214 protein-coding genes, 4 tRNA genes, 1 pseudogene and 1 riboswitch (2 of these 220 cut by a window edge) are annotated in these 227,892 nt (G+C 70.0%); of the genes and pseudogenes, 87 read left to right on the top strand and 132 right to left on the bottom strand.

What is annotated here, in order from left to right; genetic code table 11:
- Positions 1-1,076: the 5' portion of a hypothetical protein gene (locus SGFS_RS35745; RefSeq protein ID WP_286260236.1), read on the bottom strand. The gene continues 178 nt to the left of window position 1, outside the view; the window shows 1,076 of its 1,254 coding nt (coding positions 1-1,076); the start codon lies at positions 1,074-1,076; the stop codon falls past the left edge of the window.
- On the opposite strand from SGFS_RS35745, the gene SGFS_RS35740 reads away from it, so the two are divergent.
- Positions 1,059-1,619, top strand: a complete 561-nt coding sequence (locus SGFS_RS35740) for a hypothetical protein (RefSeq protein WP_286260467.1) — start codon at positions 1,059-1,061, stop codon at positions 1,617-1,619. The two genes, SGFS_RS35745 and SGFS_RS35740, sit on opposite strands and share 18 nt — an antisense overlap.
- Positions 1,612-1,784: pseudogene (locus SGFS_RS35735) on the top strand (DUF4429 domain-containing protein); the annotation flags it as partial. The gene SGFS_RS35740 and the pseudogene SGFS_RS35735, both read left to right, overlap by 8 nt.
- Here SGFS_RS35735 and SGFS_RS35730 read toward each other — a convergent pair.
- Complete coding sequence (locus tag SGFS_RS35730; protein WP_286256292.1) at positions 1,784-2,578, bottom strand: class II aldolase/adducin family protein; 795 nt, start codon at positions 2,576-2,578, stop codon at positions 1,784-1,786. The pseudogene SGFS_RS35735 and the gene SGFS_RS35730 sit on opposite strands and share 1 nt — an antisense overlap.
- Before the next feature lie 221 nt (positions 2,579-2,799).
- Here SGFS_RS35730 and SGFS_RS35725 point away from each other — a divergent pair, with 221 nt between their 5' ends.
- A complete protein-coding gene (locus SGFS_RS35725) occupies positions 2,800-3,309 on the top strand; it encodes a pyridoxamine 5'-phosphate oxidase family protein (RefSeq protein WP_286256291.1) in 510 nt (169 codons plus the stop codon).
- A 47-nt stretch (positions 3,310-3,356) separates the two neighbouring features.
- Here the strand turns inward: SGFS_RS35725 and guaA are convergent, their stop codons facing one another.
- Positions 3,357-4,931, bottom strand: a complete 1,575-nt coding sequence (guaA, locus tag SGFS_RS35720; protein WP_286256290.1) for a glutamine-hydrolyzing GMP synthase — start codon at positions 4,929-4,931, stop codon at positions 3,357-3,359.
- 290 nt (positions 4,932-5,221) lie between these two features.
- On the opposite strand from guaA, the gene SGFS_RS35715 reads away from it, so the two are divergent.
- Positions 5,222-5,542 (top strand): chorismate mutase, encoded by a 321-nt coding sequence (locus SGFS_RS35715; protein ID WP_286256289.1) that lies wholly within the window; start codon positions 5,222-5,224, stop codon positions 5,540-5,542.
- Positions 5,543-6,396: 854 nt separating this feature from the next.
- Here SGFS_RS35715 and SGFS_RS35710 read toward each other — a convergent pair.
- The 9 genes from SGFS_RS35710 to SGFS_RS35670 all read right to left on the bottom strand — a co-directional run bounded on the left by SGFS_RS35710 (position 6,397) and on the right by SGFS_RS35670 (position 24,369).
- A complete protein-coding gene (locus SGFS_RS35710; RefSeq protein WP_286256288.1) occupies positions 6,397-8,187 on the bottom strand; it encodes a GMC family oxidoreductase N-terminal domain-containing protein in 1,791 nt (596 codons plus the stop codon).
- Positions 8,188-8,286: 99 nt separating this feature from the next.
- Positions 8,287-9,918 (bottom strand): succinic semialdehyde dehydrogenase, encoded by a 1,632-nt coding sequence (locus SGFS_RS35705; RefSeq protein ID WP_286256287.1) that lies wholly within the window; start codon positions 9,916-9,918, stop codon positions 8,287-8,289.
- Positions 9,919-10,200: 282 nt separating this feature from the next.
- On the bottom strand, positions 10,201-11,976 hold the full coding sequence (locus tag SGFS_RS35700; RefSeq protein WP_286256286.1) for a serine/threonine-protein kinase: 1,776 nt from the start codon (positions 11,974-11,976) through the stop codon (positions 10,201-10,203).
- Between the two features lie 76 nt (positions 11,977-12,052).
- Entirely contained in the window at positions 12,053-13,444 is a 1,392-nt protein-coding gene (locus tag SGFS_RS35695; RefSeq protein ID WP_286256285.1) for a diacylglycerol/lipid kinase family protein, read from the bottom strand.
- A 139-nt stretch (positions 13,445-13,583) separates the two neighbouring features.
- Positions 13,584-15,239 (bottom strand): serine/threonine-protein kinase, encoded by a 1,656-nt coding sequence (locus SGFS_RS35690; RefSeq protein WP_286256284.1) that lies wholly within the window; start codon positions 15,237-15,239, stop codon positions 13,584-13,586.
- A 92-nt stretch (positions 15,240-15,331) separates the two neighbouring features.
- Entirely contained in the window at positions 15,332-17,149 is a 1,818-nt protein-coding gene (locus SGFS_RS35685) for a serine/threonine-protein kinase (RefSeq protein ID WP_286256283.1), read from the bottom strand.
- 152 nt (positions 17,150-17,301) lie between these two features.
- The gene (locus SGFS_RS35680; RefSeq protein ID WP_286256282.1) at positions 17,302-19,119 is read right to left on the bottom strand and encodes a serine/threonine-protein kinase; all 1,818 of its coding nucleotides are present in this window, start codon (positions 19,117-19,119) and stop codon (positions 17,302-17,304) included.
- Between the two features lie 174 nt (positions 19,120-19,293).
- Complete coding sequence (locus SGFS_RS35675) at positions 19,294-21,975, bottom strand: protein kinase (protein ID WP_286256281.1); 2,682 nt, start codon at positions 21,973-21,975, stop codon at positions 19,294-19,296.
- 309 nt (positions 21,976-22,284) lie between these two features.
- On the bottom strand, positions 22,285-24,369 hold the full coding sequence (locus SGFS_RS35670; RefSeq protein WP_286256280.1) for a serine/threonine-protein kinase: 2,085 nt from the start codon (positions 24,367-24,369) through the stop codon (positions 22,285-22,287).
- A 171-nt stretch (positions 24,370-24,540) separates the two neighbouring features.
- Here SGFS_RS35670 and SGFS_RS35665 point away from each other — a divergent pair, with 171 nt between their 5' ends.
- Positions 24,541-25,653, top strand: coding sequence for a serine hydrolase domain-containing protein (locus SGFS_RS35665; protein WP_286256279.1), 1,113 nt, complete (start codon positions 24,541-24,543; stop codon positions 25,651-25,653).
- A 134-nt stretch (positions 25,654-25,787) separates the two neighbouring features.
- Here SGFS_RS35665 and SGFS_RS35660 read toward each other — a convergent pair whose 3' ends face one another.
- The gene (locus SGFS_RS35660; protein ID WP_286256278.1) at positions 25,788-27,494 is read right to left on the bottom strand and encodes a glycerol-3-phosphate dehydrogenase/oxidase; all 1,707 of its coding nucleotides are present in this window, start codon (positions 27,492-27,494) and stop codon (positions 25,788-25,790) included.
- Between the two features lie 272 nt (positions 27,495-27,766).
- On the opposite strand from SGFS_RS35660, the gene SGFS_RS35655 reads away from it, so the two are divergent.
- Positions 27,767-28,975 carry a nucleotide sugar dehydrogenase gene (locus tag SGFS_RS35655; RefSeq protein ID WP_286256277.1) on the top strand — a complete coding sequence of 403 codons (1,209 nt, stop codon included), beginning with the start codon at positions 27,767-27,769 and terminating at the stop codon, positions 28,973-28,975.
- Between the two features lie 74 nt (positions 28,976-29,049).
- On the opposite strand, the gene SGFS_RS35650 is transcribed toward SGFS_RS35655, so the two are convergent.
- The 5 genes from SGFS_RS35650 to SGFS_RS35630 form a co-directional block, all read right to left on the bottom strand.
- Complete coding sequence (locus SGFS_RS35650) at positions 29,050-29,586, bottom strand: hypothetical protein (protein WP_286256276.1); 537 nt, start codon at positions 29,584-29,586, stop codon at positions 29,050-29,052.
- A gap of 234 nt (positions 29,587-29,820) precedes the next feature.
- A complete protein-coding gene (locus SGFS_RS35645; protein ID WP_286256275.1) occupies positions 29,821-30,945 on the bottom strand; it encodes a GuaB3 family IMP dehydrogenase-related protein in 1,125 nt (374 codons plus the stop codon).
- Between the two features lie 115 nt (positions 30,946-31,060).
- Entirely contained in the window at positions 31,061-32,566 is a 1,506-nt protein-coding gene (gene guaB / locus SGFS_RS35640) for an IMP dehydrogenase (protein ID WP_286256274.1), read from the bottom strand.
- Between the two features lie 166 nt (positions 32,567-32,732).
- Positions 32,733-33,308, bottom strand: a complete 576-nt coding sequence (locus SGFS_RS35635) for a sigma-70 family RNA polymerase sigma factor (protein ID WP_060901477.1) — start codon at positions 33,306-33,308, stop codon at positions 32,733-32,735.
- 256 nt (positions 33,309-33,564) lie between these two features.
- The gene (locus SGFS_RS35630) at positions 33,565-34,176 is read right to left on the bottom strand and encodes a response regulator transcription factor (RefSeq protein ID WP_003948568.1); all 612 of its coding nucleotides are present in this window, start codon (positions 34,174-34,176) and stop codon (positions 33,565-33,567) included.
- A gap of 400 nt (positions 34,177-34,576) precedes the next feature.
- Here SGFS_RS35630 and SGFS_RS35625 point away from each other — a divergent pair, with 400 nt between their 5' ends.
- The gene (locus SGFS_RS35625) at positions 34,577-34,906 is read left to right on the top strand and encodes a WhiB family transcriptional regulator (protein ID WP_286256273.1); all 330 of its coding nucleotides are present in this window, start codon (positions 34,577-34,579) and stop codon (positions 34,904-34,906) included.
- 131 nt (positions 34,907-35,037) lie between these two features.
- Here SGFS_RS35625 and SGFS_RS35620 read toward each other — a convergent pair whose 3' ends face one another.
- Positions 35,038-35,934: a LysR family transcriptional regulator gene (locus SGFS_RS35620; RefSeq protein ID WP_286256272.1), complete on the bottom strand. Its 897-nt coding sequence runs from the start codon at positions 35,932-35,934 to the stop codon at positions 35,038-35,040.
- 80 nt (positions 35,935-36,014) lie between these two features.
- Here SGFS_RS35620 and SGFS_RS35615 point away from each other — a divergent pair, with 80 nt between their 5' ends.
- From SGFS_RS35615 to SGFS_RS35605, 3 genes are all read left to right on the top strand, one after another.
- Positions 36,015-36,698 carry an MOSC domain-containing protein gene (locus tag SGFS_RS35615; protein WP_286256271.1) on the top strand — a complete coding sequence of 228 codons (684 nt, stop codon included), beginning with the start codon at positions 36,015-36,017 and terminating at the stop codon, positions 36,696-36,698.
- A gap of 648 nt (positions 36,699-37,346) precedes the next feature.
- Positions 37,347-38,120, top strand: coding sequence for an SDR family NAD(P)-dependent oxidoreductase (locus SGFS_RS35610; RefSeq protein WP_286256270.1), 774 nt, complete (start codon positions 37,347-37,349; stop codon positions 38,118-38,120).
- Between the two features lie 71 nt (positions 38,121-38,191).
- The gene (locus tag SGFS_RS35605; protein WP_286256269.1) at positions 38,192-38,899 is read left to right on the top strand and encodes an ester cyclase; all 708 of its coding nucleotides are present in this window, start codon (positions 38,192-38,194) and stop codon (positions 38,897-38,899) included.
- 106 nt (positions 38,900-39,005) lie between these two features.
- On the opposite strand, the gene groL is transcribed toward SGFS_RS35605, so the two are convergent.
- The 4 genes from groL to SGFS_RS35585 form a co-directional block, all read right to left on the bottom strand.
- Positions 39,006-40,628: a chaperonin GroEL gene (groL, locus tag SGFS_RS35600; protein WP_286256268.1), complete on the bottom strand. Its 1,623-nt coding sequence runs from the start codon at positions 40,626-40,628 to the stop codon at positions 39,006-39,008.
- A 119-nt stretch (positions 40,629-40,747) separates the two neighbouring features.
- The gene (gene groES / locus SGFS_RS35595; RefSeq protein ID WP_003998759.1) at positions 40,748-41,056 is read right to left on the bottom strand and encodes a co-chaperone GroES; all 309 of its coding nucleotides are present in this window, start codon (positions 41,054-41,056) and stop codon (positions 40,748-40,750) included.
- A 190-nt stretch (positions 41,057-41,246) separates the two neighbouring features.
- Entirely contained in the window at positions 41,247-42,245 is a 999-nt protein-coding gene (locus SGFS_RS35590; RefSeq protein ID WP_434028228.1) for a polysaccharide deacetylase family protein, read from the bottom strand.
- A gap of 204 nt (positions 42,246-42,449) precedes the next feature.
- Entirely contained in the window at positions 42,450-43,523 is a 1,074-nt protein-coding gene (locus tag SGFS_RS35585; RefSeq protein WP_434028108.1) for a polysaccharide deacetylase family protein, read from the bottom strand.
- A 94-nt stretch (positions 43,524-43,617) separates the two neighbouring features.
- Here SGFS_RS35585 and SGFS_RS35580 point away from each other — a divergent pair, with 94 nt between their 5' ends.
- Positions 43,618-44,970, top strand: coding sequence for a class I SAM-dependent methyltransferase (locus tag SGFS_RS35580; protein WP_434028107.1), 1,353 nt, complete (start codon positions 43,618-43,620; stop codon positions 44,968-44,970).
- Positions 44,971-45,062: 92 nt separating this feature from the next.
- Here the strand turns inward: SGFS_RS35580 and SGFS_RS35575 are convergent, their stop codons facing one another.
- The 5 genes from SGFS_RS35575 to SGFS_RS35555 all read right to left on the bottom strand — a co-directional run bounded on the left by SGFS_RS35575 (position 45,063) and on the right by SGFS_RS35555 (position 50,673).
- Positions 45,063-46,412 carry an RNA polymerase sigma factor gene (locus SGFS_RS35575; protein WP_286256267.1) on the bottom strand — a complete coding sequence of 450 codons (1,350 nt, stop codon included), beginning with the start codon at positions 46,410-46,412 and terminating at the stop codon, positions 45,063-45,065.
- A 50-nt stretch (positions 46,413-46,462) separates the two neighbouring features.
- Positions 46,463-46,819, bottom strand: coding sequence for a YciI family protein (locus SGFS_RS35570; RefSeq protein WP_286256266.1), 357 nt, complete (start codon positions 46,817-46,819; stop codon positions 46,463-46,465).
- Positions 46,820-46,955: 136 nt separating this feature from the next.
- Positions 46,956-48,011: an LCP family protein gene (locus SGFS_RS35565; protein WP_286256265.1), complete on the bottom strand. Its 1,056-nt coding sequence runs from the start codon at positions 48,009-48,011 to the stop codon at positions 46,956-46,958.
- A 71-nt stretch (positions 48,012-48,082) separates the two neighbouring features.
- A complete protein-coding gene (locus tag SGFS_RS35560; RefSeq protein WP_286256264.1) occupies positions 48,083-49,465 on the bottom strand; it encodes an endo-1,4-beta-xylanase in 1,383 nt (460 codons plus the stop codon).
- A gap of 143 nt (positions 49,466-49,608) precedes the next feature.
- Complete coding sequence (locus SGFS_RS35555; protein WP_286256263.1) at positions 49,609-50,673, bottom strand: LacI family DNA-binding transcriptional regulator; 1,065 nt, start codon at positions 50,671-50,673, stop codon at positions 49,609-49,611.
- Between the two features lie 154 nt (positions 50,674-50,827).
- On the opposite strand from SGFS_RS35555, the gene SGFS_RS35550 reads away from it, so the two are divergent.
- From SGFS_RS35550 to SGFS_RS35535, 4 genes are read left to right on the top strand one after another with little or no spacing between them, the layout of a single operon-like run.
- Complete coding sequence (locus SGFS_RS35550; RefSeq protein ID WP_286256262.1) at positions 50,828-52,162, top strand: ABC transporter substrate-binding protein; 1,335 nt, start codon at positions 50,828-50,830, stop codon at positions 52,160-52,162.
- The gene (locus SGFS_RS35545; RefSeq protein ID WP_434028106.1) at positions 52,159-53,067 is read left to right on the top strand and encodes a carbohydrate ABC transporter permease; all 909 of its coding nucleotides are present in this window, start codon (positions 52,159-52,161) and stop codon (positions 53,065-53,067) included. Before SGFS_RS35550 ends, SGFS_RS35545 begins: the two co-directional genes overlap by 4 nt.
- Before the next feature lie 4 nt (positions 53,068-53,071).
- Complete coding sequence (locus SGFS_RS35540) at positions 53,072-53,974, top strand: carbohydrate ABC transporter permease (protein WP_434028105.1); 903 nt, start codon at positions 53,072-53,074, stop codon at positions 53,972-53,974.
- A gap of 43 nt (positions 53,975-54,017) precedes the next feature.
- The gene (locus SGFS_RS35535; RefSeq protein ID WP_286256261.1) at positions 54,018-56,339 is read left to right on the top strand and encodes a beta-xylosidase/alpha-l-arabinosidase; all 2,322 of its coding nucleotides are present in this window, start codon (positions 54,018-54,020) and stop codon (positions 56,337-56,339) included.
- 3 nt (positions 56,340-56,342) lie between these two features.
- On the opposite strand, the gene SGFS_RS35530 is transcribed toward SGFS_RS35535, so the two are convergent.
- Together SGFS_RS35530 and SGFS_RS35525 are read right to left on the bottom strand one after the other, a co-directional pair.
- Positions 56,343-56,531, bottom strand: a complete 189-nt coding sequence (locus SGFS_RS35530) for a DUF397 domain-containing protein (protein WP_286256260.1) — start codon at positions 56,529-56,531, stop codon at positions 56,343-56,345.
- The gene (locus SGFS_RS35525) at positions 56,528-57,376 is read right to left on the bottom strand and encodes a helix-turn-helix domain-containing protein (protein WP_286256259.1); all 849 of its coding nucleotides are present in this window, start codon (positions 57,374-57,376) and stop codon (positions 56,528-56,530) included. Before SGFS_RS35525 ends, SGFS_RS35530 begins: the two co-directional genes overlap by 4 nt.
- Positions 57,377-57,494: 118 nt before the next feature.
- On the opposite strand from SGFS_RS35525, the gene SGFS_RS35520 reads away from it, so the two are divergent.
- Positions 57,495-58,208, top strand: a complete 714-nt coding sequence (locus SGFS_RS35520; RefSeq protein ID WP_286256258.1) for a PH domain-containing protein — start codon at positions 57,495-57,497, stop codon at positions 58,206-58,208.
- Between the two features lie 6 nt (positions 58,209-58,214).
- Here SGFS_RS35520 and SGFS_RS35515 read toward each other — a convergent pair whose 3' ends face one another.
- From SGFS_RS35515 to tsaB, 4 genes are read right to left on the bottom strand one after another with little or no spacing between them, the layout of a single operon-like run.
- Positions 58,215-58,469, bottom strand: coding sequence for a hypothetical protein (locus SGFS_RS35515; protein ID WP_286256257.1), 255 nt, complete (start codon positions 58,467-58,469; stop codon positions 58,215-58,217).
- Entirely contained in the window at positions 58,466-59,569 is a 1,104-nt protein-coding gene (gene tsaD / locus SGFS_RS35510) for a tRNA (adenosine(37)-N6)-threonylcarbamoyltransferase complex transferase subunit TsaD (protein ID WP_286256256.1), read from the bottom strand. Before tsaD ends, SGFS_RS35515 begins: the two co-directional genes overlap by 4 nt.
- Entirely contained in the window at positions 59,562-60,035 is a 474-nt protein-coding gene (gene rimI / locus SGFS_RS35505) for a ribosomal protein S18-alanine N-acetyltransferase (RefSeq protein ID WP_286260231.1), read from the bottom strand. The genes tsaD and rimI overlap by 8 nt, the downstream gene beginning before the upstream one ends.
- 26 nt (positions 60,036-60,061) lie before the next feature.
- Positions 60,062-60,715: a tRNA (adenosine(37)-N6)-threonylcarbamoyltransferase complex dimerization subunit type 1 TsaB gene (tsaB, locus tag SGFS_RS35500; protein ID WP_286256255.1), complete on the bottom strand. Its 654-nt coding sequence runs from the start codon at positions 60,713-60,715 to the stop codon at positions 60,062-60,064.
- A 133-nt stretch (positions 60,716-60,848) separates the two neighbouring features.
- Here tsaB and SGFS_RS35495 point away from each other — a divergent pair, with 133 nt between their 5' ends.
- Positions 60,849-61,418, top strand: coding sequence for a hypothetical protein (locus SGFS_RS35495; protein WP_286256254.1), 570 nt, complete (start codon positions 60,849-60,851; stop codon positions 61,416-61,418).
- Between the two features lie 388 nt (positions 61,419-61,806).
- Here the strand turns inward: SGFS_RS35495 and tsaE are convergent, their stop codons facing one another.
- The 4 genes from tsaE to SGFS_RS35475 form a co-directional block, all read right to left on the bottom strand.
- The gene (gene tsaE, locus SGFS_RS35490) at positions 61,807-62,370 is read right to left on the bottom strand and encodes a tRNA (adenosine(37)-N6)-threonylcarbamoyltransferase complex ATPase subunit type 1 TsaE (protein ID WP_286256253.1); all 564 of its coding nucleotides are present in this window, start codon (positions 62,368-62,370) and stop codon (positions 61,807-61,809) included.
- Entirely contained in the window at positions 62,336-63,589 is a 1,254-nt protein-coding gene (locus SGFS_RS35485) for an alpha/beta fold hydrolase (protein ID WP_286256252.1), read from the bottom strand. Before SGFS_RS35485 ends, tsaE begins: the two co-directional genes overlap by 35 nt.
- A 145-nt stretch (positions 63,590-63,734) precedes the next feature.
- Entirely contained in the window at positions 63,735-64,895 is a 1,161-nt protein-coding gene (gene alr / locus SGFS_RS35480) for an alanine racemase (protein ID WP_286256251.1), read from the bottom strand.
- 64 nt (positions 64,896-64,959) lie between these two features.
- A complete protein-coding gene (locus tag SGFS_RS35475; RefSeq protein ID WP_286256250.1) occupies positions 64,960-65,856 on the bottom strand; it encodes a L,D-transpeptidase family protein in 897 nt (298 codons plus the stop codon).
- A gap of 185 nt (positions 65,857-66,041) precedes the next feature.
- Here SGFS_RS35475 and glmS point away from each other — a divergent pair, with 185 nt between their 5' ends.
- The 3 genes from glmS to SGFS_RS35460 all read left to right on the top strand — a co-directional run bounded on the left by glmS (position 66,042) and on the right by SGFS_RS35460 (position 70,167).
- On the top strand, positions 66,042-67,889 hold the full coding sequence (gene glmS, locus SGFS_RS35470; RefSeq protein WP_286256249.1) for a glutamine--fructose-6-phosphate transaminase (isomerizing): 1,848 nt from the start codon (positions 66,042-66,044) through the stop codon (positions 67,887-67,889).
- A 48-nt stretch (positions 67,890-67,937) separates the two neighbouring features.
- On the top strand, positions 67,938-68,309 hold the full coding sequence (locus SGFS_RS35465) for a holo-ACP synthase (RefSeq protein WP_286256248.1): 372 nt from the start codon (positions 67,938-67,940) through the stop codon (positions 68,307-68,309).
- Positions 68,310-68,727: 418 nt separating this feature from the next.
- Positions 68,728-70,167 carry an NAD(P)H-hydrate dehydratase gene (locus SGFS_RS35460; RefSeq protein ID WP_286256247.1) on the top strand — a complete coding sequence of 480 codons (1,440 nt, stop codon included), beginning with the start codon at positions 68,728-68,730 and terminating at the stop codon, positions 70,165-70,167.
- A 19-nt stretch (positions 70,168-70,186) separates the two neighbouring features.
- Here the strand turns inward: SGFS_RS35460 and SGFS_RS35455 are convergent, their stop codons facing one another.
- Positions 70,187-70,414: a hypothetical protein gene (locus tag SGFS_RS35455; RefSeq protein ID WP_286256246.1), complete on the bottom strand. Its 228-nt coding sequence runs from the start codon at positions 70,412-70,414 to the stop codon at positions 70,187-70,189.
- Positions 70,415-70,601: 187 nt separating this feature from the next.
- On the opposite strand from SGFS_RS35455, the gene coaA reads away from it, so the two are divergent.
- Both coaA and SGFS_RS35445 read left to right on the top strand, forming a co-directional pair.
- Complete coding sequence (gene coaA, locus SGFS_RS35450) at positions 70,602-71,591, top strand: type I pantothenate kinase (RefSeq protein WP_286256245.1); 990 nt, start codon at positions 70,602-70,604, stop codon at positions 71,589-71,591.
- Between the two features lie 60 nt (positions 71,592-71,651).
- Entirely contained in the window at positions 71,652-72,590 is a 939-nt protein-coding gene (locus tag SGFS_RS35445) for a DUF389 domain-containing protein (protein WP_286256244.1), read from the top strand.
- A gap of 124 nt (positions 72,591-72,714) precedes the next feature.
- Here SGFS_RS35445 and glmM read toward each other — a convergent pair whose 3' ends face one another.
- From glmM to SGFS_RS35425, 4 genes are all read right to left on the bottom strand, one after another.
- Positions 72,715-74,073: a phosphoglucosamine mutase gene (gene glmM / locus SGFS_RS35440; RefSeq protein ID WP_286256243.1), complete on the bottom strand. Its 1,359-nt coding sequence runs from the start codon at positions 74,071-74,073 to the stop codon at positions 72,715-72,717.
- A 249-nt stretch (positions 74,074-74,322) separates the two neighbouring features.
- The gene (gene rpsI / locus SGFS_RS35435) at positions 74,323-74,850 is read right to left on the bottom strand and encodes a 30S ribosomal protein S9 (protein ID WP_286256242.1); all 528 of its coding nucleotides are present in this window, start codon (positions 74,848-74,850) and stop codon (positions 74,323-74,325) included.
- Positions 74,851-74,892: 42 nt separating this feature from the next.
- Positions 74,893-75,336, bottom strand: coding sequence for a 50S ribosomal protein L13 (rplM, locus tag SGFS_RS35430; protein WP_045559465.1), 444 nt, complete (start codon positions 75,334-75,336; stop codon positions 74,893-74,895).
- Between the two features lie 234 nt (positions 75,337-75,570).
- The gene (locus tag SGFS_RS35425) at positions 75,571-76,863 is read right to left on the bottom strand and encodes a glycosyltransferase family 87 protein (protein ID WP_434028104.1); all 1,293 of its coding nucleotides are present in this window, start codon (positions 76,861-76,863) and stop codon (positions 75,571-75,573) included.
- An 84-nt stretch (positions 76,864-76,947) separates the two neighbouring features.
- Between SGFS_RS35425 and SGFS_RS35420 the strand changes: the two genes are divergently transcribed.
- The gene (locus SGFS_RS35420; RefSeq protein ID WP_286256241.1) at positions 76,948-77,841 is read left to right on the top strand and encodes a hypothetical protein; all 894 of its coding nucleotides are present in this window, start codon (positions 76,948-76,950) and stop codon (positions 77,839-77,841) included.
- A gap of 19 nt (positions 77,842-77,860) precedes the next feature.
- Here SGFS_RS35420 and truA read toward each other — a convergent pair whose 3' ends face one another.
- The 11 genes from truA to secY form a co-directional block, all read right to left on the bottom strand.
- Complete coding sequence (truA, locus tag SGFS_RS35415; RefSeq protein ID WP_286256240.1) at positions 77,861-78,727, bottom strand: tRNA pseudouridine(38-40) synthase TruA; 867 nt, start codon at positions 78,725-78,727, stop codon at positions 77,861-77,863.
- A 73-nt stretch (positions 78,728-78,800) separates the two neighbouring features.
- Positions 78,801-79,298 carry a 50S ribosomal protein L17 gene (gene rplQ, locus SGFS_RS35410; protein ID WP_286256239.1) on the bottom strand — a complete coding sequence of 166 codons (498 nt, stop codon included), beginning with the start codon at positions 79,296-79,298 and terminating at the stop codon, positions 78,801-78,803.
- Between the two features lie 117 nt (positions 79,299-79,415).
- Positions 79,416-80,438, bottom strand: coding sequence for a DNA-directed RNA polymerase subunit alpha (locus SGFS_RS35405; RefSeq protein ID WP_003966937.1), 1,023 nt, complete (start codon positions 80,436-80,438; stop codon positions 79,416-79,418).
- Positions 80,439-80,598: 160 nt separating this feature from the next.
- Positions 80,599-81,003, bottom strand: coding sequence for a 30S ribosomal protein S11 (gene rpsK / locus SGFS_RS35400; RefSeq protein WP_003956432.1), 405 nt, complete (start codon positions 81,001-81,003; stop codon positions 80,599-80,601).
- 65 nt (positions 81,004-81,068) lie between these two features.
- Complete coding sequence (gene rpsM, locus SGFS_RS35395) at positions 81,069-81,449, bottom strand: 30S ribosomal protein S13 (RefSeq protein ID WP_286256238.1); 381 nt, start codon at positions 81,447-81,449, stop codon at positions 81,069-81,071.
- A 199-nt stretch (positions 81,450-81,648) separates the two neighbouring features.
- Positions 81,649-81,762: a 50S ribosomal protein L36 gene (rpmJ, locus tag SGFS_RS35390; protein WP_003998809.1), complete on the bottom strand. Its 114-nt coding sequence runs from the start codon at positions 81,760-81,762 to the stop codon at positions 81,649-81,651.
- A gap of 59 nt (positions 81,763-81,821) precedes the next feature.
- Positions 81,822-82,043 carry a translation initiation factor IF-1 gene (gene infA / locus SGFS_RS35385; protein ID WP_003948620.1) on the bottom strand — a complete coding sequence of 74 codons (222 nt, stop codon included), beginning with the start codon at positions 82,041-82,043 and terminating at the stop codon, positions 81,822-81,824.
- A 219-nt stretch (positions 82,044-82,262) separates the two neighbouring features.
- Positions 82,263-82,589: a hypothetical protein gene (locus tag SGFS_RS35380; RefSeq protein ID WP_286256237.1), complete on the bottom strand. Its 327-nt coding sequence runs from the start codon at positions 82,587-82,589 to the stop codon at positions 82,263-82,265.
- A gap of 139 nt (positions 82,590-82,728) precedes the next feature.
- Positions 82,729-83,565, bottom strand: a complete 837-nt coding sequence (gene map / locus SGFS_RS35375; protein ID WP_286256236.1) for a type I methionyl aminopeptidase — start codon at positions 83,563-83,565, stop codon at positions 82,729-82,731.
- A gap of 117 nt (positions 83,566-83,682) precedes the next feature.
- Positions 83,683-84,345 carry an adenylate kinase gene (locus tag SGFS_RS35370; RefSeq protein WP_286256235.1) on the bottom strand — a complete coding sequence of 221 codons (663 nt, stop codon included), beginning with the start codon at positions 84,343-84,345 and terminating at the stop codon, positions 83,683-83,685.
- Positions 84,345-85,661: a preprotein translocase subunit SecY gene (secY, locus tag SGFS_RS35365; protein ID WP_286260228.1), complete on the bottom strand. Its 1,317-nt coding sequence runs from the start codon at positions 85,659-85,661 to the stop codon at positions 84,345-84,347. The genes SGFS_RS35370 and secY overlap by 1 nt, the downstream gene beginning before the upstream one ends.
- Before the next feature lie 336 nt (positions 85,662-85,997).
- On the opposite strand from secY, the gene SGFS_RS35360 reads away from it, so the two are divergent.
- From SGFS_RS35360 to SGFS_RS35350, 3 genes are all read left to right on the top strand, one after another.
- On the top strand, positions 85,998-86,477 hold the full coding sequence (locus SGFS_RS35360; RefSeq protein WP_286256234.1) for a hypothetical protein: 480 nt from the start codon (positions 85,998-86,000) through the stop codon (positions 86,475-86,477).
- Between the two features lie 89 nt (positions 86,478-86,566).
- Positions 86,567-87,208: a hypothetical protein gene (locus SGFS_RS35355; RefSeq protein ID WP_286256233.1), complete on the top strand. Its 642-nt coding sequence runs from the start codon at positions 86,567-86,569 to the stop codon at positions 87,206-87,208.
- A 171-nt stretch (positions 87,209-87,379) separates the two neighbouring features.
- On the top strand, positions 87,380-88,009 hold the full coding sequence (locus tag SGFS_RS35350) for a LuxR C-terminal-related transcriptional regulator (protein ID WP_286256232.1): 630 nt from the start codon (positions 87,380-87,382) through the stop codon (positions 88,007-88,009).
- Positions 88,010-88,131: 122 nt separating this feature from the next.
- On the opposite strand, the gene rplO is transcribed toward SGFS_RS35350, so the two are convergent.
- From rplO to rpsJ, 21 genes are all read right to left on the bottom strand, one after another.
- Positions 88,132-88,587 (bottom strand): 50S ribosomal protein L15, encoded by a 456-nt coding sequence (rplO, locus tag SGFS_RS35345; RefSeq protein WP_055517269.1) that lies wholly within the window; start codon positions 88,585-88,587, stop codon positions 88,132-88,134.
- A 2-nt stretch (positions 88,588-88,589) separates the two neighbouring features.
- The gene (gene rpmD, locus SGFS_RS35340) at positions 88,590-88,772 is read right to left on the bottom strand and encodes a 50S ribosomal protein L30 (RefSeq protein WP_006140898.1); all 183 of its coding nucleotides are present in this window, start codon (positions 88,770-88,772) and stop codon (positions 88,590-88,592) included.
- Positions 88,773-88,774: 2 nt separating this feature from the next.
- The gene (gene rpsE / locus SGFS_RS35335) at positions 88,775-89,380 is read right to left on the bottom strand and encodes a 30S ribosomal protein S5 (protein ID WP_003992370.1); all 606 of its coding nucleotides are present in this window, start codon (positions 89,378-89,380) and stop codon (positions 88,775-88,777) included.
- 39 nt (positions 89,381-89,419) lie between these two features.
- Positions 89,420-89,803 carry a 50S ribosomal protein L18 gene (gene rplR, locus SGFS_RS35330; protein WP_005481210.1) on the bottom strand — a complete coding sequence of 128 codons (384 nt, stop codon included), beginning with the start codon at positions 89,801-89,803 and terminating at the stop codon, positions 89,420-89,422.
- Between the two features lie 3 nt (positions 89,804-89,806).
- The gene (gene rplF / locus SGFS_RS35325) at positions 89,807-90,346 is read right to left on the bottom strand and encodes a 50S ribosomal protein L6 (RefSeq protein ID WP_286256231.1); all 540 of its coding nucleotides are present in this window, start codon (positions 90,344-90,346) and stop codon (positions 89,807-89,809) included.
- Between the two features lie 24 nt (positions 90,347-90,370).
- Positions 90,371-90,769: a 30S ribosomal protein S8 gene (gene rpsH, locus SGFS_RS35320; protein ID WP_013001411.1), complete on the bottom strand. Its 399-nt coding sequence runs from the start codon at positions 90,767-90,769 to the stop codon at positions 90,371-90,373.
- Positions 90,770-90,982: 213 nt separating this feature from the next.
- Complete coding sequence (locus SGFS_RS35315) at positions 90,983-91,168, bottom strand: type Z 30S ribosomal protein S14 (RefSeq protein WP_049567381.1); 186 nt, start codon at positions 91,166-91,168, stop codon at positions 90,983-90,985.
- A 5-nt stretch (positions 91,169-91,173) separates the two neighbouring features.
- A complete protein-coding gene (rplE, locus tag SGFS_RS35310) occupies positions 91,174-91,731 on the bottom strand; it encodes a 50S ribosomal protein L5 (RefSeq protein WP_055710750.1) in 558 nt (185 codons plus the stop codon).
- On the bottom strand, positions 91,731-92,054 hold the full coding sequence (gene rplX, locus SGFS_RS35305; RefSeq protein WP_045559456.1) for a 50S ribosomal protein L24: 324 nt from the start codon (positions 92,052-92,054) through the stop codon (positions 91,731-91,733). Before rplX ends, rplE begins: the two co-directional genes overlap by 1 nt.
- Positions 92,055-92,056: 2 nt before the next feature.
- Entirely contained in the window at positions 92,057-92,425 is a 369-nt protein-coding gene (rplN, locus tag SGFS_RS35300) for a 50S ribosomal protein L14 (RefSeq protein WP_003998823.1), read from the bottom strand.
- Positions 92,426-92,527: 102 nt separating this feature from the next.
- Positions 92,528-92,812 carry a 30S ribosomal protein S17 gene (rpsQ, locus tag SGFS_RS35295; protein WP_004984524.1) on the bottom strand — a complete coding sequence of 95 codons (285 nt, stop codon included), beginning with the start codon at positions 92,810-92,812 and terminating at the stop codon, positions 92,528-92,530.
- Positions 92,812-93,036, bottom strand: coding sequence for a 50S ribosomal protein L29 (rpmC, locus tag SGFS_RS35290; RefSeq protein WP_059079052.1), 225 nt, complete (start codon positions 93,034-93,036; stop codon positions 92,812-92,814). The genes rpsQ and rpmC overlap by 1 nt, the downstream gene beginning before the upstream one ends.
- Positions 93,036-93,455 (bottom strand): 50S ribosomal protein L16, encoded by a 420-nt coding sequence (gene rplP / locus SGFS_RS35285; protein WP_004927269.1) that lies wholly within the window; start codon positions 93,453-93,455, stop codon positions 93,036-93,038. The genes rpmC and rplP overlap by 1 nt, the downstream gene beginning before the upstream one ends.
- A 5-nt stretch (positions 93,456-93,460) precedes the next feature.
- Positions 93,461-94,291 carry a 30S ribosomal protein S3 gene (gene rpsC, locus SGFS_RS35280; RefSeq protein ID WP_037747976.1) on the bottom strand — a complete coding sequence of 277 codons (831 nt, stop codon included), beginning with the start codon at positions 94,289-94,291 and terminating at the stop codon, positions 93,461-93,463.
- Complete coding sequence (rplV, locus tag SGFS_RS35275) at positions 94,291-94,638, bottom strand: 50S ribosomal protein L22 (protein ID WP_030046377.1); 348 nt, start codon at positions 94,636-94,638, stop codon at positions 94,291-94,293. Before rplV ends, rpsC begins: the two co-directional genes overlap by 1 nt.
- Positions 94,639-94,682: 44 nt before the next feature.
- Positions 94,683-94,964 carry a 30S ribosomal protein S19 gene (rpsS, locus tag SGFS_RS35270; RefSeq protein WP_003992359.1) on the bottom strand — a complete coding sequence of 94 codons (282 nt, stop codon included), beginning with the start codon at positions 94,962-94,964 and terminating at the stop codon, positions 94,683-94,685.
- A 12-nt stretch (positions 94,965-94,976) separates the two neighbouring features.
- The gene (gene rplB / locus SGFS_RS35265) at positions 94,977-95,813 is read right to left on the bottom strand and encodes a 50S ribosomal protein L2 (RefSeq protein ID WP_286256230.1); all 837 of its coding nucleotides are present in this window, start codon (positions 95,811-95,813) and stop codon (positions 94,977-94,979) included.
- A gap of 38 nt (positions 95,814-95,851) precedes the next feature.
- A complete protein-coding gene (rplW, locus tag SGFS_RS35260) occupies positions 95,852-96,271 on the bottom strand; it encodes a 50S ribosomal protein L23 (RefSeq protein WP_286256229.1) in 420 nt (139 codons plus the stop codon).
- Positions 96,271-96,927, bottom strand: a complete 657-nt coding sequence (gene rplD, locus SGFS_RS35255) for a 50S ribosomal protein L4 (RefSeq protein ID WP_286256228.1) — start codon at positions 96,925-96,927, stop codon at positions 96,271-96,273. Before rplD ends, rplW begins: the two co-directional genes overlap by 1 nt.
- Positions 96,928-96,935: 8 nt before the next feature.
- The gene (gene rplC, locus SGFS_RS35250; protein WP_020135811.1) at positions 96,936-97,580 is read right to left on the bottom strand and encodes a 50S ribosomal protein L3; all 645 of its coding nucleotides are present in this window, start codon (positions 97,578-97,580) and stop codon (positions 96,936-96,938) included.
- Between the two features lie 17 nt (positions 97,581-97,597).
- A complete protein-coding gene (gene rpsJ / locus SGFS_RS35245) occupies positions 97,598-97,906 on the bottom strand; it encodes a 30S ribosomal protein S10 (RefSeq protein WP_003948644.1) in 309 nt (102 codons plus the stop codon).
- 612 nt (positions 97,907-98,518) lie between these two features.
- On the opposite strand from rpsJ, the gene SGFS_RS35240 reads away from it, so the two are divergent.
- Positions 98,519-100,207, top strand: coding sequence for an RNA ligase family protein (locus SGFS_RS35240; RefSeq protein WP_286256227.1), 1,689 nt, complete (start codon positions 98,519-98,521; stop codon positions 100,205-100,207).
- A 6-nt stretch (positions 100,208-100,213) separates the two neighbouring features.
- Complete coding sequence (locus SGFS_RS35235) at positions 100,214-103,000, top strand: poly(A) polymerase (protein WP_286256226.1); 2,787 nt, start codon at positions 100,214-100,216, stop codon at positions 102,998-103,000.
- 10 nt (positions 103,001-103,010) lie between these two features.
- Here the strand turns inward: SGFS_RS35235 and SGFS_RS35230 are convergent, their stop codons facing one another.
- Positions 103,011-103,838: a hypothetical protein gene (locus SGFS_RS35230; RefSeq protein WP_286256225.1), complete on the bottom strand. Its 828-nt coding sequence runs from the start codon at positions 103,836-103,838 to the stop codon at positions 103,011-103,013.
- Positions 103,839-104,316: 478 nt separating this feature from the next.
- Here SGFS_RS35230 and SGFS_RS35225 point away from each other — a divergent pair, with 478 nt between their 5' ends.
- A complete protein-coding gene (locus SGFS_RS35225) occupies positions 104,317-104,676 on the top strand; it encodes a hypothetical protein (RefSeq protein ID WP_286256224.1) in 360 nt (119 codons plus the stop codon).
- A 3-nt stretch (positions 104,677-104,679) separates the two neighbouring features.
- Here SGFS_RS35225 and SGFS_RS35220 read toward each other — a convergent pair whose 3' ends face one another.
- The 7 genes from SGFS_RS35220 to SGFS_RS35190 all read right to left on the bottom strand — a co-directional run bounded on the left by SGFS_RS35220 (position 104,680) and on the right by SGFS_RS35190 (position 114,251).
- Positions 104,680-105,753 carry an endo-1,4-beta-xylanase gene (locus SGFS_RS35220; protein ID WP_286256223.1) on the bottom strand — a complete coding sequence of 358 codons (1,074 nt, stop codon included), beginning with the start codon at positions 105,751-105,753 and terminating at the stop codon, positions 104,680-104,682.
- 14 nt (positions 105,754-105,767) lie between these two features.
- Entirely contained in the window at positions 105,768-108,866 is a 3,099-nt protein-coding gene (locus SGFS_RS35215) for a glycosyl hydrolase 115 family protein (RefSeq protein ID WP_286256222.1), read from the bottom strand.
- Positions 108,867-109,114: 248 nt separating this feature from the next.
- On the bottom strand, positions 109,115-110,308 hold the full coding sequence (gene tuf / locus SGFS_RS35210; protein WP_286256221.1) for an elongation factor Tu: 1,194 nt from the start codon (positions 110,306-110,308) through the stop codon (positions 109,115-109,117).
- Positions 110,309-110,463: 155 nt separating this feature from the next.
- On the bottom strand, positions 110,464-112,590 hold the full coding sequence (fusA, locus tag SGFS_RS35205; RefSeq protein ID WP_286256220.1) for an elongation factor G: 2,127 nt from the start codon (positions 112,588-112,590) through the stop codon (positions 110,464-110,466).
- Positions 112,591-112,629: 39 nt separating this feature from the next.
- A complete protein-coding gene (gene rpsG / locus SGFS_RS35200) occupies positions 112,630-113,100 on the bottom strand; it encodes a 30S ribosomal protein S7 (protein ID WP_005481264.1) in 471 nt (156 codons plus the stop codon).
- 2 nt (positions 113,101-113,102) lie between these two features.
- Positions 113,103-113,474 carry a 30S ribosomal protein S12 gene (gene rpsL, locus SGFS_RS35195; RefSeq protein ID WP_003948652.1) on the bottom strand — a complete coding sequence of 124 codons (372 nt, stop codon included), beginning with the start codon at positions 113,472-113,474 and terminating at the stop codon, positions 113,103-113,105.
- Between the two features lie 273 nt (positions 113,475-113,747).
- Complete coding sequence (locus SGFS_RS35190) at positions 113,748-114,251, bottom strand: DUF1707 and DUF4190 domain-containing protein (protein WP_350284098.1); 504 nt, start codon at positions 114,249-114,251, stop codon at positions 113,748-113,750.
- 313 nt (positions 114,252-114,564) lie between these two features.
- Between SGFS_RS35190 and SGFS_RS35185 the strand changes: the two genes are divergently transcribed.
- The 6 genes from SGFS_RS35185 (at position 114,565) to SGFS_RS35160 (ending at position 120,860) form a co-directional block, all read left to right on the top strand.
- The gene (locus tag SGFS_RS35185) at positions 114,565-115,293 is read left to right on the top strand and encodes a Crp/Fnr family transcriptional regulator (protein WP_286256218.1); all 729 of its coding nucleotides are present in this window, start codon (positions 114,565-114,567) and stop codon (positions 115,291-115,293) included.
- Positions 115,294-115,466: 173 nt separating this feature from the next.
- Positions 115,467-116,189, top strand: a complete 723-nt coding sequence (locus SGFS_RS35180) for a hypothetical protein (RefSeq protein ID WP_286256217.1) — start codon at positions 115,467-115,469, stop codon at positions 116,187-116,189.
- Positions 116,186-118,264: a hypothetical protein gene (locus SGFS_RS35175; RefSeq protein ID WP_286256216.1), complete on the top strand. Its 2,079-nt coding sequence runs from the start codon at positions 116,186-116,188 to the stop codon at positions 118,262-118,264. Before SGFS_RS35180 ends, SGFS_RS35175 begins: the two co-directional genes overlap by 4 nt.
- Before the next feature lie 42 nt (positions 118,265-118,306).
- Positions 118,307-119,275: a hypothetical protein gene (locus SGFS_RS35170; protein WP_286256215.1), complete on the top strand. Its 969-nt coding sequence runs from the start codon at positions 118,307-118,309 to the stop codon at positions 119,273-119,275.
- Positions 119,272-119,778, top strand: a complete 507-nt coding sequence (locus tag SGFS_RS35165; protein ID WP_286256214.1) for a Pycsar system effector family protein — start codon at positions 119,272-119,274, stop codon at positions 119,776-119,778. The genes SGFS_RS35170 and SGFS_RS35165 overlap by 4 nt, the downstream gene beginning before the upstream one ends.
- A gap of 47 nt (positions 119,779-119,825) precedes the next feature.
- The gene (locus tag SGFS_RS35160; protein ID WP_434028103.1) at positions 119,826-120,860 is read left to right on the top strand and encodes a M48 family metalloprotease; all 1,035 of its coding nucleotides are present in this window, start codon (positions 119,826-119,828) and stop codon (positions 120,858-120,860) included.
- A 75-nt stretch (positions 120,861-120,935) separates the two neighbouring features.
- Here the strand turns inward: SGFS_RS35160 and SGFS_RS35155 are convergent, their stop codons facing one another.
- The 11 genes from SGFS_RS35155 to SGFS_RS35105 all read right to left on the bottom strand — a co-directional run bounded on the left by SGFS_RS35155 (position 120,936) and on the right by SGFS_RS35105 (position 135,249).
- Positions 120,936-124,835, bottom strand: a complete 3,900-nt coding sequence (locus SGFS_RS35155) for a DNA-directed RNA polymerase subunit beta' (RefSeq protein ID WP_286256212.1) — start codon at positions 124,833-124,835, stop codon at positions 120,936-120,938.
- Between the two features lie 94 nt (positions 124,836-124,929).
- Complete coding sequence (rpoB, locus tag SGFS_RS35150) at positions 124,930-128,415, bottom strand: DNA-directed RNA polymerase subunit beta (RefSeq protein ID WP_286256211.1); 3,486 nt, start codon at positions 128,413-128,415, stop codon at positions 124,930-124,932.
- 605 nt (positions 128,416-129,020) lie between these two features.
- Complete coding sequence (gene rplL / locus SGFS_RS35145) at positions 129,021-129,404, bottom strand: 50S ribosomal protein L7/L12 (RefSeq protein ID WP_286256210.1); 384 nt, start codon at positions 129,402-129,404, stop codon at positions 129,021-129,023.
- Between the two features lie 115 nt (positions 129,405-129,519).
- On the bottom strand, positions 129,520-130,050 hold the full coding sequence (gene rplJ, locus SGFS_RS35140) for a 50S ribosomal protein L10 (RefSeq protein WP_286256209.1): 531 nt from the start codon (positions 130,048-130,050) through the stop codon (positions 129,520-129,522).
- Between the two features lie 293 nt (positions 130,051-130,343).
- The gene (locus tag SGFS_RS35135) at positions 130,344-131,279 is read right to left on the bottom strand and encodes an SCO4651 family lipoprotein (RefSeq protein ID WP_286256208.1); all 936 of its coding nucleotides are present in this window, start codon (positions 131,277-131,279) and stop codon (positions 130,344-130,346) included.
- A gap of 81 nt (positions 131,280-131,360) precedes the next feature.
- On the bottom strand, positions 131,361-132,239 hold the full coding sequence (locus SGFS_RS35130) for an SCO4651 family lipoprotein (RefSeq protein ID WP_286256207.1): 879 nt from the start codon (positions 132,237-132,239) through the stop codon (positions 131,361-131,363).
- Positions 132,240-132,435: 196 nt separating this feature from the next.
- Positions 132,436-133,161 (bottom strand): 50S ribosomal protein L1, encoded by a 726-nt coding sequence (gene rplA, locus SGFS_RS35125; protein ID WP_286256206.1) that lies wholly within the window; start codon positions 133,159-133,161, stop codon positions 132,436-132,438.
- A gap of 110 nt (positions 133,162-133,271) precedes the next feature.
- Positions 133,272-133,706, bottom strand: a complete 435-nt coding sequence (rplK, locus tag SGFS_RS35120; RefSeq protein WP_286256205.1) for a 50S ribosomal protein L11 — start codon at positions 133,704-133,706, stop codon at positions 133,272-133,274.
- Between the two features lie 178 nt (positions 133,707-133,884).
- Positions 133,885-134,703, bottom strand: a complete 819-nt coding sequence (gene nusG, locus SGFS_RS35115; protein ID WP_286256204.1) for a transcription termination/antitermination protein NusG — start codon at positions 134,701-134,703, stop codon at positions 133,885-133,887.
- A 76-nt stretch (positions 134,704-134,779) separates the two neighbouring features.
- On the bottom strand, positions 134,780-135,067 hold the full coding sequence (gene secE, locus SGFS_RS35110; protein WP_286256203.1) for a preprotein translocase subunit SecE: 288 nt from the start codon (positions 135,065-135,067) through the stop codon (positions 134,780-134,782).
- A 109-nt stretch (positions 135,068-135,176) separates the two neighbouring features.
- Positions 135,177-135,249: transfer RNA gene (locus tag SGFS_RS35105), tRNA-Trp, on the bottom strand.
- A 317-nt stretch (positions 135,250-135,566) separates the two neighbouring features.
- Between SGFS_RS35105 and SGFS_RS35100 the strand changes: the two genes are divergently transcribed.
- Together SGFS_RS35100 and SGFS_RS35095 are read left to right on the top strand one after the other, a co-directional pair.
- Positions 135,567-136,793: a pyridoxal phosphate-dependent aminotransferase gene (locus SGFS_RS35100; protein ID WP_286256202.1), complete on the top strand. Its 1,227-nt coding sequence runs from the start codon at positions 135,567-135,569 to the stop codon at positions 136,791-136,793.
- Between the two features lie 126 nt (positions 136,794-136,919).
- Complete coding sequence (locus SGFS_RS35095; protein ID WP_286256201.1) at positions 136,920-137,951, top strand: adenosine deaminase; 1,032 nt, start codon at positions 136,920-136,922, stop codon at positions 137,949-137,951.
- Positions 137,952-137,985: 34 nt separating this feature from the next.
- Here the strand turns inward: SGFS_RS35095 and SGFS_RS35090 are convergent, their stop codons facing one another.
- Positions 137,986-138,576 carry a TetR/AcrR family transcriptional regulator gene (locus SGFS_RS35090; RefSeq protein WP_286256200.1) on the bottom strand — a complete coding sequence of 197 codons (591 nt, stop codon included), beginning with the start codon at positions 138,574-138,576 and terminating at the stop codon, positions 137,986-137,988.
- Positions 138,577-138,682: 106 nt separating this feature from the next.
- Between SGFS_RS35090 and SGFS_RS35085 the strand changes: the two genes are divergently transcribed.
- The gene (locus SGFS_RS35085; protein ID WP_286256199.1) at positions 138,683-139,315 is read left to right on the top strand and encodes an NAD(P)-dependent oxidoreductase; all 633 of its coding nucleotides are present in this window, start codon (positions 138,683-138,685) and stop codon (positions 139,313-139,315) included.
- 21 nt (positions 139,316-139,336) lie between these two features.
- Here SGFS_RS35085 and SGFS_RS35080 read toward each other — a convergent pair whose 3' ends face one another.
- The 6 genes from SGFS_RS35080 to SGFS_RS35055 form a co-directional block, all read right to left on the bottom strand.
- Positions 139,337-140,392, bottom strand: a complete 1,056-nt coding sequence (locus SGFS_RS35080) for a UDP-N-acetylmuramate dehydrogenase (RefSeq protein WP_286256198.1) — start codon at positions 140,390-140,392, stop codon at positions 139,337-139,339.
- Positions 140,393-140,531: 139 nt separating this feature from the next.
- Positions 140,532-140,960 carry a MaoC family dehydratase gene (locus SGFS_RS35075; RefSeq protein WP_286256197.1) on the bottom strand — a complete coding sequence of 143 codons (429 nt, stop codon included), beginning with the start codon at positions 140,958-140,960 and terminating at the stop codon, positions 140,532-140,534.
- A gap of 7 nt (positions 140,961-140,967) precedes the next feature.
- On the bottom strand, positions 140,968-141,420 hold the full coding sequence (locus SGFS_RS35070; RefSeq protein WP_286256196.1) for a MaoC family dehydratase N-terminal domain-containing protein: 453 nt from the start codon (positions 141,418-141,420) through the stop codon (positions 140,968-140,970).
- A gap of 118 nt (positions 141,421-141,538) precedes the next feature.
- Positions 141,539-141,703 (bottom strand): 50S ribosomal protein L33, encoded by a 165-nt coding sequence (rpmG, locus tag SGFS_RS35065; RefSeq protein WP_003948671.1) that lies wholly within the window; start codon positions 141,701-141,703, stop codon positions 141,539-141,541.
- 90 nt (positions 141,704-141,793) lie between these two features.
- Positions 141,794-141,866 (bottom strand) — tRNA-Met (locus SGFS_RS35060).
- Between the two features lie 46 nt (positions 141,867-141,912).
- Positions 141,913-141,985: transfer RNA gene (locus tag SGFS_RS35055), tRNA-Thr, on the bottom strand.
- 298 nt (positions 141,986-142,283) lie between these two features.
- Here SGFS_RS35055 and SGFS_RS35050 point away from each other — a divergent pair.
- Entirely contained in the window at positions 142,284-143,558 is a 1,275-nt protein-coding gene (locus SGFS_RS35050) for an amidohydrolase family protein (RefSeq protein ID WP_286256195.1), read from the top strand.
- A gap of 125 nt (positions 143,559-143,683) precedes the next feature.
- On the opposite strand, the gene SGFS_RS35045 is transcribed toward SGFS_RS35050, so the two are convergent.
- Positions 143,684-144,751: a hypothetical protein gene (locus SGFS_RS35045; RefSeq protein WP_286256194.1), complete on the bottom strand. Its 1,068-nt coding sequence runs from the start codon at positions 144,749-144,751 to the stop codon at positions 143,684-143,686.
- Positions 144,752-144,911: 160 nt separating this feature from the next.
- Between SGFS_RS35045 and SGFS_RS35040 the strand changes: the two genes are divergently transcribed.
- Positions 144,912-145,568, top strand: a complete 657-nt coding sequence (locus SGFS_RS35040; protein WP_286256193.1) for an NAD(P)H-binding protein — start codon at positions 144,912-144,914, stop codon at positions 145,566-145,568.
- A 94-nt stretch (positions 145,569-145,662) separates the two neighbouring features.
- Here SGFS_RS35040 and SGFS_RS35035 read toward each other — a convergent pair whose 3' ends face one another.
- On the bottom strand, positions 145,663-145,869 hold the full coding sequence (locus SGFS_RS35035) for a hypothetical protein (RefSeq protein WP_286256192.1): 207 nt from the start codon (positions 145,867-145,869) through the stop codon (positions 145,663-145,665).
- Between the two features lie 285 nt (positions 145,870-146,154).
- Here SGFS_RS35035 and SGFS_RS35030 point away from each other — a divergent pair, with 285 nt between their 5' ends.
- From SGFS_RS35030 to SGFS_RS35020, 3 genes are all read left to right on the top strand, one after another.
- Positions 146,155-147,531: an IS1380 family transposase gene (locus SGFS_RS35030; protein ID WP_286253570.1), complete on the top strand. Its 1,377-nt coding sequence runs from the start codon at positions 146,155-146,157 to the stop codon at positions 147,529-147,531.
- A gap of 919 nt (positions 147,532-148,450) precedes the next feature.
- Positions 148,451-149,647 carry a coiled-coil domain-containing protein gene (locus tag SGFS_RS35025; RefSeq protein WP_286256191.1) on the top strand — a complete coding sequence of 399 codons (1,197 nt, stop codon included), beginning with the start codon at positions 148,451-148,453 and terminating at the stop codon, positions 149,645-149,647.
- A gap of 98 nt (positions 149,648-149,745) precedes the next feature.
- Entirely contained in the window at positions 149,746-150,534 is a 789-nt protein-coding gene (locus tag SGFS_RS35020; protein WP_286256190.1) for an NUDIX domain-containing protein, read from the top strand.
- Here SGFS_RS35020 and SGFS_RS35015 read toward each other — a convergent pair.
- Positions 150,518-151,525, bottom strand: coding sequence for a tetratricopeptide repeat protein (locus SGFS_RS35015; RefSeq protein ID WP_286260227.1), 1,008 nt, complete (start codon positions 151,523-151,525; stop codon positions 150,518-150,520). The genes SGFS_RS35020 and SGFS_RS35015 overlap by 17 nt on opposite strands.
- 855 nt (positions 151,526-152,380) lie before the next feature.
- Here SGFS_RS35015 and SGFS_RS35010 point away from each other — a divergent pair.
- The 15 genes from SGFS_RS35010 (at position 152,381) to SGFS_RS34940 (ending at position 163,860) form a co-directional block, all read left to right on the top strand.
- Positions 152,381-152,674, top strand: coding sequence for a hypothetical protein (locus SGFS_RS35010; protein WP_286256189.1), 294 nt, complete (start codon positions 152,381-152,383; stop codon positions 152,672-152,674).
- Positions 152,671-153,117 (top strand): Pycsar system effector family protein, encoded by a 447-nt coding sequence (locus SGFS_RS35005; protein ID WP_286256188.1) that lies wholly within the window; start codon positions 152,671-152,673, stop codon positions 153,115-153,117. The genes SGFS_RS35010 and SGFS_RS35005 overlap by 4 nt, the downstream gene beginning before the upstream one ends.
- Complete coding sequence (locus tag SGFS_RS35000) at positions 153,114-153,443, top strand: hypothetical protein (RefSeq protein WP_286256187.1); 330 nt, start codon at positions 153,114-153,116, stop codon at positions 153,441-153,443. The genes SGFS_RS35005 and SGFS_RS35000 overlap by 4 nt, the downstream gene beginning before the upstream one ends.
- Entirely contained in the window at positions 153,443-153,823 is a 381-nt protein-coding gene (locus SGFS_RS34995; RefSeq protein WP_286256186.1) for an RRQRL motif-containing zinc-binding protein, read from the top strand. The genes SGFS_RS35000 and SGFS_RS34995 overlap by 1 nt, the downstream gene beginning before the upstream one ends.
- Positions 153,824-153,864: 41 nt before the next feature.
- Complete coding sequence (locus tag SGFS_RS34990; protein WP_286256185.1) at positions 153,865-154,920, top strand: hypothetical protein; 1,056 nt, start codon at positions 153,865-153,867, stop codon at positions 154,918-154,920.
- A gap of 210 nt (positions 154,921-155,130) precedes the next feature.
- Positions 155,131-155,628, top strand: coding sequence for a hypothetical protein (locus SGFS_RS34985; protein ID WP_286256184.1), 498 nt, complete (start codon positions 155,131-155,133; stop codon positions 155,626-155,628).
- 18 nt (positions 155,629-155,646) lie between these two features.
- Entirely contained in the window at positions 155,647-156,243 is a 597-nt protein-coding gene (gene traA, locus SGFS_RS34980; protein WP_286256183.1) for a plasmid transfer protein TraA, read from the top strand.
- Between the two features lie 69 nt (positions 156,244-156,312).
- Positions 156,313-158,340, top strand: coding sequence for a plasmid transfer protein TraB (gene traB, locus SGFS_RS34975; protein WP_286260225.1), 2,028 nt, complete (start codon positions 156,313-156,315; stop codon positions 158,338-158,340).
- Between the two features lie 184 nt (positions 158,341-158,524).
- A complete protein-coding gene (locus tag SGFS_RS34970; protein WP_286256182.1) occupies positions 158,525-158,833 on the top strand; it encodes a hypothetical protein in 309 nt (102 codons plus the stop codon).
- 16 nt (positions 158,834-158,849) lie between these two features.
- Positions 158,850-159,305 (top strand): single-stranded DNA-binding protein, encoded by a 456-nt coding sequence (ssb, locus tag SGFS_RS34965; protein ID WP_286256181.1) that lies wholly within the window; start codon positions 158,850-158,852, stop codon positions 159,303-159,305.
- An 88-nt stretch (positions 159,306-159,393) separates the two neighbouring features.
- Entirely contained in the window at positions 159,394-159,741 is a 348-nt protein-coding gene (locus tag SGFS_RS34960; protein WP_286256180.1) for a hypothetical protein, read from the top strand.
- Positions 159,742-159,773: 32 nt separating this feature from the next.
- Positions 159,774-160,694 carry a bifunctional DNA primase/polymerase gene (locus tag SGFS_RS34955; protein WP_286260222.1) on the top strand — a complete coding sequence of 307 codons (921 nt, stop codon included), beginning with the start codon at positions 159,774-159,776 and terminating at the stop codon, positions 160,692-160,694.
- A 196-nt stretch (positions 160,695-160,890) separates the two neighbouring features.
- Positions 160,891-162,042, top strand: coding sequence for a DUF3631 domain-containing protein (locus SGFS_RS34950; RefSeq protein ID WP_286256179.1), 1,152 nt, complete (start codon positions 160,891-160,893; stop codon positions 162,040-162,042).
- A 253-nt stretch (positions 162,043-162,295) separates the two neighbouring features.
- A complete protein-coding gene (locus SGFS_RS34945) occupies positions 162,296-162,505 on the top strand; it encodes a helix-turn-helix transcriptional regulator (protein WP_286256178.1) in 210 nt (69 codons plus the stop codon).
- Complete coding sequence (locus tag SGFS_RS34940) at positions 162,502-163,860, top strand: tyrosine-type recombinase/integrase (protein ID WP_286256177.1); 1,359 nt, start codon at positions 162,502-162,504, stop codon at positions 163,858-163,860. Before SGFS_RS34945 ends, SGFS_RS34940 begins: the two co-directional genes overlap by 4 nt.
- A gap of 180 nt (positions 163,861-164,040) precedes the next feature.
- Here the strand turns inward: SGFS_RS34940 and SGFS_RS34935 are convergent.
- Positions 164,041-164,122, bottom strand: a tRNA-Tyr gene (locus SGFS_RS34935).
- Positions 164,123-164,377: 255 nt separating this feature from the next.
- On the opposite strand from SGFS_RS34935, the gene SGFS_RS34930 reads away from it, so the two are divergent.
- A complete protein-coding gene (locus SGFS_RS34930) occupies positions 164,378-164,866 on the top strand; it encodes a YajQ family cyclic di-GMP-binding protein (protein ID WP_286256176.1) in 489 nt (162 codons plus the stop codon).
- A gap of 138 nt (positions 164,867-165,004) precedes the next feature.
- On the opposite strand, the gene SGFS_RS34925 is transcribed toward SGFS_RS34930, so the two are convergent.
- Positions 165,005-165,271 carry a GlsB/YeaQ/YmgE family stress response membrane protein gene (locus SGFS_RS34925; protein ID WP_286256175.1) on the bottom strand — a complete coding sequence of 89 codons (267 nt, stop codon included), beginning with the start codon at positions 165,269-165,271 and terminating at the stop codon, positions 165,005-165,007.
- Positions 165,272-165,447: 176 nt separating this feature from the next.
- Between SGFS_RS34925 and SGFS_RS34920 the strand changes: the two genes are divergently transcribed.
- Positions 165,448-166,719, top strand: a complete 1,272-nt coding sequence (locus SGFS_RS34920) for an APC family permease (protein WP_286256174.1) — start codon at positions 165,448-165,450, stop codon at positions 166,717-166,719.
- 10 nt (positions 166,720-166,729) lie between these two features.
- Here the strand turns inward: SGFS_RS34920 and SGFS_RS34915 are convergent, their stop codons facing one another.
- The 13 genes from SGFS_RS34915 to SGFS_RS34855 all read right to left on the bottom strand — a co-directional run bounded on the left by SGFS_RS34915 (position 166,730) and on the right by SGFS_RS34855 (position 180,086).
- Positions 166,730-167,296: an SMI1/KNR4 family protein gene (locus SGFS_RS34915; RefSeq protein ID WP_286256173.1), complete on the bottom strand. Its 567-nt coding sequence runs from the start codon at positions 167,294-167,296 to the stop codon at positions 166,730-166,732.
- 689 nt (positions 167,297-167,985) lie between these two features.
- Positions 167,986-168,381 carry a YccF domain-containing protein gene (locus SGFS_RS34910; protein WP_286256172.1) on the bottom strand — a complete coding sequence of 132 codons (396 nt, stop codon included), beginning with the start codon at positions 168,379-168,381 and terminating at the stop codon, positions 167,986-167,988.
- Positions 168,378-169,241, bottom strand: coding sequence for a zinc metalloprotease HtpX (htpX, locus tag SGFS_RS34905; RefSeq protein WP_286256171.1), 864 nt, complete (start codon positions 169,239-169,241; stop codon positions 168,378-168,380). The genes SGFS_RS34910 and htpX overlap by 4 nt, the downstream gene beginning before the upstream one ends.
- A gap of 227 nt (positions 169,242-169,468) precedes the next feature.
- On the bottom strand, positions 169,469-170,992 hold the full coding sequence (locus SGFS_RS34900; protein ID WP_286256170.1) for an NADH-quinone oxidoreductase subunit N: 1,524 nt from the start codon (positions 170,990-170,992) through the stop codon (positions 169,469-169,471).
- Positions 170,989-172,563, bottom strand: a complete 1,575-nt coding sequence (locus SGFS_RS34895) for an NADH-quinone oxidoreductase subunit M (protein ID WP_286256169.1) — start codon at positions 172,561-172,563, stop codon at positions 170,989-170,991. The genes SGFS_RS34900 and SGFS_RS34895 overlap by 4 nt, the downstream gene beginning before the upstream one ends.
- 6 nt (positions 172,564-172,569) lie before the next feature.
- Complete coding sequence (locus tag SGFS_RS34890; RefSeq protein WP_286256168.1) at positions 172,570-174,564, bottom strand: NADH-quinone oxidoreductase subunit 5 family protein; 1,995 nt, start codon at positions 174,562-174,564, stop codon at positions 172,570-172,572.
- Positions 174,561-174,968 (bottom strand): NADH-quinone oxidoreductase subunit NuoK, encoded by a 408-nt coding sequence (gene nuoK, locus SGFS_RS34885; protein WP_286256167.1) that lies wholly within the window; start codon positions 174,966-174,968, stop codon positions 174,561-174,563. The genes SGFS_RS34890 and nuoK overlap by 4 nt, the downstream gene beginning before the upstream one ends.
- Positions 174,968-175,648, bottom strand: a complete 681-nt coding sequence (locus tag SGFS_RS34880) for an NADH-quinone oxidoreductase subunit J family protein (RefSeq protein ID WP_286256166.1) — start codon at positions 175,646-175,648, stop codon at positions 174,968-174,970. Before SGFS_RS34880 ends, nuoK begins: the two co-directional genes overlap by 1 nt.
- Positions 175,645-176,205, bottom strand: a complete 561-nt coding sequence (locus SGFS_RS34875) for a NuoI/complex I 23 kDa subunit family protein (protein ID WP_286256165.1) — start codon at positions 176,203-176,205, stop codon at positions 175,645-175,647. The genes SGFS_RS34880 and SGFS_RS34875 overlap by 4 nt, the downstream gene beginning before the upstream one ends.
- Before the next feature lie 2 nt (positions 176,206-176,207).
- On the bottom strand, positions 176,208-177,176 hold the full coding sequence (locus SGFS_RS34870; protein WP_286256164.1) for a complex I subunit 1/NuoH family protein: 969 nt from the start codon (positions 177,174-177,176) through the stop codon (positions 176,208-176,210).
- Positions 177,173-179,008, bottom strand: a complete 1,836-nt coding sequence (locus SGFS_RS34865) for an NADH-quinone oxidoreductase subunit C (RefSeq protein WP_286256163.1) — start codon at positions 179,006-179,008, stop codon at positions 177,173-177,175. Before SGFS_RS34865 ends, SGFS_RS34870 begins: the two co-directional genes overlap by 4 nt.
- Positions 179,008-179,700 carry an NADH-quinone oxidoreductase subunit B gene (locus tag SGFS_RS34860; RefSeq protein ID WP_286256162.1) on the bottom strand — a complete coding sequence of 231 codons (693 nt, stop codon included), beginning with the start codon at positions 179,698-179,700 and terminating at the stop codon, positions 179,008-179,010. The genes SGFS_RS34865 and SGFS_RS34860 overlap by 1 nt, the downstream gene beginning before the upstream one ends.
- Entirely contained in the window at positions 179,691-180,086 is a 396-nt protein-coding gene (locus SGFS_RS34855; RefSeq protein WP_286256161.1) for an NADH-quinone oxidoreductase subunit A, read from the bottom strand. Before SGFS_RS34855 ends, SGFS_RS34860 begins: the two co-directional genes overlap by 10 nt.
- A gap of 245 nt (positions 180,087-180,331) precedes the next feature.
- On the opposite strand from SGFS_RS34855, the gene SGFS_RS34850 reads away from it, so the two are divergent.
- The 5 genes from SGFS_RS34850 to SGFS_RS34830 all read left to right on the top strand — a co-directional run bounded on the left by SGFS_RS34850 (position 180,332) and on the right by SGFS_RS34830 (position 188,181).
- On the top strand, positions 180,332-181,654 hold the full coding sequence (locus tag SGFS_RS34850) for a sensor histidine kinase (protein ID WP_286256160.1): 1,323 nt from the start codon (positions 180,332-180,334) through the stop codon (positions 181,652-181,654).
- Positions 181,655-181,909: 255 nt separating this feature from the next.
- Entirely contained in the window at positions 181,910-183,259 is a 1,350-nt protein-coding gene (locus tag SGFS_RS34845; RefSeq protein ID WP_286256159.1) for a sensor histidine kinase, read from the top strand.
- A gap of 707 nt (positions 183,260-183,966) precedes the next feature.
- Positions 183,967-184,626, top strand: a complete 660-nt coding sequence (locus tag SGFS_RS34840) for a response regulator transcription factor (RefSeq protein WP_286256158.1) — start codon at positions 183,967-183,969, stop codon at positions 184,624-184,626.
- A gap of 554 nt (positions 184,627-185,180) precedes the next feature.
- On the top strand, positions 185,181-187,109 hold the full coding sequence (locus tag SGFS_RS34835) for a 2-oxoacid:acceptor oxidoreductase subunit alpha (protein WP_286256157.1): 1,929 nt from the start codon (positions 185,181-185,183) through the stop codon (positions 187,107-187,109).
- Complete coding sequence (locus SGFS_RS34830) at positions 187,102-188,181, top strand: 2-oxoacid:ferredoxin oxidoreductase subunit beta (protein ID WP_286256156.1); 1,080 nt, start codon at positions 187,102-187,104, stop codon at positions 188,179-188,181. The genes SGFS_RS34835 and SGFS_RS34830 overlap by 8 nt, the downstream gene beginning before the upstream one ends.
- 84 nt (positions 188,182-188,265) lie before the next feature.
- On the opposite strand, the gene SGFS_RS34825 is transcribed toward SGFS_RS34830, so the two are convergent.
- Positions 188,266-188,640: a winged helix-turn-helix transcriptional regulator gene (locus tag SGFS_RS34825; protein ID WP_286260221.1), complete on the bottom strand. Its 375-nt coding sequence runs from the start codon at positions 188,638-188,640 to the stop codon at positions 188,266-188,268.
- Between the two features lie 169 nt (positions 188,641-188,809).
- On the opposite strand from SGFS_RS34825, the gene SGFS_RS34820 reads away from it, so the two are divergent.
- The 3 genes from SGFS_RS34820 (at position 188,810) to SGFS_RS34810 (ending at position 192,118) form a co-directional block, all read left to right on the top strand.
- Entirely contained in the window at positions 188,810-189,664 is an 855-nt protein-coding gene (locus SGFS_RS34820) for an NAD(P)H-binding protein (RefSeq protein ID WP_286256155.1), read from the top strand.
- A gap of 237 nt (positions 189,665-189,901) precedes the next feature.
- Complete coding sequence (gene rarD / locus SGFS_RS34815; protein ID WP_286256154.1) at positions 189,902-190,882, top strand: EamA family transporter RarD; 981 nt, start codon at positions 189,902-189,904, stop codon at positions 190,880-190,882.
- Positions 190,883-191,167: 285 nt separating this feature from the next.
- Positions 191,168-192,118, top strand: coding sequence for a M28 family metallopeptidase (locus SGFS_RS34810; protein WP_286256153.1), 951 nt, complete (start codon positions 191,168-191,170; stop codon positions 192,116-192,118).
- A gap of 320 nt (positions 192,119-192,438) precedes the next feature.
- On the opposite strand, the gene SGFS_RS34805 is transcribed toward SGFS_RS34810, so the two are convergent.
- From SGFS_RS34805 to SGFS_RS34795, 3 genes are all read right to left on the bottom strand, one after another.
- Positions 192,439-193,983 (bottom strand): hypothetical protein, encoded by a 1,545-nt coding sequence (locus tag SGFS_RS34805; RefSeq protein WP_286256152.1) that lies wholly within the window; start codon positions 193,981-193,983, stop codon positions 192,439-192,441.
- Between the two features lie 7 nt (positions 193,984-193,990).
- On the bottom strand, positions 193,991-194,734 hold the full coding sequence (locus SGFS_RS34800) for a hypothetical protein (protein ID WP_286256151.1): 744 nt from the start codon (positions 194,732-194,734) through the stop codon (positions 193,991-193,993).
- A gap of 89 nt (positions 194,735-194,823) precedes the next feature.
- Complete coding sequence (locus tag SGFS_RS34795; RefSeq protein ID WP_286256150.1) at positions 194,824-195,858, bottom strand: peptidoglycan DD-metalloendopeptidase family protein; 1,035 nt, start codon at positions 195,856-195,858, stop codon at positions 194,824-194,826.
- Positions 195,859-196,088: 230 nt separating this feature from the next.
- Here SGFS_RS34795 and SGFS_RS34790 point away from each other — a divergent pair, with 230 nt between their 5' ends.
- From SGFS_RS34790 to SGFS_RS34740, 11 genes are all read left to right on the top strand, one after another.
- Positions 196,089-196,661, top strand: coding sequence for a hypothetical protein (locus SGFS_RS34790; protein ID WP_286256149.1), 573 nt, complete (start codon positions 196,089-196,091; stop codon positions 196,659-196,661).
- 31 nt (positions 196,662-196,692) lie between these two features.
- Positions 196,693-196,995 (top strand): hypothetical protein, encoded by a 303-nt coding sequence (locus SGFS_RS34785; protein ID WP_286256148.1) that lies wholly within the window; start codon positions 196,693-196,695, stop codon positions 196,993-196,995.
- 284 nt (positions 196,996-197,279) lie between these two features.
- The gene (locus SGFS_RS34780) at positions 197,280-197,576 is read left to right on the top strand and encodes a hypothetical protein (RefSeq protein ID WP_286256147.1); all 297 of its coding nucleotides are present in this window, start codon (positions 197,280-197,282) and stop codon (positions 197,574-197,576) included.
- A gap of 27 nt (positions 197,577-197,603) precedes the next feature.
- A complete protein-coding gene (locus tag SGFS_RS34775; RefSeq protein ID WP_286256146.1) occupies positions 197,604-198,386 on the top strand; it encodes a hypothetical protein in 783 nt (260 codons plus the stop codon).
- Position 198,387: 1 nt separating this feature from the next.
- The gene (locus tag SGFS_RS34770; protein ID WP_286256145.1) at positions 198,388-199,581 is read left to right on the top strand and encodes a hypothetical protein; all 1,194 of its coding nucleotides are present in this window, start codon (positions 198,388-198,390) and stop codon (positions 199,579-199,581) included.
- A gap of 186 nt (positions 199,582-199,767) precedes the next feature.
- Entirely contained in the window at positions 199,768-201,261 is a 1,494-nt protein-coding gene (locus SGFS_RS34765) for an SCO6880 family protein (RefSeq protein ID WP_286256144.1), read from the top strand.
- 11 nt (positions 201,262-201,272) lie between these two features.
- Positions 201,273-202,739 carry an ATP/GTP-binding protein gene (locus tag SGFS_RS34760; RefSeq protein ID WP_286260220.1) on the top strand — a complete coding sequence of 489 codons (1,467 nt, stop codon included), beginning with the start codon at positions 201,273-201,275 and terminating at the stop codon, positions 202,737-202,739.
- Positions 202,740-203,153: 414 nt separating this feature from the next.
- Complete coding sequence (locus tag SGFS_RS34755) at positions 203,154-204,911, top strand: type IV secretory system conjugative DNA transfer family protein (RefSeq protein WP_286256143.1); 1,758 nt, start codon at positions 203,154-203,156, stop codon at positions 204,909-204,911.
- Positions 204,912-205,020: 109 nt separating this feature from the next.
- Positions 205,021-205,410 carry a DUF4913 domain-containing protein gene (locus tag SGFS_RS34750; RefSeq protein WP_286256142.1) on the top strand — a complete coding sequence of 130 codons (390 nt, stop codon included), beginning with the start codon at positions 205,021-205,023 and terminating at the stop codon, positions 205,408-205,410.
- Between the two features lie 83 nt (positions 205,411-205,493).
- Positions 205,494-206,690, top strand: a complete 1,197-nt coding sequence (locus SGFS_RS34745) for a hypothetical protein (RefSeq protein WP_286256141.1) — start codon at positions 205,494-205,496, stop codon at positions 206,688-206,690.
- Between the two features lie 14 nt (positions 206,691-206,704).
- Complete coding sequence (locus SGFS_RS34740) at positions 206,705-208,219, top strand: glycosyltransferase family 4 protein (RefSeq protein ID WP_286256140.1); 1,515 nt, start codon at positions 206,705-206,707, stop codon at positions 208,217-208,219.
- 54 nt (positions 208,220-208,273) lie between these two features.
- Here the strand turns inward: SGFS_RS34740 and SGFS_RS34735 are convergent, their stop codons facing one another.
- From SGFS_RS34735 to SGFS_RS34720, 4 genes are all read right to left on the bottom strand, one after another.
- Positions 208,274-209,191: an ABC transporter permease gene (locus SGFS_RS34735; RefSeq protein WP_286256139.1), complete on the bottom strand. Its 918-nt coding sequence runs from the start codon at positions 209,189-209,191 to the stop codon at positions 208,274-208,276.
- Complete coding sequence (locus SGFS_RS34730) at positions 209,178-210,161, bottom strand: ABC transporter ATP-binding protein (RefSeq protein WP_286256138.1); 984 nt, start codon at positions 210,159-210,161, stop codon at positions 209,178-209,180. Before SGFS_RS34730 ends, SGFS_RS34735 begins: the two co-directional genes overlap by 14 nt.
- 32 nt (positions 210,162-210,193) lie before the next feature.
- Positions 210,194-211,462, bottom strand: coding sequence for a LolA family protein (locus tag SGFS_RS34725; protein WP_286256137.1), 1,269 nt, complete (start codon positions 211,460-211,462; stop codon positions 210,194-210,196).
- A 357-nt stretch (positions 211,463-211,819) separates the two neighbouring features.
- The gene (locus SGFS_RS34720; protein ID WP_286256136.1) at positions 211,820-212,830 is read right to left on the bottom strand and encodes a polyprenyl synthetase family protein; all 1,011 of its coding nucleotides are present in this window, start codon (positions 212,828-212,830) and stop codon (positions 211,820-211,822) included.
- A 529-nt stretch (positions 212,831-213,359) separates the two neighbouring features.
- Positions 213,360-213,576, top strand: a riboswitch (cyclic di-AMP (ydaO/yuaA leader).
- A gap of 2 nt (positions 213,577-213,578) precedes the next feature.
- Between SGFS_RS34720 and SGFS_RS34715 the strand changes: the two genes are divergently transcribed.
- On the top strand, positions 213,579-214,385 hold the full coding sequence (locus SGFS_RS34715) for a transglycosylase SLT domain-containing protein (RefSeq protein WP_286256135.1): 807 nt from the start codon (positions 213,579-213,581) through the stop codon (positions 214,383-214,385).
- A 46-nt stretch (positions 214,386-214,431) separates the two neighbouring features.
- On the opposite strand, the gene SGFS_RS34710 is transcribed toward SGFS_RS34715, so the two are convergent.
- The 3 genes from SGFS_RS34710 to SGFS_RS34700 form a co-directional block, all read right to left on the bottom strand.
- Complete coding sequence (locus tag SGFS_RS34710) at positions 214,432-215,238, bottom strand: HAD family hydrolase (protein WP_286256134.1); 807 nt, start codon at positions 215,236-215,238, stop codon at positions 214,432-214,434.
- 222 nt (positions 215,239-215,460) lie between these two features.
- Entirely contained in the window at positions 215,461-216,669 is a 1,209-nt protein-coding gene (locus tag SGFS_RS34705) for an FAD-dependent oxidoreductase (protein ID WP_286256133.1), read from the bottom strand.
- 101 nt (positions 216,670-216,770) lie between these two features.
- Positions 216,771-218,048, bottom strand: coding sequence for a carboxylate--amine ligase (locus tag SGFS_RS34700; protein WP_286256132.1), 1,278 nt, complete (start codon positions 218,046-218,048; stop codon positions 216,771-216,773).
- A gap of 204 nt (positions 218,049-218,252) precedes the next feature.
- Between SGFS_RS34700 and fahA the strand changes: the two genes are divergently transcribed.
- From fahA to SGFS_RS34665, 7 genes are all read left to right on the top strand, one after another.
- On the top strand, positions 218,253-219,491 hold the full coding sequence (gene fahA, locus SGFS_RS34695; RefSeq protein WP_286256131.1) for a fumarylacetoacetase: 1,239 nt from the start codon (positions 218,253-218,255) through the stop codon (positions 219,489-219,491).
- Between the two features lie 511 nt (positions 219,492-220,002).
- Positions 220,003-220,782, top strand: a complete 780-nt coding sequence (locus SGFS_RS34690) for a GntR family transcriptional regulator (RefSeq protein WP_286256130.1) — start codon at positions 220,003-220,005, stop codon at positions 220,780-220,782.
- 32 nt (positions 220,783-220,814) lie between these two features.
- Positions 220,815-221,042, top strand: a complete 228-nt coding sequence (locus SGFS_RS34685) for a 4Fe-4S dicluster domain-containing protein (RefSeq protein ID WP_030790138.1) — start codon at positions 220,815-220,817, stop codon at positions 221,040-221,042.
- Positions 221,043-221,088: 46 nt separating this feature from the next.
- A complete protein-coding gene (locus tag SGFS_RS34680; protein WP_286256129.1) occupies positions 221,089-222,432 on the top strand; it encodes an ABC transporter substrate-binding protein in 1,344 nt (447 codons plus the stop codon).
- Complete coding sequence (locus SGFS_RS34675) at positions 222,429-223,325, top strand: ABC transporter permease (RefSeq protein WP_286256128.1); 897 nt, start codon at positions 222,429-222,431, stop codon at positions 223,323-223,325. Before SGFS_RS34680 ends, SGFS_RS34675 begins: the two co-directional genes overlap by 4 nt.
- Positions 223,309-224,097, top strand: a complete 789-nt coding sequence (locus SGFS_RS34670) for an ABC transporter ATP-binding protein (RefSeq protein WP_286256127.1) — start codon at positions 223,309-223,311, stop codon at positions 224,095-224,097. Before SGFS_RS34675 ends, SGFS_RS34670 begins: the two co-directional genes overlap by 17 nt.
- Positions 224,098-224,108: 11 nt before the next feature.
- Entirely contained in the window at positions 224,109-226,988 is a 2,880-nt protein-coding gene (locus SGFS_RS34665; protein ID WP_286256126.1) for a fumarate reductase/succinate dehydrogenase flavoprotein subunit, read from the top strand.
- Positions 226,989-227,120: 132 nt separating this feature from the next.
- Here SGFS_RS34665 and SGFS_RS34660 read toward each other — a convergent pair whose 3' ends face one another.
- Entirely contained in the window at positions 227,121-227,585 is a 465-nt protein-coding gene (locus SGFS_RS34660; RefSeq protein WP_286256125.1) for an NUDIX domain-containing protein, read from the bottom strand.
- Between the two features lie 10 nt (positions 227,586-227,595).
- On the bottom strand, positions 227,596-227,892 hold the end of the coding sequence (gene recQ / locus SGFS_RS34655) for a DNA helicase RecQ (protein ID WP_286256124.1). It continues 1,815 nt past the right edge of the window; the window shows 297 of its 2,112 coding nt (coding positions 1,816-2,112); its start codon lies beyond the right edge, outside the window; its stop codon occupies positions 227,596-227,598.

The raw sequence follows: 227,892 nt of genomic DNA, 5'->3' as shown, positions 1-227,892 counted from the left end.
CCGATGCGGACGACCATGCGGGAGAGGCGGTCGGCGGACTGGGCGCCCGGGGGGACGAAGCCGGCGCCGCGGATCTCGATGTCGTCGCCGTTGCGGATGGGGGCGTCGAGGTCGCCGGCCTCGCGGGAGCGGACCACGGAGAGGATGACGGGGCGGCCGCCCTCGGCGTACTTGCCGGCGACGTAGGTGGCAGCCGAGACCAAGACGAGGAGGGCCAGGCCCCAGGGGAGGTCGGGGAGTTGGTCGGGGCGGCGGGCCAGCCGTACCGCGGCGAAGGCCAGGGCGACGGCGCAGATGATCACGTACTGGATGTCGGTGAAGCTGCCTCGACCGGAGTCGTCGGTCAGCAGGTCGGCGGCCCGCGGGCGATGGGCCCGCACCTTCTGCAGTCGCTGGCCGAGGACGCGGAGGCCGACCACGCGGCGGACCAGTACCGCGATGCCGCAGACGACGGCCAGGACGGTCACGATGCCGGCGCCGCGGGCAAGTTCGAGTCCGGCGATGAGTGCCTCGCGCTCGCGGTGGTCGGAGGCGGCGGCGAGGCGGCCCACCAGTACGAGGACGGCGAAGACCACGAACAGCACCCAGCTCGCCGCGATCGCGCGGGAGGTGGAGAGACGGTTGTCCTCGCCGATGACCGGGGCGAGGGTGCCGCCACGGGCCCGGTGCAGATAGCCGGCGCCGGTCAGCGCCGCGCCCACCAGCAGGGCGGCGAGCAGGCCGACCGTACGCGCGACCGTCCAGCCCGTGCCGATCGCGGTGAGTGCCTGGACGAGGAGGAGGGTGATGACGGCGGCCCAGACGACGATCGCCGTGCGCAGCCACAGACGGCCGAGCCAGGCCTCACCCTCGATCCGGCCGCGCTCGGCGACGACTGCCGCGGACTGGGTGAGTTCGTCGGAGACCCACTGGCGGGAGGCGGACGGGGAGTGTGCGACCGCTGCGGGCAGGCCCTGCCCCGACGCGAACTCCTCACGTTTCAGCAGGAACTCGGCGACCGCGCGCCGGTGTCCCGCACGCGCCCCGTGCGGGCAGTCCCCGCATGTGCACCCGCCGTCATGGGGACCCGCGCCCATGCCCCCTCTCGCCTCCTGTACCGCCACGCCCGAGCCCGCCTTCCCACGCCGCGTCCGCTTCCGCGGCCGCTGCTCATCTCGTTCTTCGCCGTCACAGCCCTCGTCGTCGAGGACGACGTCATGCACGCCTTCGCCACCGGCGACGTCATCACCGTCATCGCCGTCCGCACCGCCACGGACGTCGTGATCACCACGGTCGTCGTCACGGTCGTCGTCGCCATCGCCGCCACCGTCGTCGTCATCTCGCCGACAGCACGCGTCGTACGTACGTCCGCTCACTCCCACAACCGTGCGGCCGTACAACTGCCCTGTGATGACAGCGAATTGTGCCGTACTGGACACCGCCCGCGTACGGCAGGGGCACTCCGCGCAAGCGGGGCGCGGGGTGAAGTGCCGATCCCCGTGTTGACCTGGCTGGGAGAGTCCTGGTGTTCCGGCAGACGTAGGGGGAGATCCCGGTGCCGCTGGACGCGGTGTCCGGCGTCGTCCGCGAGCGCGAGAGCAGGTGCGGACCGCTTCAGCTGCGGCTTCGCGTGGTCATGAAGGCGGGTTTCCGCCCTTTGTGTCGCTCGCGCGGCCGTGCTCTCGAAGCTCCCGCCCGGGAAGGACCCGTTCGCCCTTGGCCTGTGGGGCGGCACCCGCCGCGATCCGGTGACGACGCTCGTCGCGATGGCCGTCGCCGCCCGGCTCCCCCATCCGTCCACCCGCTAGCTCAACAGGTCCGGTTCGCTGCGGCTGATGTCCTGCCACAGGGGTTGGTAGTTGATCCAGGCCACCAGGTCGCCGCCGGTCTGTTCGCGGGTGGCGACGGCCAGCCGGTGGTCGATGAGGATCGGGCGGCCCGCCGCTCTGGCGGTCAGCTGGACCTGGGCCGACCGTTCCATCGACAGGAACCACCAGGCGGCCGCATCCACCGAGTCGCCCACGGTCAGCATCCCGTGGTTGCGCAGCACGAGCGCCTTGCGGCTGCCGAGCGCGGCGGCGATCCGGCGGCCCTCGTCGGTGTCGACGGCGACGCCCGTGTAGTTGTCGTACAGCGCGTGGTCCTCGTAGAAGGCGCAGGACTCCTGGGTGATCGGGTCGAGCAGGTCGCCGAGCGCGGCCAGCGCGCGCCCGTGCACCGAGTGGCAGTGGGCCACCGCGACGACGTCCGGGCGGGCGGCGTGCACCTGGGCGTGGACGGTGAACGCGGCCTGGTTGACGTGGTAGCTGCCCTCGATGACCTGGCCGTCCTCGTTGGCGAGGACCAGATCGCTCACCGTGACGTGCTTGAACGGCATGCCGAACGGGTTGACCCAGAAGCAGTCGCTGAACTCGGGGTCGCGCGCGGTGATGTGCCCCGAGACCCCGTCCTCGAACCCCAGCCGCCCGAAGATCCTGATGGCCCCGGCCAGCCGTTCCTTGCGGTGCCGCCGTTCGTCCGCCGGTGACTCGTGCATCGGCGGCATGGCGAACCGCAGCTGGTCGGTGGGTAGGGGCAGGGGCGGTGTGGGCCCGTGCATGTGTCCTCCAGGCTGGGTTCCTTTACGAAGCGGAAGTTACCGTCGGTCGCTCGAACAGAACAGGGTCGTCCGGTGAAGAGTGTGCGCAACCGTTACGCAAGTCACGGATGCGCATCAGTAGACAAGGGTGTTCCGCCCGTTCCGTTCATGCAGGGCTGGGAGCCGCTTTCCTCCGGAAAGCCGGACAGAAGGTGTCGGGTATCCGCGTCAGACTCTTGCGTATGCCAGACAACCCTGAGAACGGCGAGAGCCGTGCGGCCTCGTCGAACTGGGCGGCCTTCGTCGCCGCCGCGCCCGAGCTCGCCAGGACCGTCGAGGAGCGGTTCGCCGCCTTCACACACCACGTCCTCGCCACCCTCCGCAGGGACGGTTCCCCGCGTACGACCGGGCTGGAGGTCCGCTTCGTCGGCGGTGAGCTGTGGCTCGGGATGATGCCGGACTCGCTCAAGGCGCTCGATCTGCGCCGCGATCCACGGTTCGCGTTGCAGGCCAACCCGGGACCGGGCACCGAGATGGGCGGTGGAGACGTCCGGGTCGGCGGGCGGGCGATCGAGGTCGACGATCCCGCCGTCAAGGCCGCGTACGGCGAAGAGGTGGAACCGCCGGAGCCGTTCCACCTCTTCCGTACCGAGCTGACGGAGGTCGTACGGACCTACGTCGAGGACGACAAGTACCTGGTCGTCCAGGTCTGGAAGCCCGGCGAGCCCGTGCGCACGATCAAGCGCGCCTGAGCCTCACCAACAACCAGCAACCAACAGAAGGCCAACCAGCAGGAGGCCTACTCCCACTCGATCGTGCCCGGCGGCTTCGACGTCACGTCGAGGACGACTCGGTTGACGTCGCGCACCTCGTTGGTGATGCGCGTCGAGATCTTCGCGAGCACCTCGTACGGCAGGCGCGACCAGTCGGCCGTCATCGCGTCCTCGGAGGACACCGGGCGAAGGACGATCGGGTGGCCGTACGTCCGGCCGTCTCCCTGGACGCCGACGCTGCGGACGTCCGCGAGCAGGACCACCGGGCACTGCCAGATGTCGCGGTCGAGGCCGGCCGCCGTCAGCTCCTCGCGGGCGATGGCGTCGGCCTCGCGGAGCAGGTCGAGGCGGTCCTTGGTGACCTCGCCGACGATGCGGATGCCCAGGCCGGGGCCGGGGAACGGCTGGCGCTGGACGATCTCCTCCGGCAGGCCCAGCTCCTGGCCGACCATCCGGACCTCGTCCTTGAACAGCTTGCGCAGCGGCTCGATGAGCTGGAACTCGAGGTCCTCGGGGAGGCCGCCGACGTTGTGGTGGGACTTGATGTTGGCCGTGCCCGTACCGCCACCGGACTCGACCACGTCGGGGTACAGGGTGCCCTGGACGAGGAACTCCACCGCCGGGCCCTCGTCCGCGATGATCTCGGCCTGCGCCTGCTCGAAGACGCGGATGAACTCGCGGCCGATGATCTTGCGCTTCTCCTCGGGGTCGGAGACCCCGGCGAGTGCCTTGAGGAACCGCTCCTCCGCGTCCACGACCTTCAGCTGCACGCCGGTCGCGGCCACGAAGTCCTTCTCGACCTGCTCGGTCTCGCCCTTGCGCATCAGGCCGTGGTCGACGTACACGCAGGTCAGCTGGGAGCCGATGGCCTTCTGGACGAGGGCCGCGGCGACCGCGGAGTCCACGCCGCCGGACAGTCCGCAGATCGCGCGCCTGTCGCCGACCTGCTCGCGGATCGCGGCGACCTGCTCCTCGATGACGTTGCCCGTGGTCCACGAAGGCGTGAGCCCGGCGCCGCGGTACAGGAAGTGCTCCAGCACCTGCTGGCCGTGCGTGGAGTGCATGACCTCGGGGTGGTACTGGACGCCGTACAGCTTCTTCTCGTCGTTCTCGAAGGCGGCGACGGGTACGACGTCCGTGGAGGCCGTGACCGCGAAGCCCTCGGGGGCGGCGGAGCAGGCGTCGCCGTGGGACATCCACACCGACTGCTCGTCCGGGGTGCCCTCGAAGAGGGTGGAGCCGGCCTTGGAGACATGCAGAGGCGTACGGCCGTACTCACGCGCTCCCGTGTTGTCGACCGTGCCGCCGAGGGTCGTGGCCATCAGCTGGAAGCCGTAGCACATGCCGAAGACGGGGACGCCGGCCTCGAACAACGCGCGGTCGACGGTCGGGGCGCCCTCGGCGTACACCGAGGAGGGGCCGCCGGAGAGGATGATCGCCGCCGGGTTCTTGGCGAGCATCTCCGCGACCGGCATGGTGCTCGGGACGATCTCGCTGTAGACCCGGGCCTCGCGGACGCGACGGGCGATGAGCTGGGCGTACTGCGCGCCGAAGTCGACGACCAGGACGGTGTCGGGGGCGGCGTGGGTCGCTGATGACACGGGGTGCCTTCCGGCGGTTGGGCGGGGGTCTGTGCAGCCGAGTCTACCGGGGTGGCGTCTCGTCGAGTGGGCCACTGGGGGCTCCGCTCCCGGACCCCGGCCACCACCCGCCTCGGCCGGACGAAAACGCGCCGTGCCATACTGACCCCATGCTCACGCACCCGACCTTCCTCTTTACCTATGGCAACCGGCCCACCGGCTGCCATGGTCGTGCTGCTTGAGCAACTGACAAGCGACTTCCCAGGCGCCCCGGGCCGACAAGGTCCGGGGCGCCTGGCGTTTTCGGGGCCTTGCCGCTCCGGGGCACCCCTTCCGACGAGGAGCCCCGCATGACCGCCATCGACGTGACCGGCGCCCGCACCACCGAGGCCGCCGACGTGATCACCGGCGCCCGTGAGCGTATCGACGCGCTCGACGACCGGATCATCGGCCTGATCCAGGAACGGACGGCGGTCTCCGCCGTCATCCAGGAGGCCCGGATCGCCTCCGGCGGCCGCCGAGTGAACCTCTCCCGCGAGATGGAGGTCCTCTCCCACTACAGCGACGCCCTCGGCAAGCCCGGCACCGCGCTCGCCATGACCCTGCTGGAGCTGTGCCGGGGCCGCATCTGAGCGTCCGACCACCGCGACGCGACCGCAACCGCAACCGCGACCGCGACCGCGACCGGCGGGGCGTACGCACGTACGCACTCGCTCTCACCCGTACGGCGCGTGACCGCCGTGCGACACGCTTCGTTGGTAGCGGTGTCCGGGCCAGCCAGGTCCGGGCCCGATAGAACCACGCGTGGCTCCGCTGGGGCGATGAGGCGTACGGATCGTGCCGTGCGCCGTGGGACCTCGCTCCAGGGTGGTGACCGGACGGCAGGGGACAGCAGCCCGGCCACTCAAAAGAACGGTCGGCTCCGGGGACGCCCGGGGCCGTCCGGCGGAATCCGTTCACCTCATGACCCGCGGCGCACCCCCCTGCGCCGCTCCGAGGCACCGGCGCTGCCCTGACGTCGGTGCTGACCGAAGAAGGGCCCCGCGGTTTCCGTCCCGCGGGGCCCTTCGTCATGTCGTCCACGACCGGACGGGACGATCGGGCCGTGACCTTGTGACCTTCTCCGGCTTCGCCGACCGGGCCTCGGTCGGCGCGGCTTCTCCTTGTCGGCGGGCTTCTCCCTATCGGCGGTCCGCGCCGTGGAGGCGGCCCGCGCCACGGCGGCGGCCGACTCGTTCCCCGCGTCCTTGTTCTCGCCACCACCCCCACCCGGAGTGACTCAGGTCACACGAAAAATCTGTTATCCGGAGGGCAACCCTTCGTATTCCTCGTCGGTCACACCTGCAAGAAGTCACACCTGTGACTCCTGAGACTGCGAAAGGCGTTCATTCGCCTCGCACAAAGGAGAAGGACCCGCACTCGGAGGGGGGTGCGGGTCCTTCTTCTGTCCCGGGTTCCTTCGGCTACTTCTTCGGCGGCACCGTCGCTACTTCTTCGGCGGCACCGTGGGCACCGCAACGAACGGCAGTCGCAGCGCGCCGAACGCGTCGGCCGGGACCGCCGGGTGCGTCGGCTCCACCGGGCGCAGTCGTTCGTACGCCTTTCCGGGGGCCGGGCGCGGGTCGGGCTCGTCCTTGTTGGGCCAGTACGACATCGCTCGCTCGGCCTGGGCGGTGATGGTCAGCGACGGGTTGACGCCCAGGTTTGCGGAGACCGCGGCGCCGTCGACGACCGAGATACCGGGGTGGCCGTACAGCCGGTGGTACGGGTCGATGACGCCCGCGTCCGCGGTCGCGCCGATCGGGCAGCCGCCGAGGAAGTGTGCGGTCAGCGGGGTGCCCATCAGTTCGCCCACGTTGCTGCCGGCGAAGCCGTTGATCTCGGCGGCGATCGTGGACGCGGCGGTGGAGGCGGCCTCGATCTGCTTGGGGTTGGGCGCGCCGTGGCCCTGGCGTGCCGTCAACAGGCCCTTGCCCGGGCCCTTCGGCTTCAGATACGTGGTGAGGGAGTTGTCCAGGGACTGCATGACCAGGCCGATGATGGTCCGCTCCGACCAGCGACGGTTGGAGAGCGAACGGGCCACGAGGAGGGGGTGCTTGGCCGCGTGCGCCAGCCAGCCGAGGACGCGTGAGGCACCCGACGCGGTGCCGCCCGCGTACGGGACCTGGAGGATGGACAGGCCGCCCATCGCGTTCGAGCCCTTGCCGTAGCGGACCGGCTCGATGTGCGTGTTCTCGTCGGGGTGGATCGAGGACGTGATCGCGACGCCGCGGGTGAAGTCGACCTGCGGCGCGCCGTGGGCCTTGCGGTAGCGGCGGCTGTCGGTCTGGGCGCCGACCAGGGCCTCGGAGTTGGTGCGGGTCAGCATGCCCAGCCGGTCGGAGACGTAGGGCAGTTGGCCGTTCGCCTTCATACGGTGCAGCAGGGTCTGGGTGCCGTAGGTGCCGGCCGCGAGGACTACCCGGCGGGCCTTGAGGACTCGGCCCTCGCCCTTGCGTCGCCGGTCGGTCGGGAGGGTCGTGACGGCGTAGCCGCCCTGCGAGTCCTCGGTGAGGGCGACGACCGTCGTCATCGGATGGACGACCGCGCCCGCCTTCTCGGCGAGGTGGAGGTAGTTCTCGTTCAGGGTGTTCTTCGCGCCGTGGCGGCAGCCCGTCATGCACTCGCCGCATTCGGTGCAGGCCTTGCGGGCGGGGCCCGCGCCGCCGAAGTAGGGGTCCGCCACCTGGTCGCCGGGCGCGGCCTTCGCCGTCCCGTCGGCGTCCTCGCCGTCACCGAAGAAGACCCCGACCGGCGCCATGTGGAAGCTGTCGCCGACGCCCATCCGCTCGGCGGCGGCCTTGAGGTGCACGTCGGACGGGGTCATGGTCGGGTTGAGCCGTACGCCGAGCATGCGGCGGGCCTGGTCGTAGTACGGCTTCAACTCCTCCTGCCAGTCGGTGATGTCCTTCCACTGGGGGTCGTCGAAGAACGGCTTGGGCGGGACGTAGAGGGTGTTGGCGTAGTTGAGCGAGCCGCCGCCCACGCCGGCCCCGGCGAGGACCATGACGTTGCCCAGCAGATGGATGCGCTGGATGCCGTACAGGCCGAGCCCGGGCGCCCACAGGTAGTTCTTGAGGTCCCAGGAGTTCTTGGGGAGGGTGGCGCGGGTGAAGCGGCGACCCGCCTCAAGGACGCCGACCTTGTAGCCCTTCTCGGTCAGACGCAACGCGGTCACGCTGCCGCCGAAGCCGGAGCCGACGACGATGACGTCGTAGTCGTAAGCGTCCTGAGGCACGTGTGCTCCTCGTCGAGTGTCCGTGCGGGTCGAATGTGGTTGCTCGCGCTCACGCGGCGGAGCCGCATGTCGATGCGGCCCCGCGCCCACTACCGAGCGCTACCTGAGCCTCAGTGCCTTCATCGCCCGGAGGCTGCGGTTCATGAACTGCGCGTACTTCTCGTCGTCCATACCCAGCGACGGGGCCATGGGCAGCAGTCGCTGCTGGGCCACCGTCTGGGCCTCGGTGTACTTGAGGATGCCCTCGGAGCCGTGGCGGCGGCCGAGGCCGGAGTCCTTCATGCCGCCCATGGGGGACTGGACGCTGCCGTAGGCGGAGGCGTAGCCCTCGTTGACGTTGACCGTGCCGGCGCGCACGCGGGAGGCGACCTCGCGGCCGCGGCGGCCGTCCTTGGTCCAGACGGACGCGTTGAGGCCGTACGCCGTGGAGTTGGCCTCCTCGATCACCGCGTCCTCGTCCGAGAAGCGGTAGATGGAGACGACCGGGCCGAAGGTCTCCTCGGCGCACACCGCCATGGGTTCGGAGACGCCGTCGAGGATGGTCGGCTCGTAGAAGTAGGGGCCGATGTCGGGGCGGGCGACGCCGCCGGCCACCACCTTCGCGCCCTTGGCCACGGCCTCGTCGACATGCCGGGTCACGGTCTCCAGCTGGCGCTCGCCGACCAGGGAGCCCATCTCGGCGCCGTACGCGAGGGACTTGCCCAGGCGCATGGCCTTCGTGCGGGCGGCGAAGCGCTCCAGGAAGGCGTCGGCGATCGACTCGTGGACGTACAGCCGCTCGATGGAGATGCAGAGCTGACCGGCCGAGCTGAAGCAGGCCCGGACGGCACCGGCGGCCGCCTTCTCTATGTCGGCGTCCTTGAGGACCAGCATGGCGTTCTTGCCGCCGAGTTCGAGGGAGACGCCGACCAGGCGGTCCGCGGCGCCCCGGGCGACCTCGCGGCCGGTGCGGGTGGATCCGGTGAAGGAGACGTAGTCGGCGTGCCTGACGACCTCCGGGCCGACGACCGGGCCCTCACCGAGGACGACCTGGAAGACCTCGGCGGGCAGACCGGCCTCGATGAGCAGGTCACGGGCCCACAGGGCGGTCAGGCAGGTTTCCGTGTCGGGCTTCATCACGACCGCGTTGCCCGCGACGAAGGCGGGGATCGCGTCGCCGACGGAGAGTTCGAGCGGGTAGTTCCAGGGGGCGATCTGGCCGACCACACCGCGCGGGTGACGCAGTTCGGTGACCTTCGTGAGGGTGGGTACGGCGCCGGTGTGCCGCTTCGGCTTCAGGTACGAGGGGGCCTTGCGCCCGTAGTGGCGGGCCGCGACCGCGACGGCCTGGACCTCCTCGTGGGCGTGCAGCCGGGCCTTGCCGGTCTCCAGCTGGATCAGGTCGAGCACCTCGGCCTGGCGTTCCAGGACCAGGTCGTGGAAGCGGAGCAGCACGGCGGCGCGTTGATGAACGGGCACCTGGGCCCAGACGGCCTGGGCGGCGCGGGCGCGCTCGTAGGCCTTCTCCACGTCCTCGGGGGTGGACTCCGGCAGGTCGGCGAGCTTCTCGCCGGTGAACGGCGTGTGGTTGGCGGTCCGGCCGGAGCCGACCACACCCTTGGTGAGCTGGGCTATCAGCTCCGGCGTGACCACATCGGCGGCGGTGCGGGCGCCCTGCGGGGCGGGCGCGAGGGGGTTGGTGCCGGTCGTCCGTGCCGTGCCGGTCTTTTCGGGGGCCTGCGAGTCCGTCATGACGCGCAGGGTATTCCGGACCGGACGACTTTGGGTACCCGGCGGTAACAGGGTTTCACAGGCCCCGCCCATCGCGCCAGTGATCAGTGGCATGAATATGCTGATCAGCGCGTTGGGCGCCCACGGTCGCGACTTGGTCACATCGTGGAGATCCGTCTCGGCCACGTGGTGGAGATCCGTCTCGGTCACGTGGTGGGGATCGGGCCCCGGTCACGTGGTGGGGATCCGGCCCCGGTCACATCGTGCGGATCCGTCCCGGTCACATCTGGGGATCTGCCCCGGTCACGTCGTGGGGATCTTCAGGCGGTCCCGGGCGCCCTTGAAAACCGCGGTGCCCTTCTTCTCGTCCGCCGTCCCCTTCGGCATGTCCACGCGCAGCTCGTACATCCGGTCGTCGTCGGTGCGGACGATCAGCTCCATGACGCGGGTGGGCGTGCCGTCCAAGTAGTGGGTGGTGTCGGCCAGGACGGCCTCCTGCTCGTGGAAGCTGGTGGAGGTGTACTGCGCGGTGGACTTCACGTCGTTCCCCACGATGTCGGTGGAGTCCTTGGCCTGCTTCATGGGCGAGGCGGGCGCCTCGTCCCACAGCGTGAGCCGGACCCGGATGACGTCCTCGCCCTCGTATGTGACCGTGCGCGGCTGGTCGTCCTCGCCGCCCTGCGCGCGGAGCCGTTCGTAGGGGCTCGGGAGGGAGAGGACGGCGTCGAGGGCCTTCTCGCGGTGTTCGACCCACCGCGCGCCCGGGGTGGGGCTGGTCGCGACGGGGCTGTCACCACCCCCGTCCCCGGGCGTTCCGCTGCCCATGACCAACTCGCCGCCGTCGTCCTTGACGAGGGACGTCCCGAACCAGACGCCTCCAGCGGCGAGCAGGGCGCCGGTGACCGCCGAGACCACGAGGAGCCGGCCCGAGCGGCGCCTGGGCGGGCGGGGGGTGGGGCGGTGTCGTACGACCGGGGGCTCTGTCGGGAGTTGTGCCTGGAGGTCTTCAGGGGGCTCTTCCCGTACGGCTTCCGGCGCGTCCTCCCGTGAAGAGGGCCGGGCAGGGGCACCCCCGAGCCGTACCGTGCCCACGTCCTCGCCCAACTGCTGGAGCCCGGCCGGACGCTGGGCGCCCAGCTCCGGCTCGTCCGGCTCACGGCCCGCCGCCACCGCCTCCAGGATCGCGGCGACCTCGTCGGCCTCGGGCCGCTCCGCGGGGTCCTTGGCCAGCAGACGGACGACGACCGGGGCGAGGGGGCCCGCCCGCTCGGGCTTCGGCGGCTCGTCGGAGAGGACCGCGGCGAGGGTCGACTCCAGGGCCGGGCGGCGGAAGGGGGACCAGCCCTCGACGGCCGTGTACAGCAGGACGCCCAGGGACCACAGGTCGGAGGGCGGGCCCGCGGTGCCGTGCCCGGACATGCGCTCGGGGGCGACGAACTCCAGCGAGCCGACGAACTCCCCACTCACGGTCAGCGATTCCTCGCCCTGGACGTGGGCGATGCCGAAGTCGGTGAGGACGACGCGGCCGTGCGGTCCGAGGAGGACGTTGGCGGGCTTGACGTCACGGTGGACGATGCCGACGCTGTGCGCGGCGTGCAGCGCGCCGACGACGGCGAGGCCGATGCGGGCGGACTCGGCGGGGGAGAGAGCGCCACGCCGGAGCACGTCCTGGAGGGACTCGCCACGGACCAACTCCATGACGATCCACGGGAGTCCGTCCTCGTTCACCACGTCATGGATGGTGACGGCGGACGGGTGGTCGACGCGGGCGGCGGCCCGGGCCTCACGGTAGAGCCGGTGGGCGGCCCGGCGGCGGGCCTCGCCCTCCGGGTCCTCCGGGTCGCGCGGCAGCCTGGGTTGTTTGACGGCGACTTCACGCTCGACGCGCCCGTCGACGGCCTTCCACACGGTGCCCATGCCACCGGAGCCGATGCGTTCGGTGAGGCGGTAGCGGTTGCCGATCAGCCGACTGGTCGGCAGACCTTCGCCACCCGAAAGCCCGCTGTACGATCCGTCACGCGATCCGTCACGCGATCCGTCGTACGAAAGTCCGTCGCGCGAATGTTCGCCCTCGCTCATGCCCCATCACTACCGCGCGGGCACGGACCTTGTCGACGTACCACTCGGTCGGCCCCTCCCCCACTGGCGGGGGAGTTCAGCGCCACCGGTTCCACATGTCCTGCGCCCACCCGTACCGCTCCCGGTGCTTCGGCAGGGCCGTGCGGCCGACCGCCGCCGCGAGCTTGCGCAACCGGCGCCAGTCCAGTGGCGGTTTGGGCTCCGGTACGCCGGGCCGGTCGCGCGGCACCCGTACCCGCAGCGCGCCCGGCGCGATCCGGCACGAGACAGGTGTGGGCAGGACGAGTGCCTCTCCGTCGATGCCGACCTCGATGGTGTCCTGGTCGGCGTCCACGACGACCTGGTCGGCGACGAGGAGGCTGATCCCGGGCGCGTTCGCCCCGAGCAGCAGCTGGGCGGCCTCGGCGGCGCTGTCGACCCGGACGCCGATGACCCCCATCACCCCGGCGTCCAGCCGCTCCCGGCGGCCGAGCCCGACGAGGTCGTCGCTGCGGTAGACGTTGTTGCTGACGAGCACCGCCTGCGGCGCGTCGATCACGGAGTCCCCGATGCGGGCGGTGAGCCGAGGCCCCCGCTGGTGCGTGAGCAGCTCCGGCAGCAGCTCCAGCGTCGTACCGACCTTGTCGTCGCGGTACGCCGGGCTCTGCACGACAGCGGCGTACGCGCCGAACGAGGCGTTGTTGACGAAGGGGTGGCCGCTCGCGTAGCCGAGGTCGACATGCAGTTCGACGCCCTTGTCGGTGAGGGCGTCGAGGCAGGCGGCCGGGTCGCCGCGGTCGAGCCCGAGGTCCATGGCGAAGTGGTTGCGGGTGCCCGCGGAGATGACGAGGAGGGGTACGTCGTACGCCGCCGCGATCGCGGCCACCTGGGCCTGGGTGCCGTCCCCACCGGCGACGCCGAGCAGGTCGGCCCCGTTCCTGACGGCGTCCCGCGCCAGCACGGCGACGTCCTCGTGGTGCGCGGGATCGAGCAGATGGACCGTGGCCCCGAGCCGCTCGGCCTTCTCCTTCAGCCGGAACCGATCGACCTTCCCGCCCCCGGACTTGGGGTTCATGATGAGGAAGGGACGCGTGGGCGGGGGCGCATGATGCTCGGGGATGTGCACGTGGTGCGACTTGGTGCTGCTGAGCGCGAACTTCCCGGACCAGACGGCCACGCCCCACAGGGCCATGGACACGACCACGACCCACAGCAGGTTGACAACGGCGAACCACCAGATCACGCCGACCGGCGCGGCCACGGCCAGCGCGCCCGCCGCCGCCCGGACGATCCCGCGCCGGGTCAGTACCCACCAGAGCGAGGCCAGGGTGAGGCCGACGCCGATCAGGACCCCGGCGACGAGCAGCAGGCTCGCCTCCCGCGCGTAGCCGAGCGGCAGCAGTACGGCGAGGCCCGCGCAGCCGAGCGCGCCCCTCGCGGCCCATCTCTGTCTGGCGTGAGCACGCCCGTCGAGAAGCTCGATGCCCACGCCCGTCCACCTCTTCCGCTCGACCCGCTCAACTCGCTCGACCGCTCAACTTGCTCGACCGCTCAACTCGCTCGTCCGCCGATCATGCACGCGACACGGGCATCGTAGGGGGTGGAGGGGCGCCGGAGGTCACGGCCGGCTACAGGTTGTCGATCTCCAAGGTCTCGACCACCGTCCTGGCGATCTCCCGGCCCTCCTCGGTGAAGTGGCCCTTGCCCGGGCAGTCGATCCACAGCCGGTACATGTCGCCGCCGGTCGCCCTGTAGTAGAGGAACCGGGCCTCGCGGAGGCGCGGGGCTCGCGAGTCCGTCGTCGTGTAGACGACGGTGTTCTCGGCGGCGTCGCGGCCCTGGTACTTGGTCTCCTTCGGCCCGCCCTTGGGCGCGGGCTCGTCGGCGATGTCGATGGTGTACTCGCCGTCCTTGAGGCCGGTCCAGTCCTCGAACGCCTTGTCGAGCGCGGTCTCCGGGATCTCGCCCTCCTCGTCGTCCTTCTTGATGTCGCGGTCCACGGCGATCCGGATCAGTCCGCTCGGGTCGCTGTACTGCGCGATCGTCCCGTCCGTCTCCTCCGGGTCGATCTTGTCCTTCGTGAACTCCGCGGGCATGCCGATGCTCACGCCGACCTTCGTACCGAGGTCCCGCTGCTTCCACCCGTCCGGCAACGGCCCCGCGAACGGGTCGGCGACCACCAGATACGCCGTCACCGCCGCCGCGACGACCGCCGCGCCGAGGCCGAGGAGGGTTTTGGGGCCGAGCCGTACGCCCTTGCCGACGGCCGGGGCGGCCAGGGCGGCCGTGTGGTGGACGACCTGGGTGGGGGCCGGGGCCGGCGGGTTCGCGGCCTGTTCCAGCAGGTCACGGACGCGGGCGGCGGTCGGACGGCGCGCGGGGTCCTTCTCCAGCAGGCCGTTGATGACCTCGGCCAGCGGCCCGCTCGCCGAAGCGGGCGGAGCGGGCGTGGAGTTGAGCACGGACTGCAGGGTCGCCGGGGTGTTGCTGCGGCGGAACGGGGAGACGCCCTCCGTGGCCGCGTAGAGGACGACCCCGAGCGACCAGAGGTCCGAGGCAGGGCCGGGGCGCTGGCCGAGAACCCGCTCGGGCGCGATGTACTCGGGCGAGCCGACGAAGCCGCCGGTGTCCGTCAGATTGGTCTCGCCCTCGATCTGGGCGATACCGAAGTCGGTGAGGACGACCCGGTCGTGGCGGCCGAGGAGGACGTTGTCGGGCTTGACGTCGCGGTGCAGGATGCCCGCCGTGTGCGCGGCCTCCAGCGCGCCCAGCACCTCGAGGCCGATTCTCGCCGCTTCACGCACCCCGAGGGTGCCCTCCTGGAGCGCGGCGCCCAGCGAACGGCCCCGCACCAGCTCCATCACGATCCACGGCCGGCCGTCCACGACGGCCACGTCGTGCACGTTGACGACCGACGGATGGTCGAGCCGGGCCGCCGCGCGCGCCTCCCGCCGCATCCGCTCGTAGGCGTTGGCCCGTTCACGCTCGGAAAGATGGTCCGGTACGCGGGGCTCCTTTACGGCGACCTCCCGGTCCACCGTCTCGTCCTTGGCCCGCCAGACCGTACCCATACCGCCGTGCCCGAGCTTGGCGAGCAGCCGGTAACGACCAGCGATGAGGCGTCCGGTACCGGGGTCCTGGAGCGACGGCGGGGGCAACTGGGGAGCCACTTGCGCGGGTTGCGCATACGGGTTCCCCGGATACGGCACGATCGGCTGCGGCGGTTGCAGTTCGAAACTGGTCGTGTCGTCGGACCCGTAAGGGGCTCCCCCGTTGCTGCTCATACGCTCATCTGTATCGCGACAAGCGCTTCTGCATCCACTCTCGTCGCTTTCCAGTCACAGACCCGTGACGCGAGATGCCACTTATCTCCGCTTTAGTTACGTACGAAGGTGTCCACCGCCACGTCGAAGTACTCCTTCGCCTCGCTCACGTTCCCGACCGGCGCCGACACCCACACGTCGTACAGGCGTCCGTCCTGCTCCCAGCAGAGGTCGTACGTGTGCCGCGCCCCCTCGGCCTCGCTGAAGCCGTCCCAGGTGAACTCCCAGAGCGCGGCGGGCCGGCCGTCGTGCGTGGTCTCGGTGACCCGGCCGTCGTGGTACCCGGGGTTCGTGGAGGGCCCCTTCGCGTGCGCGCGCCGCATCACGCCGAGTGGCCCGCCCTCCTCCGGCTCGGCGAGTTTGATGCCGATGCGGAAGGTCTCCCCCGGCGACATGTAGAACACCCGCTTCCCCTGCGGCACCCGCGTGAAGTCCTCCGGCACGGCGAGGCTGAACCCCCGCTCGTCCTCGGCGAGCCGGTACCCGGAGGGCACGGTGGGCGCGGTGGCCGCCCCCGAGCGCGTGTTCGTCGCCGAGGGCGTCACGGACGACGGGGTCGAGCTGGAACCACCGCTCGGGGTGGTCGGTGTTCCCCCTGTTCCCTGCGTTTCCGCCGGCTCCGATGCGTCCGGCGTACGGGGAGCCGAACTCGTCGGCGTACCGACCCCCTCGCCGCTCCCGTCCCGCAGCAGCAGGGCCGCCGCCGAGACGCCCGCACCGGCCATGGCCGCCACCAGCGCGGCCGCGACCAGCACACTCCGCGTGGAATGCGGTCGCGGCGGCTGCTGTTGCGGTGGCGACTGCAGGGGCTGTTCGCGGTGAGCTGCCTCCGAGGGACCGGGTCCCTCAGCGGGCTCGGGCCCGGCCCCGGCATCGTCGTGCACCGGAGGCGGGGACGGGGGCGGTGTCGGATGCGGTACGTCCCGCCGGGTCGGTGTGTACCGGCCAGGCAGATGAAGCCCGGGGGTGTGCCTGCCCGGAGTGTGCCTGCCGTGCGTGTGCCTGCCCTGTGTGTGCCCCGTCGCCGGCTTCGGCGTACGGCCCGTGTCCCGGAAGGCCTGCAGCAACCGCTCCGCCTCGGCCGCGTCGAGCCGTAGGTCCGGGTCGCGCTCCAGCAGGCCCCGTACGACGGGGAGCAGGGGCGCGGCCTGTGCCGGTGGCCGGATCTCGTCGAAGACGACGGCGTGCAGGACCCCGCCCAACGAGTCCCGCCGGAACGGCGATTCACCGCTCAGGACCGTGCAGAGCAGCGCGCCCAGCGACCACAGGTCGGACTCCGGCCCGGTGCGGACGCCGGACATCCGCTCGGGTGCCGTGTACTCGGGCGAACCGACGAAGGCACCGCTCTCGGTGAGCGTGGTCGCGCCCGCGACCTGGGCGATGCCGAAGTCGGTGAGCACGACCCGGTCGGTACCCGCCTCCACCAGGACGTTCGCCGGCTTGAGATCCCGGTGCAGAACCCCGGCGTCGTGGGCCCGGCGCAACGCGCCCAGCAGATCGATGCCGATCCGGGCGGCCTCGCGGGCGTCCACCGGGCCATGCGCCGCGATCCGCTCCGCGAGCGAACCGCCGTCGATCAGCTCCATCACGATGTACGGGCGTTCGTCCTCCTCGACGACGTCGTGCACGACGATGATGTGGGGGTGGCTCAGCCGTGCGACCGCCCGCGCCTCGCGCAGGGTGCGCTCACGCTGCTGCCGGGACTCCTCCTGCGGGAGCGAGGGGTCGAAGGCGAGCTCCTTGACCGCCACGCGCCGTCCGAGGAGCTGGTCGGTGGCACGCCATACGATGCCCATACCGCCGCGGCCGATTCTGGCCTCCAGCCGGTATCGGCCCGCTATGACACGGACGCTCTCCCCCTCGGTCCCCATGCGCCCCATCATGCCGCACCGGACCGAAACCCTCCGGTGCCCGGCACCGGCCTGGCCGACAAGCGACGTACGCGCGCCGCGCGTACGCCCCCCACCGAGGGCTCAACGGCGTCCGACGGCCGCCCCACCCGCCACTTCCGCAACTCCTGCCGTCAGTTCCGCGGAGGCCGCCAGCCGCGCAGCACCGCGTCGAACTGCTCTTTCGCGGTGGCCCAGTCCGCCGCGGGCGCGGACATGTAGATCGTGTACTCCACGCCGTCCCGGTCGAGATACGTCTGTTCGACGGCCCGGCGCGGCCCGGGGAACTCGGTGTCCTTCGCCAGCGCGGTCCAGGTGAAGTCCCACAGCGCGCCGGGCCGGTCGCGGTAGGTGTTCTCCTCCAGGCTCACCCTCTGGTAGCCGCTGAGCCGCTGCAACTGCTCCTCGAGGTCGAGCTGGTGGTGATAGGGGCTGTCGAAGTCCGGCGAGTCGTCGACGGCGACCCGTACGAAGTGCTCACCGCCGTCGGGCGTGTAGTCGATCTGCGCGCCGTCCACCTGCCGCTTCCAGCCCTTGGGCAGGGCGAGGCCGAAACCCGCCGGGTCGTCGACACGCACCCAGCCGTCGGGTACACCGCCGACGGTCCGCTGCTCGTCGTCGGTCCGCTGCTCGTCGTCGGTCCCCTTGTCCGGCGTACCGGTTGATTTGGACGCACCCGTCGCACCCGTCGCACCGGACTCCCCGGACGTACTGGAGGAGTCCTCCTGACGCCACTTGTCCGCGAAGTACATCGCCGCGGCCCCACCACCTCCGACGAGCGCGGCCAGCAGGATGACGATCACGAACTTACGACCGCGGCCGCGCTGCTTCGCGCCGACGGAGGACGGCTGATGGGCCATGACGACAGGTGGGATGGGTGTGGCGGGTGTGACGGCCCCGGAGTGGTAGGCGGCCAGGTACGCCCCTCCGCCGTGGGGGCCGCGCGGAACAGTGACTCCCGCCGAGGACGTGCCCGCCGCCGCGGCAGTCGTAGCCGCCGAACCCGCCGCGGCAGTCGTAGCGGCCGTACCCGTCGTGTCGCCCGTACGCCCTGTTCCCGCAGCCCCTGCGGTACTCGGCGTTCCCTCCGCCCCCGTCTGCCGCTGCGTGGGCACATGTGCCTGTGCCACCCTCGGCCGTCGGCCCTCCGCCGCCTCCGCGAGCATCTGCTCGGCCTCCGCGATTCCCGGCCGTACGGCGGGGTCCTTGCACAGCAGCGCGGTGATGACGGGCGCCAGCGGGCCCGCGGCCGTCGGCTCGGCGGCCTCCTCGCCGACGACGGCCTGCATGGTCGTGAGCGGTGTGGTGCGCCGGAACGGCGACTTGCCCTCCACCGCCGTGTACAGCGTGGCGCCCAGCGACCAGAGGTCGGAGCCGGGCCCCGGCTCGTGCCCGCGCACTCGTTCGGGGGCGATGTAGTCGACGGAACCGACGATCTCCCCGGTGCGAGTGATGGTCGTGTCGCCCTCGACCTGGGCGATGCCGAAGTCGGTCAGCATGACCCGGCCGTCCTCGGCGAGCAGCACGTTCCCCGGCTTCACATCGCGGTGCAGCACCCCGGCGTCGTGTGCGGCCCGCAGCGCGCGCAGCACCCATAGGCCGATGCGCGCCGCCTCGCGCCCCTCGACTCGCCCCGCGTCCCTGACCTCGTCGGCCAGCGAGCGTCCCTCGACCAGTTCCATGACGATCCACGGCCGGCCGTCGTGCTCCAGCACGTCGTGCACGGTGACGACGGCCGAGTGGTTGATCCGCGCGGCCGCGCGCGCCTCGGCGCGGGTCCGCTTGAGCAGTACCGTCTGCTCGTTCTCCGACACGTAGAGTGCCGCGGTCAACTCCTTGATCGCGACCGCCCGGTGCAGCACCTCGTCGTGCGCACGCCACACCCGGCCCATCCCACCACTGCCCAGGATGTCGACGAGCCGGTAGCGGCCCGCGAGGAGCAGGCCCTGCATCTGATTCACGTTGCCCCGCAATGCTCTTGACAGGCACAGATTAAAGAGGGGGCTACCGCTCGGGGAAGGCGGCGGGTCCGTACAGAGACCGCACTGTGACGGTTATCGCTTCCACCGCCGCACGGGAACCGTTCGTGACCCCAATGTCGCGTCAGACCATGGACGTACGTCGTGTCAGTCCGTGGCCCGATAGGTCGCCGACGCCTGCTCGTACAGCCGTGTGACCTCATCCCGCTCGGCCTCCGGCCCACGCAACTGCACCACGTGGTACCGCCCGTCGACCAGGATCGCCAGATTCCGTACGAAGACCCCGCGTCCCTCGGCGTCCTGCCAGGTGAACTGCCCCTCAGCCATGGTGAGTCCGCCGACCTCGATCTGCCGCATCCCGGCGGACGTCGCCCATGACGAGTCGCGGAACGGCTGCAACTCGCGCTCGTCCTCCCGCTGGTACTTCAGCGGATCGCTGCCGTACGTCTTCGTGCTGTCCCGTCCGGGAACCAGGATCAGCTGGAAGCGGCCCTGGGAGTAGACGATCTGGCCGCGCCCGTTCTTCGGGCTGCGGTCCCATCCGTTGGCCACGGCGACCTGGAAGCCCTCGGTGTCCTTGCGCAGGGTGAACCCCTGGGAGACATCGGGATCACCGGTCTGCGTCTGCGTCGAACCGGACGACTTGGAAGGGCTCGCCTCGCTGTCGTCCTCGCCCTTCTCGCCGCCGTCGGGCGAGTTCTGGTCGGGCCGGGGCTCACTGCTCGCATCCGGCACGGAACTCACGTCCCCGGCGGTTTCGGTACGACCGCCCGTGCTGTCGCCGTCGCTGGGCTGGGCCTTCGGCATGAACATCACGGCGTAGGCGACCGCCGTGACCAGCGCCAGCAGTATCAACAGAAGCAGGTTCCGGCCCAGCTTGCGTGGCTGCTGCGGCCGCTCCTGCCGGGTCCGCTTGTGGCGGGCGTGCGGGCTGTTGGCGGGCAGCCCGGCGCGACGCCTGCGGACCAGCTCGCCCCGGCGCCGCACGATCGGCAGCCGGCGCGCGTCCACGGGCGGCGCGGGGACGACGTGCGCCCCGGCCTCCGGCTCCGGCGCAGAACGCACGAGCGAGCGCAGCCAGCCACGCAGTTCCTCGAAGTCCAGCCGCTCGGTGGGGTCCTGACGCAGCAGGGACTCCACGACCGGCCGCAGCGGCCCGCACTCCTCGGCGTACGCGGGAGGCTCCGCGCACACCAGCTGCACCAGCTCGGCGGTGTTCTCCTCCGGGTACGGCGCGTGGCCCTGCACGGCGCGGAACAGCAGCGCGCCCAATGCCCACAGATCCGTCGCGGGCCCGATCGGCGCCGCCAACTGCCAGTTCTCGTGCACCGGCCCGGCCTGCTCGGGCGCCCAGCGCTCGGTGACCGGCCCGACCACGGCCATCCGCGCCTGCCGTGCCCGCTCGGCGGCGAGCGCGGTGGCCGGTCCACGGCGGGGGGTGGCACCGCCCACGGCGACCTGGTCCCATCGCGCGGGGCCCGGGGCGGCGCCGGAGCCGCCGACCGCGTCGGCGAAGCCACGTGTGCCGGTGCCGGCCGGACCCGTCGCGCCGGCCGAGTAGTCGACGGCCGGAAGCGCCGGCCGATCCTGGCCGGTGCCGGTGCCGGTGCCGGGCGCGGGCGTGCCGCCGCGAGGCGCTGCTCCATGCCAGGCGGTCGTACCGGCCCCGTTGGAGCGGACGCCGTACGGATCGGCGATCTGACCGGGCGGCACAGGGCCCGCCCCTTGGCCGAGTTGCCCGGGAACGGGCTGTGCGTCGCCCCGGTACCCGGTGGCCGACGGTGCCGCGCCGTCCCCCGCCGCCCCGGACGGGGGCCGCTGCGCGGGCAACTGCGCGTCCTGGCCGCCGCCCCGCTGGTCCTCCTGTACGCGCGCCGCAGCCCGCGCTCCCGCCCGGTACGCCGCGATCGCGCCCGCCCGAGCCGCTCTGACGTCCCCGCCGGCCTCCAGCGCGCGTCGGCCCTCGGCGGGGTCGGGAACCGGCCCCCCGCTGCCTGCCCGCGCCTCGATCGCGGCCCGCCGCGCCGCCTCCGGATCCACGGCGGCACCGCCGGCCGGAGCCCCGCCGAGCGCGCCACCGGGCGCCGCAGCACCCCGCGTCCCCACGGCCCCGGCCGCTCCCAAGCCACCCCGGGGCGAGCCGCCGCCCCCCGGCGAACCCGCGGTCGTACCCGGGCCCTGAGGCACCCCGGCATCACCAGACCCGTCGAACTCCCGCACCGGCACCGGGTCGTACCCGCACAGCGCCTCCTCCGCGGCCCCGGCCGCGAGCCCGGTCAGCATCACCCGGCCGTCGTCACAGACAAGCACCGTGCGCGCGGTGATGTTGCGGTGCACCCAGCCGTGGGCATGCAGAGCGCGCAGCGCGGTCAGCACGTCGGAGGCGACCTCGGCCGCCCGATACGGCGTCAGCGGCTGCTCCGCGAGCAGGGCGGCGAGCGGTCGCGCGGGCACCCATTCGCTCACTATCCACAACGAACCGCCCTCGGCGAACACGTCGAAGACCTGGTCGAGCCGAGGATGGTCGGGGATCTGCGCGGCGGCCTGCGCGGCCTCGATCGCCCGCTGCACGCCCGGGTCGGCGGGCCGGCGGGTGGCACGGGCCGCGGCCCGGCGTGCTCCGCCGTCCCTCGGCACATACCCGTCGGGCAGTCCGTCGGCGTCGAGCACCTCCGCCTCGACGACCTCGGGCAACGGCACCTGACGGACCATGACTTCTTGTCCGCTGTAGGTGTCGAAGGCCACGGTCTCGGCGAGTTCGTACTCGTCGGAGGGCGGCAGCGGCAGTCGGTAGCGGTCCGCGAGTACCCGTCCCGCGTATTCGTCCACGATGCCCTCCCCCGGCCGCCCGATCGGTCGAATCCGTTCGCCCTGCGTCCCGTTCCATTCTGAATTCGTACGGTCCGCAGCCACTCACGATACGTGCCGGAGGCAACCCTCCAAGGGGGGATGCCAGATCTCGCACGCCTCGAATGTGCTCGAACGCCCTCGACCTTCCCCGTAACGCGCATCCGCGAACTCACGCACCGCCGAGAACTCCCGGAACCGAGTTCACAACAGCGAGCCCCACCCCGCCGCACGCCACCTCACGCCCGACGCACACCACTTCGCGCGCCGCCGCGCGCCCCCGTGCCGCCCTCAGGACTTCGGCTTGAACGTCTTCGTGAACGTCCGCCAGGTGTCCTTGCGCAGCTCACCGCTCCACTCGGCCGACTTCGCCGTGTACATCAGCCCGTATCCGAGGCCGGAGTTCACGACGAACCCGCGGTCGATCGACCGGTACTTCGTGCCGCTCTCGACATAGGTGAACTCCCAGTCGGCGGTGTTCCAGCCGCGGTAGTTCACCGCCTCTATTCGGACGCGCTTGTACTGCGAGCGCGTCATGTATTGCTCTTGGTCCTTCCAGTCCGCGACCGGGTCGTCCTTGGGCGTGGTCGTCCACCCCACGAGCAGCTTCTGCCCGTCGGGACCGGTGAACCGGGCCCCGGCCGCGCTCGTCGACTGGTACTTCCACCCGTCGGGCAGCCCGATCGAGAACCCCTGGCTGCTCTTGTACGTCTTCTCGGCGATGTCGCCCGAGCCTCCGGCGCCATCGGCCTCGCTCGACGCGCTCGTACTCGGGGTGTTGGCCTGCGCCCCGTCCGACTCCTTCGCCTCCTCCGTCGTGTTGCCGTCGGGGGTGGGGGCGGAACCCTTGTCGTCGTCCTTGTTCTTGCCGCTGTTCCCCGAGGTCACGTCGCTGGACGCGGCCGCCTTGGTGTCACCGCTCTTGCTGTTGTCCGAGCTGCCGTCGTCGCCGAGGGTGAGCGCGAGCACGGTCCCGAGCACAGCGAGCACCACGGCCACCGCGATGACCGCGAGGGTCCGCCGCGACACCACATCGGTGATCGGCGCCCTGGGCACGGGCCTCGGCGGCAGATCCGGCGGCGGCATCTCCGGCCACCCCGAAGTCCGCCCCGGGGAACCGACACCGCCCATGCCGACACCGGAACCACCGGCCCCGGCGCCCACAGCGGCACCGCCCGCACCGGCGTACCCCGAACCGCTCCCGCTCTTCTCTGCGGCACCCGGCCCGGACGTCCCAACGCCCCTCCCGGCAGCGGGCGTCGCACTCCGGGCACCGGCGCTCGCGGGCCCGGCGATCCCCACCGAGCCCATGGCCGCGGCCGAGGCAGCACCGGCCGAGGCAGCCGCCGTCCCGGCACCGGCCGCGCCCTTGCGCATGGACCAGCGCGGCGCGCGAGGCCGCTCCCCGGCCTCGTCACTCCGCTTGGCACCGCCCGAACCGCCCTTCTTCGGACGCTCCTCCGGCACCGGCGGCAACGGCACGACCCGCGTCGCGTCCAGCGGCTCCGCCTCCTTCGGGTCGGGCCCGTGGATCACCGCGTTGAGCATCACACGCGCGCCCGCGTCGTCGAGCCGCCGCGCGGGGTCCTTGGTGAGCAGCCCGAAGATGACGTCCTTCAGCGGCCCCGCGCTCTTGGGCTCCGGCACCGGCTCGGTCATCACCGCGGTCAACGTCGCTATGGCCGAACCCTTGTCGTACGGCGGCACCCCCTCGACCGCCGCGTAGAGCAGACCGCCGAGCGACCAGAGGTCGGCCGCGGGCCCGGGCTTGTGGCCGCGCGCCCGCTCCGGCGAGATGTAGGAGGGCGCACCGACGAGCATGCCGGTCGAGGTGATGGACGGGTCGCCCTCGACCTGTGCGATACCGAAGTCGGTGAGCACGACCCGGCCGTCGTGCTTGTCGATCAGCACGTTCGACGGCTTGACGTCGCGATGCAGGATGCCCTCGCGGTGCGCGGCGCGCAGGACGTCGAGAATCGCGAGTCCCACCTCGGCGGCGCGCCGCGGATCGAGCAGCCCGTCCTCGCGGATGACCTCGGCGAGCGACTTGCCCTCGACCAGCTCCATCACGATCCAGGGCCGGTCGTCCTCGTGGACCACGTCGAACACCGTCACCGCGGCGTTGTTGCGGATCCGGGCGATCGCCTTGGCCTCCCGCAACGTACGGGTGATCAGGCGCCGCTTCTCGTCCTCGTCGATGCTCGACGGGAACCGCAACTCCTTGACCGCGACCGTACGGCCGAGCGTCTCGTCCTTGGCCCGCCACACCGTGCCCATACCGCCGCGGCCGAGCACCCCTCCCAGCCGGTAGCGCCCGGCGAGGAGACGTTCGTTCTTGTCCTGGCGGGATTCCCCAGCCCGATCCGCCTCCGACATGCGTCCCCTCATACAACCCGCCCTGACAGAGCTTCCATTGTCCCCCACCCGACAAGCGCCCCTCGCCCTGGGGGCCCTTCAACGGCGCATCCCGGCCGCCGGGCCCCGCCCAACCCTCTGCCAGGTCCGTCCCGCATGATGTGCCGCAGCAAAGGAGGAGGAAGGACCGGCATGCCGTCGACGAGGACACCCAGGACGCTGCTGACCGTCGCCGTGTCCCTGCTTCTCCTTGCCCTGGCCCCAGCCGGTTCACAGGCACGGGTCACCCCTGCCACGGACTCGGTCCTGCCGCTGCTGGTCACCCGGGGCCACGCTCCCGCCGCCGCTCTTCTCGCCGACGAGGAGTCAGGCACCCGCTTCGCCCACGCGAAGGCAGACCCGACCGGCACCGGCGGTCAGGGCGCCACCGCCGCCCACACCGAGACCCGCCCCGAAGCCATCCACCGCGCCGACCACTTCCGCGCCGGCAGCATCACCAAGACCTTCATCGCCACCGTCGTACTGGAACTGGCCGCCGAACACCGGCTGTCGCTCTCGGACTCCGTGGAGGACCATCTGCCCGGTCTGGTCCATGGCGAGGGCAACGACGGTCGCGCCATCACCCTGCGCGCCCTGCTCACCCACACCAGCGGCCTCGCCGACTTCACCGCGGATACCAAGGGGACCGTCCCCGTGACCCCGCGTCAGGCCGTGCTCATCGCGCTCACCCACCCTCCGGCCACGCACGGCCGCTTCTCCTACTCGAACACCAACTACGTCCTGCTCGGCCTGGTCATCGAGCAGGTCACCGGCCGCTCCTACGCCGCCGAGGCCGAACGCCGCATCATCACTCCCCTCCAGTTGCGGGGCACCTCGTTCCCAGGCGCCCGCTCCTCCCTGCCCGAGCCGCACGGTCGCGCGTACTCCGCCGACGGATCCGACGTCACCGACCTCGACCCTCGTGTGGCCGGCGCGGCGGGCGAGCTGGTCACCACGCTCGCCGACCTGAACCGCTTCTACGCGGCCCTGCTCCGCGGCGACCTGCTGCCGCCCCGCCAACTGCGCGAGATGCTCGACACCAGCACCGCACACGGCACGTACGGCATGGGCCTCTATCCCGTGAAGCTTCCGTGCGGCACCACCGTGTGGGGCCACAACGGCCGTATCTCCGGCAGCTACGTGCGCACCGCAGCCACCGTCGACGGCCGTCGCGTCCTCACCTTCCGCGTGAACACGGACGGACTGGCAGACCCCGACCTCGAACCCGCCCTGCTCTCGGCCGAGTTCTGCCCCCGCACCTCGTAAAACGGCCGAGATCCGAGCAAAGATCCGAGTCCACTACACCCGTTCGGGTGATATCGGGCGACTGCGGGAGATCTCCACCACCGGCACGACACCAGCTGCGCCGACACCAACCCGCCGAGAGCCATCGCCTCCGGCTACAGCGGCACGATGTCCGGCGCCCCCAGTCGCGCCGCGTCGGCCGTCAGATCGTCCGGCTGTCGCTGCGACTCCCGCTCGGCCTCCACCCGCTTCTTGTAGTGCTGGACCTCCCGCTCGATCTGGTCCTTGTCCCAGCCGAGGACGGGAGCCATCAGCTCCGCCGACTCCCGCGCACTGCGTGTCCCCCGGTCGAAGGTCTCGATCGAGATCCGCGTCCGCCGGGTCAGCACGTCGTCGAGGTGCCGCGCCCCCTCGTGCGAGGCGGCGTACACCACCTCGGCCCGCAGATAGTCCTCGGCGCCCTGAAGCGGTTCGCCCAGTGAGGGGTCGGACGTGATCAGGTCGAGCAGTTCCTCGGCAGCCGCCCCGTACCGGTTCAACAGATGCTCCACCCGCACCACATGGAGCCCGGTGCGGGCGGCTATCCGCGCCCGCGCGTTCCACAGCGCCCGGTATCCCTCCGCCCCGAGCAGCGGCACGTCCTCGGTGACGCACTCGGCGACCCGCTGGTCGAGCCCGTGCACCGCCGCGTCCACGGCGTCCTTGGCCATGACCCGGTACGTCGTGTACTTGCCGCCGGCCACGACGACGAGCCCCGGCACGGGATGGGCGACGGTGTGCTCGCGCGAGAGCTTGCTGGTGGCGTCGGACTCCCCCGCGAGGAGCGGCCGGAGCCCCGCGTACACGCCCTGCACGTCGTCGCGCGTCAGCGGCACCGCGAGCACCGAGTTCACATGCTCCAGCAGATAGTCGATGTCCGCGCTGGACGCCGCCGGGTGCGCCTTGTCGAGGTCCCAGTCGGTGTCCGTGGTCCCCACGATCCAGTGCCGGCCCCAGGGGATCACGAACAGCACGGACTTCTCGGTGCGCAGGATCAGCCCTGTCGTCGAGTGGATGCGGTCCTTGGGCACGACCAGATGGATGCCCTTGGACGCCCGTACGTGGAACTGCCCCCGCTCGCCCACCATCGCCTGGGTGTCGTCGGTCCACACCCCAGTGGCGTTCACGATCTGCCGGGCGCGGATCTCGTACTCCCCGCCCCCCTCGACATCCTGCACCCTGGCACCGACAACGCGTTCACCCTCGCGCAGAAAACCCGTCACGCGCGCACGGTTGGCGACTTTGGCACCGTACGACGCCGCCGTGCGCACCAGGGTCGCCACATAGCGGGCGTCGTCCATCTGGGCGTCGTAGTACTGCAGGGCCCCGACCAGCGAGTCCTTCTTCAGACAGGGCGCGACGCGCAGGGCGCGACGGCGCGACAAATGACGGTGCACGGGCAGACCCCGGCCGTGGCCGCGGGCCATCGACATCCCGTCGTACAACGCGACGCCCGATCCGGCGTACAACCGCTCCCAGCCCTTGTGCTGCAACGGGTACAGGAACGGCACCGGCTTCACCAGGTGCGGCGCGAGCCGTTCCAGCAGCAGCCCGCGCTCCTTCAACGCCTCCCGTACGAGGGCGAAGTCGAGCATCTCCAGATAGCGCAGTCCGCCGTGGATCAGCTTGCTCGACCTGCTGGAGGTGCCCGAGGCCCAGTCGCGCGCCTCGACCAGCCCCGTGGACAGGCCTCGTGTCACCGCGTCCAGCGCGGTGCCCGCACCGACCACTCCCGCACCCACGACCAGCACATCCAGCTCGCGCTCGGCCATACCCGCCAGTGACTCGGCTCGCTGCGCCGGTCCCAGTGCCGCTGTCCTCACCGCTGCCTCCCGCTGTCTGTCGCGCTGGCCTCACCCGTCAGGCAAGACCCGGCTCACATCCCCCATGCCCAGAATTCTGACCGGCTTGCCCGAGTTCGGCCACCACCCGCCCCCAGCCTGTGGACAACTCTGCGGGACGCGCGAAGAAATACCGTCACCCAATCCAGCATATCGGTCATATTTACTCCTAGTCTGACATTGCGCTCGCTCGTCCAGTCCACAGGGCTTGCGCGCCTGTCCCGCTTCGGTTACTGGGAAGGACGGCCCACGCCATGCCCGCAGATCTCGCCGTCATCGGACTCGGCCCGCTCGGCATGCCGCTGGCCCAGGCCGCCGTCGCCGCCGGCATCCCCACGCTCGGTTACCGCACCGGTCCCGAGAGCGGCTCCCTCACCCCCGCCGAACTGCGCCGCATGCTGGCCCAGGGCTTCAGACCCACCACCAGCCCCGCCGAACTGGGTCGCGTCCGTACGGCCGTCATCTGTGCGCCCACTCCCCTCGGCGCCGACGGCACACTGGACCTCACCCAGGTCGAGGCGGCCGCACACACCTTGGCCGCACGCCTGCGCCCGCACACCACGGTCATCCTGGAGTCCCCGGTCCCCCCGGGCACGACCGACGAATTCCTCCGCCCCCTCCTCGAAGAGGGCTCCGGTCTGCGCGCCGGCCGCGACTTCCACCTCGCGTACTCCCCCGCGCGCGTCGACCCCGGCAACCGGGACTTCAGCCCCGCCAGCACCCCCAAGGTGATCGGCGGCCTCACCCCCGCATGCACCGAGTCGGCCGCCGCCTTCTACGGCCGCCTCACCGACAAGGTGGTACGCGCGCGTGGACCACGCGAAGCGGAAACCGTACGCCTACTGGAGACCAATTACCGGCACGTCAACATCGCCCTCGTCAACGAGATGGCCGTTCTCTGTCACGACCTGGGCATCGACCTGTGGGACGTCATCCGCTGCGCCGAGACCAAACCGTTCGGCTTCCAGGCCTTCCGCCCCGGCCCCGGCGTCGGAGGCCACGCCCTCCCCCAGGATCTGGCCGCCCACACGCCCCGCTCGCTCCGCATGGTCGAACTGGCCCAGCAGGTCAACAGCCACATGCCCCGGTACGTCGTCCAGCGCGCCGCCACGCTCCTCAACGAAAACGGCAAGTCGGCCCGCAGCGCCCGAGTCCTCCTCCTCGGCGTCACCTACAAGCCCGATGTCCCCGACCAACAGGGCACTCCCGCTCACGAGATCGCCCGCCGCCTCCTCGAACTGGGCGCCCACGTGAGCTACCACGACCCCTACATCCCCACCTGGCACGTCCTCGACCGCCCCGTCCCCCGCGCCGACTCCCTCTACGAGTCCGCGGCCGACGCCGACCTGACGATCCTGCTCCAGCACCACCGCACGTACGACCTCCAGGGCCTTTCGGTAAAGGCGCAACTCCTCCTGGACACAAGAGGAGCTACTCCGACCGGAGCAGCACACCGGCTCTGACCCACCGATGCCGCCATATACAGAGGCCCGCCCATGGAATGCGCGGGCCTCTGCTTTTGAAAAGGAGTTACCGATTACTTCGCGGAGTGCTCGTACCGGTATCCAATGGCCTTACGGGCAACACCCTTGGTCACGAACTTCCCGTCAAGCTTGCTGTAGGCCTTGAAGGAATACACCTTGTACAGCGGGTAGGCCTTCAGCGCGCCGAACTTCCCCTTCGGAACGGTGTAGCTGCCGGCCATCGCCTGCGTACGGGACTTGGTCACGTCGAACTTCACGGCCGAGGACACCGACCCGGCGGTCACAGAGATGTCCGAGCTCTTCGAGTTGCTCACCGTCACGGTCGACGTCAGCGTCAGCGTCATCGGCCCCTTGCCCTGCGCGAGCCCGACGTAGTTCTTGCCCTTCTGCACGCCGATGTACTTGACGTTCTTGATGTTACAGAAGTTCATCGTCTTGTAGCCGCCGAAGGTCTTCTTGATCTTCGCCACGCACTTCTTCTGCTTGCTCGCGGCGGCGCTCGGCTCCGCCGCCATGCCGATCGTCCCCATAAGCGCGGCCAGTACGACCACGGAAGCCCGACCCGCGCGCCCGAAAGCAATCGTCCTCATGGACACAGGAATTCCCCTCGTATGTGCGGAACCTCAACTGCGGGCCGTCCGCAGGAGTTTCCGCCCCCGTTCGAAAAAGACACTACATCCGCTCCGCAACGAGAACGATCAACGATCGTCTTATTTGAGCAACACCTGAGGACAACTCGCCCAATCGATACGGAAGTAGAGAGGAAGAACGGAAAGGGCCCGGACCACCCCAGGTGATCCGGGCCCCTTCGGGCGTAGTACGGCTTATCGTCGGTGCTGCGAGTCCGCCACCGTCACCTCGACGCGCTGGAACTCCTTCAGCTCGCTGTACCCGGTCGTGGCCATCGCCCGCCGCAGGGCGCCGAACAGGTTCATGGACCCGTCGGGCGTGTGCGAAGGCCCGGTGAGGACCTCCTCGATCGTGCCGACGGTGCCGAGGTCGACCTTCTTGCCGCGCGGCAGCTCCTCGTTCACCGCCTCCATGCCCCAGTGGTTGCCCTTGCCGGGCGCGTCCGTGGCGCGAGCCAGCGGCGAACCCATCATGACCGCGTCGGCGCCGCAGGCGATCGCCTTGGGGAGGTCGCCGGACCAGCCGACACCGCCGTCGGCGATGACGTGCACGTACCGGCCGCCGGACTCGTCCATGTAGTCGCGGCGGGCCGCGGCGACGTCCGCGACGGCCGTGGCCATCGGGACCTGGATGCCGAGCACGTTGCGCGTGGTGTGGGCCGCGCCGCCGCCGAAGCCGACGAGGACGCCGGCCGCGCCCGTACGCATCAGGTGCAGGGCGGCCGTGTACGTGGCGCAGCCGCCCACGATCACCGGGACGTCCAGCTCGTAGATGAACTGCTTCAGGTTCAGCGGCTCGTGCGAGCCGGAGACATGCTCCGCCGACACGGTCGTCCCGCGGATGACGAAGATGTCGACACCCGCGTCCACGACGGCCTTGGAGAACTGGGCCGTGCGCTGCGGGGAGAGCGCGGCGGCGGTGACCACACCGGAGTCGCGCACCTCCTTGATGCGCTGCCCGATCAGCTCCTCCTTGATGGGAGCCGCGTAGATCTCCTGGAGCCGGCGGGTCGCGGCATCGTCGGGCAGCCCGGTGATCTCGTCCAGCAGCGGCTGCGGGTCCTCGTACCGCGTCCAGAGGCCTTCGAGGTTCAGTACGCCGAGGCCGCCCAGCTCGCCGATGCGGATCGCGGTGGCCGGGGAGACCACCGAGTCCATGGGAGCGGCCAGGAAGGGCAGCTCGAAGCGGTAGGCGTCGATCTGCCAGGCGATCGAGACCTCCTTCGGGTCCCGCGTACGGCGGCTGGGGACGACGGCGATGTCGTCGAAGGCATACGCCCGGCGGCCGCGCTTGCCGCGCCCGATCTCGATCTCAGTCACGTCTGTGGCCTTTCCCTGATGCGTTCAGCGTCTACCAGTATCGCCGACGGGCACGACGAGGGCGGCCCCGGATGCACCGGGGCCGCCCTGGCCGCAGCGTGGCAAGGCCCGCTGTCTACTTACGGCTGTAGTTCGGCGCCTCGACCGTCATCTGGATGTCGTGCGGGTGGCTCTCCTTGAGGCCCGCGGAGGTGATCCGTACGAAACGGCCGTTGGCCTGGAGGTCCGGGACCGTGCGGCCGCCGACGTAGAACATCGACTGGCGCAGGCCGCCGACCAGCTGGTGGACGACCGAGGAGAGCGGGCCGCGGTAGGGCACCTGGCCCTCGATGCCCTCGGGGACGAGCTGCTCGTCGGAGGCGACACCCTCCTGGAAGTAGCGGTCCTTGGAGAACGACTTGCGGTCACCGCGGGACTGCATGGCCCCCAGGGAGCCCATGCCGCGGTAGGACTTGAACTGCTTGCCGTTGATGAACATCAGCTCGCCCGGCGACTCGGCGCAGCCCGCGAGCAGCGAGCCCAGCATCACCGTGTCGGCGCCCGCGACCAGGGCCTTGGCGATGTCACCGGAGTACTGCAGGCCACCGTCGCCGATGACCGGGATACCGGCCTCCTTGGCGGCGAGCGAGGCCTCGTAGATGGCCGTGACCTGCGGGACACCGATGCCGGCGACGACACGGGTCGTACAGATGGAGCCGGGACCCACGCCGACCTTGATGCCGTCCACGCCGGCGTCGATCAGGGCCTGGGCGCCGTCCTTCGTAGCGATGTTGCCGCCGATGACATCGACGCCCGACGAGTTCGACTTGATCTTGGCGACCATGTCGCCGACCAGGCGGGAGTGGCCGTGCGCGGTGTCGACGACGATGAAGTCGACGCCGACCTCGATGAGGGCCTGGGCACGCTCGAAGGCGTCACCGGCGACACCGACGGCCGCGCCGACGAGGAGGCGGCCCTCGTCGTCCTTGGCGGCGTTCGGGTACTTCTCGGCCTTCACGAAGTCCTTGACCGTGATCAGGCCCTTGAGGATGCCCGCGTCGTCGACCAGCGGAAGCTTCTCGATCTTGTGCTTGCGCAGCAGCTCCATGGCCTCGACGCCGGAGATGCCGACCTTGCCCGTGACCAACGGCATCGGCGTCATGACCTCGCGGACCTGACGCGTACGGTCGGACTCGAAGGCCATGTCGCGGTTGGTGACGATGCCGAGCAGCTTCTTGTTGCCGTCGGTCACCGGGACACCGCTGATGCGGAACTTGGCGCACAGCGCGTCGGCCTCGGCGAGCGTGGCGTCCGGATGCACGGTGATCGGGTCGGCGACCATGCCGGACTCTGAGCGCTTGACCAGGTCGACCTGGTTGGCCTGGTCCTCGATGGACAGATTGCGGTGGAGTACGCCGACGCCGCCCTGGCGGGCCATCGCGATCGCCATGCGCGACTCGGTGACCTTGTCCATGGCGGCGGACAGCAGCGGGATGTTCACCCGCACGTTCCTGGAGACGTACGAGGCGGTGTCGATCTCGTCGGGCGCCATGTCCGACGCGCCAGGCAGCAGCAGCACGTCGTCGTAGGTCAGCCCGAGTGTCGCGAATTTGTCAGGCACTCCGTCGACGTTGGCAGTCATGACACCTTCCCCAAATGGCCTTGCTCGGTGCGGATGTCCATGCTAACGGGAAGCATGGGTCTCTCATTCCACGGTACGGAGTGACCTTGGGCTTCGTATGTTCGTACGGAAAAGGCGCCCCGCCTGTTCAGACGGGGCGCCCTTCAAGCTATTCCGAACGCATGCGCTACTGCTCCGCCAGCGCCCTGAGCCTGCTGAGCGCCCGGTGCTGCGCCACCCGTACGGCCCCCGGCGACATCCCCAGCATCTGCCCGGTCTCCTCGGCCGTCAGCCCGACCGCGATCCGCAGGAGCAGCAGCTCCCGCTGGTTCTCGGGGAGGTTGGCCAGGAGTTTCTTCGCCCATTCGGCGTCGCTGCTGAGCAGCGCGCGCTCCTCGGGCCCGAGCGAGTCGTCGGGGCGCTCCGGCATCTCGTCCGATGGGACGGCCGTCGACCCCGGGTGCCGCATCGCGGCGCGCTGGAGGTCGGCGACCTTGTGGGCGGCGATGGCGAAGACGAACGCCTCGAACGGCCGTCCGGTGTCCTTGTAGCGCGGCAGCGCCAGCAGGACGGCGACGCAGACCTCCTGCGCCAGGTCCTCCACGAAGTGGCGCGCGTCACCTGGCAGTCGGGACAGCCGGGTACGGCAGTAGCGCAGGGCCAGAGGGTGGACATGGGCGAGCAGATCGTGCGTGGCCTGCTCGTCCCCGTCGACTGCGCGATGCACAAGCGCACCGATCACAGTCGTCTCGTCGTCGCGCATCGGTCCATGGTGCCTTGCGGCCGTCCGGTCCGTGGCACCGCGTCCGTTGTTGTGCACCGAAGCGTTATGAGCAGGCGCGCCGGATGTCATCTCCTGCGCCCTCCCCTCCCGCTCGTCCGACTCGTCCCCGAGGAACTCCACACCTCAAGGATGCGGCATCCGCGACGAAACGAGCAGCGGGCACCCGGCGGTCCGTGTCCGCACCCCCGCCCACCTCGCGGTAGGCGGGGATTCCCGTGCCCCCGTCAAGGCCCACTCAGCGGACCAGACCCCAGCGGAAGCCGAGCGCCACGGCGTGCGCGCGGTCCGAGGCGCCGAGCTTCTTGAAGAGGCGCCGGGCGTGGGTCTTGACGGTGTCCTCGGAGAGGAACAGCTCTCGACCGATCTCGGCGTTGGAACGGCCGTGGCTCATGCCTTCCAGGACCTGGATCTCGCGCGCCGTGAGCGTCGGCGCGGCGCCCATCTCGGCCGAGCGCAGCCGACGCGGGGCTAGCCGCCAGGTCGGGTCGGCGAGGGCCTGCGTCACCGTGGCGCGCAGCTCCGCGCGGGAGGCGTCCTTGTGCAGATAGCCCCGCGCGCCGGCGGCGACCGCGAGGGCCACGCCGTCCAGGTCCTCGGCGACGGTGAGCATGATGATGCGCGCCCCGGGGTCGGCGGACAGCAGCCGCCGTACGGTCTCGACGCCGCCCAAACCGGGCATGCGTACGTCCATCAGAATCAGGTCCGAGCGGTCGGCCCCCCAGCGGCGGAGGACTTCCTCGCCGTTGGCCGCCGTGGTCACGCGCTCGACGCCGGGCACGGTTGCCACCGCGCGGCGCAGCGCCTCTCGGGCAAGCGGGGAGTCGTCGCAGACGAGGACGGATGTCATGGCCGCCCTCCGCAGCTGATGCGCGTCACCTTGAGCCTCCAGGCTGGTACGAAATCGTCACCTGTGCGGTCGACGCTCACGAGCGGACACCAACGCCTGCCCGGGCGCTTGTTCCTTCAACCGCCTCCGCCCTCTCAACGACGGTCACTCGAAAGAGTTACGGGATGGCAGGTCATCTTCGGCACTCTACGTGAGGGGGCGGACACGGTGCAGACATGCACAACAGACCCTCAATGTTTCACCACAACCTATGCCCCATTCAGCCGTTTTTCTTCCCGTTTACTGGTGTCTGGGGCTAGATTCGCAATGAGTCATATTTTCATCTCCTTAGATAGTCGATGTACGGTCGTGGGCATGGATCACCCAACATCTGCCCAGAACGGCAACAAGGGGACACGCAATGGCAGATTTCTCCCGCCTTCCCGGACCGAACGCTGATCTATGGGACTGGCAGCTCCTCGCGGCGTGCCGTGGGGTCGACAGTTCGCTCTTCTTCCACCCCGAAGGGGAGCGCGGTGCGGCACGAAGCGCTCGTGAGAACTCGGCCAAAGAGGTCTGCATGAGATGCCCGGTACGCGCGGAGTGCGCGGCCCACGCCCTGGCGGTACGCGAGCCGTACGGCGTGTGGGGCGGGCTGACCGAGGACGAGCGCGAAGAACTCATGGGCCGGGCGCGCCACAGGCTGGTGTCGGCGTCGACCTCCGGCAGCGACACCGCTTCGAACACCTGAAGGAACGTTTCTTCAACGTCCCGGTGCGACCTGTCCCGGACGAAGGGCACGCGCGCGTGCCGATGTTTTCGCCCCTGTCCGCGCCTTCTCAGGCTCTGTCAGCGCTTGGGACCCACTGGTACTGCTCGGCCCTACCTGGCAGCGGCCTCGGCCAGTCGGTCCAGAGTTGCCGCCACGGTGGGCACTTGGGCCAGGTCCGGCAGGGTGAGCGCCACGATCTCGCGGCGCACGACCGGCTCCAGCCGTACCGTCCGCACCCCCTTGGGGCGCACGGACTCGATGGCCAGCTCCGGCAGGACCGCCACCCCGAGGCCCGCGCCGACCAGGCCGACCACCGCCGGGTAGTCGTCGGTCGCGAAGTCGATGCGGGGTGTGAAACCCGCGCCTTCACAGACCTGGACGAGATGTCCGCGGCAGCGCGGGCAGCCGGCGATCCACGGCTCCCCCGCGAGTTCTCCGATGCCGACGGTCTCTTTACGGGCCAGCCGATGCCCCTGGGGCACGAGTCCGACGAGGCGGTCGGTGAGCAGGGGGCGTACGACCAGGTCGTCCCACTCCTCGGCGCCCGCCGCGCCTTCGTAGCGGAAGGCGAGCGCGATGTCGCAGTCGCCCTCGCGCAACATTTCGACGGAGCCGGGCGGTTCGGCCTCTTCCAGGGAGACACGGGTGCCGGGGTGCGCGGCGCGCAGCGCGGCCAGTGCGCTGGGTACGAGGGTGGAGCTGCCGCTGGGGAAGGAGACGAGGCGTACGCGTCCGGCCCTGAGTCCGGCTATGGCGGCGACCTCCTCCTCGGCCGCAGTGAGCCCCGCGAGGATTCCGGCCGCGTGCCGCACCAGCGATTCCCCCGCCTGGGTCATCCGCATCCGGCGACCGGTGCGGATCAGCAGCGGGGTGCCGACGGAGCTTTCCAGCGCCTTCATCTGCTGGCTGACGGCGGGCTGAGTGCAGCCGAGTTCGCGTCCCGCCGCCGAGAAGGAGCCGGTGGCGGCGACGGCACGCAGCACGCGGAGATGACGAGCCTCGATCACGCCCTGAGCATAAGCCCACCTTGGGCATGGAGCCCAAAATTGCGTCGACTCTTTGGCCTCGGCTCGCCTAGCGTGCGCGTATGAAGCTTCTGTCACTGAACGTGGGGCGCCCGAGGGCCATCGACAACGCGGCGGAGTCGAAGAGCGCGACGGGCATCGACAAGCGGCCGGTGGGCGGGCCGGTGCGGGTGGCCGCGCCCGGGCGGAAGGGCGTCGCCGGGAGCGGAGTGGCCGGGGACGCGGTCTGCAGCAGACAGCACCACGGCGGAAACGACCAGGCGGTGTACGCGTTCGCGCGTGAGGATCTGGACGGCTGGGAGCGCGAGTTGGGCCGTACGCTGCCGAGCGGCTCCTTCGGTGAGAACCTCACGACCCAGGGCCTGGACATCTCCGGCGCGCTGATCGGGGAGCGCTGGCGGATCGGTCCGGAGGTGGTCCTGGAGGTCACCACCAGCCGCATTCCCTGCCTCACCTTCCAGCAGCACATGGGCGAGCGGGGCTGGGTCAAGCGCTTCACACGGAAGGGCGCGCCCGGGGCGTATCTGCGGGTGATCACCCCCGGTGAGATCCGTGCGGGCGACCCGATCGAGGTCGCCCACCGCCCGGATCACGACGTGACCGTCGCCCTCACGTTCCGCGCCGAGATGACCGAACGCGAGCTGCTGCCACGTCTGTTGGCCGCAGGGGACGCTCTGCACCCGGAGGTGTGGGACGAGGCGCGGAAGTATGTGGAGAAGCAGAGGAGTGGCGGGGGCGCCGGGTGATCGGGGGCCGGGCCGGGGGGCTCGGGGGGGGCGGGGGGCCGGGTGACTGAACCGCGCAAGCGGTCGTCGAGGGAGAGGCACCGAGCAGGTGAAAGGCCTGGGCGAAACGGGTGAAGGGCGTGATGGCTGACGACCCGTGAGGACCAAGTGGTCGTGCGACTCCTATGGCCTGTCCGACAATTCCCGTCGTCCGCCCGGAGCGCCGGCCGCACGCGGCGTGTGGGTACTTCCCGCTCGAGCGGAGCCGAGAGTGGGGGAGCGTGCTCTGGGCATGTCGGGCGCAGAGCCTCGTACTGGACATACTTGGGTCTGCGCCCGGTGCGGCGAGGGGGTGTGCATGGCGTCGCGAGGCAGACGGGGATTGTCGGACAGGCCCTAGGGGCGACCCCGGGGAGGCGGGCAGGGGTCGGATCAGGGGCGGGCCAGGGGCGTTCCCTGATGTTCGCGGCTCGGCGGGCCGGGACTCTTGAGGCATGTCGCGGATCATGCGTGTCCTCATCGTGCTCGGCTCGGCCGTCACCGTCGTGGTGTCGGCCGCGGCCGGCTTCTTCGACGCCGTCGAGCGGCGTCCGGGACGTCGTGCGCGGTCCGGTGGCATAGCCGGAGCAGCAAGCGGATCCGCACAGTCCAGGCCCCTACCCTTGGGCCATGACTACGGCTTTGATTACGGGATCGACCGCGGGCATCGGTGCTGCCTTCGCGCGGCGGCTGGCGGCGGACGGGCACAACCTCGTCCTGGTGGCGCGCGACACGAAGCGACTGCGGGAGCAGGCCACGGAGTTGCACGACCGGCATGGCATCGAGGCCGAGGTGCTGACGGCGGACCTGGCGACGGACGACGGCATCGAGACGGTCGCCGAGCGGCTCGCGGACCGCAAGAACCCGGTCGACCTGCTGGTCAACAACGCGGGCTTCGGCAACAAGGGCCGTTATCTGGACGTGTCGATGGCCGACGAGCTGAAGATGCTCAAGGTGCACTGCGAGGCGGTGCTCCGGCTGACCTCGGCGGCGACCGAGGCGATGCGGGAGCGGGGCCGGGGCGGGGTCGTCAATGTGGCGTCGGTGGCGGCATTCGTCCCGCGCGGCACGTACGGGGCGTCGAAGGCGTGGGTCGTGCAGTTCACCCAGGGCGCGGCGCGGGACCTGGCCGGCAGTGGCGTTCGGCTGATGGCGCTGTGCCCCGGCTTCGTACGCACCGAGTTCCACGAGCGGGCGGGGATGGGCACGGAGAACATCCCGGGCTGGATGTGGCTGGACGCGGACAAGCTGGTCGCGGCGGCGCTCGAGGATCTGTCCCGCGGCAAGTCCCTGTCGATCCCCGACCCGCGGTACAAGGCGCTGATGGGTGTGGTGAAGGTCGTGCCGCGCGGGCTGCTGGGCGGCATCAGTTCGCGGACGGGGCGGAAGTACGGGCCGCAGTGAGAGGTGGCGCCGCGTTCCCCGTGGGAAAATGGGCGTATCAACCGGACCCAGGGGGGCCGGGAGGCGGCGTCATGACGTTTGTACAGCTCATCGACTGCAAGACGAGCCGGTTCGACGAGATGAACCAGCTGATGGACACATGGGTCGAACGGACCAAGGGGAAGCGGACGGCGACGCACAGTGTGATCGGCAAGGACCGGTCGGACTCGTCGCACATCATCGAGATAGTGGAGTTCCCGTCGTACGAGGAGGCGATGCGGAACTCGAACCTGCCGGAGACCGACCAGATCTTCCGGGAGATGGTGGCGCTCTGCGACGAGATGCCGACGTTCACGGATCTGGACGTGGTGCGGGACGAGCAGTTGTACGCGGCCAACGCCCGTAGGTTCTTCGCCACGCTGGCCACCAAGGGCGAGTTGCCCCCGCTCGACGACCTCCTTGTGGAGGACTACCACGACCACAATCCGTCCAACGAGCAGGACGACATCGGGATGGACGCGTTCCGGCGTGACTGTGAGCAGTGGCGGGGCGCGTTCGACTTCGAGTTCACCGTCGAGGACCAGATGGCTCAGGGGGACCGGGTGTGCAGCCGGTGGAGCTGGAGCGGGACACACAAAGGGGACTTCTTCGGGATATCACCCACCGGAAGGACGGTGAGCATGACCGGGATGACGATTCACCGGTGCACGTCCGACGGGAAGATAGCCGAGGGCTGGTGGCAGTACGACAATCTCGGGCTGATGGGGCAGCTGGGGGCGCTGGACGCGCTGGAGCAGTAGTACGCGGGAGCGTTGGAGCAGTAGTACGCGGGAGCGGGATGGGAGAAGCCCCCGTCCGCGGGGGCGGAACGGGGGCTTCCCTCAGGCGGTACAGGCGGTACGTGCCTCAGTGGGCGTGGCCGTGGCCGTGGCCCGCGTCGGCCGGCTCCTCTTCCTTCTTCTCGACGACCAGGGTCTCGGTCGTGAGGAGGAGGGAGGCGATGGAGGCGGCGTTCTCCAGGGCGGAGCGGGTGACCTTGACCGGGTCGATGACACCGGACTTGACCAGGTCGCCGTACTCGCCGGTGGCGGCGTTGAAGCCCTGGCCCTTCTCCAGCTCGGCGACCTTGGAGGTGATGACGTAGCCCTCCAGGCCGGCGTTCTCCGCGATCCAGCGCAGCGGCTCGACGGCGGCCTTGCGGACGACGGCGACACCCGTGGCCTCGTCGCCGGTCTTGCCGAGGTTGTCCTCGAGGACCTTCACGGCGTGGACGAGCGCGGAGCCACCACCGGAGACGATGCCCTCCTCGACCGCGGCGCGGGTCGCGGAGATGGCGTCCTCCAGACGGTGCTTCTTCTCCTTCAGCTCCACCTCGGTGGCGGCGCCGACCTTGATGACGCACACGCCGCCGGCCAGCTTCGCGAGGCGCTCCTGGAGCTTCTCGCGGTCCCAGTCGGAGTCCGTGTTCTCGATCTCGGACTTGATCTGGGCGACGCGGCCCTGGACGGCCTCGGAGTTGCCGGCGCCGTCGACGATCGTGGTGTCGTCCTTGGTGACGGTGACACGGCGGGCGGAGCCGAGCACGTCCAGGCCGACCTGGTCGAGCTTGAGGCCGACCTCTTCGGAGATGACCTCGGCGCCGGTCAGGGTCGCCATGTCCTGCAGCATCGCCTTGCGACGGTCGCCGAAGCCCGGGGCCTTCACGGCGACGGCGTTGAAGGTGCCGCGGATCTTGTTGACGACCAGGGTCGACAGGGCCTCGCCCTCGACGTCCTCGGCGATGATCAGCAGCGGCCGCGAGGCGTTGGACTGGATGACCTTCTCCAGCAGCGGCAGCAGGTCGGCGATGGCGCCGATCTTGCCCTGGTGGATCAGGATGTACGGGTCGTCGAGGACGGCCTCCATACGCTCCTGGTCCGTGACGAAGTACGGCGACAGGTAGCCCTTGTCGAAGGCCATGCCCTCGGTGAAGTCGAGCTCCAGACCGAAGGTGTTGGACTCCTCGACGGTGATGACACCGTCCTTGCCGACCTTGTCCATGGCCTCGGCGATGAGCTCGCCGACCTGGCTGTCCTGAGCGGACAGACCGGCGACGGCGGCGATGTCGGACTTCTCCTCGATCGGGCGGGCGGTCGCGAGGAGTTCCTCGGACACGGCCTTGACCGCGGCGTCGATGCCCTTCTTCAGGGCGGCCGGGGAGGCACCCGCGGCGACGTTCTTCAGGCCCTCGCGTACGAGCGCCTGGGCGAGGACGGTGGCGGTGGTGGTGCCGTCACCAGCGATGTCGTTGGTCTTGGTCGCCACCTCCTTCACCAGCTGGGCGCCGAGGTTCTCGAACGGGTCCTCGACCTCGACCTCGCGGGCGATGGTGACACCGTCGTTGGTGATGGTGGGAGCGCCGAACTTCTTGTCGATGACGACGTTGCGGCCCTTGGGGCCGATCGTCACCTTGACCGTGTCGGCAAGCTTGTTGACGCCGCGCTCGAGGGCGCGACGGGCGTCCTCGTCGAACTTCAGGATCTTCGCCATGACAGCGTGAGCCCTCTCGGAAATCTGTGGGTGAAAACGGCACTGCGCCCCGGGCGCCCGGCCTTTTAAGTGGTCGCGGGGGCCAGGGGCGCAGCGTCAAGCAATGTGTTCGAGATGTCTTACTTCTCGATGATCGCGAGCACGTCGCGAGCCGAGAGGACGAGGTACTCCTCGCCGTTGTACTTCACCTCGGTGCCGCCGTACTTGCTGTACAGCACGATGTCGCCGGTCTTGACGTCGAGCGGCAGGCGCTCGCCGTTCTCGAAGCGGCCCGGGCCCACGGCCAGGACGACGCCCTCCTGGGGCTTCTCCTTGGCGGTGTCCGGGATGACCAGGCCAGAGGCGGTGGTCTGCTCGGCGTCGAGCGGCTGGACCACAATGCGGTCCTCAAGCGGCTTGATGGCAACCTTGGAGCTGGTGGTCGTCACGATCCGACCTCCCCCTTCGGAGATCTCACGGGGTTAACTGTCTGAGGTGGCGACCAGGTCGATCCGTCGTCGCGGGTGCCGGATCTGCCCGTCGCGTGTTGGCACTCTCCAGGGGGGAGTGCCAGACCTGAGACTATGACCGCGATTAGCACTCGGTCAAGCGGACTGCTAATTGCCGACGGCGCGGCGGTCAGAGGTAGTCCTCCAAACGGCCCACTGTCAGCCCCTGTTCCTGGATGCGGCGCAGGAGGCTGGTCGTCATCTGTGCCTGCGTCGCGCCGTTCGGCTCGGCCGGGCCGCGGAAGTGGGCGAGGATGATGTCGCCGGGTCGCAGGCGGTCGCCGACGGCGTAGCGCAGATCGTTGACCTGCATGGATGCCCGCCACAGGACGACCGCGGAGATGCCGCAGTCGGCGGCGGCGCGGAGTGTGGTGGTGTCGTACGTGCCGTACGGCGGGCGGAAAAGGGTCGGGCGGATGCCGAAGCGGTGGCGCAGTTTCGCCTGCTGACCGCAGATCTCGGCGCGCTGTCCTGCGTAGGGAAGGCCGCGCAGGGCGGTGTGGTCGAGGGTGTGGTTCTGTACGGTCGCGCCGACCGAGCGGAGCTTGGCGAAGTGGCCGTAGCCGGGGCCGACGACGCTGTCCGTGAGGAACATGCTCACCGGAAGTCGCAGTTCACGGACCATGTCGACGAATAGGGGGTCCTTCTCCGCGCCGTCGTCGTAGGTCAGGAAGACGACCTTGTCGCGGGTGGGGACGTGGTCGACGACCGGCGGCAGGCCTGGGCCTGGGATGCGGAGCTTCGGTGGCCGGTCGGGCTTCGCGGGCGCGGGGGCGAGAGGGGCGGGGAGGCCCCAGCGGAGGTGGACGGGGTGGGGTGCGTTCGGGGCGGGGGCGGCCGGGTTGGGCGGAGCCGCGGGGGCTCCTGGGTGTGGTGCGCCGGCGGCCGGGCGGGGTGGGTTCGGGGCCGTCTCCGCCGCGCGTGAGTGCGGGGGCCGGGCGGACGTCGTGGGGGTGTCCGGTGCCGGGTTCCGCGTTCGTACGTTCTCCGGCGCCTTCGGTCCGGGGTGCCCGGTGGGGGCGGCGTGGCCGATGTGGTCGTGCGAGGCGGCGGGGTGGGCAGGGTGCGCGAGGCCTGTGGGGGCGCCGCATCCGGCGAGGAGCGCGGCGGTCAGCGCCCCTCCCGCCAGCACACGCGCCCTGCGCGCCCCGGGCAACCCGTACGCCCGAGCCACCCCGCGCTCGCTCGCCGCCTTGCGCGCCCCAAGCGCCCCAAACACCCCAGGCACCCCAGGCACCCCCAACGCTTCAGACGCTCCGCGCACTTCAGGCACCCCCAGCACCCCCAGCACCCCCAGAGGCTTCGCGCTCCCCTGGCGCCTCCCCCCGCCCCCTCACAGGTAGTCCTCCAGTCGGGCCACGGCGTACCCCTTGTCCGTCACCAGTTTCAGGAAGTGGCGGATCATGTCGGGCATGGTGCCCTTCCACTCGCCCTTGCCTCGGAAGTGACTGAGGACGATGTCGCCGGGGCGGAGGTCGCGGTCCCCTTCGCGGTAGTCCCAGCGGTCGACGAAGACCTCCTCGTTCCAGAGGGGGACGGCCTTGATGCCGCAGGTCTTGGCGGCGCGCAGGGTGTCCCTGTTGTAGCTGCCGTAGGGCGGCCGGAAGAGCGTGGGCCGTTTGCCGTACCGCTTCTCGATCACGTCCTGCATGCCGCAGATCTCGCGCTTCTGGGCGTCGTAGGAGAGGGCGCGCATGTAGCGGTGGTGGAGGGTGTGGTTGTTGAGTGCGACCCCCCGCTCGCGCATCTGTTTGAAGTAGCCGTAGTCCTCCTTGATCAGGCAGTCGCTGAGGAACGCGGTGTACGGGATCTTCAGTTCGCTCATCATCCGCAGGAACGCGGGGTCCTTCTCGGCGCCGTCGTCAATGGTCAGGAAGACGACCTTGTGGGCGGTGGGGACGGTGGTGAAGACAGGGGGCAGGCCCATCTCCTCGTGGCCGGCGACCTCGAAGCCCTTACGGGTGGTGAGGGCCGGTCTGCGGGCCGGGGGTTCGGGTGGGAGGAGGGGGAGCTTCGCCAGGCCCCATCGTTTCGCCGCGGCGACACGGGCGGCGTGCGCCCGGCGCAGTCGCTCGGCGTACGCGCCGAGGGCGTGGGCGGCGGGCGCGGCCAGAAGCGGCCCAGCGGGCTGCCCACGCCGACCATCCTGCCCCTGCCGGCCTTGACCCTGTTGGCCCTGACCTTGCCGGCCCTGACCTTGCCGGCCTTGCTGACCCTCCTGGCCTCGTTGGCCTTGTTGGCCCTGTCGATCGGGCTGCCAACCCTGTTCGGGCTGCTGGCCATGGACCGGGCTCGCCGTCCCTGAGCTGCGGGCCTTCGGCAAATCACTCCGGTCGGCGCACGCGGACACGATGGCGGCGACAGTCAGTACGGCTGCACCGCCCCGCACGCCGGAGCCGCGCCGCACCCTCCGACTCCCTCTCCCACTCCCTCTCCCTCTCCCTCTCCCCCGCAGACTTCCCCCATTCGCACCACTTACATCATTTTGTCGCACAAGTCGCATGGCGCTGCATCCTCGCAGGACACCCCCTCCCCACAGTCCCGACACCGCCACTGCCGCCGCCACCATCCACCGACTGGCCCACAATGGCCAGGTGAACGACCGCACTCCCGACGCACGCCCGGACACGCCCCCGGCCGCCGACTCCCCCACGGGCTCCCCCGCCGGCTCCTCTGTCGACTCCCCCACCGCCTCCCTCACCGCCCTCCTCACTCCTCAGGGCCGCGCCCTCCTCGACGAGGTGCGCGGGACCGAGCCGGCCCAGGAGTTGGCCGTGGCGACGCGGCTGCGCCGCACGTACCCGGTCGAGCTCGTCTCGGCGGCGCTGGGCCAGGCGCGGCTGCGGCAGCGGGCGGCGGCGAAGTTCGGGGCGGAGGACGCGGAGCGGATGTTCTTCACGCCGAACGGGGTCGAGCAGTCGACGCGGACGACGGTGGCGACGTACCGGGCGGAGCGGATGCGTGCGCTGGGCGTGCGCTCCCTCGCCGACCTGTGCTGCGGCATCGGCGGTGACGCGATCGCCCTCGCCCGGGCCGGGATCCGGGTCCTGGCCGTCGACCGCGACCCCCTGACGGCGGCGGTGGCACGGGCGAACGCCGAGGCGCTGGGCCTGTCCGACCTGATCGAGGTGCGGGAGGCGGATGTCACGGAGGTGGACGTCTCGTCGTACGACGCGGTGTTCGTGGACCCGGCGAGGCGCGGCGGGCGTGGCCGGATCTTCGACCCCGAGGCGTACTCGCCCCCGCTCTCCTGGGCGGTCGAGACGGCTATCAAGGCGCCGCGCGCCGCCCTGAAGATCGCCCCCGGCATCCCCCACGAGGCGATCCCCGCCGAGGCCGAGGCCGAGTGGATCTCGGACGGGGGCGATGTGAAGGAGGCGGTGCTCTGGTTCGGCTCGGAGGCCGAGGGCACCGTCCGCGCCACGCTCCTCCCCGGCCCCCGTACCCTGCTCGGCCGTGGTCTGCCCGATCCCGAAGTCCGGCCGGTGGGGCGCTACTTGTACGAGCCGGACGGTGCCGTCATCCGCGCGCATCTGGTCGCCGAGGTCGCCGCGGAGCTCGACGGGGGTGGCCTGATCGACCCCACGATCGCGTACGTCACCGCCGACGTCCTCCGTCCCAGTCCCTATGCCACCGCGTACGAGATCACCGACCAGCTTCCCTTCAACGTCAAGAAGTTGAAGGCGCTGCTGCGGGAGCGGGGGGTCGGTGTCCTCACCGTGAAGAAGCGGGGGTCGGCCGTCGAGCCGGAGGAACTCCGCAAGAAGGTGAAGCCGCAGGGGCCGCATTCGGCCACGGTCTTCCTGACCCGGGTCGCGGGCGCACCGACCATGCTCATCGGGCACCCGTCCTAGCCTCCACCACCCGGCCCGGCGCGACACGACCACCGGGGCCCGGCTCGACGCCACCCCCCGGGCCCGGCTCGACACCACCACCCAGGCCCGGGCTAGGCACCACCACCCCGGCCCGTCCCAACCCCCCGCCCCGGCTCGGCCACCCTCCCCACCGAACCGGCCGCCCTCCCCACCGAACCGGCTGCCCTCCGCAGCAGCAACTCCCGCTCCCGCTCATTGCGCGCCAGCCCCGCCGCCCGAGCGAACTCCGCCCGGGCCTCCTCCGTACGCCCGAGCCGTTCCAGCAGGTCGCCCCGGACGCTGGGCAGGAGGTGGTAGTCGCGGAGGGCCGGTTCGGTGGCGAGGTCGTCGACGATCCGCAGGGCGGGGGCCGGGCCGTCCGCCATCGAGACGGCGACCGCGCGGTTCAGTTCGACGACCGGGGACGGTGAACGGGCCGCCAGCAGGGCGTACAGGGTGGCGATTCTCGGCCAGTCCGTCTCCTCGTACGTGTACGCCTGGGCGTGGCACGCGGCGATGGCGGCCTGGAGGGCGTACGGGCCGGGGGCGCCCGTGGCGGTGGCGGAGGCGCGGCCGAGGGCGGTGACGCCGCGGGCGATGAGGAGGCGGTTCCAGCGGCGGCGGTTCTGGTCCTTGAGGAGGACCGGTTCGCCGGTGGGGCCGGTGCGGGCCGCCGCGCGGGACGCCTGGAACTCCAGCAGGGCCGCCAGCCCGTGCACTTCGGGCTCCTCGGGCATCAGCTGGGCGAGGACGCGGGCCAGGCGGAGGGCGTCCTCGCACAGGGCGGGGCGCAACCAGTCGTCGCCCGCGGTGGCGGCGTACCCCTCGTTGAAGATCAGGTAGATGACCTCCAGTACGGAGTCCAGCCGGGCCTCGCGGTCGGGGCCGTACGGGACCTCGAAGGCGACGCCCTTGGTGGCCAGGGTCCGTTTGGCGCGGACGACGCGCTGGGCGATGGTCGGTTCGGGGGCGAGGAAGGCGCGGGCGATCTCGGTGGTCGTCAGGCCGCCGAGGAGACGGAGCGTGAGGGCGATACGGGCCTCGGCGGAGAGCACCGGGTGGCAGGCGGTGAAGACGAGGCGGAGCAGGTCGTCGTCGATGTCGTCCGGGTCGGACGGCTGATCGAGGGAGGGCCCCGCCGCCTCCAGGTCCCGGCCCACCTCCGCCAGCTTCCGCGCATACCGTTCCCGGCGTCGTACGAGGTCGATCGCGCGGTGCTTGGCCGTGGCCATGAGCCAGGCGCCCGGGTTCTCCGGAACACCGTCCCTCGGCCATTGCTCCAGCGCCGCGACCAGGGCGTCCTGTGCCAGTTCCTCCGCGATGCCGACGTCCCGCACGATCCGGGCGACGCCGGCGATGACGCGGGGGGACTCCAGGCGGAAGACGGTCTCCACGACGGTCTCGACGGCGGTGCCGGTGGCGGCGGTGGGCTGTGGGGTCACAGCCCACCATCAGACACCCGCACGGGTGTGCGGCCAAGGAAACAGGACCGTCAGCCCTCCTCGATCTCCCGCACCTCGCACGTCACCGTCCAGTGTTCCTCGTGCACCTTCAGGAACCGCTTGGTCCACTCGATCGCCTCGGCCATGTCCTTGCACTGCATGAGCGCGTAGCCGCCCACGACCTCCTTGGTCTCGGTGAACGGCCCGTCGGTGACCGACAGCTGCCCACCCTCCCAGCGCACCCGCTTCCCCTTCGCGGACGGCCCCAGACCGGCGGTGTCGAGCATGACCCCCGCCTTCGTGATCTCCTCCAGCAACTCGCTCATCCGCTCCATCAGCTCGGGGCTCGGGCCCTCGGCGGGCGCGGACGTCTCGTCGATCCGGACCATCGACAGATAGCGCGGCATGGTGACTCCTCGGGTAGGAAGCAGCGGGGTCTCTCCCCGCCTCTCACCCTTGCGTCGAACAAGCCGTTCCCGGATCGACACGGCCGCGACAGTTCTTCGAAGATTTTTCCGGCCGAGCCTCCCCGTCACCCAGGACCTACTTCAACGACTCCCACAACTCCCCCGCCTCCGGCTCGTCCGCCACCACCCGGTTGCGGTCGTACGGGGCCGTCACCACCGGCATCATCACGGTCTTCGTGTCGTCGGAGGACAGGCCCTTCAGGCTCTGGCCGAGGCTCATCAGTTCGCTCAGGGAGTCGAGGCCCGTGTCGGTCGTGAGGCTGCCCGTCACCGCGTCCGCGACCGCGTACAGCTGCGTCGGGTCGGTGAGCAGGTTCGTCGAGGCGATCTGTTCCAGCAGGGCCTTCACCAGTTTCTGCTGGAGGCCTATGCGGCCGAGGTCGCTGCCGTCGCCTATGCCGTGGCGGGTGCGGGCCAGAGCCAGCGCCTGCTCGCCGTCCAGATGATGCGTGCCGGCCTTCAGCTTCAGATGGCTGTCGTCGTCGTCGATGTCCTCGTCCGTCGTGACCGTGACCCCGCCGAGCGCGTCGACGAGCTTCGCGAAGCCGGCGAAGTCGATCTCGATGTAGTGGTCCATGCGGACGTTCGTCAGGGACTCGACGGTCTTCACGGCGCAGACGGGGCCGCCGACCGAGTACGCGCTGTTGAACATCGCGTTGTACGCCACCGCCGTCGACCCCCCGGACGCCAGCGGGCAGGAGGGACGCGTGACCAGCGTGTCGCGCGGGATGCTCACCACCGTCGCCTCGGTGCGCCCTTCGTCGATGTGGACGACCATCGCCGTGTCCGAACGGGCGCCCGAATCCTCGTCACCGCCGCCGAGTTCGGCGTTCTCCTTGCCGCTGCGGGAGTCCGAGCCGAGGACCAGGATGTTCAGGGCACCGCTGGGCAGAGGCTCGGCAGAGGCCGACGGAGACGGCGTCGGCTCGGACCTCGCGGGGCGGTCGTCGCCGAGCGCGCTGTTGATGTCGACGCTCTTGATGTTGTCGTTGAGCTTCCAGTACGCCCAGCCCGCGCCGCCCGCGCCGAGTACGAGGACGCCCGCGAGCGTCCCGCCGGCAATTTTCAGCCAGCGGGACCGTCTTCTCCCGCCGCCGCTGTCGTCCCCGTACTCGTTTTGTTCACCAGTCACACACAAGAACGTACGTCCGAATTATTACGTGCAGGAACCACCCGCCACGCATCCTTCGAAAATTCTCATGCTCAGCCCAGCGTCACTGTCGGCACCGGATTGCCGCCGCTCCAGGACGAGTTGAAGCCGAACGTCACCGAACCGCCGCTCGGCACGCTCCCGTTCCACGCCGCGTTCGCACAACTGACCGTCGCGCCCGACTGTGTGCAGCTCGCGTTCCAGGCCTGGGAGATCTGCTGCCCGGCCCCGAAGGTCCAGTTCGCCCGCCAGGAGGAGAGCGAGGATCCGGCGGCGCAACTGATCGTCACACTGCCCGTGAAGCCCGTGTTCCACTGGCTCGTGACGCTGTACGCCGCCGAGCAGCCGGTCGGTGTCGGGGGCGGGGTGACCGTGCCTCCGAGCGCGCTCACGATGCCGTAGTACGCCGGTTTCGGGGCGTAGTTCTCGTCGTACGGGGTCGCCGCGCCCTGCCCCGGGAAGGTGTCCGGGATCCAGGAGTCGGAGTCGGTGAAGCCCCAGACCGTGGCGCCCACGCACCGGGACACGGCCATGCACGCCTTCACCACCGACTCGTACTCGGTGCGCTGCTGCGCCAACTTGGCCTCGCTGGAAGGCAGTTGCATCCGGATGTCGAGTTCCGTGATGGCGACGTCCACGCCCAGGTCGGCGAAGCGCTGGATGTTCTGCTGGAGCGTGGAGGGGACCTGACCGAGGATCAGGTGGGCCTGGAGCCCCACCCCGTCGATCGGGACGCCGCGCGCCTTCAGGTCTCTGACCAGGTTGTACAGGGCCGTGGACTTCGCGTTGACGCCCTCGACGTTGTAGTCGTTGATGTAGAGCTTGGCGGCCGGGTCGGCGGCTCGGGCGGCGGTCAGGGCCTGGGCGATGTAGTCGGCGCCGAGGCCGTTGTACCAGAGGGTCTGGCGATAGGTGCCGTCCTCGTTGAACGGTTCGTTCACCACGTCCCAGGCGGCCAGGCGGCCCTTGTAGCGGCCCACCTCCAGCGCGATGTGGTCGTTCATCAGCTGGCTGAGCTGGGCGGCGGTCCAGCTGCCGTTCGTCAGCCAGCTCGGGTTCTGGCTGTGCCAGACCAGGGTGTGGCCGCGTACGTCCTGGTCGTGGGCCTCGGCGAAGGCCACGATCTGGTCGGCCTCGGTCCAGTTGAAGTTGCCGCGCGTCGGCTCGACCGAGCCCCACTTCATGGCGTTGCCGGGGGTGAGCCAGTTGAACTCCCGGCCCGCGACGTCGCCGTACGTGCCGGTGAGCTTGGAGCCGGTGACCGCCGTGCCGATGGCCTTGCCCTTGGCCGCGGCGAGGTCGCGCAGCGGGGGGTCGGCGGCGTGCGCGGCGGGGGCCGCGACGAGCAGGGCGGCGAGCGCGGCGACGCCGGTGAACAGTGATGCGAGGGTCGAGCCGGTCCTCAGAGATGTCGAGCGGTTTCTCAGAGATCTCATTGCGGGTGCCTCCGAAAGTTTCGGCCGTGCATCCGATTGACTTCGGAGGAGTGTGGGGCTCCGTAAAGCACTCGTCAATACAGCACGCGCAACACTCGTCAATGCGGCAACACGAACTCCCCCGCGCCACAGCGTGACGCCCGCTACACCGCCGGCGGCTCCCCCGTGCTGCTCCGCACCACCAGACTCGTCGCCAGCTCCACACTCGTCGCCGCGCCGCCGGCCCCCTCCTGCCGCCCGAGGTCGAGCACCAGCCGCGCCGCCGCCTCCGCCATCTCCATCAGCGGCTGCCGTACGGTCGTCAGCGGCGGCCCCACCCAACGGGCCACCGGCAGATCGTCGAACCCGACCACGCTCAGGTCCTCCGGAATGCGGAGCCCCAGCTCACGGGCGGCCTCGTACAGACCGAGCGCCTGGAGGTCGTTCCCCGCGAAGATCGCCGTCGGCCGGTCCGGGCGACGCAGCAGCTCGAGCCCCAGCCGATAGCCCGTCTCGTGGTGGAAGTCCCCGGCCTTGATCAGCTCGGGGTCGACGGGCAGCTCGGCGGTCTCCAGCGCGGCCCGGTAGCCGTCGACGCGGGCGCGGCTGCACATCATCCGCGAAGGGCCGCTGATCGCGCCGATCCGTTCATGACCGAGTTCGATCAGATGGCGGGTGGCGGCGAGCCCGCCCTGCCAGTTGGTGGCGCCGATCGACGGCACGTCGGCGCCCGGGTCGCCTGCCGGGTCCATCACCACGAAGGGGATGGACCTGCTGGTCAGCAGCGCGCGCTGGGACTCGTCGAGCCCGGACAGGACGAGCACCACGCCGTGCGGGCGGCGGGCGGCGACCTGGTCGGCCCAGGTCCGGCCGGGCGTGAGCCGACCGGCGCTCTCGGACAGGACGACGCTCAGGCCCTCCTCCCGCGCCACGTTCTCCACGCCCCGGATGACCTCCATCGCCCAGGCGCTCTCCAGCTCGTGGAAGACCAGGTCGATCAGAGGCGACCGGGTCGCCTCGGCGCGTCGGCGCCGGTAGCCGTACTCGCGCAGCAGCTCCTCGACCCGGGTACGGGTCGCCGGGGCCACGTCGGCGCGGCCGTTGAGCACTTTCGAAACAGTCGGAGCGGAGACCCCGGCCTGACGGGCGATCTCGGCGAGCGTGGCGGTCTGCGTGGACGGCGACACCCGCGCTCTTGTCTGGGTTTCCTCGGACTTCGGAGCCTTCATGAGCGGGATCGTATCCCTGCACACCCTCTTGACGAACCCTTTCGACGGCCATACGTTCCCGGAACATTCGAAGTGCCACCCGAAACATTCGCGCACCCCCGGGGGTCTCAGCCCCGGGCATCCGTACGTCCGAACATTCGCGAGAGGTGCTGTCATGGAGTCGAACAGAGGGCGGTCGTTCAGCAGGCGCTGGTTCCTCGGCGCCGGTACCGCCTCGTTGGCCACCGCGGGACTCGGTACCGGACTCACCGCCTGCGGCTCCAGCGGCGGCGCGGGCGGCGACGGCAAGACGCTCACCGCCTTCGTGTACGGCGACGACGCGGTGAAGGTCCAGCAGGCCGCCGTGGACCGCTTCAACAAGTCGGCCGCGGCGAAGAAGGCCGGCGGCACGATCAAGCTGCAGAAGGTCCCCGGCTCCGACTACTCCCCCAAGCTGCGCACGGCCATGGGCTCACCGAGCGCCCCGGACGTCTTCTTCAACTGGGGCGGCGGCTCGATCAAGGCGTACGAGGAGGCGGGCAAGCTCGTCGACCTCACCGGCATCATCGAGGACGACCCGGTCCTGAAGGACGGCTTCCTGCCCTCCGTTCTCGCCGCCGGCGATCTCAAGGGCCGCCACTACGGCATCCCCATGCGCGGTATGCAGCCCGTGATCCTCTTCTACAACAAGTCCGTCTTCACCGAGCACAAGCTCCAGCCGCCCACCACCTGGGACCAACTCCTCGACATCAACGCCAAGCTGAAGAAGGCGAAGATCACTCCGTTCGCGCTCGGCGGCTCCGACATCTGGCCCGATCTGATGTGGCTGGAGTACCTGGTCGACCGGATCGGCGGCCCCGAGGTCTTCCGGCGCATCCAGGACGGCGACGCGGAGGGCTGGGGCGACCCGGCGGTCCTCAAGGCCGCCGAGCTGGTGAAGGAACTCGTCGACGACGGCGCCTTCGGCTCCAAGTTCACCTCCGTGTCGTACGTCAACGGCGGTGCCCCGGCGGTCTTCGCCAAGGGCAAGGCCGCCATGCACCTGATGGGCTCCTGGGAGTACTCGACGCAGCTCGGCAAGTTCCCCGACTTCGCCAGGAAGAACCTGGGCTGGGCCGCCTTCCCGACCGTCGAGGGCGGCACGGGCGACGTCCGCAACGTCGTCGGCAACCCCACCAACTACTGGTCCATCAACAGCCGTATTAAGAACAAGGACCTGGCGATCGCGTTCCTGAAGGAGTGCGCCTCGCAGGCGTACGCCAAGGACCTCGTCGCCCTCGGTGACGTGCCGACCACCTCCAACGCGTCCGAGCTGCTCTCCTCCGCGCCGAACCCCGAGTACGCGAAGTTCCAGTACGACCTGGTCGCCAAGGCCCCCGCCTTCACACTCTCCTGGGACCAGGCCCTCGGCGACGCGCTCGGCACGAAGATGCACACGGAGATAGGCAAGCTGTTCGCGGGCAAGTCGTCGCCGAGCGAGTTCGTGGCGGCGTGCAAGGGGCTGAAGTGACGGCAGTGGTCGAGAAACGGCCCCCCGGAGAACGGCCCACCACCAAGGCCAAGGCGAGCAGCATCGGCCGCCCGCACGCCGCCTGGGCCCTCCCCGGCGTCCTCTTCTTCACCTTCTTCGCGGTCGTCCCGATGGCCCTGGCCGTCTACCTGTCCTTCACCAGCTGGGACGGCCTCGGCGACCCGCGCCCGGTCGGCCTCGACAACTGGCAAAAGCTCCTCGACGACCCGCGCATGACACAGTCCCTCTGGCTGACGGTCGTCCTGACGGTCGCCAGCTGGGCGTTCCAGACGGTCGTGGCCCTGCTCCTGGGTGTCTGGGCGGCGGGCCGCCAGCGCAACCGGGCGATCCTCTCGGCGATCTTCTTCGTCCCGTTCCTGCTCTCCTCCACCGCCATCGCGATCCTCTTCTACGCCCTCCTCGACCCGAACTTCGGCATCATCCAGAAGGACACCCTGGGCTCGCAGAGCGGCGCGTTCCTCGCGATCGTCTTCGTCGGCGGCTGGCAGTTCATCCCCTTCCACACCCTGATCTACCAGGGCGGGGCCCGCCAGATCCCCGAGGTCCTCTACCAGGCGGCCGCCATCGACGGCGCCGGTCCCTACCGCCAGTTCTTCTCGATCACGCTCCCGCAGCTGCGCCACACGATCACCACGTCCACGGTTCTGATGGTCGTCGGCTCACTGACGTACTTCGAGACGGTTCTGATCCTCACCAAGGGCGGCCCCGGCACGGACACCGCGATCCTGCCGTACCTGATGTACGAGGCGGGCTTCAAGACGTACGACTTCGGCTACGCCAGCGCCATCGCGTCCTTCCTCGTCATCGCGGCCACGGGCCTGTCGCTGGTCCTGGTCCGGCTGACGGGCTTCGGCTCCATGCGCAGTACCCGCGAAGGGATGTGACGGAGTGTCACACGACACATTGCCGCGCCCCACGAAGACCAGGCAGCCGACGAGCCTGCCGACCCCGGCCGGCCGCCGCCGCAGGCACTGGACGAAACGCGCCAACCCGGTCGCGGGCCTCGGCTCCTTCCTCTGGCTGATCATCGTCATCGTGCCGATCTACGCGATGCTGTCGGCATCCCTGACGAGCGCGGACAAGGCCCTGACGGGCAACCCCCTCAAGCCCCCCACCGACCCCACCCTCGACAACTACAACACGGTCCTGACCAGCGGCTTCGGCCATCTGTTGAGCAACACGGCGATCGTGGCGGTGTCGGTCGTGGGCATCGTCCTGGTCCTCTCCATCCCCCTCGCGTACGTGGCGGTCCGCACCCGCGACCGCTGGTCGAACGCGGCCTTCCGCCTGTTCCTGCTGGGCGTGGCGATCCCGGCCCAGGCCGTAGTGGTCCCCCTCTACCTGCTGATCGCCAAACTCAACCTCTACGACACGCTCCTGGCCGTCATCCTCCCGACGGCCGCCTTCGCGATGCCGGTCTCGGTGCTGGTCCTGGTCGGCACCCTGCGGGACGTGTCCGAAGACCTGTACGAGGCGATGGCCCTGGACGGCGCCTCACCCCTGCGGGTGCTGTTCCAGCTGACGATCCCGCTGGCCAAGGGCGGCATCAGCACGGTCGTCATCTACGCGGCGCTCCAGGCCTGGAACGGCTTCCTCTTCCCGCTGATCTTCACCCAGTCCGACGAACCACGGGTCCTCACCCTCGGACTCTTCAACTACGTCAGCCAGTTCGGCGTGAACATCCCCGCGCTGCTCGCCTCGGTGGTCCTGTCCGGCATCCCGATCTTCGCGGTGTATCTGGTGGCGCGGCGGGCGCTGGTGGGCGGGTTGATGGGGGTGGGCGGCAAGTGAATCCACCAGCTTCTGAAACTCACCGACCCCTGACAGGAGTTTCATGACCAGTCTTCCTTGGCGCGACTCCGACCTGCCCCCCGAAGCGCGCGTCGCCGACCTCCTCTCCCGGATGACTTTGGAGGAGAAGACCGCGCAGCTGTACGGCGTGTGGGTGAAGAACGACGCGAACGGCGAGGACATCGCCCCGAACGAGCACGACATGAAGGAGTCGTTCGACTTCGACGAGCTGATCACCAAGGGCCTCGGCCAGCTCACCCGTTCCTTCGGCACGGCCCCCGTGGACCCGGCGCTGGGCGCGCAGGCACTGGCCCGCGCCCAGCGTCGCATCATGGCCGCGAACCGTTTCGGCATCCCGGCGGTCGCCCACGAGGAGTGCCTGGCCGGCTTCACCGCCTGGCGCGCGACCGCGTACCCGGTCCCCCTGGCCTGGGGCGCGACCTTCGACCCTCAGCTCGTGGAGGAGATGGCCCGCCGGATCGGGCGGGACCTGGCGTCGGTCGGCGTGCACCAAGGACTGTCCCCGGTCCTGGACGTGGTCCGCGACCCGCGCTGGGGACGGGTCGAGGAGACGATCGGGGAGGACCCGTACCTGGTGGGCACGGTCGGCGCGGCGTACGTCCGTGGCCTGGAGTCGGCCGGGATCGTCGCCACGCTGAAGCACTTCGCCGGGTACGCGGCGTCCGTCGGCGCCCGCAACCACGCGCCCGTACGAGCCGGGGTACGGGAGTTCGCGGACGTGACCCTGCCCCCGTTCGAGATGGCGATCCGCGATGGCGGCGCACGGTCGGTCATGGCGGCGTACACGGAGACGGACGGCGTTCCGGTCTCGGCGGATCCGAAATTGCTCACCGAACTCCTCCGGGACGACTGGGGCTTCACCGGCACGGTCGTCTCCGACTACTTCGGCGTCGGCTTCCTGGAGACGAACCACCGCGTGGCGGGCAGCCGCGCGGAGGCCGCCCACGCGGCTCTGGCGGCGGGCCTGGACGTGGAGCTGCCGACCCTGCGCTGCTACGGCGAGCCCCTGGCGGAGGCGGTCCGCGCGGGCGGGATCCCCGAGTCCCTGGTGGACCGGGCCGCCCGCCGGGTCCTGCTCCAGAAGTGCGAGCTGGGCATGCTGGACGAGGGCTGGGCCCCGGAGCCGACCACGTCCGCGGTCGACCTGGACTCGTCGGAGAACCGCGCCCTGGCCCGCCGCCTGGCCGAAAAGTCAGTGGTCCTGCTGGACAACCCCGACGACGTACTGCCCCTCGCCCCGGACCTCAGGATCGCGGTGGTGGGCCCCCGCGCGGACGACCCCCTGGCGATGCTGGGCTGCTACTCCTTCCCCTCCCACGTCCTCCCGGCCCACCCCGGCACCCCGCTGGGCATCGAGATCCCCACGGTCCTGGAGTCCCTGCGCACCGAACTCCCCGACGCGAAGATCACGTACGCGGCCGGCAGCGACGTGGACGGCGAGGACACCGGCGGCTTCCCGGAGGCGGTCGCACGGGCGGCGGAGGCGGACGTCTGCGTGGCGGTACTGGGCGACCGGGCCGGCCTCTTCGGCCGGGGCACCTCCGGCGAGGGCTGCGACGCGGAGGACCTCCGTCTCCCCGGCGTCCAGGCGAAGCTGCTGGACGCGCTGGCGGCCACGGGCACGCCGGTGGTGCTGGTGCTGCTCACCGGCCGCCCGTACGCGCTGGGCCGCTGGGAGGGGCGGTTGGCGGGCGTGGTGCAGGCCTTCTTCCCGGGGGAGGAGGGCGGCCCGGCGGTCGCGGGAGTGCTGTCGGGCCGCGTCCCACCCTCCGGCCGCCTCCCCGTGAGCGTTCCGAACCGCCCCGGGGGCCAGCCGTGGACGTACCTCCAGCCGCCCCTGGGCCTGGCCGGCGGCGCGAGCAACCTCGACCCGACCCCGCTGTATCCCTTCGGGCACGGCCGCGCGTACACGTCGTTCGCGTGGGAGGACTTCGGCGCCACACCGGCAGCGGAGATCACCACGGACGGCACGAGTACGTACGACGTGTCGGTGACGGTCCGCAACACGGGTGAGCGGTCGGGCGCCGAGGTCGTCCAGCTCTACCTGCACGACCCGGTGGCCTCGGTGACCCGCCCGGACGTCCGCCTGATCGCATACCAGCGGCTGGAGCTGGAGCCGGGTGGGTCGCGCCGGGTGACGTTCCGCTTCCATCCCGATGTCTCGTCCTTCACAGATCGGGAGGGCCGCCGTGTGGTCGAACCGGGCGCGCTGGAACTCCGGTTGGGAGCGTCGAGCACGGACATCCGCCATACGGCGAGGCTGACACTGACGGGCCCGGTACGCGAGGTGGGCCCGGACCGCCGCCTGCACTGCGAGACAGAGGTCCAGGCCCTGGAGAGCTGACGTTCAGTCCGCCTGGGCCGCCGCGTACGAGACGAAGGCGGCCCAGGCGGAGGGGCCGAGGCCGAGGTGGGGGCGGGTGGTGTCTTTGGAGTCGCGGATGTGGATGGTGGCGGGGGTGAGGGCGACTTCGATGCAGCTGTCGGCTTGGGGGCTGCTGTACGTGCTCTTGAACCACGTGAGGTGGGTGCTCATAGTGCTCCTCGGATGCGCCTGAGCAGGTCCTCGGAGTCTTCGGGCGGCAGGGCCTGCGAACGCAGTGTTGCATACCGCTGGCCAAGGGTAACGACCTCTTTTACGTCCGCGATCAGCCGCCCGTGCTGCTGGCCTTCGGCGTACGCGTACCGCCTCCCGTCCTCCGTCTCCAAGAGCTGGAGTGGGCCCGCGAGGCAAGCGTGCGCCTGAAAGGCCATCGGCATGATCTGCACATCCACATTGCGCGCCTCCACGCAGGCGAGAACGTGGTCGAGCGCGTCGCTCATGACCGCCGGACCGCCGAGGCGACTCCGCAGCACAGCCTCGTCGACGATGAAGCTGAACGACGTGCCGGGGCGCTCGCGCAGAAGCTGCTGCCGCTCCATCCGCGCACGCACCTGACTCTCCATCTCCTCCTCGTCGACCAGCGGGATGTTGTTGGAGAACGCGGCCCGAACGTACGCCTCCGACTGCAACAGTCCCGGCAGGATGCGGCACTCGTACGTCGCAAGATGGACGGCCTCCCGCTCAAGCCGCGCCCACGTCCTGAACCACGCCGCCAACCCCGGCTGTCGAGCCATGTGCTTGAACGCACCCCGAACGGCCCCCGTGTTGCCCGTGGCTTCCTCCGCCAGCTCCACGAACCGCAGGTCGGCGAGCCTGCGCCCCAACTCGATCGAGGCGACGGAGTGTTTCGACAGATGAACGAGCGCCCCGAACTCCTCCCGGCTCAGCCCCGCATGCTCCCGCAGCGCCTGCACCACCGCCCCGAACGCCTTCATGCTGTCCGACGACTCGGGCTCGCCACCCGGCCCCTGTGACGCCCACTCAACACCGTGCACCATCAACCCAGAGTGACCGTCCGCTCACCGTACTGTCCACCGAACAGCCACGTACTCCCCCCTCAGTACGCGCCGTTCACAGTGATGAGCTATAACGAGGCCCTGCGAACGGGGGCTCCAAATGAGTGACGGGATCGAGCGGGAGTACCGCAAGACTCGGGGGGTACCGTCCACGTACCTCGTGCTGATGGCCGCGGGCATACTGGTCAGCGTCAACGCGGCGCGCGCGATGACGGAGTTCGGGCCGTCGGCCTGGAACGCGCTGGCCCTGGTGGTCTGGCTGGTCGCCATCGGCCGGGTGGCGCTGGAGCAGTGGCGCGCGCATACGTCGATCACGGCCGACGGGGTCACCGTACGCGGGCCACTGCGCACACGTACCTGGGCCTGGTCCGAGATCTACGGCATCCGGGTCGAGGACAACAAGAGGGGCAGCACCCCTCGCTGGTCGGGCTATCTCTACGCCACCGACGGCCGCCGGGTCCGCCTCCCCCACCTCGACGATTACCAACTGACGGACCTGATCGCCGAGGTCGCCGACCTGTACGCCACCGCCGTACGGCTCGGGCTCACGTCACCGGAGACGCGGCCCGACGTGGAGGAGCGCATCGAGCGCGGGGCGCGACGGCGCAAGGCGTTGCAGCGTGCGGCCCTCGCCAGCGGGACCGTCGCGGTCGTCATGTTCGCCCTCGACTTCTGGATGATCCTCGCCGACCGGCCGACGCACACGTTCCTGCTGGTCCTGTGCCTCCCGCTGCTCTGCCTCCCGGTCTTCTTCCTCGTCCTGGACCGCGTCGGCGAGGCCCAGGCCGCCCGGCAGACCCCAGGCCACGCCTAGGGCCTGTCACTCGCCCAGTGACTCGAACCGCCACCGGTGCACCGCCCGGGTGACCAACTCGCCGCCCGGCTCGGGGAGTTCGGGCAGCTCGGCGTCGTACGGCGCGTCCCACCACGTGACGACGAGGACGCGGTCCTGCGGTGCGCGGAAGGTCTCCCGGCGCAGAGGCGCTGCCGCGAGCTCCTGTGCCCGCGCCCAGGCCAGCAGCTCCTCGCCCCGCCCCTCGACCGCCCGGGCCTCCCACATCAGCGCGACGGTCACGAGTACAGGTTGTCCTTGCTCACCTCGTGCACATGATCATGACCGTGCGCGTGCCGGGTGCCCGGCACATGCGGGTCGGTCACCGGCAGCGAAGAGTCCGCCGACAGGTCCCAGTCCGAGGCGGAGCGCCCCCGCGCCACCATCTCCGCGCCCAGCGCGGCCACCATCGCCCCGTTGTCCGTGCACAGCTTGGGGCGCGGTACCCGCAGCCGGATACCGGCCGCCTCGCAGCGCTCCTGCGCCAACACCCGCAGCCGGGAGTTGGCGGCGACACCCCCGCCGATCATCAGATGGTCGACGCCCTGGTCCTTGCACGCCCGCACGGCCTTCCGCGTGAGCACATCCACCACGGCCTCCTGGAAGGAAGCGGCCACATCCCGCACCGGCACCTCCTCCCCGGCCGCCCGCTTGGCCTCGATCCAACGGGCCACGGCGGTCTTCAGCCCGGAGAAGGAGAAGTCGTACACGGGGTCGCGCGGCCCGGTAAGCCCGCGTGGGAAGGCGATGGCGGACGGGTCGCCCTCCTTCGCGTACCGGTCGATGACCGGCCCACCCGGGAAGCCGAGATTGAGCACGCGCGCGATCTTGTCGAACGCCTCGCCCGCCGCGTCGTCGATCGTCGCCCCCATGGGCCGTACGTCGGACGTGATGTCCGTCGACAGCAGCAGCGAGGAGTGCCCGCCGGACACCAGCAGTGCCATCGTCGGCTCGGGCAGCGCACCGTGCTCCAGCTGGTCCACACAGATGTGGGACGCGAGGTGGTTGACACCGTACAGCGGCTTGCCCAGCGCGTACGCGTACGCCTTCGCGGCCGAGACCCCGACGAGCAGCGCGCCGGCGAGCCCGGGCCCGGCGGTGACGGCGATGCCGTCCAGGTCCCTGGCGCTCACCCCCGCTTCCTTCAGCGCGCGGTCGATGGTCGGGACCATCGCCTCCAGATGCGCCCGGGACGCCACCTCGGGCACGACTCCGCCGAAGCGGGCGTGCTCGTCGACGCTGGAGGCGATGGCGTCGGCCAGCAGTGTCGTACCGCGCACGATGCCGACACCGGTCTCGTCGCAGGAGGTCTCGATCCCCAGGACCAGGGGTTCGTCAGCCATTGATCTCGGTTCCTTGTACGGAGGTTGAGGGGTCGTGCAGGCGCATGACGAGCGCGTCCACGTTGCCCGGCTGGTAGTAGCCGCGGCGGAAGCCGATCGCCTCGAAGCCGTAGCGCTCGTACAGCTTCTGGGCGCGGACGTTGTCGACCCGGCATTCGAGCATCACCTCGGCGCACTCGAACGCGGTGGCGGCCCGCAGCAGCTCGGTGAGCAGCTGTCCGCCGAGCCCGGTGCCCCAGTGTTCGCGGGCGACGGCGATGGTCTGTACGTCGCCGAGGTCGCCCGCGGCGGACAGCCCCGCGTACCCGACGAGCCGCTCCCCCGTCTCCGCCACGACGTACCGCCGGGTGGCCTCGGGCCCGCGCGCATGGGCCAGCTCGGACCAGAACATGCCCCGAGACCAGGCGTCCTCGGGAAAGAGATCCTTCTCCAGTTCGAGGACGGGATCGATGTCCCACCAGCGCATCTCGCGCAACACGTATGCCTGTGGGGTCACTTGGGGGTGACCACCTTGTAGTTCTTGGGGACCTGGGCGTCGGGCCGGCGCAGATACAGCGGCCGCGGGGCCTGAAGCTCCTCGCCCTTCCCCAGCCGCTCGGCGGCGAGCGAGGCGAGGGCGGCCGCGGAGACGTGCTCGGGCTCGCGGGCGTCGGGGAAGGCGTCGGGATAGAGCAGCGCGCCCGCGCCGACGGCGGGCAGCCCGGCCACGAGCTCGGCGATCTCGGCGGGCCGATCGACGGCGGGCTCGGTGACTCTGGTCCGGGGGTCCTCGTAGCGCGCCCAGTAGACCTCCTTGCGCCGGGCGTCGGTCGCCACGACGAAGGGGCCCTCGACTTCGGCCGCGTACGCGAGCCCGTCGAGCGTGCACAGGCCGTGTACGGGGACCCCTAGGGCGAGGCCGAAGGTGTCGGCGGTCATCAGGCCGACGCGCAGCCCGGTGTACGGACCGGGGCCGACGCCGACGACGATGCCGGTGACCGCGTCGAGGCGGGTGCCCGCCTCGGCGAGGACCCGGTCGACGGCGGGCAGCAGCAGTTCCCCGTGGCGACGCGCGTCGACCTGGCTCGACGCGGCGACGACGTCCGTGCCGTCGTGCAGCGCGACGGTGACGGCGGGGGTGGCGGTATCCAGAGCGAGCAAGAGCACGCAAACAGCCTACGGCGCTTCGGCCCTGCCCACGGCCGCCCCGGCACACGGCCCCTCTGCTGCTACCGTCACAAGCGAAGACGTACGTATCAACGGTGGTACGTACGCCGGTACGAGAGGTGGGGCACAGAAGGTGGCCAGTAGCAGCTCGGGATTCGTGGCCGGGCTCACCGCGGCGGCCATCGCCGCAGTCGGTTTCCTCGCCTACCAGGCGTCGGCGAACGTGCCGGACGACCTGGGCAAGGGGTCCGCCTCGAAGTCGCCGGAGCCCAAGAAGTCCACGGCTCCCGCCGAGCGGGACAAGGGCAAGGACAAGGACGACAAGGCCCTGCCCGACGACTCGGGCACCGGCGAGCGTGTCGTCTACGACCTCGACGAGGACCGCGTCTGGCTGGTCGGGGCCAACGAGAAGGTCACCCGCACCTTCGAGGTCACCCCCAGCACGGTCGACCCGACCCCCGCCACCTACTCGGTCACGTCCCGGGCCAACGCGATCACCGGCTCCGACGGCACCCCCATCGAGCATGTGGTCCTCTTCGCCACGGCCGACGGCGTCCCCATCGGCTTCAGCGCGGCGGTCGACGGCTCGACCCCCGAGCCCGACCCCACGGTCAAGACGGGCGGCATCCGGGAGTCCCGAACAGACGGCAAGGCGATGTGGGACTTCGCGGGCATCGGCACGAAGGTGGTCGTGGTCGAGTAGGGAGCGCGATCCGAGGCAGCGGGTGCGCACCGGAGGAGCGCGGGGAACCGCGCGACAAGCCACAACGCCCCGCGGCCGCGCCACGGCCCCGAGCACCCTTCCCGGCGCGCTACGCGGCTTTGGGTCGCCGCACTTCAACAGGCTTGGCCACGGGCTCACGCGGCGGAGTGGACACGACCTTCGCCGCCGCACAGGACGCCAACAGATCCCGCATGGACACCCCGGCAACCCCCGAGGGCCTCGACTGTGATCCCCGCATGGACGCCTCCCGATGCCGTCGGCGAACCAGAAGTTAGGTACACCTAACTACGCACTGGCTACCATGTGACCACGCCAGGACGCCCGACGCAACACTTTGCCGACACGCTGTCGGAACCTCCGAGCCGGGTCAGGCCGAGAGAACACCCAGCTCCACCGGCGGAGCCCACCGCTCCCCCAGCCCGGTCACCGTCACATGCCGCACCTCGTCGGTCGTGTCCCCGACCGCCCGGTGGATGACGACATGCAGCCGGTCGTCGGTCAGCTCCTCGACCTTGCCCTCGCCCCACTCCACGACGACGACGGAGTCCGGCAGCGAGACATCCAGATCGAGGTCCTCCATCTCGTCCAGCCCGCCGCCCAGGCGATACGCGTCGACGTGCACCAGCGGCGGCCCGTCCCCCAGCGCCGGATGCACCCGGGCGATCACGAACGTCGGAGACGTGACCGCCCCCCGCACATCCAGCCCCTCGCCGAGTCCGCGCGTGAGCGTCGTCTTCCCGGCGCCCAGCTCCCCGTTCAGCATCACGAGATCCCCCGCGCGCAGCAGCTTGGCCAGGCGGCGGCCCAGCTCGCGCATCTGGTCGGGGGAGTTGACGGTGATCTCGACGGACGACGAGGCGGACGACGAGGCGGACGACGACACGGACATGGGCTGCTCACCCGGGTTGTGCGGTGCTGCTGGCGCTTCCATAGCCACTAACCGTAGCCCCTGCGGGCACGGCACCCGCGCGGGTGAGCAGGTCGGCGAGGCGGTCGGTGACGACCTCGGGGTGCTCCAGGATGACGAGATGCCCGGCGTCCGGAACGAGCACCAGCTCCGCGTCCGGCAGCAGATCGGCGATCGCCTCGCTGTGCTCGCTCGGGGTGACGAGGTCCTTGACCCCGGCGAGGACGAGCACCGGCAGCTCGGCGAAGGCGGCGAGCGCCTCCGTCTTGTCGTGCTCGGTGAACGCCGGGTAGAACTCGGCGACCACGTCGATCGGCGTGCCCTCGATCATCCGCTCGGCGAACCGCGCGACCGCCGGGTCGACGTCCCGGGACGCGAACGAGTACCGCTTGATGATCCCGGCGAAGAGATCGGCGGTGGCCCGCCGCCCCCGCTCCACCAGCGCGGCCTGCTGCCCGAGCGCCTTGAGCACCCCGGGCAGTACCCGCCGTACGACGTTGACGCCCGCGACGGGCAGCCCGAAGTTGACCTCGCCGAGCCGCCCCGACGACGTACCGACCAGGGCGACGGCGACCACCCGCTCCTGGATCAGCTCGGGGTAGTGGGCGGCCAGGGCCATGACGGTCATCCCGCCCATGGAGTGCCCGACGAGCACGATCGGCCCCTCGGGCACGGCCGCGTCGAGCACCGCCTTGAGGTCGCGGCCGAGCTGGTCGATGGAGACCGGCTCGCCCTCCTGGAGCTGGCCCACGCCGTGCGCCGAGCGGCCGTGGCTGCGCTGGTCCCAGTGCACGGTCCGCACGACCCCGCGCAGCGCGGCCCGCTGGAAGTGCCAGGAGTCCTGGTTGAGGCAGTAGCCGTGGCTGAAGACGACGGTGACCGGCGCCGGTGCCTTGCGGCCGAAGAGCCGGCGCCTGCGGGGGGACAGGGCGACCTCGGGGTCGATGTCGTCGACCTCGTAGTACAGCTCGGTGCCGTCGTCGGCGTACGCCTTGCCGGGGGTGCCGCGCAGCGCGCCGTACGGGCCCGTGGAGTCGAGGGCCAGCCGGGCCTTCTGGCGCATGCCGCGCCCCACCGTGAGCCGCTCTATGGCGACCCCGGCGGCGGCACCCGCGGCGACCACACCTATCGCGGCGCCCACGACGCCGGCCTTGCGCCAGTTGCCGGCGTTCCCGGCGGCGGAGACGGCCGTGGAGGCCGCGCTCGCGACGGCCTCCACGGCCTCCGCGCTGCTCTCGCTCACGTCCTGCTCCTCTTCACCGGAATCTGCACCGGAATCGCGTTCACCGGAATCACGGTCTGCTCATGTGCACACCTGTGCCGGGGTTACCCGTCTCGTTCGCTTATCACGTACGCGCGTTCGAAAGTGGCCGTTCACTCATCGGCGTTCACACACCGGTGTTCACGTAGACGCGCGGAACGCGCGTTCCGATGCGCGTCACGATCTCGTACGCGATGGTGCCCGCCGCCTTCGCCCAGTCCTCGGCCGTCGGCTCGCCCGCGTCACCCGCTCCGAACAGCACGGCTTCGTCCCCGGCCGCGGGCTCGTCCCCGCCGAGGTCGACGACGAACTGGTCCATCGCGACCCGCCCGGCGACCGTCCGCCACTTGCCGCCGACCAGGACGGGCCCGGTCCCGGAGGCGTGCCGGGGGATGCCGTCCGCGTAGCCGACGGGGACCAGGCCGAGGGTCGTGGCGCCCGGGGTGACGTAGTGATGTCCGTAGCTGACGCCGTGACCCCCCGGTACGTGCTTGACCAGGGCGAGCGAGGCGCTGAGCCGCATGACCGGGCGCAGCCCGAAGTCGGCCGAGCTGCCCAGTTCGGGGCTGGGCGAGATGCCGTAGACCGCGACGCCGGTCCGGACGAGGTCGAAGTGGGTGTCGGGGAGGGTGAGCGTGGCCGGTGAGTTGGCGATGTGCCGCACCTCGGGGCGTACGCCCTGCTCCTCGGCGTACGCCACCAGCTCGCGGAAGCGCGTGAGCTGGGCGGCGATGGAGGGGTGCCCGGGCTCGTCGGCGCAGGCGAAGTGCGACCAGAGGCCGGTGACACTCACGAGGCCCGCCGCCTCCGCGCGCAGGGCCTCGGCGACCAGTTCCGGCCAGTCGTCCGGCTGGCAGCCGCCCCGCCCGAGGCCGGTGTCGGCCTTGAGCTGCACGCGCGCGCGTACGCCCGCCTCGCGTGCCGCGCGGGTGACTTCGCGCAGCGCCCACATGCCGCCGACCGAGACGTCCAGATCGGCCTCGACGGCCTCGCGCCAGGGCCCGCCCGGGGTCCAGAGCCAGCACATGATGCGCCCCGGCAACCCGGCCGCACGCAGGGCCAACGCCTCCTCGGGCGTGGCCGTGCCGAGCCAGGTCGCCCCCGCCTCGACTGCCGCGCGGGCACACGGCACCGCCCCGTGGCCGTACGCGTCGGACTTCACGACGGCCATCAGAGCAGCGCCCGGCGCGAGCGCGCGGAGCGTACGCACGTTGGCCCGCAGGGCGGCCAGATCGATCTCGGCACGGGCCCGCAGGGCCTCGATCGGAAGGGGAACGGTCTCAGTCATGGCAGCCCCAGTGTCTCAGAGAGCTCCGACAGCCCCTGGCTCGCCCTGGAATGGCTCACGGGGATCACAGGCCCACTCGCCGCCCCCACACGAACACCCGGTCCTTCGTCTTCAGCACGTCCCACAACTTCCGCGCGTCCGCCAGCCGCATGTTCACGCACCCCATGGACCCGATCTCCGTGTCGAGGGACCCGTACACCGCGTGGAACGCCTGCCCGCCGCTGAAGAACTGGCTGTACGGCATGGGCTGGTTGTAGAGCGTCGACCAGTGGTTCTTGTGCTTCCAGTACACGCTGTGCCAGCCGGCACGGGTCGGGTACTGCTTACGGCCGCTGCGGATCGGCGCCGGGCCGAACAGCACCTTCTTCCCCTTCTGCACCCAGGTCAGCTGCCGGGAGAGGTCCACACAGGCCACCCGGTAGGTGCGCACGGGGCACTTCCCGGCCGCGTTGGGGTTCTTCCTGGCGGACAGCAGCCGCATCTTGGCCCAGGTCACCGGCCCGGCGAAGCCGATCGCGGGCTTGATGAGGTACTTGAGCTGGAAGGCCCGGATCGCGAGACAGTCCGCCCGCGACTGCTTCCCGTCCACCTTCAGCTTCAGCCACCGCTCCACCTGACGCTGATAAGGGCCGGTCAGCTTGGTGCACGACACCTCGACCCCGCGCACCGCCTCACTGAGCGGCACGTACTCGATGAGGTCGTACGTCCCCGGGGGCGCGTCCTTCGGCTCCCTCGCCTCCTCCTCCGCGCTCGGCGTGTACACGCGCGGCGGCAGCGCCTGATCGGGCGTGTCGAGCTGCCAGGGCTGGTGGGGGCCCGGCGGCACTCCGGGGACGAGTTGCTCGGCGCGCGGCTTCGGCGCGGGCGGCGCGGGGTCGGCCGCGGCGGCGTCCATGGGGAGCGCGGCGGTGAGGGCGAGAACGACCGCGACGCCCCGGAACACCAGATGTCTGTTTGTCATGCGATGTCTGTTTGCCATGCGATCAGCGATACGTGGCGCACGCGCGCGTGGGGGTGCGCCGCGCTCGGGAGGTCACCCGATCCGAGGGCTCACCGAGCGCCACAATGTCACGTACAGTAACTACAGGCACACAACAAGTCGCTTCGCAGTCGCTTCCCGGTGGTCCTGAAGGGGTTGGGTTCGGTATGTGCGGAATCGTGGGATACGTGGGCTCGCAGTCGGCGCTGGACGTGGTCCTGGCCGGGCTGAGGCGGCTGGAGTACCGGGGGTACGACTCGGCGGGCGTGGCGGTGCTCGCCGACGGGGGCCTGGCCGCCGCCAAGAAGGCGGGGAAGCTGATCAACCTGGAGAAGGAGCTCGTCGGCAGACCGCTGCCGACGGGCTCGACCGGAATCGGCCACACCCGCTGGGCGACCCACGGCGGCCCCACGGACACCAACGCCCACCCGCATCTGGACAACGCGGGCAGAGTGGCCGTCGTCCACAACGGCATCATCGAGAACTTCGCCGCGCTGAGAGCCGAACTGGCCGAGCGGGGCCACGACCTGGCCTCCGAGACGGACACGGAAGTGGTGGCGCATCTGCTCGCCGAGGAGTTCTCCTCGTGCGCGGACCTGGCGGAGGCGATGCGGCTGGTGTGCCGCCGGCTGGAGGGCGCGTTCACGCTGGTCGCGGTGCACGCGGACGAGCCGGGCGTGGTCGTGGGGGCGCGCCGGAACTCCCCGCTGGTGGTCGGCGTCAGCGAGGGCGAGGCCTTTCTCGCCTCGGACGTCGCCGCGTTCATCGCCCACACGCGGTCGGCGATCGAGCTGGGCCAGGACCAGGTGGTGGAGCTGCGCCGGGACGGCGTGACGGTGACGACGTTCGACGGCCGCCCGGCGGACGTCGTCTCGTACCACGTCGACTGGGACGCGTCGGCGGCGGAGAAGGACGGCTACGACTACTTCATGCTCAAGGAGATCGCCGAGCAGCCGAAGGCGGTCGCGGACACGTTGCTGGGCCGGATCGACGGCTCGGGCTCCCTGACGCTGGACGAGGTCCGGATCAGCACGTCGGAACTGCGCGAGCTGGACAAGGTCGTCATCGTCGCGTGCGGTACGGCTTTCCACGCGGGCATGATCGCCAAGTACGCCATCGAGCACTGGACCCGCATCCCGTGCGAGGTGGAGCTGGCCAGCGAGTTCCGCTACCGCGACCCGATCCTCGACCCGCGCACGCTGGTGATCGCCATCTCCCAGTCGGGCGAGACGATGGACACGCTGATGGCGCTGCGGCACGCCCGCGAGCAGGGCGCCAAGGTCCTCGCCATCTGCAACACCAACGGCTCGACGATCCCCCGAGAGTCGGACGCGGTGCTGTACACGCACGCCGGCCCGGAGGTCGCCGTCGCCTCGACGAAGGCGTTCCTGACGCAGCTGGTGGCCTGCTATCTCGTCGCGCTGTACCTCGGTCAGGTTCGCGGCACCAAGTGGGGCGACGAGATCCGGGCGGTGATCCGCGACCTCTCCCGCATCTCGTGCGAGGTGGAGCGGGTCCTGGAGACGATGGAGCCGGTACGGGAGTTGGCGCGCACGCTCGCGGCCAAGGACACGGTCCTGTTCCTGGGCAGACACGTCGGCTACCCGGTCGCCCTCGAAGGCGCCCTGAAGCTCAAGGAGTTGGCGTACATGCACGCGGAGGGCTTCGCGGCGGGCGAGCTGAAGCACGGGCCGATCGCCCTGATCGAGGAGGACCTCCCGGTGGTCGTCGTGGTCCCGTCCCCCGCGGGCCGCTCCCTCCTCCACGACAAGATCGTCTCCAACATCCAGGAGATCCGCGCGAGGGGTGCCCGCACGATCGTCATCGCGGAGGAGGGCGACGAGGCCGTGGTCCCGTACGCCGACCATCTGATCCGCGTCCCCGCCACCCCCACGCTCCTCCAGCCCCTGGTCGCCACGGTCCCCCTCCAGGTCTTCGCCTGCGAACTGGCGACGGCCCGCGGCAACGAGGTGGACCAGCCGAGGAACCTGGCGAAGTCGGTGACGGTGGAGTGAGCGCGGGCGAAGCCGTGTTGGGGGTGGGGGCACCGTAGGGTGCAGTCCATGCCCATCATCGGAGTCGGGATCGACGTCGCCGAGATCGACCGCTTCCAGGCCGCCCTGGAACGCACCCCCAGCATGGCCGAACGCCTCTTCCTGCCCGCCGAGTTGCTCCTCCCCAGCGGCGACCGGCGGGGCATCGCGTCCCTGGCGGCCCGCTTCGCCGCGAAGGAGGCCCTCGCCAAAGCTCTCGGCGCCCCCGCCGGCCTGCACTGGACCGACGCGGAGGTCTGCGTCGAAAGCTCGGGCCAACCCCGCCTCCGAGTGACCGGCACGGTGGCAGCCCGAGCCGCCGAGCTGGGCGTCAAGTCCTGGCACATCTCCCTGAGCCACGACGCGGGGGTGGCTTCGGCGGTGGTGGTGGCGGAGGGCTAGCCCCGCCGTGGCTGCGGACTACGGGCACGTGCCGCTGGGGCCGCACAGCTGCGGGCATTCGCGCCGCTGGGGCCGCACAGCTGCGTGCATTCGCGCCGCCCCTAGCTGCGTGCATTCGCGCCGCCCCTAGCTGCGTGCATTCGCGCCGCCCTTAGCTGCGGGCATTCGTGCCGCTGGGGCGGCACGGGTGGGCGCAGCGGCACCCCGTAAGCGCCGGGCCGTGCGACCTCCCCCGCCCAGCAAGAGCCCCCGGCTCCAGGCAGGGAACCCGCACCACAGGCCTCCGTACCGAAACCCCGCGCTCCAACACCCCGTACCGCCACCCCGGCAGCAAAACCCCGCCTCAAGCCCCCCATACCGCCTCCCATACGGCCCCCCAGGCTGCACACCCCACCCCCCACCAGGCAGACTCGACCCCATGCGCTCAGCCCACCGCGTAGAAACCGTCCGCTCAGCCGAACGCACCCTCATGGCCCGCCTCCCCGACGGCGCCCTCATGCAACGCGCGGCCGCAGGCCTCGCCGCAACCTGCGCCGACGCCCTCGGCAGGGTCTACGGCAGCCGCGTACTCCTCCTCACCGGCAGCGGCGACAACGGCGGCGACACCCTCTACGCGGGCGCCCGCCTCGCCAGACGCGGCGCAGCCGTCACCGCGATCCTCCTCAACCCGGACCGCACCCACCCCACCGCCCTCAAGGCCCTCCTCCAGGCGGGCGGCACCACAGCGAGCCCCCAGGCCGCCCCCGCCCTCATCCCCCGAGCCGACCTCGTCCTCGACGGAATCGTCGGCATCGGCGGCCGCGGCGGCCTCCGCCCCGAAGCCGCCCCCCTCGCCGAACTCGCCGCCGCCTCCCCCGCCATCGTGATCGCCGTCGACCTGCCCTCCGGCATCGAACCGGACACGGGCGAGGTGCACGGCCCGGCCGTCCACGCCGACCTCACCGTCACCTTCGGCACCCACAAACCGGGCCTGCTCATCGACCCGGCACGCGCGTACGCCGGCTCCGTACGCCTGATCGACATCGGCCTCGACGACACCCTCCCCGCCACCCCCGACCTGGAGTCCCTCCAGCACCCGGACGTGGCCGCCCTGCTCCCCCACCCGTCCCCGGAGAGCGACAAGTACCGCCGAGGCGTCGTGGGCATCGCGGCGGGCTCGGCGCGCTACCCGGGCGCGGCCGTACTCGCCGTCGCGGGCGCCCTGCGCGGCGGCGCGGGAGCAGTCCGGTACGTGGGCCCGGCCGCGGACTCCGTCCTCGCCCGCTTCCCGGAGACCCTGGTCTCGGACAGCGGCCCGAAGAAGGCCGGCCGGGTCCAGGCATGGGTGGCGGGCCCGGGCGTGGGCGACGACGCGGCCCCCGTCGCCGAGGCCCTCGCCACGGACGTCCCCGTCCTCCTCGACGCCGACGGCCTGCGCCTGGCCGACCGCGACACGGTCCGCACCCGCACGGCCCCCACCCTGATGACCCCGCACGCGGGCGAGGCGGCGGCGCTCCTCGGCGTCTCCCGCGAGGAGGTGGAGGCCGCCCGCCTCACCGCCGTACGCGACCTGGCCCGCGCCTACGACGCGACGGTCCTCCTCAAGGGCTCCACGACCCTCGTCGCCGACCCGACCCCCGGCACCCCGGTCCGCGTCAACCCCACCGGCACCCCCTGGCTCGCCACGGCAGGCAGCGGCGACGTCCTCTCCGGCCTCGCGGGCTCACTCCTCGCCGCGGGCCTCACGCCCCTGGACGCGGCGAGCGCGGCCGCGTACCTCCACGGCCTGGCGGGCCGCTACGCCGCTGACGGCGCCCCGGCGGGAGCGCACGACGTGGCGGAGGCGATCCCGGCGGCCTGGCGCGACATCACGAGCTGACCCGTCACCGAAGAACCGCTCACTCCCCGTCCTCGATCCGCTCGATCGCCTCCTGCACCATCCCCAGATACTCGACCTCCTCACACCGAGGCTTGCTCCCCATCCGGTACATGTCGATGCAGTCGTAGAGGTACTCCCCGAGGTCCTCGTCCGGCAGATCGACCGACAGTTCGCTGTACACGCGCCCGGCGAGGTCCGGTTGATCATCGCGCGTAGATCTTGGACGCAGGACGTTCTGGAAACGCATGGCGGCAGACACCCCAAACCCGCGTGGACAGCCGGAAGGCGGCTCCCTTCCGACTGCCCGGACGCTAGCCCCGTTCACCACTCCAGGTCCATACCTTCGACACGGTTCACCCACAGGAGGCACCCGAGTACGCCAGGCGTGACGGACCCCACCCGCCACCCCGTTCGAACTCCGTTAACAATGGACTGTGATCTCACCGGTCTCCTCGTTGCCGCGGAGCGCCCACCGGCCCAGGCCGGAGGCGACTCCCTACGTCGACCTCACCCGTACCGAGTGGAGCGCGCTGCGCGAAAAGACGCCGCTGCCACTGAATGCCGAGGAGGTCGAGAAGCTGCGCGGCCTGGGCGATGTCATCGACCTCGACGAGGTACGGGACATCTATCTGCCGCTCTCCCGCCTTCTCAACCTCTACGTCGGCGCCACCAACGGCCTGCGCGGCGCCCTGAACACCTTCCTCGGCGAACAGGGCTCCCAGTCCGGCACCCCGTTCGTCATAGGCGTCGCCGGCTCGGTGGCGGTCGGCAAGTCCACCGTCGCCCGCCTGCTCCAGGCCCTCCTCGCCCGCTGGCCCGAACACCCGCGCGTCGAACTGGTCACCACGGACGGCTTCCTGCTCCCCATGCAGCAGCTCCAGAACCGCGGCCTGGTCTCCCGCAAGGGCTTCCCGGAGTCGTACGACCGCCGCGCGCTGACCCGTTTCGTCGCCGACATCAAGGCGGGCAAGGACGAGGTGACGGCACCCGTCTACTCCCACCTCATCTACGACATCGTCCCCGAGCAGCGGCTCACGGTCCGCCGCCCCGACATCCTCATCGTGGAGGGCCTGAACGTCCTCCAGCCCGCCCTCCCCGGCAAGGACGGCCGCACCCGGGTCGGTCTCGCCGACTACTTCGACTTCAGCGTGTACGTCGACGCGAGCCACGACGACATCGAACGCTGGTACCTCAACCGCTTCAAGAAGCTCCGCCAGACCGCGTTCCAGAAGCCCGACTCGTACTTCCGCAAGTACACCCAGGTCTCCGAGGACGAGGCCCTCGACTACGCCCGCACTTTGTGGCGCACCATCAACAAGCCCAACCTGGTCGAGAACATCGCCCCCACCCGGGGCCGCGCCACGCTCATCATCCGCAAGGGCACGGACCACAAGGTGCAACGCCTCAGCCTGCGCAAGCTGTGAGGCCGTTCAAATCTGTGAGGCGTCCGGGAGGCCGTAACCACGGCCTGTTAGAAAGACGTCATGCTGCATCTGCGCCTCATCACCCCGTCCGACAGTACCGACGAAGTGGTCCGCCTGATCGAGAAGACGGTCGGCACGACCCACCTCGTCGTCCTGGCGGGCGCCGCCCGCAACCCCGCCGGCGACGTCGTGATGTGCGACGTCGCCCGTGAGGCGGGCGACGAACTGATCGGCGCGCTAAGGGCGTTGGACCTCGACAAGACGGGCTCGATCGCCGTCGACAACATCGATCTGTCGCTCTCCAGGCGCGCCGACAAGGCCGAGGAGGAGGCGCCGGGCGAGGGGGCGGACGCGGTGCTGTGGGAGCACCTGGCGGACGCGACGCACGAGGAGTCGACGCTCTCCGTCACCTACATCGCCTTCCTCACGCTCGCCACGATGATCGCGGCCTGCGGTGTGGTCCTCGACAACGCGATCCTGATCGTCGGCGCGATGGCGGTGGGCCCGGAGTTCGGCCCCCTGGCCGGTCTCAGCACGGCCATCGTCCAACGCCACCCACGCCTGGCGCTCCGCTCCCTCACCGCCCTGATCGTGGGCTTCGCGGTGGCGATGGCCGTGACGGTCGGGTTCAGCCTCCTCATGGACGCACTCGGCCAGTTCAGCCTGGAGCAGCTGGACGACGACCGCCCCAACACCGGCTTCGTCTACGCCCCCGACGCGTTCTCCTTCGTCGTGGCGGTCCTGGCCGGCATCGCGGGCACCCTGTCCCTCACCTCGGCCAAGTCGGGCGCCCTGGTGGGCGTGGCCATCTCGGTCACGACGGTCCCGGCAGCCGCCAACGCGGCGGTCGCCCTGAGCTACGGCGACACGACCCAGACGGTCGGCTCCACCAACCAGCTCCTCCTGAACCTCCTGGGCATCGTCCTGGCCGGCACGCTCACCCTCTTCTTCCAGAAGTGGCTGTGGTCAAGGCAGCGCAGCCGGTTCAGCAACCTGTAGCCAGGAGGCACATGGGAAAGGGGCGCGGGGCTCTGCTGATTCGCGGCTCAGCCGCGTGGGCGCGACAAGCCACGCATCACCCGCAGCCCGCGAACCACAGAACCCCACGCCCCTACCCGGCGATTCAGCCGAGCGCGGACTTCACCACATCAGCCAGCCGCCCGGCAACAGACCGAGCCTGCTCGATGTCGGAAGCCTCGACCATCACCCGAACCAACGGCTCGGTCCCAGAAGGCCGAAGCAGCACCCGCCCCGTGGACCCAAGTTCCCGCTCGGCCTCAGCCACGGCCTCGGCCAACTCCACAGACGTCCCCACCCGGGCCCGATCCACATCGGGCACATTGACGAGCACCTGAGGCAACCGCTCCATCACCCCGGCCAGCTCCTTGAGCGTACGACCGGTCCGAGCGACCCGAGCCGCGAGCAGCAGCCCCGTCAACGTACCGTCACCGGTGGTCGCGTGATCCAGCACGATCACATGCCCGGACTGCTCACCACCGAGGGCGAACCCGTGCTCCTTCATCTCCTCGAGCACATACCGGTCCCCGACCGCGGTCTGCACCAGCCGCAGCCCCTCCCGCTCCAGCGCCAGCTTGAAGCCGAGGTTGGACATGACGGTGGCGACGACGGTGTCCGCGCGGAGCGCCCCCCGCTCCCTCATGTCCAGCGCGAGCACGGCGAGGATCTGGTCGCCGTCGACCTCGTTGCCCTCGTGGTCCACGGCGAGGCATCGGTCGGCGTCCCCGTCGTGCGCGATACCGAGGTGCGCCCCCTGCTCGACGACGGCGGCGCGCACCTTCGCGAGGTGCGTGGACCCGCACCCGTCGTTGATGTTGAGCCCGTCGGGCTCGGCCCCGATGGTGACGATCTCGGCCCCGGCCCGCCTGAAGACCTCCGGCGAGACCCCGGCGGCGGCACCGTGCGCCTCGTCGAGGACGACCTTGAGCCCGTCGAGGCGGTTGGGGAGCGCGGAGAGCAGATGCTCGACGTAGCGCTCGAACCCTTCGTCGTACGAGCTGACGCGCCCGACGCCCGCGCCGGTGGGCCGGTCCCAGGGCGCCCCGGTCCGGTGCTCCTCGTAGACGCCCTCGATCCTGTCCTCCAGCTCGTCGGCGAGCTTGTGGCCGCCGCGGGCGAAGAACTTGATGCCGTTGTCGGGCATGGCGTTGTGGCTGGCGGAGAGCATCACGCCGAGGTCGGCGCCCAGCTCGCCGGTGAGGAACGCCACCGCGGGGGTGGGCAGCACACCGACGAGCAGGACGTCCACGCCCGCGCTGGCGAGGCCGGCCACCACGGCGGCCTCCAGGAACTCCCCGGACGCTCGCGGATCACGCCCGACCACCGCCACCGGCTTGTGGCCCTCGAACGTTCCCGCCTCGGCGAGTACGTGTGCCGCCGCGACGGAGAGTCCGAGCGCGAGCTCGGCCGTCAGATCCGCGTTGGCGACACCGCGCACGCCGTCCGTGCCGAAGAGTCGTCCCACTGTGGTGTCCTCCGAATTGCTGAGAATGTGCGGCTCGTACCAGGTATCCACTGAGTGTCCCGGCACTCCCCGGACCAAGTACATCCCCTGAGACTGTCCTCCCCCTATAGGGGTTGTACCGGCAGTCTGTGGATAACCCTGCGAAAAACGCCCGCCCCGGCTAAGCCTGGCGGCCCCCGAAAACAGACCGCCCCGGCGGCACGAAGCGTGCCACCGGGGCGATACCTGCGGTGCAGCGAAGCGGCGTGATTAACGCTTGCTGTACTGCGGAGCCTTGCGGGCCTTCTTCAGACCGGCCTTCTTGCGCTCGACCGCACGGTCGTCGCGGCGGAGGAAGCCGGCCTTCTTGAGCGCGCCGCGGTTGTTGTCGACGTCGGCCTCGTTCAGCGCGCGGGCGACACCGAGACGGAGCGCACCGGCCTGGCCGGAGACGCCGCCACCGGCGATACGGGCGATGACGTCGTAGCGACCCTCGAGCTCAAGAACCTTGAACGGCTCGTTGACCTCCTGCTGGTGCACCTTGTTCGGGAAGTAGTCCTCGAGCGTACGCCCGTTGATCTTCCACTTGCCGGAGCCCGGAACGATCCGGACGCGGGCGATGGCGTTCTTGCGACGGCCCAGGCCGGCGGCCGGCTGCGGGTCACCGAAGCGGGAGGCGAGGGACTCGGAGGTGTACTCGCCCTCGACGGGGACGTCCGACTCGGTGGTGTAGCTGTCGATGTCGACGAGCTCGGTCTCGGTCTCTTCGACCGGCTGCTCGACAGTGGTCTCGGCCACGATTCTCCTCAGATTCTTTTTCGTCTTAGGGGGTGGCCGGAACTACTGCGCGACCTGGGTGATCTCGAACGGCACCGGCTGCTGGGCAGCGTGCGGGTGCTGGTCGCCCGAGTAGACCTTCAGCTTCGAGAGCATCTGACGGCCCAGGGTGTTCTTGGGGATCATGCCCTTGATGGCCTTCTCGACGGCCTTCTCGGGGTTCTTCGCCAGCAGCTCGTCGTAACGGACGGAGCGCAGACCACCCGGGTAACCGGAGTGGCGGTACGCCAGCTTCTGGGTCTTCTTGTTGCCGGACAGGTGAACCTTGTCGGCGTTGATGATGATGACGAAGTCGCCCATGTCCATGTGCGGGGCATAGGTCGGCTTGTGCTTGCCCCGGAGGAGGTTAGCTGCCGTGGTCGCCAGACGACCCAGGACGATGTCCTGAGCGTCGATGACGTGCCACTGGCGAGTGACGTCGCCGGGCTTGGGGCTGTACGTACGCACGGTTCGTAGCCTTCGCTTCTTCAGTGAATGGTCCTGACAAGGTCACCGAAGACGATCACGACAGCCCGGACCGCACTGCGGTGACGCATACCGCGTGCTGGTCGCTGGTCATCGGCCCGGTGGACCGGTGTAAGGGCCCCTCACGTGAGAATGAGCAAGCCAATACACATAACGAAAATGCAGAATACCCGCGCGCCCCCACACGGGTCAAAACGAGCCCGCCGCAGCGCTCACTCACCCCCGAGCTCGAGGGCGCGGCGGGGCCGAAGGAGCGGCAGCCCCTGGTGACGGGACGGGCAGGGACTGCGGGGGCGAAACCCTCCGACGAGCCACCACCCACCAAGCCGCGCCCCCACCCACCACACACAGACTCAAAGCATCCCGGAAGGCCCGCCGAGTCGCCACCTCCAGAAAGGGCCAGGTGAACCCGGGCACCTGCGGCACCATCCCCACCCAGAACCAGGGACTGCGCGCCACACCCCCCACCCGCAACACCCCCGCCACCAGCACCGGCACCACCACCAGCAGGTAGTGGTCGTACGACGGCCGGGACACCAGAAACGCGGAGAGCATCACCAACGCCCCCGTCTCCCCCACGCGCGCCCCCTCCGCACCCACGCCCCCGTCCTCCCCACCCCGCCGCCACCTCAGGAACGCACATCCCACCCCCACCGACGCCCCCACGACCCCCACCCCCACGGCCACCCCCTCCGGCACCCCCACCCGCATCAGCACGGCCCCCGGCGACGCCTCGTACAGCCGTACGAACCGGTCCTCGCCCCGCGCCAGAAACGGCAGGGTCCGTGTGAAGAACCCCACCGGATCCGGCATCACCAGCGCCGCCCCACCCGAGGCCACCACCGGCACCCCCACCATCACGCCCAGCTCCCTCCACCGCCGGGCGAACACGAACAGCAGCGCCATGGGCGCGAGCAACGGCTTCAGAGCGACCGCCGCCCCGAACACCAGCCCCGCCGCGCCCCACCGCCCCCGGACCACCGCCAGCAGCCCCAACGGCAGCGCGGCCGCCGCCACCGCCGTCCAGTTCCCGAGCCGCACCAGATGCCCGAAGGGCGCGAACCCCATCGCCAGCCCCACCAGCCCGACCACCGCGAACCGACTCCGCCACGGCACCCCATGGACCCGCAGCGCGGCCGCCCACCCCACCACCAGCAGCGAGGTCACCACCGCGGGCACGACCAGCCGCAGCGCCTCCACCGGCAGCACCGCCTCCGGCACAGCCGCCAGCACCGCACTCGGCAGATACAGAAAGTGCGGATCGTCGTACGGCGACCCACCCGCCAGCCACGTCCGCGCCGCCCGTACGACGATCGCGTTGTCCATCCCGCCGTCCGCCGACCCCCGCGCCATGTTCACCACCGGCGCGCACAACACGACCCCCAGCACCACCCACGCCGGCCACGAAGCGGAACGCGCCCACCATCCGAGGGCGCCGGTCCGCTCGCCCGACGCCCGGCGCGCGATCGTCCCGGACCACCCACAGTTGCCACTTTTGCCCGTGCTCACTCAGGTCACGCTAGGGGCTCAAGTCCCCAAGGAGACCGAGCAGCACGCCCCTTCACCCGTCTTGACCCGTCTAAAATGCGGCCCATGAGCTATGGGCAGGGGGGGTCCCAATGGAGCCCCGGGGGTTCCCACAATCCGTGGGGCGAACCGCAGCAGCAGTGGGGTTCCTCGAATCAGACCCCGGACTGGGCCGCCATGGCCGAACAGTCCGAATCACGCAACAAACGCCGCAGACTGATGCTGATCGTCGGCGGCGCGCTCGCCACGGTCGGCATAGGCGCCGCGGTGGCCATGGCCGTCGTCAGCGCCGACAGCGGCTCCACCACGGCCAACCAGCCCACGAACGACCTGCCCGCCACCGCGGACATCCCGAGCGCCAGCGCCAAGGCGGACCCGTCCTTCGCGCCGACCTCGGCCCCTCCGGCGCTGAACCCGAAGGACTTCATCTCCGATGTGAAGAAGGACAAGGCGGCCATCAGCCCCGACATCCTCTTCCCGGGCTCCCAGGTGACGGACGATGACGACGTGGTGTACCGCAAGGGCCCCACGGCCTCCACGACCGACTGCGCCTCGGCCGTCCAGGGCACCCTCGACAAGGTCCTGACGAAGAACGACTGCACCCGCGTCATGCGCGTGACGTACTACAAGGGCAAGATCGCGGTCACGGTCGGCGTCGCCCTCTTCGACACCGAGGCCCAGGCGACCAAGGTGAAGGCGGACTCGGACAAGAAGAGCATCATCACCTCGCTCTCCGGCGACGGCGTCCCCGACTTCTGCCGTACGACGTTCTGCTACACGACCACCAACTCCTACGGCCGCTACGCCTACTTCACGGTGTCCGGCTTCACCGACGGCAAGGACGTGACGGAGAAGGACACGGCCGTCCTCACCGCCGGCAACAACCTGGGCGAGTTCACATTCCGCCAGATCCGCCGCCGGGGCGAGGCCCAGGCGTCGGCGGCGGCCGACGCGCAGTAGCCCACAAGGCCGTCCGGGGTCAGCAGCAGCCGGCCCCGGGCGCGCCCGGCAGCGTCCGCTTGTTCCGCGCCTCCTTGTTCCGCGCGGCCAGCAGCTCGTCCGCCGGATACCCGACCTCTTCCAGGGTCAGCCCGTGCGGCCGTACGACATGCACGGCGGAGTCCCGCACTCCGGCGCCCAGCACCTTCCCGGGCCAGTCGGCGTCCCGGTGCCCGTCCCCCACGAACAGCAGCGCCCCGATGAGCGAGCGCACCATGTTGTGGCAGAACGCGTCGGCGCGCACGGTGGCGGTGATGATCCCGTCCTCGCCCCGCACCAGGCTCAGCTCCTGGAGCGTACGAATGGTCGTCGCCCCCTCGCGCCGCTTGCAGTAGGCGGCGAAGTCGTGCTCGCCGAGCAGCCGCCGCGCGGCCTCGTTCATGGCGTCCACGTCCAGCGGCCAGTCGTGCCAGAGGACGTGGTTACGCAGCAGCGGATCGACCCCGCCCGGGTTGTCGGTGACCCGATAGGCGTACCGCCGCCACACGGCCGAGAACCGCGCGTTGAAGCCGCTGGGGGCCTCCCGCAGGGCCCACACCCGGACGTCCCTGGACAGCCGCCCGGCGAGCCGCTTCAGCAGCTTCTCGTGATGCTCACGCCAGACGCTCTCCGGCAGATCCACATGGGCCACCTGCCCCCGCGCGTGCACCCCGGCATCCGTCCGCCCGGCCACGGTCAGCTCGTAGGTGGTGCCCCCGGCCCGCGTCACGGTCCGCAGCGCGTCCTCGATCTCCCCCTGCACGGTCCGCCGCCCCCCGGCCTGCTTGGCCCACCCGGAGAACTCGGAACCGTCGTAGGAAAGATCCAGCCGTACCCGCACGAACCCGGGCTGTACTTCGTCACTCACTCCTGGATCCTCTCAACAAACGCGGAACGGGCCCGCCCTCAAGGGGCGGACCCGTTCACTGCAAGGCAGAGCCTCAGGCGTCCTTGGACTCCTCAGCGGCGTCCTCGACGACCTCGTCGGCCTTGGTCTCCTCGGCGGCCTTGGCCTCCTCGGACTCCTTGACCGCACGCTTGGTGGCGGCCTCGGCCTCACCGGTCGCCTGCTGCGCAACCGTCAGCGCCTCGACCAGCTCGATGACGGCCATGGGCGCGTTGTCGCCACGGCGGTTACCGATCTTGGTGATACGGGTGTAGCCACCCGGGCGGTTCTCGTAGCGCGGGCCGATCTCGGTGAAGAGCGTGTGGACGACGCTCTTGTCCGTGATGACCTGGAGCACCTGACGGCGGTTGTGAAGGTCGCCCTTCTTCGCCTTGGTGACCAGACGCTCGGCGTACGGCCGCAGACGGCGGGCCTTCGCCTCGGTGGTGGTGATACGGCCGTGCTCGAAGAGGCTCTTCGCCAGGTTCGCGAGGAGCAGCTTCTCGTGCGCGGCACTGCCGCCCAGACGGGCACCCTTGGTGGGCTTCGGCATGGTGTTTCTCCTAGGTGTCTGCCCCGGCCGTATCAGGTACCGAGGTCAGTATCCGAGCAGACGGTCGTCTGTCGGAGATCCGGGGTCCGCTGACGCGAACCCCGGAGGTGGTGGAGATCAGTACTGCTCGGTCTCCACGAAGCCCGCGTCCGCGTCGTCGTCGGCGCCGAAGGCGTCGGCGGCGGCGGTCGGGTCGAATCCGGGCGGGCTGTCCTTGAGGGCCAGGCCCATGCCGGCCAGCTTCGCCTTGACCTCGTCGATCGACTTCGCGCCGAAGTTGCGGATGTCGAGCAGGTCGGCCTCGGAACGAGCGACGAGCTCACCCACGGAGTGGATGCCCTCACGCTTGAGGCAGTTGTACGACCGAACGGTGAGCTCCAGCTCCTCGATCGGCAGCGCCAGATCGGCGGCGAGCGCGGCGTCCGTCGGGGACGGACCCATGTCGATGCCCTCGGCGTCGATGTTCAGCTCACGGGCCAGACCGAACAGCTCGACCAGGGTCTTACCGGCCGACGCCATGGCGTCACGCGGACGCATGGCCTGCTTGGTCTCGACGTCGACGATCAGCTTGTCGAAGTCGGTGCGCTGCTCGACACGAGTCGCCTCGACCTTGTACGTGACCTTGAGAACCGGCGAGTAGATGGAGTCGACCGGGATACGGCCGATCTCCTGGCCCACCTGCTTGTTCTGCACGGCGGAGACGTAACCGCGGCCGCGCTCGACCGTCAGCTCCATCTCCAGCTTGCCCTTGCCGTTGAGCGTGGCGAGGACGAGGTCGGGGTTGTGCACCTCGACACCGGCCGGGGGCGCGATGTCGGCGGCGGTGACCAGACCCGGGCCCTGCTTGCGCAGGTACATCACGACCGGCTCGTCGTGCTCCGAGGAGACGACCAGCTGCTTGATGTTGAGGATCAGGTCGGTGACGTCCTCCTTGACGCCCGGCACGGTGGTGAACTCGTGCAGGACACCGTCGATACGGATGGACGTGACCGCCGCACCCGGGATCGACGACAGGAGCGTACGGCGGAGGCTGTTGCCGAGGGTGTAGCCGAAGCCCGGCTCCAGCGGCTCGATCACGAACCGGGAGCGGAACTCGTCGACGACCTCTTCGGTCAACGAGGGACGCTGAGCGATCAGCATGTTGCGTTCCTTCTGTCAGGGGCGCCCGCTATTTGACGCCCTGCCACCGGGCGGTAGCCCGAAATTGATGCTGCTGACAAGGGTACGGGCGATATGGCCCCGAAGAGCCATACCGCCCGAAAACCTCAGACCAAGCGGCCTGCGTCAGATCTGTCGAAGATCAGACGCGGCGGCGCTTGGGCGGACGGCAGCCGTTGTGCGGGGTGGGCGTGACGTCCTGGATGGAGCCGACCTCGAGACCGGTCGCCTGCAGCGAACGGATGGCCGTCTCACGACCCGAGCCCGGGCCCTTGACGAACACGTCGACCTTGCGCATGCCGTGCTCCTGCGCGCGACGGGCGGCCGACTCGGCGGCCATCTGCGCGGCGAACGGCGTGGACTTCCGGGAGCCCTTGAAGCCGACGTGGCCGGCGGAGGCCCAGGAGATCACGTTGCCCGACGGGTCGGTGATCGAAACGATGGTGTTGTTGAACGTGCTCTTGATGTGCGCGTGGCCGTGAGCGACGTTCTTCTTTTCCTTGCGGCGCACCTTCTTGGCAGCGCCCTGACGACCCTTGGGGGGCATCTGTACTCCTACGGGAGGTGGTCGGTCCTACAGCGAAGACCGCTGGACGGTATGTCCGCTGTGGACTACTTCTTGCCCGGCTTCTTCTTACCGGCGATGGCGCGACGCGGGCCCTTGCGGGTGCGGGCGTTGGTGCTGGTGCGCTGACCGCGGACGGGCAGACCACGACGGTGACGGAGACCCTGGTAGCAGCCGATCTCCACCTTGCGGCGGATGTCGGCCTGGATCTCGCGACGGAGGTCACCCTCGGTCTTGATGTTGCTGTCCACGTACTCGCGGATCGCGACGAGCTGCTCCTCGGAGAGGTCGCGAACGCGGGTGTTCGGGTTGACGCCGGTCGCTGCCAGCGTCTCCTGGGAGAGGGTCCGGCCGATGCCGAACACGTAGGTGAGGGCAACCTCCACGCGCTTGTCGCGCGGGATGTCAACACCGGAAACGCGTGCCATTCAATGGCTCCTGGTGATCTTCGGAGGTCTTCCGCAGGACCGGCTCCCAGCCGCCGTACCAGGTACGAACTGGGTCCCCGGCCTCCGACCGGGGGTATCAGGCGGACACTCGTCCGTCTGGGTCCTGCGTATGAACACGTTCAGCTCGCGTCGCGCGAATCCCTGCGATATCGATGCAGAGGGAACGGTCGATCGTGCGTCAGCCCTGGCGCTGCTTGTGGCGCGGGTTCTCGCAGATGACCATGACCCGGCCGTGACGGCGGATCACCCTGCACTTGTCGCAGATCTTCTTGACGCTCGGCTTGACCTTCATTGGGTGAGGTTCTCCGGGTCAGTTGCCGACAGCCCGCTCACACGGGACGTGGGCAAGATCTACTTGTAGCGGTAGACGATCCGGCCACGCGTCAGGTCGTACGGAGACAACTCCACCACGACCCGGTCGTCAGGGAGGATGCGGATGTAGTGCATACGCATCTTGCCGCTGATGTGTGCCAGGACCTGGTGGCCGTTCTGGAGCTCGACCTTGAACATGGCGTTCGGAAGAGACTCGACGACAGTGCCCTCGATCTCGATGGCACCTTGCTTCTTGGCCACGCTTCGCCCTTCGAATCGACTACCTTGATCGACTCCTGATGTCCCGTCCCTTAAGGGCGCATGCGGACATGCGGGTACACGAGAGCCGACGAGTCAGTCTACGTCAGCGCACCCGGAAAGACGAATTGGCTCCAGCCGTCACTCATGACGATGCCCCGTCCATCGGCGCGGTATGCGCGACGGACGGGGCGGGCCGATCGGGTACGACTACGGCACGTCCTAGTCGTGGACCGTCACACAGGCGGTCCCGTTGGAGGCGGTGCCCTCGACGAAGGCCTGGACGCAGACGTCGGTGCCGTCGGGCCAGTTCTTGTCGATGTTGACCTTGTAGAAGGTCTGCCGCGTGCCGGTGTTGTAGTACGTGGCCAGCGGCGACCACTTCACGTAGTGCGCCTTCTCCGCGTAGATCTTGAACTTGCCGTGGAACCGCTCGTCACCCGAGTAGGCCTTGATCCAGTCGACGTGGAGCTTCGAGCCCTCGACACGCACACAGGCGGACGAGTGACAGCCACTCGCGGACGCGGAGGCGGGCGCGACACCCACCACCGTGGCAAGGGCGAAGAGACTAGACCCGCCATCGAACACAAAAGCGAACCATGCGCTTTCAAGATCGGTTCATGCGCTTCCTTTGCCCCTGTTTTGCGGCCCCGCCGGCCCACACGGACCAAGGGCCCGCAAGCCGACCTCAGCCCAACGGATCCGGCGCCGCCGTGACCCCGTACTCCGCCAGCTTCGCCTTGCCGCCGTCGGGAGCCGTGAGCACCAGCGGTCCCGCCTCGGTCAGCGCGACGCTGTGCTCCCAGTGGGAGGACCACGTGCCGTCCGTCGTCACGACCGTCCAGTCGTCGGCCAGGACCTGGGTCTTCGGTGTGCCGAGGGACACCATCGGCTCGATCGCCAGGCAGAAGCCGGGCACCAGCTTCGGGCCCTTGCCGCGCCGCCGCTCGACGTAGTTCAGCAGGTGCGGGTCCATGTGCATCTCGGTGCCGATGCCGTGGCCGCCGTAGTCCTCGACGATGCCGTACTTGCCGCCGCCCGGCTTGGGCTGCCGGCGGATGTACGTCTCGATGGCCCGGGAGATGTCCACGAGGCGGTTGCCCTGCTTCATCGCGGCGATCCCGGCCCACATGGACTCCTCGGTCACCCGGGAGAGCTCCAGGAGCTCCGGAGCGTGTCCGGAGCCGACGAAGGCGGTGTACGCCGCGTCACCGTGCCAGCCGTCGACGATCGCGCCGCAGTCGATGGAGATGATGTCGCCGTCCTTCAGGACGACCTCGTCGCTCGGGATGCCATGGACCACGACCTCGTTGGCCGATGTGCAGATCGTGGCCGGGAAGCCGCCGTACCCCAGGAAGTTCGACTTGGCGCCGTGCTCCGCGAGCACCTTGCGGGCCACGTCGTCGAGGTCCTTCGTGGAGGCGCCCGGCACGGCCGCCTCACGGGTGGCCGCGTGGATGGCGGCGACGACCAGCCCCGCCTCGCGCATCTTGGCGATCTGCTCGGGGCTCTTGATCTGCACCATGGGGGCCTGCGCTCTCCGTCTTCTCTGCCTCAGGGGCTTTTGCGGGGGGATTGCCTACACAACAGTACGGCCGCGATGCCCTTGTCGGGCACCGCGGCCGGAGTACCGCCGACGACCTTACTTGGCGCCGTCCTCGCTCTTGAGCGCATCCATGGCGCGCTCGGTGACCTCGTCCACCTTGCCGAGCGCCGAGATCGTCACCACGAGGCCCTGGGCCTTGTAGTAGTCGATGATCGGCTCGGTCTGCGTGTGGTAGACCTCCAGGCGCGTGCGGACGGTCTCCTCGGAGTCGTCGTCGCGCTGGTACAGCTCGCCGCCACAGAGGTCGCAGACACCGTCGGCCTGCGGCTTCTTGTAGGTGACGTGGAAGACGTGCGCAGAGTCGTTGCGGCAGATGCGCCGGCCGGCGATCCGCTTGACGACCTCCTCCTCGGGGACCTCCAGGTCGAGAACGGCGTCCAGCGTCATGCCCTCGGACTGGAGCATCTCGTCGAGGGCCTCGGCCTGCGAGACGTTCCGCGGGAAGCCGTCGAGCAGGAAGCCGTTCTCCGCGTCGGGCTTCTCCATGCGGTCCTTGGCCATCCCGATGGTGACCTCGTCCGGTACCAGGTTCCCCGCGTCCATGTAGGACTTGGCGAGTTTGCCGAGCTCCGTCTGCTGGCTGATGTTGGCACGGAAGAGGTCGCCCGTGGAGATGTGCGGGATCGACAGGTTCTTGGCAAGGAACGCGGCCTGTGTTCCCTTGCCGGCACCGGGCGGCCCGACGAGGACGATTCGCATCAGCGGAGGAACCCTTCGTAATTGCGCTGCTGGAGCTGGCTCTCGATCTGCTTCACCGTCTCCAGACCCACACCCACGATGATCAGGATGCTGGTACCGCCGAACGGGAAGTTCTGGTTTGCCTGGAAACCAGCCAACGCCATCGTCGGAACAAGAGCGATCAGACCCAGGTACAGCGAACCCGGCCAGGTGATCCGGTTGAGTACGTAGCTGAGGTACTCAGCGGTCGGTCGGCCAGCCCGGATGCCCGGGATGAAGCCACCATACTTCTTCATGTTGTCCGCGACTTCCTCGGGGTTGAACGAGATGGCCACGTAGAAGAAGGCGAAGAAGACAATCAAGAAGAAGTAGATCGTGATGTGCACGGGCGCCGCGGTGTCCGCGAGGTTCTTCTGCACCCAACTCGCCCAGCCCGCAGTGGAGTCGGAGAAGGTCACGATCAACGAAGGGATGTAGAGCAGCGAGGAGGCGAAGATGACGGGAATCACACCCGCCTGGTTCACCTTCAGCGGGATGTACGTCGAGGTACCGCCGTAGGACCGGCGGCCGATCATGCGCTTCGCGTACTGCACCGGGATACGGCGCTGGGCCTGCTCGACGAAGACGACGAGCGCGACCATGACGAGGCCGACGGCGATGACGGTGCCGAACTCGATCCAGCCGTCGGCGAGGTCGCCCTGCTTCTTGATCGTCCACAGCGCGGCCGGGAAGGTGGCGGCGATCGAGATGAACATCAGGATCGACATGCCGTTGCCGATGCCGCGGTCGGTGATGAGCTCACCGAGCCACATGACGACGGCCGTACCGGCGGTCATGGTGACGACCATGACGATGGTGGTGTAGATCGAGCGGTCCGGCACGATCTGGTCGGCCAGCTGGCAGCCGTTGAACAGCGAGCCGCTGCGGGCGGTGGCGACGAGGCCGGTGCCCTGCAGGATGGCGAGGGCCACCGTCAGGTAACGCGTGTACTGCGTGATCTTCGCCGTACCGGCCTGGCCCTCCTTCTTGAGGGCTTCCAGGCGCGGGATCACCACGGTCAGCAGCTGCAGAATGATGCTCGCCGTGATGTACGGCATGATGCCGAGCGCGAAGATCGTGATCTGCAGCAGCGCGCCACCACTGAACATATTGACCAAGCCGAACAAGGTGCCCTGGGTCTGGCTCGCCTGGTCGATGCAGAACTGGACAGACTTGTAGTTGACGCCCGGGATCGGAATGTGCGTACCGACCCGGTAGATCACGATGATGCCGAGCGTGAAGAGCAGCTTCTTGCGCAGGTCGGGCGTCTTGAACGCCCGGGCGAACGCGGTGAGCACGGTGCCTCCTGCGACCCCCGCGTTACGCGCGTGAGGGTGACGATTTAGGTAAGTGAGTGAGTACAGGACACGGCAGCCCAATGAGATGAGCGCAGACTGCCGGGATACTAACAGCGGCTACCCTACCGGCCCCTGGGGCGAGCAGGAAACACTCGATGTGGCATGCCAGCGGCCGTTGACCGGATGGGCACCTCCCTTTTGGACATCAGACTTTCGTCGAGCGTGTTGCCGACCAAGGAACGTGATGACACGGCCTGTAGTTCCCCGAAGACTGTTCGAGCGGCTCCGGTGGTACCGGATCCACACATTTGCAGCCGAACAAACGGGGAACTACGCATGATCAAGTCACTGACTGTCGCGGGCGCCGCCGGCGTCGCCCTGCTGGTGGGTTCGACCGGTGCCATCGCGGCGTCCGCACCGGCTCCCGCGAAGACCACCTCCGTGGTGAGCGCGCAGAAGGAGGCCACGCCCGCGGCGGCGGCCGCCACGTGCAACGTCGCGCTGGGCAAGCCGTGGAAGGAGAACATCGCGAAGGTCGGCCGGAGCGACCACGCGCGCGCCAAGTACCACACCGTGAACAGCTGCTCCGGCTTCTCTCTCAGCGCGACCCTCCAGTACAAGCGCTGGGACGGCTGGCGGGCCCTGGACAAGGACACCTGGGCGGGCAACCGCAAGAAGGACCGCATCCTCCAGTGGAAGTGCCAGGGCAAGGGCACCTTCACCTACCGGGTGGCGGGCACCGTCAAGGGCGGCTGGACCGGCGACGAGCCGCGGGTCGGCCGGGGCAACGGGCCGGAGCGCCGCTTCAGCTGCTGACGCGGCTCCCGCAGGGTGTGCCGGGGCCGTTCATCACCGTATGAGCGGCCCCGCTCGCTGATCCATCAACCGATCAGGACCAGGTCATCATGATGAAGAGAACCTTGGCGGCGCTCGCGGTGGCCGTGGCGGTGACGGGCGGGGCCATCGCCTTCGCGGCTCCCGATGACGGACCGGACGGCGACAGGACCGGAGCGGCCTTCACCCACATCCAGTTCGACGAGACGACGCTGGTCGACACCGAGGAGTCCGGGTCGGCCGACCGCCATGTGGACATCTTCGCCGAGCACCGGTCCGACGCGGTCAGCAGGGCCAGGTTCGTCACCACGAGCGAGGGCAGGGTCCTGGAGGAGCGCCTCTGGGACTCGGATCACCCGGAGTCGATGACCGTTCGGAACTGGGACACCTGCCAGGCGGTCGACGAGGCCACTCCGGATCCTCGCCCGGACAGCCTCGACCTGATCGTCACCCAGTACTTCGGCCCGCGTGCTGTTCCGGACGACGCCGAGAAGTTGGCCCACGGCGTGGCCCGTTGGGAGATCCCGGCAGGCATGATGACCACGGAGTACACGGACAAGGGCGGCACGTATCCGGACCGGGTCGTGGAGATCAAGGGTCCGAACGGAGAGGTCGGCTCCACCATTCGGGACACCTCGGTCCGCGACACCTCGGCGCTCCCCGGCTGGCGCAAGGGCTGGGAGAGCTGCCGACCTGTGGACGGCTCCTCCTGAGCGGCTCCAACGCCCCTTCGCCCCTCATGGCGGACGCAAATCGGAAGCTCATATTCCACTCAATTGACCCCCGCTGGTCAATACGGCTCGGTTACACTCCCGATCACGCTCGGGGCGGAGGACCGACCACAGCATTTCCGCCCCCACTTCGCCATTGGAGCCACGGGGGCTATGAACCAGACGAAGAGTGCCGCTGTCCTTGTCGTTGACGACCACCCCATGCGCACACTCGGCATGGTCCACATAGTCGAGCGATTCCCGTACGTGACCGCGGTCGCCGCGAGCACGGTCTCCGCGCTCTACGCCGCGGCCGTCCGCCTCAGACCCGACATCGTCCTGTTCGGACCCGTCTGTCTGCCCGACGGAGAACCGGCGACCTTCACCCGCCTCCGGCAATTGACCGGGGGATGTCGATTCATCACTTATGACGACTCGACCCATTCACGTGTCAACCCGCCGAACGTATCGGCGGGCCTCTGTGCGTTCCTGCCTTCCATGGCGACCCCCGAGGACTTCGACCGCGCCTTTTCCGCAGCTCTCGCGGGATTCACGTATTTTCCGCAGGACTTGGCCGCGGAACTCATCCATGGCCGCATTCAATTCCCGCAACTGAGCCCGCGGGAACAGGAAGTACTCAACCTTCTCTCCGGCGGCCTGAGCAATCACCGCATTGCGCGAACCCTCGGCATCAAGGAGACCACGGTCAAGATGTACGTGACCCAGGTGCTCGCCAAACTCAATGTCGAAAGCCGGCTGCAGGCCTGTCTGAAGGCACGGGGCCTGGAGGCCGCGGCGGCCTGACCGGCTCCAGGGCGGTGTTCGCAGAGCCCACACCAGCGAACCACCCGCGCACCGAGCAACAAAAAAGCCTGGCCGACGCCCGCGAGGGGCATCGGCCAGGCTCTGCTGCGTCAGTCGTGAACTCAGATGAGCTCGGTGACCGAACCGCCGGCGGCGGTGATCTTCTCCTTGGCGGAGCCGGAGACGGCGTCGACCGTCACCTGCAGCGCCACGGAGATCTCGCCCTGGCCCAGGACCTTGACGAGGCTGTTCTTGCGAACCGCACCCTTGGCCACCAGACCCTCGACGGTGACCTCGCCACCCTCGGGGTAGAGCGCGGCCAGCTTGTCGAGGTTCACGACCTGGAACTCGGTCTTGAACGGGTTCTTGAAGCCCTTCAGCTTCGGAAGACGCATGTGGAGGGGCATCTGGCCACCCTCGAAGCGCTCCGGAACCTGGTAACGAGCCTTCGTACCCTTGGTACCACGACCGGCCGTCTTACCCTTCGACGCCTCACCACGACCCACACGGGTCTTGGCGGTCTTGGCGCCCGGGGCGGGACGGAGGTTGTGGATCTTGAGCGGGTTGTTCTCCGCCATGATCAGTCGACCTCCTCGACCGACACGAGGTGGCGGACGGTGTGCACCATGCCGCGGAACTCGGGGCGGTCCTCCTTGACGACCTGCGTGTTGATGCCCTTGAGACCAAGGGAGCGCAGGGTGTCGCGGTGGTTCTGCTTGCTGCCGATGTAGGACTTGACCTGCGTAATCTTGAGCTGCGCCATGATTACGCACCCGCCCCGGCACGCGCACGGAGCAGAGCCGCGGGGGCGACGTCCTCGAGGGGCAGACCACGGCGGGCCGCGATCTCCTCGGGACGCTGCAGACCCTTCAGGGCCGCCACGGTCGCGTGCACGATGTTGATCGCGTTGTCGGAGCCGAGCGACTTCGACAGCACGTCGTGGATACCGGCGCACTCGAGCACGGCACGCACCGGGCCACCGGCGATAACACCGGTACCGGGGGACGCGGGCTTGAGCAGGACGACGCCGGCAGCCTTCTCACCCTGGATGGGGTGGGGGATGGTGCCCTGGATACGGGGGACCTTGAAGAAGTGCTTCTTGGCCTCCTCAACACCCTTGGCGATGGCGGCCGGCACCTCCTTGGCCTTGCCGTAACCGACACCCACGGTGCCGTCACCATCGCCCACCACGACCAGCGCGGTGAAGCTGAAGCGACGACCACCCTTCACAACCTTGGCGACGCGGTTGATCGCGACAACGCGCTCAACGTACGCGGTCTTCTCGGCGGCAGCTGCGCCGCCGTCACGGCCCTTCCGGTCCCGCCGCTCGCCGCCACCGGCACCGCCACCGCGGCGCTGGGGTCCAGCCATTGGATTTACCTCTCTCTTTCCGCTAGCTACGCAGCGAGCTCAGAACTTGAGCCCGGCCTCGCGGGCGGCGTCGGCGAGGGCCGCAATGCGACCCGCGTACCGGTTACCACCACGGTCGAACACGACGGCCTCGACACCAGCGGCCTTGGCACGCTCGGCGACCAGTGCGCCGACCTTGCCGGCCTGGGCCGACTTGTCTTCCGACGCACCACGGATCGACGAGTCCAGGGTGGACGCCGACGCAAGGGTGTGACCCTTGAGGTCGTCGATCACCTGGGCCACGATGTGGCGGTTCGAGCGGGTCACGACCAGGCGGGGACGCTCAGCCGTACCGTTGACCTTCTTACGGATCCGGATGTGGCGCCGCTTGATGGCAGCACGCTTGTAAGCGTCGCCCTTAGCGATCTTCGTACCGTATGCCATGGCTTACTTACCCGCCTTTCCGACCTTGCGGCGGATGACTTCGCCCTCGTACTTGACGCCCTTGGCCTTGTACGGGTCGGGCTTGCGCAGCTTGCGGATGTTGGCCGCAACCTCGCCGACCTTCTGCTTGTCGATGCCCTCGACCGAGAAACGGGTCGGAGCCTCCACCTTGAAGGTGATGCCCTCGGGCGCCTCGACGGTGATCGGGTGGCTGTAGCCGAGCGCGAACTCGAGGTTCGAACCCTTGGCCTGCACGCGGTAACCGACACCGCTGATCTCGAGCTTCTTCACGTAACCCTGGGTCACGCCGGTGATCATGTTCGCCACCAGCGTGCGGGACAGGCCGTGCAGGGCCTTGCTCTGACGCTCGTCGTTGGGGCGGGTGACGTTCAGAACGCCGTCCTCACCCTTGGCGATCTCGATCGGCGAAACGACGGTGTGGGTCAGCGTGCCCTTGGGGCCCTTGACCGAGACCGTCTGGCCGTCGATGGTGACGTCCACGCCGGCGGGAACCGTGATGGGGAGCTTGCCAATGCGCGACATAGCTGTTTCCTCCGTTCCCTTCCGCTACCAGACGTAGGCGAGGACTTCTCCGCCTACGCCCTTCTTGCCGGCCTGCTTGTCGGTGAGGAGCCCGTGGGACGTGGAGATGATCGCCACGCCGAGGCCACCCAGCACCTTGGGCAGGGAGGTGGACTTCGCGTAAACCCGGAGACCGGGCTTGGAGATCCGCTTGATGCCCGCGATGGAGCGCTCACGGTTGGGGCCGAACTTCAGCTCCAGGACGAGGTTCTTGCCGACCTCGGCGTCCTCGACCTTCCAGCCCGTGATGAAGCCCTCCTGCTGGAGGATCTCCGCGATGTGAGACTTGATCTTCGATGCCGGCATCGTCACGGAGTCGTGGTATGCCGAGTTCGCGTTCCGCAGACGCGTAAGCATGTCTGCGATCGGATCAGTCATGGTCATGAATTGGCCTTCGGCCTCTCTCGCCGGGGTTTCCTGGTGCACCATCCCTCTCCCCGATCCGAGACGGGGCGGGTGCGGCGCGGTGGACCTACGGCGTAGTAAGTCGTACGGGCGGCAACAGGCGCCCAACCCTCCAAGCCTAAGCCATGGAAGGGTGGGCGCCTGACACGCCCAGTGCTTACCGAGAGCTTCGGGAATCCCTGAAAGTGGGGATTACCAGGAGCTCTTGGTCACGCCCGGCAGCTCGCCACGGTGAGCCATCTCACGAAGGCACACGCGGCAGAGGCCGAACTTGCGGTACACGGAGTGCGGACGGCCACACCGCTGGCAGCGGGTGTAGCCGCGCACGGCGAACTTAGGCTTACGAGCAGCCTTCGCGATCAGAGCCTTCTTCGCCATCTCGCTCACGCCTCCTTGAAGGGGAAGCCGAGGTGACGGAGGAGCGCACGGCCCTCAGCGTCGTTGGTCGCCGTGGTCACCACGGTGATGTCCATACCCCGGGTGCGGTCGATCTTGTCCTGGTCGATCTCGTGGAACATGACCTGCTCGGTGAGACCGAAGGTGTAGTTGCCACGGCCGTCGAACTGCTTGGGGGACAGACCACGGAAGTCGCGGATGCGCGGGAGCGCGAGCGACAGGGTGCGGTCCAGGAACTCCCACATGCGGTCGCCACGGAGCGTGACGTGGGCACCGATCGGCTGGCCCTCACGCAGCTTGAACTGCGCGATGGACTTACGGGCCTTGGTGACGGCCGGCTTCTGACCGGTGATCGTGGTGAGGTCGCGGATGGCGCCCTCGATCAGCTTCGAGTCGCGGGCGGCGTCGCCCACACCCATGTTGACCACGATCTTGACGAGGCCGGGGATCTGCATGACGTTCTCGTACTGGAACTCGTCACGCAGCTTGCCCGCGATCTCCTCGCGGTACTTCGTCTTGAGACGCGGAGTGGTGGTGGTAGCCATCAGATGTCCTCACCCGTCCGCTTGGCAACGCGAACCTTGTTGCCCTCGTCGTCGAAGCGGTAACCGACGCGGGTCACGACCTTCTTGCCGTCCTTCTCAACGACCAGCTGGACGTTGGAGACGTGGATCGGCGCCTCGGTCGTGACGATGCCGCCGGCCTGCGAACCGCTGGCGGTCGGACCGGCCTTGGTGTGCTTCTTGACCCGGTTGACACCCTCGACCAGAACACGGTCCTCGCGGGGGAAGGCCGCGATGACCTTGCCCTGCTTGCCCTTGTCCTTACCGGTGATGACCTGGACCAGGTCGCCCTTCTTGATCTTCATGCTTACAGCACCTCCGGAGCCAGCGAGATGATCTTCATGAACTTCTTCTCGCGCAGCTCACGCCCGACCGGGCCGAAGATGCGGGTGCCGCGAGGGTCGCCGTCGTTCTTCAGAATGACGGCGGCGTTCTCGTCGAAGCGGATGTACGAGCCGTCCGGACGGCGGCGCTCCTTGACGGTGCGAACGATGACCGCCTTGACGACGTCACCCTTCTTCACGTTGCCACCGGGGATCGCGTCCTTGACGGTGGCGACGATGACGTCACCGATGCCCGCGTAGCGGCGACCGGAGCCACCGAGCACACGGATGCAAAGGATTTCCTTCGCACCAGTGTTGTCGGCGACACGCAGTCGCGACTCCTGCTGGATCACGTCTATCTCCTGTTTGTCTGCCGGTTCCCGGGGCGGGTGCGAAAGTTGCACACCCGCCCCGAGCCTGGCGGAACTGACCTGCGGGATTACCCCCGCAGGAAATTACTTGGCCTTCTCGAGGATCTCGACGACGCGCCAGCGCTTCGTCGCGGACAGCGGCCGGGTCTCCATGAGGAGGACGCGGTCGCCGACACCCGCGGCGTTCTGCTCGTCGTGCGCCTTGAGCTTGTTCGTACGGCGGATGACCTTGCCGTACAGCGCGTGCTTGACGCGGTCCTCGACAGCGACGACGACGGTCTTGTCCATCTTGTCGCTGACGACGAGACCCTCGCGGGTCTTGCGGAAGCCGCGCGCCTCAGTGTTCTCAGTCACGTTGTTCTCGCTCATCAGGCGTTCTCCACCGTTTCGATGCCCAGCTCACGCTCGCGCATCAGGGTGTAGATCCGCGCGATGTCCTTGCGGACCGCCTTCAGACGGCCATGGTTCTCGAGCTGCCCCGTCGCCGCCTGGAAGCGGAGGTTGAACAGCTCTTCCTTGGCCTCGCGGAGCTTGTTGAGAAGCTCCTCGTTGCCCAGCTCGCGCAGCTCGGACGCCTTGGTACCGGCCGACATCACGCTTCACCTGCCTCGCGCTTGACGATCCGGCACTTCATCGGCAGCTTGTGGGCGGCGCGAGTCAGGGCCTCACGGGCGATCTTCTCGTTCGGGTAGGACAGCTCGAACATCACCCGACCCGGGTGAACGTTCGCGATCCACCACTCGGGCGAACCCTTACCGGAACCCATGCGGGTCTCGGCGGGCTTCTTCGTGAGCGGGCGGTCCGGGTAGATGTTGATCCAGACCTTGCCGCCACGCTTGATGTGGCGGGTCATCGCGATACGGGCCGCCTCGATCTGGCGGTTGGTCACGTACGCCGGCGTGAGGGCCTGAATGCCGTACTCGCCGAACGCAACCGTCGTACCGCCCTTGGCCTGACCACGACGCTTCGGGTGGTGCTGCTTGCGGTGCTTGACCCTACGGGGGATCAGCATGTCCCTCAGGCCTCCGTTCCGGTGCTCTCAGCCGGAGCGGCAGCCGGAGCCTCGGCCTTGGGGGCCTCGGCAGCGGGAGCCTGCTGCGGCTTACGACCGCGACCGCCACGCTCGCCACCGCGGCCACCACGGCCGGCGGGGCGGTCAGCGCCACCACGGGCCGGGCGGTTGCCGGCGCGGGCAGCGGCGTTCTCGGCGCGGACCTCGGCGATGTTCTTGACGTCGCCCTTGTAGATCCAGACCTTCACGCCGATGCGGCCGAAGGTCGTCTTGGCCTCGAAGAAGCCGTAGTCCACGTTCGCGCGGAGCGTGTGCAGGGGCACACGGCCCTCGCGGTAGAACTCCGAGCGGGACATCTCGGCGCCGCCGAGGCGGCCACCGCACTGGATCTTGATGCCCTTGGCGCCGGCCTTCATCGCCGACTGCATGCTCTTACGCATGGCGCGGCGGAAGGAGACGCGGGAGGAGAGCTGCTCGGCGACGGCCTGAGCAACCAGCTGAGCGTCCGTCTCGGGGTTCTTGACCTCGAGGATGTTCAGCTGGACCTGCTTGCCCGTGAGCTTCTCGAGGTCACCGCGGATGCGGTCGGCCTCGGCGCCACGGCGGCCGATGACGATGCCCGGACGCGCGGTGTGGATGTCCACGCGGACACGGTCACGGGTGCGCTCGATCTCAACCTTCGAGATACCGGCGCGCTCCATGCCGGACGTCATCATCCGACGGATGGCGACGTCTTCCTTGACGTAGTCCTTGTACAGCTTGTCGGCGTACCAGCGGGACTTGAAGTCCGTGGTGATGCCGAGCCGGAACCCATGCGGGTTAACCTTCTGGCCCATTACCGGGTTCCTTCCTTGCTGCTGACGACCACGGTGATGTGGCTGGTCCGCTTGCGGATCCGGTAGGCACGGCCCTGGGCGCGCGGCCGGAACCGCTTCAGGGTCGGACCCTCGTCGACGTACGCCTCGCTGATGAACAGCGACGTGGCGTCCGGGTGGTCGTAGTTGTGCGCGGCGTTGGCGATGGCGCTGTCGAGCACCTTGCCGACGGGCACGGAAGCGGCCTGCGGGGCGAATCGCAGGACCGCCTGAGCCTCCGTGGCGTCCATGCCACGGATAAGGTCCACCACGCGGCGGGCCTTCATGGGCGTGACGCGGATGTACCGCGCTTGGGCCCTGGCTTCCATGGTTGTCCCTCTCAGTTACTTACGTGTCTGAATGCGATCCGCGGTTAGCGGCGCTTCGACTTCCGGTCGTCCTTGACGTGACCCCGGAAGGTACGCGTCGGCGAGAACTCGCCGAGCTTGTGACCGACCATCGACTCGGTGACGAACACCGGGATGTGGGTCTTGCCGTTGTGCACCGCGAGCGTGTGGCCGAGCATGGCCGGCACGATCATGGAGCGACGGGACCAGGTCTTGATGACGTTCTTGGTGCCGGCTTCGTTCTGGGCGTCCACCTTCTTGATCAGGTGGTCGTCGACGAAGGGCCCCTTCTTGAGACTGCGCGGCATCTAAACCCGCTCCTAGCGCTTCTTGTTCGTCTTGCGGCGGCGGACGATGTACTTGTTCGAAGCCTTCTTCGGCGAACGAGTACGACCCTCCTTCTGACCCCAGGGGCTGACCGGGTGGCGACCACCGGAGGTCTTGCCCTCACCACCACCGTGGGGGTGGTCAACCGGGTTCATCGCCACACCGCGAACGGTCGGGCGGACGCCCAGCCAGCGCTTGCGGCCGGCCTTGCCCCAGTTGATGTTGCTCTGCTCGGCGTTGCCGACCTCGCCGACGGTGGCGCGGCAGCGCACGTCGACCAGGCGGATCTCACCGGACGGCATGCGGAGGTGGGCGTAGGCGCCCTCCTTCGCGAGCAGCTGCACGGAGGCACCGGCGGAGCGGGCGAACTTGGCGCCGCCACCGGGACGGAGCTCGATCGCGTGGATCGTGGTACCGACCGGGATGTTGCGGAGCGCCAGGTTGTTGCCCGGCTTGATGTCGGCCCCGGGGCCGTTCTCCACGCGGTCACCCTGCGACAGGTTGCGGGGGGCGAGGATGTAGCGCTTCTCGCCGTCCGCGTAGTGCAGCAGCGCGATGCGCGCGGTGCGGTTGGGGTCGTACTCGATGTGCGCGACCTTCGCCGGCACGCCGTCCTTGTCGTGACGACGGAAGTCGATCACGCGGTAGGCGCGCTTGTGTCCGCCACCCTGGTGGCGAACGGTCACACGACCGGAATTGTTACGGCCGCCCTTGCTGTGCAGGGGACGGACCAGCGACTTCTCCGGCGTGGACCGCGTGACCTCGACGAAGTCGGCGACGCTGGAGCCACGACGGCCCGGCGTAGTCGGCTTGTACTTGCGGATTCCCATTTCTCAGTCCTCGTCCGATATCGGACGATCCGACCCGCTTACGCGGTCGGACCGCCGAAGATGTCGATACGGTCGCCCTCGGCAAGGGTCACGATGGCGCGCTTGGAGCCGGCACGCTGACCGAAACCGGTCTTGGTGCGCTTGCGCTTGCCGATGCGGTTGAGCGTGTTGACCCCAACGACCTTGACGTCGAAGACCGCCTGGACGGCCTGCTTGATCTGGGTCTTGTTGGCGCCGGGCGCGACGACGAAGGTGTACTTGCCCTCGTCGAGCAGCGCGTAGCTCTTCTCCGACACGACCGGCTTCAGCAGCACGTCACGGTGGTCCGTGTACGCCTTGCTGGGCGCGGTGACGACGGTGTTCTTGCCCTCGGCGGCGTGGCGACGCGCCTTGGCGACGCGCGCGGCCTTGGCGGCCTTCGCAGCCTTGGAGGCGATGGAGGGGTGACGGATGGCCATCAGACCTCAGTCCCTTCGGTGTCGTTGGCCTTCGGGCCGGCGACGAAGGACTCGAGAGCGGCCTGGGTGAAGACCACGTCGTCCGAGACGATCACGTCGTACGTGTTCAGCTGGCCCGGCTCCAGGATGTGGACCTGGGGCAGGTTGCGGGCGGACAGCCACGCGGCCTCGTCGGCGCGCTCGACGACCAGGAGCAGGTTCTTGCGCTCCGAGATCTTGCCGAACAGCGTGCGAGCGGCCTTCGTGGAAGGAGCCTCGCCCTCGATCACGCCGGAGACGACGTGGATGCGGTTGTGGCGGGCCCGGTCGGTGAGGGCGTGACGCAGGGCGGCAGCCTTCATCTTCTTCGGGGTCCGCTGCGAGTAGTCACGCGGCACGGGACCGTGCACGACGCCACCACCGGCGAACTGCGGCGCGCGGGTCGAGCCCTGACGGGCGCGGCCGGTGCCCTTCTGGCGGTAAGGCTTCTTGCCACCACCACGGACTTCGCCACGGGTCTTGGTCTTGTGGGTGCCCTGGCGGGCAGCCGCGTTCTGCGCGACGACGACCTGGTGGATCAGCGGGATGCTGACCTTCTCCACGCCGAAGATCTCCGCGGGGAGCTCGACGCTACCGGTCTTCTCGCCTGCAGGCGAAAGGATGTCAACAGTGCTCATCGGTTACCTCAGGCCCCCTTGGCCGCGGTGCGGACCAGGACGAGGCCGCCGTTCGGACCGGGAACCGCGCCCTTGATGAGCAGCAGACCCTTCTCCGCGTCAACGGCGTGGACGGTCAGGTTCTGGGTGGTGACGCGCTCGTTGCCCATGCGACCCGCCATGCGGAGGCCCTTGAACACGCGGCCCGGGGTGGCGCAGCCACCGATGGAGCCGGGAGAGCGGTGCTTGCGCTGGGTGCCGTGTCCGGCGCCGAGGCCCTTGAAGTTGTGACGCTTCATGACACCGGCGAAGCCCTTGCCCTTGCTCTTGCCGGTCACGTCGACCTTGATGCCGGCCTCGAACACCTCAGCGGTGATCTCCTGGCCGAGGGTGTACTCGCTGGCGTCAGCGGTACGGATCTCGACGAGGTGGCGGCGGGGGGTGACGTCGGCCTTGGCGAAGTGGCCCTTGAGGGGCTTGTTCACCTTGCGCGGGTCGATCTCGCCGAAGGCGATCTGGACCGACTCGTAGCCGTCGACGTCGTTCGTACGAACCTGGGTCACGACGTTGGGGCCGGCCTTGACGACGGTGACCGGAACAACACGGTTGTTCTCGTCCCACACCTGCGTCATGCCGAGCTTCTCGCCCAGGATGCCCTTGATCTGCTTAGCCATTCTCAGCTCACCGACCCCTAGAGCTTGATCTCGATGTCGACACCGGCCGGGAGGTCGAGTCGCATCAGAGAGTCAACGGTCTTGGGGGTGGGGTCGAGAATGTCGATCAGGCGCTTGTGCGTGCGCATCTCGAAGTGCTCGCGCGAGTCCTTGTACTTGTGCGGCGACTTGATGACGCAGTACACGTTCTTCTCAGTGGGCAGCGGCACCGGGCCCGCGACCGACGCACCAGTGCGGGTCACCGTCTCGACGATCTTCTTCGCCGAGGAGTCGATGACCTCGTGGTCGTAGGCCTTGAGCCGGATGCGGATCTTCTGTCCCGCCATGGCTACTCAGTAGTCCTTTGTCTCGTTTAACGCTCTGGAACCCGGTGTTCCGTCACCCGCTCCTCCGACCCACGCGGTCGGGTGTGTCGCGCTTCCACTGACACAGATGCCCCTTGGTTCGAGCATCCCCATCCGGGAAACACGGCCCTTCCGGAACCGCGGGCCGGGGGCGGAAGGCCCACCGGGTGCCTGGTCTGTGCCGCACTGACACTTCCCGGAAGATTCCCGTACGTCCGCCCCAGCGCTGCCGTAAGGCAGTTAAGGCGACGAGTACCGTGGGACTCGCTTCCAGTCCTCCCGGCGGGAGGCGCGCAGCATCAACACTCGACCGAGCAACCCCGCTAGTCTGCCATACAGGGCAGGGGCTCCGCCAATCGAGCCGGAGAGACTACCCCGAGAGTGACGCAGGTCAAACCCGGCGCCGTTCCACCGAGGGACCGGGGCCACGAGTGGAGCGCTCGCGGAGGCCGGGGAAGGGGTTTCACGACGGGACCGGCTTCACCCGGCCTGGTTGATGACGGGACCCCGAGCCGCCGGTAATCCGCTCGCTCGCCGCTGCCGCGCGCTCCTACGCTGATCAGGTACGTCGGCTGTCACGGGGGAACGTTCACGATGCGTACGCACTACCCGCGGACCAGGCATCTGCCCTGGTCCCCCGGCGCGACCGCCGATGATCTCCGGGTCACCGACCTGTCCGGCCTGCGCGGTCGCGAGGTCGTCGTGACCGAGAAGCTCGACGGCGAGAACACCACGCTGTACGCCGACGGCCTGCACGCCCGCTCACTCGACTCCGCGCACCACCCCTCCCGTACCTGGGTCAAGGCGCTCCAGGCCCGCGTCGGCCACGCCGTTCCGGCGGGCTGGCGGGTGTGCGGGGAGAACATGTTCGCCCGCCACTCCATCCCCTACGACGACCTGGACAGCTGGTTCTACGGCTTCTCGGTGTGGGACGGGGACGGGCGCTGCCTGGACTGGGACCGGACGGTGGCCTTTCTGCGCGGACTCGGGGTCCCCGTGCCGCGCGTGCTGTGGCGGGGCGTGTTCGACGAGCGGGCGCTGCGCGCGCTGCGGCTGGACCTCGGGCGGCAGGAGGGGTACGTCGTCCGGGTCGTGGACGGCTTCGGCGCGGAGGAGTTCGGCGCCCGCGTCGCCAAGTGGGTGCGGGCGGGGCATGTACGGACGGACACGCACTGGATGCACGCGGCCGTCGTCGAGAACGGCCTCGGGGCGGGGGCCCCGCTGTGGGCGGTGCGTTCCGGGGCGCCCGTGGACGCGGGGGCGCTGGCGGAGGCCGTCGGGCTGCCCGCCGAGGGGGACCGGGAGGCCGTCGCCCGCTTCGATGCGGCCGGGCGGACCGGCGACGACCGGCTCGTCGGCGTACTGGCCGCGCTGCTGCACGGCCACGACCACGGCGGCCGGCGGGCCCGGCTCGCGGCGCGGCTGGCCGGGGTCGTGGGTATGCCGCTCGCGCGCCGGGTCGCCGACCTCGTGGGGCTGCACCCCGCGCTGCACCGGCCGTATCCGGACGAGGACCGCCGGACCGGCCTGGCCCGGCTGTCCCTCGCCGCCGACCTCGGGCTGCTGCACGCGGTCGCCCGTGCCACGGCGGTGACGGACGAGGCGCGCGAGCAGGTGGAGTGGTCGGCGCTGCACGCCGAGGAGGTGCCGGGCCTGGACGAGGGCGCCCTGCGGGAGGCGTTCGCCGGGCTGCCGCCCGACGCGGCCGTCCGCTGCCGGGCCGAAGCGCGGGAGGCGTATGCGCGGGGGCGGATGGGCGGGGGCGGCTCCGGAGCCGCCGACGAGGCCGTCGCCGCGACGTGGCGGTGGCGGTCGGGGGCCTTCCCGAGGCTGATCCAGCTGGTCGGTCCGGCGGGCAGCGGCAAGAGCACGTTCGCCCGGGGGCTCACGGGCGTGGACGCGTACGTGTCGCTGGACGATCTGCGCGAGGCGCGCGGCGCACGGGCCGACCAGCGGGCCAACCCGGACGTGCTGCGCGCGGGGCTCGACCGGCTGGACGGGGCGCTGGCCGCCGACGGGACGGTGGTGTGGGACGCCACCTCGCTCAACCATCAGCAGCGCTCGCTGGTGCACGCGGTCGCCCACCGCCGCAACGCCCTGATCACCCATGCCGTGGTCCTGGTCGACGAGGCCGAGCTGATCCGACGCAACACCCGCCGCGAGCACCCGGTACCGCCCGAGGTGCTCACGGCGCAGTTGCGCCGCTTCGCCCCGCCGTATCCGGGCGACGCGCACCGCACCTGGTACATCGGGGCGAGCGGGACCATAGAGGAAGAGGTCTGAGGAACCGTGCGTACGAGCGAGGAGATCTATCACCGGGTGCGCTGGGACGCGCGCTTCGACCCGGCCCGCTTCGTGCTCGGCGTCCTTCAGCGGAACGCCCCGCCCAAGCGGGTCCCCCTGCCCGCGTTCGTGCCCGGCGGCGAGATCCCGTGGCACCGGGTGCTGTTCTTCGAGGCGGACGGCGAGGTGGTCTGGGACCGGGCGACGGGTGTGGACCGGATCGACGCGACGGAGGCGGGGCGCGTACGGGAGGCCCGTCTGCTCCGGGCGCCGTTCTTCACGGCGCGCACGCCGCACGCGTGGGACGGGGAGAGCTGGGTGCCCACCCGCTCACCGAGAGGCGCCGGCTCCGAAGGTGTACGGGTGCTGACCTGGAACACCCTCTGGGATCGGTACGACGCCGACCTGATCGACAGCGCCGGGCGCAGGCCGCTGCTGTTGCGTGCCCTGCGTGACGCCGAGGTCGACGTGATCGCGTTGCAGGAGGTCGAGCCGGAGCTGCTGGCCATGCTGCTGCGCGAGCCCTGGGTGCGGGCGGGCTGGACGCTGGGGACGGACCCGCGCGGGCGGGACGTGGACGAGTGCGGTCTGCTGCTCCTGAGCCGGCTGCCGGTCCGCGAGGCCGCGTTCCACGCGCTGGGCCCGCACAAGGCGGTGACCGCGATCGTGGTGGAGACAGCCACGCGGCCCCTCGTCATCGCGGCCACCCACCTGAGCAGCGATCATTCCGAGAACGGTGCCGGTCGCCGCACCGCCGAACTAACCCGGTTGGCCGAGGGACTGGCGGCCCTGGAAGCCGATCTGGTCCTGTTGGGCGACTTCAACGACGGCGGCGACACACCCCAGCTGACGCTCGGGATGCGGGACGCGTGGAGCGAGACGCACGGCCCGGACGACATGACGCCGACCTTCGACCCGGGCGCCAACCCGCTGGCGGCGGTCTCCTCCCTGACGGGGCGGGTGTCACGGCTGGACCGGGTGCTGGTGCGCGGGCAGGGTCTGGGGGTGCGGTCGGCCGACCTGTACGGGGACGCGCCCTCGCCGGACGGGCTGTACATCTCGGACCACTACGGCGTACGGGCGGAGGTGGGGCCTGACGCCCCGGACACCGCCTTCGCATGCCTCGACGCCCGGCCGACACCCCGTACAGCCCTGGCGTGGCTCCCTCCCGAGGAGCTGTGGCCGCCGCTGCAGGACATCCGCCGGGAGCACGACCCGCAGATCCACCGTTGGCCCCCGCATGTGAACCTGCTCTTCGGCTTCGTACCGGAACACGCCTTCGAGCAGGCGGCCGCGGTGCTCGCGACGGCCACGACGACTCCGTTCGACGCCCGGCTGGAGGGCGTGCACTGGTTCGGCCACCGGGACGACGCGACGGTGTGGCTCGACCCGGCGGCGGTCGGCGAGGAGCCCTGGGCCGAGCTGCACAGCACCCTCGTACGCCACTTCCCGCGCTGCCGCGGCCGCCACGAGGGCTTCACCCCGCACCTGAGCCTGGGCCGCGCCACCGACCCGAACACCCTGGCCGCCGTCTGCGCGGCCCGGCTCGCCCCCATGCCGGCCAGGGTCGGCGAGCTGGCGCTGCTGTCGCGACGCGGGGACGAGCCGATGCGGGTGCGGGGGACGGTGAGCCTGGGGACGGGAGAGGTGCGCTGGCGGGAGGAGCCGACACCGTACGAGATCGGCGGGGACGACGAGGTCGGCGAGGTCGGCGACGCCGCCGTGGCGGACCGGGTCACTCGCCTCGTCGCGGACGCGTTCCCCGGCGGCGTCGTGCATGTCGTCGGCTCCCGGCGCATGGGCTGCGCGCTGCCCGGCGCGGACCTGGACCTGGTGGCGGCCCTGCCCGGTACGGTCGAACTCGCCGCTGTACAGGCGGATTTGAGCGAGGCGACGCGTGAGGCCGGCGACGTGCGCGAGGTGGTCGGGGCGCGCGTACCCGGTCTGCGGCTGCGGCTGGACGGGCTGGACGTGGACCTGGCCGTCGTGGCCACCGGATCGCTGGACCCCACGGAGGCGGTGGACCGCCGGGCCGAGTTGGGCGAGGCGGCGGCGATCGCGCTCAGCGCGGTGAGCGACGCCGACGCGGTACTCGCCTCGGCGGGCGCCCACGGGCCGGCCTTCGCCCGGCTGGCCAGGCAGGTCAAGGCCTGGGCGAAGGCGCGGGGCCTGGACTCGGCACCGTTCGGCGGCCTGCCGGGCCTGGCCTGGTCCGTCCTGGCGGCCCGCACCGCGAGCGAGGCGGGCGACCTGCCGCCGGCCGACCTCCTACGGCACTTCTTCGCGACGTGGGCGGCGTGGGACTGGCGTGAGCCGGTGGGACCCACGACCGAGTCCTCCCAGGCCCTCCCCCTGACCATCGCGACACCCTCGGCCCCGGTGCGCCCGTGCACGGACCAGGTCACGACGGGCATGCGCGACCTGATCACGCAGGAGCTGTTCCGGGCTTGGGAGTTGCTGGAGGAGGGCTGTCCGTGGGCCGACCTCCTCGCCCCTCCCCCACTCCACCGCCGCCACGCCGCCTGGGCGATCGTGACGGTGGAAGAGGGTGCGGACGAGGGCCGGGTACGGGGCAGGATGCGGGCCCTGATCACCGACCTCGCCGAGGCGGCCCCGGAGTGCCACGCCTGGCCCCGCCCCTTCACCACGGCCCCCGCCCGCTACGCCATCGGCCTGGGCCGGACCCCACCGGCCGCCGCCGAGCTGACCGCCGTGGCGGAACGCAGGCTGCGCGGTCTGGCGGGGGTCGCGCTCACGAGGGCCGAGGGCGGCGAGACATCGACGCTCCGCTGACCGCCGGAGGTCAGCGCACGTCGACGTAGGCCGCCGGGCTGGTGGCGACGTCGGTCGTCGAGTTGCCGTGGTACACCCAGCGGTAGAAGCCGTCGGCCGAGGCGGTGGCCGTGGTGTTCAGGGCGCCGGTGCCGCTGGTGGTGACCTTCTTGACCGTCTTGAAGGAGGTGGCGTCCGAGGCGCGGTACTGGAGGCTGACCGTACGGCCGCTGTAGCCGCCGTACTTCTTGGTGCTCCAGTTCGCCCGGGTCAGCTTGCCCGTGACGGTGATCTTCCTGCCCTTGGTGACCGTCTCCGGCGTGGCGTCGACGGTGACCTTGGCCGCGCGCTTGAGCTGCACGGTCTTGGACCGGGTCTCGTACTCCTCGGTCTTGAGTCCGCCGTTGGCCTTCCACAGACGCAGCACGACGGCGACCTTCCAGGTCGTGGCGTCGTTGTTGGAGTTGACCTGCTTCCGGCTCGGGTGCGGGTCGATGTGGAAGGTGCCCTCGCACCGGGCGTGCTTGGAGTCGGTCTCGAAGCAGGTGTAGATGCCCGGCCCTATGTAGTTGTCAGCGCTCTCGGCGGCCGTCTTCGGGCTGCCGCGGTAGATGAAGGGGTGCGCGCTGTAGCGGAACGGGTCCGCGGTGCTGTACCCGGGCGGCAGGGCGATGTTGAAGCTGATGGGCGGCCGCACCTCCTTGGACGTTCCCACCACGATCGGCTTGCCCATGTTGATGACGATGTCCGACACGGTGATTCCGGTGTCCGCCGCGTGGGCCGCCGGCGCGTTCAGCACCGAGAATCCCAGCGCCCCCACGAGCGCGGCCACCGCGACGGTTCGTCTGCCTGACTTCATTCACACCTCTTCAAAGGGCGCGGATACGGAAGGCGGCAGATTACCAATGACGTGGTCATGCCCCCGACACAGTTCGGAAGCACCTCCGGCGGCGGTCTCGCGAAGACCTGGACGAAGACCTCGACATATCGTCGACCTGACGATATAATCTCGTCGAGATGACGAAACCGAGTGGACGGCCGCCGACGCAGCCACTTCGACCGACTCCCCCGCCACCGAGAGGCCCTCCCACGCGGCCCGGGTCGCCCGGGAGAACGGCGAGGGCGAGCACATCGCGCCCGCCTACCCGCCGGGGCTGGAGAACCTCACCGGCCTGGACGCGCCGAGGAGCCTCGACGCCTGGGGAAACGTCCACCGCGCGCTCCCGCCCGCTCTGCGCAGCAGCCGGTCCCTGAAGGGCGCCACCGCGGACCCCGCCCGCGGCAGCGCGCTGCGCGCCCCGGACGGCACACCGCTCGTCCCGCTGCACCCTGTCACCGTGGACGAGGAGGACCTGCGCGCCCTGGGGCGCGCCCTCACTCCGCGTCACCCACCGCCCCGACGGCTCGGCGGACATCGAGAGCGTGGCGAGCCCCGGCGAGTACGTCGGCCGGTCGACCGGACCGTCGCGGTCCTGGCCCTCGCCCCCGACGAGGACGTCGAGACCCTGGCCGCCGCGCTCACCCCCGACCGCTTCGCCGGGGGCACACGCCGCGTCACCCTCTCCGACAGCGAGTACGCGGCCTACGACCGCTTCGCGGACCGGCTCGCCGCCGCGGCCATGACGGGTCAGTTCATGGGCGACCGGGCCCTGTTCAGAAGCCGCTACCGACCCACGGAAGCGGGAGGCGATGAGTAGGCACTACTTGCGACGGCCGTCGGCCAACCCCGCCCGCAGCGCCCCGTACGCCGGCTTCCGCCCGTACTCCTCGTCCATCGGCGTCGCCGCCCCCTGACCGCCGAAGACACCCGGCACCCACGAGTACCTGTCCGTGTAGCCCCAGACCGTGAACGACGTGCAGCTCCGCGCCCCCAGGCAGGCATCCAGCAGCTTCCGGAAGTAACTCGCCTGGGTCGCCGACTTCGTCGCATCCACCGGCAGGATCATCCGCACGTCGACCTCCGTGAACGCCGTCCGCATCCCCAGCGCCCCGAACCGGGCCAGGTTCTCCGCGACCTGCTCCGGGAATCCGTACTGGATCGCGAGATGCCCCTGGATGCCGAACCCCTGCACGGGCACGCCCTCCGCCCGCAACCGCTTCGCCAGTTCGTAGTACGCCGTGGACTTCGCGTTGACGCCCTCCACGTTGTAGTCGTTGAGGAAGAGCTTCGCCTTCGGGTCGGCGGCGTGGGCCCAACGGAAGGCGTCCGCGATGTAGGAGGGCCCCAGCTCCTGCAACCAGATGGAATTCCGCAGGCTGCCGTCCTCCTCGAAGACCTCGTTCACCACGTCCCACTGCTGGATCTTCCCCTTGTACCGCTTCACCTCCGTCGTGATGTGGTTCCGCAGAATGCCCCGCAGCTCCGCCGAGCCGATCGACCCGTCCGCCACCCCGGACGTCAGCCAGCCCGGCAGCTGGCTGTGCCAGACGAGGGTGTGGCCGCGGACGACCTGCCCGTGGGCGCGGGCATAGCGGACGAGGTCGTCGGCCGGTTTCCAGTCGTAGACGCCGCGCTGCGGCTCCACCGATTCCCACTTCATGACGTTCTCGGCGGTCACCGAGTCGAACTCGCGTGCGGTCGTCCCGCGGTACCTGCGGTCCTCGGCCAGCGCGTTCATGTCCACTGCGGTGCCGATGCGTACGCCGGCCCGGTCGGCGAGCCTCCGCAAGGACGGGTCGTGCGCCGAGGCCGGCTGCACGGCCACCGCCGTGGACAGCAGCGCCCCTGCGACCAGGGCGAGCACGGGCGTGCGGAAGCGGTTCGTGTACTTCATCTGCGGGTCCCTTCTCAGATCCGGTGGCTCTCCAGCGGCCCCAGATACGTCGGTGTCAGCCCACCCGTGTCGATCACCAGCCGTTGCAGCACCACCGTCGGGTCGACCATCCAGAACTTCAGCCGGTGCACCCCGGGCCGAGCGATCGCATGCCTGGTCGCCGTCACGTTCACGTTGTCCGAGGTGTTGCGCGCCCACTGTCTGTTCATGAGCCCGTCGTCGGCACCGGTGACGGCGTTGATGTCGACCGTCCGCACGGCACCCTCGTCAAAAGAGATCCCGTACCTCAGGCCGCCCGTCGGCAGCGCCGGGTTCCTCGGCGAGACATACGCCCAGACCGTCACCTCACCCGTCGCCGGCACCGACAGCAGGCTCACCTCGTACTCCAGACGCGGCCCGGTCCCGCCCGGTGTCTGGCGCGGCGCCGTCACCGGCCAGGGCGTCACCCCGGCTCCCGTACGGCCGATCCCCTCGATCCGCCGCCACCGGATGCCGTCGGCGCCGACCGCCCGCGCATGGTGCTCCGCGTCGATCGCCACATACCCGCCCGCCTCGACGAAGCCCCGCAGCCCCCGCGCCGACGGCTTCTCCGCGACGGCCTTCACCGTCACCGACGCCCCCGCCCCGCTCACCGTCAACGTCCCCTCGGCACCGCCCGCCGGCACCCGCCCCCAGTCCACCCGCACCCCAACCCGCACTTGCTCCTCGACCCGCCCCCGCGCCCGCTCCACCACCAGCCACGGCACCGACGACTCGATGCGGTACGAGAAGGGCGTACGCCCGCGGTTGAAGACCTCGACGTACTGCCCGGGGCGGGTCTGGTACGGGCTGAACACCGGAAGCACGGCCTCCGCAGCGGACCGGGGCCACCACTTGCCCGCGTCCTCCGAACCGTCCACCGCCACCCCCAGCTCGGCGGCCTCCGGTACCTCCACCCGCCGCACCTTGGGAAAGATCTCGTCCGGCAGCGCCACATTGTTCCGCTCCGGCTGCTGCCACCCCGCGTTCGGGCCGTACCGCTCCACGTCCCCGTACCCGATGTGCGGCTGGGTCTGGAAACCCCGCCACTTGCCGCCCGCCGCCTGTGAGTTGAAGCGATCGGCCAGCGCGAGGTCCCGCTCCAGAGCCGCCTCCGCCGCGGCCGCACACGCGTTCGTCGCCGCCCGCCCCTGGCCCGCGTACAGCAGGTTCTTGAACTCCGCCTCGCGCAGCGCGTAGACGTTCGCGGTCGCCTCCACCTGGTACCCGACCAGCTCGAACCACGTGTCCCGCAGCCGCGCCGGCAGCCGCCCGCCGACCCGCTCCGCCCGCTTCGCCAGCGCCCGCCACTCCTCCGTGACCCGCTCCAGCTCCCGGTGGCCGAAGTAGAAAGGCGTCTCCTCGTCGTCGTAGACCACCTCACCCGTGCCCTCGGCCACCGTGATCCGGCGGTTCAGCAGCTCGGGCTTGCGGCGGGCCTGGAGGCGGCCGTACGCGCTCAACACCTCGGCGATCTCCGCGGAGGCCCGCTCCCCGAAGTTCTGCCGCGCGTACCTCCGCTCCCACTCCCCCAGCTTCTCCAGGCCCCAACGCCCGGGATTCCAGGCGTAGTCCAGGAAGAACTCGGTGGGCAGCTCGTTCCCCTTCAGATCACCGACGTTCGCCACCCACAGCCCGCGGTTCCCGAAGGACATCGCCTCGTGCAGCTGCTCCCACAGATTCGCCAGGTTCGCCGTGTCGACCCACTTGTAGTTGCGCCCGACGCCCACGTAGTCGAAGTGGTAGTACAGGCCGAAACCCCCGAGGCGCGGCTCACCGGGGTCCGGGTGCTTGCGGATGTTCCCCCAGTTGTCGTCCGTCAGCACGACCGTGACGTCCTCGGGCGCCCGCAGCCCCCGGTCCCAGTACCGCTGGACCTCCTTGTAGAGAGTCCACACCTGCGGGGTCTCCTCCACCGGCCGACCGGTGACCTCCGCGATGATCCCGCGCTGGGTCGCGATGATCTCCCGCATCAGCTCGATGCCGTCGCCGTCCGGCAGGCTCGTGTCGCCGTTGCCCCGCATGCCGAGCGTGACGACGCCCTCGAAGTCCTCGTCGACCATGCGCTTGATGCCGTCGCGCCAGTACGCCTTGATGGCCTCGGCGTTCCGCCGGTACGACCACTCGCCCGTGCCCCCGTAGGGGTCGCGCCCTGGGGTCACCACATTGCCCGCGCTGTCCCGTACCGCCGGGACCGCGTGCCGGTTCCACTCCTCGATGCCCCGCATCATGGGCGCCTCGTGAGACGTGCCCATGACAACCCCATAGGCCGTCGCCCGCGCATGGTTCTCCGGGTCGTCCTCGGCGAAGGCCCGCCCCCACACCGCCGGCCAGACGTAGTTCCCCTTCAGCCGGAGCAGCGCCTCGAAGACCTTCGCCCAGAAGTCCGCGTTGAAGCCCCCGGGGTGACCGGGCGCCTTCCCCGGCCCGAAGTACACCGGCGCCCAGGTCCCGAGCGCCGGGTTCTCGTCGTTGATGAAGATCCCCCGGTACTTCACCGCCGGCGTGCCCTGACTGAAGCGGCCCGGCAGGACGTACACCTCGTCCCGGTGCGCCGGGGGCACGTCGTCCCACCAGTACCAGGGCGAGACCCCGATGCCGTACGAGACGTCGTACACCCCGAAGATCGTTCCGCGCGGATCGCTGCCCGCGACGACGAACGCCCGCTCGACCCCCGGCATCGGCCGCTCGACGACCGTCTGCAGCGAGGTCTCCCACTCGCCCCGCACCCCGCCGACGTCCAGCTTCCCGGACTCCACCAGCCCGTCGATCAGCGGACTCCGCCCGATGGTCCCCACCAGGACCACCTCCCGCGCCAGGGCCCGCCCCGGCCGTACGCCCGTCACCCGCTCGAGGTCGTCACGGAGGTCCCCTGCCACCCGTACGACTCCCGGGTGATCCTCGGGGCTCACGACGACCGGGGCACCCACGAGCGGAAAGGCGCCCCTCGTCGGCGAGAAGGAGAGGTACGCCCCCGACTCCGTCGACGCGAACCCCTCGGCGTCGGCCGCGCGTGCCACCCCCGGCAGTACCGGCAGTGCCACCACCCCGGCCCCCACCCCGAGAACGGCCCTGCGGCTGACGCGTCCAGACATGCCTCACCCCTCGACCCGAAGACGTCCCGTATTTGCTCAGCGGCATGACAAATGGTGAGGGGAGTGAACCGTGGGAACAACGGGTCGTACGCGTCGAATAGTTTCGAAGCCTGCGCACGCGTCCTCGCCGCCTTCGCACGCGCACCCGTCCGGGCCTGGCAACCGGGCATGGCGGCGGGGCATGACAAAGAGGCCCGTACGACCGAAGTCGTACGGGCCTCTTCGAGACCTACCGGGTCAGTTCAAGATCACTTCGTGATCTTGATGACCTGGCCGGCGCCCACGGTCCGGCCACCCTCACGGATGGCGAACTTCAGGCCCTCTTCCATGGCGATGGGCTGGATGAGCTGCACCGACATCTCGGTGTTGTCACCCGGCATGACCATCTCGGTGCCCTCGGGGAGGGTCACAACGCCCGTCACGTCCGTCGTACGGAAGTAGAACTGCGGACGGTAGTTGTTGAAGAACGGCGTGTGGCGGCCACCCTCGTCCTTGGACAGGATGTAGGCCTGGGCCTCGAACTCGGTGTGCGGCGTGACCGAACCGGGCTTGATGATGACCTGGCCGCGCTCGACGTCCTCGCGCTTGATGCCGCGGAGCAGCAGACCGACGTTCTCACCGGCCTGGCCCTCGTCGAGCAGCTTGCGGAACATCTCGATGCCGGTGACCGTGGTGGTGGTCTTGTCCTGCTTGATACCGACGATGTCGACGGTCTCGTTGACCTTGAGGACACCACGCTCGATACGACCGGTGACGACGGTGCCACGACCGGTGATCGTGAAGACGTCCTCGATCGGCATCAGGAACGGCTTGTCGACGTCACGCTCGGGCTGCGGGATGTTCTCGTCGACGGCCTGCATCAGGTCGAGGACGGACTGGCCCCACTCCTTGTCGCCCTCGAGCGCCTTGAGCGCCGAGACCTTGACGACCGGCAGGTCGTCGCCCGGGAACTCGTACTCGGAGAGCAGCTCACGGACCTCGAGCTCGACGAGCTCCAGGATCTCCTCGTCGTCCACCATGTCGGCCTTGTTCAGGGCGACGACGATGTACGGAACGCCGACCTGGCGGGCCAGGAGCACGTGCTCCTTGGTCTGCGGCATCGGGCCGTCGGTGGCGGCGACAACGAGGATGGCGCCGTCCATCTGCGCCGCACCCGTGATCATGTTCTTGATGTAGTCCGCGTGACCGGGGCAGTCGACGTGGGCGTAGTGACGGGTCTCCGTCTGGTACTCGACGTGCGCGATCGAGATCGTGATACCGCGCTGACGCTCCTCGGGAGCCTTGTCGATCTGGTCGAACGCCGAGGCCTCGTTCAGGTCCGGGAACGCGTCGTGCAGCACCTTGGTAATGGCGGCCGTGAGGGTCGTCTTACCGTGGTCGATGTGACCGATGGTGCCGATGTTGACGTGCGGCTTAGTCCGCTCGAACTTCGCCTTCGCCACTGGGGTCCTCCTGTGGAGTGGTTCTGAACGCCTTGCTTCATCGGCGCCAGGTGATCTTTGCTGGAAAATCCGGGTCCCGGGGCAAACATCCGTGTTTGCGGGTGTTTGCCCCTTGAGGCTCCGGAGTCAAGCCTAAAGCGTGGGAACGCGGTGCGTTACTCGCCCTTGGCCTTCGCGATGATCTCCTCGGCGACGTTCCGCGGAACCTCGGCGTAGGAGTCGAACTGCATCGAGTAGCTTGCGCGACCCGACGTCTTGCTGCGGAGGTCTCCGACGTAGCCGAACATCTCCGAGAGGGGCACGAGACCCTTCACGACGCGGGCACCGGCCCGCTCCTCCATGGCCTGGATCTGGCCACGGCGGGAGTTGATGTCGCCGATGACCTCACCCATGTAGTCCTCGGGCGTGGTGACCTCGACGGCCATCATCGGCTCGAGCAGCACGGGGCTGGCCTTGCGCGCGGCCTCCTTGAAGGCCTGCGAACCGGCGATCTTGAAGGCGAGCTCGGAGGAGTCGACCTCGTGGTAGCCACCGTCGATGAGCGTGACGCGGACGCCCGTCATCTCGTAGCCCGCGAGGATGCCGAACTGCATGGCCTCCTGCGCACCGGCGTCCACCGAAGGGATGTACTCCTTCGGGATACGGCCACCGGTGACCTTGTTCACGAACTCGTACGAGGCGTCGCCGCCCTCGATGGGCTCGATCGCGATCTGCACCTTGGCGAACTGACCGGTACCACCGGTCTGCTTCTTGTGGGTGTAGTCCACGCGCTCGACGGCCTTGCGGATCGTCTCGCGGTACGCGACCTGCGGCTTGCCGACGTTGGCCTCGACCTTGAACTCACGGCGCATACGGTCGACCAGCACCTCGAGGTGCAGCTCGCCCATACCACCGATGATGGTCTGGCCCGTCTCCTCGTCCGAGTGGACCTGGAAGGAGGGGTCCTCCTCCGCGAGACGCTGGATGGCGACACCCAGCTTCTCCTGGTCACCCTTGGACTTGGGCTCGATGGCGACCTGGATGACCGGCGCCGGGAAGTCCATGGACTCCAGGATCACCGGCTGCTTGTCGTCGCACAGCGTCTCACCGGTCGTGGTCTGCTTCAGACCCATGACGGCGATGATGTCGCCGGCGCCCACCGAGTCGATCTCCTCACGCTTGTTCGCGTGCATGCGGTAGATCTTGCCGATGCGCTCCTTCTTGCCCTTGACGGAGTTCAGCACGGCGGTGCCGGACTCCAGGCGGCCCGAGTAGACCCGGACGAAGGTGAGCTTGCCGAGGTGCGGGTCGCTCATGATCTTGAACGCCAGCGCGGACAGCGGCTCGTCGTCGGACGGCTTGCGCTTGACGACCTCCTCCGCGTCGTTGACGGCGTGGCCCTCGATGGCCTCGACGTCGAGCGGGGTCGGGAGGTAGCGCACGACCGCGTCGAGCAGGGGCTGGACGCCCTTGTTCTTGAACGCGGTGCCACAGAACACCGGGGTGACCGTGACGCCGTCGGACTTGCCGGTCGCGATGGTGATGCGACGGATCGCGGCGTACAGCTGCTCCTCGGTGGGCTCCTGGCCCTCCAGGAACAGCTCCATGATCTCGTCGTCGTTCTCCGCGACGGCCTCGACCAGCTTGCCGCGGTACTCCTCGGCAGCCTCGGTGTGCGTGGCCGGGATGTCGACGACGTCGTACATCTCGCCCTTGGCGGCCTCGGCGGACCACACGAGCGCCTTCATGCGGACCAGGTCCACAACGCCCTTGAAGTCCATCTCGGCGCCGATCGGCAGCTGCATGACGAGCGGGACGGCACCCAGGCGGCTCGAGATCATGTCCACGCAGCGGTGGAACTCGGCGCCGGTACGGTCCAGCTTGTTGACGAAGCAGATGCGCGGTACGCCGTAACGGTCGGCCTGACGCCACACCGTCTCGGACTGCGGCTCCACACCGGCGACACCGTCGAACACCGTGACGGCGCCGTCGAGGACGCGGAGCGAACGCTCCACCTCGACGGTGAAGTCGACGTGCCCCGGGGTGTCGATGATGTTGATGGTGTGGTCGACACCCTCGAGCGGCCAGTGACAGGTGGTGGCAGCAGAGGTGATCGTGATGCCACGCTCCTGCTCCTGCTCCATCCAGTCCATGGTGGCAGCGCCGTCGTGGACCTCACCGATCTTGTAGCTGACGCCGGTGTAGAAGAGGATCCGCTCGGTGGTGGTCGTCTTGCCCGCGTCGATGTGGGCCATGATCCCGATGTTGCGGACCCTGGCCAGGTCAAGTGAAGTGGTAGCCATAAGGCTTCGGTCTTCTCTCGGTCTCGATGGGGGTAGCGACTACCAGCGGTAGTGCGCGAAGGCCTTGTTGGACTCGGCCATCTTGTGCGTGTCCTCGCGCTTCTTCACAGCGGCACCGAGGCCGTTGGAGGCGTCGAGAAGCTCGTTGAGCAGACGCTCGGTCATGGTCTTCTCGCGACGGGCGCGGGAGTAACCGACCAGCCAGCGCAGCGCGAGCGTGTTGGCGCGACCGGGCTTGACCTCGATCGGAACCTGGTACGTCGCACCACCGACACGGCGGGACTTGACCTCGAGGGTCGGCTTGATGTTCTCCAGCGCGCGCTTCAGCGTGATGACCGGGTCATTGCTGGTCTTCTCGCGCAGGCCCTCCATGGCGCCGTACACGATGCGCTCGGCGGTGGAGCGCTTGCCGTTCAGCAGCACCTTGTTGATGAGCGACGTGACCAGAGGAGAACCGTAGACCGGGTCGATGATGACCGGGCGCTTCGGGGCGGGGCCCTTACGAGGCATTTCTACTTCTCCTTCTTGGCGCCGTAGCGGCTGCGGGCCTGCTTGCGGTTCTTGACACCCTGGGTGTCGAGCGAACCACGGATGATCTTGTAGCGAACACCGGGCAGGTCCTTCACACGGCCGCCGCGCACGAGCACGATCGAGTGCTCCTGCAGGTTGTGTCCCTCACCCGGAATGTAAGCGGTGACCTCGATCCCGCTGGTCAGACGCACACGCGCGACCTTACGCAGGGCCGAGTTCGGCTTCTTCGGGGTGGTCGTGAACACACGCGTGCAGACGCCGCGACGCTGGGGCGAACCCTCGAGTGCGGGCGTCTTGTTCTTCTCGACCTTGTCCTGCCGGCCCTTACGGACCAGCTGCTGGATCGTAGGCACTACTTCTCCGGTTTCTGTGTGCCGAATGGTGAAGCTAACCCGGAACATTCACCGACCCACGCGGTCGGGTGTGTCGAATACTGCGGACCCCCGCCGCGAGGCAGAAAGGCACAGATCACGGTGACCGCTTACGACTCGCCGTGCGGTTGAAGGCACGCACGCGAGCCAGGGCACACCCCAGGCACAAGGTCTGAGCGTACCTACCTCATTCGCTACGGTCAAAACAAATGGGCATGCGGTGGTTTAACGCCACGCGCGGCCCCGCCGTCCTGGTCATCCGCTGCTCGACGCGACCCCCGCGATGATCATGATCGTGAGGAAGAACGCCCACCCCGCCACGGACAGCCACCCGAGGATGAGCCCGGCGAGCGCGAAGCCCTCGCCGCCCTCCCCCGTGCGCCGGATCTCCGCCTTGGCCATGTGCCCGAGGATCACCGCGGGAATCCCCGTCAGCCCCATCGTCATGGTGCTCACGACGCCGCACACCATGGCCCCCACGGCCTTGCCGTTGGTGACCGGCGGCGGGACGGGCATGAAGGTCCTGGGCACCATGGGCGGCCCCACGGGCACCATCGGCGGCCCCATCACAGGCCCTGGATGCATCGCGGACGGCCCCTGCGGCAGATCGGCGACCAGCAGGGAGAGCTCTCCCACGGTGCGCGCCTGATAGGCCCTCTCGATGCGCTTCTCGTACTCCTCCTGCTGGAGGCGGCCCTCACTGAAGCCCGCCCTGAGGACATCCACGGCCCGCTCACGGTCGGCATGGGCGGCGAGCATCGACGGGCTGCTGCTCTGCGCCTGCCACGGCATCGGCTGCCACGAAGGATTGGACACGAGAAACACTCCCCCGGACGGTTGTGCCTCCATGATGCTGCAACACACGGCGCACGGCACGGGTTCCCCGGCCGGACTTGTGTACCGGTTCTGCTACCGCGCGTCCCACACCCCGTACCCGGAAGAAGCCGCTCCGCAAGAGCCGCGCTCCGGCCACGCCTGGCCGATTGCGGCCCGTTGCCTGCGTGTCCGCCTCAAGTACGTTGACTGATTGCGAGGCTCAGAGGCATCGGCACAGGTGAACACGGGGGCGGGCATGACCGCGGGGACGGCCGGAAGACGTGCACACGCGTGGGACGACGACGGCTTCGACGACCGCGTCCCCTTCCTCGCGCGCATCGAGAAGAACGACCGGGTCGCGCTGCTGGCCACCGGCCGCCCGCTGCGCTACCGGCCGCGCAGCGTGATCATGCACCAGGACGAACCGTCCACCCATGTGGTGCTCCTCCTGCACGGCTGGACCAAGGTCACGGCCATCGCGGCCAACGGTTACGAGGCCCTGCTGGCCCTGCGCGGCCCCGGCGACATCATCGGCGAAGGCGCCGCGCTCAGCGGACGCCACCGGGCGGCCACGGTGACGGCGTTGGAACCGGTCGAGGCGGTGGCCATCGACCAGTCCCGCTTCACCGCGTTCCTCGCCGGCAGCCCCCAGGTCTCCCTCCAGCTGCTGGGCCTGGCCACCGACCGTCAGCGGTCGACCGACCGCCGTCGGCTGGAGTGGGCCGCCCTCACCGTGCGCGAACGGCTGGCCGTCCTGCTGCTCGAACTCATGCGCACCCATGGCAGCCGTACCGACGAGGGCGTCGAACTCACCATCGGGCTCAGCCAGCAGGAGTTCGCCGGCTCGGTCGGCTCCTCCCGTGAGGCGGTGGCCCGCCTCCTCAAGGACCTGCGGGCCAAGCAGGTCGTGGTCACCAGGCGCCGCCGCATCGTCGTACTCCGCCCGGACGTCCTGCGGCGCATCATCGGCGAGGGCTCCGCCTGACGCCGTGCCGCTGCCGGACGCCCGCCGTCCGTTCTGTCTGTGCACACGGTTCTGTCTGTGCACACGGTCACAGTTCGTCCATGTCATCGGTCCTCGGCCGCGCGCCGTCCGCCCGCCATCGTGCTTCGTGCCGATGAAACGGACCGACTCGCGAGAGGCAGACAGGGACAGACATGGCCGACCCCGTATTCCGCACGATCCTCCTCTTCGACATCGAACAGTTCGGCAGCCGCGACGATGTGGAACAGGCGTTCCTTCGCCGAGTCCTCTACGACGTCGTCGACGACACGCTCGCCGACATCGACGCGACCATCCGGCTGCGCGCCGACCGCGGTGACTCCGTCATGGAACTCATCGACGCCCAGGTCTCCGTACCGACCCTGCTGAAGACCCTCCTGACCGAGACCCCGGCGCTGCTCCACAACAAGAACCGCCTGCTCGCGAGCAGCGCGCGGATGCGACTGCGGATCGTGCTCTCCTCCGGCTACGTGGCCGTGGACGAGCTCGACGGCTGGGTCGGCTCGGACCTCAACCACGCCGTACGCCTCCTGAACGCCGACCCGCTGCGCGACGCCCTCAAGCAGTCGGACGCGGACGGCGTGCTGTGCGTGTCCGACGGCATCTACCAGGGGGTAGTACGCCACGGCCCGCTGGGCGTGCGCCCGGACGACTTCCACCGCGTCACCGTGGAGACGAAGGAGGGGCCGACGGTGGCCTGGCTGCACGGCGGGCCGGGGACCGACATCGACGCCCGGCCGTCCACGACGGCGTCGGCCGCGGCCCCCGACACGTCAGGAACCCACACCCACATCGGCGGCGACCAGTACGGCGTGACCGGCGGCACCGTCCACGGCGGCCTCCACTTCGGGCTGCCCGACCGGGGTGAGCGGCGGTGAGCCAGGACGCGGTGGCCGGCTCGGCGAAGGCCACCGAGCAACCGAAGGACGACGAAGAGAAACAGGAGGAGTCGTCCCAGGCCCCGGAACAGCGGCAGAAGCCCTGGGAGGCGCGGCAGGACCTGGTCAGGCACACGGCCCGCGCCTTCGCGTCCACCCTGATCGACGGCGACCAGTTCGGGCAGACGGGCGGGACCCACTACGGCGACACGATCTTCCACTTCGGAAGCCGCGGCGAGCCCCCTCGCCGGATCTCGGGCCCGATCGCGCAGGCGGACGTCGACGAGCTGACGGCCGTCTTCCGTGACGGCCCCCGCTTCGACGAGGCGCTCGCCCGGCTGCGCGCCGAGCGGGTCGTGATCCTGACCGGCGGGCACGCCACAGGTCGCCGGTCCGCCGCGATGATGCTGCTGGCCCGCCTCGGCGTCGACCGACTGCGCGACCTCGATCCGCACACCACGCCCACCGCCCTGCGCGACGAGTTGGACCACCCCGACGGATACGTCCTGTGCAACTGGGCCACCGGCCGCCACCGCCCGCTGCGCGCCCCCTTCCTGGCGGGCCTGCGCGAGCAACTGGAGCGCGTCGGCGGCCGTCTGGTCATCACGGTCGAGCCGTCCGCGGTGCCGGCGGACGTGCCCTCCGTACCGTGGGAGCCGCCGCCCACCGAGGACGTGCTGCGCTCCCACGTCACCCGGGCCGTGGGCGAGGCGCCCTGGGCGGAGCTGAGCGGACAGCCGTACGCCAAGGAGTTCCTCGAGCGGGAGCATGCGCCGCACGAGACCGCCCAGTTCGCGAAGCGCCTGGACGCGCTGCACCGGGGCGAGATCGACTCACAGGAGCTCGCCGCCCACGGGGAGGCCGCCGCGGTGGCCCAGATCGACCGGTGGCTGACCGGGGAGACGCCGAAACTGCTCGACAAGGCGTTCCTGATCTCTCTGGCCGTGTTCGACGGCGCCCCCTACGCGGTGGCCGCCGAGCTGGGGGACGGCCTCTTCAAGCTCCTCCACAGGACCGAGAACCCTGACGAGCCGCCGCGCATCCCCGTCTTCGGCAGCCCCCGCGCCGAGCGCCTCCAGCTCGCCCGGGCGGAAGGCCAGGTGGAGACCGAGGCCACCGAGTCGGGCCTGGTCGGCCACTTCGTCGCCCGGTTCCAGGACGAGCGGATCGCCCGGCTGCTCCTGCGCGAGGTGTGGAACCTCCACCCCTCGGCGCGCCCCGGCCTGGTGGGCTGGATCCAGCAGCTCGCCAAGGACGGGCGCCCCCTCGTGCGCACCCGGGCGGCCGGTGCCGCCGCGCTGCTCGCGCAGGCCGAACTCGCCTCCGCGATGGCTCACCTCATCGAACCCTGGGCCGACTCGAACAGCTTCAACGCCTGGCTGACCGCCGCGAACGCACTGACTCTGGCCGTGCTGCTGGAGGTTCCGCCGGTCCCGGCGATCCTGCACAGCTGGTGCACCGGCGACCACCGAAGCCGACGCTGGACGGCCGTCCGTGCCTACGGCCTGCTGGGCCACGCCCACCACGAGGCGACCCTGCGCGCCTTGCTCGACGCCGTCCGTCGGCCCCTCGACGGCGAGGACGAGGAGGAGGACGTCCAGCAACTCGCGGACGCGCTGGAACTGCTCCTCCTCACGGTGAAGGGCCCGGTGCTCACCACGCTCGCCGAGTATCTGCACCCCCACCCCGACCGTGCCGTCCGTGACCGTGCGCTGCGCGCCTTCGTCCAGGCGTGCGACCAGTACGAGGAGAACGGCGACCGCCCGATCGTCCTCGACTGGTACTCCCGGGTCGTGGCGGACCACGAGAGCGAGGAAGCCCAGTACCTGACCGCCTTCTGGGAGGCCGCCCTCGGCGACCACGAGCAGACCGCTCCGGCCCTGCGGGCCCTGCGCCGCTGGATCCTCACCGCCGGCCGCGACCGGAGGTCCGAGGTCGCACTCGCCTCGCTGCTGCCCGCGCTCGCGGCCACCCCCGCCAACGAGCAGCGCGTCACCCACCTCCTGCGCACCGTGCGCGACTCCGACGAGGACACCGCCGAAGTGGCCGCACGGCTGCTGACGGTCGTCGCCTGACCGATCCCACCAGGAGCAGACCGACCCCACCAGGAGCAGCCCATGAACGAGAAACACCCCCAGCCCGACGAACCCGACTGGCTGGAGGAGCCCCCCTCCCCGACACCGTCCCCCTTGTTCCCCGACCCCGTCCTCAGGGTCTGGCAGCTGCCCCGCCTCCGCCTCGGCGGCCGCCGTTTCGTCAGCCGGATCGACAACGCCCTGGTCTTCGTGACCCGCAAGGGCACGTACGAGACCTTTCTGCCACCGGCCCGGCCCACCACCGTCCGCCGCTACGTCGCCCTGTACGAGGTGAACACCGAGCCGCACTCCTTCCAACTGCGCGAACAGCTGCCCAGTCAGGTCGACAGCTTCGAGTTCGACGTCGTCGCCGACATCACCTGGCGCGTCATGGACCCGGCCCGCTTCGTCACCAGCCAGGAACGTGACGTACCGGGCCTCCTCAGCCGGGAACTCGTCCCGCTGATGCGCGCCGCGAGCCGCGGTCACGCCATCGCCGAGAGCTCCCACGCCGAACAGGCCGTGCAGCGGGCGCTGAACGACGCCGCGCCGATCGGCGCCGACCAGGGCCTGCGAGCCACCGTCACGGTCCGCCTGCGACTCGACGCCGCCGAACGCACCCACCAGGAGCGGCTGCGCAGCGCACGCCACGAGGCGGAGGCGGCCCCACCGGAGCACGCGGCCTCGGCCCAGCGGCAGCAGTACGAGGCCGCCATCAGGGCCGAGAGGATCACGTTCTACGAGGACTGCCTGGCCAGGGGCGATACAGCCGCGCTCGCGCTCCATCTGACGGAACACCCCGAGGACACCCGACTCGTCCTCCAGCACCTCGGCGAGGAGCGCAAGGAACTGGTCCAGACGCAGCGCCAGCTGATCGACCGGGTGCTCGACAAGGAGGGGCTGGAGAGCTACCAGCTCGAGGAGCCGAGGCAGCTCACGGCCAAGTGGATGACGACCGTCCTGAAGTCCGGCACCGCGCCCGAGGACGAGACCCGCGAGGCTCCGGCATGAGCGCCGTACCCGCGCAGTCGCTCGCCCCGGAAGTGCAGTCGGGCATGCAGTTGCTCGGCGACCTCCGGGCCGAGATCGCCCGTGCCGACACCAAGGCCTCCGTCCTGGTCGGGGCGCTCGGCATCACGGCCGGTCTGCTCGGCGGGCGCGGCTGGAGCCCCGCCGCGCTCTCCCCCACCGCCGCGCTCCTCTGGTGGCTGGGCGCGGCATCACTGGTCACGGCGTTGTTCGCGTTGTTGCTTGCGGTGCTGCCCCGCTACCGGAGAAGCAGCTGGGAGCCCGGCCGGCCCCTCACCTACTTCGGTGACGTACGACGCGCCGCCCGGGCCGGCGCGCTCGCCGAGGCCGTGGCGGAGACCGGGCGCGACCCGGCCGCCGGCCTCTTCACGGCACTGGCCGAGACCAGCCGCATCGTGGCCCGCAAACACCTCTGGATCCGGACGGGCCTGGTCGCCTTCGGCTGTGCCGCGGTCCTGCTCCCCGGATCCGCGCTCATGGCCTGAACCCCGCCCCCGTCCAGCCCCCCGTCCAGCCCCCGACAAGGAGCGCCATGTCCGTGCCGTACGAATCCGACTCCGCCCCGTACGAGTCGGCCCCCGGCCCGTACGCGTCCGAGAACCGCCGAAAGCCTCCGGATGACGTCGACGACCTCGGGCCCCGCGCGGGCCGCGTCCACATATCGGCCCGCCGGCTGGGCGCGGACGCCACCACGCTCGGGAGCCTCGCGCTCCGGTCGCCGCAGGTGCTGATGGGCCTGGCCGTGGTCTTCGTGGTGTCGTACGCCGCCGACGCCCTGTTCGGACCCCCTTGGTGGATCCCGCTCGGCCTCTGGGTCGTGAGCGGGGGACTGACCTTCCACCGGCCCTGCGAACGTCTCCTCGCCCGGTGGCTGTACCGGCTGCGCTACCCCACGCAGGAGGAGGAGCGAAAGCTGACGGCGGTCTGGCTCCAGGTGACCGCGCGGGCCGGTGTGGACGCGGACGCGTTCCAGCTGTGGGTGGAGGACAGCGACGAGATCAACGCCATGGCCGCCGCGGGCCACATCGTCGGGGTCACCAGCCACTCGCTCAGAACGCTGTCGCCCGGTCGGCTCGCCGGTGTGCTCGCGCACGAGTTGGGCCACCACGCGGGCGGCCATGCCTGGGCCTCACTGCTCACGTTCTGGTACACGCTGCCGGCCAGGATCGCCTGGCGGCTGCTGAGATGGCTGGCCGGGCGGGTCGACCGCCTCTCCGTGGGCGTCGCCGCCGTGGTGATCGGCGTACTGGGCGCCGCCGCGTTCGCCCTGGCGACGGCCACGTACGGCCTGGTGCTCCTGCCACTGGCCACGCCCTACCTGGTGGCCGCCGTCTCCCGCCGCTCGGAACTCCGCGCCGACGAACACGCGGCGGGGCTCGGCTTCGCACAGCAGTTGATGACCGTGTTGCGCGAGGACCTCGACCACGCGGAACACGCACGCGCCGGCGCTCCGGCCCTGAACGTCCGCTCCGAGAAGGAGGGAGTGATCGCGCGACTTCTCGCCTCGCACCCCGATGTACACACCCGGCTCCACCACCTGCAGGCCCATCTGGAGAGCGGGCGCTGACGCCGAGCATCCGGCCCGACAACGCCGAAGGGCGGCCACCCCCGTGGGGTGACCGCCCTTCAGTGGACGTACGCCTTACTGGTTGTACGGACCGTAGTCGTAGTCCTCCAGCGGGACGGCCTGGCCGGAGCCCGTGCCGAACGGCGAGTAGTCGATGTCGTCGTAGCCGACGGCCGAGTACATCGCGGCCTTCGCCTCCTCGGTCGGCTCGACCCGGATGTTGCGGTAGCGGGACAGGCCCGTACCGGCCGGGATGAGCTTACCGATGATGACGTTCTCCTTGAGGCCGATGAGGCTGTCGGACTTGGCGTTGATCGCCGCGTCCGTCAGGACTCGGGTCGTCTCCTGGAAGGAGGCGGCCGACAGCCAGGATTCCGTCGCCAGCGAGGCCTTGGTGATACCCATCAGCTGCGGACGACCGGAGGCCGGGTGACCGCCCTCCTGGACCACACGACGGTTCTCGGTCTCGAACTTCGAGCGCTCGACCAGCTCGCCGGGCAGCAGCTCGGCGTCACCGGACTCGATGATCGTCACACGGCGGAGCATCTGCCGGATGATGATCTCGATGTGCTTGTCGTGGATCGACACACCCTGCGAGTTGTAGACCTTCTGGACCTCGCCGACCAGGTGGACCTGGACGGCACGCTGACCCAGGATGCGCAGCACGTCGTGCGGGTTCTGCGTACCCACGGTGAGCTGCTGGCCCACCTCGACGTGCTCGCCCTCGCTGACCTTCAGACGGGCGCGCTTCGAGATCGGGAACGCCGTCTCGTCGCTGCCGTCGTCCGGCGTGATGACGATCTTCTTGGTCTTCTCGGTCTCCTCGATCCGCACCCGGCCCTGGGCCTCGGAGATCGGGGCGACACCCTTCGGCGTACGGGCCTCGAAGAGCTCGACGACACGGGGCAGACCCTGGGTGATGTCGTCACCGGCCACACCACCGGTGTGGAAGGTACGCATCGTCAGCTGGGTACCGGGCTCACCGATGGACTGGGCGGCGATGATGCCGACCGCCTCACCGATGTCGACCAGCTTGCCCGTGGCCAGCGAGCGGCCGTAGCACATGGCACACGTGCCGACGGCGGACTCACAGGTCAGGATCGAGCGGGTCTTGACCTCCGCGACACCCTGGAGGATCAGCTCGTCGATGAGCACGTCACCCAGGTCGGTGCCGGCCGGGGCCAGCACCTTGCCGTCGATGACGATGTCCTCGGCGAGGCAGCGGGCGTACACGGACGTCTCGACGTCCTCCGCCTTGCGCAGCACGCCGTCGGCGCCGACCTCCGCGATGTGGAGCTTGAGACCGCGCTCGGTGCCGCAGTCCTCCTCGCGGATGATGACGTCCTGCGAGACGTCCACCAGACGACGGGTGAGGTAACCCGAGTCGGCGGTACGCAGGGCGGTGTCGGCGAGACCCTTACGGGCACCGTGCGTGGAGATGAAGTACTCCAGCACGGACAGGCCCTCACGGAAGGACGCCTTGATGGGACGCGGGATGGTCTCGTTCTTGGCGTTCGACACCAGACCACGCATACCGGCGATCTGCCGCATCTGCATCATGTTTCCTCGGGCACCCGAGTCAACCATCATGAAGATGGGGTTCGTCTTGGGGAAGTTCGCGTTCATCGCCTCGGCGACCTCGTTGGTCGCCTTGGTCCAGATCGCGATGAGCTCCTGCGTGCGCTCTTCCTTGGTGATCAGACCGCGCTCGTACTGCTTCTGGACCTTCTCGTCCTGCGCCTCGTACCCGCGGACGATCTCCTTCTTCGCCTCGGGAACGACGACGTCGGAGATGGCCACGGTGACACCGGAACGGGTCGCCCAGAAGAAGCCGGCCGCCTTCAGGTTGTCGAGCGTCGCCGCCACGATGACCTTGGGGTAGCGCTCGGCGAGGTCGTTGACGATCTCGGAGAGCTGCTTCTTGCCCACCGAGTAGTCGACGAACGGGTAGTCCTCGGGCAGCAGCTCGTTGAAGAGCGCACGGCCGAGCGTGGTCTTCAGACGGAAGCTGTCACCCTGCTGCCACTCCGGCTCGCCCTCCTCGCGCGCCGGCGGGGTCCAGCCGCGCGGCGGGATGGTGCCCACCGGGAAGCGGATGTCCACCGCGGACTGCAGCGCCAGCTCGCCGGCGTCGAACGCCATGATCGCCTCGGCCGTGGAGGCGAACGAACGCCCCTCGCCCTTGGTGTCACGCAGCTCGCCGTCGGTGGTGAGGAAGAACAGACCGAGGACCATGTCCTGGGTCGGCATCGTCACCGGACGGCCGTCGGCGGGCTTGAGGATGTTGTTCGAGGACAGCATCAGGATGCGGGCCTCGGCCTGCGCCTCCGCGGAGAGCGGCAGGTGGACGGCCATCTGGTCACCGTCGAAGTCCGCGTTGAACGCGGTGCAGACGAGCGGGTGGATCTGGATGGCCTTGCCCTCGACCAGCTGCGGCTCGAAGGCCTGGATGCCGAGGCGGTGCAGGGTGGGAGCACGGTTCAGCAGCACCGGGTGCTCGGCGATGACCTCTTCGAGGACGTCGTACACGACGGTGCGGCCGCGCTCAACCATGCGCTTGGCGGACTTGATGTTCTGCGCGTGGTTGAGGTCCACGAGCCGCTTCATCACGAACGGCTTGAAGAGCTCCAGCGCCATCGCCTTCGGCAGACCGCACTGGTGCAGCTTCAGCTGCGGACCGACGACGATCACGGAACGCGCGGAGTAGTCCACACGCTTGCCGAGCAGGTTCTGACGGAATCGACCCTGCTTGCCCTTCAGCATGTCGCTGAGGGACTTCAGCGGGCGGTTACCCGGACCGGTGACCGGACGGCCACGACGGCCGTTGTCGAACAGCGCGTCGACGGCCTCCTGGAGCATGCGCTTCTCGTTGTTCACGATGATCTCGGGCGCGCCGAGGTCGAGAAGCCGCTTCAGTCGGTTGTTCCGGTTGATCACACGGCGGTACAGGTCGTTCAGGTCGGAGGTCGCGAAGCGGCCACCGTCCAGCTGCACCATCGGGCGGAGGTCCGGCGGGATGACCGGGACGCAGTCGAGGACCATGCCCTTGGGGCTGTTGGAGGTCTGCAGGAAGGCAGACACGACCTTCAGCCGCTTCAGGGCGCGGGTCTTCTTCTGGCCCTTGCCGGTGCGGATGATCTCGCGGAGGCGCTCGGCCTCCTCGTCGAGGTCGAAGGACTCCAGACGCTTCTGCAGCGCGGCGGCACCCATGGAGCCGTCGAAGTACGTGCCGAAGCGGTCACGCAGCTCGCGGTAGAGCAGCTCGTCGCCCTCGAGGTCCTGGACCTTGAGGTTCTTGAAGCGGGTCCACACCTCGTCGAGACGGTCGATCTCGCGCTGGGCGCGGTCACGCAGCTGCTTCATCTCGCGCTCGGCGCCTTCGCGCACCTTGCGGCGCACGTCGGCCTTGGCGCCCTCGGCCTCAAGCTCGGCCAGGTCGGTCTCGAGCTTCTTGGCACGGCCTTCGAGGTCGGCGTCGCGACGGTTCTCGACCTGCTGCCGCTCGACGGAGACATGCGCCTCCAGGGAGGGCAGGTCACGCGTACGGCGCTCCTCGTCGACGTACGTGATCATGTACGCCGCGAAGTAGATGACCTTCTCGAGGTCCTTCGGCGCCAGGTCCAGCAGGTAGCCGAGGCGCGAAGGAACACCCTTGAAGTACCAGATGTGGGTGACGGGGGCGGCGAGCTCGATGTGGCCCATCCGCTCACGACGCACCTTGGCGCGGGTCACCTCGACGCCGCAGCGCTCACAGATGATGCCCTTGAAGCGGACGCGCTTGTACTTGCCGCAGTAGCACTCCCAGTCCCGGGTCGGACCGAAGATCTTCTCGCAGAAGAGTCCGTCCTTTTCGGGCTTGAGCGTGCGGTAGTTGATCGTCTCGGGCTTCTTGACCTCGCCGTGGCTCCACTGACGGATGTCGTCAGCGGTGGCCAGACCGATCCGGAGCTCGTCGAAGAAGTTGACGTCGAGCACTATGCGTCAATCCCTCTCAGGGTTGTAAGTCATGGGGTCTGATACGGGGGTCCCGGGGCCGGAGGCCTTCATGGCGAAGGCCTCCGAACTCCCGTCAGACCTCTTCGACGCTGCTCGGCTCACGCCGGGACAGGTCGATGCCAAGCTCCTCCGCAGCGCGGAAGACGTCCTCGTCGGTGTCGCGCATCTCGATGGACATGCCGTCCGAGGACAGCACCTCCACGTTGAGGCACAGGGACTGCATCTCCTTGATGAGCACCTTGAAGGACTCGGGGATGCCGGGCTCAGGAATGTTCTCGCCCTTGACGATGGCCTCGTAGACCTTCACACGGCCGGTGACGTCGTCGGACTTGATGGTCAGCAGCTCCTGGAGGGCGTACGCGGCGCCATAAGCCTCCAGCGCCCACACCTCCATCTCACCGAAGCGCTGGCCACCGAACTGGGCCTTACCACCCAGCGGCTGCTGGGTGATCATCGAGTACGGACCGGTCGACCGGGCGTGCAGCTTGTCGTCGACCAGGTGGTGGAGCTTGAGGATGTACATGTACCCAATGGAGATCGGGTCCGGGAACGGCTCGCCGGAGCGGCCGTCGAACAGCCTCGCCTTGCCGGTCGGCTGCACCATGCGCTCGCCGTCGCGGTTCGGGATGGTGTGCTGAAGCAGACCGGCGAGCTCGTCCTCGCGGGCACCGTCGAAGACCGGGGTCGCGACGTTGGTGCCGGGGGCGACGGAGTCGGCGCCGATGACCTGCAGACGCTGCGCCCAGTCGTCGGCGAGACCGGAGACGTCCCAGCCGCGGCTGGCGAGCCAGCCGAGGTGGATCTCCAGGACCTGTCCCGGGTTCATTCGGGACGGCACACCGAGCGGGTTGAGGATGATGTCGACCGGGGTCCCGTCCTCGAGGAACGGCATGTCCTCGATGGGCAGGATCTTGGAGATGACACCCTTGTTGCCGTGACGGCCGGCGAGCTTGTCACCGTCGGTGATCTTTCGCTTCTGCGCCACGTACACGCGCACCAGCTGGTTGACACCGGGGGGAAGCTCGTCGCCCTCCTCGCGGTCGAAGACGCGGACGCCGATGACCTTGCCGGTCTCGCCGTGCGGCACCTTCAGCGAGGTGTCACGGACCTCACGGGCCTTCTCACCGAAGATCGCGCGGAGCAGGCGCTCCTCGGGGGTCAGCTCGGTCTCACCCTTGGGCGTGACCTTGCCGACGAGGATGTCACCGGCGATGACCTCGGCACCGATACGGATGATGCCGCGCTCGTCGAGGTCGGCGAGGACCTCCTCGGAGACGTTCGGGATGTCCCGGGTGATCTCCTCGGGGCCGAGCTTGGTGTCACGGGCGTCGACCTCGTGCTCCTCGATGTGGATCGAGGAGAGGACGTCGTCCTGCACGAGGCGCTGCGACAGGATGATCGCGTCCTCGTAGTTGTGACCCTCCCACGGCATGAACGCGACCAGCAGGTTCTTGCCGAGCGCCATCTCGCCGTTCTGGGTGGCCGGACCGTCGGCGAGGACCTGGCCCTCGATGATCCGGTCGCCCTCGTTGACGATGACCTTCTGGTTGACCGAGGTGCCCTGGTTGGACCGGGAGAACTTGGCCAGGCGGTACGTGATGTACGTGCCGTCGTCGTTGGCCGTGGTGATGTAGTCGGCGGAGACCTCCTGGACCACACCGTCCTTCTCGGCCTTGACCACGTCGCCGGCGTCGACGGCGGAGCGGTACTCCATGCCGGTGCCGACGAGCGGGGACTCGGACTTGATGAGGGGCACGGCCTGACGCATCATGTTCGCGCCCATGAGGGCACGGTTGGCGTCGTCGTGCTCGAGGAACGGGATCATGGCGGTCGCGACCGACACCATCTGGCGCGGCGAGACGTCCATGTAGTCCACGTCGTCACCGGGGACGTAGTCGACCTCGCCGCCACGACGGCGGACCAGGACGCGGTTCTCGGTGAAGCGCATGTCGTCGTCGAGCGTGGCGTTGGCCTGCGCGATGACGAAGCGGTCCTCTTCGTCGGCCGTCAGGTAGTCGACCTCGTCGGTGACGATGCCGTCGACGACCTTGCGGTACGGCGTCTCCACGAAACCGAACGCGTTGACGCGGCCGTAGGAGGCGAGCGAACCGATCAGACCGATGTTCGGGCCTTCGGGCGTCTCGATCGGGCACATACGGCCGTAGTGGGACGGGTGCACGTCACGGACCTCGAAGCCGGCCCGCTCACGGGACAGACCACCGGGACCCAGCGCCGAGAGACGACGCTTGTGCGTCAGACCCGACAGCGGGTTGTTCTGGTCCATGAACTGCGAGAGCTGGCTGGTGCCGAAGAACTCCTTGATGGAGGCGACGACCGGCCGGATGTTGATCAGGGTCTGCGGCGTGATCGCCTCGACGTCCTGAGTCGTCATGCGCTCGCGGACGACACGCTCCATACGCGCCAGACCCGTACGGACCTGGTTCTGGATGAGCTCGCCGACGCTGCGCAGACGACGGTTGCCGAAGTGGTCGATGTCGTCGGTCTCGACGACGATCGTCTGGCCGTTGTCGGCGACCGTCTCGGTCTCACCCGCGTGCAGCTTCACCAGGTACTTGATCGTCGAGATGACGTCCTCGACGGTCAGGACGCCCGCGTCGAGCGGAGCCTCCGCACCCAGCTTCTTGTTGACCTTGTAGCGGCCGACCTTCGCGAGGTCGTAGCGCTTGGGGTTGAAGTAGAGGTTCTCGAGCAGCGTCTGCGCGGCCTCACGCGTGGGGGGCTCGCCCGGACGCAGCTTGCGGTAGATGTCGAGCAGCGCGTCGTCCTGGCCCTGGGTGTGGTCCTTCTCCAGGGTGGCGCGCATGGACTCGTACTCGCCGAACTCCTCGAGGATCTGCTCGGTGGTCCAGCCGAGGGCCTTGAGGAGGACGGTCACGGACTGCTTGCGCTTGCGGTCGATACGCACACCGACCATGTCGCGCTTGTCGATCTCGAGCTCCAGCCAGGCACCCCGGGAGGGGATCACCTTGGCGGAGAAGATGTCCTTGTCGGAGGTCTTGTCGATGGAGGAATCGAAGTAGACACCGGGCGAGCGGACCAGCTGCGACACCACGACACGCTCGGTGCCGTTGATGACGAAGGTGCCCTTGTGCGTCATGAGCGGGAAGTCGCCCATGAAGACCGTCTGGGACTTGATCTCGCCGGTCTCGTTATTGGTGAACTCGGCCGTGACGAAGAGCGGGGCGGCGTACGTGAAGTCGCGCTCCTTGCACTCGTCGATGCTGTTCTTCGGCGGCTCGAAGCGGTGGTCGCGGAAGGTCAGCGACATCGACCCGGAGAAGTCCTCGATCGGGGAGATCTCCTCGAAGATCTCCTCCAGACCGGACTTGGTGGGGACGTCCTGTCCGCTCTCGAGAGCCTCCTCGACCCGACTCTGCCAGGCGGTGTTGCCGAGCAGCCAGTCAAAGCTCTCGGTCTGCAGCGCGAGCAGGTTCGGAACCTCGAGGGGCTCCTTGATCTTTGCAAAGGAGATGCGCAGCGGGGCGGTGCTGGCGGCGTTGTTCGTATTCGCGGTCGAGGCGTTGCGCGAGGCGGCCAAGAGGGGGTCCTTCCGAGGGCTCGGACTCACTACGCGCGTACCGGCCCCCTCGACCGGGCGCAGAGATGGAAAATCCCAAGTCAGGGACGGTCCAATCGTCGGTGCTCGAGCGAGGGCATGCCCCTGGTGACGGGCAGGAGGCAGCTAACAGGCAGCGCAAAGGGTCAGTGTAGCCACTTGGCACACTGATGTCCAGTTCGGGTTTTCGGACCCTCGGAAACCCTCGTTGTTCCTCAACAACTGCGGCAAGCCACGCCCTCGATGCACATCGATACTGCCCTCTTCGTCGTCGATCCATGCCTCGGATTCGGATCCGTGTGACGACGCGTCCTGAGAATTGCGCGCTGCGTGCAGTTCGTCAAGGCCCCCATGCCCGAACCAGGTGCCGCGATCGTCACTCGCAGCCGGTCATCAGGGGTGTTCGGAGGCACAACGAAGATCACCATACTCGTCGCGACCGACAGTTCAAGGCAGCCGTCGCTCGACGTCCCGGAACGCCGAAGGGCGACCACCCACATGGGTGATCGCCCTTCAGTGCGTCTGCGTTACAGCCCCGCTTTCAGAGCTGTACGGCGCAGGAGAGTCCGTGCGGACCCGAAGAGGTGTTACTTGACCTCGACGGCGGCACCGGCGCCCTTGAGGGCCTCGGCGGCCTTCTCCGCGGCGTCCTTGGCGACCTTCTCGAGAACGGCCTTGGGGGCGCCGTCCACGAGGTCCTTGGCCTCCTTCAGACCCAGGGAGGTCAGCTCACGCACGACCTTGATGACCTGGATCTTCTTGTCGCCGGCACCGGTGAGGATGACGTCGAACTCGTCCTGCTCCTCGACGGCCTCGGCCGGGGCACCCGGGGCGCCCGGGGCGGCAACGGCGACCGCGGCGGCGGCGGTGACGTCGAACTTGTCCTCGAACGCCTTCACGAACTCGGAGAGCTCGATGAGGGTCATCTCCTCGAACTGCGCGAGCAGGTCTTCCTGAGACAGCTTCGCCATGATGGGCGATCCTTCCACTAATTTCGGCAGGTGCCGGTTGTATCGAAACGGCGGGCGTACATACGGCCCGCTACGACCCGCGCCTCAGGCGGCGTGGATCAATGCGCGAGCCGAGTTACTCGGCACCGCCCTGCTCGTCCCGCTTGGCGCGAAGAGCGTCCACGGTGCGGACGAGCTTCGAGGGAAGCGCCTGGAAGAGCTGAGCAGTCTGGGACTGCTTGCCCTTGAAGGCACCCGCCAGCTTGGAGAGCAGAACCTCGCGGGACTCGAGGTCCGCAAGCTTCTTGATCTCGTCGGCGGACAGCGCCTTGCCGTCAAGGACACCGCCCTTGATGACGAGGTTCGGGTTGTCCTTGGCGAAGTCACGAAGACCCTTCGCCGACTCCACCGGGTCACCGGTGATGAAGGCGACCGCCGTCGGACCGTTGAACAGGTCGTCGAGCGTCGAGATCCCGGCCTCGTTGGCCGCAATCTTGGTCAGCGTGTTCTTCACCACGGCGTACTGGGCGTTCTCACCGAGCGAACGACGCAGCGTCTTGAGCTGCGCCACGGTGAGACCCCGGTACTCGGTCAGCACGGCGGCATTCGAGCTACGGAACTGCTCCGTGAGCTCGGCCACCGCGGCAGCCTTGTCGGGCCTTGCCATAGAGCGTCGGCCTCCTTCCGGGTGATGAGGACCGCTCAGAAGGGGCTGGACAAAACGAAACGCCCCGGCGCAGGCGCTCGGGGCGTAGCTCGACCGGACGAATTCCATACGGAAACGGAACCGGACCAGGAGCAACTTCCACAGTCACCTGCGCGGGTCGTCCGCAGTTCAGCGGATCCTTCGGCCACCGCACCCTCTTGCAAGCGCACGGCAACGACCAGCGGTCTTTGGCTTCTTCGGAAGAGTACGGGACCGAATCGCCGTCAAGCAAATCCGCTCCCGGGGGCCACCGCTCAGCCGGCTCCGCGCGCGTCCACGAGCGCGCCGAGGTCCACGGTGTCACCGGCCGCCGGGGGCTCGACGGTCACCGACGGGTCGACGTCCAGGAAGGTGACGGTCATGTCGAGGGGACCGGTGTCGACCCAACGCCCCTCGCTGTCCAGCGCACTGGTCTCTCCCCGCATCCGGAACTGCTTGGCCCGGCCGTCCTCGTCGACCCACAGATCCATGGCGAGCGCGCTCCCGACCTTCAGGCCCAGGGCCATGAACTGGTCGAAGTTGTTGATCGAGAGCTGCCGGTTCCTCTTGTCCTTGGCGGCCCCCTGGGTTGCTCTCAGCCCCTTGCCCGTGACCGTGCCCTGGTAGTGGGTGGTCCGGGTGCCGTCCACGGTCTCGGTGCCGGTCTTCGTCACGTCCTTGGCCCCGGTCAGGAGCGTGGACTGCGTGAGCGGGCTGCCCTCCAGCTGTCGGGGCAGGACGCGGTAGGACTGGTTGTCCACGCTGAGGCCGCCCCATGCGGCGGGCTCGGCCGTGACCCAGCGCCTCCCGGTGGTGTCGCCGAGGACTGCCGTGTCCCCCCGGGCGTAGATGGCCCCGTCGACGAACCGGACCTCCAGGGGCTTGTCCTCGCTGTCCCCCAGCCCGGTCAGCTCCATACGCAGCACGGACGGCTGCACGCCCATGGACGCCTCGGCCCGCACCTTGCCGTGCTCGGGCAGTGTGCCGGTCACCCGATAGCGGAGGGAGGTGATGTCCGCCGTCTTCTCCGCCGCCCGGGCCACGGCCTCAGCCGGGGCCAGGGACCCGGCCCCGGCTGAGGCCGACTTCGACGCCTCCGGCTCCGCCTCGGCCTCCGTACCGCAGCCGGTGACCCCGCCACCGAGCAGCGCGGCCGCGGCGGCGACGCCGATTGCTCTGCGGCGTGTCGAACCGAGCGCGGAAAACCTCATGTGTCCCCCCAGTATCAGGCGACCCACCCCTGTGGGCCGAAGGGGACCCTAGCCGCGCCCGGACCGGGCTGTCCCGCGGTTTCAGCCGGCCGGCAGGTCCTTCATCAGCTCGGCGAAGTCGACGGTGTCGGTGGCCGGTGGCTCCTTGGGGGACACCTCCACGCCGTAGTCGCTGTAGTAGACCGTCGAGGAGAGCGTGCCGTTCGCCGTCTCGCCCTTCTCGACCTTCTTCACCAGCAGGTCGTCCTCGTTGATCCAGAGGTCGATGGTCTCCGTGGTGATGCCGGCCTGCTCCAGCTGCTTCTGGAGCTCGGCGCGCTTCTCCTCGCCGAGGTTGGAGTTCTGCTCAGCGAGGTCGGCGACGTCCACCGTGCCCGAGTAGTGCGTGGTGTTCTCGCCCCGGACCTTGCTCTCGCCGACCTTCTCGACGTCCCCGGAGGCCAGCAGGAGCTTCACCGACTGGTTCGGCGTGACGTTCTTGAAGATGTCCTTGATGTACGCGCCCGAGGCACCGGCGGAGTTCTCCAGGTCGTCGTACGCGTACCTGATCCAGTGCTTGCCCTCGTACTGCTCGGCGAAGGTGTCGCCCATGTTCGCGTAGTAGGCGTCGGGCAGATAGCGGGCCTCCGTGGAGGTGATGCCCAGCTGGCTCATCTGCTCGGCCGCCTGGCCGCCGGTGTACGTGATCGTCATGGTGCCCTGGAGGCCGTCGGCCCAGTCGAGCGCGCCGTCCGACCTCATGGACATCAGCTCGCCCATGGTGGCCGTGGACTCGATCTTCGCCGAGTCGGCGTCACTCGTGGACTTGTCCGCCAGCCGCAGCGCCGCGAGGAGATCGCCCCCGGAGCGGATCCCCTCGTCGCCCCCGCCCGAGTCGGAGGAGCTGCAGGCCGCCGTCCCCGCCAGCGCGGTCACCGCCGCGATCGACAGGACCGTACGGCACATGCTCGTGCTGTTCATCCGTCCCCCACCCCCATGGAGATTGCCGTGCTCCGCACGCTAGCGCAGGGCACTGACAGTCGTATGCCCAAAAGGGCATTCGTATGCCCATAAGACAAGGCCCCTGCCCAAAAAGGACGAGCCCCGCACCTCGAAAGGTTGCGGGGCTCGTCTCTCAAACGCGTGCGTGACGCGGCTGCCGGGGTGAGCGCGGGGCTCAGACGGCGGCCGGGTCCTCCTCGACGAGGAGGTTGCGGGTGCGGTTGGAGTCGACCGGAATGCCGGGGCCGATCGTGGTGCTGATCGCGGCCTTCTTGATGTAGCGACCCTTGGCGGCCGACGGCTTCAGACGGAGGATCTCCTCCAGCGCCGCGGCGTAGTTCTCCACCAGCTTGGTGTCGTCGAACGACGTCTTGCCGATGATGAAGTGCAGGTTCGAGTGCTTGTCGACGCGGAACTCGATCTTGCCGCCCTTGATGTCGTTGACGGCCTTCACGACATCGGGGGTCACGGTGCCGGTCTTGGGGTTCGGCATGAGACCACGGGGACCGAGCACACGGCCGAGGCGGCCGACCTTGCCCATGAGGTCCGGGGTGGCGACGACGGCGTCGAAGTCCAGACGGCCCTTCGCCACCTCGTCGATGAGTTCGTCGGAGCCGACGATGTCGGCGCCCGCGGCGGTCGCGGCCTCGGCACGGTCACCGGTCGCGAAGACCAGGACCCGGGCGGTCTTACCGGTGCCGTGCGGGAGGTTCACGGTGCCACGGACCATCTGGTCGGCCTTGCGCGGGTCGACACCCAGACGGAAGGCGACCTCGACGGTGCCGTCGAACTTGGTCGTGGAGGTCTCCTTGGCGAGACGGACGGCCTCGAGCGGGGCGTAGAGCTTGTCCCGGTCGACCTTGGCGTCCGCAGCGCGGAGAGCCTTGCTGCGCTTGCTCACAACTGCTCCTGTGTGTTCTGAAAGGAGTCGTGGTACGGGCCGAGCAGGCCCTGCCACGTGCGACGGGCGATCAGAGGATCACCGCCGCAGGGTTTCTACGAAGCTGGGGTTCAGCCCTCGACCGTGATGCCCATGGAACGCGCGGTACCGGCGATGATCTTCGCGGCGGCGTCCAGGTCGTTGGCGTTGAGGTCGGGCAGCTTGGTGGTGGCGATCTCGCGGACCTGCGCCTCGGTGATCTTGGCGACCTTGGTCTTGTGCGGCTCGCCGGAGCCCTTCTCGACACCAGCGGCCTTGAGGATCATCTTCGCGGCCGGCGGCGTCTTGGTGATGAAGGTGAAGGAGCGGTCCTCGTAGACCGTGATCTCCACCGGGATCACCCAGCCACGCTGCGACTCGGTCGCGGCGTTGTAGGCCTTGCAGAACTCCATGATGTTGACGCCGTGCTGACCCAGCGCCGGACCGACCGGCGGGGCCGGGTTCGCCGCACCGGCGTTGATCTGGAGCTTGATGAGCCCCGTGACCTTCTTCTTCTTGGGAGGCATTGCTCTCCGGGTCCTTTCGGGTTGGGTGCGCCCTCACCCGGTTCGCGGCCAGATGAAGGCATACCGCACAACGATAACGGGTATAGATGCGCGGCCAAAAACCGAGCAGGTCAGACCGGCTGCGAAAGCCGACCTGACCTGCTCGGAAGCGATGGGCCCAGTACGAACCGGCTGGCGGCTAGTTCTTCTGGATCTGGTCGAACGACAGCTCGACCGGCGTCTCGCGGCCGAAGATCTCCACGAGACCCTTGACCTTCTTCGAGTCCGCGTTGATCTCGTTGATGGTCGCCTGGAGCGTGGCGAACGGGCCGTCGGTGACGGTGACCGAGTCGCCGACCTCGAAGTCCAGCACCTGGACCTCGACCTTGCGGGCCGGAGCCGGCTTGCCCTCGGCCTCGGCGGCCTCGCGGGCGGCCTTCTCCTCGGCCTCCGGGGCGAGCATCTTGACGATCTCGTCCAGGGTCAGCGGGTAGGGGTCGTAGGCGTTGCCCACGAAGCCGGTGACGCCGGGCGTGTTACGGACGACGCCCCAGGACTCGTTCGTCAGGTCCATGCGCACCAGCACATAGCCGGGGAGCTTGTTCTGCCGGATGGTCTTGCGCTCGCCGTTCTTGATCTGGGCGACCTCTTCCTGCGGCACCTCGGCCTGGAAGATGAAGTCCTCGACGTTCAGCGAGACGGCGCGCTGCTCCAGGTTGGTCTTCACACGGTTCTCGTAACCGGCGTACGTGTGGATGACGTACCACTCGCCGGGCAGGGAACGCAGTTCCTCACGAAGGGCCTCGACGGGGTCGACCGGCTCGGCGGGCTCTTCCTCGGCCTCCGCCTCGGCGGGCTCGTCCTCTTCCGCGTCCTCGTCGGCAGCCTCGTCCTCGTCGATCTCGTCGACCTCAACGAGTTCGTCGGTGTCCTCTGTGTCCGTGCCCTCGACCGTGTCGAGCTCGTCTTCGACGGACTCGTCCGGCTCGATGGCGTCGTTCAGGTTCGGGTCAGACACGTGGCTGCTTCTTCCTGGATACATATGGGTGGAACACGCGAAAGGGGCGCCGGGAACGGCGCCCTTCGCTGTCGGCTCAGCCAAAGACGTACTTGGCAGCCTTGTCGAGTCCGAAGTCAATCACAGTCACCAGACCGATCATGATGACGACGAAGACGATGACGACCGTCGTGTACGTCGTCAGCTGGGAACGAGTGGGCCAGACGACCTTGCGGAGTTCCGCGACGATCTGGCGGTAGAAGATACCGAGGCGCTTGAACGGACCCTTCTTGGCGCGCTTGCCGCCCTTGCGGGTCTTCTTCTTGTCCTCGGGCACCTCGTCCTGAGCATCAGGCGTGTCGATGGAGCCCACGGCGTCCGTCATTCATCCTCACCTGATTCCGGGTCGTGGCCGTGCCGCGCCCGGTCTGAGCCGCACGGCGGTGCATTTCTGTACGTACATGCGCACACATCCTGGCGTGAGGAGTGTGTAGCAGGGCCGGAGGGACTTGAACCCCCAACCGCTGGTTTTGGAGACCAGTGCTCTACCAATTGAGCTACGACCCTTTGTGGTTCTCCCCAAACGTACCGCATCCGCCCGGGTGCTCGGTGTGCACCGGATGAGCGCGGCCGGTGGAGGCCAACGAGGTGAGAGTGTACGTGCTTCGCGGCCGGTCGTCGAACAGAAAGTGCCCGTAGGCGCTTTGTCGACGGAAGATCTACCGGAGGATCGTGGACGGATCGGTTCAAGATCGTCGGCGAGGGATCGAAGATCACCCAGGCCACGGCGGGAATCCGGACGGTTGTTCCCTGCCGCACCCGTCGCTGTTCAGTCTGTGAAACCCGTGTGCCGGTGGGGTTTCGTGTCTGAAACGATGGGCCCCATGAGCGCTGCAACCCCTCCCACCGAGCGCCGGGTCTCCGCGCGTATCGGCGCGATCTCCGAGTCCGCCACCCTCGCCGTGGACGCCAAGGCCAAGGCCCTCAAGGCCGCCGGGCGTCCGGTGATCGGCTTCGGCGCAGGAGAGCCCGACTTCCCCACCCCGGACTACATCGTCGAGGCGGCCATCGAGGCCTGCAAGAACCCGAAGTACCACCGCTACACACCGGCCGGCGGCCTGCCCGAGCTGAAGGCCGCGATCGCCGCGAAGACCCTGCGCGACTCCGGCTACGAGGTCGACCCGGCGCAGATCCTCGTCACCAACGGCGGCAAGCAGGCCATCTACGAGGCCTTCGCCGCGATCCTCGACCCGGGCGACGAGGTCATCGTCCCGGCCCCGTACTGGACGACGTACCCGGAGTCGATCCGGCTGGCCGGCGGTGTCCCGGTCGAGGTCGTCGCGGACGAGACCACCGGCTACCGCGTCTCGGTCGAGCAGCTGGAGGCGGCCCGTACGGAGAAGACCAAGGTCGTCCTCTTCGTCTCCCCCTCGAACCCCACCGGCGCGGTCTACAGCGCCGAGGACTCCGAGGCGATCGGCCGCTGGGCCGTCGAGCACGGCCTGTGGGTGATGACGGACGAGATCTACGAGCATCTGGTCTACGGCGACGCGCAGTTCACCTCGCTGCCCGCGATCGTGCCGGAGCTGCGCGACAAGTGCATCGTGGTCAACGGCGTGGCGAAGACGTACGCCATGACCGGCTGGCGCGTCGGGTGGATCGTCGGCCCGAAGGACGTGGTCAAGGCCGCGACGAACCTCCAGTCGCACGCCACGTCGAACGTGTCGAACGTCGCACAGGTGGCCGCCCTCGCCGCCGTCTCCGGCGACCTGACGGCCGTCGCCGAGATGCGCGAGGCCTTCGACCGCCGCCGCAAGACGATCGTGCGCATGCTCAACGAGATCGACGGCGTGCTCTGCCCGGAGCCCGAGGGCGCGTTCTACGCGTACCCGTCGGTCAAGGGCCTGCTCGGCAAGGAGATCCGCGGCAAGCGCCCGCAGGACTCGGTCGAGCTGGCCGCGCTGATCCTGGACGAGGCCGAGGTCGCGGTCGTCCCGGGTGAGGCCTTCGGCACCCCCGGCTATCTGCGGCTGTCGTACGCCCTGGGTGACGAGGACCTCGTCGAGGGTGTGAGCCGCATCCAGAAGCTGCTGGCGGAGGCGACGGACTGAGGTCCGTTCTCCCAGGTGGGCCTCGCATACGAATTTTCGTGTGTGGGGCCCGCTTGCTTGTGCGAGCAAGACCACGTTCGGGGATTCCGCTTTCGGGAGGGCGGAGACGTACGGCAGGATCCTTCAATGGAGCGTGTACGTGATCTCTCTGAACTGCCCAAGGCCCATCTGCATCTGCACTTCACCGGGTCGATGCGGCCCACGACCGTGCTGGAGCTGGCCGACAAGTACGGCGCAAGACTGCCCGAAGCGCTGACGGAGGCGCTGACCAGCGGGGAGCCGCCGAAGCTGCGGGCGACGGACGAGCGAGGGTGGTTCCGGTTCCAGCGGCTGTACGACGCGGCGCGTTCGTGCGTCAGGGAGCCCGAGGACATCCAGCGCCTCGTGCGCGAGGCCGCCGAGGAGGACCTGAAGGACGGCTCGGGCTGGCTGGAGATCCAGGTGGACCCGACGTCGTACGCCCCTCGCCTGGGCGGTCTGATCCCCGCGCTGGAGATCATCCTGGACGCGGTGGACACGACGATGCGGGAGACCGGGCTCGGGATGCGGGTCGTGGTCGCCGCGAACCGCATGAAGCATCCGCTGGACGCCCGTACGCTGGCCCGGCTCGCGGTGCGCTACGCCGACAAGGGCGTGGTGGGCTTCGGCCTCTCCAACGACGAACGCCGGGGCATGGCGCGGGACTTCGACCGTGCCTTCGCCATCGCGCGCGAGGGCGGTCTGCTGTCCGCCCCGCACGGCGGCGAGCTGACCGGTCCGTCCTCGGTCCGCGACTGCCTGGACGACCTGCACGCGAACCGGTTGGGGCACGGGGTGCGCGCGGCGGAGGACCCCCGGCTGCTGAAGCGCCTCGCGGAGAAGGGCGTGACCTGCGAGGTCTGCCCGGCCTCGAACGTGGCCCTGGGCGTCTACGAGAAGCCCCAGCACGTCCCCCTGCGCACCCTCTTCGACGCCGGCGTCCCCATGGCCCTGGGCGCCGACGACCCCCTGCTCTTCGGCTCCCGCCTGGCGGCCCAGTACGAGATCGCCCGCCACCACCACGCCTTCACTGACGCGGAACTGGCGGAGCTGGCCCGGCAGTCGATCCGGGCGTCGGCGGCGCCCGAGGAGACCCGGGTGAAGCTGCTGGCCGGGGTGGACGACTGGCTGGCCGCCTAGCGCTTCACGGCGCTGCACAGCCCATCACAGCGCTTCACACGACGAGCCCCGCGACGAGCGTCCGGGCCAGCCGGGCGGCGAACTCCGCCCCCTCCGGTCGCTCCTCCGCCGCGTCGTACGCGAACGCGCGCTGGGCGCAGGCGCCGAGGAGGAGCGAGGCCGCCGCGAAGGTGTCGGCGTCGGGGCGGACGCGGCCGAGGGCCTGTTCGGCGCGCAGATAGGCGTCCAGGCCCTGGATCGGTATGTGCGGCCCTGTCCCCCGCTCCCGCATCGCCTCGTCGTGCCGTCGCTTGAGCTGGGTCTCGGCGTACAGGGACGCGGCGATCGGGAAGCTCTGCTCGTAGAAGAGGCACGCCCGGTGGGCGATCTCGGTGAGGTTCTCCTCCAGGGAGCGCCCGCCCGGCTCGGCGGCGAGGCCGCCGATCAGCGGGCCGAGCGGCGGCAGCCGCTCCGTGAGCACCAGGACGAACAGTTCCTCCTTGCTGTCGAAGTGCTTGTACAGCGCCGCCTCGGAACATCCGGCCGCCCGTGCGATCTCCTTCGTCGTGGCCCGCGCGAGCCCGACCGTGAGCATCAGCTCGTGCGCGGCATCGAGCAGTCGAACCCGGGTCGGCTTGTTCTCCATGGGATGTCCAATCGCTCTTGACGAGTGGGTGAGTACTTACTCACTCTAGAGGGAGGCAGGGGTGAGTGAATACTCACCCACCCAACTTTCGTATGCGGGAGCTCTCATGAAACTCACCGTTCTCGGCGCCACCGGAGGCATAGGCAAGGAACTCGTCCGCCAGGCCCTCGCCGCCGGTCACGAGGTCACGGCCGTCGTGCGTGACCCCGCGCGCATGCCCGTCACCGGGGAACGCCTGGAGGTGTTCCGTGCGGATCTCACCGATGCCGAGGCGTTGCGCCCCGCCGTCGCCGGTCGTGACGCGGTCGTCTCCGGTCTGGGCCCGCGCGGCCGCAAGGACGCCGGGGTCGCCGCCCGGCTGACCCGTACGGCGCTGGCGGCCCTGGAGGCCGAGGGGGTCCGGCGGCTGGTCGTGGTGAGCGCCTCGCCGGTCGGTCCCGAGCCGGAGGGGGACGGGTTTCTCGACCGCGCGATGCGCGGGATCGTCTCAGCGGTCCTCAAGGACGTCTACACCGACCTGCGGGAGATGGAGGCCGACCTGGCCCGCAGCGGCACCGACTGGACGGCCGTACGGCCGCCGCGCCTTCAGGACAAACCGCTCACCGGTGTGTACCGGAGGGTCGTGGGGGGCTTTCCGGTCAGGGGTCGCTTCGTGGCCCGCGCCGATGTGGCGCACGCGATGCTGGAGGCGATCGACGACCCGGCCACGGTGAGGCAGGGCGTGGGCGTCGCCTACTGAGCCCCTTGCGGCGCCCCGGGCCTACAGGCTGACCCCGACGGTCACCGGCTCGTTCACCAGCGTGACCCCGAACACGTCCCGGACCCCGGCGACGACCTCCCGGGCCAGCGTCAGCAGGTCCTCGGTTGTGGCCGTGCCCCGGTTGGTGAGCGCCAGAGTGTGCTTGGTCGAGATGCGGGCGGGCCCGCTCCCGTACCCCTTGGTGAAGCCCGCCTTGTCGATCAGCCAGGCGGCGGAGGTCTTGGTGTGGCCGTCCGCCGCCGGGTACGCGGGCGGGACGGCGTCCGCACCGAGCCGCTCCCGCACGCGCGCGTGGAACACGGCGAACTCCTCGTCCGTGAGGATCGGATTGGTGAAGAACGACCCGGCCGACCAGGTGTCGTGGTCCTCGGGGTCGAGCACCATGCCCTTGCCGGAGCGCAGCTTCAGCACGGTCTCCCGGGCCTCGGCGAGGGGCACCCGGTCACCGGCCTCCACCCCGAGCGCACGAGCCGTCTCGGCGTACTTGACGGGCTCCGACAGCCCGTCCGCGTCCTCCAGTTCGAACCGCACCCGCAGCACGACGTACCGCTCGGGGTCGGCCTTGAAGCGGCTGTGGCGGTACGTGAAGGCGCACTCGGCGTTCGGGATCGTGACCGTCTCGCGCGTGAGCCGGTCGTAGGCGACGACCTCGGTGATGGTGGAGGCGACCTCCTGGCCGTACGCGCCCACGTTCTGGATCGGTGTCGCGCCTGCGGAGCCGGGGATTCCGGCGAGGCACTCGATCCCGGCGAGCCCGGCCTCGACAGTGCGGGCGACCGCGTCGGTCCACACCTCGCCGGCGGCCAGCTCCAGCCGTGTGCCGTCCAGCGCGAAGCCCTCGGTGGCGATGACGAGCGCGGTACCCGCGAAGCCCTTGTCACCGATGACCAGGTTCGAGCCGCCGCCGATGAGCAGCAGGGGCGTTCCGGTGTCGTCGGCCTCACGGACGGCGGCGATCACCTCGTCGTCGGTGGTCGCCGTGATCAGCCGGTGCGCGGGCCCGCCCAGCCGGAAGGTGGTCAGCGGGGCGAGGGGGGCGTCGTGGAGTTCCTGCACGGGCTCAAGAGTACGAGACGGGTCCGACAGTCCTGCCGGGCGCGTGAGCCGGGTGAGGGGCGCGCACGCGTACGCCCGTGTGTACGCCACGCGTAAGGGGCGCCCGCAGTAGCGGACGCCCCTTACCGTTCATCGGCTCTCAGGCCAGCCGTACGACCGCCCGGGACATGCCCAGCACCTTCTGCCCGGCGCTCATCGCCGTCAGGTCGACGCGGACGGTGTTGTCGTCGAGCTTGGCGCCGACCTTGGCGCTGACCTCGATGGTCGCGCCCTCGGCGTCGTTCGGGACGACGACGGGCTTGGTGAAGCGGACGCCGTACTCGACGATCGAGCCGGGGTCGCCGGTCCAGTCGGTGACGACCCGGATCGCCTCGGCCATGGTGAACATGCCGTGTGCGATGACGTCCGGGAGGCCGACCTCCTTGGCGAACTTCTCGTTCCAGTGGATCGGGTTGAAGTCGCCGGAGGCGCCCGCGTACTGGACGAGGGTGGCGCGGGTCACGCCGAAGGTCTGGGCAGGCAGTTCGGTGCCGACCTCGACGTCGTCGTAAGAGATCTTCGCCGTCATCGAAGCCTCAGCCCTCCTCGGCCGCGCGGGCCACGAGCTTGGTCCAGGCGGTCACGACGTGCTCGCCGGCCTCGTCGTGGACCTCGCCTCGGATGTCCAGGATGTCGTTGCCCGCGAGGGACTTGATCGTCTCGATGGTCGAGGTGACCGTGAGCCGGTCGCCGGCGCGCACCGGGCGCTTGTGGGCGAACTTCTGGTCACCGTGCACCACGCGGCTGTAGTCGAGGCCCAACTGCGGGTCCTGGACGACTTGTCCCGCCGCCTTGAAGGTGATGGAGAACACGAAGGTCGGCGGGGCGATGACATCGGGGTGACCGAGCGCCTTGGCGGCTTCCGGGTCCGTGTACGCCGGGTGGGCGTCCCCCACGGCCTCGGCGAACTCGCGGATCTTTTCCCGGCCGACCTCGTAGGGATCGGTGGGCGGGTAGGTCCGCCCCACGAAGGACTGGTCGAGCGCCATGGCTCGGCACCTCCTGGTTGCTCTATTGACCTGGTTGCTTCTACTGGGCGGTATGACCCGCTCAACGACGCGAGGCCGCCCCCGATCTCTCGGGGACGGCCTCGTGTACGAGCCTGATTTATCGCGTTTCGCGGTGCGCGGTGTGCGCGTTGCAACGCGGGCAGTGCTTCTTCATCTCCAGTCGGTCCGGGTTGTTACGCCGGTTCTTCTTGGTGATGTAGTTCCGCTCCTTGCACTCCACGCAGGCCAGCGTGATCTTCGGGCGGACGTCGGTGGCAGCCACGTGAGTGCTCCTTGACGAACGGATAGGATTGATTCAACGCAAGAAAGAGTAGCCGATCGAAGGACCGACCCCGCAATCGGCTACTGTCAGTAGCGGTGACCGGACTTGAACCGGTGACACAGCGATTATGAGCCGCTTGCTCTACCGACTGAGCTACACCGCTGTGATGCGATCGGGCCCCGCCTTGCGACGGGAACCTTTCACACCAGAGCCCCAATACGGAATCGAACCGTAGACCTTCTCCTTACCATGGAGACGCTCTGCCGACTGAGCTATTGGGGCGAGCGATGAAGACATTACACGCCCCACGGCCGATCGCCCAAATCCGTTTCGCGCCCCCCGGTGCAGGGTGTTCAGCGGGCCGTTTCGGGGCGCCGCGCACGCCCCTCGCGCACCACGCCGCACCGCGTTCCCGGCGGTCGCGGACGGCCCTGGGCGGGGTGGACCACACCGGTACGACTATTGCGCTCCTCCGCGCCGAGGGCGGGCCGCGCGCCTAGGCTCGACTCACTCTGCGTGATCGTGTGTCCATCACCGTGCAGCCGTCACCTGACAGCAGTCGTCGAGCCCCGGGAGCGCGATGCCCGACAGTCAGCCGCAGCCGTCCCACTCCTCGTCCGGCTCCTCGTCGGGACCGGGCGGGTCAGACGCCCTGCTGCTGTGCGGGGCACGGCTCACCGACGGCCGAGCCGTGGACGTGCGGCTGGGCGGCGGCCGTATCGAGGCGGTCGGCACGGCGGGCAGTCTGGGCGCGGGCGGGACATCGGCCACGCGCGTGGATCTCGGCGGCTATCTGCTCCTCCCCGCCCCCGCCGAGCCGCACGCCCACGCCGACACGGCGCTGTCGGCGGACACCGGGGGCCCTGTCTCGTACGACGGCCAGGACGTCCAGCGGCGGGCCACCGAGGCCGCGCTGCTCCAGCTCGGGCACGGCGCCACCGCGCTGCGCTCGCACGTGCATGTGGGTGACGTGCCGGGGCTGGGTGCGCTGGAGGCGGTGCTCCAGGCCGGGCGGTCGTTGCGCGGGCTGGCGGAGTTGACGACGGTGGCGATGCCCCGGGTGCTGACCGGGGTGGCCGGGGCGGACGGGCTCGCGATGCTGCATGACGCGGTCAAGATGGGCGCCTCCGTGGTGGGCGGCTGCCCCGATCTGGACCCCGATCCCACCGGGTACGTCGAGGCGGTCCTGCAGGTCGCCTCCGAGCACGGCTGCCCGGTCGATCTGCACACCGAGGGCGACGATCCGGCTCGGCTGGCCCGGTTCGCGGCCATGGCGGGCGGGCTGCGGCCCGGGGTGGCCCTCGGCCCGTGCGGCGGACTGGCGCGGCTGCCGGCCCAGACGGCGTCCCGTGCGGCGGACCAGCTCGCGGCGGCCGGTGTGACCGTGGTCTGCCTCCCGCAGGGCGGCTGCGGCGGCGTGGACGACCGCGGCACGGCTCCCGTACGGCTGCTCCGGGCGGCCGGGGTGCGGGTGGCGGCGGGCAGCGGGGCGCTGCGGGACGTGGCGAACCCTGTGGGCCGCGGGGACCCGCTGGAGGCGGCCTATCTGCTGGCCTCCCGCTACGGGCTGCGGGCCGAGGAGGCGTACGACGCCGTGAGCACGGCCGCGCGAGCCGCCCTGGGGCTGCCCGAGGTGCGCGTGGAGGCGGGTTTCCCGGCCGAACTCCTCGCCGTACGAGGTGATCGCCTCTCAGGGGTGCTGTCGCTCGCGTACAGCCGGATCGTGGTGCACAGGGGGCGCGTGGTGGCGCGGACCAGCGCGGTACGGGAGTTCTGCGGCTCGGCGGCGGGTGCGGCCGCGGTGCTGGATCTGCCTCGGCAGGGGAGGCAGGGGCGTCGGGGGGAGTCGTCGTAGCGGGGCGGGGTCGTGCGGTGCGTGTTGATCAGGGTTCACGCGCGCGTGAAGGTTTTCGTGCTCCACGCGCGCGTGCCCGACATCCAGTCAGAACCCCGGGGGTGCCGACCCGAGCGTGGGGCGGGTCAGAGGACGCCTCCGCCCAGCATTCCGGCGCCGAACGGGCCCCCGAACTCGTCGACCGGGATCTCCGTGGCGTCCTTGGGCGCGGCGACGTCGCCGGCCTTGCCGAAGGTGAGGACCAACGGCAGTTCGGCGCCCTTCGCGTCGTCGGCGAGAACGGCGAGGTCGGTCTCGATGCGGGTCAGGTCGCCGTTCTTGATCGTGAAGTCGACGGTGACCTTCCTGTTCGGGGCGTCCTTCAGGTCGTCGCCCGTGGGGAGCTCGGCACCCGGCGGGAGGTCTTTCTTCAGCGGCTGGAGCTTGTCGAAGACGCTGGTGATCAGGTCACGGAAGTTGGCCTTGGCGGCGATGACTTCGGCGCCGTCCTTGCCGTCCCGGGACTTGAACGTGACCTCGCGGGCGACGACACCGCGCACGGCGTCGAGGATCTTCTTCTGGGTCTTGGCCTCGAGCTCCTCGGCAGCGGAACCCTTGCCGGAGCCCCCGGCGGCCTCCTCCAGCTCACCGGTGTCGATCTTGGCCCACTTGCCCTCGAAGACGGCCCGCAGGCCCTCCTCGCCCTTGGGGAGTTCGTCGGTCGAAGGCATCGGCATGCCCATGGCCTCGCCCATGGCCTCCATGTCGACGCGGTAGTACATGTGGTCACCGACGACCCGGTACTCGACGAAGACGCCGTCGTCCCCGGAGATCTTCACGCCGGTACCGATGATGTCCTTCTCGCCCGAATCGGCCAGCGCCTTGCGGGACTTGACCGAGATGTCGACGCGCATCCCGGTGAGCATCTTCGCCATCTGCGGCGGCATCTCCTCGGCGTCCTCGCCCATCAGCTCGGTGACGGCCTCCGGTTCGGCGTCGAGCCGCAGCCCGAAGGCCAGCGACTTCTGCTCGCCGAGCCGGTCGACGGCGTTGTCCACCTTCTGGCCCGCGGTGAGGTTCTCGACGGTGCCGCAGGCGGCCATCGTGACGAGCACGGCGGCGGCGCAGCCGACTCCGGTGAAGGTCCGCCGGATGACGGTCGCACGGGCGGCGGATGCGCGCTCGATGGACGTACGTACGACGGAATTACGCATGACGGTGATGACGTCCCCCTATGTTTCGGCGTTCGCCGATCACGGCGAACACTGGTGAGACATACGAGGCACCCACATGGTTGTGCTGGGCATGCTTTTTGTGTGCACGGTGGTGCCGGTCGCGCGGCGAACGCGGCCGCCCAGGCGTACGGTCGAAAGCATGCGTATTGTCATCGCCGGAGGTCATGGTCAGATCGCGCTGCGGCTGGAGCGACTGCTCGCCGCGCGCGGGGACGAGGTCGCGGGGATCATCCGCCGACCCGAACAGGCCGACGATCTGCGCGCGGCCGGCGCCGAGCCGGTGCTGTGCGACCTGGAGTCGGCCTCGGTGGAGGAGGTCGCCGCGCATCTGCAGGGCGCGGACGCGGCCGTGTTCGCGGCGGGCGCCGGCCCCGGCAGCGGGGCGGCCCGCAAGGACACGGTGGACCGGGCCGCGGCGGTCCTGTTCGCGGACGCGGCAGTGCGTACGGGCGTACGACGCTATGTGGTCGTGTCGTCGATGGGCGCGGACCCGAAACGCGAGGGCAACGAGGTCTTCGACGTGTATCTGCGGGCGAAGGGCCAGGCCGACGCGCACGTACGCGGTCTGGACGCCCTGGACTGGACGATCCTGCGCCCCGGCATGCTGACGGACGACGCCGGCACGGGCCTCGTCCGCCTGGAGGCCAACACCGGCCGCGGCCCGATCCCCCGCGACGACGTGGCCGCCGTACTGGCCGAACTGATCGACACCCCGGCCACGACGGGTCTGACACTGGAACTGATCAGCGGTTCGGCGCCGGTGTCGGTGGCGGTCAAGTCGGTGGCGGGGAACTGAGGGGGCGGGGCTGGGCCCGGGGGCGGCGGGGCGGCGGCGCTCGCATCGGTGCGCTCGCGTCGGTTGCGCTCGAGTCCGCTGCCGCCGAGTCGCGCTAGAACAGGGGCAGTTGGCCGGGGAAGTCGGGGACGACGTATCCGTCGAGCGCGGGCTGGGCCGCGCCGAGCTGGGCCGGGCTGCGCGAACCGGGGCACGAGACGAGTTCCCCGGTCGCCCCCGGTGGATCGTGCCGCGCGAAGCGCCCGGCCACGACGGCGATCTCCCGACGACACTCGGGGCAGTTCCTGCGGCGCGATGACATGCGGTCAGTGTGCCCTCACGCCGGTGATCAACAACGCATCGGCCGACCACGCCCGCCCGTTCCCGTCACCCCACACACGAAGAAGCCCCTCCGAACTGCTCTCACAGTCCGGAGGGGCTTCCCTCCACGTGGCGGCGCCAGGATTCGAACCTGGGTAGGCTAACCTCGCGCTTTCACGAGGCGGGGTGTCCGAGGCTTGATCAAATAAGCGGAGAGTGCTCCTGACCTGCAACGATGGGACTTGTCTAGGGTCCTGTTGGCTGCACGGAAAGAAGCACTCTCCAGGTGAAGAAGCGTATCGGGTCGTACCCGCGTGTCCGCATCGAGGGCGGCGGCCGGGCGGTGGTCTCGCAGGCCGGGGGCGTGCTGCTGGTCGAGACCGTCCGCAAGGCCGGCCTGGACACCGCGATATCAGCGGCGCTGACGCCGTGGCGGAAAGCTCGGGCGGTGCACGATCCGGGCAAGACCCTGCTGGACGTGGCCCTGGCGGTCGCGCTGGGCGGGGACTGCCTCGCGGATGTCGCCATGCTGCGGGCCGAGCCGGCCGTGTTCGGGCCGGTGGCCTCCGACCCGACGGTCTCTCGTCTCGTCGAGGCCCTGGCCACCTCCGGGGAGAAGGCCCTGCGGGCCATCCGTGCCGCGCGGGCTGAAGTCCGCCGACACGTCTGGCGGTTGGCCGACCGGGAAGCGCCTGACGCGGGCGGGACGGTGACCGTGGACCTCGACGGGGTGCTGGTGATCGCGCACTCGGACAAGGAGGACGCCGCACCCACGTGGAAGCGAACCTACGGCCACCACCCGCTGATGGGGTTCGTCGACCACGGACCGGGCGGCACGGGTGAACCGGTCGCGGCCCTGCTCAGAGCAGGCAACGCGGGATCGAACACGGCCGCTGACCACATCACCGCCGCCCAACTGGCCCTGGCTCAGCTGCCGAAGAAGTACCGGCGCGGACGCCGGACCCTGATCCGCACCGACTCCGCGGGCGGCACCCACGACTTCGTCGCCTGGCTCGCCCGGCGGGGACGGTGGCTGTCCTACTCGGTCGGCATGGTGATCACCGAGGCGATCCACCAGCACGTGCTGAGCGTTCCGGCATCGGCCTGGACGGCGGCCGTCGAGGCGGACGGCGAGATCCGCGACGGCGCCTGGGTCGCTGAACTCACCGGCGACGTTCTGGACGGCTGGCCGGAGGGCATACGGCTGATCGTCAGGAAGGAACGACCGCACCCCGGGGCCCAGTTGCGGCTCACGGATGCGGACGGTATGCGGCTGACCTGTTTCGCCACCAACACCTTGGGCCGGCCGATCGCCGAGCTCGAGCTCCGCCACCGACTGCGGGCCCGGGCCGAGGACCGCATCCGCGCCGCCCGGGCCACCGGCCTGCGCAACCTGCCCCTGCACCGCACCGCCCAGAACCGGATCTGGCTGGAGATCGTGCAGATCGCTCTCGACCTGCTGGCCTGGATACCGATGCTCGCCCTGACCGGCAAAGCCAGGCTCTGGGAACCCCGCCGACTACGCCTCCGCTTGTTCACCGCGGCCGGACAACTCGTGACCACCGGCCGCCGACGGATCCTCCGCCTTGCCCGGCACTGGCCCTGGACCGGCCACATCACCGCAGCCCTCGACAGGCTCACCCACCTGCCCGACCCTGGCTGACCAGCGGATTCCCCGTCCCTTCGACAGCACCTCAACACCCGGAGCAGTGGAATCCGGCGCCATCCCGAGGCGGCACTCGGGCCTTCGGCCTGCGCAAGCTCAGTCCACGGCACGAAAACGGTCCACCGACTCCGTCGGCGGACCGTCAAGAAAGATCGAGGCTAAGCCGACGGATTTACAGTCCGCTCACGAGTAAATTCCTGAGATGGTGCTGACCTGCGGAAACAGAAGTGTCCGCCCTCAAGCCGCTAAAAGTCGTCCACACCTCGTCCAGAGACGCACGGGGCAACAAGTGCGGCACTGCGTGAGCGCTGCCGCAGTCGGAGTCCGCGCTTTGTTCTCGCTTAGGGCGAGGCCGTCACCTCTCAGCGCCCCCGTCCGTTCGGCGCTCAGTCTCCATCCTGCCCTGCCACTTACCTGGGGCCCACGTAACGTGCGCCTTGTCCGCGCGGAACGTCCCCGACGGGCGACTAATGGCCACCCAGATACGCCCACAGACGCCGACCAGCGCAGCAATTGACGCGATGAAAGCGGCCCCCACCCCCAGGTAGGCGAGAGCGAGAACAATGGAGAGAATCCCTACGAAAGCCATGAAGTCAAAGAGTCGAGCGACATTCGAATAGGGGGAGTCCGCACGGGAGTTCAACCGTTTACCTTTCTTCGAGGGGCAGGAGCCCAGGATTACGTGCTGAGTCAAGCTTGCCTGCGAAAGAAGGCGCTGCAGAAGCAGCAACAGGAGTGTTGCTCCCACTTGGCAACACCGTGGTAGGTGTTGCTCTTGCAGCAACGGGCATACTTGCTGCAAAGTTCGAGCACCGCGCACCAGTGTGCCCACAGGCAGCTGACTAGGGCGGACGTAGCGTTGCAGGAGCGCCACAGCAGTGTTGCCACTCCTGCAACGCCTGAGGGGGAGGATGGCGTGGGGACGCTAGAACCTATCGGCGATGCAGTACCCGAAGATCATCGGGCATTCGCTGAGGCCTTACGCACGCTTTTCGATTCGCTCGGCATCTCACTGCGCAGATATGCGGCTCGCTGCTATACCGACGCGGGCACCCTCTCTCGTTACCTCAAAGGCACACGCATCCCACCATGGAACTTCGTTGTCAATCTGCTCGCGCACGTGGCAGAGGAACGGGAGATACAGACCAGCGACGAAACAGTAGCGCTATTGCGTCAACTGTACGTCCGTGCGGCTAAAACTAGCGCGGGGACAAAGAGAGCGGCCGACCTTCAGCGTCTCCTCGAGGAGGCCGACGAGCAAGTGCGGGAGGCCACTTCTCTCGAACGGCTACTCCGGCAGGCACTGCATGAATCCCAGCAGCACGTAGATCAGCTAAATGTGGAACTAAAAGCGTTGCGTGCAGTGCGGGCTGCAGATAGGCAGGCAGCTAAGGCAGAAATTGATCTTTTCACCTCCGAGGCGGACGAACTGCGCGCCGAAAGAGATCAACTGCAGGCAGATATCGCCATCCTCAAAAAGCAGCTTGCAGATGCGACAAGCGCTAGAATTTTGGCAGAGGAACGATGCGATCAACTAGAAAGGCAAATTGAAAGCGCAGAAAACGAAGAGAAAGATAGAGAGAAGACTGAAACGTCACAAGAAGCGGAAGTGGTGATCACCACACAAAAAGTTCGAGCAGCGGCAGACACGGTGGAGGAGCAGCGTGCGGCTCGCGAATTCGCGGAAGCGAGAGAGCAGATGGCGGCAGCTCAGGAGCATATTGCAGCCCTTCAGGCCGAACTGACAGCGGCCAAACAAGAAAAACTGCGAGAACGACTCGCACATGAAGCTGCTGAAGCTTTGAGGCATAACCTCGTATCAGCCTCACCCGAAGAGGAAGCAACTGGCCGCGCTTCCCGCAGTCTGGCTGTTCGCGTTGGTTACGGCCCTGACCAGGTCCTACGAAGGCTAGATGTTGCCAACAGGGTGAGCCCTGAGGACGTGCGTCCGATTCTTGCTAGAGCTTTTGACCTGCAGTCGAAAGATGAGGTCGAACGAACGCGGCGTCTGCTGCAGGTTATGCCCTCTCGTGTGCGACGAATCTTCAGCGACATCGTCGCCCACTCAACAAAGGGCACTGCAGCCCAAGAGGAGCAGCGCCTCAGAGGATGAGGGGGCAGGGCAGACCGAGTCACACTAGCGACTGCCTACACGTACATACCGCCCGCTACGCTGGTACGCACCACGGCAGAACGGAGAGTGCTCCGCGGATGGGACCGAAGACAATCAAGGTCTACGAGACGCTTCGCGCACGGCTCGCCGCCGGCGAGTACGCACCGGGTGACAAGTTCCCCTCGGAGCGCACGCTGGTCGAAGAACTCGACATCGGCCGGACGGCGCTCCGACAGGTGCTAGCCCGACTCGTGGCCGAGGGCGCCTTGGAGGTTCACGGGCGCAGCTCCTACCGGGTGCCTGGCACGGTGAGCGTCAAGACTCCCGAAGGGCTGGAGCCTTGGCGCATCCACGGCGAACGTGACCTCTACGACAACCGATGGGTCAAGCTCCAGCTCTGGGACGTGGAGCCGCCCGGCGTCGAGCGGTTCGAGCATCACGTGGTGAAGCTGCACCACGTTGCCATCACGGCGGTGGTGGACGAGCAAGACCGCGTGCTCATGATGTGGCGCTACCGCTTCGTCCCGCAGCAGTGGGGTTGGGAACTCCCCGGCGGCATCGTGGATGAAGGAGAGGACCCCGCAGACACGGCGCTGAGGGAATTCGTAGAAGAGACCGGTTGGCGCCCGAAGACGCTGAAACACGTCGTCACGTACCAACCCATGATCGGCATGGTCGACTCGCCTCACGAGATCTTCGTGGGTCACGGGGCCGAACAAGTGGGATCACCCACAGATCTTGAAGAGGCAGGGCACATCGAATGGGTGCCCCTTTCCGACATTCCTGGGCTCATGGCTCGTGGTGAGCTGATGGGCTCCGGCACCCTGGTTGCCCTTCTCCACATCCTGGCGAGCCGGGGCAAACCGGGGGTTACAGCTGCTCGCTGAGGAGGTCGACGCGGCGCCGCTGGCGTACGGAGCCGGTACGACTTGCCAGCAATCGCGCCTGCCTCAGGTGGGTGTCCGCGTCGTCGTACTCGTCTCGCGCCAGGTGCGCTTGGGCGAGATCAGTGTGTAGCCCAGCCTTTGCGCGCACGAAGGTTGGGTCTGCCACGTCCAGCGCGTCATAGAGGCTGGTCACCGCCTCGTCGTCGCCAAGCAGGGCAAGGACGTTTCCATGCCATCGGGCCAGGTGCGAGCTGTTGAGGAAGATGCTCAACATGTCCGGGTCGCGGTCCTCAGGGCCCGCCGGAATGCACGCAGCGGCCCTGTCGAGGGCATGTCGGCAGGCGTCCGGCATTCCAGCATGTGCGCACATCTCGGCTTCAGCGGCGTACAGCCATGCCTGGAGACGGGACGATCCGGCTTGCCCCAGGGTCCGCTGCGCGTCGCGGACCAAGTCGACACCAAGCGCCGGCCGACCGGCCTCGCACAGCACGTATGCCTGCTCTGCCATGGCGTGAGCGAGGTACATCGGCGCCTCAGCGTCCCGCGCGGCTCGTTTCGCCAACTCGTAGTGGCGCCAGGCCCGTTCCACTGCCCCCGCATCGATCGCTTGCCATGCGGCCATGGTTGACGCCCCTGCAAGCGCGAGGGCCACAGGGCGGCGCGTATGAGGCAGTACGGCGAAGTTCAGCGCGTCTTCGAGAGCGGCAAGGTGTCCCGTCACCTGGTCCACAAGGCTGGCCGCACCCAACCGCCGGTCCATCGTCCGTAGCAACTCGGTCTGGCCGTTGAACGCCTGGACCATGGATTCGTCGACACTGCTCGCCGAATCGATCCTGCTGAGGAGTTCGTCGTACCCGTCGGCCATCGGCGGAACGACGGCTGATGGGGCGCCCCTCAATTCGGCGTCCGTCACCCCCATGAGCTGACGCAGGATCACCGCGTACCGGTCCGAGATGGAACGCTTGCCGTTCTCCCACTCGGACACGTACACCCGCAAACTCGCGGTCGATGCCACGTCCGTGACGTGCCGCCGGGCGTACTGCTCGATCTCGCGAACCAGTCGTTCCTGCGACCAACCACGTGCCGTTCGCGCGCTCCATAGTCCTGAACTCACAGCCACCGCCCGGCGATCGGTCCCCTTCGCTGACCTTTCCAGCATGCCTCACATCACCGCAGGTCAACAGGGGTTAACAGGGCAGGAGTTAAGTCCTGTTGGCTACCGGACACCCCGTCTCGAACTGTCTCCTAGAGATGCGCCAGGGCGGAGAACTACCGCCCGAATCAGCAAAGCCCCTTGACTCTGGTGCGCACCAGATGCAACCTACTGGTGCGCACCAGATTCGGAGGTGACTCCGATTCACGGCTGCATGCGTAGGACCCCGCCGGACCTGCTTACACGCGGTTCGAGCGGCAGGGGAGACGTAGAAGTCCGTCGTCTTCACGGATCGATCGGTGTCATCGGCTAAGCCGTTGGTCTGACCCTCGGGCGTAGACCCAGGGACCGGATCGCGGGGATCCCGGTGGTTGGGCTGCACCCGGTCCATGACACCCGGAAGGGATGGGCGATCCACTCAGCGAGTGACGACTGAGTGGCGCGGTGACCGCGCGCCGTCCAAGGGAAGGGAGCAAGGCGCGTACGGAGCCGCGAGACGGCAGTGACGGGGTTTCCCGTCACTCGTCATGCGGGCAGGGCGCTGGCGTCACGTCGGTGTCCTGCCCGTTTGATGAGGACTTTCGACAGTCCCACCCGCACCGCTTTCCTGTGCGGTTCCTTTCCACGGCCGCGCGCCCCGTAGAGGCACCTCCGGGGCGCGTTCGGGCCGTTCCACTGTGAGGAGAGATCTCCATGAAGTACCTCGTTGCCGGCCGTGAGGCCGTCACCGCGGCGGAGTTCGCGGAACTGGCGCTGGGCACCCCGGTTGAGCTGTGGCTCGGGGTGGAGGGCGAGACGGAGGAGGAGCGCGCGGCCCGGCTGGACGCGGCCCGTGACATCCTCGCCGACCCCGAGTTCGCCAGCCTCCCCGACGACCTGGTCCGCCTGGCCGCGCGGGTCGTCGACGACCACCCCGAGCTGTTCGACGTGGTCCCGCTGGTCCGCCCCGCCCGCCGCCGTCCGGTACACCGGGGGGCCGCGGCATGAGCGTCCCCGGACAGGTCCTGATGGCCGCGCACGCTGAGGTGAAGGCGGAGATCGCGCGGACCGACACCAAGGCCGGTCTGCTGCTGGCGTTCGTCGGCGCGTTGCTCGCCGGCGGTTGGTCGGTCGCCCGAGACCTGCCCCTGAACCTTCCCGCGTACGCGGTGGGCGGGCTCGGTACGGCTGTGCTGGTCGTCGCGGCCGGGCTGTTGCTGCGGTCGGTCCGGCCGAACCTTCGCGGGCGGCACGGCTTCGTGCTGTGGGCCACGCTGGCGCCGGTGGAGATTCCCGCCGCCGTCTCGGATGACCTTGCTGCCGACATTGCGGGACTGTCCCGGCTGGCGGTGGTCAAGTTCACCTTCCTGCGCCGCGCGATCGACCTGACCTATGCCGGCGGCGCTCTGCTCATCCTGGCGGCCCTGCTCGCTCTGGGGGGTGTGGCATGAGCGAGGGTCTGACGCTGGACGGCCTGGCCGTGCCGCTGCGCGTGCTGCGGCTGCTGGCCGTGGACTTCGGGCATCTGCCCGCGCCGGAGATCGACGTGTCGACCATCTACCCAGACCGGCTGGTCCTGAGGTTCCACCACGACCTGGCCGACTTCGAGGCATGGCGGGATGCCCTGGGTATCGCTCCAGACGACGTGGCGTACCGCGAGCAGAGCGACGGCCGTACGCGGGTGCTGAAGGCGCACGTCGAGTACGCGGGCGCCGTGCTGGAGTTGATCGGCTACGGCGACGTGCAGGCGCCGGTGCCGGTCGGGGTGTCGGTCTGATGGCGGCGTGGGGCAAGTGCTTCGACCCAAACGGCGCCCGGTACGGCATACCCACCTACCCGTGGCGCTGTGCGCCGGACGGGCTGGCGACGAAACGGCAGTTACGGGCCCAGGGTCTGCGCCCCGGCGGTCAGCCGGTCGTGGCCCAGATCCTCCGCCCGCGCTACCGGCGCGGCCCGCTGGTCGCCTACCTCTACCAGGTCGACAAGGCCAAGCCGGTGCGGCCGATGACCGCGGCGAAGCGCCGGGCGCTGGATTGCGCGATGCGCGCTCGCCGTACCTGCCCGCAGTGCCTCACCGAGGCCGAATACGTCATCCCCACCTCGCTCGGGGTGTGCGTCCCCTGTGCCTACCCCGACGACCAGACAGCCGCTGCCTGACCAGCCCGGTCGGGCGGCAACTTCCCTTGAAGGAGTGAGAGATGGAGCGTCCCCCGGAAAGGGCCCTGACCAGGGGCCAGATCATCCTGCTCAGTGCCGCCGCGGTGCCGATGGTCGGCTTCGGCGGTGTCGGTGCGTGGGGTACTTACACCAACATCACGTCCGTGTTCCACCGGTCGGCCACCGCGCTCGGTGTGGTCGCGGCCGGCGAGGGCGCGACGCTGGTCCTGGCCCTGACCCTGGTCGGCCTGACCGCATTGGGGCAGTCCTCCCCGGCGGCCGTACGGATGGGGTTGTGGGTGCTGCCGGCGGTGGCCTCCCTGACCGGCATCGCGGTTGCCGAGTCGACCCGTGACAAGGTGATCTTTGCCGTCACGCCGATTGCCATGTCCGCCTCTGCTGAGGCTCTAGGCCTGCTGGCCCGTCGGATCGTGATCTACCGCACCGGCGTGGATGCCGAAGCGCAGCGCCGCAACGCCGAGGTCATGCAGAAGCTCGCCTACCACCGGGCCCGCGCGGCGAACCACCCGGAGGAGAAGGCACGCGCAGCGTCGCAGCTGGAGTCGTGGAAACTCGCCGAGAAGGTCGGTGCGGGTGACGCTCTGCTTGGGGCGCACCTGGTCGGCGTTCAGCGTGAGCGGATGACGGCCGGTGCGGACGCGGCCCTTGCGGGCATGTTCGACCTCCCCGTCACACTCCCCGCCCTCGCCGTGACGGACACCTCCGAGCCGGCCGCGATCGAGGGTCCGGGCGTCACGGGCGTCACGCCCGGTGTGACTCCGGAAGACACGCAGGTCACGCCCGTGTTCGAGACCGTTCCCTCGGAGCCCGTCACGCCCGTGACGGACCCCGTCACACCCCCCGTGACCCTCGACGAAATCGCGGCCGTCGCCGGGGTGCCCGTGCCGGTGCCGGGGGAGCCGCTGACGGACCAACAGCTCGTGGTCGTCCTGCGGCACCTGCGCTACTCCGACGACCCGCCGCTGTCCTACCGCCAGGCCGTGACCGGCTTCCGCGAGGGCGGGTTCGTCGGCGGGGAAGGGCGGGTTCGCCGGGCGTGGGGCTCGCTGATGTCCCATGAGGAATCCGGCACCTGACCAGCGTTCCGGCACCACCAATGAAGGCCAGCCCAGGGCAATTGGGCTGGCCTTCGTTGCGACTGCCGGAGCAGTCGACCGCACCAGTGAAGCAGACCCGGTGAGCCCCGGCGAGCGGCACGTTCGCAGACCCGGCGCGCAGACCCGGTGAGCCTTCCTCTTCGCACCGCACAGCATCCCAACTGTCCCTCCGATCAAGGAGTTTTGGCTGTGTCCAGCCGTACCCGTGCCCGCGTCGCGAAGACGGCCGCGGGCGTCCACACCGTCCAGATACCGCGCCGGCGCGGGCGCCGCTCTGCCCCATTCGTGATCGTCGTCCCCGAACGCCCCTCCCTGACCCGCGAAGCGCTCGGCTTCCTCGGTCGCGCGCTGTGGGCCGGACGGCGCGGTCTGGCCCCGGTCGGCCTGGCCGTCTTCGTGTTCGCCCTGACCGGTGTCCTGCACGTGAGCGCGTGGTGGTCCGGTCTCGTGCTCGCCCCCGCCGCGCTCGCTCCGACGCTGTGGGTGCTGGTCATGCAGCGCCGCCGCCCCGCGTCCGGCGCGGCGCTCGGCTGGCGTATCGGTCTGACGGTGCTCGCCACGCTTGCCGCCGTGTGGGTGGCGCTGGCCGCCGGGTTCGGCCCGCTGGCGGGGCCGCTGCCGCTGCTGTGGCTGCTGGTCCTGATTGCCGCGCAGACCACGTGGTTCTTCGTCCGCCCGTCCCGCTGACCCGAGGAGAACAGACAGATGGCAAGCAACGGAAGCTCGAACCGGGTCCACAACTTCCGGAATCAGCAGGCTCAGCAGCCGTACCGGCCGCCCACCAACGCCAATACCGGGGGCAGCAACAAAGGCAACAAGTTCGCCAACGCCGGGGCCGCCGCCGGCGGGTTCGTCGGCGCGCTCGGCGGCTCGATCGTCCCGCCGATCAACGTCACCGTGAACAACAACAAGCGCGCGGCTGCTGCGAACGGGCGCCGCCCGCACGCCGAAGCCCTGCTCCCCGCCCCGGACTTCAGCTCCCCGGCGATGGTGCGGCACTACTGCAACACCCTGCGGGCGGCGGCCGTGACGCTGTCCATCGAGGTCGCCATGGGCACCGAGATCCTCAAAGGCGTCCTCGCGGCCGTGCCCGACCCGGAAGGGCGGGCGTTCGGCTCCCGCATCCGCGCGGCGAAGGTGGCCCGGAAGATGAACCGGGCCGCCGATGACCTGCGCAGCGCGGCGAAGAACGCCGCCGCCTGCTACGCCACGTTCCAGCAGGAGTTCGAGGAAGAGATCAACCGTGTCCGTCACCGTGCCCGGCGCCCTCAGGCCCCGGTCATGAACTGGGACCAGCAGTAAGGAGGCTGACCCATGGCAAGGAACAGTAACGGCCGTCGTGTGCGGCACACCGACTTCCTCGACAACGGCATGGTCGCCGAATACACCGGCCCCGGTCTCCTCCCCGGTGAGTCCCATGGTGGCGGCTCCATCGGGGCCTACCTCCTGCACCGGGCGATGCCGCACCTGCCGCCGTGGGTGGCCGCCGCCGGCATCGGTATCGCGGGCGGGCTGGGCAGTCTCCAGTGGGAGCAGAGCGCGGCGGCCGGGGTCGGTCTGACCCTCGCCTCTGTCGCGCTGACCGGGGCGACGTGGTGGATGGGCAAGTCCACCACCCAGCAGCGGCGCCTTCACTCCGCGATCACCGTGGCGGCCGCGTCCGCCTGGACCACCGCCGCCTGCCTCGCGGGCCCGGCTGCCGGGCCGCTGCCCGACATGTACCTGATCGGCGCTCCGGTGCTGGCGCTGTCGTGGAACATCCGGATGATCCTTCGCCGCAACGACGACCCGGCCGGCCAGAGTTCGGACAAGGGCCTGCTGGAGAAGGTGGGGCTGGCGCGGGCGCAGATCGGCAACGCCACGGTGGAGCCCAACCGGGTCACCGCCCCGCTCGCGGTGGAGGCCGGTGAGCAGACCAACGAGGACGTGTCCAAGGCTTTGGGCCGGATCGCGTCAGCGCTGGACCTGCCCACCTCGGCCGTGCGCTACCAGCCCGACCCCGGCTCTTCTCGGCGCGGGGAACTGGTCATCGTCCCTGAGGACATGCTCGCTCAGGCCGCGTACTGGGAGGGCCCGTCGAACCTGGGCGGCTCGATCGCCGATCCGCTGGTGATCGGCCGCTACGACGACGGCTCCCCCATGTACCTGTGGCTGCCAGGTGACCCGAAAGCAGGCCGCAACGGCACCCACGTACTGGTCGCGGGCGGGACCGGGTCCGGCAAGGGCGAGACCGCCCTCAACCTCCAGACGGAGATCCTGTCCCGCCGGGACGTCCTGCTGTGGCTGTCCGACCCGAAGATGTTCCAGGACTTCCGGCCACTACTGCCCGGCATCGACTGGGCGGCCGAGGGCGGCACCCCGACCGAGGTCATGGTGGAGGCCATCAAGGCCGTCATCCCCGCCCGCACGCGCTGGCTGGGCCAGCACAACTACCGGCAATGGGTCCCCGCGGCTGCCGAAGTCCAGAACGACCCCGCACACACCTGCCGCACGGACGGCCGGGCCTGCGGCTGCGCGGGCATGCCCTACCTGGTGACGTGGATGGAGGAGGCCGCGAGCACCCTGCGGAACATCGGGGACAACGCCTTCACCGGCATCGCTCAGGAAGCCCGCTCCGCCGGCGTCTCCCTGATCGTGTCGCTTCAGCGGCCGTCCTTCGACCAGATGTCCACCAGCACCCGCGCGTCCCTGCCGTCCGTGATCGCGCTCGGCTGCGACCCGCGCGACGAGTCGTTCTCCCTGCCGGACACCGTGCTGGACGCGGGCGCCCACCCCGGCGCCTGGGGCAACCGCCGCCCCGGCTACTGCTACCTCGTCACCCCCGGCATCGACGAGACCCGCTACGCATCACCGGGCCGCACCTGGGGATTCGCCCCCGACGCGGTCTCCCTGATGGAAGTCCTCGCCGACTGGGCCCAGCGCAACGGCGCGGTAGCCGACCCCATCACCGCCGGCGCCGCCTCCAGCGTCGCCGGAAACGCCTACACCGGCCGCACCGCCCCCAGCCACGGCCCCGCCGGGCACGCCGCCATGGAGGACGACGACGTGGACGAGACCGGGTACGGGCCGCTGGTCGACCCCGAGGACGAGCACATCGACCCCGAAGCCGAACTCCCCGAGTCGCAGGAGGGCGACGACGCCCCGATCTTCGGACGGAACTCCGGCCGCAAGCCGTCACCGGAGGAAGCGCGCCGGCTGTTCGCGGACGCGCTCGCGGAGTTTGAGGCCGCGGGACAGATGGTCGTCGGTCCGAAGGACTTCACGGACTGGTGCGACCGCCACAGCCTCTCCCGCCCGTGGGTCTCCGAGAGGCTGAAGGAAGCCGCCATGGCGGGCCGGTTGGAGGCCACGAACGCCACCGGGCGGTGGCGCATCGTCCCCGCCCCGGTGGCCGCCTGACACCCGTCTGACGCCTGACACTGTCAGGGCCGTCTGACACCCAAACCCTTAGGCAAACCCGGTGTCAGAAACGCGTGACGCCCCGGCGTGACACCCCCTGACACCTGACCCTGACACCCAATCCGCACGGGCCCGCACCACATCTGTGGCGCGGGCCCGCGGCCGTTCCGAAGGGAGTGCCCCCATGGCTCACCGCGATCCGCCCGGACACCTCGCCCCGCACATACCCGCCGACGACTGGAACCGAGCAACAGCCACCGGAACCCCCGTCGTCATCGTCGTCCACCCCGCCACCCACACCGGCATCCCGTGGCGGCGCGTGCTGGTTCCGCTCGCCGTCGCCGGTGCCGCCGGCCTCGGTGGCTGGGGGCTGGTCGTCGCCGTGTGCGCGCTGCTGGACGCCACCGCCCACGCCGTCACCGTCATCGCCACCGCCGCCGGACCCATCGGCGTCGGCGGCATCACCCTCCGACTCACCCGCACCAAGCACTGACCCGAAAGGACCGTTCATGTCGTTCGGAGAGACCCCCGTCACCCTCGTCGGCAACCTGACCGACGACCCCGAGCTGAAGTTCACCGAGGGCGGCGCCGCACTGGCGAAGTTCACCGTCGCCGTCACCCCGCGCAGCTTCGACCGCACGTCGAACCAGTGGAAGGACGGCACCACCGCCTTCTACCGCTGCGCCGCCTGGCGCACCCTCGCCGAGCACGTCGCCGAGAGTCTCGGGAAGGGCTCGCGTGTGGTCGCGTCCGGCCGGATGCGACAGCACGACTGGACAACCCCCGAGGGCGAGAAGCGCTCCATGCTCGCCGTCGAGATCGACGACATCGGCGCATCCGTCCGCTTCACCACCGTCCAGATCAACGCCAAGCGCGCTACGCAGTCCGGCCCGGCCGGTGACGACCCCTGGTCCAGGACCGCCACCCCGACGGGTTCGCAGTCCGGCGACGAACCCCCGTTCTAGCTGCGCCAAGGGCGGCCCCCGCATCTCGCCAAAGAACCGGGGCCGCCCTTGTCAGCCAGCACCCATCAAGGAACTGGAGACCTCCAGCATGACCGACCGCCACATCCACCCGCGACTGCCCGAAGGAACCGAACGGGTCGTCAGCACCAGCATCGAGCCGCGCTCCGACGGAAGCATGATCCTCACCGTGGTCACCGTGGGCGAACCGCTCGAACTGACCGAGCAGCTCCTGTACCTCGACCGGTACGCCACCTGGTCCCTGCTGCGAGCCATGACACGCCAGTTGAACAACCTCCAGGACCCCGGCCCCACCCCGGAGTTCGCCGCCCTGCTCGACGCCGTCCGCACCGGCGACAAGACCGCCATCACCGCCGCCGGTGACGCCCTCAACGACCGCGTCCTCAGCCTGTGGACGGACGGAGGCACAGCCGTATGACGTGCGGCATGAGCAGCGTCCCGCTCCCCAACATGCTCGACCTGCCCACGATCGACCTGAGCCACCTGCACCTGCTCGCCGCCGCGCTGTGCTCCGCAGAGCGCGGCTGGCCCGTCATCCCGCTGCATCCCGGCACCAAGCGGCCAGCCGGGCACCCCGAGCGTTCCTGCCCCGGCACGGGACGCTGCGCGGACGGCCACCGCACCCCCGAGCAACGCGCCACCACCGCCCCCGACCTCATCCAGGCCGCATGGGTGCAGCGGCCGTACAACGTGGGGATCGCCACCGGACCGGCCGGTCTCCTCGTCATCGATCTCGATGTCTGCAAGCCGGAAGAGGAAGAAGGAACGCCTGACGGCGCCGCTTCTTTGCAGGCGCTCTGCGAGCGCGCCGGCGAGACCCTCCCGGCCACCTACCGGGTGCGGACTCCCAGCGGGGGCTGCCACCTGTACTTCACCGCCCCGACCGGCGGGCAGTTGAAGAGCAGCGTCAACCGGCTCGGCGCACACATCGACACCCGCGCCTGGGGCGGCTACGTCGTCGCCCCCGGCAGCACCACCCCCGAAGGCACGTACGAGGTCACCGACAACACCCCCATGGCCCCACTGCCACGCTGGCTCACCGCGCTGCTGGTCGAAGCGCCACGACCCGCCACCGGGCCCGCCCCACTCCTGATTCCCGGCCAGGGGACCCGCCGGGCGGAGGCCGCCCTGGAACGTGAGACGGCGGCCGTCTGGGACACGAAGGAGGGCGGGCGGAACAACCGCCTGTTGGCAGGCGCCCGCGCCCTGGGCCGCTTCGTCGCATGGGGCGAGATCACCCGAGAACGGGTGGAGGAGGCTTTTCAGGGGGCGGGGGAGGCGGCCGGACTGCCGGCGACCGAGTGCCGGGCCACCATCCGCAGCGCCCTGGACTGGGCTATTCGCACCGCCCGTCCCAGGGAGGCCGCGTGAACCCCCAACACCCCGCCCCTGAAAAGCCTCCCGCCCCAGAAGCCAGCAGTCCGCGCCCACCGGTGCCCGACACCGGCTCCGGCCGTGGCACGAAGGACGACGGCCGCAAGGCCGTCCTTTCAGCCCTTTCCGAGGCCCACCCCGCCCACCGCGACACCTGCCCGCTCCGCAACCCTCAGGAAGAGAGGGCCGCCGCATGACCGAGCCCACGACCGCGCCGACCATCGACGGCGCGGCCCTACTCGACGAGGTCGAAGCGTTCCACCGACGCTTCAACGCCTTTCCCACCGAAGCCGCCTACGTCGCCGTCGTGCTGTGGAACGCCCACACCCACCTGCTGGACGCGTTCGAGTCCACGCCCCGTCTGGCGTTCCTCTCGCCGGAACCGGGATCGGGCAAGACTCGCGGGCTGGAGATCTGCGGCACGCTCGTTCCACAGCCGATGGTGGCCGTCAACGCCTCCCCCGCCGCACTGTTCCGCGCGGTCTCCGGGATGGAGTCCGGGCGGCCCACGATCCTCTTCGACGAGATCGACACCGTCTTCGGCCCCAAGGCCAAGGACAACGAGGAACTACGCGGTCTGCTCAACGCCGGCCACCGCCGAACCGGCGTCTCCTACCGGTGCGTCGGAGACGGCGGCCAACAAACCGTCCAGGCCTTCCCGTCGTACGCCGCCGTCGCCGTCGCCGGGCTCGGCTGGCTCCCCGACACGATCCTCACCCGCTCCGTCATCATCCGCATGCGCCGCCGGGCCCCCAACGAGACCGTGGAAGCCTTCCGCAGCCGCATCCACGAACCGCAAGGCCACGCGCTGCGCGACCGCATCGCCGCATGGGCGGACACGGTACGAACCGACCTGGAAGGCGCCTACCCCGAGATGCCCGACGGCGTCTCCGACCGGCCCGCCGACGTATGGGAACCCCTCCTCGCCATCGCCGACGCCGCCGGCGGCCACTGGCCCCAGCGCGCCCGCGAAGCGTGCGTCGAACTGGTCGCAGCCGCCACCGCCGGCGACAAGGCGTCCCTGGGCATCCGACTCCTGACCGACCTGCGCGACGTCGTGTTCAACGGCGCCGACCGGATGCCCACCGCCCAGATCCTCGCCGCACTCAACGCCATGGACGAAGCACCCTGGGCCGACATGGGAGGCAAGCCCCTCGACTCGCGGCAACTCGCCAAACGGCTCGGGGAGTACGTCACCGCCGACAACGCCCCGATCAAGGCACGGAACATCCGTACCGGCGCCGGTGTGGTCAAGGGCTACTACGCCGCCGACCTCCACGACGCCTGGCAGCGCTACTGCCCCATGGCGACGGAATCCGCTACACCCGCCACAGACACCGCGTAGACCCCACCTGACCAGCGGAAACGGCGTAGCGGCTGTTACCCATGTAACCCGCTACGCCCCCGCTACAGACACCCCACAACCGCTACAGCCCCCAGAGGTGTAGCGGACCCATCCGCTACACCCCGGCAAGCCGCTACACCAAAAACAGGCTCTGACCTGCGACGTAGCAGCCGTGGCGCATGTAGCGGACTTCCCAGAGGGGGGCCAAGGGCCCCGTACTCCTGCACGCTTCAGCTCCCCAGGAGATCTCACCATGACTGCCGCTTCCCGTCGGCGCCACGCCCCTGCTGATCCGTGGGTCCCGCTGACCGACGCACTCGACGAAATCGGCATAAGCCGCGCCACCTATTACCGCTGGCGTGACCGTGGCTACGCACCGGAAGTTCGACGCCTGCCAAACGGTCACCTGCGCATGCGCCGAAGCGTCCTCGACGCCTTTCTCAACGATCTGGAGGTCGCGTGACCGAGTGGAGCTACACCGTGCGGATCTGGGCAATCCGCAAGCGGCCGTACCGCAAGCCCTATCAGCTCCGCTGGCAGGTCGGCACCCGCCCGCACTCGGAATCGTTCCTCACCTCCGGGCTCGCCGAGAGCAGGCGAGCCCAGCTCGTCACGGCGACGCGCGAGGGCGAACCGTTCGACGTTGAGAGCGGTTTGCCGAAGTCGATGGTCCAGAAGGAGAAAGACCTCCCCTGGTACCAGCACGCTCGGGACTACATCGAGATGAAGTGGGACCACTCCCCGGCGACCACCCGCAAGAACCTCGCCGAAGCCATGGCGACCGTGACCCCCATCATCGTGAAGGACACGAGGGGCATGGCGGATCACCGTCTCGTGCGACGTGCGCTCTATAGCTGGGCCTTCAACGTCAAGCGGTGGGACGAGGAACCCCCGCCGGACGTGAAGGAGGTTCTGGCGTGGTTTGAGCGCAAGTCGCTTCCCGTCTCGGCTCTCTCGGAGAAGATGCTGGTCCGCCGGGCGTTGAATGCCTGCACCAAGCGGATGGACGGCAAGACTTCCGCAGGTTCCGTGATCGCCAGGAAGCGAGCGATCTTCCATCAGGCTCTGGGCTACGCGGTCGACGCCGAGATGCTGGCAGAGAACCCCATGCACACACTCCAGTGGAAGGCGCCCGAGAAGGTAGACGAGGAAGTCGACCCCGAGTGCGTCCCTGATCCGGAGATGGCGGAACGACTCTTGGCCGGCGTGCGCGCGCAAGGGGCTCGCGGTCGCCACCTGGAAGCGTTCTTCGGCTGCATCCTCTACTCAGCGGCGCGCCCCGGCGAAACGGTCGGCCTGCTGGAGTCAGACGTACACCTGCCCCGTCGTGGGTGGGGCAGGATCATGCTCCGCGAAAGCCGTCCGCGAGCCGGCCGACCGTGGACCGACTCGGGTGAGGCTCACGATAGGAAGGGGCTCAAGCACCGTTCCCGCAAGGCCGTTCGACCGGTCCCCATCCCGCCCCGGCTGGTCGCGCTCCTCCGCTGGCACATCACCGCCCACGGAGTCGCGCCCGACGGCCGACTGTTCCGTACCGCTCGCGGCGGCATGGTGCAGGAGAGCGGCTACGGCGAGGTCTGGGCAGCCGCTCGGCAAGAGGTGCTGACCCCGCAGGAGTGGGCCTCGAAGCTTGCCAAGCGGCCATATGATCTTCGACACACGGCCGTGTCCACGTGGCTCAGCGCGGGAGTGGAACCCCAGATCGTTGCCGCCCGTGCTGGGCACAGCGTGGCCGTCCTCTTCCGGGTGTACGCCAAGTTCCTCCGGGGCGGGGAGGATGCCGCCAACGCGAAGATCTCCGCCCGTCTGGGGGACTGACAGCCCGCCGCCCCCGTCAGCCCTGGTCGGGGCCGAAATTCCCGTCCACGCCCCGTCCAGAACCACTGGTAGAGAGCGGGAAACGCCGAGACAGGGCGAGACAGTCCACCCCGCTCGCGCCTCACGCAAAGGCGCCCCCTGAGCTGCGTTTCCGCAGTTCAGAGGGCGCCTCTATCCACGTGGCGGCGCCAGGATTCGAACCTGGGTAGGCTAAGCCGACGGATTTACAGTCCGCTCCCATTGGCCACTCGGGCACACCGCCTGGGATTTGTCGTCCTTCGAACCGCTTTTCGGCGGCGCTCCGTGGCGACGACGTAAACGATACCTGATGCTCGGGGGTGCTTCGCCACCGGATTGATCAGCACCCGGAGGGGGCTGGGTGGCTAGGCTTGCCCGATGCGGCCCGGGACCAATGCCGGGCTCTGCGGTCGTCTTCCACGCGCGCCAGTACGTCCCCCGTACGCAGCCGCTGGAACCCCGACACACCCCGATACCCCGATACAAGGAGCCACAGGACATGGCCGACTCCAGTTTCGACATCGTCTCGAAGGTCGAGCGGCAGGAGGTCGACAACGCCCTCAACCAGGCCGCCAAGGAGATCTCGCAGCGCTACGACTTCAAGGGCGTCGGCGCCTCGATCTCGTGGTCCGGCGAGAAGATCCTGATGGAGGCGAACTCCGAGGACCGTGTGAAGGCCATCCTCGACGTCTTCCAGTCCAAGCTGATCAAGCGCGGGATCTCCCTGAAGTCCCTGGACGCGGGTGAGCCCCAGCTGTCCGGCAAGGAGTACAAGATCTTCGCCTCGATCGAGGAGGGCATCTCCCAGGAGAACGCCAAGAAGGTGGCGAAGATCATTCGCGACGAGGGTCCGAAGGGCATCAAGGCCCAGGTGCAGGGCGACGAGCTCCGGGTCAGCTCCAAGAGCCGCGACGACCTGCAGGCCGTGATCGCCCTCCTCAAGGGCAAGGACTTCGACTTCGCGGTGCAGTTCGTCAACTACCGGTGAGCCGTCGGCAGTAGTCCGTCATCGCCAGGGCTCGCCCATGGGCAGGCTCGTTGTGCGAGGAAGAGCGGGCACCCGGTTTCGGCCGCGGTGCCTGCCCTTCTCGCCTGGTGTCCGCGGGTCGCGGTGGCGGGCAACCGCTCAGCGACGGGAGTGGCCGAACAGGATGCGGTAGGCGATCAGCAGGACCAGGGAGCCGCCGATCGCCGCGGCCCAGGTGGCGCCGTCGTAGAACTGCTCGGTGATGGGGTGGTCCAGCCAGCGGGCGGATATCCAGCCGCCGATGAAGGCGCCCACGATGCCGATGAGGGTGGTGCCGATGAAGCCGCCCGGGTCGCGGCCCGGCAGCAGGAACTTGGCGATGGCGCCGGCCAGCAGCCCCAGAACGATCCAGCCGATGATGCTCATGCCGTGAACCTGCCCTTCCCTGCTGTACCTAAGCCGCACCTGAGCTGTGCATACCCGTGCTCGCACTGCGTTTTCCGCCGCGGCCGGGCCGTGGCGCGTGCGTACTTCTTGTCTTGTTGTCGTGGAGGACGCCTCCGTGACGTCCGCCGGTTGCGCTGATCAGTAGGGTGCGGCGCATGACACAACCCGGTTCGGACGCCCCACTGCGCCGCACGCTCGGGGTCGGGGACGCGGTGGTCATCGGTCTCGGGTCGATGGTCGGTGCGGGCATCTTCGCGGCGCTGGGCCCCGCGGCACGCGCCGCCGGGTCCGGGCTGCTGCTCGGTCTCGGCGTCGCCGCCGTGGTCGCGTACTGCAACGCCCTGTCGTCGGCACGCCTGGCCGCCGTGTATCCCGCCTCGGGCGGCACGTATGTGTACGGGCGTGAGCGGCTCGGCGCCTTCTGGGGATATCTGGCCGGGTGGTCGTTCGTCGTCGGCAAGACGGCCTCGTGCGCGGCGATGGCGCTCACCGTCGGCGCGTACGTCTGGCCGGAGCAGGCGCACGCCGTGGCGGTGGCCGCCGTGGTGGCGCTGACCGCCGTGAACCACGGCGGCGTCCAGAAGTCGGCCTGGCTGACCCGTGTGATCGTGGCTGTGGTGCTGGCGGTCCTCGCTTCCGTGGTCGTCGTGTGTCTGGGGTCCGGCGCGTCCGATGCCGGGCGGCTGGGCATCGGGGCGTCCGGGGGCGTGGGCGGGGTGCTTCAGGCGGCCGGTCTGCTGTTCTTCGCGTTCGCCGGGTACGCGCGGATCGCGACCCTCGGCGAGGAGGTACGGGATCCGGCGCGCACCATTCCGCGCGCGATCCCTCTCGCGCTGGGCATCGCGTTGGTCGTGTACGTCGCTGTCGCTGTCGCGGTCCTTTCCGTGCTCGGTTCCGGTGGGCTGGGGCAGGCCTCGGCTCCGCTGGCCGAGGCGGTACGGGCGGCCGGGGTGCCGGGGCTGGTGCCCGTGGTACGGGTGGGCGCCGCCGTGGCCGCGCTCGGGTCGCTGTTGGCGCTGATTCTGGGTGTCTCGCGCACGACGCTCGCCATGTCCAGGGATCGGCATCTGCCGGGCGCCCTGGCCGCCGTGCACCCCCGCTTCCAGGTGCCGCACCGGGCCGAGCTGGCCGTCGGCGCCGTGGTCACCGTGCTGGCCGCCACGGTCGACGTCCGGGGCGCGATCGGCTTCTCCTCCTTCGGTGTGCTCGCGTACTACGCGGTCGCCAACGCTTCCGCCTGGACGTTGAGCCCGGCACCGGTTTCCCGGGGCGTACCGGTGGTCGGGCTCGTCGGATGCGTGACCCTGGCTTTCGCGCTGCCTGCGGTGTCGGTGGCCGTGGGCGCGGCCGTACTGGGTGTCGGAGCAGTCGCGTACGGCGTACGGCGGTGGTGGGATGGGCGCCGGGAGCCGTCGAGCAAGCCGTGAGCGGGCACGCTCACTCGGCCTGTGCAGCCGCCGTGCGTATTCGGAAGTCGGGCCAGGAGACCAGTTCCTTCACCCCGCCCGCGTCGTCGTACCCGCTGGTGTCGTCGAGCCAGGTGCGAAGCCATTCAGCGAGGCCTGGCTCTTCCACGTACCAGGCCTGGTCTGCTCCGTTGGCGTTCGCCTCGAAGAACAGGACGGTGCCCTCCGGCGTGGTGCAGTCCACGCACACGCACGCTCCACAGCAGCAATACGCTATGGGTAGGACGCCTTCGGGCCAGGGCCAATTGGTGTCCTCAGGGCCGCTCTCGCGGTTCGCGAGATATTGCGGGACGGCGGCGGGCCCGTCGGCGAACGGGCTGTCGAGCAGGGGCCACAGGCCGGCGTCGGGGCCGAATCCACCGTCCCCTATCCGTAGATAGAGGGCGGCGAGCAGCGGCGGCAGGGCGAAGCCCAGCGTCGCCTCGGCCCTGGCGAGCGCGGCCGTGGTCACGGGCGAGGGGAGTGAAGTCCAGCCCCACGGGCGGGTGTTGCGGGCCTCCTCCGCCACCCTCTCCAGCAACTGCTCGATCTCGGTCATGGATTCATGATGCAGGGTGGCACTAACAATCGGGCGGGCTGTGGATAAGTGAGCGGGCGCTCAGTCGAGGTGGACCTGGATACGGCTCTCCGCTAGGAAAGCGCGGAGTTCCTCGAAGGTTTCCGGGCGGGGACCGATGAGTGGTGTGAGGCCCAGGCACTCGCGGGCGACATGGGCGTCGTGCCAGGCCAGGGTGAAGGGCCAGGTGGCGCCGAAGCCGCCGGCGTTGCGGGCCCGGGTCGGGCAGCGGCCGAACCAGGGCGTGTTTCGAAAGTAGCGTCGTTCGCCTGGAGGGCGGGGCCCGCGGCGTCTGGTGCGGGGCGGTGCATCGCAGGGCGGAGGGTCGTCCGCGTACTGGGCGTACGCGGACGACCCCGACAACGCGGCGAGGTGCCGTGCCAGGCGTCGCGGGGCAGACGGGACTTTCAAAACACGCCCTAGACGCCGGGGCCGTTCACAGCCTCGCCGAGGGCGCAAAGAAGGCCTGGTCGTCGGTGATGGCGGCCGTCGAGGTGGTAGGTGGCGCCGCGGCCGCGTCGAGCTTGGACAAGTGCCGGTTGGTCAAGGCGGTGTCGAACGTGGTGCGCTCCGCAATGGCGGGTCGATGTCCTCGCCGTTGAACTCGGCTTCCCAGTCCTACGACAGCAGGGCGTACTTCGGCTGTCCCTCCCCCCAACACACACAGGCGCCTACCAGCGTCCGGCGAACGGCTGGTCCGTAGAGACGATCTCGCGGCCCAGGGGCAGCAGCGAGAGCGGGACGAGCTTGAAGTTGGCGATGCCGAACGGGATGCCGATGATCGTGAGGCACAGGGCGAGGCCCGTGAAGATATGGGTCAGCGCGAGCCACCAGCCGGCCAGGACGAACCACAGGATGTTGCCGAGGCAGGAGGGCGCGCCCGCGTCACGGCGTTCGATCGTGGTGTACCCGAAGGGCCAAAGGGCATAGATGCCGATCCTGAACGACGCGACGCCGAACGGAATGCCGATGATGGTGATGCACAGCAGCACACCCGCGAGCAGGTAGCCGAGGAAGAGCCAGAAACCGCTCAGGATGAGCCAGATGATGTTGAGAATGGTCTTCACTGGTGACGACCTGCCATCTTTTCGAGCCGGGCGATGCGTTCTGCCATCGGCGGGTGTGTGGAGAACATTTTGGACAGCCCCTGGCCTGGGCGAAAGGGGTTCGCGATCATCATGTGGCTCGCGGTCTCGATACGGGGCTCCGGGGGCAGGGGGAGCTGCTTCGTGCCTGCCTCGAGCTTGCGCAGGGCGCTGGCGAGGGCCAGGGGGTCGCCGGTGAGGTGGGCGCCCGAGGCGTCCGCCTCGTACTCCCGGGAACGGCTGATCGCGAGCTGGATGAGGCTCGCGGCGAGCGGTCCCAGGATCATGATCAGCAGCAGACCGAGGAGGCCGGGGCCATCGTCGTCGTCCGAGCGGCCGATCGGGATCAGCCAGGCGAAGTTGACCAGGAACATGATCACCGAGGCGAGCGCGCCGGCGACCGACGAGATCAGGATGTCCCGGTTGTAGACGTGGCTCAGTTCGTGGCCGATGACGCCGCGCAGCTCGCGCTCGTCGAGCAGCCGCAGGATGCCGTCCGTGCAGCACACGGCCGCGTTGCGCGGGTTGCGGCCCGTCGCGAACGCGTTGGGCGCGTCCGTCGGGGAGATGTACAGGCGGGGCATGGGCTGGCGGGCCTGGGTGGAGAGCTCACGGACCATGCGGTACAGCGCCGGGGCCTCGAATTCACTCACCGGGCGGGCGCGCATCGCGCGTAGAGCGAGCTTGTCGCTGTTCCAGTACGCGTACGCGTTCGTGCCGAGTGCGACGAAGACGGCGATGATCAGGCCCGTACGGCCGAAGAAGCTTCCTATGACGATGATGAGTGCGGACAGTCCCCCGAGGAGTACGGCGGTCCTGAGCCCGTTGTGCCGGCGGTGCACGGTACGCCCTCCAAGTCGTGCGGCAGGGGAACCCTTTGCTTCTGCTGCTGTTGACTCCACTTCTCAGTGGACCCTCCCGTACTGGTCAACGCCAGGCGGGAGACACTAGTTCCCTTGTGCGCGCGGGTCGGCCGGAGGCCGTCCGGGTGACTGCGGGGCATGGCTCGCACACGCGCGTGGGACTCGTACGTGTCCGCGCACGCGCGCGTGGGGATGCCGTACGGGCGCTAGAAGAGGCCCGTGTCGGCGAAGCGGAGTACTAGCTGGGGGGCTCCGGAGAGGGCGATGCCGAGGATCCCGGTGAGGGCGATCGCGGCGGTCAGGGGGGCCGGGACGCGGTGCCGCTGGGGTTCGCCCTCGGGGGCGCGGAACAGCAGCGCGGTCCACTGGAGGTAGTAGAACAGCGCGATCACGACGTTGACGGCCATAACGACAGCGAGCCAGCCGAGGCCCGCGTCGACAGCGGCCGAGAAGACGGTGACCTTGGCGAAGAGGCCGATGATGCCCGGGGGCAGACCGGCGAGGCAGAGCAGGAAGAAGGCCAGAAGCAGGGCGCTGAGGGGGCTCGCCGCGTACAGGCCTCGGTAGTCGCTGACGCGGTTCAGGGGCTTCGTACGGCCTACGAGGGCGGCCACGGCGAAGGCTCCGAGGTTCACGGCCGCGTACATCAGGGCGTACGCCACGGTGGAACCGATCGCCTTCTCGGCGTCCTTGGAGTAGGCCGCGGCCGCGATCGGCACCAGGAGGTAGCCGGCCTGGCCGACGGACGACCAGGCGAGGAGCCGTACCGCGCTGTACGCGCGCGTGGCCTGCTGTCTGAGGGCGCCGACGTTGCCGACGGTCATGGTGAGGGCGGCGAGCGCGGCGAGGGCCGGGCCCCAGACGTCGGCGTACGGGGGGAGGGCGACGACGGTGATGAGGATGAGTCCGGAGAAGCCGACCGCCTTGCCGACGACCGACAGGTAGGCGGCGACCGGCAGAGGGGCGCCCACGTAGGTGTCCGGGACCCAGAAGTGGAACGGTACGGCGGCTGTCTTGAAGGCGAAGCCGATGAGGGTGAGGACGACGCCCGCCTGGGCGAGGGTGTGGAGCTGGCCGTCGACGTCCTGTATGCGCTCGGCGATCTCGGTGAGGTACAGGGTGCCCGTGGTGGCGTAGAGGAAGCTGATGCCCATCAGGCTGACGGCGGTCGCGGTGACGGACGACAGGAAGAACTTCAGGGCCGCCTCGGAGGACCGCTTGTCGCCGTGTCTGATGCCGACGAGGGCGAAGGCGGGCAGAGAGGCGACCTCCAGGGCGACGACGAGGGTCGCGAGGTCGCGTGAGGCGGGCAGGAGGGCCGCGCCTGCGGCGGACGACAGCAGCAGGAACCAGAACTCCCCTTCGGGGAGTTCCTTCTTCGCGTCCTTCAGGGCCGTCATCGACAACAGGGCCGCGAGGAGAGCGCCGCCGAGAACCAGGAACTGGATGACGATGGTGAAGCGGTCCGCCGTGTAGCTGCAGACGTCCGGGTCGCCGGTCAGACAGAAGGTGGCGCGGTCGCCGTCCAGGAGTGGCAGCAGGGCCAGCGTGGAGACGGCGAGACCGGCGACCGACGTCCAACCGAGCAGTGCCTTCTTGGCGTCGCCCACGAAGAGGTCGGCGATGAGCACGGCGAGGCCGACGATCGCGGCGACGGTGGGCGGCGCGACAGCGAGCCAGTCGACGGACTGGACGACGGACTCGGCCAGGGGCTGGGCCAGGGAGCTCATCGGGTGCCTCCTGCGAGGAGCTGCTGCACGGCCGGGTCGGTCAGTCCGAGCAGGGCCGCGGGCCAGAGGCCGGCGAGGACGGTGAGTGCGACGAGCGGGGTCCAGGCGGCGAATTCGTACGTCTGTACGTCGGCGACCTTCGGTCCCTCCTGCGGGGCGGCGCCCATGCAGACGCGGCGGACCACGATGAGCATGTACGCGGCGGTGAGGAGCGTGCCGAACGCGGCGATCGCCATGAAGGTGAGGAAGGCCGGGCGGCTGAGGCCGTCGGCGGGCCGGAACGCGCCGAACAGCGCGAGCATCTCGCCCCAGAATCCGGCGAGGCCCGGCAGGCCGAGCGAGGCGACGGCGCCGAAGGCGAGCAGGCCGCCGAGGCGGGGTGCCTTGCCGTAGAGGGCGGCGCCGGTCTCCTGGGCGAGGGTGTCGAGGTCGGTGGTGCCGGTTCGGTCCTTCAACGCGCCGACCAGGAAGAACAGCAGGCCGGTGATGAGACCGTGGGCGATGTTGGCGAAGAGCGCGCCGTTAACGCCGGTCGGGGTCATCGTGGCGATGCCGAGGAGGACGAAGCCCATGTGGCCCACGGACGAGTACGCGATGAGGCGTTTGAGGTCGCCCTTCGCGCCCTGCTTGGCGAGGGCGAGGCAGGCGAGGGATCCGTAGATGATTCCGACGACCGCGAAGGCGGCGAGGTATGGCGCGAAGGTGCGGAAGCCGTCGGGGGTGATCGGCAGCAGGATCCGGACGAATCCATACGTACCCATCTTGAGCAGGACGCCGGCCAGCAGGACCGAGCCGACGGTCGGGGCGGCGGTGTGGGCGTCCGGCAGCCAGCTGTGCAGCGGCCACATCGGGGTCTTGACCGCGAGCCCGATCCCGATCGACAAAACGGCGATGACCTGCACGGATGTGGTCAGCTCGGGGTGATTGTCAGTGGCGAGTGCCACCATGTCGAATGTGCCCGCCCTGATTCCGATCAGGAGCAGGCCGAGAAGCATGACCACGGAACCGAGCAGGGTGTAGAGGATGAATCTCCAAGCCGCCTGGGTCCGTTGCTCGCCGCCCCAGCGGGCGATGAGGAAGTACATCGGGATGAGCACCATCTCGAACGCGAGGAAGAACAGCAGCAGGTCGAGGACGGCGAAGGTCGCGAGGGTGCCGGACTCGAGGACGAGCAGCAGGGCCACGAAGGCCTTCGGGGACGGGCCCGCGGGCATCTTGAAGTAGGAGTAGAGCGCGCAGAGGAAGGTCAGCAGCGCGGTCAGGGCCAGAAGGGGGAGGGAGATGCCGTCGATGCCGAGGTGGATGCGCACGTCGAGTGCGGGGATCCAGCTGATGTCCGTGCTGGCCTGCATCTTCGACGGATGGTCGTGGTCGAAGCCGAGCGCCAGGGCGATCGCGGCGATGAGCACGGCGCCGGTCACGGTCACGCCGTGGCGGAGCACGGCCTGCTCGGGTGACTTCCCCTTCAGCCCGGGCGGGGCCGGCAGGAGAGCGGCGGCGGCGCCGATGAGCGGTCCGACGACGACGAACGCCAGAAGGAACTGCATCACGGACTCGTTGATATCGATCACGCCTGCTCACGCTCCCGTGGCGACGAGGAGGGCGGCGACCGCCAGGACGACGGTGCCGGCGAGCAGCGCGCTCACATAGGTCTGCACATTGCCGGTCTGGGCGCGCCGCACGGCCGCGCCGAGGAGACGGGGCAGGGCGCCCGCGCCGCGTACGTAGGTCTCGACGACCTCGCGGTCGAGGAATCGGACGAGACTCGCACCGGCCTGGACCGGGCGGACGAAGAGCGCCGAGTACACGGCGTCGAGGTGGAAGCCGGTGGCCGCGTGGCGGTGCAGCGGGCCGAGCAGGAGGCGGCCCGGGTCCGCCGGGTCGGGTGCCGAGGCCAGGTCTCCGTAGGCGGGTGCGTGGCTGGCGATGGCCTCCGCCTCGACCTGTCCGGCGTCGCCCTCGGGGTGGGCGGCGACGGCTCCCAGGGGTACGTCGGCCGCTTGCGCCCTGGTGTACCGCCAGGCGCCGTAGGTCACGAGTCCGCCGGCCAGGGCGACGCCCGTGCCGAGGACGGATGTGGTGAGGGTGGGTGCCAGGTCGTCGCCGTCGAACCAGTCGGGGAGCCTGCCGTAGGCGAACCCGCCGAGGGCGAGGGACGGGACGGCGAGCACCCAGAGCACCACGGTCATGGTGAGCGGCTGGCGGCCGTGGTCGGGGGCTTCGGTGCCCCGGCCGTGGAAGGCGAGCAGCCACAGGCGGGTGGCGTAGGCGGCGGTGAGCAGGGCCGTGAGGACGCCGGCGACAAGGACGGTCCAGCCCGCGGCGCCGGGGATGTTCTCGGCGTGGCCGGTGGCGGCGTGCTCGGCTGCTCCGAGGACGGACTCCTTCGAGAAGAAGCCGCTGAAGGGCGGGATCGCGGCGAGGGCGAGGAGGGCCACGGTCATCGTCCAGTAGGCGTCGGGGACGCGAGAGCGCAGGTTGCTCATACGGGACATGGCGGCGAGGGAGTTGGTGCCGACGGCGTGGATGATCACGCCGGCCGCGAGGAACAGCAGGGCCTTGAAGGCGCCGTGCGAGAGGAGGTGGAAGACGGCGGCGCCGCGGTCGCCGACGGCGAGGGCGCCGGTCATGTAGCCGAGCTGGCCGATCGTCGAGTAGGCGAGGACGCGCTTGATGTCGTCCTGGGCGAGGGCGGCGAGGGCCGAGCCGGCCATGGTGATCGCGGCCATGACGGCGAGGACGACCAGGGCCGCCGAGGAGGCGGCGAAGACCGGGAGGAGCCGGGCGATGAAGTAGACACCGGCGGCGACCATCGTCGCGGCGTGGATCAGCGCCGAGACCGGCGTCGGGCCCGCCATCGCGTCGGGGAGCCAGGTGTGCAGCGGGAACTGGGCGGACTTGCCCGCGACACCGGCGAGGAGCAGCAGGGCGATCAGGGTCGGGTGGTCCAGGCCGCCGTCGGCGACGGTGGCGAGAATCCGGGTGATGCGGAACGAGCCGGCGTCCGTGGCGAGGGCGAACAGGCCGATGAGGAAGGGGACGTCGCCGAGCTTGGTGACCAGGAAGGCCTTGAGAGAGGCGGCGCGGGCCTCCGGGGTCTCCCAGTAGTGGCCGACCAGGAAGTACGAGCAGATACCCATGATCTCCCAGCCGACCAGCAGCACCATCAGGTCGCCGGAGTAGACGACGAGGAGCATCGCGGAGGTGAAGAGGGAGACCAGAGCGGCGTAGGAGGGGTAGCGCGGGTCGTCGCGGAGATAGCCCGTCGAGTAGATCTGCACACAGGTGGCGACCAGGCCGACCAGGACGGCGACGAGGGCGGCGAAGCCGTCGATGTACAGGGCGAGCTCGATGGGGATCGAGCCGGTCGGGGTCAGTTCGGTGGCCGCGTTGACGGCGGCGTCGCCGCCTTGACGTACGGCGACCAGTACGGCCAGGGCGAAGGCCGTGAGGGTCGGGAGTACGGCGAGGGGGCGGACGAAGCCGGGGGCGGTGCGGCCGAGGAGCAGGCCGGCGGCGGCGCCGAGGAACGGGAGGAGGGGGACGAGGACGGCGAGGGTGGTCGTGGTCACGCGGTGGCCTCAGCCTTCTCGGTCTGCCCGGCCGGGTCTGCCTGGTCTGCCGTGGCGGCGGCCTCGTCCGGGCCGTCGGTCTCGTGGCCCTCGGCGGTGTCGCGGAGCTTGTCGATGTCCGCGGTGCCGCGGTTGCGGTGGACGGCGAGGACGATCGCCAGGCCGATGCCGATCTCGGCGGCGGCGATGGTGATGGTGAACAGGGTCAGGGCCTGGCCCGAGTGCAGGGTCTCCTCGGCGGTCTTGCTGAGCCATACGTCGAAGGCGACGAGGTTGAGGTTGACGGCGTTGAGCATCAGCTCGACGGACATCAGGACGAGGATCGCGTTGCGGCGGGCGAGGACGCCGTACAGGCCGGTGGAGAAGAGGAGGGCGGAGAGCACGGCGGGATAGGCGAGGTGCATCAGCGGGCACCTTCCTGCTCGGCCGGGTCATGTCCCTCGATCGGGTGATTACGGGAATCCGGGACGGCTGGGGAACTGCCGATCACGGCGCGGGAGTTCACAGGGGGAGAGCTCGCATCCGTCTTCGTCTTGCGGGAGAGGACGATCGCGCCGACCAGGGCCGCGAGGAGGAGGACGGAGAGGGCCTCGAAGGGGAGGACCCAGTTCTGGAAGAGGCTTTCGCCGGTGGCCTTGGTGGAGCCCTCGGCGGGGCCGTCGAGGTCGATCCAGGTGGTGCGGAAGGCGTCGACGACAACCCAGACGAGGGCGGCGGCCGCGGCGACGGCCACGGTGAGGGCAGCCCAGCGGTTGCCGGAGTCGGCGTCCGGGGAGCGGCCGATGGGGGCCCTGGTGAGCATCAGACCGAAGAGGAGGAGGACGACGACGGAACCGACATAGATGAGGACCTGCACCCAGGCGATGAACTCGGCGGTGAGCAGGAGGTACTCGACGGCGAGGCCGCCAAGGGTGACGACCAGCCAAAGGGCGGCGTGCACCAGTTGTCGGGTGGTGACGGTGACGAGCGCGGCGCCGAGGGTGACCAGGCCGACGAGGAGGAAGACGATCTCGACGCCGGTCGGGGAGAGAAAGCCGTGTTGTGCCTGGGCGAGGAGGCCGTGTTGTGCCTGGGCGAGGGTCACGACTCTCCTCCCTTGGGTTCGTTCGGATCGGCGGCCTGGGCTGCGAGTTTCTCGGCGGTTTTGCGGGCGGCGGCGAGTTCCTTCGGTTCCTCGGCGGCGGGGTCGAGGGCGGGTGGGGCCGGGACGGTCCACATCCACTCGCGGAGCTTGTCGCGTTCGTGGGTGAGTTCGTGGATGTCGGTCTCGGCGTACTCGAACTCCGGGGACCAGAAGAGGGCGTCGAAGGGGCAGACCTCGATGCAGATACCGCAGTACATGCAGAGGGAGAAGTCGATGGCGAAACGGTCGAGGACGTTGCGGCTGCGCTCGCGGCCGCCGGGGGCGGCGGGCGGAACCGTCTCCTTGTGGGAGTCGATGTAGATGCACCAGTCCGGGCACTCGCGGGCGCACAGCATGCAGACCGTGCAGTTCTCCTCGAAGAGTCCGATGACGCCGCGGGTGCGGGGCGGCAGTTCGGGCTGGGCGTCCGGGTACTGCTCGGTGACGGTCTTTCGCGTCATCGTGCGGAGGGTGACGGCCAGGCCCTTGGCGAGACCACTACCGGGGATGGGGGCCATGGTTACTGGATCACCACCTTGACGACGCCGGTGAGGGCGATCTGGGCGAGGGAGAGGGGGACGAGGAGGGTCCAGGAGAGCTTTTGGAGCTGGTCCTCGCGCAGGCGGGGGTAGGTGACGCGGAGCCAGATGACGATGAAGGCGAGGACGGCCGTCTTCAGGAGGGTCCAGACCCACCCGAGGCCGTCGGCGCCCCAGGGGCCGTGCCAGCCGCCCAGGAAGAGGACGGTGGTCAGGCCGCAGAGGACGACGATTCCGGCGTACTCGGCGAGGAGGAAGAGGGCGAAGCGGAGGCCTGTGTACTCGGTGTAGGCGCCGAAGATGATCTCCGAGTCGGCGACGGGCATATCGAACGGGGGGCGCTGGAGTTCGGCCAGGCCGGCGATGAAGAAGACGATCGCGCCGGTGATCTGCCAGGGGAGCCACCACCACTGGAAGGCGTCGAGGATGCCGGGGAGGGAGACGGTTCCGGCCGCCATCGCCACCGAGGCGGCGGTGAGGAGCATCGGGAGTTCGTAGGCGAGGAGCTGGGCGGCGGTGCGCAGGCCGCCGAGGAGGGAGAACTTGTTGGCGGAGGCCCAGCCGGCCATGAGGGAGCCGAGGACGCCTACGCCCATCACGGCGAGGACGAAGAAGATGCCCGCGTCGATGACCTCGCCGACGGCGCCCTCGCCGGGGCCGATGGGGATGGCGAGGAGGACGAGGAGGTACGGGAGGAGGGCGACTGCGGGGGCGAGTTGGAAGACACGGCGGTCCGCGCCGGCCGGGACGATGTCTTCTTTCTGGGCGAACTTCACGCCGTCGGCGACGAGTTGGGCCCAGCCGTGGAAGCCGCCGGCGTACATGGGGCCGAGACGGCCCTGCATATGGGCCATGACCTTGTGTTCGGTCTGGCCGATGATCAGGGGGAAGGTGAGGAAGACGACGAAGACGAGCAGGAGTCGCAGGGCGACGTCGAGAGCGTCGTTCACTGCGGGCCTCCTGTGGGCGATTCGGGGTCCGTGCCGGGGTCCGTGTCGGGGCCGGTGACGCGGTCAGGGCCGGGGTCACGGTCGTCGTTGGTGGCGGCCGGGTCGGCGGGTGACGGGTCCGACGACGGGTCCCGGTCCGGTGGCGGGGGCGTATCCGTGGGTGCGTCGGGCTTTGAGGCCTGTTGCGGGTGTTCCTCGGGTGACGGTTCCGGTTTCGGGCCGCCGGGGCTGCTTTCCGGCTGGGGCTGCGGTTGGGGTTGTGGGGTCGGCTCGCGGGTCGGCTGAGGTTCAGGAGCCGGCTGGGGCTGCGTTGTCGGTTCCGGCTCGTCGAAGGCCGGGCGGGCGTGGTGCCAGGGGGCGTCTGCGCTGCGGGGGGCCGGGCGGGCGGGGCGGCGTTCCGAGGAGGACTCGCCCGGGGCGGGGGCCGCCGTGGCGGGGCCTTCGGCGGAGGTCGCACGTTGGCTCGCGGAGCCGCCCGAGGCGGTGCGGGCCCGGCGTGGTCCGGCGGGGGGCGTTCGCTCGGGGCGGGAGGGCTGCTGAGCCTGGGTCGCCTGGTCGCTGCGGGACGCGGGCGGGGCTTCGGGTGCCGTTGGCTCGGACGGAGCGGTCGATGCGGCCGACGGAGCCGACTCGGTTGGTTCGACCGATGGAGCCGACTCGGTTGGTTCGACCGATGGAGCCGACTCGGTCGGGGTCGCCGGGGTCGGTGTCTGGGCCGGTTGGGTCGCGGAGCCCTCGCCTGCGGTGCGGGCACGGTGCGCGGTCGTGGGAACGGCGGGGGCTCCGGTCGCCTCGGGCGCCGGGGTGGGCGTCTGGCCGGCCGGACCCTCGGCTGCGGTGCGAGTACGCGGCGACGCCGCCGGAGCGCCCGTCGGCTCCGACGCCGGAGTGGGCGTCTGGCCGGCGGAACCCTCGGCCGCCGTACGAGCCCGGCGCGGCGACACCGCCACACCCGCACCCTCCGACGCCGGAGTGGGCGAAGCAGACGCCTGACTCGCCGAGCCCTCGGCCGCAGTACGCGCCCGGCGCGGCGACGCCGAAGTGGTCGGGGTCTGGCTGGCGGAGCCCTCCGCCGCCGTACGAGCACGGCGTGGTGTCGCAGGAGCGGCCGGGGTCTCGGTCGGGGTCTGGCTCGCCGAGCCCTCGTCGGCTGTGCGGGCGCGGCGTACCGGGCGGTCGCCGGTGGTGCGGGGCGGGCGTTCTCCTGTCGCGCGGGCCGGGGCTCGGGTCGGGCGGGTCGGGGCCGGGGGGAGTTGGCCCTTCAGGGGGCCCCATTCGTTGGGGTCGGGGACGCCTGGGGGAAGCATCTGGCGGCGCTTGGGGCCGCCGTGGGCCGCGCCCGCCGCAGGCTCCCCCGGCTCCTTGGCGCCGGGCCAGGCCTTGGCGACCCGGGCGGCCAGGACGAAGTCCTTGCGAAGGGGGTGGCCTTCGAAGGTGTCGGGCAGGAGGAGGTGGGTCAGGGCCGGGTGGCCCTCGAAGCGGACGCCGAACATCTCGTGGGTCTCGCGTTCGTGCCAGGCGGCACCCGCGTAGACGTCCACGGCGGTCGGGAGGACCGGGGACTCGTGCGGGACCGTGGTGCGCACGAGCAGGCGGCGGACCGGCGTCAGGGCCACCACGTGGGCCGAGACGCGGAAGCCCGTGGCCGGTTCGTCGACCGCGCTCAGCCAGTCGAAATAGGTGCAGCCCAGTTCGTCACGGGCCACGCGCAGCGCGTCCGTCCAGTTCGTGGGCGGTACGTCGACGGTGAGGACCTCGTACGACTCCTCGGCCGTGGCCTCCGTGCCGAACAGTTCGTCGACGGGGGCGGGGAGCCAGCCGACCGTGCTCATCAGGACTCCTCCGAACCCGAACCCGAAGTCGTACCTGAAGGCGAAGTCGAACCCGAAGGCGAAGGCGAAGGCGAACCGGAACCCGTAGGCGATGCGGCAACCGGGGGCTTCACCAGGCCGCTCTGCAGCGCCGTCGGCGACGGGCGCGTCGATCCGGACCCGTACCGCTCCCCCAGCGACTCGCGCGCGATCTTCTCCTGGAGTTTCAGGATGCCCTGGAGGAGGGCCTCGGGGCGGGGCGGGCAGCCGGGGACGTAGACGTCGACCGGGATGATCTGGTCGACGCCCTTCGTCACCGAGTAGGAGTCCCAGTAGGGGCCGCCGCAGTTGCTGCACGCGCCGAAGGAGATGACGTACTTCGGCTCCGGCATCTGCTCGTACAGGCGTTTTACGGCGGGGGCCATCTTGTCCGTGACCGTGCCCGACACCACCATCAGGTCGGCCTGGCGCGGCCCGGGCGCGAAGGGGATCACGCCGAGACGGATGAAGTCGTGGCGGGCCATCGACGCGGCGATGAACTCGATCGCGCAGCAGGCGAGGCCGAAGTTGAAGACCCAGAGCGAGTAGCGGCGGCCCCAGTTCAGGATCACCTTCATCGGCTCGGGGGCGAGGCGGGCGAGGGCGCCCAGCCGTTTCGGCTCCGGCAGCAGCACCGGCTCGGGGGCGTCGGAAGCAGGAGGGGTCACGTCCACGTCAGGACCCCCTTCTTGTAGGCGTAGAGCAGGCCCACGGCCAGGAAGCCGAGGAAGACGAACATCTCCACGAGCGTGGTCGCGCCGTAGCCGGGGTCTGCGAAGACGGTGGCCCAGGGGAAGAGGAAGATCGAGTCGATGGCGAAGATGACGTACAGGAAGGCGTAGACGTAGTAGCGGACCTGGGTGTGGGCCCAGCCCTCGCCGACGGGGTCGACTCCGCACTCGTACGTCAGAAGCTTCTCGGGTGTCGGTACCACCGGGCGCAGCAGGCGGCCCGCGCCGAAGGCCACGGCGACGAAGAGCACGCCGATGGCGGTGAGCAGTCCGACCACCGAGTAGGACTCGAAGTAGTCCGCCGCGACGGCGACGGTCGGTTCCGGCACGTCCGTCCCTCGTTCCTGAGCTGGCGACCTGTGCGTACGCCGCCGTTCGACGATCTGTACGCACGGGAGTCTAGGCCCTGCTAAAGAGAGCGTAAGCAGCCCGTCGCCCCTCGGCCCACCCCGGCCCCGCTCGGCCCCACGCGTCCCCCGGGGTGGGGTTTTCCCCAGAGGTGGGGTTTTCCCCAGGGGATGGGGGCGGTCCGCCTCATGGCGCGGGCCGGTGCCCGCCGGGCAGGCTGGTGGGCATGACCGCAGCCCCTCATTCCTCCGCCGGGTATCCCAGCGCCGGACCCGCACAAACATACGACCGGCCGCTGCCCTCCAGTCGTACGCCCGACGAGCCGCTGCCGCCCGCGCGGTTCGCGTACGAGGGGCAGACGTGGCGGGAGATCGCGCATCTGCTGTCGAATCTGCCGTTCGCGCTGATCGGGTTCACCTATGTGACGACGGTCCTGTTCACCAGCGCGTTTCTGACGTTGACGGTGATCGGTTTCCCGCTGCTCGCGGCCGCGCTGATGGGTGCCCGGCAGCTGGGCAGGCTGGAGCGGACACGGGCGCGGGCGCTGCTGCGGGTGCGGGTGGACGAGCCGAGTCCGCTGCCGATCGGCGGTGGGCGGGGCCGCGGGGACAACGGGTTCTTCGTGCAGCTGCTGATGAGCGTGAAGGACCCGGTCGGCTGGCGTTCGATGCTGTACGAGCTGATCCGGATGCCATGGGCGGTCGTGACGTTCACGGTCACCCTCACGGGGCTGTTCGTGGCGTGGCCGGTGCTGCCGTACATCGTGCGCGGGCTGACCAACGCGGACCGGGTGATGGTGCGCGCGCTGCTGTCGCCCTCCGACGAGCTGGAGCGCCGGATCGCGGAGTTGGAGTCGGACCGGGGCGTCGTGGTCGACACGGCGGCGGCCGATCTGCGGCGGATCGAGCGGGATCTGCACGACGGGGCGCAGGCCCGTCTGGTGAACCTGGCCATGGGGCTCGGCCTCGCCAAGGAGAAGCTGCTGGAGGGGCAGGCCGACGAGCATGTCGCCGCGATGGTCGAGGAGGCGCACGGCGAGGTGAAGCTGGCGCTCCAGGAACTGCGGGATCTGGCTCGTGGGATCCATCCGGCCGTGCTCACCGACCGGGGGCTCGACGCGGCGCTGTCGGCGGTGGCCTCGCGGTGCACCGCGTCGGTGAAGGTGACCGTCGACCTGCCGGCCCGCCCGGCCGCCGCCATAGAGGGCATCGCCTATTTCACCGTCTCCGAGCTGCTGCAGAACATCAGCAAGCACAGCGGGGCGCGGTCCGCGACCGTCGACGTGTGGCGCGCGGACGACCGGCTGCTGATCCAGGTCGGGGACGACGGCCGGGGCGGCGCGCGCCTCGACGGCGGTACGGGGATCGCGGGGCTCGCGGAGCGGCTGGACGCGGTCGACGGGGTCTTCGTGATCGAGTCACCGGTGGGCGGCCCCACGACGGTCACGGCGGAGCTGCCGTGGCGGGGGCGGGAGGGCGAGAGCCGGGGGCAGGGTCAGCCCCATGGCCAGGGGCATGGGCATGGGCATGGGCATGCCGTACGACCGTAGGCGTGGAGGCGTAAAGGCGTGTACGGGCGCGGGTGTGCGGTGTTGGTCGAGTGCCGCTGTGGGCGGTGGCGGCACGCGGGGACCCGGGCTCTGTTGTCGGGGCGGTGCGGGGGGGTGGGGAAAACCCCCGCACTGAGACGCCGACGTGCTCCATGGTCCGTGCGGTCCGGTCCGAGGAGGGTGGGAGTACGCCGTCCGAAGCGTGGGGCGACGGGCGCGGGGCGAGTAGCGGACGAGTAGAAACGGACTACGCCGATGGCCACGGAGTACGGGGACGGGTACGGGTACGACGGCTGGGGTGAGGCCGGTGGGGGGCGGCGGCACCGGGTGCCGGCGCTGCTTCGGGCGCCGTTCGAGGGGCGCGGTTGGCGGGAGTTCGGCTATGTGGTGCTGGGGCTGCCGCTCGGGGTCGTGATGTTCACGTACGTCGTCACGATGGTGTCCCTCGGCATGGGTCTGCTGATCACCTTCCTCGGGGTGCCGGTGCTGGCGCTGGCGCTGGCCGGGAGCCGGGGACTCGGGATGCTGGAGCGGGCGCGGGCTCGGGCCCTGCTCGGGGTGGAGGTGGCCGAGCCGGAGCCGCCGCGGCGCAGGGGGCGCGGGGCGATGGCGTGGATGGGCGCGGTGCTGCGCAGCGGGTCGTCGTGGCGGCAACTGCTTTACGGGTTCGTGCAGTTCCCGTGGGCGGTGTTCTCGTTCGTGGTGGCGGTGAACTTCTGGGCGTACGGGTGGGCGCTGCTGACGTATCCGCTGTGGTTCTGGGTGTTTCCGATGTGGGCCGGGCAGGACGGGCTCCAGCTGTACGGGGACGAGAGCCGTGCCGTCTATCTCGACAACCCGTTCGAGGTGACCGTGACGGCGCTGGTGGGGCTGTTGTTCACGGTGGCCACGCCGTGGATCGTGCGGGCGCTCACGACCGTGGACCGGCTGATGGTGCGCGGGCTGCTCGGGCCGTCGCGGCTGGGGGCGCGGGTGGTGGAGCTGGAGTCCGACCGGGGGGTCGTGATCGACACGGCGGCGGCCGATCTGCGGCGGATCGAGCGGGATCTGCACGACGGGGCGCAGGCGCGGCTGGTGGCGTTGGCCGTGGACCTGGGGATGGCGAAGGAGAAGCTGGCGGAGGATCCGCGGGCGGCGGCGCGGATGGTGGACTCGGCGCACGGGGAGGTGAAGACGGCGTTGCAGGAGCTGCGGGATCTGGCCCGGGGGATTCATCCGGCGGTGTTGACGGATCGGGGGCTGGACGCGGCGTTGTCCGCGGTCGCCTCGCGGTGTGCGGTGCCGGTGGTGGTGGATGTGGAGCTGCCGGCGCGGCCGGTGCCGGCGATCGAGGGGATCGCGTACTTCACGGTGTCGGAGTTGTTGCAGAACGTCAGCAAGCATGCGGGGGCTTCTCGGGCGACCGTGGATGTGTGGAAGGTGGAGGGGCGGTTGATGTTGCAGGTGATGGATGACGGGGTGGGGGGAGCCGATGTGAGCGGTGGGTCGGGGCTGGCGGGGTTGGCTGGGCGGATCGGTGCGGTGGATGGGATTTTGGTGGTGGACTCGCCGGTGGGGGGGCCTACTCGGGTGACTGCGGAGTTGCCTTGGCGAGGGCGGGTGTAGGAAGGCGGGTATGGGGGCGGGGTCTTTTTCTCTCGCTCCCGCCGCCCCTACCCGTCCCATCCTCGAGATGGGGGCCGCCGCCCCCAGGCCCCCGCGTCCTCAAGCGCCGGACGGGCTGAGGGGGGGAGGGCTGGAAAGAAAGAGGGAGGGCTGGGGGGAGAGGGGAGAGCGGAGGGGAGAGGGCGGAGAGGAGAGGGCGGCGGCTGAGGGTGGGCGGGGTCCTGCCCGTCCGTGGGGGGGGTGGATCGCCCTTCGGGCTCGTCCTCAAGCGCCGGACGGGCTGGTTGTTGCCGTGCTCGGCTCCGACGCGGTTGCGTCCTGAGAAGTGGTGTGCGGGCTCAGACTCTGCACAGGGCCAAACGACCCGTGCCCGTGATCATCAGCTCCGCCACACAGTCTTCGGCCGGGTCTGCCCTCACCCGCTCCAGCACTCACCGTTCAACCGACCGTCCCCGGCTCCAGCACTCACCGTTCAGCCGACCGTCCCCGGCTCACCCCCCTCCCCTCGTCTCCCCTCCCCTCCCCTCCCCTCCCCTCCCCTCCCCTCCCCTCGTCTCCCCACCCCTCGATCACTCCCGCCCCATTCCCCCAGCCCCGCCCACCTCACCCCCGTTTACTGGAATGCTGGGGACTGTCGTGCAGGTCGGGCCAATACGGGGGTCGGCCGCTGGTGCGGCGGCTTGGGGGCCCGGATCGTGGAGGACAGGGTGCGTGTGGTCATCGCCGAGGACTCGGTGCTGCTCAGGGAGGGGCTGACCCGGCTGTTGACCGACCGGGGGCACGACGTCTTGGCGGGGGTCGGTGACGGGGAGGCGCTGATCAAGACCATCACCGAGTTCGCGGCGCAGGACGCGCTGCCGGACGTCGTCGTCGCGGATGTGCGGATGCCGCCCACCCATACCGACGAGGGGGTCCGGGCCGCCGTACAGCTGCGCAAGCGGCATCCGGGGCTCGGGGTGCTCGTGCTGTCGCAGTACGTGGAGGAGCGGTACGCCACAGAGCTGCTCGCCGGGTCCAGTCGTGGGGTGGGCTATCTGCTCAAGGACCGGGTGGCCGAGGTGCGGGAGTTCGTGGACGCGGTGGTGCGGGTGGCTCAGGGGGGTACCGCGCTGGACCCCGAGGTGGTCGCGCAGTTGCTCGGGCGGAGCCGGAAGCAGGATGTGCTGGCGGGACTCACCCCTCGGGAACGGGAGGTGCTGGGGCTCATGGCCGAGGGGCGGACCAACTCGGCGATCGCCCGGCAGCTCGTCGTCAGCGACGGGGCCGTCGAGAAGCACGTCAGCAACATCTTCCTGAAGCTCGGGCTGTCCCCGAGCGACGGGGACCACCGGCGCGTGCTGGCGGTTCTCACCTATCTGAATTCCTGATCGCTCTTGATCATGTGACGCCGCGCCAGACGGCCGCGCCGGACGGCCGCGCCGGACAGCCACGCCGGACAGCCACGCCAGACAGCCACGCCAGACAGCCACGCCAGACAGCCACGCCGGACGGCCGCGCCGGACACCGCACCAGACGGCCACTCCAGACACCACTCCAGCCACAGCACCAGACGCCGCACCAGGCGACCGCCACTCGCCTGCCGCGCCCGCCGCGCCCGCCGTGCCTGCCGCGCCCGCCGTGCCTGTCGCCCCTGCCCTGCCTGTCGCGCCTGCCGTGCCTGTCGCGCTCCGGCGAATTCCCGCCAACCCGCGTCGTGATCCACCAACCCTCGCGCCCCAGAACCGACAATCAGCGGGGAGCGTCTTCCAGAGCAGTGCGGTGGGGTGCAAATCATGACAAGCCAGGGCGTCCGACCGTCTCAAAACAGCGTCCACCATGTGAATGGCCAAGGGAAGGGCCCCCTTACCGACGTAGGGTTGGCCTTGGGGAGGTCCGCGGGACGGCCCCTCCCGGACAGCCGCATCAAGGGAGGTCCAGATCAGTGACCAGCCAGGTCAGCAGCCCAGCGGAACAGGCCGATGAGGCCGTTGTGGGAGAGCAGCGCAAGCCGGCCGGAGTGAAGGATGTCCGCCGGGTCGATCGGGTGATCATTCGTTTCGCGGGGGATTCCGGTGACGGGATGCAACTCACCGGGGACCGCTTCACCTCCGAGACCGCCTCCTTCGGAAACGATCTGTCGACCCTGCCGAACTTCCCGGCCGAGATCAGGGCGCCCGCAGGAACCCTGCCGGGTGTCTCGTCCTTCCAGCTGCACTTCGCCGACCACGACATCCTCACCCCCGGTGACGCGCCCAATGTGCTGGTCGCGATGAACCCCGCCGCTCTGAAGGCGAACATCGGGGACGTGCCGCGCGGCGCGGAGATCATCGTCAACACGGACGAGTTCACCAAACGGGCGATGCAGAAGGTCGGGTACGCGGTCAGTCCGCTGGAGGACGGATCGCTGGACGGATACAGCGTCCATCCGGTGCCGCTGACCACCCTGACGGTGGAAGCCCTGAAGGAATTCTCCCTCACCCGCAAGGAGGCCGAGCGCAGCAAGAACATGTTCGCGCTCGGCCTCTTGTCGTGGATGTACCACCGGCCCACCGAGGGCACGGAGACGTTCCTGAAGTCGAAGTTCGCCAAGAAGCCCGACATCGCGGCCGCCAACATCGCGGCGTTCCGTGCCGGGTGGAACTTCGGGGAGACGACCGAGGACTTCGCCGTCTCCTACGAAGTCGCTCCGGCCACCACCGCTTTCCCGGTCGGTACCTACCGGAACATCTCCGGGAACCTGGCGCTGTCGTACGGGCTGATCGCGGCCTCACGTCAGGCGGATCTGCCGCTCTACCTCGGCTCGTACCCGATCACGCCCGCCTCCGACATCCTGCACGAGCTGAGCAGGCACAAGAACTTCGGCGTACGGACGTTCCAGGCCGAGGACGAGATCGCGGGGATCGGGGCCGCGCTGGGGGCCGCCTTCGGGGGGTCTCTGGCCGTCACGACGACCTCCGGGCCGGGTGTCGCGCTCAAGTCCGAGACCATCGGGCTCGCGGTCTCGCTGGAGCTGCCGCTCCTCGTCATCGACATCCAGCGCGGCGGGCCGTCGACCGGGCTGCCGACCAAGACCGAGCAGGCGGATCTGCTCCAGGCCATGTTCGGGCGCAACGGCGAGGCACCGGTTCCGATCGTCGCGCCGCGCACACCCGCCGACTGCTTCGACGCGGCCCTGGAGGCGGCGCGGATCGCCCTCACCTACCGCACGCCCGTCCTCCTCCTCTCCGACGGCTACCTGGCCAACGGCTCGGAGCCCTGGCGCATCCCCGAGACCGGGGAACTCCCGGACCTGACCGTGCAGTTCGCCCAGGGTCCGAACCACACGCTGGACGACGGCACCGAGGTCTTCTGGCCGTACAAGCGCGACCCGGAGACCCTCGCCCGCCCCTGGGCGATCCCCGGCACCCCGGGGCTCGAACACCGCATCGGCGGTATCGAGAAGCAGGACGGCACGGGCAACATCTCCTACGACCCCGCCAACCACGACTTCATGGTGCGGACACGACAGGCGAAGATCGACGGCATCGACGTACCCGATGTCGAGGTCGACGATCCGCACGAGGCCAGAACCCTGGTCCTGGGCTGGGGGTCCACCTACGGGCCGATCACCGCCGCCGTACGACGGCTGCGGACCGCCGGGGAGTCCATCGCGCAGGCCCATCTGCGGCATCTCAACCCCTTCCCGCGGAATCTGGGCGCGGTGCTCGGGCGTTACGACAAGGTGGTGATCCCCGAGATGAACCTCGGCCAGCTCGCCATGCTCATCCGGGCGAAGTACCTGGTCGACGCCCACTCCTACAACCAGGTGAACGGCATGCCGTTCAAGGCGGAGCAGCTCGCCACGGCTCTCAAGGAGGCCATCGATGGCTGAGACGTCCACTGAGGGTCAGGGCACGGTCGAGGCGCTCTCGCTCGTCCCCAAGGCCGAGGCACGCCAGTCCATGAAGGACTTCAAGTCCGATCAGGAAGTGCGCTGGTGCCCCGGCTGCGGTGACTACGCGATCCTCGCCGCCGTGCAGGGCTTCATGCCCGAACTGGGCCTCGCCCGCGAGAACATCGTCTTCGTCTCCGGCATCGGCTGCTCCTCCCGCTTCCCGTACTACATGAACACCTACGGGATGCACTCCATCCACGGGCGGGCCCCCGCCATCGCCACCGGCCTCGCGACCTCGCGGCGGGATCTGTCGGTGTGGGTCGTCACCGGTGACGGCGACGCCCTCTCCATCGGCGGCAACCACCTCATCCACGCCCTACGCCGGAACGTCAACCTCAAGATCCTGCTCTTCAACAACCGCATCTACGGGCTGACGAAGGGCCAGTACTCCCCCACCTCCGAGGTCGGGAAGATCACCAAGTCGACGCCGATGGGGTCGCTGGACGCGCCCTTCAACCCGGTGTCGCTGGCGATCGGGGCGGAGGCGTCCTTCGTCGCCCGGACCGTCGACTCCGACCGCAAGCATCTGACCGAGGTGCTGCGGCAGGCCGCCGCGCACCCGGGCACCGCGCTCGTGGAGATCTACCAGAACTGCAACATCTTCAACGACGGCGCCTTCGAGGTCCTCAAGGACCGGCAGCAGGCCGAGGAGGCCGTGATCCGGCTGGAGCACGGCGAGCAGATCCGGTTCGGCGCCGACCGCGCCCGGGGGGTCGTGCGGGACGAGCGGACCGGCGATCTGTCGGTCGTCACCGTCACGCCCGACAACGAGTCGCGGATCCTGGTCCACGACGCCCACTCCGCGTCCCCGACCACGGCCTTCGCCCTCTCCCGGCTGGCCGACCCGGACACGCTGCACCACACGCCCATCGGGGTGCTCCGCTCCGTCGAACGGCCCGTCTACGACACCCAGATGGCCGACCAGCTCGACGCGGCCATCGAGCAGAACGGCAAGGGCGACCTGTCGGCACTGCTCACGGGCGGGGACACCTGGACCGTCGTCGGCTGAGCACCGCCGCCGCTCCCCGGGGCCCGGGTCCTCACCTGTTCTACGAGACCCGGGCCTCTGTTCCACGAGAACCGGGCCTCTGTTCTACGAGACCCGGGCCTCGTCGCGTTCCTGGCGGGCCTCGTCGTACGTCCGCCGCGCCTTCTCCACGTCGTCCATGCGCTCCTTGGTCCAGGTCGCCAGTACGCGCACCTGCTCGGCGGCCTCACGGCCGAGGTCGGTGAGGGAGTAGTCGACGCGGGGCGGGATCACGGGCTTGGCGTCGCGGTGGACGAGCCCGTCGCGCTCCAGGGTCTGCAAGGTCTGGGTGAGCATCTTCTCGCTGACGCGGCCGATGGCCCGGCGCAGCTCGCTGAAGCGGTACGGCCGCTCCATCAGCTCGATCAGGACCAGCACGCCCCAGCGGCTGGTGACATGCTCCAGGACGAGGCGGTACGGGCACATCCCGTCGCCGTCCATGTCGTACCTGGTCGCCGGTCCGCTCGTCCGCGCCCCTGCCGAGCCGCTCGTCCCATTCGTCTGAGCACTTACTCCCATGCCAGTACCTTACTTCAAAGTGGGTACTTTCGCAGAGTTAGCGCACCTCCTAGGGTTAGCGACGCACCCGCCCCCTGGAGGAGTCCTCATCATGAGCATCATCGTCACCGGAGCCACCGGAAACCTCGGCAAGTTCGTCATCGAGGGACTGCTGGAGAAGGTCCCCGCCGAGCAGATCACGGCCGTCGTCCGCAGCGCGGAGAAGGCCGCCGGGTTCGCGGCGCGCGGGGTGAAGATCGCGGTCGCCGACTACAACGCCCCCGAGACCTTCGACGGTGTCATAGCCGCCGGTGACAAGGTGCTGCTCATCTCCGGCAGCGAGGTCGGCTCCGACCGGGTGGCCCAGCACCAGGTCGTCATCGACGCCGCCAAGGCCGCCGGCGCCGCCCTCGTCGCGTACACCAGCGCGCCGGGCTCCCTGACGGCCGCGCTGGCCGACGACCACCGCGGCACCGAGAAGGCGCTGCTCGCGTCCGGCCTGCCGTACGTACTGCTGCGCAACGGCTGGTACAACGAGAACTTCACCGAGCAGCTGGCCCCGGTGCTCCAGTACAACGCCGTCACCCAGGCCGCGGGTGAGGGCCGGGTCTCCTCCGCGACCCGTGCCGACTACGCCGCCGCCGCGGTCGCCGTGCTGACCGGTGAGGGTCACGAGAACAAGACGTACGAGCTCGGCGGCGACGTCGCCTGGGGCTTCGCCGAGTACGCGGCCGAGCTGAGCCGGCAGACCGGCAAGGAGATCGCCTACAACTCCGTCTCCGTCGAGGCCTACACCGGGATCCTGGCCGGCGCCGGGCTCCCCGAGCTGCTCGCCACGATCCTCGCGGGCGTCGACGCGTCCGTCGAGAAGGGCGAGCTGGTCGTCGACTCCGGTGACCTCTCCCGGCTGATCGGCCGCCCGACCACGCCGATCGCGGACTCGATCGCCGCCGCGCTGAAGGCCTGACCTCCGGACCCCCCTGCGAGGGTCTGACCGCCGGCCCCCTGCGAGGGCCCGACCGCCGGACGCCCCCGCGAGGGCCCGACCTGCGAGGTCACGGCACCCCGAAACCCCCACTCCCCCCGGGGGATCCCCGTCTGTCATGACCGTATTCCGATACGGGCATGACAGGCGGGGTGTTCGGCGTTACCTTCGTGATGCCTGGGGGTCGCGCGGTGGCGGCCGGGTGCGAAGGAGGGGTCAGTGGCCGGCCAGTCGAGGGGCGAACACCGGACAGGGCTGCTGAACGGCTTCGCCGCGTACGGGATGTGGGGGCTCGTCCCGTTGTTCTGGCCGCTGCTCAAGCCCGCCGGGTCGGTGGAGATCCTCGCCCATCGGATGGTGTGGTCGCTGGCGTTCGTGGGTGTCGCCCTCATCGTGCTGCGCCGCTGGGCCTGGGCCGGTGAGCTGCTGCGACAGCCGCGCAGGCTCGGCCTGGTCACGGTCGCGGCGGCGGTCATCACCGTCAACTGGGGCGTCTACATCTGGGCCGTGAACAACGAGCAGGTGGTGGAGGCCTCCCTCGGGTACTTCATCAATCCGCTCGTCACCATCGCCATCGGCGTACTGCTGCTGAAGGAGCGACTGCGGGCCGTGCAGTGGGCCGCGGTCGGTGTCGGCTTCGCCGCCGTCCTCGTCCTGACCATCGGATACGGGCGACCGCCCTGGATCTCCCTCACCCTCGCCTTCTCCTTCGCCACGTACGGGCTGGTGAAGAAGAAGGTCAACCTCGGCGGCATCGAGTCGCTCGCCGCGGAGACCGCGATCCAGTTCCTGCCCGCGCTGGGCTATCTGCTGTGGCTGGGGGCCAGGGGCGACTCCACCTTCGGCACGGAGGGCGTGGGGCACGCCGCCCTGCTCGCCTCGACCGGCATCGTGACCGCGCTGCCGCTGGTCTGTTTCGGGGCGGCGGCGATCCGGGTGCCGCTGTCCACGCTGGGGCTGCTGCAGTATCTGGCGCCGGTGTTCCAGTTCCTGCTGGGCGTTCTGTACTTCGGTGAGGAGATGCCGCCCGAGCGGTGGGCCGGGTTCGCGCTGGTGTGGCTGGCGCTGTCGCTGCTGACGTGGGACGCGTTGCGGACGGCACGGGCGGTAAGGGTCGCCGGGCGGGACGCCGAGGCGCAGCTGCGGGTGGCCGTACGGGCGGCCGACGTCGACAACCCGCCGGTGCTCGACCGCCCTTGACCGGACACCTCGGGCCCGACGACCCCGGCCCCACACCCCCGGGATCCCACAAGCCGGTCCGACACCCGGTCCCACATCCGGTCCCACGCCCGGTCCCACGCCCGGTCCCACGCCCGGTCCCACGCCCGGCCCCACACCGCTGACCGGATTCCGCCGACCGAATAGCACCCTTGACGGAGAGTCAGCCCCACCCGCACCATCCAGGCACCTCATTCACGCGGATTCGCCATGGACACGCCAACAGTGGGTCCATGGCGAACCCCATGGAATTCGGAGCCCCCCACTATGAAGCTCTCTGTTCCTGTCACCGGTCGCGCCGCAGCCACCGTCGCCGTCGCCGTGGCCACGCTCTTCACCACCGGTTCCATAGCCGGGGCGGCCCCCGCCCCCAAGGTGGCCGCCGCGCCCGACATCTCGGTGACCAACGTCAAGGCCCATCTGTCGCAGCTCCAGTCCATCGCCACCGCCAACGGCGGCAACAGAGCGCACGGCCGTGCCGGTTACACGGCCTCGATCAACTATGTGCGGGGCAAGCTGGACGCCGCCGGGTTCACCACGACCCTGCAGTCCTTCACCTCCGGCGGCCGTACCGGCTACAACCTGATCGCCGACTGGCCCGGTGGTGACACCAACTCGGTGATCATGGCCGGCTCGCACCTCGACAGCGTCACCTCGGGTGCGGGTATCAACGACAACGGCTCCGGCTCCGCGGCCGTACTGGAGACCGCGCTGGCCGTCGCCGCCGCCGACTACCAGCCCACCAAGCATCTGCGGTTCGCCTGGTGGGGCGCGGAGGAGCTGGGCCTGGTCGGCTCGAAGTACTACGTCAACAACCTCTCCTCCGCGAACCGGGCCCGGATCAGCGGCTACCTCAACTTCGACATGATCGGCTCGCCGAACCCCGGCTACTTCGTCTACGACGACGACCCGACCATCGAGCAGACCTTCAAGGACTACTTCGCGGGCATCGGCGTGGCGACCGAGATCGAGACCGAGGGCGACGGCCGCTCCGACCACGCGCCGTTCAAGAGCGCCGGCGTCCCTGTCGGCGGCCTCTTCACCGGCGCGAGCCGCACCAAGACCGCCGCGCAGGTGGCCAAGTGGGGCGGTACGTCCGGGCAGGCCTTCGACCGCTGCTACCACTCGTCGTGCGACACGACGTCCAACATCAGCGACACCGCGCTGAACCGGAACTCGGACGCGGCGGCGTACGCGGTGTGGGAGCTGTCGCAGTAACTCCCGAATCTCACAGCTCTACGGGGTCGGTCGCCGGGGTGGTCCCGCGGCCGGCCCCGGCTGCGTGCCGACCGCCCCGGTCGCCGTGCCGCCGCGCTTCGTCCGGCGTTCAGCCGAGTGGGCGTGGGCGGCGGTGTTCGGTGCGTGACCTCGGCGGTGAGCCGGAGCCGTGCCTGCGGGCCGGGCCGGGTCGGGCCGGGTCGGTCGGACGTCAGCTCATCGTGCAGGCCAGCTCGTTGACGTGGACCTCGACGCGGGGGCGGGGCCGGAGGGAACGTCGCCGTCCCGCCCGGCCTGTCCGCCGCCCCTCGGGCTCCTGCTCACTGGCCCTGGGCGTGCGGGCTCTGCGCGTAGGGGCCCGCGTCGAGGGAGCGGGCGCGTTCGGTGAGGCGGCCCATACGGGTGCGGGCCTTCTCCAGCTGCTCCACGTCCTCGGCGGCGGGGCCCGCGTCGGCCGCCAGCTCCGACCACACGCCGATCAGGTCACGGCCCAGGTGCAGGCCCTGCAGCGGGTCGCGGACCGCGCGCCAGGCCGCCGCCGCGCTCTGCACGTTGCCGTACGCCGCCCGGGGGTCCTGCTGTTGGTGGCGGATGCGGGCGAGGTCCAGGGAGAGGTGGAAGGACCTGAGCGCGTCACCGGCCAGGTAGGCGATGTAGGCGGTCAGTTCGCGCAGCTTCAGCGTCTCCGCGTGGTGCGGGCCGAGGGTGACCGTCGCCTGGGAGACGGTCTGCTCGGCCATCTCGGCGGCCGTCTCGATCCGGCCCATCTTCACGGCCTCGTTGATCCGCAGCACGGACTCCGCGAACGGTGACGGCGCGCCGCCGTCGGCGTCCGCCTCCCCCGGGTCCAGCACGGACTCGGCGACCGCGTCGAACTCCCGGACGGGGGCGGGCTTGGGGTCGGTGTCCTCGTCGGCGACCCTCCACTCGGGGACCGAGTAGGGGTCCGCCGCGGACTCCTCCGGAGGGGTCAGCGGGAGGGGGTCAGGGGCGGATACGGGGGTGGGTGCGGGGGTGTGTTCCGGCTGCGGGTCCGTGGGGGCCGGTCGCGCGGTTGCCCGCGCCCCTTCGGGGGCGCTGTCCGGCTGCCAGGCGCCGAACTCACCCGTCGGAGGGGAGACCGTGCCTGTCTGCGGCTGGGCCAGCGGACCCTCCTTCGGTTCCGGGATCGCGCGCAGGACGAACGTCGACGGCTTCGGGGCGGCCTGGCCCGGTTCCTTCGCCGCCCTCAGCGGCATCGTCCGGGGCTCCTTCTTGGGCTCCGGGGGCGCGACCGGCTCGGGGGCGGCGGGCTGCGCCGCCTGCAGCCGCAGGGTGCTGGGCTCCGGCTTCGACCGGGGCTGATGCTGGGGCTGGGGCTGAGCGGGGAGCTGCGGCTGAGCGGGTGGCTGCGGCTGCGGCTCCGGTGCGGTCACCGCCGCCGACTCCGGCACCGCCCGCAGCACATGCGTGGACTTGTCCCGGCGCGGCTCGGGCGCGGGAGGCTCGACGACGGGTGCGGCCATCGGGGCCGGTGCCTGGGCAGGCGCGGCCGGGGCCGTCGTCATGCCCCGCGGCTCCCCCACCCGCACCGGCTCCCCCGCGAATTGGCTGGAGCCGTCCACGTACACCTGGAGCGGTACGGCGTAGCCGATGCGTTCGTCGTGGACCGTCGCGAGGACCGGGTGGCCGGTGGCGAGGGCGAGGCGGTGGAGGTAGTCCAGGACGGCGGACTGGAGTGGCTCGGTGGCAGTCGGGGGTACCGGCATGCCGCCGACCGTCGCGCCGCCCTCGGCGGAGACGCGTACGTCGATCGGGGTCACTCCGGCCGGCGTGCGCCCCGCCCGCTTGAGTTCCCGCTTCTGTTCGCGGCTGAGTCGAGTCATCGTTCCCTCACTCGGGTCGTTCAGAAGGAGAAGTAGCAGCAGAGGATGTAGCAGTAGAAGAAGCAGTGGACGAAGAAGCAGCAGAGGAAGTATCCGCAGCAGAAGGTGTTGCCGACGGTGGTGCCGCCGCCTCCACCGTACGCACGTCGTCCACCCGCCAGGGCCCGCCCTTTGCCGAGCGCACCAGCTTCACGTAGACGGTGGCCTGAGGGCCCGTTCCCGTCCAGCCGTCGCGGCCGTGCGCCTCGCCGTCGACGAACAGCGCTCGGTACGCCGCCGTCCTGGTGTCCGCCGGGGCGTCGCCGTCGTCGTCCGACTCCACCTCGACCGTCGTCCACGCCTTGTGGCCCGCCCAGGTGTTCCAGATCTCGCCCGCCGCGGCCGCGGGCCGGTACGAGCGCTCGGCCTCCGCCTTGTCGGCGGTGAACCAGCGCGCCGCGCGCAGCACCGCGTCGTGCGGCCCGGAGTCGTACTTGGTGTCGTAGCCGTACGCCACCTCGGTCCAGGCCTCGGCTACGGCCGTCGCGTCCTTGTCGTCGACCTTCTTCGGCGTCGGCACGTGGGCGTCGGGGCCCAGCGGTCTGCCGGACGGCAGCGGGGCCTTGGGGGACACGGACGGGAGGGACGAGGCCTTGCCGTCGCCGGTGTCGGCCGCGTCGCGGTAGTCCTTCAGACCGCACGCCGACAGCATTGCCACGCCGGTGACGGTCGCGAGCGCGACCGCCACGGCCCTGCGAAGCCTGGTGTCCACCTTCGTCCCCCTCCTCACCCCAGTGTCCTTCCTCACCGCCCGGGTTGTCGCCACCCGGGCCGACGTCCGGGCCGTCCCGGCCGTCGCCCTCACCTCAGCCCCAGCCAGGGCGCCGGGTCCACGTACTTGCCGTTCCGCATCACCTCGAAGTGGAGGTGCGCGCCGGTCGAGTAACCGGTGGAGCCGACCGCGCCGACCCGCTGCCCGACCTTGATCGTCTGACCGTTACTGACGCTGATCGCCGACATGTGGTTGTACGTCGTGGAGATCTCTGCGCCGTCGATCGTCCCGTGGGAGACGACCACACGGTTGCCGTAACCGTTGGACCAGCCCGCGAAGGTGACCTTCCCGTCCCGCGCGGCCAGCACCGGCGTACCCGACGGCACCCCGAAGTCGGTGCCGGTGTGCAGCTTGTAGACCCCGAGCGTGGGGTGCAACCGCATCCCGTAGGGAGAAGTCACGGGTGGGTTGCCGGCCAGCGGCATCGCCATCTTCTTGCCGGTCGGCAGTTCGCCCGGCGGGTCGTCCACCGACTCGTACTTGGCGATGAGGGACTTGATGCGGACGACGTAGTTCTGTGTCTCGGTGTAGGGCGGGATGCCGCCGTACTTCTGCACCGCGCCCGGGCCCGCGTTGTACGCGGCGAGCGCGAGGTCGAGCGTGTCGCCCGAGGCCTGGCCGCGGTCCTTGTAGCCCTGGACCTGCTCGGCGAGCGCGCAGTCGTAACGGCCCTGCGCCATGATCGCGTCACCGGGGTCGTACGGCGATATCCGTCCGTTGCCGTCGTCGTCCTTGCCCCAGGTCGTCCAGGTGCCGGGCATGAACTGGCTCAGCCCCTCGGCGCCCACGGGCGACTTGGCGTTCGGGTTCCAGCCCGACTCGGCCTCGATCTGCGCCGCGATGACGGCCGGCTTGATGACCTCGCACATGGCGCCCGCCTTGAGCACCCACGGCACGTACTGGGCCGGTACCTCGCCGGTCGCGAGCCCGCCGCCGACGTTCTGGTTCTGCCCCTCGCCGCCCGCGCCGCCGCTCACCGCGACGATCATGACCATCGGCAGGACCACTGCGGCCACACTGCCCCCGACCACCCAACTCGCGCCGGATCCGCCCCCGTTGGACATCTGCTCCCTCAGCGTCACCCCGTTGACGACTGGTTCGGGAGCGGGACTTCGGCTTCCGGACTCGGCTTCCGGTCATGCTCCTGCCAGTCGATGTCTGCGGACGAGTCTCGCCGTTCACCCCCACTCCCCCCGTCACCGTGGCGTCACAGACTCGTCCCAGGAACTCCCGCCCCGCTACCGGTACTGTCCGCACGCCGTGAAGATCGGTGTCGGACGAGGAGGAGAGCGCGATGCAGGGCCAAGGACACCAAGCGCAGCAAGGGCACCAGGGGGTGGACGGGCCGGAGATCTGGCTCCGCGGGCCGGTGATCGAACCGGAGCAGGCGCGGGCTCAGAGCGAGGTACCCGCCCAACTCGCCGCGACGCCACGGCGGTTCTCCTGGATCGCCACACACGGCGGGGCCGGCGCCACCACCCTCGCGGCGGTGTTCGGCGGTCATGACGCCGGGCGCGAGTGGCCGCGGCCCGACCGCGGCGAGCCGGAGTCGGTGCTCCTCGTGGCGCGTACACACGCGGCGGGGCTCGACGCGGTGTCGTACACCCTCGACATCTTCCGCCGGGGTGACGCCCCGCCAGGTCTCGACCTGAACGCGATCGTGCTCGTCGCGGACGCGCCTGGGCGGTTGCCGCGTCAGCTCAACCAGCGCGTCAAGGTCATCAATTCGGTCATCGACGTCTACCGGGTGCCCTGGGTGCCCGACTGGCGCACCGGCGACCTGACCGGCCCGCCGCCGCGCGAGGCGCTGGCACTGGCCCGGCTGACCGGGGCGGTCGCCGCGCCGAACACCGGGAAGGGCAAGTGATGAGCGTCGGGAACACCACGGGGAGTACGAGATGAGTCTGCTGCACGCCATGGACGCCGCCCTGGCCGATCACGGCCCCGCGCTCGCCGCGGTCGGCGACGGGCCCAGCGGCAAGGTGACCGGCCCGCTCAACGACGTGCTCGGCTATCTCGCGTGGATCGTCACCGCGGCCGGTGTGGCCGGGCTGCTGATGGTCGGGACGCGGATGGCGATCTCGGTCAGGTCGGGCGAGGGCGAGGAGCATCTGAGCCAGTTCCTGACCGTCATGGGCGCCTGTGTCATCGGGGCGACGGCCGGGCCGATCGTCTCCTTCGTCATGCCCTGGCTCGTCTGACCGGCCGTCATCCGCGTATCGACGCGCGGGTGACGGTTGATTTGTCTGTCATGAACCTGACCTAACTGCCGACTCATACGCCCAGCTCAACCCGCCGATCCGCGTCGCGACCCGCCCTCGGATATGACGAGAGCTTCCCGTGTGTCACGGACACGTCACCGCAGAGTGCTGGATCCCTACATCGCTTGGCCCGGACCGCGTTCGTCGCCAAGCTCACAGAGTCACCGGGGACTCCGGGGCCACACCGGCCCCGAGGACCCGACCACCGGCTACGGGGAGAAAGCATGTTCAAGACCATCGCGGCCAAGGCGCACGAGACCATCGTCCTGGCCGACGGCACGGTCCCCGATCCCACCCGCGACGCGCCCGCCGCGCTGACCGACAAGGTCGACACGGTCCTCGGCATCCTCGCCTGGGCCGGCACCGCCGCGGGCGTCGCGGGTGTGCTGATCACCGGCGCGATGATGGCGATATCCATGCGCCGCGGCGAGGGCTCCGAGCACATGGGCCGCCTCGGCATGGTGCTCGGCGGCTGCGTCCTGGTCGCCACGGCGGGCCCGCTCATCACCTTCGTCTTCTAGTCCGGCCGAGCCGAAGGGAGAGCGACCATGCTGAACTCCGGCCGGCCCCGAGGGGGCAGCGGCGAGTGGGAGCAGCCGTTCTGGCAGCAGCGGGGCTGGATCGCGTCGGCCGGGTTCCTGCTGGTCCTGCTCGTGCTCGGCGGTGTGGCGATGGCGACGCGCGGCGACGGCGGGGGTGACCCGGCCCGCGCCGGAGCCGGTCCGAGTCCCTCGCCGACCGCCGACGCCGGCGGCAACGGCGGCGGTGGCGGGAAGGGCGACGACGGCAGGCCCGCGGGCTGCCGTACCGACGACAGCGACCAGGCCAAGCCCTCGAAGGCGCCCAAGGACTTCCGCTGGAAGGCCAACGGCACCGGTCTGGTGCCGGTGTCGAAGACGGTGGGGCCGCTGAAGTACGACGGGCCGGTCTGGTCCTGCTTCGCGCACACCCCGATGGGCGCGGTGCTCGCCGCCCACTCCATCACCGACCACCTCAGCTACACGGGCTGGCGCGAGGTCGCCGAGCGGCAGATCGTGCCGGGCGCCGGGCGCGACGCGCTGATCGCCGAGCGCGCGAAGGTGGAGGACAAGCCGACCTCGGGCAAGCCGGACGTCGGAGGCTACGAGGGCTTCACCGTCCTGTCGTACGACAAGGAGGCGGCCACGCTGATGCTGCTGATGCGCGGGCCGGGCAACGAGTACGCGAGCACGTCGGTGACGGTCCGCTGGCAGGACGGCGACTGGAAGCTGGCGCCCGACACGGACGGCACGATCTACGCCGGCATGTCGAAGGTGAGCGACAGCCGCGGCTTCGTCACCTGGGAGGTGTGACATGGCGTGCAGCTGGAAGTTCTACGACTGTGTCGGCTCGGCCCTGGAGTGGGGCATCGGCGAGGTCGGCGAGGCCGCCGCCGGCGGTGCCGTGGAGGCCTTCGCCAAGGCGATCGGCGAGGCCACCGCCCATGTGCTCAAGGCGCTGAACGGCGCCTGGATCGGCATCGACGCCGGTGACTCGACCGCCCCCATCACCCGTATCCAGGCCGAGACGGACTGGATCGTCGCCTACGCGGCCGTGGCCTCGCTGCTGTTCGCGGCGATCCGGATGGCCGTCGACCGCAAGGGCCAGACCATGAAGCAGGCCTTCAACGGCATGTGGAAGGTCATCCTGATCGCGGGATTGGCGACCCTCGTGGTCCAGAAGCTGACGACGGCCTCCGACCAGTACGCGTCGGAGCTGTACGCCAGCGCGGATCTCGGCGACACCGCCGACACGATCCTCGGTGTCATGACCCTGCAGTCACCGGGTCTGGTGCTGATCTTCGGTCTGCTGGTGATGCTGTCGAGCTTCGTGCAGATCTGTCTGATGTACATCCGCATCGGCGTGATGATCATGCTCGTCGGTACGCTGCCGCTGGCCGCCGTCTCCTCGATGACCGGGTGGGGCGAGGGCTGGTGGAAGAAGCACGTCGGCTGGCTCGCGGCCTGGCTGCTCTACAAGCCCGCCGCCGCGCTGATCATCTACTCGGCGACCGCGATGACGCAGAGCGCCAAGGGCCAGAGCAACGACGCCGGTCAGCTCAACCAGACCATCGCGGGCATGGGCATGCTGATCCTGGCGGTCTTCGCGCTGCCCGCCCTGCTCAAGCTGATCGTCCCGGCCACGGCCGCCCTCGGCTCCACCTCCGGCGGCACGGTCACGCTGAACGCCGTCAACAACGTCGCCTCGGGCGCGGTCAACATCGCGGGCTCTGCCGGCGGTGGTGGCGGAGGCGGGGGCGGTGCTCCCGGTCCGCAGGGCTCGCCGTCGTCGGGCGCGGGTTCCTCCGCGGGCGGCGCCGGGGGCGCGGCCGGAGGCGCCGGAGCGGCGGGTGGCGCGGCGGCCGCGGGCGGTGCGGCGGCGGCCACCGGCGGCGCGAGCGTCGCGATCCAGGCGGCCGCACTCGCCGCCCAGACGACGATCGCCGCCGCCTCGGAGGTCACCAACTCCCTCGGCGACAACGACGGGATGAAGGGCCACAACCAGTAGGAGGACGCCTTCTGAGCGTTCCTCGCGCCTTTCAGGGGCGCGGGGAACCGCGCGAGCGACCACGACGAACCCGCAGCCCCAGCCGCCGCCGTCGCCGTCGTCGCCGTCGCAGAGAAGCCCCGAGCTCGTAGGCGCCAGTCACCAGGCACCCAGAACCCGCCGAACCTCGCTGGAAGAAGGAACCCCATGTCCACCGACGCCCTGACGCGTCCCACCTACGGGAACTGGCGCAGACCCCGCCGCCCGGGACTGGGCCCGCTGGGCCTCCTCGGCACAGTCGTCGCCTTCGGCGGACTGCTCGTGGCGCTCCTCGCCTCGCTGGTCTCGCTGGCGGCCGCAGTCGTCGTCCTCATTCCCGTCGGCCTGTTCCTCGCGCCGCTGGCGCTGCGCACGGTCGACGGCCGCAACGTCTACCAGGTGATCGCCGTGCGTATCGGATGGTTCAAGCGCAAGGCCAACGGCTCGCACACCTATGTCTCCGGGCCGCTCTCCAAGCGGCCGGGCGGCCGCTACCAGCCGCCCGGGCTGCTGGCCCGCACCAAGATGTACGAGGGCCGGGACGCCTACAACCGCGCGTTCGGGGTGCTGCACCACCCCGGCCGCAACCTCTACACGGTCGTACTGGCGTGTGAGCCGGACGGCGGTTCGCTGGTCGACCCCGAGCAGGTCGACATCTGGGTGGCGTCCTGGGGCGACTGGCTCGCCCGGCTGTCGCACGAGCCCGGGCTGCGCGGCGCCCAGGTGGTCGTCGAGACCGCGCCCGACACCGGGACGCGGCTGGCCGCCGAGGTGCTGCCGCGGATCTCGCCGGACGCCCCGGCCGCGGCCCGCGCGGTGATGGAGGAGGTCGTCGCCCGCTACCCGTCGGCGTCGTCCGAGATGCACACGTACATCGCACTGACGTACGGCCCGACCGGCGGTCCCAAGCGGGACACCGAGGATGTCGTCACCGATCTGTCGATGCGGCTGCCCGGTCTGCTCTCCGGACTGGTCGCGGCGGGCGGCGGCTCCGCCTACCCGCTCTCCGCCGACCGGCTCGCGGAGATCGTCCGGGTGGCGTACGACCCGGCCATCGCCCCCGATGTGCTGAGCGCCCGGGCCGAGCACTCGACGACCGGCCTGGAGTGGGCGGACGCGGGTCCGGCGGCCGCGGTCGAGTCCGTGCAGTCGTACAAGCACGACTCGGGTGTGTCGCGGACGTGGATGCTGACGCTGGCGCCGCGCGGGACGGTCCGTTCGAGTGTGCTGCGGGGTCTGCTGGAGCCTGCGGCCGGTACGCGGCGCAAGCGGGTCTCGCTGGTCTACCGGCCGATCGATCCGGCGACCTCGGCGCGGATCGTGGAGTCCGACCGTCGTGCCGCGCACTTCATGGCGGGGTCGAAGCGGGGGCTGGTGCAGGCGCGGGCCAGTTCCGAGATGCAGGCGGCCGAGCAGACGGCGGCCGAGGAGGCGGCGGGCGCCGGGCTCGTGGAGTTCTCCCTGATGGTGACGGTGACCGTCGACAGCGAGGAACAGCTGCCGGACGCGGGCATCACCGTACGCAACCTCCAGGCGGCCTCCCGCATCCTGATGCGCCCCGCCGACCGTATGCAGGCGTCCGCGTTCACCTGCACGCTGCCCGTCGGCCTGCTGCCGTGGGAGCACACCCTCGTTCCGTACCAGATCCGGGAGGCGCTGTGAGCAAGTCCGTCATGAGGCCGCAGATGGCGCCTCCGCGTGGGTGGCTGGGGCCCGGCGGCGGCCAGGTCGGGCATGTCGACCCGCCCGCGCTGTGGCGCGCGACGACCGTGCAGGCGTGCGGGCTGTGGCCGTTCGCGGCCGGGTCCGGCGCGCCGATGACGGGGGTGCCGCTGGGGCAGCACCTCCAGACCGGCGCGACGGTGTGCGGCGACCCCATCTCCTGGTTCACCCGGGCCCGCTACATCTCCAACCCGTCGCTGTTCATGCTCGGCATGCCCGGCCTCGGCAAGTCGACACTGGTCAACCGGATGCTGATCGGCATGTCGGCGACCGGCATCACCCCGCTGGTGCTCGGCGACCTGAAGCCGGACTACGCGGACACCGTACGGGCGCTGGGCGGCCAGGTGATCTCCATCGGGCGCGGGGTCGGCGGCATCAACGTCCTCGACCCCGGCGCGATGGGTGAGGCGGCGGCCCGGATCGGCGGCGAGCGGGGCCGGGTGCTGGCGGCGGAGGCGCACGGCCGTGTCCTGAACATGGTCGCCGCGCTGATCACCATCGTCCGGGGCCGCCCGATGGACGACCACGAGCAGTCGGTGCTGTCGGCGTGCCTGCACCACCTGGCGGAGCGTACGAAGCCGGGGCGGGCACCGCTGCTGCCGGACCTGCTGAAGGTGCTGGACGAGGGCCCGGACCGGGTCCGCGCGGTCACCCTGGACCGTGGCGACGTGGCCCGCTACCAGGAGGCGGTCGACCCGCTGCACCGCTCGCTGCTGGGCGTCCTCGACGGTCCGCTGGGCGACACGTTCGCGTCGGAGACGTCGACCCGGATCGACCCGGCGTCGCCGGCCGTGTGCGTGGACATCTCCCGCATCGGCGAGGCGGACACACAGCTCACGGCGGCGGCGATGCTGGCTGCGTGGTCGGACGGGCTGGGCACGGTGGCCGCGGCGCACGCGCTGGCGGACGCGGGGCTGGCGCCGCAGCGCTGGTTCTTCACGGTCCTGGACGAGCTGTGGCGCCCCCTGCGGGCGGCCTCCGGCATCGTCGAACGCATCGACGCGCTGACCCGTCTGAACCGCTCCCTCGGCCTGGGCGACGCGAAGATCACGCACACGTTGAAGGACGCGGAGGCGCTGGGCAGCGAGGCGGACCGGGCGAAGGCGCGGGGCTTCGTGGAGCGCGCCGGGATGGTGGTGTGCGCCGGGCTGCCGCGTACGGAGATGAGGGAGCTGGGCGAGATCGTGGGCCTGTCGGAGCGGGAGATCGACCTGGTGTCGTCCTGGTCGTCGCCCCCCGGCTGGGCGAGCACGGGCGGGAACGAGGAGCCGCCGGGTCGTGGCCGCTTCCTCATCAAGGTGGGCGGCCGTCCCGGGATCCCGATCAAGGTGTCGATCACGGACACGGAGCGGGAGCTGCACAACACGAACACGAGGTGGACGGCCAAGCCGTCGCTTTCCAAGGCCGGGCGCCTTTGAGGGTGGCGGGTGGGGGGGTCGTTGGCGGCTGCGGGTGGGTGGGGGCTGGTCGCGCCCACGCGGCGGAGCCGCAAATCGACACAGCCCCGCGCCCCTCAGGAGCACAGGCCCTGCGGGCCTGAAGGCAACGGCCCTGCGGGCCTGAAGGCAACGGCCCTGCGGGCCTGAAGGCAACGGCCCTGCGGGCCTGAAAAGCACGGGGCGCAGCCCCGGCTTTTCAGGGGCGCGGGGAACTGCGCGAGCAACCCGATCGAACCGGCACCCGCCGACGAACCCCACCCACCCGAGCTCTCCCGCGCCCACCCCACCCAAGCGATCGGGGTCGAAGGGGCAGCGCCCCTGGGGATGGGACGGGTAGGGGCGGCGGGGGCGAAAGAGAACACCGCACATCAACAAGTCCACGGGGGAACCGAATTGACCACCACCCGCACACCACGACACCACACCACCGGCGACGACTTCCTGCCCTGGCTCATCCCCGGCACCGCCCTCCTCGTCGCCACCGCCTTCCTCGGCGCCTGGCTCGGCGGCACCCTGGGCGCAGCCCTGAGCGGCGCCGGCTGGAACCCGCCCCCCTTCTCCCTGGAAACGATGTCGGCCCTCGTGCAGGAGGGCCCGGCAGCCGTGTGGCCGACGGCGTCGACCGGCGCGGTCACGGCAGGCATGGGCACGGTGTTCGGCGGCACCCTGGCCCTCCTCATCACACTCACCCTCCTCGTCCGCCGCCGCTCCGCCCGACCCACCGGCCTCGCGGGCCGCCGCGAACTCTCCGGCCTCCTCCCGAAGGGCGCCGCCACCCGAGCGAGACAACTCCGCCCGTCGCTCGCGAAGTCGGGCCGCCTCGCCCCGGACGACACCGGCAACCTGCTGGGCAACCTGGAACCCGGCGGCCCGGAGCTCCGCAGCAGCTACGAGGACGTGGAGCTGGACCTGATGGCCCCGCGCGCGGGCAAGTCCACCGGCATCGCGGTCCCCCGTGTGCTCCGGGCCCGCGGCAGCGTGCTGCTGACCTCGAACAAAGCGGACGTCTACAGCGTCACGCGCGCGGAACGCGAGCGGGCCGGCCGGGTGTGGACGTTCGACCCGCAGGGCATCGCCCACACGCCCCGCACCCTGTGGTGGGACATGCTCGCGGACGCCGCCACCATCGAGGGCGCCCGCCGCCTGGCCGGCCACTTCGTCGGCGCGGTCAACGACGACGCCTCCAAGCGGGACTTCTGGATCTCGGCCGCGCAGAACACCCTGACGGCCCTGTTCCACGCCGCGAACCGGGGCGGACGCCAGGTCGGCGAGGTGCTGGGCTGGCTGGCGGACCCGGCCGACCGTACGCCGATCGACCTGCTGCGGGACGCGGGCATGTCCGCACTCGCCGACCAGCTCCAGGGCACGGTCCAGGGCGCGGTGGAGACCAGGGACGGCATCTACGAGACGGCCCGCCAGTGCGTGGCGTGCCTCCTCGACCCGACGATCGCGGCCTGGGTCAGCCCGGATGCGGCCCTGCCGCAGTTCCTGCCCGAGCGGCACGCGCTGTCCTGCGACACCCTCTACCTCCTCTCCAAGGACGGCGGCGGCTCGGCGGCCGGTGTCATCGCCGCGTGCGCGGACTCCGTGCTGCGCGCGGGCGTGGTCGCGGCCGAGCGGATGGGCGGACGGCTCGACCCGCCGATGACGGCCGTGCTCGACGAGGCGGCGAACGTCTGCCGTATCTCCGACCTGCCCGATCTGTACTCCCACTTCGGCTCGCGCGGCATCAACGTCGTCACCCTCCTGCAGAGTTACCGCCAGGGCACCCGGGTGTGGGGCGAGGCGGGGATGGACGCGCTCTGGGGCGCCGCCACCATCAAGCTGCTCGGCGCGGGCCTGGACGACGCGGACTTCGTGGAGAAGGTCTCGCGGCTGGTCGGCGAGCACGACGTGTCGACGGTGAGCTACTCGCGCGGCAAGGACGGTCGGTCGCGCTCCACCTCGTACCGCCTGGAGCGCATCCTGCCCGCCGACCGTATCCGCGCCCTCCCCAAGGGCACCGCCCTCCTCCTCGCCACCGGCGTCAAGCCCGCCCTGGTCCGGCTGCGCCCCTGGTACGCGGAACCGGGCGCCGACCGCATCGCGACGGCGGCCCAGGCGGAGGTCAAGGCCATCACGGCCCGGGCGGCAGAGGCGATCGCCCGATGAGCACCGACCGGAACCCACGCGTCCACGGGATCCACGGAACCCACCGAGCCCACCGAGCCCACCGAGCCCACCGAGCCCACGGAACCCACGGAACCCACGGGAGCACTCGATGACCTTCGCGCCCGAACAGCAGCCCGCCGCCCCGCCGTTCATCCTGTATCTCGACGGCGAGGAGTACGCCGAGGAGATGCGGAGCCTGGCGCTCTGGGTCGGCGATCTGCTCCTGCCGGTGTACGGCCGCGAGGTCACCTCCCAGCAGCCCTGGTGCCCGCGCTGGTGGGAGCACCTGGAGGCGGTGGCCCGGCTGCACGGGCTGTGGCTGGCCTGGCAGGAGCTGACGGACCCGGCGGCGGGGCCGTCAGGACCCGCCGTCTGGCACCGCGACCACCTCGGTCCCGTACTCATGGAACTCCGCTCCCCCACCGGCCCCTTCGCGGGCTGCAAGCAAGGCGGCCATCGGGCGAAGCCCGCGCCGGTGGTCGAGGCCTACGACGGCTGACGGAGGAGCCCCGCGACGCGGACGCGTCCAGCGGGTAGGACAAGATCGCGAGGCCCGTCCATCGCGTACCACAGGAGGAACACATGACCGACCATCAGGGGCAGGCAACCGCCTACGAGCAGCTGTACTCGGCGGCGGCCCGCATGCTGTGGTCGCAGGAGAACCCGGACTGGCGGCCGGGCTACGAGGACGAGCAGTACGGGTGGCCGCGGGAGCGCCGGGTCGCCTGGCAGGCGTTGGAGAGCTGCCTGCGAGCGGCCGACGGCGAAGGCGCGTCGGCCGGCGAGGCCGGTGGTGGGGACTCGTGGACCGGCGAGGCCGGCGGTCGGGACTCGTGGACAGGTGAGCCGTCCGACTCCGCCCGGCATCTGCTCGCCCGGCGCGCTCCCGGTGACGACGACCGGCCCCTGTCCTTCCGCGCGGCCCTCGCCGACTGGACGACCCGGCTGGACGCCGACCCGGGATATCTCACGGCCGGCGACACCCTGCGGCCCGGCGCCTGTGTGCTGCTGCCCGCCTCCCGGCACTGGGTCATGGTCTTCGCCCTCCAGGAGCTGGCGTACCGGCTCGCCCCCGGCCGCCCCCCGGTGACGGTCGGCGCCGACGCGGCGCGGCTGAGCACGCTGGCGCACGAGGCGGCGCAGGCGCTGCGGGCCCCGCTGGGCGCGCCCGCGCCGAGCCCGTACGAGCCGGGGGCCGCGCCCTGGGTCTCCCCGGTGTCCCGGCGGGTCGGCGAGGGGCCGGACGCGCGGGCGTCGTTCGAGGAGCTGCGTGAGACGGCGTGGCGGGCGGCGGAGGCGATTCCGTCGCCCGAGGAACTGAAGGCGAACCCGGACTTCTCGGTGACGCTGGAGGCCTCGATCGCCGCCTCCGACGTCCTCGCCCTGCTCAGTGGCCGTCCCGCGCGGGTCTGGCGCGAGCAGCGCGACGGGATCGACCCGGCGCGCCATCTGCTGTGGGGTTCGTCGGCGGCGGCCGGTGCGCAGGGGCAGCCGAAGGGGTTCGTGGAGGAGGCGGACTCCTGGGCCGAGGCGTTCGCGGGCGGGCCCGCGCCGTGGACGCCGACGGAGTACGTGCTGCCGCCCGAGCGCGACCGGGGCGAGACCGATGTCGTGCTGTCGGCGACCCGGGCGCTCGTCCTCGCCGAGCTGCTCGACGAGCTGGCGGCCCGGCTGCGGCCGGGTGTGCACAGCGGCCTGATCCACTACGGCGCCTATGACCTGGGCCATTTCGTCAACCATCGGTTCCGGCGTGAGCTGGGCGCTCACGTCGGTCTGTGAGGGGGGAACCGTCCGTGCCGGACGAACAGCGTCAGAAGATCCTCGTGCTCTGCGACGAGAGCGGCATGGGCAAGGGCGGCGTGCCGGTGTTCAACCAGCAGATCAGTGTCGCCCTCGCCGCGCAGGGACACGATGTCACCCTGCTGACCGTCAAGCCGGTGGAGAGCGAGCACGACGGTGTGACGCTGCGGACCACGGCTCCGCTCCCGGACCACGTCGAGGGGCGCGACTGGCTGAAGCAGCAGTGCGCGACCCGGAATCCGGCGGAGCTGGGCCTGCCGGACCCGCGGCAGCAGCAGTTCGACCTGATCATCGGCCACTCGCGGTTCTCGGGTCCGGCGGCGGTGGCGATGCGGGACGCCTGGTATCCCGAGGCCCGGGTCGCCCACTTCCTGCACACGAGCCCCGAGCGGCTGCCCCAGGTCAAGTACGCCGACAACCCCGCCAAGGCCGCCGAGAAGGGCTCCGAGCACTCCGGGATCGAGCGGGTGGTGATGGCCCGTGTCGACCTGGTCGTGGGGGTGGGGCCGCTGCTGACGGACGAGGCCAAACGGCTGGCGGCGAAGAACGAGCGGGTGCCGAGCGCGCACGAACTCGTCCCCGGCACCAGGATCGAGCCGTTGGTCCAGCGGAACCCGCAGCAGCAGGAGGGGCCTCTTCAGCTGCTGGCCCTGGGGCGCGCGGGCGACCCCCTGAAGGGGTTCGAGGACGCGGCCCGTGCCGTGAAGCTGCTCAACGACCAGGGCGTCGCCGTGCACCTCACGGTCCGTGGCGCGCCGGAGCATCTGGTGCCCGGTCTCCAGCAGCAGCTCAGCGACCTCAGCGGCGGGCATGTCACCCTCCGGCCGTTCTCCGACAAGCCGGACGCGATCGCGAACGACATCAGGAACGCGGACGCCGTCGTCATGCCCTCCAAGCACGAGGGCTTCGGCCTTGTCGCCACGGAGGCGCTGGGCCACGGTGTGCCCGTGCTCGTCAACGAGGAGAGCGGTGCCGCCCGTTTCCTCAAGGACGCGAACCGGGTCCCCGCGGAGCTGAGCGCCTCGTCCGTCGTCCCCGAGCCCGCCAACCCTGCCCACCGGGTCAAGGCGTGGGCCGCCGCCATCCACCAGCTGAAGGAGCAGCTGCCGCAGCGCGTCGAACAGGCCGGTCGGCTGCGTGAGTTCCTGAAGTCCTACAGCTGGGAGAACGCGGCGACCGCCCTGGCCGAGGCGGCGTCCACGGCCCCCGTGCCGGGCACCGGCCCGACGGCCGCGCAGCAGGCCCGGGCGACCGTGCAGGGGCCGCAGGGCACGGTCGTACAGACGTCTCAGTCAGCCACGCAGTCGCCGGGGTCCCCGGCCCAGGGCCCGCAGTCCCCGCTGGCCAAGGCGGCCGCGCTGACCTCACGGGGGCGGAGCGGCACGGGTGGTGCCGCGCAGGGCGGCGGCTCGGGCACGCAGGGCCCGGCGCAGCAGCGGTCCGCGCCCGCCGCCCGGCCGCAGGTCCCGCAGCCGCCGAAGCCGCAGGGCGGTGGGCCGTCCCGCTGAGGAGCGGCTCCGGGGGCCGGCGTGGGCGTCCCGTCGGCCCGGCCGCCGTGGCGGCTACGCCGTGACGTCCTTCGCCGTGAACCTCGCCCACGCCGCCGAGCCGAACACCGCCGCGTACAGGGCCTGGAGGCCGAGGTTGCGCCGGAGGTCGTCCCAGTAGACCGGCTCGCGCATCAGGTCGGCGAAGGAGAGCCAGTAGTGGGAGAAGAAGTACGGGTGGAGGGCGTCGAGCTGGGGTATCTGGTCGAGGATCTGGACGGTGATGAGCAGCCCGACCGTGGTCGCCATCGCCGCGACGCCGCTGTTGGTGAGCGTCGATATGAACAGGCCGAGGGCCGCGATCCCGATCAGTGACGCGGCCACGACCAGCGCGATCAGCAGCGCCCGCAGCAGTCCCTCGGCGAAGCTGATGCGGGTGCCGGAGATCGTGGTCAGATCGCCCAGGGGGAACAGCAGCGCCCCCACGGCGAGCGCGGAGGCCGCCACGACGAGGGTGGCGACGAGGCAGAACGTCATCGTGGTCGCGTACTTGACGAGCAGCAGGCGGGTGCGGCCCGCCGGGGCCACCAGCAGATAGCGCAGCGTGCCCGCGTTCGCCTCCCCCGCTATCGCGTCGCCCGCGATCACGCCGATGGCCATCGGGAGGAAGAAGGGGAGCGTCGCGGCCAGCGCCGTGAACACCAGGAACAGCCCGTTGTTGGTGATCTGCGCCATGAACGCGGGTCCTTCGCCGCCTCCGCCGCCTCCGCCACCCGGGCCGCCGCCCCCGCCCCCGTCACCCGTCTCGATCCTGACGGCGATCCCGACGAGGATCGGTACGGCCGCGAGCACGGCCAGCAGTGCGAGGGTGCGCCAGCGCCGGAACGTGGTGACCAGCTCGCTGCGGAACAGGCCGAACGTCCAGAGCGGGCTCGGCGCGCGCGTGGCCACGGCGGCAGGGGCACGTACATCCGCGACCTCAGCCCGCGACATCGAATCCCTCCCCCGTCAGCGCCACGAACGCGTCCTCCAGCGAGGCCCGTTCCAGTCCGAATCCGCGCACACGGATCCCCGCCTCGACCAACGCTCCGACCAGCTCGGCGAGTTCCCGCTCGGGCGGCGGGGCCTCCCCCGTCACCCGGCCCTCGGCGCCTTCCGCCGTCTCCGCGACCACGACATCGCCGACGCCCTGCTCCTTGAGCACCCGGGCCGCGTCCGCCGTGTCGGGCGTGGTGACGACGAGCCGGCCACGCGTGCCGGCCGCCAGGTCGGCCACCGGGCCCTGAGTGATCAGCCGCCCCTGCGCCATGACGGCGACATGGGTGCACACCTGCTCGATCTCGTCGAGCAGGTGCGAGGAGAGGAAGACGGTGGTCCCGTCGGACGCCAACTCCCTCACCAGGGTGCGGATCTCCCGCATGCCCTGCGGGTCGAGGCCGTTCGTCGGCTCGTCGAGGACCAGCAGCCGACGGGGCTGGAGCAGCGCCGCCGCCAGCCCGAGCCGCTGCTTCATGCCCAGCGAGTACGCCTTCGCCTTCTTGCCGCCGGCCGCCGTCAGCCCGACCCGGTCCAGCGCGGCCGCGACGCGCGTACGCCGGGTGCGCGGGTCGGCGGTCGGGTCGGCGGCGTCGTAGCGCAGCAGGTTGTCGCGGCCGGAGAGGAAGCCGTACAGGGCGGGGCCCTCGATGAGGGCGCCCACCTGCGGCAGTACGGTCCGGGAGGCGCGCGGCATCGGCTGTCCGAGCACGCGTGCCGTGCCCGACGTCGGCTCGATCAGGCCCATCAGCATGCGGATGGTGGTGGTCTTTCCTGAGCCGTTGGGCCCGAGGAAGCCGAAGACGCTGCCCGCCGGGACGGTCAGATCGAGCCCGTCCACGGCGAGCTGCCCACCGCGGTAGCGCTTGGTGAGCGCGCGGGTGGCGATCACCGCCGTGTCCGGGTCCGCGGTGGACAGTTCCTCCATGGGCTCCCTCGCTCCACGAGAACGGTTGCGGCCTACTCGGCCGCGTTCGCCGCCTTCACCAGCGCGCCCTTGGTGACCGCGCCGGCGTACACCTTGCCGTCCTCGGTGAAGAGGACGTTGATCAGCCGGGTCGAGAAGACCGTGCCGGAGCCGAAGTCGCCCTTGACCTGGTCGCCGAGGGAGTTCAGGAAGCCGTCGACGCGGCCGTCGCCGGTGCCCTCGGTGGGCACGCCGCCCTCGCTGCCGCTGTCGAACGTGGCGATGGAGGTCCAGCCCTTGCCGATGGTCTTCAGCCCGCCGGGCCCGCCGAGCCCGTCGGCGAACTCCTCCTCCTGCCCCTTCGTGGCGGAGTCGTGGAAGCCGTCGCTCTTGTTGTCGTGGTGGCCGGACTTCTCGACCGCGTCCTCCTCCTCGGTGACCTTCGCGCCCTTGGGGGGTGTGAAGTCGAAGGTGGCGGCGCTGGGCGCGGAGAAGTCGACCTTCGTGAAGCCGGCGTCCACGACGGCCGAGCCGCCGCTCGTCGGGGTCAGCGTGAACTTCAGCGGCAGCCCCGTCTTGGCGTCGACGGCGATCGAGATCGCGCCGACCGTGGAACCGGACTGCTTCGGTTCGATGACCAGCCTGTACGCGTCCCGCCCGGCGACCTGCGCGGTCCCGTCCACGGTCACGGAGGTGGTGTCGTCGACGGCTTTGAGCGCCTCTTCGGCAAGCTTCTGCGGAGTGACGTCGTCAGCCATCTCCTCGGGGCTCCCCTTGTGCCCCTTCCCCTCCTCGGACTTGGCGTCGGTGGAGTGGAACACCTCGTTCGAGGCGCTGTCGTACGCCCATACGTCGTCGCCGTTGTGGATGACGCTGTACTCGGCGGCCTCGTCGAGCAGTGACAGCTTCTGCTTGTCCGGCCCGTCGGCGGCGATCCGCAACGTGTGGGTACCGGAGGCGAGTTCGAGCAGCTTGGACGAGGGGTCGGCGGACGCGCCGTCGCCGCCCTGTGCCGACCCGAGGCTGCTCGCCAGACCGCCCAGGTCGGGCAGGCCGAGATCCGTGCTGATCTTCACCGTCCCGGAGATCTGCTGTACGTCCGAGGCGGCGATCTTCTCGATGAGTTCCTGCGCGCTGATCTTCGGCAGATCGGGGTCACCGGAGCCGGCGAAGGCCGGGACGAGCCCGATGGTCGCCGCGGCCAAGCCCACCACGGTGACCGGAACGACGTACCGCGCGGCCTTGCGTCGCCGCATCGCCCGCGCCTCGTCGACTTCGGCCGCGGCGACGGCCGCGCTGTCGTCGGTTTCGTACGGTGCCATGTGTGCCTTACCTCCGTCGTCGGCGGCGGCGTCCATTCCGAGCCGCCATTCTCACCCGAATCGGTGAGGAGTGGTGCTCTCATGTCACCAAATCAGCCGCCGAGAAGCGTCACCCTGCGGGATCAACTAGGCGTACATCTACGGGATGACGGGGCCCTAAGGGACGCTCCCGTAAGGGGCGCGGGCCACTCTCCGATGTGCGGCTCCGCCGCGCGGGCGCGAGCGACCACAGCGAGCAACCACAACGAGCGGCCACAACGGGCGGCCAGACGACGAAGACAAGGGGGCCGGGGGCACAGCCCCAGGGACGGGACGGGTAGGGGCCGCGGGGGCGAAGCCCTCTCCCGGCCCCGTAACTCACCCGGCCCGATGCACCACCGCATCACAAAGCTCCACCAACGCCGCCTTCGCCCCGCACTCGGGCAACGGCGCCAACACCCCCCGCGCCTCCTCGGCATACCGAACGGTGTCCCGCCGAGCCTGCTCCAGCGCAGGATGCACCCGCAGCCGGGCCAACGCCTCCGCGTGCCGCGCGTCATCGCTCAGATCGGAGTCCAGCAGCTCGCAGAGCGCGACGTCCTCCGCCACCCCCAACCGCTCCGCCCGCTCCCGCAGCCGCAGCACCGGCATGGTCGGCACACCCTCGCGCAGATCCGTCCCCGGCGTCTTCCCGGACTCGTGGGAGTCGGACGCGATGTCGAGCACATCGTCCGCGAGCTGGAAGGCGACCCCGAGCCGCTCGCCGTACTGCGTGAGCACGTCGACCACGGTCTCGTCCGCGCCGGCCGTCATCGCGCCGAGCCGCCCGGCCACGGCCACCAGCGACCCGGTCTTGCCGCCGAGCACATCGAGGTAGTGGTCGATCGGGTCGCGCCCGTCGCGCGGTCCGGCGGTCTCCAGGATCTGCCCGGTGACGAGCCGCTCGAAGGCCTCGGCCTGGATGCGGACGGCGTCGGGCCCGAGGTCGGCGAGGACGTGCGAGGCCCGGGCGAACAGGAAGTCCCCGGTCAGCACGGCCAGCGAGTTGCCCCAGCGCGCGTTCGCACTCGGCACGCCCCGGCGCACGTCGGCCTCGTCCATCACGTCGTCGTGGTACAGCGTGGCGAGATGCGTCAGCTCGACCACCACCGCCGAGGGGACGACACCCGGCGCGTACGGGTCACCGAACTGCGCGGCGAGCATCACCAGCTGCGGCCGGAACCGCTTGCCGCCCGCGCGCAGCAGATGCTGGGCGGCCTCCTGGATGAAGGGGACCTCGCTCTTGGTGGCCTCGAGCAGACCCTCCTCGACGGCCGCCAGTCCGGCCTGGACATCGGCTTCGAGAGCCTGGTCCCGCGCGCTCAGCCCAAACGGCTCGACGACGGTCACGAGGGTTCTCCTGTCTGCTGACGTCTGCTGACGGTCACACGGTCGGTCTAGGTCGGTCTCACGGTCGATGACATGGTTTGTCGATCTGTCGCTGCCATCACTCGAGTCAGCGTATCCGGTCACCTTTCGATCACCGCTAGCGCCCACGGGTTCGACCCGGGCGGTATCGGATCACGCCCCCTCGCGACCCCGATGCTCACGATCGGCCGATATGCCCGAATATCTACCGACTCGAACATCTCATCCCTACTATCCGAATTCTTGCTCTACATTTCACTTCGCCCGAATAGTTCCGTGAGTTGAGTCACGCGAACCCAATTCCCCACCCCGACCTTCCCACCTCTCCCGCCCTTTGCGGAAGGCAAGTTGAGCACCATTCCCCCACCCCGACCAGCCCGCCATTTCCACCAAGACCAAGGTCAAATAGCCCTTAAGCGAATTTCGGGGCTTGTTCCCGTCATGTGCTCTCGCATACGTTCACTTCGCCATCCGGACGGAACGCCGAATCCTGCCGCCGCCCGGACTCCCCACTGACCACTCATCCACGCACGGCAGGAGCGGGGGACCCAGGTAAGTCCGCCGGCCCGACTTCCCCACCGGACCGGCTCGGGGTGAAGCCGCGCGCAGTTCGCACAGCCCGGTTCCGTGCATGCACGGCCGGTCCGGTGCGCTCTGCGACCTACGCGGCCGGGCTATCTCCTGCCCGAACCCGACAGCTCACCTCGCAGGCGTCGGAGAGGAACGCACCATGCCCGGACGAGGCAAACACCGCCGCCCCAGAACCAACCCGCTCACCCGTGGCGTGGTCGCCGCCGGCACGGGAGGGGTGGCACTCGCCCTCCCGCTCACCGCCGCGACGACCGCGAGCGCCGCCCAGCCGACCCAGGCGACCGCCGCCTCCATCCAGTCGGCCGCACGGTCCGCCGTCCAGTCGGCGCCGACGGCCATACAGGTCATGCCGCGCACGTACACCGTGGTCCGCGGCGACACCCTGTCCTCCATCGCCCACCGGTACGACACGAGGGGCGGCTGGCGACAGCTCTACCAGGACAACCGCAAGGCCATCGGGAGCAACCCGCGGCTGATCCGCCCGGGCCTGAAGCTGTCGCTGAAGACGGCGAAGGCGAAGGCGACGAAGACGACGACGGCGACGACGGCGACGACGACCAGGAGCGCCACCACCTCCGCGTCGACCGGGGCGGTCAAGGCGACCCCCGCGTCCGTCACGACGTACCCGAACAACCTGGACGGCTGGATCCGCGAGTCGCTGGACATCATGGCGCGGAACGGGATCCCCGGGTCCTACGACGGGATCTACCGCAACGTCATGCGGGAGTCGTCGGGCAACCCGCAGGCCATCAACAACTGGGACTCCAACGCCGCCGCGGGCACCCCGTCGAAGGGGCTCCTGCAGGTCATCGACCCGACCTTCGCCGCGTACCACGTGGCGGGCACGGCGGACGACCCCTTCGACCCCGTCGCGAACATCACGGCGGCGTGCAACTACGCCGCCGCGCGCTACGGCTCGATCGACAACGTGTTCGGGGCGTACTAGGGCCCGCCGGGCACTGCCCGTTCCCTGTTCCCCTGGGTCGGCGGACTCAGGGGAACAGGCGTTCCAGCACCACCGCGATCCCGTCCTCCTCGTTCGAGAGGGTCACCTCGTCGGCGACGGTCTTGAGCTCGGGGTGGGCGTTGGCCATGGCGACTCCGTGGGCGGCCCAGTCGAACATGGGGATGTCGTTGGGCATGTCCCCGAAGGCGATGGTCACCTCCGGGGTCAGCCCGAGGTGCTCGGCGGCGAGCGCGAGGCCGGTGGCCTTGGTGATGCCGCACGGCTGGAGCTCGACCGTGCCGGGCCCCGACATGGTGACCGTCGCCAGCGAACCGACCGCCATGCGTGCCGCCGACGCCAACTCGTCGTCGGACAGATAGGGATGGCGCAGCAGCACCTTGCTGATGGGCTCGCACCACAGGTCGTCCCGGCGCGGCACGCGGACGGCGGGCAGCGTGGGGTGCGGCATGAGGTAGCCCGGCTCGATCAGGGTCAGGCCGTCGACCCCGTCCTGGTCGACGGCGGCGTACACCTGTCCGACCTCCGCCTCGATCTTGCCGAGCGCGGTCTCGGCCAGCTCCCGGTCGAGGGTGACGGACCAGAGCAGCCGGTCCGCGCCGACGTCGTACAACTGCGCGCCCTGTCCGCACACCGCGAGCCCCCTGCTGCCGAGGTCCTCCAGCAGCGGTCGCACTCTCGGCGCCGGCCGCCCCGTCACCACGAGGTGCTGAGCACCGGCCCCCGTGGCCCGCGCCAGCGCGGCGAGGGACCGGTCGGAGAGCGTGTCGTCACTGCGCAGGAGCGTTCCGTCCAGGTCGGTGGCGATGAGCGAATATGCGGTGGGAGCGGCCATGATCAGAGAATACGGATGCGGCGCCCCATCGGTTCGACGCGTACCGGACGACGTCCGGTATCCCGACCCTCACACGGCTCCCCCTCGTCAACACCCCTTTCCCGAACCGCTGTTCACCCGAGCGGCTGCGGACCGCGCTCCCAAGGGGCGCGGGGAACCGCGCGATCAACCGCATGCGAGCCGCCGCCCGCGAACCGCAGCCCCACCCGGGCTCACGCCGACTCACCCATGCGCGGCGGCCAAGTGCCGAGCCAACCGCGGCGAAGCGAACCCCGTCCCACACACGAACCGCATCACCGGCCCGTACGACGCCGCCGCGGGCAACCCCGTGAAGTACAACCCCGCCATGGAGGACCGGAATCCCGCACCCAGCCTCGGCGTCCCCCGGCTCACCGCAAGCTCCGTACGCAGCTCGTGCCCGAGGAAGCCCATCGCGCCGAGGTCGACGCGATACCCCGTGGCCGCGATGACGTGATCGGCGGACAGCTCCTCCATGCGGCCCTGGTGGCTCCGCACGGTGAGCAGCGGACGCCCGTCGACGACACCGGCCCGCACGACCCGCGCCACCTCCCGTACCTGGACGTGGCGTTGGAACCGCTCGCGCAGCCACCACGCGCCGAGCGGGCCGAGCACCCGGCGGACCAGGTAGTGCCGGGTGGCTTCGGGCAGGTGGCGGTACGGCTGCGGGTAGTAGCTGAGCGCGTACAGCGACCAGGCGCGGCCGAAGGGGGACTCGGGGCGCAGCCGGGGCTGCTTCCACGGGGGCGCGCCGAAGTCCACCGCGCCCCGGCCGCGCGCCACCACGCGCACCTTGGCGCCGGCCTCGGCCGCCAGTACCGCGGTCTCCAGGGCGGACTGGCCCGCGCCGACGACGATCAGATCCTTGCCGGCGAACCGGGCGAGGTCGTGGTGCTGGGAGCTGTGCGAGACGGGCCCGGTGGGGGTGGGTCCGTCGACGGCGGCCCCCGCGAGTTCACCCGGAAGGTGGGCGAGCCCGAAGAGCCCACTGGCCACGACGACGGCCCGCGCGGTGAACAACTCGCCCGAGTCCAGCTTCAGTTCGAATCCGGCACCTTCAGTACGACCGCGGTCCACGGAGACGACCCGCACCCGCTCCAGCTCGGGCACGAGCCGCTGCTGGAACCACTCCCCGTAGGCGATGAACGTCTCGACGGGGATGATGTCCTCGTCGGTCACCAGGCGCGGTATGCCCGCCGCGTCGCAGTAGTCGGCCAGGGTGTTTCCGCGTTGCGGGGCGTCGATGCCGGACGCTGCCGGGGTTGATTTCAGGAGCATCCCGGCGGGCATGTTGTCGCGCCAGCTCACCATGGGTTCGCCGAAGACACGTACCGGAATGCCCCGCGCGCGCAGATGCGCGGCGGTGGACAGACCGAACGGCCCGGCACCGATGACTGCTACCGGTTGAATCACGAAGTCCCTCCCCAGGACGCGATGTGCGTACTTCGTGTGGTGCGTGTGGTGCGTGTGGTGCGTGCGGTGCGAGTGGCCGTGTGGTGCGAGTGACGCGTTGCTCAGTTGCCCACCGGCGGGCGGACATGAGTGCTGCCGCGGCGGCTGGTCCGCCACAGCTGACAGAGGTGATTTGCGCCCGGTCGCACGAAGCGCGCGAGCATCGTGAGGAACGGCAGCGGGTCGTCACCCGCGAGCCAGGCCAGCTCCGTACCGCTCGCGTGGGCGGGCGCGTGCGGTGTGGTGTACCCGCTGCGCCGGTAGGCGAGCAGGGCCGGCAGGTCGATGTTCTCCACGATGTAACGACGCCCGGTGAGCTGCTCCCCCTCCGGCACCGAACGCCCGGTCAGATCGAGATGCATGGCACGCACGACATCGATCCCGGCCTCACTCTCGAAGAGCCGGAACTGCGCGCCCATCCGCGGATTGAAGTCAAGGAGCTTGTACTGCCCGTCCCTTCTGTCGAAGCGCAGATCCAGATCGACGACGCCACTGAAGCCGATCTGTTTGATGAAACGTGCGGCCAGGTCAGCGAGTTCCGGATTGTCGACTATGTAGGCATTCGCCGTCATGCCCGCGTGCGGCGGCCACGACCGCACCTTCACCCCGGTGAACAACGCGCGCGGCATGGAGTGCGCGTCGAAGTAGGCGTGCACGATCCAGTCCTCGGCGTCCTCCCGGGGCAGATAGTCCTGGAGGATCACCCCCGGCCGCTCACCCCAGTCCCGGGCGAGCCGCAACAGCCCCTCCCGCGTGGCGATGCGCGTGGTGCCGTTGACAGCGGGCCGCCTGCGCCGTTCGAAGGCCTCCCGGTTCTTGGCCACCAGCGGGAAACGCGCACGCTCGGCGAACCGCTCGATCTCCTCGTACGACTGCGGAAAGGCCGCCGCCGGGCTGGGTATCCCGTGCTCGGCGCACAGTTCGTGCAGCCCCTGCTTGCTGGCGAGCCGCCGGGGCAGTTCGGCGTCGACGCGCGGGAACAGGAACCGCTCGGCCAACTCCCCCTGATGCTCGGCGATGAGAACGGCGGCCTCTTCGTCGGTGGGCACGAGCACGGTCGGCCGTCCGATGGACCGCCCGATCCGCAGCAGCCCCTCCACCAGCTCCTCGGGCTCCTCGGTGCCCGTGGTCGGCCACACGAACGCCCGCCGCAGATAGCGGGAGACGGCGGCCGGCGTGTACCGGTCCTCCGTGATCGCGTACATGGGCACACCAAGGCGCCCGAGACTGCGGATCGCACCGACCCCGCCGTGGTGCAGCGGATAGCCGCCGAACTTGACGATGAGCCCCGGAACATCCCGATCCACAGGGATCGGCCCGTTCCCGGACTTCCTGGCCACGGGTCCCCCCACGTGTCCCCCCTACCGGACCCGGACCCACCCCGTCCGCGTCCCTCACAGGACGCTAAGCCAGAATTTCCGGATCCGACCCCCCTTAACAGGACATTGTGAACTCTTCAGACACTCCCCGTTCCCGTCACCTCCCCGTAACGTGTGGCGCGACCAGACGGAACGACGGCAGAACACGAGAGCGAGGCAGCACCAATGCCCCCCTTCGATGCCCCCGAGGGCGACCCCTTCGACGTCCCCGAAGGCCACCCCTTCGGTCCGCACAACCTCCCCTACGGGGTGTTCAGCCCGGCCGGCTCCGACACCCGCACGGTGGGCGTCCGCCTCGGTGACCACGTCCTGGACGCGGCCGCGGCGGCACAGGCCCTCGGCTCCCCGTACGGCGCCCTGCTCGCCCACCCCACCCTCACCCCCTTCCTCGCGGCCGGCCGCACCGCGTGGTCGGACGTCCGCCGGGCCCTGACGGCCTGGGTGACGGTCCCCTCCCACCGCGAGACGATCGCCCCCTTCTTCCACCCCCTGCCCTCCGTCACCCTCCACCTCCCCTTCGAGGTGGCGGACTACGTCGACTTCTACGCCTCGGAGAACCACGCCCGGAACGTCGGCAAGATCTTCCGCCCCGACTCCGAGGACCCCCTGACCCCCAACTGGAAGCACCTGCCCATCGGCTACCACGGCCGATCAGGCACGGTTGTGGTCTCCGGCACCGAGGTGGTACGCCCCTCCGGCCAGCGCAAAGCACCCACGGACCCGGCGCCGGTCTTCGGCCCGTCCATCCGCCTGGACATCGAGGCGGAGGTCGGCTTCGTCGTGGGCAAGCCTTCCGCCATGGGCACCCCGGTCGACCTGTCCTCCTACCGCGACCACGTCTTCGGCCTCTGCCTCCTCAACGACTGGTCCGCCCGCGACCTCCAGGCCTGGGAGTACGTCCCTCTCGGCCCCTTCCTCGGCAAGTCCTTCGCCACCTCCGTCTCCGCCTGGATCACCCCCCTGGACGCCCTGGACGCGGCCCGCGTGACACCCCCGCCCCGCACCCACGACCTGCTCCCCTACCTGGACGACGCCACCGAGGACCCGGGCGGCTACGACCTGCGCATCACCATCTCCATCAACGGCCACCCGGTCTCCGAGCCCCCCTTCTCCACGATGTACTGGACGGCCGCCCAGCAACTGGCCCACATGACGGTCAACGGCGCGTCCCTCCGCACGGGCGACCTCTACGGCTCGGGCACGGTCAGCGGCCCCGCCCCCGCCCAACGCGGCTCCCTCCTCGAACTCACCTGGAACGGCCGCGACCCCCTCGACCTCCCCACCGGCAAGCGCACGTTCCTGGAGGACGGCGACGAGGTCACCCTCACCGCCTGGGCCCCGGGCCCCGACGGCACAAAGGTGGGCCTGGGCGAGGTGACGGGCAGGATCGCGGCAGGCGACTGAGGCGACGGCGGCGTACGTACGGCACGACCACCTGGGGCGGCAGGGCAGCCGCGTACGGCGAGGGAGGGGGTGTGCCAGGGCGCCGTGGGGGTGTGCCGGGGGGCCGGGGGCCGGGGGCCGAGGGCCGGGGGGTGCCGGGGTGTCCGCTCGCAGTGGCCGACGCGTCAACTGGTCGGACTTTTTCCAGCAGTCCGATTCCCCGCCGGCCTGAGGACGGATCCCCCCGGCGCGCCCCCGACCCCGTACGGACCAAAGGTGAACCACCCACGACGGACCTGTACGGACCAGAGGCGAACCGCCCACGACGGACCCGTACGGGCCAAAGACGAACCACCCACGACGGACCGGCTGCGCACCAACCCGAACCAGCCACCCGCGGATCACCCCAGACTGGCAGATCTTCCTCACACTCCAGGAAACACCGCAGGTCAGCGGCGTATCCGGCGGAGCGTCAGGTGGCGCAACACTTCGGCAACACTTGATTCCCTACCTCATCGGTATGGTTCCGGACATGCCCACCGACCGTATCCGCGACCACGCCGGCCAAGGCGCGACCACCGTCGCCGCCCACCGGCGGCGGCTGCGCGCGGACCGGGCCAGGCAACTCGCCGACCTCCTCCGCCACCAACTCCTGACCGCCGGCTTCCCGGGCGGCGCCCTCCCCCACGAGTCGATCCTCGCCACCGACTACCGCGCCTCCCGCAACACCGTCCGCCAGGCCCTCGACCTGCTCCGCGCCGAGGGCCTGGTCGAACGCCAGCCCGGCGTCGGCACGGTCGTCGTCGCCCAGAAGTACCCCCACGGCCTGGACCGCCTCATGGGCCTGGCGGAAACCCTCCGCGAACACGGCCACGTCACCAACGAGGTCCGCACGATGGGCCCCGTCCCCGCACCCGCCCCGGTCGCCGACCGCCTCCGGGTACCGACAGGCACCGACGTCCTCTACATCGAACGTCTGCGCCGCCTGGGCGGCCTCCCCCTCTCCCTCGACCTCACCTACATCCCGCTCGACCTCGGCACCGCCCTGCTCGACGCCGACCTGGAGAACACCGATGTCTTCCGCCTGCTGGAAGCCATCACCGGACAGCGCCTCGGCCACGCCGAGATCACGCTGGAGGCGGTCAACGCGGACGCCAACTCCGCCGCCGTACTGGAAGCTCCGCGCGGCGCGGCCGTCCTCATGCTGGAGCGCCTCACTCACCTCGCCGACGGCCGCCCCGTCGACCTGGAGTTCATCCGCTTCCGCGGCGACCGCATCACCATGAGCGGCCTGCTGCACCGGTCCCTCTGACAATCCCTGCTCGCACATTCCTGGAGACACCCATGCCTCTGGTGCCCCAGCGGGCCGACGTGCCCGTGACCATCGACGAGTCGAAGTGCATCGACGGCTGCACGCTCTGCGTGGACATGTGCCCGCTGGACTCCCTCGCCATCGACGAGAGCAACGGCAAGGCGTACATGCACGTCGACGAGTGCTGGTACTGCGGCCCGTGCGCGGCCCGCTGCCCCACCGGCGCCGTGACGGTCAACATGCCCTATTTGCTCCGCTGAACCAGCTCCGGCGACCAGCCCAGCCCGCTGAGAGGCACCGAACTCCATGAAGCGCACCGCACTTGCCGTCTCCACCACCCTTCTCCTCCTCCCGCTGAGCGCCTGCGGCGGCAGCGCCGAGGCAGGCGACGGCTCCACGATCACCGTCCACGTCGGCTACCAGTCCAAGACCATCAACACGGTCACCGCCGGAACCCTGCTCCGCTCCCTCGGCTACTTCGAGAAGCAGCTCGACGCCCTCCACGACGGCCACACCTACAAGGTCGACTGGCAGGACTACGCCACCGGCGCCCCCATCACCGCCCAGATGACCGCCGGAAAGATCGACATCGGCTCGATGGGCGACTTCCCACTGCTGATCAACGCGGCCCGCGGCAAGCAGCTGGGCAAGCCAACGCACCTGATCTCGGTCACCGGCTACAACCTCCGCGGCGGCCTCAACACCATCGTCACCGCACCGGACTCGAAGCTCGCCTCCCTGAAAGACCTGAAGGGCAAGAAGGTCTCCACGAGCATCGGCTCGGCGGCCGACGGCACCCTCGTACGAGCCCTGCAACGCATCGGCCTGGACGCGAACAAGGACATCGAGAAGCTCAACCAGCAGCCGGCCGTCGGCGCCTCGGCCCTCGCCTCCGGCAGCACGGACGCGCTCTCGCAGTTCGTCGCCTGGCCCGGCCTGCTCGCCTACCAGGGCAAGGCGAAGGCCCTGTACGACGGCGCGCAGCTGAACCTGCCGACCTTCCACGGCGTCACCGTGCGCGAGGACTTCGCGAAGCGGAGCCCCGCCGTCGTCGACGCCTTCCTCAAGGCCCAGGCGCAGGCCACCGACTACCTCGACGAACACCCCGTGGCCGCCGCCGAGAAGGTCGCCGACGCCACCCAGCTCCCCGCCGAGGTGGTCTACCTCTACAACGGCGCCCACGGCATCTCCACCTTCGACCCGGCCGTCAAACCGCAGCTCGTCTCCGCCCTGAAGAAGGACGTACCGATCCTCAAGGCGGCGAAGCTGACCGGCGACGTCGACGTGGACTCCTTCGTCGACGACAGCTACGTCAAGAAGGCACTGGGCCAGGACTACGCCGAGCGCCTCTCCTCGACCCCGCCGCCGGCCGCGAGCGAGGTCTGGCCGAAGGACGCCACCGAGACCCGCCCCTTCAAGACGCCCGCCGAACTGCTGGCCTACGTCGCACAGCACAAGGACGGCATCCGCGCCGCCTACGTACCCGACGCCACCACCGGCACCCTGTGGTTCGCCGACCGGGCGGTGTGGGTCGCGGACGGCGAGAACCTGCTCCCCTTCGTGGCCCCCGCGACAGCGAAGGCGTACATCGCGGAGCACACCGGCGCCCGCGTCATCACCTACGCCGACGCGCTGAAGCAGGCGTCGTGACCCGGTACGCACTGAGGGCGGCCTCGCTGACGGCCGCCCTCGGCCTCTGGCAGCTGCTGACCAGCCTGGACGTCGACCTCTGGCTGCGCTTCTCGCAGTTCCCCACGGTCACCGACGTGGCCCGCGCCTTCGCCGACCGGCTGACCGGCCCCGACTACTGGACCGACCTCACCGACAGCCTCACCCGCATCCTCAGCGGCTTCCTGCTCGCCGCGGTCCTCGGCGTGGCCGTCGGCGTCCTCGTGGCCCGCTCCCGACTCGCCGAGGACCTGCTCGGCCCGGTCCTCGAAGTCGCCCGCCCGATCCCCGCGATCGCCCTGGTCCCCGTGGCCATCCTGCTCTTCCCCTCCAACGAACAGGGCATCGTCTTCATCACCTTCACCGCCGCGTTCTTCCCGGTCCTCGTCTCCACCCGGCACGCCGTCCGCGCGCTGACACCGGTGTGGGAGGAGGCGGTCCGCACGATGGGCGGCGGCCGGTGGCGGGTGCTCGGCTCGGTCGTCCTGCCGGGCGCCCTGCCCGGCATCTTCGGCGGCCTGTCGGTCGGCATCGGCGTCTCCTGGATCTGTGTGATCTCCGCCGAGATGATCTCCGGCCAGTACGGCGTCGGGTACCGCACCTGGCAGGACTACACCGTCGTGAACTACCCGGGCGTCTTCGTCGGCATGGCCACCATCGGCGTCCTCGGCTGGCTCACCTCGACAGCCGTGGAAGTCCTGGGCCGCCGCCTCACCCACTGGCTGCCCCGCACGTCCACGTCGTACGTCCCGCCGCGACGGCCGAAGGCGGGCGGCATGCCACCAGCCGCCACCGCGGGGACGCCCGCCACCGACCCCGTACGCAAGGGAACCGCGTCCCAGACCGAGGAGGCACGCGATGAGCACCTCGTCTGAGATCTCCACCGCCACGGCGGCCGAGGCGCCGCCGACCGCACGCGGCACCCGCCTCACCCTCACCGACGCGGGGCTCGGCCGCCCCGGCGCGCCCGTCCTGTCCGGCGTCGACCTGGACGTCGTACCCGGCGAGATCCTCACCGTCGTCGGCTCCTCCGGCTGCGGCAAGTCCACGCTGCTGCGCACCCTGGCCGGCCTGCTGCCCCTGCTCACCGGGGAGATCACCCAGGACGGCCGCCCACTGACCGGCCCCAGCGCCGAACGCGCCCTCGTCTTCCAGGAGGACGCCCTCCTCCCGTGGCGCACCCTGCGCGCGAACGTCGAACTGCCGCTCGCCATCGCCGGAACACCACGCGCCGCACGCCGTACCCAGGCCGAGTCATGGCTGGCCAGAGTCGGACTCGCCGACCAGGCCCGGCAGCTGCCGCACCACGTCTCCGGCGGACAACGCCAGCGCGCACAGCTGGCCCGCGCCCTCGCCGGGCGCCCGCGCGCCGTCCTGATGGACGAGCCGTTCGGCGCGCTCGACGCCCAGACCCGGGCCGGCATGCAGGACCTGCTGGTCGAGGTACTGCACGGCACGGGCGCGACCGTCGTCTTCGTCACCCATGACGTGGACGAGGCCCTGTACCTCGGCGACCGCGTGGCGCTCCTCGGCGCGGGCCGCCTCACCGCCGTACGCGACATACCGCGCCCCCGCGACCGCACGGCGCACGACGACCCGGCGCGCGCGGCCCTGCGCCGCGAAGTCCTCACCTCGCTCGGTACCTGAAAGGCCCACCGGTGACCACCCCCGCGAACACCCCTGCGCACACGCCTCTGCAGATCCCCGCCCTCACCGACGCCGAGGAGCTGACCTGCGACGTCCTCGTCATCGGCGGCGGCACCGCGGGCACGATGGCCGCGCTGACGGCCGCCGAGCACGGCGCGAACGTCCTCCTCCTGGAGAAGGCCCACGTCCGCCACTCCGGCGCCCTCGCCATGGGCATGGACGGCGTCAACAACGCTGTCATCCCCGGCCGCGCCGAACCCGACGACTACGTCGCCGAGATCACCCGCGCCAACGACGGCATCGTCGACCAGTCCACCGTCCGCCAGACCGCCACCCGCGGCTTCGCGATGGTGCAGCGACTGGAGTCGTACGGGGTGAAGTTCGAGAAGGACGAGCACGGCGAGTACGCGGTCCGCCAGGTCCACCGCTCAGGGTCCTACGTCCTGCCCATGCCCGAGGGCAAGGACGTCAAGAAGGTCCTGTACCGGCAGCTGCGGCGGCGCGAGATGCGGGAGCGGATCCGCATCGAGAACCGGGTGATGCCGGTACGCGTCCTCACGGCGCAGGGCCGCGCTGTGGGGGCGGTCGGCTTCAACACGCGCACCGGCGCGTTCGTGACGGTCCGCGCGGGCGCGGTGATCCTCGCGACCGGCGCGTGCGGCCGCCTCGGCCTGCCCGCCTCCGGCTACCTGTACGGCACCTACGAGAACCCGACCAACGCGGGCGACGGCTACGCCATGGCGTACCACGCGGGCGCCGAACTCACCGGCATCGAGTGCTTCCAGATCAACCCGCTGATCAAGGACTACAACGGCCCGGCCTGCGCCTACGTCGCCAACCCCTTCGGCGGCTACCAGGTCAACCGGCACGGCGAACGCTTCGTCGACTCCGACTACTGGTCCGGCCAGATGATGGCGGAGTTCGCCGCCGAGATCGCCTCCGACCGGGCCCCCGTCTACCTGAAACTCAGCCACCTCCCCGAAGAGTCGATCTCGGCCCTGGAATCGATCCTGCACTCCACGGAACGCCCCACCCGAGGCACGTTCCATTCCGGCCGCGGCCACGACTACCGCACCCACGACATCGAGATGCACATCTCGGAGATCGGCCTGTGCGGCGGCCATTCGGCCTCAGGTGTCCGGGTGGACGACCACGCCCGTACGACCGTCCCCCGCCTGTACGCCGCCGGTGACCTGGCCTGCGTCCCGCACAACTACATGATCGGCGCGTTCGTCTTCGGCGACCTCGCGGGCGCGGACGCGGCCCAGTACACGCCGTACGAGGGCGAACTGCCCGCCGACCAGCTCCACGAAGCCCACGACCTGATCTACCGCCCGCTGCGCAACCCGGACGGCCCCCCGCAGCCCCAGGTCGAATACAAACTGCGCCGCTTCGTCAACGACTACGTCGCCCCACCCAAATCCGGCGCACGACTGTCGCTGGCCCTGGAGGCCTTCGACCGCATGCACACGGACATCGCCGCGATGGGCGCCCGCACCCCGCACGAACTGATGCGCTGCGCCGAGGTCAGCTTCATCCGCGACTGCGCCGAAATGGCAGCCCGCGCCTCCCTGGCCCGCACGGAGTCCCGCTGGGGCCTCTACCACGACCGCCTCGACCACCCCCACCGCGACGACACCTCCTGGTTCCACCACCTCGACCTCCACAAGTCCCCCTCCGGCGCCATGGAGTTCACGGCCCGGCCCGTGGCTCCCTATCTGGTCCCGCTCGACGACTTCACTCCGGTCGGCGGCCCGTCGCGCCACCTCGGCGAAGTACATCCGGAGAACGTGGCGACGGCGGGGTCCCGGGAGCGGGCGCCGGTGGCTTCGGGAGTGGGGGCGGGAGTAGAGGCGGGAGTAGAGGCGGTTGGGGGTGGGGAAGGCTCGGGGGCGGTGTCGGGCTTGGACTGGGGGGCGGGGTTGGACTCGGGGTCGGACTCGGGATCGGGATCGGACTTCATCTCGGGGAGGGGGCCCCTCCCCCTCCCCTCCCCACCCACCCCCGCGCCCTCCTCCACCCGCCTCCTCGAACTCGTTGCCCTCGCCGAGGAGCAGCCCGAACTCGCCACCCTGCGGCCGTACTTGACCGACCCCGCCCCCGCCGTCCGTCGCGAGGCCGTGGCCGTACTGACCGAGACTCTGCCGACCGGCACGGGTCCGGCCCTGGCCCAGGCGCTGCGCGACACCGCCGCCGAGGTCCGCGCCGCGGCGGCCGCGTCACTGCGCGAACTCGTCGAGACGCTGCCACCCGAACCGGCCCTGCGCGACGGCCTGGCCGCCGCCCTGTCCGAGCCCGACCCGGTCGTCCGCGCCGCCGCGCTCGACGTGCTGCGCGCCCTGCGGCTCGGCGACGCCGCACTGTTCGCCGGGGCTTTGACCGACGCGGAGATCTCCGTCCGCATCGAGGCCGTGCGCGCGCTCGTCTCGGTCGACGCGGCGGAGTCGCTGGCCCGGGCAGCGGGCGACCCGTCCCGTGAGGTGCGGGTCACCGTGGCCAAGGCGCTGGCCGGCGTCGACGCGGGCCACCCGGCGCGGACCGCCCTGCACCGGCTCACCGAGGACCCGGATCCCCTGGTGCGCGGCGCCGCCTTCGGCTCGCTGGCTTCCGCCCCCTGCCCGGCTCCGCTGAGCGCCCGGGCCGTCGAGGCCCTGGACGACGAGGCCTGGCAGGTCCGTGCCGGCGCGGCCACCGCCCTCGCCACGGCGGATCCGTCCGTGGCGGTCCACGCCCTGACCAGGTCCCTCGCCGACCCAAACGCCGACGTCCGCAAGGCAGCGGTCCTGTCCCTCACACGGCACACGCCCGACGAGAACGCCCGCACGGCCCTCAGCACAGCCACCAAGGACCCGGACGCCGACGTGAGGGCGTACGCGTCACGCGCTCTGTGACGGCACCAGTCGCCCTGCTCGGCCCGGTCCCAGCCGGCCGGCCGACGGGCTGTTGTCAGCGGTAAGGCCCGGGGGCGCCGGATACGGCGTCCACGGCGAGGCCGGGCGTGTTCGGTGCGGCCGCCCGGCCACTCATATTTCCGGAAGCACCCGCTCGAAGAACTGCCGGTCCTCGGCGAAGGTCGGTTCCAGTTCCAGGAATTGCCCCACCGTCACCCACCGCGCGTCGCTCACCTCGCCGGGCTGCGCCACGACCTCTCCCTCCGCCACGTCCGCGGTCCACCAGTGCAGCCGGAACCGCCGGTCGTCCGTCTCCGACTCCCATACCTTGGCCAGCGGGGACACCTTCAGTCCGACCTCTTCTCGAACCTCCCGGACCAAGGCCTCCGCCTGACTCTCGCCCGGCTCGACCTTTCCGCTGAGCGGTGCCCAGTAGCCCGACCGCCTGGCCTCCGGGCCGCGCTCGATGACGAGCACCCGATCGCCCCGGCGCAGCACGGCCACGACGGCGTCCCGCTGCCCCTCCCGGCCCGGCAGCGCCGGCTCGTCCCGCTGTCCCTCCCCGTCCGGCCGCGCCGGCTCGTCCCGCTGGTCCATCGCTCGTCTCCTACGCCCAGTCGTCCGGCTCGGGTTCCGGCTCGACGTCCGGCCAGTCGAAGGCGTCGTCCGCGTCCGCGTGGCCCGCTTCGTGCACCGGGCCTACGGCCGCTTCGGCGACCGAAGGTTCGTCCGGCGTCGCCCCGCCCAGCGAGGCCAGCACCCCCAGCACCCCCTCCCCGTACGTCGCCAGCTTCTTTTCGCCGATGCCGCTGATGCCGCCGAGCTGGGCCACGGAAGTGGGTCGCAGTGTGGCGATCTCGCGGAGCGTGGCGTCGTGGAAGATGACGTACGCGGGGACGCCCTG

Source organism: Streptomyces graminofaciens (genome assembly GCF_030294945.1).
In the GTDB taxonomy this organism is placed as follows: domain Bacteria; phylum Actinomycetota; class Actinomycetes; order Streptomycetales; family Streptomycetaceae; genus Streptomyces; species Streptomyces graminofaciens.
The sequence above is the reverse complement of the archived record's forward strand: the minus strand, read 5'-3'. Positions and strand labels throughout refer to the sequence as shown.

Bases quoted from the DNA above. Each gene is read 5' to 3' on its own strand.
- SGFS_RS35740 (WP_286260467.1), top strand. From the start codon at position 1,059: ATGGGGACCCGCGCCCATGCCCCCTCTCGCCTCCTGTACCGCCACGCC.
- SGFS_RS35730 (WP_286256292.1), bottom strand. From the start codon at position 2,578: ATGCACGGGCCCACACCGCCCCTGCCCCTACCCACCGACCAGCTGCGG.
- SGFS_RS35725 (WP_286256291.1), top strand. From the start codon at position 2,800: ATGCCAGACAACCCTGAGAACGGCGAGAGCCGTGCGGCCTCGTCGAAC.
- SGFS_RS35705 (WP_286256287.1), bottom strand. From the start codon at position 9,918: ATGACGGACTCGCAGGCCCCCGAAAAGACCGGCACGGCACGGACGACC.
- SGFS_RS35700 (WP_286256286.1), bottom strand. From the start codon at position 11,976: ATGAGCGAGGGCGAACATTCGCGCGACGGACTTTCGTACGACGGATCG.
- SGFS_RS35690 (WP_286256284.1), bottom strand. From the start codon at position 15,239: ATGAGCAGCAACGGGGGAGCCCCTTACGGGTCCGACGACACGACCAGT.
- SGFS_RS35685 (WP_286256283.1), bottom strand. From the start codon at position 17,149: ATGGGGACCGAGGGGGAGAGCGTCCGTGTCATAGCGGGCCGATACCGG.
- SGFS_RS35680 (WP_286256282.1), bottom strand. From the start codon at position 19,119: ATGCAGGGCCTGCTCCTCGCGGGCCGCTACCGGCTCGTCGACATCCTG.
- SGFS_RS35670 (WP_286256280.1), bottom strand. From the start codon at position 24,369: ATGTCGGAGGCGGATCGGGCTGGGGAATCCCGCCAGGACAAGAACGAA.
- SGFS_RS35665 (WP_286256279.1), top strand. From the start codon at position 24,541: ATGCCGTCGACGAGGACACCCAGGACGCTGCTGACCGTCGCCGTGTCC.
- SGFS_RS35655 (WP_286256277.1), top strand. From the start codon at position 27,767: ATGCCCGCAGATCTCGCCGTCATCGGACTCGGCCCGCTCGGCATGCCG.
- SGFS_RS35650 (WP_286256276.1), bottom strand. From the start codon at position 29,586: ATGAGGACGATTGCTTTCGGGCGCGCGGGTCGGGCTTCCGTGGTCGTA.
- guaB (WP_286256274.1), bottom strand. From the start codon at position 32,566: ATGACTGCCAACGTCGACGGAGTGCCTGACAAATTCGCGACACTCGGG.
- SGFS_RS35635 (WP_060901477.1), bottom strand. From the start codon at position 33,308: ATGCGCGACGACGAGACGACTGTGATCGGTGCGCTTGTGCATCGCGCA.
- SGFS_RS35630 (WP_003948568.1), bottom strand. From the start codon at position 34,176: ATGACATCCGTCCTCGTCTGCGACGACTCCCCGCTTGCCCGAGAGGCG.
- SGFS_RS35625 (WP_286256273.1), top strand. From the start codon at position 34,577: ATGGCAGATTTCTCCCGCCTTCCCGGACCGAACGCTGATCTATGGGAC.
- SGFS_RS35615 (WP_286256271.1), top strand. From the start codon at position 36,015: ATGAAGCTTCTGTCACTGAACGTGGGGCGCCCGAGGGCCATCGACAAC.
- SGFS_RS35610 (WP_286256270.1), top strand. From the start codon at position 37,347: ATGACTACGGCTTTGATTACGGGATCGACCGCGGGCATCGGTGCTGCC.
- SGFS_RS35605 (WP_286256269.1), top strand. From the start codon at position 38,192: ATGACGTTTGTACAGCTCATCGACTGCAAGACGAGCCGGTTCGACGAG.
- groL (WP_286256268.1), bottom strand. From the start codon at position 40,628: ATGGCGAAGATCCTGAAGTTCGACGAGGACGCCCGTCGCGCCCTCGAG.
- SGFS_RS35580 (WP_434028107.1), top strand. From the start codon at position 43,618: ATGGCGCTGCATCCTCGCAGGACACCCCCTCCCCACAGTCCCGACACC.
- SGFS_RS35570 (WP_286256266.1), bottom strand. From the start codon at position 46,819: ATGCCGCGCTATCTGTCGATGGTCCGGATCGACGAGACGTCCGCGCCC.
- SGFS_RS35560 (WP_286256264.1), bottom strand. From the start codon at position 49,465: ATGAGATCTCTGAGAAACCGCTCGACATCTCTGAGGACCGGCTCGACC.
- SGFS_RS35555 (WP_286256263.1), bottom strand. From the start codon at position 50,673: ATGAAGGCTCCGAAGTCCGAGGAAACCCAGACAAGAGCGCGGGTGTCG.
- SGFS_RS35550 (WP_286256262.1), top strand. From the start codon at position 50,828: ATGGAGTCGAACAGAGGGCGGTCGTTCAGCAGGCGCTGGTTCCTCGGC.
- SGFS_RS35535 (WP_286256261.1), top strand. From the start codon at position 54,018: ATGACCAGTCTTCCTTGGCGCGACTCCGACCTGCCCCCCGAAGCGCGC.
- SGFS_RS35530 (WP_286256260.1), bottom strand. From the start codon at position 56,531: ATGAGCACCCACCTCACGTGGTTCAAGAGCACGTACAGCAGCCCCCAA.
- SGFS_RS35525 (WP_286256259.1), bottom strand. From the start codon at position 57,376: ATGGTGCACGGTGTTGAGTGGGCGTCACAGGGGCCGGGTGGCGAGCCC.
- SGFS_RS35520 (WP_286256258.1), top strand. From the start codon at position 57,495: ATGAGTGACGGGATCGAGCGGGAGTACCGCAAGACTCGGGGGGTACCG.
- tsaD (WP_286256256.1), bottom strand. From the start codon at position 59,569: ATGGCTGACGAACCCCTGGTCCTGGGGATCGAGACCTCCTGCGACGAG.
- rimI (WP_286260231.1), bottom strand. From the start codon at position 60,035: ATGCGCTGGTGGGACATCGATCCCGTCCTCGAACTGGAGAAGGATCTC.
- tsaE (WP_286256253.1), bottom strand. From the start codon at position 62,370: ATGGAAGCGCCAGCAGCACCGCACAACCCGGGTGAGCAGCCCATGTCC.
- alr (WP_286256251.1), bottom strand. From the start codon at position 64,895: ATGACTGAGACCGTTCCCCTTCCGATCGAGGCCCTGCGGGCCCGTGCC.
- SGFS_RS35475 (WP_286256250.1), bottom strand. From the start codon at position 65,856: ATGACAAACAGACATCTGGTGTTCCGGGGCGTCGCGGTCGTTCTCGCC.
- glmS (WP_286256249.1), top strand. From the start codon at position 66,042: ATGTGCGGAATCGTGGGATACGTGGGCTCGCAGTCGGCGCTGGACGTG.
- SGFS_RS35465 (WP_286256248.1), top strand. From the start codon at position 67,938: ATGCCCATCATCGGAGTCGGGATCGACGTCGCCGAGATCGACCGCTTC.
- SGFS_RS35460 (WP_286256247.1), top strand. From the start codon at position 68,728: ATGCGCTCAGCCCACCGCGTAGAAACCGTCCGCTCAGCCGAACGCACC.
- SGFS_RS35455 (WP_286256246.1), bottom strand. From the start codon at position 70,414: ATGCGTTTCCAGAACGTCCTGCGTCCAAGATCTACGCGCGATGATCAA.
- SGFS_RS35445 (WP_286256244.1), top strand. From the start codon at position 71,652: ATGCTGCATCTGCGCCTCATCACCCCGTCCGACAGTACCGACGAAGTG.
- SGFS_RS35420 (WP_286256241.1), top strand. From the start codon at position 76,948: ATGAGCTATGGGCAGGGGGGGTCCCAATGGAGCCCCGGGGGTTCCCAC.
- rplQ (WP_286256239.1), bottom strand. From the start codon at position 79,298: ATGCCGAAGCCCACCAAGGGTGCCCGTCTGGGCGGCAGTGCCGCGCAC.
- SGFS_RS35405 (WP_003966937.1), bottom strand. From the start codon at position 80,438: ATGCTGATCGCTCAGCGTCCCTCGTTGACCGAAGAGGTCGTCGACGAG.
- rpsK (WP_003956432.1), bottom strand. From the start codon at position 81,003: ATGCCCCCCAAGGGTCGTCAGGGCGCTGCCAAGAAGGTGCGCCGCAAG.
- rpsM (WP_286256238.1), bottom strand. From the start codon at position 81,449: ATGGCACGCGTTTCCGGTGTTGACATCCCGCGCGACAAGCGCGTGGAG.
- rpmJ (WP_003998809.1), bottom strand. From the start codon at position 81,762: ATGAAGGTCAAGCCGAGCGTCAAGAAGATCTGCGACAAGTGCAGGGTG.
- map (WP_286256236.1), bottom strand. From the start codon at position 83,565: ATGGTGCAGATCAAGAGCCCCGAGCAGATCGCCAAGATGCGCGAGGCG.
- SGFS_RS35370 (WP_286256235.1), bottom strand. From the start codon at position 84,345: ATGCGAATCGTCCTCGTCGGGCCGCCCGGTGCCGGCAAGGGAACACAG.
- SGFS_RS35360 (WP_286256234.1), top strand. From the start codon at position 85,998: ATGATCAAGTCACTGACTGTCGCGGGCGCCGCCGGCGTCGCCCTGCTG.
- SGFS_RS35355 (WP_286256233.1), top strand. From the start codon at position 86,567: ATGATGAAGAGAACCTTGGCGGCGCTCGCGGTGGCCGTGGCGGTGACG.
- SGFS_RS35350 (WP_286256232.1), top strand. From the start codon at position 87,380: ATGAACCAGACGAAGAGTGCCGCTGTCCTTGTCGTTGACGACCACCCC.
- rplO (WP_055517269.1), bottom strand. From the start codon at position 88,587: ATGGCGGAGAACAACCCGCTCAAGATCCACAACCTCCGTCCCGCCCCG.
- rpmD (WP_006140898.1), bottom strand. From the start codon at position 88,772: ATGGCGCAGCTCAAGATTACGCAGGTCAAGTCCTACATCGGCAGCAAG.
- rpsE (WP_003992370.1), bottom strand. From the start codon at position 89,380: ATGGCTGGACCCCAGCGCCGCGGTGGCGGTGCCGGTGGCGGCGAGCGG.
- rplR (WP_005481210.1), bottom strand. From the start codon at position 89,803: ATGGCATACGGTACGAAGATCGCTAAGGGCGACGCTTACAAGCGTGCT.
- rplF (WP_286256231.1), bottom strand. From the start codon at position 90,346: ATGTCGCGCATTGGCAAGCTCCCCATCACGGTTCCCGCCGGCGTGGAC.
- rpsH (WP_013001411.1), bottom strand. From the start codon at position 90,769: ATGACCATGACTGATCCGATCGCAGACATGCTTACGCGTCTGCGGAAC.
- SGFS_RS35315 (WP_049567381.1), bottom strand. From the start codon at position 91,168: ATGGCGAAGAAGGCTCTGATCGCGAAGGCTGCTCGTAAGCCTAAGTTC.
- rplE (WP_055710750.1), bottom strand. From the start codon at position 91,731: ATGGCTACCACCACCACTCCGCGTCTCAAGACGAAGTACCGCGAGGAG.
- rplX (WP_045559456.1), bottom strand. From the start codon at position 92,054: ATGAAGATCAAGAAGGGCGACCTGGTCCAGGTCATCACCGGTAAGGAC.
- rpsQ (WP_004984524.1), bottom strand. From the start codon at position 92,812: ATGAGCGAGAACAACGTGACTGAGAACACTGAGGCGCGCGGCTTCCGC.
- rpmC (WP_059079052.1), bottom strand. From the start codon at position 93,036: ATGTCGGCCGGTACCAAGGCGTCCGAGCTGCGCGAGCTGGGCAACGAG.
- rplP (WP_004927269.1), bottom strand. From the start codon at position 93,455: ATGCTGATCCCCCGTAGGGTCAAGCACCGCAAGCAGCACCACCCGAAG.
- rpsC (WP_037747976.1), bottom strand. From the start codon at position 94,291: ATGGGCCAGAAGGTTAACCCGCATGGGTTCCGGCTCGGCATCACCACG.
- rplV (WP_030046377.1), bottom strand. From the start codon at position 94,638: ATGGAAGCCAGGGCCCAAGCGCGGTACATCCGCGTCACGCCCATGAAG.
- rpsS (WP_003992359.1), bottom strand. From the start codon at position 94,964: ATGCCGCGCAGTCTCAAGAAGGGGCCCTTCGTCGACGACCACCTGATC.
- rplB (WP_286256230.1), bottom strand. From the start codon at position 95,813: ATGGGAATCCGCAAGTACAAGCCGACTACGCCGGGCCGTCGTGGCTCC.
- rplW (WP_286256229.1), bottom strand. From the start codon at position 96,271: ATGGCCATCCGTCACCCCTCCATCGCCTCCAAGGCTGCGAAGGCCGCC.
- rplD (WP_286256228.1), bottom strand. From the start codon at position 96,927: ATGAGCACTGTTGACATCCTTTCGCCTGCAGGCGAGAAGACCGGTAGC.
- rplC (WP_020135811.1), bottom strand. From the start codon at position 97,580: ATGGCTAAGCAGATCAAGGGCATCCTGGGCGAGAAGCTCGGCATGACG.
- rpsJ (WP_003948644.1), bottom strand. From the start codon at position 97,906: ATGGCGGGACAGAAGATCCGCATCCGGCTCAAGGCCTACGACCACGAG.
- SGFS_RS35240 (WP_286256227.1), top strand. From the start codon at position 98,519: ATGCGTACGCACTACCCGCGGACCAGGCATCTGCCCTGGTCCCCCGGC.
- SGFS_RS35230 (WP_286256225.1), bottom strand. From the start codon at position 103,838: ATGAAGTCAGGCAGACGAACCGTCGCGGTGGCCGCGCTCGTGGGGGCG.
- SGFS_RS35220 (WP_286256223.1), bottom strand. From the start codon at position 105,753: ATGAAGTACACGAACCGCTTCCGCACGCCCGTGCTCGCCCTGGTCGCA.
- SGFS_RS35215 (WP_286256222.1), bottom strand. From the start codon at position 108,866: ATGTCTGGACGCGTCAGCCGCAGGGCCGTTCTCGGGGTGGGGGCCGGG.
- fusA (WP_286256220.1), bottom strand. From the start codon at position 112,590: ATGGCTACCACTTCACTTGACCTGGCCAGGGTCCGCAACATCGGGATC.
- rpsG (WP_005481264.1), bottom strand. From the start codon at position 113,100: ATGCCTCGTAAGGGCCCCGCCCCGAAGCGCCCGGTCATCATCGACCCG.
- SGFS_RS35190 (WP_350284098.1), bottom strand. From the start codon at position 114,251: ATGCTCGCCGCCCATGCCGACCGTGAGCGGGCCGTGGATGTCCTCAGG.
- SGFS_RS35185 (WP_286256218.1), top strand. From the start codon at position 114,565: ATGACCGCGGGGACGGCCGGAAGACGTGCACACGCGTGGGACGACGAC.
- SGFS_RS35180 (WP_286256217.1), top strand. From the start codon at position 115,467: ATGGCCGACCCCGTATTCCGCACGATCCTCCTCTTCGACATCGAACAG.
- SGFS_RS35170 (WP_286256215.1), top strand. From the start codon at position 118,307: ATGAACGAGAAACACCCCCAGCCCGACGAACCCGACTGGCTGGAGGAG.
- SGFS_RS35165 (WP_286256214.1), top strand. From the start codon at position 119,272: ATGAGCGCCGTACCCGCGCAGTCGCTCGCCCCGGAAGTGCAGTCGGGC.
- SGFS_RS35160 (WP_434028103.1), top strand. From the start codon at position 119,826: ATGTCCGTGCCGTACGAATCCGACTCCGCCCCGTACGAGTCGGCCCCC.
- rplL (WP_286256210.1), bottom strand. From the start codon at position 129,404: ATGGCGAAGCTGTCTCAGGAAGACCTGCTCGCGCAGTTCGAGGAGATG.
- rplJ (WP_286256209.1), bottom strand. From the start codon at position 130,050: ATGGCAAGGCCCGACAAGGCTGCCGCGGTGGCCGAGCTCACGGAGCAG.
- SGFS_RS35135 (WP_286256208.1), bottom strand. From the start codon at position 131,279: ATGAGGTTTTCCGCGCTCGGTTCGACACGCCGCAGAGCAATCGGCGTC.
- SGFS_RS35130 (WP_286256207.1), bottom strand. From the start codon at position 132,239: ATGAACAGCACGAGCATGTGCCGTACGGTCCTGTCGATCGCGGCGGTG.
- rplK (WP_286256205.1), bottom strand. From the start codon at position 133,706: ATGCCTCCCAAGAAGAAGAAGGTCACGGGGCTCATCAAGCTCCAGATC.
- secE (WP_286256203.1), bottom strand. From the start codon at position 135,067: ATGACGGACGCCGTGGGCTCCATCGACACGCCTGATGCTCAGGACGAG.
- SGFS_RS35100 (WP_286256202.1), top strand. From the start codon at position 135,567: ATGAGCGCTGCAACCCCTCCCACCGAGCGCCGGGTCTCCGCGCGTATC.
- SGFS_RS35095 (WP_286256201.1), top strand. From the start codon at position 136,920: ATGGAGCGTGTACGTGATCTCTCTGAACTGCCCAAGGCCCATCTGCAT.
- SGFS_RS35090 (WP_286256200.1), bottom strand. From the start codon at position 138,576: ATGGAGAACAAGCCGACCCGGGTTCGACTGCTCGATGCCGCGCACGAG.
- SGFS_RS35085 (WP_286256199.1), top strand. From the start codon at position 138,683: ATGAAACTCACCGTTCTCGGCGCCACCGGAGGCATAGGCAAGGAACTC.
- SGFS_RS35075 (WP_286256197.1), bottom strand. From the start codon at position 140,960: ATGACGGCGAAGATCTCTTACGACGACGTCGAGGTCGGCACCGAACTG.
- SGFS_RS35070 (WP_286256196.1), bottom strand. From the start codon at position 141,420: ATGGCGCTCGACCAGTCCTTCGTGGGGCGGACCTACCCGCCCACCGAT.
- SGFS_RS35050 (WP_286256195.1), top strand. From the start codon at position 142,284: ATGCCCGACAGTCAGCCGCAGCCGTCCCACTCCTCGTCCGGCTCCTCG.
- SGFS_RS35045 (WP_286256194.1), bottom strand. From the start codon at position 144,751: ATGCGTAATTCCGTCGTACGTACGTCCATCGAGCGCGCATCCGCCGCC.
- SGFS_RS35040 (WP_286256193.1), top strand. From the start codon at position 144,912: ATGCGTATTGTCATCGCCGGAGGTCATGGTCAGATCGCGCTGCGGCTG.
- SGFS_RS35035 (WP_286256192.1), bottom strand. From the start codon at position 145,869: ATGTCATCGCGCCGCAGGAACTGCCCCGAGTGTCGTCGGGAGATCGCC.
- SGFS_RS35020 (WP_286256190.1), top strand. From the start codon at position 149,746: ATGGGACCGAAGACAATCAAGGTCTACGAGACGCTTCGCGCACGGCTC.
- SGFS_RS35010 (WP_286256189.1), top strand. From the start codon at position 152,381: ATGAAGTACCTCGTTGCCGGCCGTGAGGCCGTCACCGCGGCGGAGTTC.
- SGFS_RS35005 (WP_286256188.1), top strand. From the start codon at position 152,671: ATGAGCGTCCCCGGACAGGTCCTGATGGCCGCGCACGCTGAGGTGAAG.
- SGFS_RS35000 (WP_286256187.1), top strand. From the start codon at position 153,114: ATGAGCGAGGGTCTGACGCTGGACGGCCTGGCCGTGCCGCTGCGCGTG.
- SGFS_RS34995 (WP_286256186.1), top strand. From the start codon at position 153,443: ATGGCGGCGTGGGGCAAGTGCTTCGACCCAAACGGCGCCCGGTACGGC.
- SGFS_RS34990 (WP_286256185.1), top strand. From the start codon at position 153,865: ATGGAGCGTCCCCCGGAAAGGGCCCTGACCAGGGGCCAGATCATCCTG.
- traA (WP_286256183.1), top strand. From the start codon at position 155,647: ATGGCAAGCAACGGAAGCTCGAACCGGGTCCACAACTTCCGGAATCAG.
- traB (WP_286260225.1), top strand. From the start codon at position 156,313: ATGGTCGCCGAATACACCGGCCCCGGTCTCCTCCCCGGTGAGTCCCAT.
- SGFS_RS34970 (WP_286256182.1), top strand. From the start codon at position 158,525: ATGGCTCACCGCGATCCGCCCGGACACCTCGCCCCGCACATACCCGCC.
- ssb (WP_286256181.1), top strand. From the start codon at position 158,850: ATGTCGTTCGGAGAGACCCCCGTCACCCTCGTCGGCAACCTGACCGAC.
- SGFS_RS34960 (WP_286256180.1), top strand. From the start codon at position 159,394: ATGACCGACCGCCACATCCACCCGCGACTGCCCGAAGGAACCGAACGG.
- SGFS_RS34955 (WP_286260222.1), top strand. From the start codon at position 159,774: ATGCTCGACCTGCCCACGATCGACCTGAGCCACCTGCACCTGCTCGCC.
- SGFS_RS34950 (WP_286256179.1), top strand. From the start codon at position 160,891: ATGACCGAGCCCACGACCGCGCCGACCATCGACGGCGCGGCCCTACTC.
- SGFS_RS34945 (WP_286256178.1), top strand. From the start codon at position 162,296: ATGACTGCCGCTTCCCGTCGGCGCCACGCCCCTGCTGATCCGTGGGTC.
- SGFS_RS34930 (WP_286256176.1), top strand. From the start codon at position 164,378: ATGGCCGACTCCAGTTTCGACATCGTCTCGAAGGTCGAGCGGCAGGAG.
- SGFS_RS34925 (WP_286256175.1), bottom strand. From the start codon at position 165,271: ATGAGCATCATCGGCTGGATCGTTCTGGGGCTGCTGGCCGGCGCCATC.
- SGFS_RS34920 (WP_286256174.1), top strand. From the start codon at position 165,448: ATGACACAACCCGGTTCGGACGCCCCACTGCGCCGCACGCTCGGGGTC.
- SGFS_RS34915 (WP_286256173.1), bottom strand. From the start codon at position 167,296: ATGACCGAGATCGAGCAGTTGCTGGAGAGGGTGGCGGAGGAGGCCCGC.
- SGFS_RS34900 (WP_286256170.1), bottom strand. From the start codon at position 170,992: ATGAGCTCCCTGGCCCAGCCCCTGGCCGAGTCCGTCGTCCAGTCCGTC.
- nuoK (WP_286256167.1), bottom strand. From the start codon at position 174,968: ATGCACCTCGCCTATCCCGCCGTGCTCTCCGCCCTCCTCTTCTCCACC.
- SGFS_RS34875 (WP_286256165.1), bottom strand. From the start codon at position 176,205: ATGGCCCCCATCCCCGGTAGTGGTCTCGCCAAGGGCCTGGCCGTCACC.
- SGFS_RS34865 (WP_286256163.1), bottom strand. From the start codon at position 179,008: ATGAGCACGGTCGGCTGGCTCCCCGCCCCCGTCGACGAACTGTTCGGC.
- SGFS_RS34850 (WP_286256160.1), top strand. From the start codon at position 180,332: ATGACCGCAGCCCCTCATTCCTCCGCCGGGTATCCCAGCGCCGGACCC.
- SGFS_RS34845 (WP_286256159.1), top strand. From the start codon at position 181,910: ATGGCCACGGAGTACGGGGACGGGTACGGGTACGACGGCTGGGGTGAG.
- SGFS_RS34830 (WP_286256156.1), top strand. From the start codon at position 187,102: ATGGCTGAGACGTCCACTGAGGGTCAGGGCACGGTCGAGGCGCTCTCG.
- SGFS_RS34825 (WP_286260221.1), bottom strand. From the start codon at position 188,640: ATGGACGGCGACGGGATGTGCCCGTACCGCCTCGTCCTGGAGCATGTC.
- SGFS_RS34820 (WP_286256155.1), top strand. From the start codon at position 188,810: ATGAGCATCATCGTCACCGGAGCCACCGGAAACCTCGGCAAGTTCGTC.
- SGFS_RS34810 (WP_286256153.1), top strand. From the start codon at position 191,168: ATGAAGCTCTCTGTTCCTGTCACCGGTCGCGCCGCAGCCACCGTCGCC.
- SGFS_RS34805 (WP_286256152.1), bottom strand. From the start codon at position 193,983: ATGACTCGACTCAGCCGCGAACAGAAGCGGGAACTCAAGCGGGCGGGG.
- SGFS_RS34795 (WP_286256150.1), bottom strand. From the start codon at position 195,858: ATGTCCAACGGGGGCGGATCCGGCGCGAGTTGGGTGGTCGGGGGCAGT.
- SGFS_RS34790 (WP_286256149.1), top strand. From the start codon at position 196,089: ATGCAGGGCCAAGGACACCAAGCGCAGCAAGGGCACCAGGGGGTGGAC.
- SGFS_RS34785 (WP_286256148.1), top strand. From the start codon at position 196,693: ATGAGTCTGCTGCACGCCATGGACGCCGCCCTGGCCGATCACGGCCCC.
- SGFS_RS34780 (WP_286256147.1), top strand. From the start codon at position 197,280: ATGTTCAAGACCATCGCGGCCAAGGCGCACGAGACCATCGTCCTGGCC.
- SGFS_RS34775 (WP_286256146.1), top strand. From the start codon at position 197,604: ATGCTGAACTCCGGCCGGCCCCGAGGGGGCAGCGGCGAGTGGGAGCAG.
- SGFS_RS34770 (WP_286256145.1), top strand. From the start codon at position 198,388: ATGGCGTGCAGCTGGAAGTTCTACGACTGTGTCGGCTCGGCCCTGGAG.
- SGFS_RS34765 (WP_286256144.1), top strand. From the start codon at position 199,768: ATGTCCACCGACGCCCTGACGCGTCCCACCTACGGGAACTGGCGCAGA.
- SGFS_RS34760 (WP_286260220.1), top strand. From the start codon at position 201,273: ATGAGGCCGCAGATGGCGCCTCCGCGTGGGTGGCTGGGGCCCGGCGGC.
- SGFS_RS34750 (WP_286256142.1), top strand. From the start codon at position 205,021: ATGACCTTCGCGCCCGAACAGCAGCCCGCCGCCCCGCCGTTCATCCTG.
- SGFS_RS34745 (WP_286256141.1), top strand. From the start codon at position 205,494: ATGACCGACCATCAGGGGCAGGCAACCGCCTACGAGCAGCTGTACTCG.
- SGFS_RS34735 (WP_286256139.1), bottom strand. From the start codon at position 209,191: ATGTCGCGGGCTGAGGTCGCGGATGTACGTGCCCCTGCCGCCGTGGCC.
- SGFS_RS34730 (WP_286256138.1), bottom strand. From the start codon at position 210,161: ATGGAGGAACTGTCCACCGCGGACCCGGACACGGCGGTGATCGCCACC.
- SGFS_RS34725 (WP_286256137.1), bottom strand. From the start codon at position 211,462: ATGGCACCGTACGAAACCGACGACAGCGCGGCCGTCGCCGCGGCCGAA.
- SGFS_RS34715 (WP_286256135.1), top strand. From the start codon at position 213,579: ATGCCCGGACGAGGCAAACACCGCCGCCCCAGAACCAACCCGCTCACC.
- SGFS_RS34710 (WP_286256134.1), bottom strand. From the start codon at position 215,238: ATGGCCGCTCCCACCGCATATTCGCTCATCGCCACCGACCTGGACGGA.
- fahA (WP_286256131.1), top strand. From the start codon at position 218,253: ATGCCCCCCTTCGATGCCCCCGAGGGCGACCCCTTCGACGTCCCCGAA.
- SGFS_RS34690 (WP_286256130.1), top strand. From the start codon at position 220,003: ATGCCCACCGACCGTATCCGCGACCACGCCGGCCAAGGCGCGACCACC.
- SGFS_RS34685 (WP_030790138.1), top strand. From the start codon at position 220,815: ATGCCTCTGGTGCCCCAGCGGGCCGACGTGCCCGTGACCATCGACGAG.
- SGFS_RS34680 (WP_286256129.1), top strand. From the start codon at position 221,089: ATGAAGCGCACCGCACTTGCCGTCTCCACCACCCTTCTCCTCCTCCCG.
- SGFS_RS34670 (WP_286256127.1), top strand. From the start codon at position 223,309: ATGAGCACCTCGTCTGAGATCTCCACCGCCACGGCGGCCGAGGCGCCG.
- SGFS_RS34660 (WP_286256125.1), bottom strand. From the start codon at position 227,585: ATGGACCAGCGGGACGAGCCGGCGCGGCCGGACGGGGAGGGACAGCGG.